Origin of the sequence: Paraburkholderia sp. GV068, assembly GCF_003058125.1 — a bacterium.
Classification (GTDB): Bacteria; Pseudomonadota; Gammaproteobacteria; order Burkholderiales; family Burkholderiaceae; genus Paraburkholderia; species Paraburkholderia graminis.
Genome location: NZ_QBUB01000011.1, coordinates 57,672 through 263,715 on the forward strand (window position 1 = coordinate 57,672; position 206,044 = coordinate 263,715).

Sequence of the window (206,044 nt, forward strand, 5' to 3'; positions counted from 1 at the left end):
CGTATGGCTCGCGTCGTCGCATGCGCTCGTCACCCGCATACTCGACGACGCGCGTTTTTCGGCGCGGCCGCCGCCTGGCACCGAGCCGCTCGACGATCCGCTCGGCTATGCCAGCATGGTCGTGTTTCAAACGGGCGAAGCGCACGAACGGCTGCGGCGCTTTCTCGGGCCGCTGTTTTCACGCAAGGCGCTGCTGTCGCTGCAAGCGTTTATCGACGATGAAGTCGCGCGCCTCGTCGATCAATGCGAGCACTTGCCGCGTTTCGATCTGGTCGCGAATATCGCAAGCGTGTTGCCGGTGCGCACGATCTGCCGTCTGCTCGGGTTTCCCGATGCGCATGGCGCGAGTTATCTGGAGGCGTCGGCGGGCGCGTGGCAACTGATCAGCGGCGCGCCGATGTCCGCCGCGGAACACGCGCTCGCGGCCATGCACACCGAAGCCTTCCTCGCGCAAGTCGAATCGTTCATGCGCGCGATCGACCCTCACGCCGCGTCCGATCATGCGGCCTCGCGCTTCCTGCGGCTCGAACAGGAAGGCGGCATCGGCCGGCGCGAAATGCTTGTCAATATCCTGTTTCTGTTTATCGCGGGATACGGCACGACGCTGCTGTCCATCGGCAATAGCGTCGCCGCGCTGCTGCGCGAGCCGCGCGCGTGGCAGGCGCTGAAGGACGACGTTTCGCTGGTGCCGCAAGCCGTGCGCGAACTGTATCGCTACGATCCCGCGGTGCAGTCCGTGTTTCGCTATGCATGGGACGATGTGGAGATCGACGGCTGCCGGATTCGTCGCGGCGAACGCGTGATGCCGCTCATCGGCAGCGCGAACCGCGACCCGGCGGTGTTCGCCGCGCCCGATGAGATTCGCTTCGAACGCGAGGCCGGACGTTCGCTGACGTTCGGCGCGGGCCCGCATAGCTGCATGGGACTGGCGCTCGCGCGGATGCAACTGGAGTCGCTATTGCGCGCGTTGACTCGGCGCATGCCGGACTTGCGGCTCTCGCCTGGTCAGCAGGCGCGGCAGCAGCACGGTTCGTTTCATGGTTATGACCGGTTGATGGTCGAGCGTTAGGCTGGTCGCGATTGAACGCGGTACGCGTGAGGCTCGCGCATCTTGCATCGCATATCGGGTTGTCACTCGGACAGGAACTTCACGTCGCCCCGGTTGCCCGTATAGGTGTCGTACGACACCACCTGCGGGCCGCTGCCGCCTTGCGTATTATTCGAACCGATCAACGTGATGCGGCCGTTGTCGTTGCTCGCGACGATCTCGACGTGCTCATCGTCGCCGACGATGCAGATATCGCCCGGCTTCGCCTCGTTGCGGCTCACCGTGCGCCAGCCATCGCCCTTCAATTCGTTGTGAAGCGTCGACACGAGATTCGTGTGCTGCGACTCGGAAATCTTCCCCGACTTCACGAGACAGGCCGACGCGAAGTTCGCGCAGCACACGGTCGTGTCGACGCCCTTGTCCATCGGTACGCCCTGGTCCGCCATGATGCTGGCCGCCGACTTGTGCAACTGCGTCTGGGCGACGCCCGCCGCATTGCCCGAGCCGGCCGGCCGCACGTTGGCGTCGCCTCGCTCGACGGCGCCGTTCGCGTTGACCGCGCCCGTGCCGGATGAACTGCGATAGCTGGCTTGGGTGACGCCGCCGCTGCTCGTCGGGAGCGAAGGCATCGAGGGCATGGAAGGCATCGGCATGCCCGACGATTCCTGCGATGGACTCGTGATGCTCAACAGGAACTGCAGGAAGAGTTGTTCGAGCGCGTTGTCACCCATGCCGCCTGGCGAATTCCAGTTCGCGCCGGCGTTGCTGCCGACGTTTCCCCACGCGTTCGGTTGCGTCGTGATGGATCGCGTGAACAGCGACGAAGGATCGGCCGCGCCCGTATATCCGCCTGCCGGATAGGACAGCGTGGAAAATGCGCTATACGTCATGACGACTCCTTGTTAGCGAAGCGACGCGGTGGCCTGGCGCGCGTTGTTGCCGGGCACGCTTGAATGTAAACGCGGCGCGATGCAGTTGCCGCGTGCGGCGCGCAACGATGCGCAATAAAGCGAAGCGGACGATGAGGGGTTGCGGCGGGATGTGGGGTGGACGTTAGCGGTTGTCGCGGGTACTTGCACGGCGTTGCGGCATTCTCGCGGGAGCCGACATAGAAAGCGATTCTGCGCAAGTTCGTCGGCGGGTTGCGACGTGCAGCGGCGCGCACGCTTCGTCGTTGCGCGGCATCGCGGCGATCTCGCGCAGGTCGCCGCAAGAAGTCGATTCTGCGTAGATCGGTCCGGCGGTTTTGAGCGCGCAGCGGCGCACAAGCGCCGTCATTGCGCGGCACTCGCGGCGATCTCGCGCAAGTCGACACAAGAAGCCGCTTCTGCGCAAATCCGTCCGGCGCTTCGCAGCGTGCCGGCGCATCCGTCGCGCTTCATGTCTACTACCGCCATTGCGTTGCGTCGAGATCGCCGTGCCGAAACATTCTCTTTCCGCGCTCTGTCCCGTGGCCGCGTTGCATGCGCCTGCTGTCGCCGTCCGCGCGCTCGTCGCACTTGCGCTCGCGAGTCTACTCACCGCGTGTGCCGACCCGACGCCCGGTTCCATGCAACTGAAGATCGCCCAGCAGCAGAAGCTCGTCCCGCCTGCCAACGAAACCTTGCCGCTGTCGCTGCGAGCCGGATCGCAGGAGGTCCTTCAAGACGTGTTGAGCGCGGTCGGCGATGAAGTGTGGAGCTGCCGGCGAAGCGGCGGCGCGCTTCAGTGGACGTCGACAGGCACGGAAGCCACGCTCGTCGACCAGGCGCGCAAGAGCGTCGGCACGGTGATGCCCAACCGCATGTTCAGTGCGTACGACGGCAGCTACATGATCGGACGCCTCGCCGCCGACCAGACCGTCACGCCCGACGCGCTGCCGTGGCAACGCATGGACGCGCGCTTCAATGCCGGCGAGCGCACAGGCGAAGGCCGCTTTGCGAGGACGACGTCGGTGCAGCGCGTGCTGACCTCTGGCGGGCTTCCGCCGAATCCGGCTTGCGACCAGGAAGGCGTGTCGCTGTTCGTGCCGTATTCGGCGACGTATTTGTTCTATCGCGCGAGCGACCCCGCCGCAGTGGTGCCCGCGCCGGAGCCGCCGTTGAACGCGGCATCGGCTGCGCAGTAGCGTGGTCGGGTCTTGCGTCACGCACGAGGCGAAACACGACACATCAAATTCGCACGAAACGCGTGACGTATAGCGCCTAACGCGGAGCCCGCCTCACACGCGACGCCCGACGCCACACTCCCGCTTCTCGCGCGCCGCGCCGCTGCATGCTTCGGAGGACTCGATGAACTTCCGCTTTCCGCCACTGACCTCTCTTCTACCCAGCCGCGATAACGCCGCGACTTCATCACAGCAGCAACCGCAGCCACAAACACAACACCCCACCCCTGACACCCAAACCCCGCTCAGCGGCCTCGCCCGTCTGTCCGACCGCGTGCGCCACAACCCGGTCACGCGGATTTTCCGCGCGTCGAACACCACGGTCACCGTGCTCGAATCGACGCTGACCGCAGCCGGCAGCGTCGCCAACCCAGCCGCCGATACGCGCTTTCCCCGTCCGCCGCAACGCGCGCCGGCGCATGAACCGGCATCGCTCGACAGCGCCGCGATCGCGATCGGCGCACAGGGCGCGCAACTCGCGAACGCGTCGATCGGACGCACGGCCGCCTTCCTGGCCGACGACGCCACGCGCGGCGCGCTGCCCGTGCCGAAGTTCATGAGTCCGCGCGCGATCGGCCAGACGCTGCGCCGTCTGCGTAACCGCGAAGCCAACGCGGCCGCCCGCGAATGGGCGCAAACGCTCGACGATCACTTCATGCAGCCCGTGATCGCCGTGAACCGGCTCTTCCCGATTCCAGCCGATGCCACGCCGGAGGCGGCGGACGCGCGGCAGACCGCCATCAATAGCCTGCTCGACGGACTCACGCTGCGCAGGCCCCGGCCGGCGCGTGGCGATGCGTCGTTGCCGCCGGCCGTCGAACGCCTGCCGCAGGAGTGCGTGGTGCCGGTCGCGGAGGCGCTCGCCGAGGCGAGCGGCGGCGATCCCGCGCTGGCCGCGCGAATTCTCGAACGCTTGCAGCAGCCGCTAGACATCGCCAGTAATGCACCACCCGACGCACCCGACGATCTGGAACCCCGCACCTGGGGCTGCGCGCAAAACCTCGCGCAGGCGCGTTGCGCCGCACTCGAAGGTCTGCTGCGTTTGCAGTTCGGCGACAGCGCCCCGCATGCGGAGCGCGGCAACAGCGCGGCCGCGCGGCTCGTCGTCTATCTGCAGGCCGGTCACAAGCTGCGTTCGATGGATGCCGACCTCGGCGCGACGCCCACCGATCTCAACGACGACGCGACGTATCGCATGTTCATCGACGATCCGTATGGGCGGCACGCGATGCTCGCGCTCGATGCGGCGCGGCGTCTGCCGCCGGACGCCGTCGACGCCCACGACATCGGCGCATGCGACATCGAAGCGATCACGGCTTACCGTCTGTGGCAGATGGGCTTCGACGAAAGCGGCCCCGGCTCCGATCTGGAGCGCGCGTCACAGTTGCTGTTCGACGGCGGCACAACGTGGGTTGAGCGCGGCGCAGAGCGGCAGCAGCGCAAGGACGCGGCGCTCGGTTCTATCGACGGCGCACGGCCTGCCCAGCGCTTCGCACATGCGAAGGCGCGCGTGGGGCTTGCCGTGCACGACGTGCCGCGCGTGTTCGGCAGGAACCGCTCGCCGATCAGCGTCTCGAGTCTGCTCGGCGCCGACACGCCGTTCTTCGACACGACGCGCGGACGCTACGACACCGCGCTGATCGCCGCCCGCACCGCGCTGCTCGACTACAGCAACGAGCAGTTGCCACGCGCGGCCACGCCCGGCCGGATGCTCACGCACGCGCTGAACGCGGAGCGCCTGCGGGCATGGACCGATGCGCGCCCCGATGTGCCATCCGACGCGCGGCTTCGCGAGTTGCAAAAGCGCCGGCCCGAATCGTTCGAAATCGGCCGGCGCGACGCGCGGCGGATGTGGGACGCCGCGCGCGCACGCGTCGCCGCAATGCGTGGGCAAGGCGATCCGCGAGCGCAGCGCAGCGTCGAGCGCTGCTTGCGCATGTTCGACGATCGCGAGCGGCGCCGACGCTTCGTCGATGAAATGACGGACGGCGGCTTCACGCTTGCCACGCTCGAACGCTGGTTCAATGCAAGCGCGATGGCCGCCGACGACGCCCCGCTCGCCGGGCCCACGCAGCGCAATCTGCAGGCCGCGCACGATCTGCTGGACAACCCCGGCATTGCGCCGCTCGAACGGATCACGACGCGCAATCTGCGCGAACAGCATCTCGCGCTGATGGCGCAGAACGTGCCGGGCACGGGCTTCACATCGTATGACGGCAATGCACTCGGTCTCGACGCCAACGCGTGGGGCAACCTTCCCGCGAAGCTGCTGGTCTCCGCGGGACCGATTGTGACGGTACTCGGCGGGCGCGATTCGATGTATTCGATCGGCACCGCGTACGAAGGCGGCCAGATGATCTTCGGCAACCGCAGCCGCGTGAACGGCGCGCTGGGCGCGCAAGGTTTCGTCGGCGCGGCGCTCGATGTGGCCGGCGTCGCCGGCATGGCGGGCGGCTGGGCATCGTCGGGCGTGGGCGGCTCGCTTGCGTGGGAGCAGTCGGTCGTGCTGCGCGCGCGGCGGCTCGCGCCCACGCCCGCGACCGCCGCGCACGAGGCCGAGGTCTGGCACAAGGACAGCCGGCAGATGGTCAACGCGTACTGGGACGCAGCCGAACAGGCACAGACACCCGACGAGTTCATGCAGATTCTCGCCGCCGGTATCGCGGACAACGAACGTATTTCGCTGTCGTCGCAAAGCAATAACGCGACGTCGGTCACGGCGACGCCGCTGACCGTCGGCGGCGTCGCGCGTGCGAACGTGCCGGGCGCGAGTTCGCCGGATCGCGTCGGCGTTTATGCGGGCGTGAGCTCGGGCGTGACGCTCTATTCCGCCGCCGATCTGAAGGAGAGCGGCGCGCTTGCCAGCACGATCGGCGCGACGTCCGTGCAGGGCTCGCTGACAGCGAGCGCGGGCGCGCAGTTCGCGCCGCGTGCGATTGGGCTGGGCGACGACGGTTTGAGCACGGGCTTGGACTTAGGCGACGTGGGATCGGTCAGCCCTGCCCCGAAGACGCTGGCCGGCGCGGCCGTCGACGTCACGCCATTTGGGCGCTCGTCGTTCGTCTTCGCGATGCGCGATAACCGCGGCCTCGTCGCCGAATACACGATGCAGGACCGCATGTTCCGCAACGCCGACGACTGGGCCCGCTCGGTGCGCGCGAATCCGGCGTGGGTCCACGGCATCGGCGCGCAACGGCTGCAACAGGTGATCGAGCAGACGCAGTTGGAATCGTCCGGTGAGTTTTCGTTCGGCGAACGCTGGGTCATCAAGGATGAATGCGTACCGCGCCTGAACCAGTATCTGACGTTGTCGAATCAGTTGCGCTCGCGTCTGGAAGATGATGCGTCCACGCAAACGCTGAGCCGCGCGCAGCGTGCGCTGATCGAGGCGAAGCTGCGCACGCTCGAACGGAAAATGCAGAGCGCTTTCGAAGACCCGTCGGCGTGGCGGCCGCTCGGCTTGTTCGGTTTGTGTGAGGTCGCGCGAAGCAGCTCGCAGGGCTGGAAATATGGACTGCGGGCATCGCATGAGCAAAGCCGGATCGGTAAGAGCCTGACGTTCTGGACGCCGGTGTCGGAACCGGAGGGTGAATCGGCTGCGTTGGAAGTTGGTGGCGTGGTGCCGACGCTTGCAAGCACGGGCACAGGCACAGCGGTCGCTGACGCGCCAGGCGGCGCGATGTAACGACGGGCGGAGGCTTTGTCGATGGCTTTGGCTGCTGGCCGCAGCCCCCAACTACAACACCTCCCCCGCCGTCGATACGCCTTGCCGCGCTTCGTCCGCGATCAGCCGTTCCATGATGCGGCGCGCGTGCACCGCGCCCGCGTCGATCGGCAGCATCGCCGGGCGCAGCGACCAGAAATCGCGTTCGCCGATCATGCGTTGCTGCGCTTCGAGCATCGGAATGTCCTCATCGCGAAACGGCGCGAGCAGGCTTTGCGCCGTGCGGCTCACCAGCTCCGCGCCATGCTCGCCGATCGCGCGCGGCAAACCGAACGCGAAAAAATAATGCGAACTCGCGGCGGTTTCGGGGGTGAGCCAGTGCGCTGAAACCGCTTCGCGCGTCGTCTCCGGCAAGCCGCTTTCGCAAATGCGCACGACGATCGTGAGCAGCCCTGGCGGTATCCATTGCACGTCGAGTTCGCGGTCGGCGCGCTCGCCATAGAGCAGATTGAAACTCTGCGTGAGCATCGGCCGCAGATATTCGCCCTTCATCTCGCGACGCACCGACACCGTGTTGCCCGCGACCGTCGCACGTACCGCGCCGCTCGCCATCTGCTCGCTGCCGAGCGTTTCCGGATGCAGGTACTGAAAGTGGCTCAGGTCGAGCAGATTGTCCGCGCTCAACTGATAGTTCGCGTGCGTGTGCAGATAGCGCTCGCTCGTGAAGTTCTCTTGCGGATCGAGATAATCGAATGCGGGAAGCGGCGTATTAGATGCGCGTTGCGGATCGCCCGGCCAGAACCAGATCGCGCCGTATCGTTCGCGCACCGGATAGTGGCGCGCTTCGGCGCGTGCGGGCACGCGGCCATCGCCGTGCGGATTGAACACGCAGCGGCCTTCCGCGCCAAAACGCAGTCCGTGATACGGACATTCGAGCGCACCGTCGACCACGCGTCCGCGCGACAAAGGCGCGAAGCGATGCGGGCAGCGATCCGCGAGCGCAACCGCATGTCCGCCCGCGACGCGATACAGCACGACGGGCTCGTCGAGCAGCGTGCGCGCCAGCGGCGCATCCGCCGTGACCTCGCTGGACAGCGCGGCGACATACCAGGCGTTGAGCAGATACGGCACGGCGAGTCTCCAGTTGGATCGAGCCACGATTCACCTGCGGCGAGCCCATATTAGGCAATCCGTAATTAAACACGCTCAACAATTCTCATAGCGGTAAATAACGGCAGACGCGCAATTAAGCAGGCGCTCGTGCGGAAATAAATGCGTATTACGGATTGCAAGCGATGGACGCGCGTGTCGCTTGCCCCCAATACCGCAGCGGTTAAATATTGGCCGGCGTCTAAACCGCGCCCTAACCTTACACTAACATTACATCAATGTAAGGATCGCGCGTAAACGGCTGTCGCAAAAGCGATTTCCGCGCTTCGCACAGCTTCGCGTCTGTAAGGTTTAACGCGCCCTGCTCCGTCATTATTTTTTCGGCAAGCGGCAAAAAACGTCTATTGCGCCGAGTGAACTACGAGAAACAGGTAGTCGAAAAATGGCAATTTCGTGATCCGCTTTTCAATCAGGCGATTGAATCGCGGTGAGGAAACAAAACGTTACATCCTTGATGGACCGCTCCCTCTACTGTCGAGTCATTCGAATTGCGTAATCGGCCGAAACCGCAAACGCATCCGCCTACCCGTTCCACGAATGACGTTCGCCTTTCGCCCGTGAGTCTCGCGGGCGAGCGGTATCGCACGGAGGAAAAATGAAACTTGCAGTGATGACCAGAAGCGCAACACTGTTCGGGTTGATCTGCCGTTGTTTCGAAGCCGACGGCGCAGTCTGCCATCGGTTCGCCGATGACGTCGCCTTCGCGCGCGCAATCTATCGCGACGAATACAGCGCGATCCTGATCGACGCCGACACCGGTCTCAATCCGCTGCGCCCGGTGCTCGCGCGGCGCGCCTGCTATGCCGACCGCCGCGCGCCGCTGATCGTGATCGGCGCGGGCCACGACCGCGAAGCCATCGCGCGGCTGTTCGATGCGGGCGCGGACGACGTCGTGCTGTCGCCCGTCGATGCGCGCGAGGTGATGCTGCGTGTGCACCTCGCATTGTTGCGCGTGCAACTACAGAGCGCCGATTCGAGCGACACGCTGGAATGCGGCGCATACCGGCTCGATCGCCGCAACTGCACGGTTCACGTCGACGGCCACGCGGTGCGCCTCACGCCGCGCGAATTCGCGATTGCGTGGCTGCTGTTCTCGCGCCGCGGCGAATATGTGAGCCGCCGCCAGATCGCGGGCGCTGTATGGAGCCGCTCCGAGGACATCATTGGACGCACGCTCGAACAGCACATCTACAAGCTGCGCAAGAAGCTGGAACTGAACGGCCCGTGGGGCGTGCATCTGCGGACCTTGTATGCGCACGGCTACCGCATCGAGATGACTGATACGTCGGACGCGGCGCTTGAAGAGAGCGTTGAAAGCGCGGACAGCATGGATAGCGTGGATTGCGTGGATAGCCACGGCGTTGCATTGGAGACACTGCACGACGATGCCCGCACAGCCGCGGCCATGACCTGCCTCGCACCGATGCAGCCCGTCGCTGCGCCGGCCGCGCCGCCTCGCGCGGAAGTGCATCCCGCCGATAGCGCGGTGGCCCGCAATGCGCCCGCGTGGGGCGACTCGCAAGCAGCGTTCGCCGCGTCCGCGAGCAGCGCGCCGAAAGCGCCGTACGCGTTGCTGAGCGCAGCCGCCCTCGCCGCGCGCACGCGCGGCAACGGCTAAGCCCCAAGCGTCGCGCTCAAAACTCGATGATGCGCGGCGACAGCAGAAACAAGCGCTCCATGTGACTGCGCTGGTCGTCGCGATAACGGAACAGCCCGCCGATCAGCGGAATCTTCGAAAGACCCGGTACGCCGGTTTCGCCGTTCGTCGACGTATCAACGCGATAGCCGGCAATCAAAAGACTCTCGCCCTGCCCGACGAACGACTCCGTGTTGATCGTGCTGGTCGTAATCACAGGAATGTTGTCGACCTGCTGCGAGGTAATCGCGCCGTCCTCGATATGAACGTTCAGCTTGATGTCCGTCCTGCCGTTTTCTTCCACGACGAGCGGCAACACGCGCAGCGACACGCCGGTCGACACGCTATACAGATCCGCCGACGTGTAGCCCGACACGCGCACGAAGAAGCGCGTCTTCTGGTCCATCACGGCCTCGACGTTGTTGAGCGTCGCGACCTTCGGGCTCGCATCGATCTTCGCGAGATTGCTTTGCTGCAGCGCGTTCACGCGCGCGAGCAGATAGCGGCCCGCGTTGCCGAGCACCGCCGTGAGCGATCCGCCGAGCGGCGTCGTGTTGATGACGGTCGTGCCGTCCGACAGCGTCTGCGTGCCGAAGATCGGATCGATGTTGCCGTTGTAGCCGTTTTGCTGCGTCGTGCCGTTGCCGGTCTGAATGTCGATGTGACTGTTATGCGCGCGCCAGTCGACGCCGATCTGCTTGAGCGCGTTGTCGTCGATCTCGATGATATGCGCCTCGATTTCGATCAGACGCGGCCGCACGTCGAGCTTGTCGATCAGGCTTTGATACTGCGACAGGCGTTGTGGCACGTCCCGGATCAGCACCGAGTTCGTGCGCGGATCGGCTTCGATCACGGGCAGCGTCTGGCTGCCGCTCACCGACGTGTCGCCGCTGCCGCCGTCGCCGCTATCGGACGAACCCACCGACTGCATGCCAGGGCCACCGCCCGCGGCCATGCCGTTCAGCAATCCGCCGATGCCCGGCGCGACGCCGCCGTTCGCCGCAATGCCGGCAGGCAGCGGCGGATTCACGCCGCTTTCGTAGCCGCCGCCGTCGGTGCTGCCGGTCACGTCGCGCATCGGTTGCAGGCGGCGCATCGTCGGTTCGCGCGCCGCGCGATTGGCGGCCTGCTCGTAGCTGTCCGCGCCGTTGCGCCCGCGCTTGTCGCGCGGATGGTACATCGACGACAGCACGTTCGCGACGCCCGACACGGTCACCGTCTTGCCGTCGATCTCGACGTTGTGATCCGCGGCCCACGCATGATGCAACTGGAACACGCGAATCATCGAGCCCGAGCGCTGCGCCGCGTTGTCGTCGAGCCGGCGCGCGACTTCCGACACGAGTTGTACATACGCTTGCGGGCCGCTCACGAGCGCGGTGCTCTGGCTCTCGTCGTAAGTGATCGGAAAGCGCGAATTCTCGATGCGCAGTTGCGTGAGCGCCGCGCGCAAGTCGGCGGCGCTCGCATGATCGAGCTTGATGACCCGCCGCGTGACGGTGTTCACATCGCTGATCGACAGCACGCTGCCGTCGTAGAACCACACGAAGCCGAAGCTCGACGCGAGCGTGTCGAGAAAGCGCTGCGGCGGCATGTCGAAGCGGCCGCTCACGCTGCCGTGGACGTCGCCGGAAATGGTTGCGGGCACACCTTGTCCGGCGGTGAAATCGCGCAGCACGTCTTTCACGTCCTGCCCTTCGGCGCTGACGTGGACCACGGAACTGCGCCAGCGGATCGCGGCGGCTTCGGCGGGCGCCGCGAGCAAGGCGGGCAACGCGAAGACAAGAGACGCTGCCAGCCGGGCAGCAAGCATGAGCCGTTTGATGTTCATGGGTTCCACGATGTCCACGATGGTCGATGGGTTGGCCGTGCGTCATGCAACGTGCAACGTGAGCCGGCGATGCCCAATGTATCGAAGCGTGTGAAGCACATCCTCAACAAATCTGACGGTTCATGCGCATTTGAGGAGTGTTGAGAATTGGCGGCGCGGCGTGCGCGCTTATTTGCCCGCTCATTGCCCGCTTATTTGCGCAGCGGCCCCGCGATGGCGCGCAACTGTTCGCCGAGTCCCGAGAGCACGAGCTGATCGCGGACCTGGTCGACAAAAATCCCGACGAAGAGCGCAAGCATCATCACCGTGAGCGCGCCCTTCACCGGCTGACTGAGCGTCATCAGCTCGAGTTTTTGCGCCGACTTCGCCGCGAAGCCGAACGCGAAATCGACCAGCAGCAGCATCAGCATCATCGGCGCGGCGAGCTTGGCGGTGGTCTGCATCAGCGAGTCGGTTTGCTGCAGCACGAAGCTTTCGAGCACGTTCGCGGGCACCGGCGTCGCGGCGGTCAACGGCCACCAGTGATACGACTCGTACAGCGCGCCGAGCAGGAACGTCATGCCGCCGAAGGTCCAGAACGCGACGCTCGCCACTTGCGCGAGCAAGGTGCCCGTCGGCGTGGACTGCTCTTCGCGCAATGGATTGGTGATCTGCACATTGTTGTAGCCGGCCAGATCGTCGACGTAGATGCCCGCGCCTTCCGCGACCCAGAATACCGTCGATGCCGCAAAGCCCAGCAGCAGGCCAATGGCCGCCTCGCGCAAGCCGATCACGACAAGCGCCGTTCCGGTCAGCGACGTATAGAGCGAAACCGGCTGACCATACGCGATGAACGAGCTGAACAGCAGCACGACGCCATTGCGCACCACGCCTTGCAGGATGCCGTCCGCCGTCGGAGGGAACAGGTAGAGCATCACAAAGAGGCGCACCGAGCACACGCCGAGTACGGTCAGCGAGCGAATCAGTGTGGCGCCGAATTGCGGCAGTGTGGTGATGGTGTCGTACATTATGGATGGCTAATCAAATTTGGAACCGTGTGGTTTGCTCATTGCTCGGCGTTTTCAAACGGCCGTGCCGTGGATACCGGTCGGCGGACGCAAACGCGCTAGCGCGGTTTCCTCCGCTTCGTCGTCCTCGGCGTCGGTGGCTTGACGGTCCAGCTCGACATGCAAGTGCGCGATGCGCTCGCCGCACAGATCGATGCAGCTGCGATTCACCGCCAACGCGCGCGTAGCCGCGGCGAGTTCGTCGGCCTTGCCGCGCAACGTGGTGTCAATCGCTGCCAGTTCGCCTTCCATCTGCTGAACACGCACGGCGACGACATCGGCGTAGCGCATCGTCGCGTTGAGTTCGGCGAGACGAACGGCGCCACCGCCCGTCATCATCTGCGCGATGCGGGCGTGAAAGCCGCGCAATTGCTCGCGCGCGGCCTCCGTGCGCGCGAGTTGCGCGTCGCGTTGCGCGAGCGCTTCGGCATGCGCAGCGCGCGCGGCGATCAGGGCCACTTGCAGACGGCGCTCGAGCCGCTCGCGACGGCCTATCGTCAATTGAAGCGCGGCCACCCGCCGTCGTGTCGTCTCGGGACTGTGCGTCGTGCTCATCGTGTCAACCGTTCGCCAGTTGGAAAAGCCGCGCCTCGGTGTCCTGCGGCGCGGCCAGTTCATGCGTCGCCTGATTGAAGAACGCGCGGATCGCGTCGATCTTGCGAATCGCCTCGTCGGCAAGCGGATTGCCGCCCGGTTGATATTCGCCGATCTGCAGCAGCATCTCGACCTCGCGATGCTTCGCCAGCAACTCGCGCAGCCGGCCTGCCGCGCGCACATAGTCGGGCGTCATCACTTGCGGCATCACGCGCGACAGGCTCGCGAGCACGTCGATGGCCGGATACTGGTTTTTGGCGGCGATTTCGCGCGACAGGATCATGTGTCCGTCGACGATCCCGCGCACTTCCTCGGCAATCGGATCGTTGCCCGACTCGTCCTCGGCGAGCACCGTGTAGAGCGCCGTGATCGAGCCGTGCTCGCCCATGCCCGCGCGCTCGAGCAGGCGCGGCAACTCGGCGAAGATCGAGGGCGGAAAGCCGCGCCGCGCGGGCGGCTCGCCGGCGGCGAGGCCGATCTCGCGCTGCGCGCGGGCAAAGCGCGTCAGCGAATCCATCATCAGCAGCACGCGTTGGCCGCGGTCGCGAAAGTGCTCGGCAATCGCGGTCGCGACATAAGCCGCCTTCGCGCGCTCGATCGACGAACGGTCCGAGGTCGCGCACACGACGATGGAGCGCGCCATGCCCTCGGGTCCGAGAATCAGCTCGACGAACTCGCGCACTTCGCGGCCGCGCTCGCCGATCAGCGCGATCACGGTCACGTCGCATTGCGCGCCGCGCGCGAACATGCCGAGCAGCGTGCTCTTGCCAACGCCCGCCGGCGCGAAGATGCCCATGCGCTGACCTTCGGCGAGCGTCATCATGCCGTCGACGACGCGCACGCCCGTCGCAAGCGGCGTGTCGATCATGCGCCGGCTCATCGGCGAAGGCGGATTCGCGAAGACCGGGCGCTCTTCGATGGTATCGAGCGGCCCGAGTCCGTCGATCGGCTCGCCGAGGCTGTCGATCACGCGGCCCAGCAACGCGTCGCCGACCGGCACCGTCAGCGAACGGCCGAGCCCGACGACGCGCGTCGAGCGCGAGATATCGGCGAGCCGCGAGAACGGCGACAGCAATGCGACATCGCGCGTGAAGCCGATTACTTCGGCATGCTGAAGTAATTCGCCGTTCGCCGAGCGCAGCTCGCACAGTTCGCCGAGCGTCACGTCGAGTCCGGCCACCTTGACGAGCGTGCCGATGACTTCCAGCACCTTGCCGGTTCGCGCGATGCTCGCTGTCGACAGGATCTCGTGTTCGATCGCATCGGCGAGGCGCTCGGCATCGAAAAGCGCAAGCAATGCGTCGTCCGGGTCGTCGGCTTCGTGGATGGCGGGCGCATTGGCTGCGCGCGGCGGGGTCATCGCGAGCCCTCGTCGTGCCCGCCGTTCCAGTCACCGTCTGCATGGGCGAGTTCGGCGGCGGCGTGCTCGTGCTCGTGCTCGTGCTCGTGCGCATACGGCGCGAGCGATTCGGCGACCGCGCCGAGTTCGCTCGCGGACTGCTTGAGCGCCCGCGAGACGGCGAGCCGCATCGCGCGCATTTGCGTCGCGAGGCTCGCGTCGATCGCGCCGAAATCGGACTCGCACAGGCAACTGCCTGGCGCGAGCCGCTTGTCGGCGACCACGGATAGCGGAAACGGCCTGCCGAGATCGCGCCAGCGCGCGGACAGCCGTTCGAACGCGACGCAGGCCTTGTCGTAGTCGACGGGGCTCACGGCGACGCGCAGCCACGTCGCGCCTTCGACGATGCGGTCGACTGCCGACAGCGCCCGCTCGAACAGTTGATCGGCCTGCTGGACCTGCACGATCTGCTCGACGGCCACGGTCACGATGCTCGCGATCCGCTCGCGCATTTTCAGTTGCGCGCGGCGTTGGCCGGCGCCTGCATCCGCGAGGCGCTCGACCCAGTCCGCGAGCGCGCGCTGTTCGCCGTCGCGGTAACCGCGGGTGGCGGCGTGCTCGTACTCGTCGCGCGCGGCCGCGAGAATCGTTTGGGCTTCGGCGTGCGCGGCGGCGACGATCGCCGCGGCTTCGTCGCGTGCGGCGGCGAGGGTTGCTTCGCGGTCGGCGGCGAGTTGCGCGTACGCGGCGTCGATTTCGATCAGCGCGCCGAACGCGGCGCGCGGCACCACGTCCGCATGCGCGCCGACATGGCCACGGCCGTGTGCGTCGCCGTCGATGCTGACCGCGGCCGGCAGTAGACGGTCCGATCTCAGCCAAATAGCCATGCCCACTCCGGAAGCAGTTCGGGAAGTTGCGCGAACAGGAGCGCGGTGCCGCCTGTGTCGAGTTCGCGCGCGGTCGCGGCGGGCCACGGCGCGGGTAAGTCGCGGGGCAAGGCGAGGCGTAGGAGCGGACAGGGGCATGGCCACGCGAACAGCGCCGCCTCCTGCGCATCGCTGGCGGACAGCGCCACGTCACGTGCGATCAGCGCATAGCCTTCGTACGCCAGCCTTTCCGCGTCGAGTTCTTCGAGCGAAGGCAGATGTCCACGCGTGACGAGGCGCGCTACATCCGGCACATTAGCCGACGCGCCGCCAGCGCCGCCGCCATGCCTCGGCGCAGCACCCAACCGTTCGAGCGGCACGCCGATCCATTCCGCGAGGCGGCGGCGGCTCGGCTTGTCGATCAACCTGCGCACCTCCGCCCGACGCAACAGCAGCGCGCGCATGCGCAGCACGCGCAACGCGTCGTCGACGGGCAACGCATCGAGCACGAGCGGACTGGGCGCGCGCAAGCTGTCGAAGTCCGGCAGCGGCACGCCGGCCGCACGCAACAGCGCCCGCGAACAGGCGGCAACGGCACCGGTGTCTGTGTTCGCCAGCGCGTCGCGCAGTGCGTCGAATGAGGCGGATACCGTGGCCGGCGACGCATCGAGCGCGGGCGCCCACCATGACGGATGCGCCCAGCGCGCGGCGTCATTTGCATTGCGCTGCCACGCGGCGAGCGCTGCAGCGGCGCGCGAAAATGGGAACGCTGCGGGGGATGGCGCGGAGCGTGCTGCTAAAAACGCGGTGGATGCGGGCGTCGAAAGCGCAGAGGAAGAACTCGCTGATCCCGTCCCCGCCAACCCAACCGAAGAACCCGCCGATGCCTGAGCCGAAAGCGCAGGCGAAGACCCCGCCGCCTCCGACGCGGCTAACCCACCCGAAGACACCGCCGCCATCATCACGCCGCAGAAGAAGGTTTCGCACGCCGCCATTTGCCGACGAGCGCGCTGATTCGCGCATAAACACGCGGATATAGCGGACCCGCCGCGCCCTTCGCCGGCATCCCGCGCCGCAACCACAGAAAGAGACTCGCGGCGCCGACGAGAAACACCAGCGCCGCACCGATCAGCGTCGGCAGCGGCGAGACTTGCGCGGGCGCGGGCTTCGGCAGATCGATGGGATCGGCGGCCACGGCCGTCACGCTCACCGCGTCGTAAGTCAGACCTTCGACGCTATGCATCACCAGCGTCTTGATCTGCGGCACGAGTGCGTTCGCGTCGGAATCGGGCCGGTACTTGATGAACACTGACGCCGACGACGGCTTCATCTGCTGCGCAAGCGGATCGTTGTTCGGCAGCACGATCTGCACGCGCGCGACGATCACGCCGTCGATCTTCGAAAGCGTCGCCGACAATTCCTGCGACAAGCCGTAGATAAAGCGCACGCGTTCCTCGGTCGGCGTCGACACGAGGCCGTCCTTCTTGAAGAGGCTGCCGAGATCGTCGTAACGGCTATGCGGCAGGCCGCGCTCGCGCAGCACCTGCATTGCGTGGACCAGTTGCTTGTCGTCGACTTCGAGCGTCCAGGTCTTGCCATTGTCGATGGTGCTCTTGGACGCATCGACGCCCTGCTCCAGCAGCGCCACGACCATCTCGTTCGCATCCTGTTCGGTCAGATTGCGATACAACTCCTTCTGGCAACCCGCGAGCAGCATACAGCCGGCAAGCGCAAGCCCGAGCGCGGCCGCGCGCATCGCGCGGACCGGGTTGTGTCTTACTTGCGTGGCGTCTCGCATCGTCTGCAACATGGGCTATTGATTCTTCATCAGCGTTTCAACCGACGACTTCGACGAGTTGACCACGCCCATCTTGGCCTCCATGTCGAGTTGCGTGCTGGCGAGTTCGAGCGTCGCTTTCATCGCGGCTGCGGTCATCTCCTGGACCGACATGCTGTTCGCCTGGCTCGACAACGCGACGACGTCGTTCACCGACTTCTGGATCTCCGCGTCCTGCGACGCCGCCATCTTCGCGATCACATTGGTGCTCATGTCGTCGCCGTGATTGGGCGGCGCCATGCGCGGGTTCTGCATCAGCGATTTGAAGCGGTCGCCGGCTTGTTGCAGCGATGCGTCGCCACCGGCCGCGTGCGATGCCGGCGCTGCCGCTTGCAACGCGGCCGCGATCTGCTGGTTCGTCACAGGAAGTGTCATGCTCAGCCTCGTGCCGTTGAATGTTTCGGATGACGTAGCATCATGCCGACCGCCGCGAACAGATAATCAGATGCGCAAATAGCCTTGCTGCGCGATCGCCTCGTTATGCGCGGCAGTGGGCGGCGGCGGGCTCATGGCGGGCGGCTCTTGCGGCAGGTCGTCGTTGAGCGCGGTGATCGACAGCGGCACTTCGAAGGTGCCGCCGTTGCGATAGACGCGAATCGCCTCGCGCAGATCGTCGCGAGCTTCGAGCGCGCGCACGAGCTGGCGCGTGTCGCGGTCCGGGTTCTGCGCGAGCGCGGCGCTCGCCCATTGACGCCAGCCGGCATCGCCCTTCACGGACAGGCAGAACGCGAGCAACGCCTTCGCATACGAGAAATGCGGCGCGCCTTCGATCACGCGCGAGAACACGCGAATCGCATCGTCCCAATGGCCGCGCTGCATGTAGAGCACGGCTTCCATCGTGTCGAGCTCGGCCATTCGCGGGCGCAACAGACGCAGCGCGTCGAGCGTCAATTCGATGTCGTACGGATCGGCTTCGAGCGTCGGAAAATTGTTGAGCAGCGCGCAGGACAGCGTGTCGATCAGACCGCCCACAATGGCCTGACTGCAGTTGAGGTAATCCGGCGTGGCGGTACTCATGGCGAGAACTCCTGCTGATGGACTTGTCGACGAAGCGCTGCCGCGCAAGGCCGAGTCAGCATCGGCATGCGGCGCGCAGCGATGCACCAGGATACCGCTGCGCTTTGCGCCGCAAATGCGCGATACGAAGCGAGCGTGATCCACGCGAAGTGGGCGAGCGGCGTGCCGTGTCATGCAGCGCCGCGAGCCCGAACTGCGTCGCTTCGTTTGCCGGACGCGGGCTTCGCATCCGCAGCGCCGCGTGGCGAGCGGCCCGCTACCGTCGGGCTACCAGGGCAAGGAGCCTCGTGACCGCATATCAAACACAGCGGCATACACGACGGCATACAGCGGCACCCAGCGCATGCGATGACCCGAGCGGAATGTCATGAGCGAAGAAAAAACCGAGCAGCCTACCGACAAACGCCTGCGCGACACACGCAAGGACGGCGAGACGTCGAAGAGCGCCGACCTGGTCGACGCCGCGACGATGGCCGCCGTCGTCGGCGTACTCGCGTTCGCGGCGGCGAGCTTCGGCGGGGCGCTGCGTTCGATCGTGACGACCGCGCTCGAGTTCGCGTCGGGCAACCACGATCAGCCGCTCATGTACGGCAAGCTGTTCGACCTCGGTAAACAGGCGCTAATCGTGATCGTGCCGTGCGTGGGCGCCGCGGCGCTCGCGGCAGTGGCCGCGCTGATGCCGCAAGTGGGCTTTCAGATCGCGACCAAACCAGTCGTGCCCGATCTGAAGCACGTGAGCCCCGTCGACGGCGTGAAGCGGATTTTTTCGTGGCGCACGGTGATCGACCTCGTGAAGATGATCGTCAAGGCCGCGATTATCGGCGTGGTGATGTGGTTCACGATCAAATGGATTTTGCCGTTGATCGTCGGTTCGCTGTATCAGCCGCTGCCGGAATTGTCGAAGCTCTTCTGGTCGCTGCTGATCAAGCTCTTCGCCGTCGCGGTGGCCGTGTTCATCGTGATCGGCGTGATCGACGTCAAGCTGCAACGCGTGCTGTTTCTGCGCAAGCTGAAGATGTCGAAGGACGAAGTCAAACGCGAACGCAAACAGATGGACGGCGACCCGAAAATCAAGGCGGAACGCAAGAAGCTCGCGCGCGAATTCGCGACGTCGGCAGCGCCCGCGCAGCGCGTCGGCTTCGCGAATGCGCTGATTGTGAACCCGACGCACTATGCGGTCGCGATCCGCTATGCGCCGGCCGAGCATCCGTTGCCGCTCGTGATCGCGCGCGGCATGGACGAAAGCGCGGCGCAGTTGCGGCGCTTCGCGCGCGACGCGAATGTGCCGATCATCGGCAACCCGCCGGTCGCGCGCGCGCTCTACAGGGTCGGCATCGACGAGCCGATTCCCGAAGAGCTGTTCGAGACCGTCGCCGCGATTCTCCGCTGGGTCGACGCGATCGGCGCGCGGCAAATCGAGAGCCCGCACGGCGGGCGCAGCCACGACAACCACGACAGCCACGACAACCTCAAGAGCCGCGATGTTCAAGACACTTAAGCTACCCGCCGTCGGTGAGATCGGCATCGCGTTGCTGGTGGTCGCGATCATCTCGCTGATGATCCTGCCGCTGCCGCCGTTTCTGATCGACATCCTGCTCGCGATCAACATCACGATCAGCGTGACCTTGCTGATGGTGACCATGTATGTGCCCAACGTGGTGTCGCTTTCGGTGTTTCCGTCGCTGCTGCTTTTCACGACGCTGTACCGGCTTTCGCTGAACATTGCGTCGACCAAGTCGATTCTGCTGCACGCGGACGCGGGCAACATCATCGAAAGTTTCGGCGAACTCGTGGTGGGCGGCAACCTTGTGGTCGGCATGGTCGTCTTCGTGATCATCACGACCGTGCAGTTCATCGTGATCGCGAAAGGCTCCGAACGCGTGGCCGAAGTCGGCGCGCGCTTCACGCTCGACGCGTTGCCCGGCAAACAGATGAGCATCGACGCCGATCTGCGCGCGAACCTTCTCACGCCCGAAGAGGCGCGCCGCAAGCGCGCGACGCTGGCCGTCGAAAGCCAGTTGCACGGCGGCATGGACGGCGCGATGAAGTTCGTCAAGGGCGATGCGGTGGCCGGGCTCATCATCACGCTCATCAACATCATTGCGGGGATCGCGGTGGGCGTCGCGTATCACGAGATGACGGCGGGCGAAGCGGCGAACCGCTTTTCGATTCTGTCGGTCGGCGACGCGATGGTCTCGCAGATTCCGTCGCTGCTGCTTTCGGTGGCCGCGGGCGTCATGATCACACGTGTCTCCGACGAACGCGACGCGCGGCCTCTGTCGCTCGGCGACGAGATCGGCCGGCAGTTGTCGGCAAGCGCCCGCGCGCTCTACTTCGCGAGCCTGCTGCTGCTCGGCTTTGCCGCCGTGCCCGGCTTTCCGACATCGCTGTTCCTGCTGCTCGCGGCGATCCTCGCGTTCTGCGGCTATCGGCTCGGCAAGCGCAAGCCCGCCGCGACCACGCATGCGGGCGAGGCCGTCAACGCGATGCAGCGCGCCGGCTCCAAAGCCGAGACGCCCGCGATTCTCACGCGTGCGCCGCAGTTCACCTGCCCGCTCGGCGTGCGCATCTCGCCCGACCTCGTCGCGCGCCTGTCGACGGCCGCGCTCGACCGCTCGTTCGAAACCGAACGCGCACGTCTGCAGGAGTATCTCGGCTTGCCGTTTCCCGGCATCACGATGTGGACCAGCGACGAGTTGCCCGCGTCGAGCTGCGAACTGCTGATGCACGACGTGCCGTATTGCGCGATCGAATTGCCGCCCGGCAAGGTGATGCTGCCGGACCCGAGGCTCACGGGCACACGCGAACCAATTTCCGCCGACGCGGAAGCACTCGCCGCTCGTAGTGAAAAACGCCGCGGACTCGACGGCGGGCCTGGGCCCACGTGGTGGATCGACGAAAAGAGCCTGCCGCCGAAGCAACCGGCGTGGCGCGCCGAACAGGTGATCGCGCATGCATCGGTCGCGATGCTGCGCAAACATGCGTCGCTCTTTCTCGGCATTCAGGAAGTGCAATGGATACTCGATCAGCAGAACGCCGAGTATCCGGGACTCGTCGCCGAAGTGCAGAAAGTGCTGCCGCCGCAGCGTATCGCCGATGTACTTCGCCGGCTGCTGGAAGAGCAGATTCCGATCCGCAACGTGCGCAATATTCTGGAGAGCCTCGTCGTGTGGGGCGCAAAAGAAAAGGACATGCTGATGCTCACCGAATACGTGCGCGGCGACCTCGCGCGCTTTCTCGCGCATCGCGCGGCGGGCGCGGGACGGCAATTGCCCGCGGTACTGTTCGATCTGCCGGTCGAGCAGCATATCCGCCAGGCGATCAAGCAGACGCCGACGGGCAACTTCCTCGCTCTGCCGCCCGATGAAGTCGGTTTTCTGATCGACCGCATTCAATCGTTTGTAGGCGATACGCCGCGTGACGGCGTCGCACTCGTCACGTCGATGGATATACGCCGCTACGTGCGCCGCATGATCGAGGCGCGGCTCGGCTGGCTCGCGGTGTATTCGTATCAGGAACTCGGCGAGCATGTCGAACTGCAGCCGCTCGGCCGCGTGACGATCTAGCCGCGCCGATCGCCTTCACGTTCACGCTCATGACGATCATCGAACCGCGGCCGTTGCGCATCATTCCGTCCGACGCCGATTCGCGTCCCGCCGCCGACGCCGCACGCGCGCGGCGTTTCGATTACGCGGCGCTGGTGCGTCGCACGCGCTCGCAACGCACCCCGGCTTCATTCGACGAAGCCGCAGGCGCGTCGCAAGCCGAGTGCGAGTGCGCAGCAAACGGCGCGGCAGAAGACGACGCGCACGCGAACCGCTTCGGCGACGATCACGCCCGCGATTCAAGCGCCGAAACAGAAGCCGAGACCGAAGCCCATGCCGCCGATGAAAGCGCGCATGCATCGGAACGCGCTATCGCCGCGCACGAAGCGTTGCTACAGCGCTTGCCGCCAGCGACGATGCCCGCCGTCGACGCCCTCTTTCGCACGCAAGGCCATTTCCTCGAACTGGCGCGCTCGCTCGCGCGAGAGGTCGCGGCCTTCTGCGCGGACCCGGCCATCGGCGACGCGGGCAACTGGGAAGTGCGCATTCCGCTCGACGAGCGCATTCTGCCGGACACGACGCTCTATCTGTCTCTTTCGCGTTTCTGGTTGTCGCTTCGGTTCGACACGCGGGGCATCGAAACGCGGCAGTTACTCTTCGACCACAGTGCGATGCTCGAACGCGAGCTCGCTTCGCTGCTGAACGCGTGGGGCACGCCGCGCGACATCGAACTGACGGTGTGGTGAGCGCGCCGCCCGTCGTTTATCCTGGCCGACGCTGGCCGCATTCCTGAACCGACGCCGCATGGGTTATTCGATCGCCGAAATGCCAGGGGTGGACGCTGCCGCGGAACGTGCGGCGGCGAGGGTTCCCCAAACGGCGGCCATCGCAAGACTGCCGCTTCGCGCCGTGCCGCCGCTTGCCGCGCGCGTCGCGCGGCTCGTCTGCGATGCCGGCACTGCGCAATGGCTCGCGCGCGATGCCGCTATCGTCGATTGGCAAGCGACGCTCGAACCCGCTGCCGGGCGCAGTCACGCGCCCCTCGAACAGCCCGGCGTGCTCGATCTCGCGCATGCGGCCGGCGCGGTTCGCGTGCTGTTCGATCTCGCCGCGTATCCTGCCCTCGACATCGCCGCGCTGCCCGACGGCACGCTCTCTCGCGCGCCGGTGCCCGGCGATACGGCTCGCGCGTTGCGCATCGCCGTCGCCGGTGTGCTGCTCGAACCGCTGCTGAAGCGGCTCGCTGCGCTCGGCCTCGGCGATATGCATGTCACGCAGCTAGCGCGCGGCACGCCGCCTGAAACTTCTGCACACGATTGCACAACATTCGACGCGACCTTCTCGCTCGACGGCACACGGCATCGCGCGCGCGTGCTGCTTGCTGCGTCCGTGGTGGACGCGCTCGAAGCATTGCACGCCACCCGCAAAGTCCACCTTACCGCCGACACCTTCCGCACGCACGCTCCATCGCAGACACAAAACAGCGCGCCGTTCGACGGCTATAAAGTGCCCGGACGCCTGATACTCGGCTCACGCCGTCTGCCCGTCGACACGTTGCGCGCGCTCGAAGCCGGCGATGTGCTGCTGCGTTCGCTGCCGGGCAATCTGCGCGCGCTGCTGCCGGCCAGCGGCGTAGAACGCATCGAAGAAACCTGCGCCGCTCACGCAGCCGACGCCCACGCCGCGACTCACGCCACGACCCACGCCACCCCGCTCGCCGAGCCCGCGACGGCGATGGCGACCGCCACCGTGGCCTGGGGCTCGCCCGGCCTGATGCGCGTTCACGCGCAAGTCAACATTGAAGGCCGCAGGCTTTCACTCACGAAGGAGCCCATCATGACCGATGAGCTGGACCCCGTTCGCCCGGACGATTTGCTCGCACCGGATCAACATTCGAATCCGATCGACATCGGCGAACTCGATCTGCCCGTCCAGTTCGAAGTCGACACCGTCGCGCTGCCGCTCTCGCAACTGTATGCGCTGCGCCCCGGCTATGTGCTCGAACTGCCGACGCCCGTTGCCGACGCGCAGCTCAAGCTGGTCACGCATGGCCAGACCATCGGCTATGGCGAGCTCGTGACCGTGGGCGATCATCTGGGCATCCGCATTTTGCGCATGGCGCACGGCGATGGTCCAGTTCAGTGACATCACCGGACTGCTGATCGTCATCGTCGCGATCAGCCTCGTCCCTTTCGTCGCGATGGTCGTCACCTCTTACGCGAAGATCGTGGTGGTGCTCGGCCTGTTGCGCAATGCGCTCGGCGTGCAGCAGGTGCCGCCCAACATGGTGCTCAACGGCGTGGCGATTCTCGTGTCGCTGTACGTGATGGCGCCGGTCGGCATGCAGGCGATGCAATCGATGCAGGGCCAAACGATCGCCGGCCAGCCCACTCAGGCGCTGATCCAGGTCTTCAGCGCCGCGCGTGAACCGTTCCGCACGTTCTTGCAGAAGCACACGAACGAGCGCGAAAAGCGCTTCTTCATCCGCTCGGCGAATGTCGTGTGGCCGAAAGACGCCGCGTCGAGCCTGCATGAAAACGACCTCATCGTACTCGCGCCCGCCTTCACGCTGACCGAACTCACCGACGCGTTCAAGATCGGCTTTCTGCTCTACATCGCGTTTATCGTCATCGATCTGATCATCGCCAATGTGCTGCTCGCGATGGGCTTGAATCAGGTCACGCCGACCAACGTCGCGATTCCGTTCAAGCTGCTTCTGTTCGTCGTGATGGACGGCTGGTCGACGCTGATTCACGGCCTTGTGATGACGTATCGTTAGCACGCAAAGACCGGGAACCTCGACTCATGGACATCGACACGCTCGTTCGCTTCACCACTCAGGGCATGCTGCTCTGCATGTATATCTCGCTGCCTATCGTGATCGTCGCCGCGCTGGTGGGACTCGGCGTGTCGTTCCTGCAGGCGATCACGTCGATGCAGGATCAGACGCTTTCGCACGGCGTGAAGCTGATTGCGGTGACGGTCGCGATCGTGATCGCCGCGCCGTTTTCGGCGGCGGCGCTGCTGCACTTCGCGAACGAGATCATGCATACGGCGGTGCCGCAATGACGCGCGTCGGCACACCGTTCAACGCGGCGTCGCTGACGGCACACGCGGATGCGGCTCGCGAACGCTCGCAGCAAACAACGGTCGCGCGCTTCGCGGTGTTGTATCGCGGCACGATTACGTTCAGCTATGCGCGCACGCAGCAAGCGGCGATGCGCGGTTCGCAGCTCGCGCGCAAGCTCGCGGCGCTCAACGCGCGCAGGCGCAATGCCGCGCGTCGCACGGGCATGCGACGGCCCATCGTCGTGACGGGTAACGATGCGAGCGAGCATGCGCCGGATGCCGCCGACTCAGGTCGTATAACGCGCGACGGCGGCGGTGGCCGCGGCAACGGCGGGCAATCGCATGACGGCCGCGACGGCGCTGACGGCGAGAATCGCGAGAATGGCGCGCCGCGCACGCAGGTTCGCATGCGCAGCAGCGGCCAGGCGGCGATCGCGGCACCTGAGCGCGGGCCGTTGCAGAAGTTCGTCGAGGTGCAAGCGGGTCGCGCCGATCTTTCAGAGACGCTGCCGCGCCTCTGGTGCGACGCGCTGCTCGCATCGCGCGATGAAGCCGCCGCGCGTCCGCAGGCATCGCTCGATGCGCTGCTGCATGAGCGCTTCATCGATCTGCTTCGCGTGCAGTTGCAAACCGGTGCGCCCGGCGACGCGGACATGGGCGCATGGCGGCAGCGGCTGATCGACGCGTCGGCATCGCGAGGCGCTGGTTCAGATCGCGCGGGCGCAGGCGCAGGAGGCGAAGCATCGGCGGAACAAATCGGCCGCACAGGACGGCTTAATCTGCTGTTGCCGCTGTTGCTGCTTATGTACGGCAAGCCGTCGACACCGCCAATGCGCGAGCGCGCATTGAACGTGCGCATCGTGCAGCGCGGCGCGGCGCTTGCGGCCGCCGCGCGCCGTTAGTGCCGTTAGTGCCGCTAATGCCGCTAATGCCGCTAATGCCGCTAATGCCTCGCATTCTCCCGCCCTCGCGCGCAGTTTCGCTTTCCATGTATCCGCTTCGCATTGTGTGCTGGAACGTCATCGGCGGCGGCTAGAGTGAGTGTCGAAGGCGTGCCGCTGCGCGCCGCATCATCCTTGAACGGGCTTTCCATGACGAAGCTGCTGCGTATCCTGACTGGCGTGCATGCCGGCGCGGAATTGCGTCTCGGCACCGGCGCTCATCGGATCGGCGCGGATGACGACGCCGACATCCGCATCTCCGACTGGCATGGCGACGATGTGCTGCTCATCGTCGATGCGAGCGGCGTGGTGAGCGCGCGTCGGATGATGGCGGTCATGGCGGGAGATTCCGCGGCTCAAAGCGATGAGTCAAACAGTAACAACAACGAAAGCAACGACGGCACTCAGGGAGTCCTCCCCACATCGCAAGACGAAGACGAGCCGGGCACCGTCATCCTGCTCGAGTTCGTGCCGATGCAGTTCGGCGATACCGTCGTGTGCATCGGCTCGGACGACGCGGCCTGGCCGAGCGATCTCGACCTGCTGTCCACGCTGCTCGTCAAGCCGGACGAAACCCGGCGCGCGGCGGAGCGCTCGCGCCGCCGCAGAATGACGGGCATCGTCTCGGCGTGCGCGATGCTCGGCGCGGTGCTCGTGATCGGCTCGGTGATGCTGACGACGGCGGTCAGCCGTGCCGCATTGCCGCGCGACGCGGGCGACCTCGCGCAGCGCGTGAATCTCGAACTCGCCGCCGCGCACATGAAGGAACTGCACGCGCAAGTGCGAGGCGCGACGGTGATGGTGAGCGGCATGGTCGCGACGCCCGACGAAGACACGCAAGTGCGCAAGATGCTGATGCGGATCTCGCCGAACGGCATCGTGAGGCACTACGACATCGCGCAGAACGACGTGCGCAACATCGCCGATTCGCTCGCGATGCAGGGACTCAAAGTCGTCTACACAGGACGCGGAAACTTCGAGATCAGCGGCAAGGCGGCCAATCCGCGCGACGTCGAATCGGCCGTCGCGCGCATGCGCCACGATCTGAGCGACAACGTCAAGGACGTGCGTGTGCGCGTCGCGCAAGCGGACGATGCGTTGCCGTCGGCGCCTTCGTTCTCTTTCCTGATGTCCTCCGACGATGTGCGCTACGGCCAGACACCCGACGGCGTCAAACACATTTATACGTTGCCGGAAGAGCCGGCTTCGTCGGCGGCCGCTGCGGGAAATGACGCAGGAAATGATGCGAGCTATGCGCAGAAGAATGCGAGTAGCGACGAAACATCCGCCAACAACGGTCCCGCGATAATCGCGAGCGGCGCTGCACGCGGCGTGATGCAGCCCGTCGAGGATATTCCCGCGACGCCGCCCTCGCCCGCCCCGCGCGCGGCGAACAAGACCGCGGCAAACAAAACCGCTTATCTGCCGCTACCGAAGTGAGGTTCCCATGACGCAAACATCGAACATCTACGCGCCGCTCGAAGCGTGCGCCGCCGACTTCAACGATCTGCAGAAGACGCTCGCCGATCCGGCCGGCGGACCGCGTCTTGCCGCAATACGCGAGGCGCTCGAGGCGACCGCGAAAAACGTCGGCGAGGCGCACGGCGCAACCGAACTCGACCGCAACGATCTCGCGAAGCTCTATCGCGGTCTGCTCGCCGCGAGCCGCATCGTCGGGCAGCTTGCGGATAAACGCGGCGCAACCTGAGCGCCGCGCACGAGGCTCGCCCCTGTGCGGCGGCTGTGGTTGCCTGCCGCACAGGGCAGCATTTCTTCTTAACTTGAGCACGAGGAGGTCTTATGTCTATCGGTCCGGCAATGGGTGCGATCACCGGCATGGCCGCGCAAGGCAGCACCGCTGCTATCGGCGCGGCGCAGGCCACGCTGCAGATGTCGCTGGCGGGCGCGGTTGCCAACACCATGAAAACCGCGGGTCAGACGATCCAGGGCGGCACCGGGCATTAAGCGCCAGGCGCACCGCAAACCGCGCTGCGGAATGCGGTGCAAGCTTGTCGCCAGTTTGCCGGCCGGCGCGCGGTTCGCCGCGTGCCGGCTCTTTGCGTCATCGGCGGGATTTTATTGAGTTGCGCGGGCCTTTGATTTGGACACCAACGATAGTTCGGAGCGCTACGCATCATTGGTGCGCGATCTGTGCGCGACGGTCGGCCTCGCGGATGCCGAGCATGTGTTGCGCACGCGCTCGATCGAGGTGGAAGGCTTCGACGTGCGGCTCGAACACTTCGAAAACGATCTCGACGCGCTCTACGCCAATTTTCATTACGGCACGGTGACGGCCGGCCGTACGCTGGTCGTGTTCCGGCTGATGCTGGAAGCGAACCTGCTCATCTACGCGCAAGACCAGGCGCAACTCGGGCTCGATACGGATACAGGCGGCATCGTGCTCGTGCTTCGCGTGCCGATGACTTACGACGTCGACGGCGCCGCGCTCGCCGATCTGCTCGCGCACTACGCCGAGCATGGCCGCTATTGGCGCAAGAACATCATCGAATCGACGGATGAGATGTTCGAAGGGATCGTGGCGGGGGAATTTACGTGGCTGCGTGCTTGAAACGACGCGAGTTGCTGCGCGACGGTGTCGAACCTGTTCCTGTGACGCAGCCGCCAACTTGATGACGCACACGCAAGCGAAGACGCGACCGCGTACAGCGGCCGGTCAAGCGCTGCATGACAGCCGGCTCACGTCGCGCCGTGAATCACCTCGCCGACACGCTTCGTGAATTCAACGAGCAACGCGATGTTGGCGAACATGTCCCTCGCGGCGGCCGCGTCGAATGCGGCTTGCCCGATAGGAGGCGCGTCGGAGAATCGCGTTTGCACGGGCCGAACCGGCAGCGTGCGCGTCCACGACGACTGGCTATCGTCGCCGACGCGTGCCGCGCCTGGCGCGATCACCACGACACTTGGTCTGCGCAGCACCGGCAGATTGTCGCCGCCCTTGCGCGACAGGCTGAACTTGACCGGGCCTTGCGGCGGCGATGCGATGTCGCGCAGTTGCGCCAGTTCGCCTGCGAGCTTGACACTCGTCGGCACGAGCGCCGCGCGCCCGGCGGCTTTCTCTGACGACGCTTGATGACCTGCACCTTCTATGCCGCCGACGCTCGCCGCCGGCAATGCGGCAATGGCTTTGCTGCTCACGTTGGACTCTCCCAGGTTCGGCGCGGCAAACCGGCATGTGCCGCCATGACGGCACCTTAGCGTTGGCTCGCACGCGACGTATCGGGCCGCGCGAAATGCCGGCAGGCGATGCGAACGCGTGGGCCTTCCCCTTCGCATTTGCGCCTCCGCCTTCGCGGCATCCGCGATGTGTCATGCATCTCTTCATCGACAATGGGATCAAACGCCGCGCCTGGAGATCTCCGATGTCGCCATCGCCATTCCGCTTTCCCGCGCTGATCGAATCCGCCGACCTGCTGATGCGGCCGCCCGAGCCGCGCGATGCCGAAGCGCTTTTCGAAGCAATGCTCGGCGATGCCGCGACGACGCGCGACCTCAGTTTCAAGCGTCACACGCAACTCGACGAGACACTCGCATTCATCGACGATTCCGTGCAAGGCTGGCGCGACGGCACACTGATCCGCTGGGTTCTCGAAGACCGCGCGAGCGGCCGGCTCACCGGCATGATCGAATTGCGGCCGCATCCGCCGCGCGTCGAAGTCGGCGTGATGATCAGCCGGCGCGGCGGTGCGCGTCGCCGGCGCGCGGGCCTGCATGCGCTGCGCAAGTTGCTCGCATGGATGCTCGCGCAGCCGCCGATTCTGCGCATTTACGCGTATTGCGCCGTGGATGGCGACGCGCACAGCAGCATGGAGAAGCTCGGCTTCACGCTCGAAGCGAAGCTGACGAATTACGAGTGCCGGCCCAATCGCGGTCTACTGGCCGGCGACAGTTATCTGTATGCGATGACGCGTCCGCTGCAAGCGCCCGACGATACGCCTGCGACACGCTGGCTCAATGAATACGCGGCGCTGGACGCACATCTCGACGCGGGCGACGTCCACGATGCAGCGAACCCGCACGCGGCTGCGGAAGAATCGCACATCGTCGCTTCGTAATTCGATGCCGCGCTTCGCATCGCGCGGCGCGGCAGCAACCGGCTGTCACATTGGGAGGACATAGTGCAACGCGGTCTCCTTCTGCCGCGTCGACATGTTCCGCTATCGCCCGCTCGATGTTTCGTCCGCTGACAGCCTGATCGAAAACGCGCCTGCCGCGGCGCAAGCGGAGGTCGCGGCGGCGCTCCCGCCGACGCCGACGCGGCGGCGCATGCCTGAGTGGTTGCGCGGGGCGCTTGCGCGGCCCGCGCGGGTCGTCGGCGCGCGCCGCGTCGAATTGAGCACCGCGCTGTTTCAGCACAGCACGCAGGGCAGCGCATCGGGGCCCGAGGATCACGCGCCTGGGGAGCGCCGCTTTCCGCCGATCACCACGGCGAGACATGCGCGGCGCGGGACCGATCCGTTGGCGGATATGGGACTGCTGGCCGCGGGTGCTGGTGGTGCTTTGGGTACGCGCGAGGGTGGCGCCGTCGCGCATGACATAGATGAAGCGGATCAGGCAGCGACGTCATCGCGGCAGATTCCGCTCGATGTCATCACGACGCGCGCCGGGCTCGTTGGGTATGTGCAGCGGCTATTTAACGACGGCTTCGAGCAGCCAGTCGATGCAGCGACCCTTGCTGATCGTTTGCATCGACTTTGCTCGGCTGAGGAGCGGGTCGGTGCTGCCTCGCTCTCCGCTTACGGGACGGCCAATGAAACCGTCAGCGGTATCGCAAACCACACCGCCAATGCGACCACCAGCGAGACCGCCAACGACATTGCGAACCGCGCCGCTAACAACACCAACAACAACAACGAAATCGCCAACGAAATCGCCAACGAGCTTGCGAACGACATCGCGAACAATACCGCCGACCACGCCACCGATCTCAACGACATGCAAGCGGCGCTGCGGGGCGCACTGTTAGCCGACGCGCTCGCCCAAGCGGGCGCGGCCGATTGCCGATCCGCGCATCTGATGATCGAGCGCATCGGCATGCTCGACTTCGCGGCACCGCATCTGCGGCGTTCGGCGAGCGACGCCGAGCGCGACGCATGGCGCGCGGCGCACGTGCTCGCGCGCTCCAGCGAGGGCCGCGCGATACTCACCGCGCTGCGCAGCGCGACGCTCAATCCCTACGACGACGACCTCCATTGCTTCGGCGTCGAAGCGTTGTTGACGAGCGCTAATGCACTCAAGCCGATCCACGCAGACGATTCGACCGCAACCGACGATCCCGCGCCCGGCGCACTCGCGGCCCGCATAAGCACGATCGGCGAAAATCCGCGAGCCGCGGCTGCGCCCACAACGAATAGTGCTGGCGCCACGACGCTGGCCGCACGCGCATTCGATGCCGCATCGACCCTGCTGACCCACGGGCGCGACGCATTGACCGCCGATCAGCGAGGCGCGCTGTTCGCGTGGCGTCAGTCGTTCCGTGACGACGCGCGCCACAGCGAGTTGTCGCAAACGAAGCAGCGCCTCGCGCGCTTCACAGAAAACACGATTCCGCGCGTCGGCGAAAAACGTTGGAAGACGTTGCTGCCGCGCATGTTCCGCGGTCGGCACGGTTCACCACTTTCCGCGCTGCGTCTCGGCACTCAGGGCGTGCCGCGCCAAACCATCGCCGCCGAAGAGGCGAAGGTCCGCAAGCACTTGCAGGCGGCGCTGCCGCAGTTGCTAGAAAGCCCGGCGATGGATCCGCGAGCGGCGCTCGCTCATGCACGGCCCGAGGCGTCGCTCGCGGAACTCGCGGCGCTAAGCGTCTGGCTGGAGCGCGGCGGCTTTCCGCCCGGCCGTCTCGATGACGACACGCTGCGCGCGATCGCGCAGCGCGCTCACGCGATGTGCGAGGAAGCGACGCAGCCGGTGCAGGCTGGCGCGAATTCATCCACATCGGCTTCAGCAGCCCACGCCCCGGTGCCGCGCCGCCTCCGCGCCAGCCTCCGCCGAACCACCGCCACCTGGCTCACAATGCCGCCGCAGCAGTTCGCGAAAACGCGGCCGTTCCGCTTGATCGCGAAGCGCCCGTTCACCGTTGAACGCCTTGCGGTGTGGGGCAAGGTGGCGGGCCTGCCCGACGACGCGCCGTTCTGGCACACCGTGAACGAGTTGCGCGCGGCCACGCAGCTTGCGCCGGACATGCGCGCCGCGAACAATGTCGACGATGTGCGCGAGACGCTGGTCGACGTGGCCGCGAATCTGCAATCCGGGCAGCGTCTGCGCCTCACCGACGGCGGGCGGCAAGGCATCAGCACGCGCGGCCTGAACATCACCGTGGAAACCGTTCTGCGCGGACACGGCATGCCGATTTCGCCGCGCCTCGATCTGCGCGCGTCGCGCACCCGCGAGGCGGTGATCGACATCAGCCGCTCGACGCATGGCGCGGCGCTCTTCATCGGCACAGCGAAGTCGAGCATGCGGCACGTCGGCGCGGGGCTGCTGGTCGGCTATGACGTGAGCACCGCGTTGACGGCGCTGCGCGCGGGACTCGTCGCGAACGCCACGCTGCATGCGCGCGAACTCAGCGAGCCGCGCGGCGTGACGCTGCGCGTCGCGCGGCGGTTGCTGCCCGACGGCAGCGGCTACGACGACGCGTCGCTGCGCGCGAAGCTGGCCGGCATCGTCGAGCATCTGTTCGACGAATCGGCCAGCGCGCACGACGACGGGCCCGAAGGCGTCTGGAACCGCCTCGCGTCGCGCTACTGGGACGACGCGGACGTGTCCACCAGTTGGACCGATGCTCACACGCTCAACCGCCGGCGCGGCGTCACGCTCGACGCGAACGCGACGGCCAGGGTCGCGAGCTTCGGCCGCGACACCGTCGTCGATCCGGGAAGCGGCGAACGCACGCGTCCGTTGTCGGTGCGAACCGGGCCGTCGGCGGGCGGCGGCTGGCAGCGCTCGCGTCAGAGCGCGGAAGTGGTCGAGCGCAGCGGCCGCGTGCAGGTCGAAGAGCATCGTGTCGGCATCGGCAGCCATTGGCAGTTGCGTGGCGGCATCGCGCCGGGCTTTTCTCATCCGCTCGATGGCGAGGGCCGGCACACGGTGGGCCTCTTTTCTATCGACGCGCCCGCCGCGACGATGACCCTGCGCGAGCGCAACCGTTCCGCGAAGCTGCTGCTCGTGCGCGAGGATGGCCGGCTCAATCATCGCGGCTCGATTCTCGACATCGAGTATCTGGACGCGCGGACCTACACGCGCGCCGTCGATGACGCGCGCGGCGAGCTCGTCGCGCTCTTTGCCGCCGAGGCTCTCGCGCGCCGCGAGCGCAACGAGGCGCTCGGCAAGAGGGGGCATGCGAGTCATGTGCGTTACGAACCTTCGCCGGACGCGCAGGCGGCGGAGCGCATCGACGAGCATCTGGCGAGCGTGCGCAAGAACCAGCGGCCGAATTTGACATATGTGCAGCGCTATCGATTGCGGCGGCAGGCCGCATTGCGGCTCGACGCGAATCACGCGGCGCTCGCGCAGGCGGGCGGCGACGCTCGGCTTCAGACGCGCATCGCCGCGGCTAACGCGACGATCCTGGACGACCCCGCTTCGTGGATGGCCATCGAGCTGAAAGTGAAGGAGCGCAATGCGAGCGCGCGCAGCTTCGGCCCCAACGCCGTGCTGCAACTGACGACAAGGACCGGCGCTGTGGGCGATCGGGAGATTGTGACGGAGGGTGTGCCGTTTGAGGTGCTGGAGGCGTTGGATCGGCGAGGGTGAGCGAGAGCACGGTGGTGAAGGTGCTGCAAGCGTTGATCGCTGAGTGCGGTCGCGGGCGCGACGTTCCAGACCTTGCAAGCGTGGGATTGATGAGTTCGCCGAGGACGCGACGTCCAGGACGCTGACCGCGTTGGATCGCTGAGCGCGATCCCGCTTCGCGTGTGCGATGGAGGGTTCGCATCGGCGGATATAAGTCCTTCGCAGGAAGACGACAATCCGCTGATTGAGCCGTTCCGCGGCACAGGAGGAATCATGTCGACTCCCGTTGGCGGCAACCCGCCATTCTCCGATCCGCGCATCGGCAACGGTCAGTATGGTCCGCAAGGGCCTGACGATGCACATTCGCCAGCAGGTCCGCACGCGCCAGGCGGCGCTCGGGCCCGGCCGGGCTCGAACTCGCCTATCGATGGTCTTCCGCACGCGGCAAGCGGTACGTCCGGGGACGGTGCGCGAAGGGTGCAATGGGGCGCGAGCGGGGGTGGTGGTGCTGCAAGCGTCAGTGGTGCCGGTGTTGGTAACGCCGGCGCCGCTGGCCCCTCTCCCGGCGCTTTCGGCGGGCCGAGTTCCGCCGCTGCCGGGCAGCCTCACCCTCCGTATCCGCCGCATCCACCGCACCCGCCGCACGCCCCGAATTACCAGCCGCCCGCGCAAGGTCTTACCCAGCCGTGGCAAGGCAGGTCCAGCATGAAGGGTTGGGCCGTGGTCGCGGGGCTGATGACGATACCCTCGGTGCTGTCGCTCGGAATGATGGGCGGCGGCATGTCGTTCGGCGCGATGAGCGCGCTGTTCGGACTGAGTTCGATCGCGGAGATGGGCGTGCTCGGCATGCTGCTGTTCCGCGGTAGCAGCGGCGCGGGACAATTCGGCGCGCGTTGGCGTCAATATGGGCAGCAGTCGGCGCCGTACGCGCAACCCTGGCAAGGAGGGCCGCAGGCGCCGTATTCAGGCGCGCCTGGTCAGCCGCCGTTTTCGCCACCGCCTTATGCGCGGCCGACGGGTTGGGGGACCTATGAGGCAGCGTACGGCTGGCCTTCGTCGGGTGCGCAGCCTTATTCATCGCAACCGATGAACCCCGCGCCGCAGTTTGGATGGGGGCAGCCGCCTCCTGGACATGCGCAGGGCTATCCGCCTGCGTCAGCGCAACCGCAAAGCTATCCGCCCACGGCGGCACAACCGCAAGGCTATGCACCCGCGTCGGCACAACCGCAAGGCTATCCACCCGCGCCCACCCAACCGCCGCCGAGCACTGGCTGGGCGCAGCAGCCGCATGGACATGGCGCCCCGCCACCTATGCGCCTGCCGTACCGGCCTCGGCCTGCGTTGCCGCCCGGTCCGAACGCAGGTGGAGATGACGTTACTGGTTGAGCGTTCTGGCCGCTAGGCAAGCGGGTGCCTGGCGACTCCCAAAGCGGGAGCGGCATCGAAATCGGCTTACGCATTGGCACTGTGGTCGGCTTGAGCATTCGCAGCGGCTTCAGCTTCTGCACTCATGCTTGCTTCTGCATCGGCATTCACATTGGCTCGGGCAGCGGCTTCAGCTTCCACTCCGGTATCGGCGTCCGGTTTCGGTTCGGCTTCGGCTTCGGCACCCGCTTAGCTTCCGGCTTCACTTCGCATCGCATCGGCATCGCCCCACTCCGCCCCCCCACTTCGCATCCCCACTTCCCCCTTCGCGCCTGCAAGCCATCTGCATGGACCGATTTCTACGCTCGATCAGGTCACCTCCGACCGGACGAAGCCATGTCGCTTGCCCCCAGCGTGCAGCAGTTCCTCGCGCGTCGCACGAGCGCCGGCGCGCAGACTCTCGACGCCCTCGAGCTGCGCACCGCGCGGCAGCGCTTCGATTACTACACGCCGCTCGGCGACGTGCCGCCGCGCGCGCTCGCGGCCGTCGAAGACCTGACGATCGAAACGCGCGACCACGCCCGGCTGGACGCGCGCGTCTACTATCCGGCGCCGCCGTGCTGGGCCGATCCGCAGCCCGCCTTGCTGTTCTTTCATTCGGGCGGCTATGTCGTCGGCAGCGTCGCGACCGCCGACGCGCTATGCCGCGCGCTCGCCGACGAAGCCGGCTGCGCGGTCGTCTCGGTCGGCTATCGGCTGGCGCCGGAATACCGCTTCCCGCATGCCGTCGACGATGCATTCGACGCCCTCCGCTGGCTGCATGCGAACGCGGCGTCGCTGGCCATCGACGGCACGCGGCTCGCCGTCGGCGGCGAAAGCTCCGGGGCCACGCTCGCGACCGTCTGCGCGGTCGGCGCGCGCGACAGCGGCATCCGTCTCGCGCTGCAACTGCTGGTTTATCCGGCGCTGTCGGCGGGAATGGAAACCGAAGCGCATCGTCAATTTGGCGACGGCTATTTTCTGTCGCTCGACATCATCCGCTGGATCCAGCGGCATTACCTCGCCACTGCGGATGACCGCCGCGACTGGCGCTTCGCGCCGCTCGACGGCGAGCGCGACGCCCCGCGCGACTGGAGCGGACTCGCGCCCGCATGGATCGTCTCGGCGGAATACGACCCGCTGCGCGATGAACACGCGCGCTACGTCGACAAACTGAAGCGCCACGGCAATGAAGCGAGCGTCGTCTATTACCCGGGCATGATCCACGGCTTTTTCTCGATGGGCGGCATGATTCCGGAGGCGTCGCTCGCGCATCGCGACGCGGCCCGCATGCTGCGCTCAGCGTTGGGCATCCCGTGAATCGGACACGCGCTCGATTCCCGCGCCACTATCTCGCCGCTCGGGCAGCACGTTCCAGCCACGCAGGATCGCCGCGATCTGCCGCGCGTAGCGGTCGCGCAATGCCGGCGTCGCCGAATGGTACGCGCCCACCGCCGCCCACGTATTGCCGTACCTGACGATCTGCCGCCGCAATTGCCACGCGGCGATGTAGATGTTCTTGCACGGCGTCATCAGTTCGTCGCGCGTGATGCCGTAGCGCGACAGCGTGCGCAAATGAATCGAGTTGATCTGCATGACGCCGTAATCGGTCGAGCCGTTCGCGTTCGCATGCGTCGCGCCAGGCTGGTTGCGCGACTCCTGCCACGCGATCGCGCGCAGAATCAGCGGATTGACATGCTGATAGGCGGCGGCATCGTCGAAACAGTTGGCCTGCGCGGGCGTTGCGGCGCTCGCCGCGCAGGCAATCGCGAGGCCGACGGCACACGCATGCACGCGCGATGCAGCATGCGCGCGCAGGGCTCGCGCATCGACGCGACGAGTCGGGCAGAAGGCGGAAAGCACTGACGTCACGATTAAAACGCGTCTGGTGAACCGGGGCTCTCATCATGCCCGGAGCACCGTGCGCCGCGTTCCGTTCGCGCGAACCCGCGCGCGGCGATGCGAAGCGCGCCGTCGCGTCTATTCCATTTGCGCTGATTTGCTTACGGCGAAAGATCGGTTCGTCAGGCTCGCGCCCGCGGGTACGATGGATCGGCCCATGCATCCCTAACTTTTTCGCCTGCCATGTCCACGACAACAAATCGAAACCACCGCCGCTCGTTCATCAAACTCTCCGTGGGCGCCGCCGCGGCAGCCGCATCGGTCGCCGTCTCGACACTGGTGTCGCCGCTCGCGTTTGCGCAGGCGCCGTCGCAAGCCGCGCCGCGCTCGCTGCGGATCGGCAATCAGAAGGGCTACCTCAATCTGCTCAAAGGCCGCGGCACGCTCGAAAAGCGGCTTGCGCCGCTGAATGTATCTGTGAGCTGGACGGAGTTTGCCGCTGGCCCCGTGCAACTCGAGGCGCTGAACGTCGGCTCGATTGATTTCGGCGATGTCGGCGAAGCGCCGCCCATCTTCGCGCAGGCCGCCGGCGCGCCGCTCGCCTATGTCGCGGCGACGGTGCCGCGGCCGCAATCCGAAGCCGTGCTGGTGCCGCCGGGCTCGTCGATCCGCTCGGTGGCGGATCTCAAGGGCAAGAAGATCGCGCTCAACCGGGGCAGCAACGTCCACTACTTTCTCGTCAAGCTGCTGCGTCAGCATGGCCTGCAATACTCCGACGTGAACGTGGCTTACCTCGCGCCCGCCGATGCGCGCGCCGCGTTCGAACGCGCCTCCATCGACGCATGGGTGATCTGGGACCCGTTCTTCGCCGCCGCGCAAAAGACGCTCGGCGCGCGCGTGGTGGCGGATGCGAGCGGCGTCGTCGGCAATCGCGGCTACTACTTCTCGTCGCAGAGCTATGTGGCGAAAAATCCCGACGTGATCCGGATCGTGATCGAGGAAATCGAGAAGGTCGACCAATGGGGCAGCCGCAACAAGGACCAGTTGTCGAGCGAACTGGCGCAGCTTTGGGGCTTGCCGAAACCGGTCGTGGATGCCGCCGTGGCGCGTCAGCAGTTCGGCACCGAGCGCATCACGCGCGCGATTCTCGGCGAACAGCAGCAGATCGCGGACGCGTTCCTCGACCTCGGCCTGATTCCGAAACACGTCGACGTGCTGAGGGCCGGACCGCCGAATCTGGCCTGAGCAGGAGCTTGCAGACACTGCGGCCAGCGCTTAAAAGCCGTGTCCCGGGATAGCTTCCTGTAAAGCCCGGCACAACTCCGGGTTGCTCTCGCGGCCGCGGTGGACTAAATCTAAAGCCGGGGCGCGCTCGGTGGATTCAGCGCGCACAGCGCAAGGCGGCGGTCCCACGTCGCGCCACGCCCCGAGCCAGACAGAGGAGATACCGTCATGGGCATGCGCCCCGATCCCACGTTCCACGCCTCGCCGCGTCTCGCGATGGATGCGCCCGCGGAAGAATACGCGTACACGCTGCTGCTCAGCCCCGATTTCTCGCAGCCGGACGCACTCGCGGTCATCGACGTGAAGCCCGGCTCGCCGACTTATAGCCAGGTGGTTCACACGGTGCCTGTGCCGAACAAGGGCGACGAATTCCATCATTTCGGCTGGAACGCGTGTTCGTCGGCGCTCTCGCCGCTCACCGGCCACGCGTTTCTCGAACGGCGCTATCTGATCATTCCGGGCATGCGCTCGTCGCGCATTTACATCGTCGATACGAAGCCGCATCCGACCGAGGCGAAGATTCACAAGATCATCGAGCCCGAGGAAATCTTCCGCAAGACCGGCTATTCGCGTCCGCACACGGTTCATTGCGGACCCGAAGGCATTTACGTGAGCACGCTCGGCGGCGCAGGGCCGGACGGCACCGACGGCCCTCCCGGCATCTTCATCATGGACTGCGAAACGTTCGAGGTGCTCGGCCGCTGGGAAATCGACCGTGGTCCGCAGCAAAAGCACTACGACTTCTGGTGGAATCTGCCGCGCGACTACATGGTGTCGAGCGAATGGGCGTTGCCGCCGCAGTTCGAAAACGGCATCGTGCCTGAGGACCTGCTCGCGAACAAATACGGCCACGCCGTGCACTTCTGGGACCTTCGCGCGCGGCGCAATGTGCAGACGATAGATCTCGGCGCGAATCACCAGATGGCGCTCGAAGTGCGGCCCGCGCACGACCCGAGCCGCGAATACGGCTTTATCGGCGTGGTGGTCGACACGACCAATCTCGAAGGCTCGATCTGGACCTGGTGGCGCGAAGGCGGACAGTTTCACATCGAGAAGACGGCGACCATTCCACCGGAGCCCGCCGACCCGGCATCGCTGCCGCCGCTGCTGCAAGGATTCGGCGCCGTGCCGCCGCTCGTCACGGACATCGATCTTTCCATCGACGATAAATTTCTTTACGTCGCCTGCTGGGGCACCGGCGAAATGCGCCAATACGACGTGACCGAGCCGCGCAAGCCGAAGCTCGCCGGCTCTGTGCATCTTGGCGGCATCGTGCGGCGCACGCCGCATCCGAACGGCGAGGCGTTCACGGGCGGCCCGCAGATGGTCGAGATCAGCCGGGACGGCAAGCGCGTCTACTGGACCAACTCGCTTTACTCGACGTGGGATAACCAGTTCTATCCGAACGGCGTGCCCGCCGCGCAGGTGATGGCGCATGCGGACCCGGCGGGCGGCCTCGCGCTCGCGGACGATTTCTGGGTCAGGTTCCCCGACGGCTACCGCGCGCATCAGATCCGTCTGGAAGGCGGCGACTGCTCGACGGATTCGTTCTGCTATCCGTCGGTGGGCGTTTGAGCGCAGGCTGGTCGCACGCGGGCCTGTGGCTCGCGGTCGTCGCAAGCGGTTGTTATCACGGCGCAAATCCGGCGATGGGATGGCCGCTCGCCGTATCGAGCGCATTGATGCAACGGAAAGCGTGCGCGCTTGTTAGCGCGCTGCTGTGGCTCGCGACCGGCCATGTGCTGGCGATCTTCCTGATGGTGATGCCGTTCGCGATGCTCGGCGCGCTGCTCGCGTGGCAGCGCGAAATCCAGGCGGGCGCGAGCGCGCTCGTGATCGGCTTCGGCGTCTTCCTGTTGCTGTGGCGGCGTCATCCGCGAGTGCTCGCGCGCATTGCGCCGTCGCGGCTCGCGCTGTGGTCGTTCGCAATCGCGCTCGCGCACGGCGCGGGACTGATGCTCGTGCCGATCTACCTGGGCCTGTGCAGCGCGAACGATCTCGACCGCGCGCACGAAGCCGCGCAGACGCTGATGCAGTCGCGGCTCGGCATGGCGCTCGTCGTGTCCGGCGTGCATGCTGCGGCGATGGTGCTCACGGGCGGCGCGATCGCGTGGCTCGTCTACCGTTATCTCGGGCTCAGGTTCGTGTCGCGAAGCTGGTTCAATCTCGACGCAATTTGGGCGTTCAGTTTTATTCTCGTCGGCACGCTTGCGCTCATGCTGAATGCGCGCGATTTTGCGTGGTCGTGAATGGATGGACCGCGCGCCGAAACGCGCGGCGCGGTCCATTCACGTTATCGCGCTACTACGCTGCTGCGAGCGCCGCATCACGACCGCAGGGACGCAGCGACGCATCATGGACGCAGCACAGCCGCCCTATTCCACGTTCGAAGCCTCCCGAACCACAGACGACACACTGTCGAAAGAGCGATCACCCATTCGTTTGAGCACGGCCAGAACTTCGCCGTCCGCGCCATTGCGCTGCGCAAGCTCGACCAGCTTGTCGCGGGTGGTCGGAAACTCCGCCCCTTCGAGCGCGCGTTCGATTTCCTCCATGCGCGGTTCGTCGGGATGGCGGTGGTTCTGCGAGCGAGCGGGATGCTGAGCCATATTCATCTCCTTGCCGGTGGAAAAGCCTGGTCTCAACGGTTTCGCATAATGTGTGCCGCGCGCTTATTTGCCCGCCGCGCCCTGGGTTCTGAAACGCCACTCGGTGACTCCGTGGAACGTCTCGCCGGGCCGCAGCACCGTCGACGGAAACGCCGGCTGGTTCGGCGAATCCGGAAAATGCTCGGCCTCGAGCGCGAACGCGTCGCCCTGCCGGTAGGTCTTGCCCGACGTGCCGACCACGCTGCCGTTCAGGCCGTTGGCGGTGTAGAACTGCAAGCCGGGCTGCGTCGTATAAAGCTCGAGCACGCGGCCGCTTGCCGGATCGGCGGCGCGCGCCGCAAAGCGCGGGAGCGCGTTTTCGCCGGACTTGTCCGCCGCGTTGCTTTCCTGCCGCGCCGCGTCAAGCACCCAGTTCTGATCGAAGCCGTGCGCGTAGACCAGTTGCCTGAACGACGAACGCAGCCGCTCGCCGATCCCGGTCGGCTTGCGCAAGTCCATCGGCGTGCCGGCCACGGTCGCGAGTTCGCCGGTCGGGATCGACGTCGAATCGGTCGGCGTGTAGCGCGACGCCGCGATCTGGATCGTCTGCCGCTCGATGCTGCCGCTGCCCTCGCCCGCCAGATTGAAATACGAGTGATTGGTGAGATTGACGACGGTCGGCTTGTCGGTGCTCGCGCGATAGTCGATGCGGAACACGTCGTCGTCCGTCAGCGTGTAGGTGACCCGCGTGGTGAGCGTGCCCGGAAACCCATTCTCGCCGTCGGGGCTCACGTAGCTCAGTTCGGCACTCGCGCCGTGCGGCGATTCGACCGGCTTCACGGTCCATATCTTCGCATCGAAACTCGACGGACCGCCGTGCAGCGTGTTCGGCGGATCGTTGACGGGCAGCGTCCACGTCTGGCCGTCGAGGGTAAAGCGTCCGTTCGCGATGCGGTTCGCATAGCGGCCGATCAGCGCGCCGAAATGGATGTTGCCGTTGAACTTCTCATAGTCGGCAAGACTCGCGAAGCCGAGCACGATGTTCGCCATGCGGCCATGACGGTCAGGCGTGCGAAGCTCGCTGATCACGCCGCCATAGCTCAGAAAGCTCACCGTCAAGCCGTGCGCGTTCGTGAGCGTGTAACGCGTGACGGGATGACCATCGGCGGTGACGCCATACGGCGCCTGCGTCAGCGAGCCCGCCACCGACACGCATGGCAGCGACGCGCACGACAGCGCCACGAGCGTCGCACCGACAAGTCTCGCCGTGCCCGCTTGCACGCGATTTTTCGCGCTGCGGGGCGCGCCTTCGCCGGATCGCGCGACGACATACGGTGCCTGCCAATTCATGCACGACTCCTGGAAGCAAATAGGCAGCGCCTTGCAAAGCGCATGCCTCGCGCGTGCGCCAGGCCTCTCGCGGGGCTTTAAACGGTCGCAGCATTATGTCTGCCAAATTTTCAACGGACGTAGAGCAAATACACGCCGCCCGCCGCTTGCAATAGCGGCGAGCGCTGTCACACGCGGTCGAATGCACCCGGCTGACATGCCGTGGAATGCGACTTGCATGCCGGTTGCCACTGACCGTCGCACGAACCCGCTGCCCGAACCTGTAACACGAACCCATTGCACAAACCCGCAGCACACAAACCCGCCGCACGCGCCGCCATGAGTGAACCCAACCCGATGCAATCCGAACTGCTCGACCCGCCGTCGCGCGATACCGCCGACGCGCCGCCCGCCGTCCCGAACGGCGCGGTGATGGACACCGGCTCCACCTGCGAATGGATTCTCCAGGCGCACCGCGCAAGCGTGCTGATCGACGCGGCTTCGTACTACGCGGTCCTGCGCAAGGTGATTCCGCGCGCGCGTCATTCGGTGTTCATCCTCGGCTGGGATATCGACAGCCGCATCGAGCTGGTTCCCGGCGGCGTCGACGACGGCTTTCCGCCGAAACTTTCCGAGTTCCTATGCGCGGTGCTCGACGCGAATCCGCAGTTGCGCATCTATCTGCTCGGCTGGGATTTCGCGATGCTGTATGCGTTCGAGCGCGAATGGCTGCCCTCGTACAAACCGGCGTGGCATGCGCACCGCCGCTTGTGGTTCCGGCTCGACGGCCGGCATCCGCTCGGTGCATCGCATCACCAGAAAATCGTCGTGATCGACGACAGCCTCGCGTTCACCGGCGGCATCGACCTCACCGGCTCGCGCTGGGATACGCCCGAGCATCGGCCCGACGATCCGCTGCGCAAGAATCTCGGCAAGACGAGCTACGAGCCGATGCACGACGCGCAACTGATGTTCGACGGCCCCGCGGCCGCCGCCATCGCGCATCTGGCCCGCGAGCGCTGGCGCCGCTCGCGCCGCAGCGGCAAGGCCGGCCGGCCGTTCAACGGCAAGTCGCCGCCGCGCACGGATTTGTGGCCGTCCGACATCGAGCCGGATTTCGCCGACGTCGATCTGGGCATCTCGCTCACGGAGCCGGCCTACGACGGCCGGCCCGCGATCCAGCAGGTGAAGGCGCTGCATCTGGCCGCCGTGGCCGCCGCGCGCCGCAACATCTATATCGAGAACCAGTACTTCACGGCGAATTCGGTCGGCTCGGCGCTGCAAAAGCGTATCGCGGAACCGGACGGCCCCGATCTCGCCGTCGTGTGTCCGTACCGGCAGAGCGGCTGGCTTCAGGAAGCGACGATGGGCGTGCTGCGCGCCCGTCTGCACAAGCTGCTGAAAACGGCGGACAGCAACGGCCGCTATGCGATGTACGCGCCCGCCGTCGATGCGCCGAACGGCCGCTTCATCAACGTGCACAGCAAGATCATGATCGTCGACGAGCGGCTGCTCGTGATCGGCAGCGCGAACCTCAACAATCGTTCGATGGTGCTCGACTCCGAGTGCTGCATCGTGATCGACGCCCGCGACAATCCCGAGCGGCAAGCGGCGATCGCGCGGATTCGCAACCGCCTGCTCGCCGAACATCTCGATTCGAGCGAAGCCGACGTGGACGAGGCGCTCGCGCGGCATGGCCGGCTCAACGCGGCGATCGCGAGCATCAAGAGCAACAGCGATTCGGTGCGCACGCTCGAACCGTTGACGCCGGAAGTGCCGCCCGAACTGCGCGACATCGCGGATGGCGTTCACGTGCTCGACCCCGAAGCGCCGATCGCCGCCAATGAACTGCTCGCGCAGTTCCTGCCGGAGCCGACACATCGTCCGGTGATTGCGAAGTTGCTGGTGCTCGGCGCGCTGGCGCTCGGCGTCGTCGCGCTCACTGTCGTCTGGCGCTTCACGCCGTTCGGTCACGAACTCAGCTTCGCGAAGCTCACCTCGGAGACGCAACGGCTCGCGGCCACGCACTTCGGCCCGATTGCGGTGGTGGCGATGTACGTGGTGGCCGCGCTGCTTTCGGTGCCGGTGACGTTGCTGATCGCCGTGACGGGCCTCGTGTTCGGCGCGATAGCGGGCGCCGCCTATGCGCTCACGGGGACGCTGATCGCCGCGGCGGCGGGCTGGGCGGTGGGCGCCTGGCTCGGCCGCGACGCCGTGCGCGAACTGGCCGGCGCGCGCCTGAATCAGCTCAGCGAACGCTTGCGCAGCAAGGGACTCGTCGCGGTGATCCTGTTGCGGCTCGTGCCGGTCGCGCCGTTTTCGATCGTCAATCTCGCGGCGGGCGCATCGCATATCCGCTTCTGGGATTTCATGGCGGGCACCGCGATCGGCATGGCGCCGGGCGTCTTGCTGGCGACGTCGTTTGCTCGCCAACTCGTCACGGCGGTCAGGCATCCGACGCCGCTTTCGTTGCTGCTGGTGGCCGCGATCGGCGTGGCGCTGGTGTCCATGTCGCTCGTCTTGCGGCGCATGCTGATGAGGCGGCAATGAGTGGCCGCGCCAACGAAACCGTGACCCTCGAAGAAGCGCAGCCCGTGCCGCGCGTGCGTACAGCGTCTGCTCATACACGCGACGCGGGGGAGCCGCTGCGCATCGTCACATACAACATTCACGGCGCGGTGGGCACGGACGGCAAACGCTCGGCGGCGCGCATCGCCGAAGTGATCGCGGCCTTGAACGCCGACGTGGTCGCGTTGCAGGAAGTGCCGCTCGGCGGCGCGGCGAGCATCGACGTGCTGCGCGAATTGCAGGACCTGACCGGCATGCACGCGGTGCCCGGCCCGACGCTCGACGGACCCGACCGGCGCTTCGGCAACGCGGTGCTGACCAATCTGCCGGTGCTCGCGGTGCGCACGCTGGACCTGTCGTTCGGCAGCCGCGAAGCGCGCGGCGCGCTCGATGTCGACATCGACACCGGTAATGGCTTGATGCGGATCGTCGCGACGCATCTCGGCCTGTCGGCGCGCGAACGACGTGCCCAGGTGCGGCTGTTGCTCGAAGCGTTCGATACGCCCGATCTTCCCGTGATCCTGCTCGGCGATCTGAACGAATGGTTCGTGTGGGGATGGCCGCTGCGGGCGCTGCTCACGCGCTTTGGCCGGGTCGCCGCGCCGCGCACGTTTCCGTCGCGCTTTCCGGCGTTTGCGCTCGACCGCGTGTGGGTGCATCCGGCCGCGCGTCTCGTCGATATCGAGGTGGATAGAAGCAGGCCGGCGCGTATTGCGTCGGATCATCTGCCGCTGGTCGCGCGGGTGTTGCGCTGAATTGAATGCTTGTGGCGAACGGCGGGTTGTTGTCGTTGTTGCGAGGGCTTGATGGAACGGCGCGTGCTGCGTTTGCCGTAGACATTGCGATTGGTGTCGTTCGCTATGGACTGGCACCGCCCTCAGCTTGCAATCTCAGCCAGGAGATCCCTCATGACCGAGCAGCCCGACCGTTCTTCCACTTCGCGTTCTTCCAGTCCGAACAACGAGCCTGTCGCGCCGCCCTCGCCGTCCACGCCTTCACGCGAGGGCATGTCTGGGCCGGGGCCGGCTCAGCCGCAGCCGATTCCGTCGCCCGCGCCCGGCACGCCGCGCACGCCGGGCGGCAATCAGCTCGACGCCATCGACGAAGCCGACGCCGACAAGGTCGTGCCGAAGGACCCCAAAGAGACGCAACTGCGCGACACGATCTCGCCGCCGGGCGCGGGCAGCCATAGCGTCGACGACGACGGCTCGCCGCCCAAGCCGTTATAAGTCGGCGCGAGCGGCGCGGTCAGTCCGTCAGTCGATCAAGCCTCGATCTTCGACATGACCGCCGTTGCCGGATCGTAGCGATAGCCCTTCTGCTCAAGACGTTCGGCGAGCGTCGCGCTGATGAATTTCTGCTGCGCGTCGCGTGAAATCAGATCGTGGTCCGGCTTCAGCCGCTCGAGTTCCGATGACAACCTGCGCAAGAGCGCGACTTCGGCGGCGCTGCGGGCGTCGAGGAACGTCACTTTCTGATTGGTCGCGCTCAGGCGCTGCTTGAGTTCCTTGGCATGCGCGATCCACTGCTCGGCGAGCGTGCGCAGTTCGGCGTAGGCCTTTTCGTGAGCCTTCGCCTGACTCGTCATCTGACGGCGCAGCGACGCGATCTCGTCGGCCATTACGGCTTCTTTCGACTCATCGTCGGCGGACAGTCCTTCCGGCGACGTGCCCTGCTGCTGCGCGTGCGCCGTTTCGAGTTCGGCAAGCTGACGCTCCAGTTCCGCGACGCGCTGTTCGGCCGCCTGCGCGCGGCTCGTTGCCGCCGACGCATCCTGGGCGAGCCGGGTCGTTTCAGCCGTCGCCGCCGCGTTGGCCTCGCTCATCGCCGCAAGCTGATCGCGCGCGGCGGCGAGTTCGTGCTGCACGCGCTCGACCTCGGCGCGCTGAGCCGCGGCTTCGTCGCCGTGAGCCGCGTGCGCGTCGCGCTCTGCCGCGAGTTCGGCGCGCGCCTGGTCAAGCTCGGTCTGCAGCGCGGCGAGTTGCGCGAGGCTTTCGCTGGCTTGCAACGCGGCGTCCTGTGCACGCGATGACGCCGCGTTCGATTCGTCCGCCCATCGTTGGACTTCTCTCGCGTGGGCCTCGCCGGCTTCGCCCAACGCGGCCGCTTTCTCGTGCGCGGCGTCGCGCTCGGCGATCAGCCGCGCGATTTCTTCGTCCCTGGCGACGGTCGCGGCGTTCAACGCTTCGCGTGCGCCGCGCTCTTCGGTCAGCGACGTTTCAGCGGCTTCGAGGCGGGCTTGCATAGCCGACGCGTGTTGCTCGGCTTCGGCAAGGCGAGCTTCCGCCGTCGATGCGCGTTCCTCGGCGTGAGCCACGCGGCCTTCGGCGTCTCGTACGCGCTCGTCGGTCTCGGTCGCGCGAGCTTCGGCGGCCGATGCGCGTTCTTCGGTTTGCGCGACGCGAGCTTCAGCAGTGGATGCGCGCTCGTCAGCTTCGGCGATCCGCGCTTCAGCGGCCAACGCCCGCTCCTCGGTTTGCGTGACGCGCGCTTCTGCGGCGAATGCGCGCTCGTCAGCCTCCGCGATCCGCGCTTCAGCGGCCAACGCCCGCTCTTCCGTTTGCACGACGCGCGCTTCGGCCGCCGATGCCCGCTCGTCAGCCTCCGCAATACGCGCCTCCGCAGCCAACGCCCGCTCCTCCGCCTCCCCGACACGCGCCTCGCTGGCGGCCTCGCGTTCCTCCGTCTGCGCAACGCGCGCCTCCGCCGCCGCGGCGCGGTCCTCGAGTTCAGCGACGCGATCCTCCGCGGTCTTTGCACGGTCCCGCAGCGCCGACAGTTCGGTCGCGAGGCGATTCACGGCCTCTTCGGAAATGCTCAGCGCGTTCGTGAGCGTCGCGACGCGTTCGCGCGCGAGTTCGGCCTCGGCGAGCGTGTTCTGATACTCGGCGAGCGCCTCGTCACGCTCGGCGGCGAGCGCCTCCGCGTGGCCGCCCGCCAGCGCGAGCCGCTGATTGACGACCCGCTCGGCTTCCTCGCGCGCGCTCGCCCACAGATTGCCGGCGGCGCTCAGCATGGTTTGCGCGACGTCGTCCGGCAAGCCGGTCATGACCGACGCCGGCGCCTCCGCCGACGCAGGCTGGCGCGCTTGCCGCCAACGCTCGACGGCCGCCGACACGGCGACGATCGAACCGCAGCGCAGTTCGCCCCAGATTGCCAGCGCGGACACCTTCTTGCCTTCGCCGGCCATGCGGTCCGCGATTTGAGCCACCCGTTCGTCGGTGACGATGTCTGTTTCCATGGACATGAACGCCTCGAAAATCAAAGTAAGCAGGCGGGGATGGAGCGTTCCGCGCCGTCGTGAGTGGCAGGTATTTTACCGGGCAATGCGGCAATGCCGCGAGGCCGCGGCGGCCTGATCCGCGCGCGCGCCGCGGCTCGAACAGGCCGCATCGTCACTTGCCGCTATACACCACCTTCCAGACCACGTTGCCGACATCGTCGGCGACATACAACGCGCCGGCCTTATCGACGGCGACGCCGACGGGCCGCCCGAGCGCGTGGCCATCGGCGCTGAGAAAGCCGCTCAGGAAAGTCTCCGGCATGCCCGCCGGCCGCCCGTGCTCGAACGGCACGAAAACGACCTTGTAGCCGCTGTATTCCTTGCGATTCCACGAGCCGTGCTGGCCGACGAAAGCGCCGCCCCAGTAATGCTGCGGAAAGCTCCTGCCGGTATAGAACGCAAGTCCGAGCGATGCCGTGTGATTGCCGAGCGCATAGTCCGGCGTGAGCGCGCTCGCCACCTTGTCGGGCCGCTGCTCCTTCACGCGCGTATCGACGTGCTGGCCGTAATAGCTGTAGGGGAAGCCGTAAAAGCCGCCGTCCTTCACCGCGGTCATGTAGTCGGGCACGAGGTTATCGCCCAATTCGTCGCGTTCGTTGACGGCGGCCCACAACGCGCCGCTCTCCGGCTGCCAGTCCATCCCGTTCGGATTGCGCAGCCCCGCTGCGAACACGCGGGAGCGCCCCGTCGCGGGCGTGAATTCGAGGATCATCGCGTGCCCCTCTTCGGCCTCGATGCCGTTTTCCCCGACGTTGCTGTTCGAGCCGACCGTCACATAGAGACGCTGCCCGTCGCGGCTCGCCACCACATTCTTGGTCCAGTGATGATTGATCGGCCCGGCCGGCAGATCGGCCACCTTCTCGCCGGGTGTTGTGATCTGCGTATCGCCCGCGCGATACGGAAAGCGCAGCAGCGCGTCGGTGTCCGCGACATACAGCGAGTCGCCGACGAGCGCCATGCCGAACGGCGAATGAAGCCCCGAGATCAGCACGCTGCGGCTTTGCGCGGTGCCGCCCTGGCCGCGCAGCAGCACGATCCGGTCGGGACTCGGCACGCCCGCGCCCGCGCGCTTCATCACGAACTTCATTACCTGCTTGCGAACCCAGCCGACAATGCCGCCGTGCTCGTCGTGCTGCGCGGGCGCATTGCTCTCGGCGACCAGCAGATCGCCGTCAGGCAGCGGATACACCCAGCGCGGATGCTCGAGCCCGCTCGCGAAGGCCGTCACCGTGAAGCCCGGCGGCGCGATGGGGATGCTCTGGCTCGAGCGCGTTTGCACGGGCGCGATGTTGATGGTCGGCAGCAGCGAGGTTTGCGGCGACGGCAGTTCGGGACGCGGTCCCAAACCCGTGTCGCCGATGTCCTCCGTCGTCGACGCGCAGGCGGCCAGACTCAGCGCGAGCATCGCGGCGACTGCGCCGAGGCGCGCTTCGGCCCATCGCGTGTGAAGCTTGTTCATTACATTCGCCTCGCAGGTTGCGGATTTTATGCGCGTGCCTAGACCTCGCCGCGCCGTAGCAGATAATCGAGCCCGCCGACCCGAAACCATCGATAGCCATACGGCTCGAGCACGACCGCATGACGGCCGTCGTCCTTCTCCTCGCTGTGATCGTCCGAGAGCAGGTTGATGAGCCGGTTCTGTTCCGGCTCCTTGCAGCCCGAGCGGAATTTCACCGTGCATGCCTGCGCGCCGAAGTTATGCAGGCATATCACCGAGTTGTTGCGCCAGTCGTAGCGAAGCGCGAGCACATCGTTGCGCGAGGTGCGCAGCACGGCGAAGTCGCCCCAACTGATTTCCGGCACTTCGCGGCGCATGCGGATCATGCGTTCCATCCAGTTCAGCAGCGAATTCGGATCGCGCCGCTGCGTCGCGACATTGATGCGCTCGAACCCGTAAGCGCCGCCCGTGATCACGCGGCACGGCGGCTTCGGGTGCTTGGTGAAGCCGCCTTCCGGTTCCGTCGACCATTGCATCGGCGTGCGCGCGCATTCGCGCTCGGGCAGGCGCAGGTCGTCGCCCATGCCGATTTCATCGCCGTAACGGAACACCGGCGTGCCGGGTAACGTCAGCATCAGACTGTAGGCGAGTTCGAGCCGGCGCCGGTCGCCCGCGAGCATCGGCGCAAGCCGGCGGCGAATGCCGCGCTCATAGAGCTGCATGTCGGGCTCGGGCGCGAACGCGGCAAACACGGCGTCGCGCTGCTCGGGCGTGAGGCGGCCAAGATCGAGCTCGTCGTGATTGCGCAGAAACACGCCCCATTGCGCGGTCGACGGACGCGGCCGCGTGGCCGTCAGCGCTTTTTTCAGCGGCGCGGTATCGCCGGTTGCCAGCGTGTAGAACGTGTGCTGATTGAGCTGGAAATTGAACATCATCTGCAGACGCTCGCCCTGATCGCCGAAATATTCGAGGTCGGTATTGGGCAGCACGTTGGCCTCGGCGAGAATGATCGCGTCGCCCTGACGCCATTGCAGGAACTCGCGAAACGCGCGCAGCATGTCGTATTGCTCGACGGGCTTCTTGACCTTCGGGCCTTTCGTCGCGATCACGAAAGGCACCGCGTCCATGCGAAAGCCCGACACGCCGAGCTGGATCCAGAAGCCCATGATCTTCAGCAATTCCGCGCGCACGTACGGGTTCGCCGTGTTGAGGTCCGGCTGAAAGTCGTAGAAGCGATGGAAATACCAGCGCTTCGCCTGCTTGTCGAACGACCATGTGGACTTCTGCACGCCGGGAAATACCACGCCGTCTTTGGCGTTCGGCGGCTGCCTGTCGGACCAGACATACCAGTCGCGATACTGCGACTCAGGATCGCTGCGTGCTTCCCTGAACCACGGGTGCTGATCGGACGTGTGATTAATGACCAGGTCGATCATCACGCGCAAGCCGCGCTCGCGGCACGCATGCGTGAACTCGGAGAAGTCGCCGAGCGTGCCGTATTTCGGATCGACGTTGTAGTAGTCGCAGATGTCGTAGCCGTTATCGCGCCCCGGCGAAGGCTGGAAAGGCATCAGCCACACCGTCGTCACGCCGAGCCCCTGCAGGTAGTCGAGGCGGCGCAGAAGGCCCTTGAAGTCGCCGACACCGTCGCCGTTCGCGTCCATGAACGTGCCTACCGAGAGGCAATACACAATCGCGTTCTTGTACCAAAGGTCATTGAGCATGCAACCTGCGCCTTGCGCCATAACAATCGATCGTTGAGAGGACTTGCAATGTCGGAACTGGCATGGTGGCAACGCGGCGTGATCTATCAGATCTATCCGCGCTCGTTTCAGGACAGCAACGGCGACGGCATCGGCGATCTCGCGGGCATGAGCTCGCGTCTGCCGTATCTCGCCGAACTGGGCGTCGATGCAGTGTGGGTGTCTCCGATCTACCCATCGCCCATGGCCGACTTCGGTTACGACGTCGCGGACTACTGCAACATCGACCCGATGTTCGGCACTCTGGCCGACTTCAAGCAATTCGCGGACCGCGCCCACGGACTCGGCATGAAGGTGCTGCTCGACTTCGTGCCGAATCATTCGTCGGACCGGCATCCGTGGTTCGAGGAAAGCCGCTCGTCGCGCGACAATCCGAAGCGCGACTGGTATCTGTGGCGCGATCCGGCGCCCGGCGGCGGGCCGCCTAACAACTGGCAGAGCCGCATGGGCGGGTCCGCGTGGGAATGGGACGAGCGTACCGGCCAGTACTACTATCACGCGTTCCTGCGCGAACAGCCGGATCTGAACTGGCGCAACCCGCAGGTGCGCCGCGCGATGGACGACGTGCTGCGGTTCTGGCTGGATCACGGCGTCGACGGCTTTCGTGTCGACGTGCTGTGGCTTCTCATCAAGGACGCGCAGTTCCGCGACAATCCGCCGAACCCCGCCTATGAGCCGGGTCAGCCCGACCATCACCGGCAATTGCACACGTACACCGAAGACCAGCCCGAAGTGCACGACATCGTGCGCTCGATGCGCGCCACGCTCGCCGAATACGGCCAGCGTGTGCTGATCGGCGAGATCTATTTGCCGGTTCCGCAACTCATCCGCTATTACGGCGCGAACGGCGACGGCGCGGACATGCCGTTCAATTTCCAGTTGCTCAACGCAACATGGCATGCCGGCGAAATCGCACGCATGATCCGCGATTACGACACCGCGCTGCCCGAACACGCATGGCCGAACTGGGTGCTCGGCAATCACGACAATCCGCGCGTCGCTTCGCGCGTGGGCCTCGCGCAGGCACGCGTGGCCGCGGTGCTGCTGCTGACGCTGCGCGGCACGCCGACGCTGTATTACGGCGATGAAATCGGTATGACGGATGGCGTGATTCCGCCGGATCAGGTGCAAGACCCCGCTGAAATCCGCCAGCCTGGCATCGGCCAGGGACGCGATCCCGAGCGCACGCCGATGCAATGGGACACGTCGCTGCCGAACGCCGGTTTTACAACCGGCAGGTCATGGTTACCGGTCGCGAGCGAGACGAGCGTGCATATCCAGAACGGCGATCCGTCGAGCATGTTGTCGCTTTATCGCCGGCTGCTTAAATTGCGGCGCAACAATGCGGCGCTCGTGCAAGGCGCGATTGAACACGTCGCGGCTTATGGCGATGTGCTGACATACGAGCGGCATCACCGCGGCCAGCGTTTGTTCATTGCGCTGAACATGGGTGCAGCGGATGCCGAAGTCGAATCGCGTGAGGGCGTGGTGCTGCTCTCCACATTTGCGGGCCGCGACGGCCAGCCGCTCCGGCAAGGCGCGAATCGTCTTGCTGCGGGCGAGGCGCTGATTGCGTCGGTGTAATAGTTATTCTGCGCTTGCGGCCAGCGCTTCTTCGGGACTCTTCGGCAGCACCACTCTGAAGGTCGAGCCGTGCCCAACTTCGGAGCGCACCTCGATGCGCCCGCCCTGCTTCCTGACGATGCCATACGAAATCGACAAGCCGAGCCCCGTGCCTGTGCCGACCGGTTTGGTTGTAAAAAACGGATCGAAGATGCGGTCGCGATGTTCCGGCTTGATGCCCTGTCCGCTGTCTTCCACTTCGATCCATACGCTCGTTTCGTCGTGACCTGTGCGCACGACGATGTGCCCATGCCCTTCGATGGATTGCGCCGCGTTCATCAGCAGATTCATGAATACCTGGTTGAGTTGCGACGGAATGCATTCGAGCTCGGGAATCGCGCCGAACTCGCGCTTTAACTCAGCCTTGTACTTCAGCTCATTCCAGACGATGTTGATCGTCGTGTCGAGATTGCTCTCGAGATTGGCCCACTGCTTCTCGGCCTTGTCGACATGCGAAAAGTCCTTCAAGCCCTGCACGATGCGCTTGACTCGCTGCAAGCCTTCCACGGATTCGGAGAGCAGCGTCGGAATATCGCTGCGCAGATAGTCGATGTCGATCTCGCGCTTCAGTTCGATGAGCGCGGCCCGCGACTCCGCAATCAGCTCGGCCTCGCTGCGCTCATAAGCGGCGAGCGCGGTCAACAAGTCCGCCATATAGCGTTGCAGCGTGCCGAGGTTGGCATTCACAAAGCCAACCGGATTGTTGATCTCATGCGCAACGCCCGCGGCAAGCTGACCAATCGACGCGAGCTTTTCCGACTGCAACAACTGGCTATGCGCTTGCGCAAGCTCGTTGATGAGCGCTTCCTGACGCGCCTTTTCTTCACGCAGCGCGGCGTACGCATGCGCAAGCTGGCGCCGGTCGTCCTGGAACTGTTCGACCGCGCGCGCCATTTCGCCGATTTCGTCGCGGCCCTTCACCATGCGCGAGACGTGCTGCTCATCGGCAGGGTCGCCGCTGCGCAGATTGCTGCTGACCACTTCGAGCCGCGCGAGCACATGCTTGCCGAGAAACGCATGCGCGACGAGCCACGCAAACAGCAGGCTCACGGCAACGAGGCCGGTAATCCAGCGCTCGTGTCGCGCGGACGTTGCCGCGAGCCGCTGCACGGCCTGCTGAAACTCCTGCGTGCATCGGTCGGATTGAAGCTGCGCCGAGGCGACCATTGCGCTCGCTTGCTGACGCAGGCCGTCGCTGAATCGATCGCGCGAGGCGAGGGTTTGCGAATCGGCTCGCGCAGCCGTGCTGTTTTGATCCGCCATGTTAGGTGCATGCGCAATCGCCGCGCTCAACTCGCTCTCGCGCAACTGCGCGACGATGTTCACCGTGTTGCGAAACAACTGGCTCGCCTGATGAAGGTCGAGCACGCTGACGTCGTCGTCATTGGCGGCGGCGAGCCGGTCCGACAGGCGGTCGAATAGTTGCAGTTGCCTGATGATGTCCGCGTAGCTCGCACGCATTGCATCGAGCGAACCGGTGCTCGCGAGCCGCGCCGATTCGCGCTCGATCAGCAACGTGTGCTGCACCAGCGTGTCGGCGGCCTGCATGCGCGTGAGTTCGCCGGTGGCGAGCAGGCGCGTCTCGTTGGTCGCCACGCGCAGCGTGTAGACGGCGGTCAGGCCGCTCGTCGCGATCAGCAGCGTGAGCACGACCGTCGCCAGCGTGAACTGCCGGCGCAATGAGCGCGGCAACAGCTTCAGGCGTCTCGCCGCTAGTCGCATGAACTGCGCTCCGGGTGCGTTGTTTTGTTCATCGGCGCGTTCATCGCCTTTATCGCTTCCAGATGCCGCGATACAGGTTGCGATAGCCGTTGCCAGGATCGAACTGCCCTTGCAATCCGCCATCGAACGCGATGTTTGCGGCCGTCACCAGATGCACCGGCGACACATAACCTGTGACCGGCTGATGCGCGAGCAGCCGATTCAATTCGTCGACGAGTTGCCAGCCTTGAAAGTTGAGCGGCTCCGCGACCGTGCCGGTCTGGAACGTGCCGGCCTGAATGCGCAGGAAAGCGGCCGCGCTGCCGTCGCCCGCGGACAGCATGCTCAGGCCGCGGCCCATGTTGCCCGCGCGCGTGAGCGCGGGCGCCGCGTAGTCGAAGTAGATGTCGTTGATCGACAGCGCGTAGTTCCAGCTCTTGCCGTATTGCGCGAGCAGTTCGTCGGTGACCGCGGGCATCTGCTCGGCGCTTTTTGAAATCGCCACGTCGCGCACGGCAAGCAGCCGGCAATCGCGGCATGCACGAATCACGTCGAGCATGGCATCCGTCTTGGCTCTTGCGATCTGGAAATTGCCGTCGGTAAACACCACGACGCCCGCGCGCGCGCCTGACTGAATCACCGCGGCCATCGCCGTGAGGCGCGCGACGTCGAGCGGATTGGTCGACACGTTCATCGCGACCGGACTGTTCGTCATTGCGCCTGCAATTGGCCCGACATGCCAGCCGACGAGCGGAATGCGGCGCGCCGCGAACGGCTGTAAGTCCTGCTTCATCTCGCCCGCGTCGACGCCGACGAGGATCGCGCCGTCCGGCTGCAATGCGAGCGCCGCGGCAACGGCCTTGCTGCGGCCTTCAGCGGTTCCGTGCGCATCGTAGACACGCGTATTCCAACCGATCGCGTTGGCGGCTTCCTTGATGCCTTTCGCGACGCCCAGCACGCCGCCGTTACGCAGATCCTCGCTGATGATCGCGATGCTCGCGCCCGCCACCGCCGACGGCCCGGACTTCGGGCCGCTCCAATGCGACGCCGGTTCGCTCGCGCTATCCACGGCGCGCTGCATCGCGGCGAGGTCGAGCGCGGTGTCGGCTGTCGCGCGATGAGCGGGCTGCGGCGCGCTCTGTCCGCATACGGGACGCATGCACAGGCCGCAGAGCACGAGCAACGCGGCCGTGAGCCCAAGGCGTGAACGCATGAATTCTCCCGATATGCCGAACGATGCGTCATCGCCGCGCGCTCTCCCCAATGCGGAGCGTGCGAGGCGAGACATTCCTCTTGCTCGTGTTAACGGCGGATTCGCGGCCTGCTTGATACGCCATGCATTACGGGAAACCCTTGCATTGCGGTTGGTGTTGCCGTTGCGCTTTTGCGCCACGTGGCATGCGCTTTGGCCCAGGGTAAATACCGCTCCGCGCCCGCCCCTTACTTTCCGTTAATTCATTCATGGCGGCGAAGAGAGCGCCGCATGCTTTGTCTTTTCACGGGCCATTTCTTCGGTGAAAACCAGTCTGTCGGAAGCTATTGTCGAGCGCGTGAACTGCGGCGTCTTCACCGTCGATCGCGAGTTACGTATCCTGACGTGGAATCGCTTCATGCAATCGCATAGCGGGCGTTCGGCCGAATCGGTAGTCGGCCAGAATCTGCTCGACGTGTTTCCCGAACTGCCGCGGCAATGGCTGAGCAGAAAGATCGAAGGCGTGTTCGTGCTGGGCACGCCGGCTTATTCGTCGTGGGAACATCGGCCGTATCTGTTTCGCTTCGAGCATTCGCGTCCGATCACGGGCACGATCGACGCGATGCGCCAGAACTGCAACTTCATTCCGATCGAGAACAGCCGCGGCGAAGTGGTCGCGGTCGGCGTCGCGATCGTCGATACGACCGACGTGTGCATTGCGTACGGCGAGCTTCAGGATCGCGAGAAGGCGGTCACGAACGCGCTGGCCGAGCTGACCGTGCGCAACCAGCAGCTTACTTCGCTCAACGATGCGCTCGCCCATGCGCATCAGCAATTGCTGCAATCGGAGAAGCTGGCCGCGATCGGCCAACTCGCGGCGGGCGTCGCGCATGAGATCAACAATCCGGTCGGCTTCGTGCTGTCGAACCTGAACACACTCGACGGCTACGTGAAGACGCTGATCCGTTATGCAGCCGACGTTCAACGCATGGTGAGCGAAGCCGCGCCCGCACTGAAGCATGACATCGAGGCGCTCGCGGAACAGGCGGACCTCGACTATCTGCTCGGCGACGCACCGACGCTCGTGCACGAATCGAAGGAAGGACTCGCGCGCGTGCGCACCATTGTGGTCGATCTGCGCGACTTCTCGCGTGTGGACAGCACGCAGGTATGGGAACTCGCGGACATTCATCGCTGCATCGAGTCGACGCTGAACATCGTCCATAACGAAGTGAAGTACTGCGCGCATCTCGTGCGCGAATATGCGGAGATTCCATTCGTGCGCTGCATTCCGTCGCAGATCAGCCAGGTCGTGCTCAACCTGGTCGTGAACGCGGCGCAGGCTTACGGCGGCAATCACGAGCAGCACGGCGCGCCGCGCGGCACCATCACCGTGCGCACCGGCATGGATGCGGCCGACCCGTCGCGCGTGTGGTTCGAAGTCGCCGACATGGGCTGCGGCATCCCGCCTGAACTGTTGAAGCGCATTTTCGATCCGTTCTTTACGACGAAACCCGTGGGCCAGGGGACCGGCCTCGGTTTGTCGGTGACCTATGGAATCGTCAACGCGCATCGCGGCACGATCTCCGTGGCGAGCACCATCGGCGAAGGCACCACCTTCCGCGTCACGCTGCCCGTCGACGGAGCGCAGCCTGAAGACAGCAACACCGAAGCGCTCGCGCAAAGCGGTTCGCTCGATGCAATCGCGTTGCCGGCGCAGTCGCCGGCAGCCACATGAGGTAGACCTATGCCATTGCCTGTACTCGTTGTCGACGATTCGACACTCGCCCGCAAACTATTGATCCGCTCGCTGCCCGAGGAGTGGGACATCGAGATCACCCAGGCGTCGGACGGCGCGGCCGCGCTCGAGCTGTATCGCGCCGGCAAGGGCGCCGTGATGTTTCTCGATCTGACGATGCCCGTCATGAACGGCTTTCAGGTGCTCGAAGCGATCCAACACGAGGGCCTCGATACGTTTGTGATCGTCGTGTCGGCGGACGTGCAGTGCGGCGCCGTCGAGCGCGCGAAGTCGCTCGGCGCGATCGGCTTCATTTCCAAGCCGGTATCGCCCGAAGCGATCCGGCCGATTCTCGCGGAGTACGGTCTCCATGAATGAACAGTTTCTGAACGAAGACCAGCGCGACGCGTTGCAGGAGATCTGCAACGTCGGCATGGGCAAGGCCGCCGCCGCACTGGCCAAACTGCTGGGCGCTTTCGTCACGCTGTCGGTGCCGAATATCCGCGTCGTCGGCGTCGAGCAATTGCGCGTCGCGCTCGGCGCACAGGACGACAGCGAATTGCGGCCGGTGCGCCAGGCGTTTCAATCCGACATATCCGGCGAGGCGATCGTGCTGGTCGGCAAGGACGGCCAGCGCGAACTGCAACAACTGATGGGTCATGACGTCGGCGAGCCCGACACCGAAGTCGAAGTGTTGTGCGACATCACGAACCTGCTGGTCGGCGCCTGCGTGCAAAGCGTGTTCGAGCAGTTGGGGCGGCACATCTGCTTCTCGCAGCCGACGCTGTTGCCTTGTGCGACGAAGACGCAGGACGGACTGCTGCCCGGCGGACGCTGGGACGTCGCGCTGCTGCTCGAGATTCACTTCACGCTCGAGCAAGGCGGCTTCGGCGCGCGCATGGTGCTGTTGCTGCCCGATGCGGCGATCCGCGGAATGAAGGAAGCGCTCGACCACTTTCTGGAAGCGCTGTAATGCGGGCCGATGCAAAGCGCGCTGTAAAACGCGCTGTTATTTGCGCTAACCACGAGGTTAATCATGGCTGAGCTTCAGGCAACCGGCAATTCCATCGAGCCCGCTCGCGATGAACCGGCGCAGCAAACACCGCTCGCTTCTTTCGATGCCGTTGCGGATGCAGCGCCCGCGACAGTCCCCACGCTGCTGCTCGTCGACGATGAGCCCGGCGTGATCTCGTCGCTCAAACGCCTGCTGCGCCCGCTGAAGTACGAGGTGCTGAGCGCGAACAGCGGCGCGGAAGCGCTCACGCTGCTCGAATCGGCGCGCGTCGACGTGATCATTTCCGACATGCGCATGCCGAACATGGACGGCGCGGAGTTTCTGTCGCGCTCGCGCAGCATGGCGCCCGACGCGATCCGCATTCTGCTCACCGGCTATTCCGAAGTCGATGCGGTCGTGCGCGCGGTCAACGAAGGCCACGTCTATCACTATCTGCACAAGCCGTGGGACGACCAGGATCTGCTGCTCACGATCCAGCGCGCGCTCGAACAGCTCGCGCTGCAACGCAAGACCGAACGGCTCGCCGCGCTGTTGCAGGAACAGAACGAGAAGCTCTCGTCGTTCAACATGGAACTCGAGCGCGAGGTCGATGCACGCACCGAGGAAATACGTCAGACCGTGATGTTTCTCGAAGGCGCGCAACAAGACCTCAAAAGCAACTTCCTGACGATGGTGAAGGTCTGCGCGAACATGGTCGAAATGCGCTGCGGGTTGCCCGGCCATTCGGCGCGAATCGGCGAGACGGCAAGACAGCTCGGCGCCGCGCTCGGCCTGAGCGACTACGCGTGCAACGAATTGCTGATGGCGGGCTTGCTGCATGGCATCGGCAAACTGTTTCTGCCCGATGCGCTGCTGAAGACGCCTATCGCGAAGCTGCAGCCGCAGGAAGCGAAGCTCTATCAGCTTCATCCGTTGCATGGGCAGATGGCGCTCACGCCGGTCTCGCAACTAAGCGGCGTGCAGGCGATGATTCGCCATCAGTATGAACGTTACGACGGACGCGGCACGCCGGATGGCCTGCTCGGCGGCCTGATTCCGCTCGGCGCTCGCGTGCTTGCGCTGGCGCGCGATGCGGAAGATTTGCGCATCGGCGTGATTGCACCGCAAAAGATGAACGACGCGCAGATCATCTCGACCGTGCGCGCGCAAAGCGGCATTCGTTACGATCCGGCGATTGCGGAGAAGTACATCGAGTTGCTGATGAAGCACGCGGAATTGACGCCGGAAGGCGTGCCCGACCGCGTCGACGCATCGCATCTGAAAGAAGGCATGAAACTCGCCGACGATCTGCGCACGTCGCGCGGCACGCTGCTGATGACCAAAGGCAAGGTGCTGTCCGCCGAGCAGGTCACTCAGATTCGCCGCTATGAAATCCACGAGGGCGAGCCGTTCGTGATTCTGGTCGAACGGGCGGCGGAGGTGCGGAAGGCGGAAGTGGCTTGAGCGGGCCGGATGAGGTCACGTCAGCTCATTCGTTGCTGTTGCTGTTGCCATTGCCGTTGCCCCGGCACAGCGCGGCGGCCGCGAAACCTGCTGCGAGCGCCGCATACACGTAGAACATCGAGCGCTTCGTCAGATGCGCTTCGAAGCCGGGCGTGAGACGGCGCGGCACCATGTGATAGTCGACGGTATAAGCGACGGCCGCCGTGGTCACCGCACTCGCCGCGATGTCCGCGACACCGGCGCGGCGTTTTACATGGCACTGCCAGCGGTCCAGTAATCCTTCGAACAGCACGCCCCAAAAAATCGCCGACGCCTGATGGATCGCGAGACCCGTCAGCGTGAAGCGCGCGCTCGGACCCGTTTCGCTGAACGCGCGGCGCGGCCACAAGCAATGCGTGACGGCGTTGAGCGGCGCGTACGGCGTGCTGCCGTCGGCGCGCGCTCGCGCGGCGGCGGCGACGGCTGCGGCGCTGCCCGCTGCGGTGCCGGACACCGTCGCGCGGCACACGAGATTGGCGAGACGGTTCATCAGTTGCCTCCCGATCCGTGCGCTGAATCTTCGAGACCGTGACCGGCCTTGCTTCGCTCGACCAGATAGCAGCCGCGTTCGACGCCATCGCGTAACGCCTCCGCATGCGTCGTCCATTCGGGTGTGACCGGTTCGACGTCGGGCAGCGCGAACGGCTTGCCGTCCACGGACGCGTCGATCCGCGCGACCCACGCGCCCCGATCGTTCTGCTTCGCACTGACGACGATATCCACGCCGCGATGCGTCACGCGCATCGTGCCGTCGCTTTGCGTCTCGAGGTCCGTGCTGCGGAAATCCGTGCCTGCCATGCGTGCCTCCAATGCATCGTCCGATACGCGGATGGAGCAACGTGCGTGCCCTGCGATGGCACAACCCTTGCTGCGCCCCAAGGTCAGAGACAGACGTCAGACATTTGGGCATCGACGTGAAAAGCACATCAGGCGAGATTCACATCGGCATTTCAGGCTGGCGCTACAAAGGGTGGCGCGGGACGTTCTATCCGAAAGGCCTGAAGCAGGACAGCGAGTTGCAGTACGCATCGGGCCTCATGCAGACGATCGAAATCAACGGCACGCACTACAGCCTGCAATCGCTCGACAGTTGGCTGCACTGGTACGCCGAAACGCCGCCCGGTTTTGTTTTCAGCGTGAAAGGCGCGCGCTATCTGACGCACCTTCTGCGCTTTCGCGACGAGACGGCCACCGTCGCGTGCGCGAATTTTTTTGCGCAGGGACTGCTCGCGCTGAAGGACAAGCTCGGGCCGATACTGTGGCAATTTCCACCGTCGTTGCGTTTCGATCCCGAGCACATGGAGCGCTTCCTGAGCCTGCTGCCGCGCGATACCGAAGCGGCGCTCGCGCTCGCGCAACAGCACGATCAGCGCGTGAAGACGCCGTATGTCGAGATCGACCGCAAACGCAAATTGCGTCACGCGATTGAAGTGCGTCATGACAGTTTCGTGGACCCCGCGTTCGTGAAGCTGCTGCGTCGTCACAAGGTCGCGCTCGTCGTGTCGGATTCGACTGAAGCATGGCCGCAGTTCGAGGATCTCAGCGCGGGCTTCGTCTACATCCGTCTGCACGGCACCGAGACCAAGTATTCGGGAGAGTACTCCGATGCGGCGCTCGAACGATGGGCGCGCAGAATCGAATCGTGGAGCCAGGGTTCGCAGCCCGCCGACGCGCGTCTCGCCGCGCCGGCCCTGCAGCCGCCTCGCGCGCAAACGCGCGACGTGTACTGCTATTTCGACAACGACGCCAAAACCAACGCGCCGTTCGATGCCCAACGATTGATGGAGCGCCTCGGGCTGCACGCGCAGCAAGCGGCGGCGTGAGAGCACGCCACGCCCGCTTCTATTTGCGCCGCTGCGCGAGTTTCTTCGCGTCCTGCAGCGCGGCGACGATCGCCGCATACGCGCGATGACGTGTCTCGGGATCGGGCGCACGCAAGGCGAACGAAGGATGATACGTCGCGACCACGAGCCGGTCGCCGTGTTCGATGACCTTGCCGATTGAATCCTGCAAGCGCGACTTCGGATCTTCGAGCACGGCCTTCAGCGCGGTCGCGCCCAAGGCGACGATCACGTGAGCGCCGACGCTCTCGAGTTCCTGATCGAGCCAGTAGCGGCACGCGTCCACCTCGCGTTGCCCCGGCGTCTTATGCATGCGGCGCTTGCCGCGCGGCGTCCATTTGAAATGCTTGACCGCGTTGGTCACATAGACTTCCTTGCGACCGACGCCGGCTTCGACAAGCGCGTCGTCGAGCAACGCGCCGGCTGGGCCGACAAACGGCAAGCCTTGCAGATCTTCCTTGTCGCCCGGCTGCTCGCCGACCATCATGATCGGCGCACGGCGTGGACCGGCGCCCGGCACGCCTTGGGTCGCGTTGGCCCAGAGCGGACAGCGGCGGCAATCGTCGAGTGTCGCGGGATGCTGGTCGGGATCGACCTCGGGCGCGGCGGGCTCTTCGCCTTCCGTGGATGATGGGCGCTTGGGTGTGCGCTTCGGTGTGCGCTTCGTGGTAACCATAGTTCGTCGCGTTGCGCTGCTCGCTTCGCGTTTTTGCATGGGCGGATATGCACGCGAAGCAAGCAAGCCGCGTTCCGACGATTGGCCACGCACTGCATCATGAAGCCAGGCGCGCAATGTGCTTGGGAATAAGCCTGCCGATGGCCCTTGCGTTAGCGGCATCATAGGCAACCATCGGAGCGCACGGTAAATTTTTCACGGCAGGCAACCGGCGCCATGAGCCGACAACAGAAGGAGAAAAACGATGACCCTGCTTATCTACCTGGTCGGATGGATCATTTTCATCGGCGGCGTCGCGTGGGGATTGATGGCGCTGCACGTCGCGCAGCACATCATCGCGATCGTGGCCGTGATTCTGTTCGGCATCGCGGTCATCACCGGCGCGACGAGAGCGCGCAATCGGGATCGGTCGTAGCGTAATGTTCGCCCGCGCGCGCGGGCGAACCGCCGTGTGTTGGGCGCTTCAGAAAAATGCCGGCGAAATCCGCTCGCCAGCCTATCCGTTCAATTGTCGCCGGCGTTATCTTCGAGCAACGGAAAACTAAGGTCGAGGGTAATCAGGTAGCGCTCCTCGTTTGGTCGGTCGTCCGTCCGGAAGCATCGGATATTGAGGGAAACCTGATACTTGTTGTCGGCCTGCCATCGTGTCGTTGGCGCGTTGCACGCCCGAATTGCATCGCGCGCCGTCTGCGTGTCTTCGATCGGGCGATTCGTCGACGAGTGAAACGGTTTCCATCCCCCTCGCCTGAACTGGTTCTGTAAGTCCGTGAGGATAGCCATCGATTCGTCAAGCGGTAGTGTTTCGACTTGCGGCGAAAGACTCACTGACCATACATTGCCATGTTTGTCATACCCCACGTTAAGGAATTTCGCCGGGGGCGTCGTAAAGCCAAATCGCGAGTCTGCAAACCTGAACTTTGCAGGACGGAGCACGTAGCCTCCCCAAGCTGCATTTGGCTGGACAGGCGGAAGCGTGGACCGCGATTGCGTGCGGACCTGTTCGTAAGGTTGGCCAAGCGTAAGAACGACTTCATCAACCGGCCGTGCCATTGCGAGCAATCCCCATACGGCAACGCAGCCCGCCACGATGCAAGCGAGATAGCCGGACCACCTGATTTTTCGACTCAGCATGCTTACCTTGGATGCGCAATGAGAAAAAGTGAGCTCTCAACGTCGTATTTCTGAAGTGGATCACGTAGTAGCTGGTCGAAACGCTCGGCTGCACGCAGGACAAACGCCATGCGTTGCGCGCCGTCCGCCAGATTTGCAAGCGGTTCCTTGCTGAAACGTTCGTTTCTGGCGTTGGCCCCCGTCACCGTACATTCGTTCGCGAAGGCAAGCTGTATTTCCCGCGCCGATCCGGTCGGGATATGCAGCGCCCACGCGAATTGATTGGCGCGCATCAGCAGCGCGAATGCCGGATCGTTGTACATGGCCGGTTGCAGGATATTGAGTTGTTCGTGTTGCGCAAGCTGTTCAACGGCGGTCGAAATATCGCCGCTATCAATCGCGGAAAAGGCGCGCAAAACTTCTGGTTTGGTTTCGGCGAAAAGGACACGATCCGCGATCGGCCACACGACCGCCCCGCGTAATGCCTGTCGCTCTTGCAGGCATCTTTTGAACCGCTGTAGCCCAAACTTCTTGTAGAACATGTGCAGCGGCCACACGTCGAGGAACAGCGACGTATTGCCCTTTGCCAGCATCTGATAGACCTTGCCAGCGCCTTCTGCGGTCGCAGCGCCCGCAGCGGACTGTGCCCCGTAGCCCATCATCCATGCAGCAGGGCCAACACTCGTTACCTTGCGCAAATTGGCAGCACTGCCCGAAGCCGATTTGACGATCATGTCGGCCGCGTTCAGTAGCCCGCAGCCTACCTGCTTCGATGCGAAGGCCGCGAGTCCCGCCCACTGAAAGCGATGATCGTCCAGCCACAATTGCGCATAGGCCGCGTTGATGCGCCGGTTGCGCGCAATCGGATCGTCAACGGCTACGATGGCCTCGGCCTGCTTCTGATAGAACCGCCAGCAGTCGATGCAGTCGTGCCAGTTGTCTTCGGCCCGTTTGCTTCTTCAGCTTCTTCCTCTTTCCAGTTCGGGTAACAAACCGGACACCTTGGGTTGTCGCACTTCTGCATGAAATCTGCTCGTTGTTATTGGACCAGTACCGTTCCTGGTCCGGCGTAAACCTAGCAGATCGCGCAACATCCATGTTTTTGGGATATTCGCCGCGTTTTCGGGCAAAAGCGATGCATGCACAAAATCCATTCCTCTCTCCCTGCTAAGAATCGGCGAAATCCTTCGTTGCTCCGCGCGCGCCGTATGTCTTACCGTTGCCGGATTGCGCATTGCGCGTCCCATACGGAGAACCCATGTCCGCGCCCTCTTCACACGACAACCCGCCGCATGCGGCCGACCTTGCCGATGCCGCGCAGCTTTTCGACGACAACGCGCTGACGCGCCGCTTCGCGCCCGTGTTCGCGCGCATCGCAGAAGGCGCGGTGCATCGCGAACGGCATCGCGAGCTTGCCTACGAACCCGTCGAATGGTTGCGCGAAGCCGGCTATACGAAGCTGCGCGTACCGACGCAATACGGCGGCGAAGGGGTGTCGCTGAGCGAGTTCCTTGGCCTCGTCACGCGCCTCGGCGAAGCGGATTCGAACCTGCCGCAAATCCTGCGCGTGCATGGCGGCTTTATCGAATCACTGCTGGAATATGGCGACGACGCGTTGCGCGACCGCTGGCTCACACGCGTCGCGCAAGGGCAGATCATCGGCGGCGCCGTGGCCGAACGCACCGCCGTCACCAACAACAGCCTGCGTCTCACGCAGACCGACGGCGCGTGGCATCTCGACGGAGAGAAGTACTACACCACCGGCACGCTCTACGCGGACTGGGTCGACGTCACCGCGCACGACGGCGAAAGCGACCTGCGCGTGCTCGTCAAAACCGACACGCCGGGTCTCGAACGTATCGACGATTGGGACGGTTTCGGCCAGCGCCTGACGGGCAGCGGCACCACGCGCTTTAACCATGTGCCCATCTCGCGCGAGAACGTGTACCGGCGCTATGACGCGTCGGCGCCGCGCCGCAACAGCGTACTCACGTCGTACTATCAGGCGCTGCACATCGCGAATCTCGCAGGCATTAGCCGTGCCGCGCTACGCGACGCCGTCGCCTTCGCGCAGGCAAAGACGCGAACCTTCGGAATCCCAGGCGAATCGAGTCCGCGCGACAATCCGCTCGTGCAACGCGTCGTGGGCCGGCTCGCGAGCCTCGCCTATTCGACGCAAAGCATCAGTGCATCGCTCGCAAGGGCCATCGACGAAGTACTGATCGCACGGCACGAAGGCCGCACGACCGAAGAGACCTATTTCCGGCTCGACATCCAGACCTTCCAGGCGCAGCAGATCGCCATCGAGCAAACGTTGCAGGCCGCGACGCTGCTGTTCGAAGTGGGCGGCGCATCGGCGACGAGCGAAACGCGGCGCTTCGACCGCTACTGGCGCAATGCGCGCGTGCTCGCGTCGCACAATCCGGCGATCATCCGCGAGGCCGCCATCGGCGACTTCTATCTGAATGGCAGGCCGCACAACGAGCGCTTCGGCATAGCGCGGCCGGCCGCGCAGGCGGCGTGACACGCGCGGCTCCAGGCCGCGCCTTCATGTGGCACAGTAACGTCATCGGTGCACGCGCGCGGAGCGCGGCACGCCACTGCCCTGACGAGCCCCATGAAGAATCTGCCTGCCTACGAGCCGCCGGTCGACGAACAGCAGCTTCTGCTGAAATGGATCCGACGCGCGCGCGAATCCCAGATGAGTCACTACGACATGGCCGATCTGCTGTCCGCGCGCGACCGGCAGATGGGCTGGCTCGTCACTGTGCTGGCCGCGTTCGTGGGCACGGCCGTGTTTGCCTCGCTGAATTCGAGCGCCGTTTCGTTCGAGGTCAGGATGCTGGTCGGGCTCGTGAGCGTGGTTGCCGCGGTGTCGGCGGCGCTGCAAACGTATCTGCGGTATGCGGAGCGCGCCGAAAAACATCGCGCGGCGGGCGCGCGTTATGGCGCGGTGCGGCGGCGTCTCGAATCGGTTTTCGCGGGCGACCCCGACGCGCGCGACGGCCACTATCTGACCGCTATTCGCGACGAGCTCGACCGGCTCGCACAAGACTCGCCGAATGTGCCGCCGCGCAATTTCTATCGCACGCAGCGTGCGTTATCCACCGATCCGCGCCGCGGCACCGACACCTGAGCGTCAAAGCTCACGCATCGAGATCGTTCGCGTCGATGCCCAGCTCGGCGGCCATGCGCCGCACCACCACCTGCAGCCGGCTGACTTCGTCGGCGAGTCTTTTTTGCTCGGCTTTCAGCGCCTCGAACGCGGAGAGCGGCACGCTTTCGTCCGCGCTGCCGCCCGGCTGCGCGAACTCGCTCAGGTTCACTTCGCCGCACAGCAAATGCATCCAGCGATGTTCGCGCTCGCCTGGCGTGCGAGGCAGTCTGACGACACGCGGCGGATCGTTCGCGGCGAGTTCGTCGAGAAACGCTTCGACCGACGAAATATCGGCGAATCCATGAAAGCGCGCGCTGTTCAAACGCAATTCCGCGGCCGTCTGCGGGCCGCGCAGCAGCAACGTGGTCAGCAACGCAGCCGATTGACTAGGCAATCCAAGCACGCGATTCATGTTGTGCTCGAAGCGCGGCACGCGGCTGCTGCTGCCTTCCATGACGAGGCTGAGCCGCTTGAGGCCGTCGAGCGCGGTCAGCACTTCGGCTTCGGTCGCGTTCATCACCGGCGAGCGGCCGGTCTTCTGGTTGCAGCCCAACGTCAGTGCGTTGAGCGAAAGCGGATAACTATCGGGCACCGTGTGCTGTTTTTCGACGAGCACGCCAAGCACGCGCCCCTCGAGCAGCGTCAACGCGCGGATCGAAGGACGGGAGGGAACATCGGGAGTCGAATTCATGTGGTGTAGCGGCATGGCTGCCGTGGTGATCGGTGAAACGCCTTGCCGCGCTCAGCGAGGCGGCACTTTTCTGGTTGTGGGCACTATGATAAACGGCCTGGGCGCCGGCGGTGCATCTATCTCGCCGCAGCGGGTCGTATCGCGCGCCGCTGGGCATGTCGCCTGCCTGGCTTTCTGCTTTTTCACATGGAGTATTCGATGCCTATGCGTTTGCAGCCGGTCCTGCGCGTGAGCGCCGTGTCGCTCGCAGTGGGAGCATCACCCACGCAACAACGCACGGCAATGCCTCGCAATCTGTTTCTCCTCTTCCGTATGAACCGCCCTCACCTTGCCCGACGCATCGCCCTCCCGAAGGCCAAGAAACCCCAGTCCCTCGCAGATGCGCTTGCGAATCTCCGCGCTATGCTCGCCAATGCCGCCGGTGAACACCAATAGGTCGATGCCGCCCAGCAAGGCCGCATATCCGCCGATGGTCTTGCGCACCGCCGTGGCGAACGCGTCGAGCGCGAGGGACGCATTCGCGTCGCCCGCCGCCGCGCGTTGTTCGAGCGCCTGCATGTCGCTCTCGCCATCGGCGTAACCGGCGAGGCCGCTGTGCCGGTTCAGCAGCGTTTCGAGCGCGTCCGCGTCGAGCTTTTCCACACGCATCAGATACAGCAACACGCCCGGATCGAGATCGCCGCAGCGCGTGCCCATCGGCACGCCGCCGGTTGGCGTCATGCCCATCGACGTATCGATCGATTTCCCGTCGCGCAACGCGCATACGCTCGAACCGTTGCCGAGATGAGCGAACACCGCGCGCGGCGGAAGCGCCGCGCCCAGTTGCGCGACGAGCGATTCGTACGAAAGCCCGTGAAATCCATAGCGAATCACGCCGGCATCCGCATAACGGCGCGGCAACGCGAGCCGCGCCGCGCGCGGCGGCAGCGTCGCATGAAACGCGGTGTCGAAGCAGGCAAAGTGCCCGGCGTTGCCGAAGATGGTCTGCGCCTCGTCGATCAACGCAAGCGCCGGCGGAATATGCAGCGGCGCAAAATGCACGGCATCCTGCAAACGGCGGCGCACCTCGGGCGTGAGCCGCTGATGCGTGCGCAGATGCGGCCCGCCATGCACCACGCGATGCCCGACCGCCGTTGGCTGCGCATAGTGCTGAGCGGCAAGCACAGCCGAGAGCTTTTGCAACGCATCGGTCTGCGATTCCAGCACATGCTGCTCGTGCACCAGCACGCGTGCGTCCGGCGCAGCAATGCGCAGGCTGCCGTCGCCGCGGCCGATGCCTTGCGCGCTGCCTTCGAGCAGCAGCGATTCGTCGTCGCCCGAATGCGCGAACAGCCCGAACTTCAGTGACGACGATCCGCTGTTCAGCACGAGAATGGTCGGCGGCGAAGCGCCGTGCTGCGTGTTCATGACGCGCCTCCCTCAGTCTTTCCACGTCCAGTTGCGGATTTCTTCCTTGTCGATGCCCTCGGCATGCGCATAGGCGAGATGCTCGATGATCTGCCCGCGCAGCCATTCCTTCGCGTGATCGCCGACGCCGCGCAGCTTCGGCACGCGATCGATCACGTCGATGGCGAGCGAAAACCGGTCCACCTGATTGATGATCGCGAGTTCGAGCGGCGTGTTGATGTTGCCCTTCTCGTGATAACCGTGCACGTGCAGGTTGTCGTGATTCGTGCGGTTATACGTCAGCTTGTGAACCAGCGACGCATACGAATGGAAGTTGAAAATCACCGGCTTGCTCGTCGTAAACAGCGAATCGAAATCGCGGCTCGACAGGCCGTGTGGATGCGCATGCTCGGGCATCAGCCGGAACAGATCGACGACGTTGACGAAGCGGATTTTCAGATCAGCGAAACGCTCTTTCAGAAGCTGCACGGCGGCGAGCGCCTCCATTGTCGCGATGTCGCCCGCGCACGCGATCACCACGTCCGGCTCGGCGCCCTGGTCGGTCGACGCCCAATCCCAGATGCCGATGCCCTTCGTGCAATGCGTGACGGCCGCATCCATGTCGAGATACTCCAGATGCGGCTGCTTGTCCGACACGATCACGTTCACGTAATCGCGCGAACGCAGGCAGTGATCTGCCACGCTCAACAGACAGTTTGCGTCGGGCGGCAGATAAATACGCACTACGTCCGGGCTTTTATTCGTCACGACGTCCAGAAAACCGGGGTCCTGATGCGTGAAGCCGTTGTGATCCTGACGCCATACAAGCGACGTGATGAGCAGGTTGATCGACGGCACTGGCTGGCGCCAGCCGAGTTCGCGCTTGGCTTTTTCGAGCCACTTTGCGTGCTGGTTGAACATCGAATCGATCACATGCACGAACGCTTCATACGTCGCGAAGAGACCATGCCGGCCCGTCAGCACATAACCTTCGAACCAGCCTTCGAGCGTGTGTTCGCTCAGCATTTCCATCACGCGGCCATCCGCCGATAGCGCGCCGCCGTCCGCGTCGTTCGGCTGCGAGTCGGCGAGCCAGGTCTTGTCCGATGCTTCATAGATGGCCGTGAGCTTGTTGCTCGCTGTCTCGTCGGGGCCGAACACGCGGAAGTTGGTCATGTTCCTGCGCATCACGTCGCGCAAAAATTTGCCGAGCGTCTGTGTGGGCGACGAGTACGCGGATGCGGGCTTTTTCACTTCGACCGCGTAGTCGCGAAACGCGGGCATGTCGAGCATCTTGCACAGCACGCCGCCGTTCGCATGCGGATTCGCGCTGATGCGGCGCGTGCCCTTCGGCGCGAGTTCGCGCAATTCCTCGACGAGCCGCCCGCTTTCGTCGAACAGCGACTCGGGCTCGTAACTGCGCAGCCAGCCTTCGAGCAGTTTCAGGCTCTTGCTGTTGGTCGCCGGATCGGCAATGGGCACCTGGTGCGAGCGCCACGAACCTTCCACCTTGTGACCGTCCACTTCTTTCGGACCGGTCCAGCCTTTCGGCGAACGCAGCACGATCATGGGCCAGCGCGGACGCGTCGTGTCGTTGCTGGCGCGCGCATGTTGCTGGATCGCCCTGATTTCGCCGATGCATTGTTCGAGCGTCGCGGCCATCTGCTGATGCATGACGTTTGGATCGTCACCTTCGACGAAATACGGCTTGTGGCCGTAACCGGTCAGCAACGCTTCGAGTTCTTCGCGCGGAATGCGTGCGAGCAGCGTCGGATTCGCGATCTTGTAGCCGTTCAGATGCAGCACCGGCAGCACCGCGCCGTCGCGCACCGGGTTCAAAAACTTGTTCGAATGCCATGACGTGGCGAGCGGCCCGGTCTCCGCTTCGCCGTCGCCGATCATCACCGCGACGATCAGGTCGGGGTTGTCGAACGCCGCGCCATAGCCATGCGACAGGCTGTAGCCGAGTTCGCCGCCTTCGTGAATGGAGCCCGGCGTTTCCGGCGTGCAGTGCGAGCCGATGCCGCCGGGAAACGAAAACTGGCGGAAAAAGCGCCGCAGGCCGGCTTCGTCTTCGCTGCGGTCCGGATAGATTTCCGAGTAATGTCCCTCGAGATAACAGTTCGCGAGCGTCGCGGGTGCGCCGTGCCCTGGACCGGAAATGTAGATCATGTTCAGGTCGAGCTTGTTGATGAGCCGGTTCAGATGCACGAGCAGGAAGCTCTGTCCAGGGTCCGAGCCCCAATGTCCCAACAGACGATTCTTGATGTGCTCCGGCTTCAGCGGTTCGCGCAGCAGCGGGTTGTCGCGCAGATAGATCATGCCGGCGGACAGGTAATTGCATGCGCGCCAGTAGCGGTCCATCTTGCGCAGCGTGTCGGGGTCGAGAGTTTGCGGCGGGGCAGGACGGGAGATTGCTTCAGCCATGACGTCACTCCTCGTAAGAACTGTCAGGCGGGTTAGCGGACGTTGCGAAGTGTTTTGCCGATGCGTGTCATGCGCGTGACATGACGGGGGTGAGGCGTGTTGCGAAGCGCGGTCGTCTGCGGTGTGACCGTATGCGCGCATCATGGTTCGGGAATGCGGACAAATGCTTGCGCGTGGTCAAGCGTCACCATCACCGCACGCCGCACGCCCCGCTGCAAGTCCTGCGCCACCCACGCTGCACGCATCCACCGAAACGCTTAAGCTGCGCGAAGCGACTGCGCATATCGTCGCGCACCCGTATTACTCGCTCTTAACCATACACATTCATCATGCCGACTTCCAACCGTATGAAAGCGCCGCTCGTTCTTCTTCTCACGCTCGTGGTGCTGTGCGCGGGCCTGGCTGTCCTCGTCGGCATATTCGGGCTGCTCGTGAAGCTGTTCGGCCACGCGTGATGGGACGTGCCGCTGCGCGCGTCGACGGCACAAACTGTGTATGCTGCCGGTGTTCATGCGCCGAGCGGCGCAGCGTTCCTGCAAGGAGATTTCATTGACCAATCCGGCCGACTCTTCCCCGCCTTCCGGGCAGCCCATCGACCCGCAAGTGCTCGAACTCGCGCGACAGGTGTTCGATCTTGCGCGCCAGGGCGATGCCGCGATGCTCGCCGCCGTGATCGAAAAAGGCGTGCCGCCCAATCTGCGCAACGACAACGGCGACAGTCTGCTGATGCTCGCGAGCTATCACGGACATGTCGACGCGGTGCGCACGCTGCTCGAACGCGGCGCCGATCCCGACTTGCGCAACAATAACGGCCAGACGCCTATCGCGGGCGCGGCTTTCAAGGGTTTCGACGCCGTGGTCGAAACCTTGCTCGCGCATGGCGCCGATGTCGAAGGTGCATCGCCCGACGGACGCACCGCGCTGATGGTCGCCGCCATGTTCAACCGCACCACGATCATGGATCTGCTGATCGCGCACGGCGCGAATCGCGATGCGCGCGACGCGGCAGGCACAAGCGCACAGGATGCGGCAGGCAGAATGGGCGCCGCCGACGCGCAGGAAAAACTGCGCAGCGTCTAGGGCTTTTCCGCCAGCAGCGCTTTCACGTCAAACTGCGCGAGGTCGCCGATCCGCTCGATCGTGACGTCCGCGGGCGGATTGCCGAGTATCTCCTTCGGGTCCAAAGCGTAGTGACCCTGGCGCGGAAATACCGTGGTGAGCCGCCCGCCCCAGGCATTCTTCATCGCGGTGAGAATGCGCAGCTTGTCGTCGACCATCACGTAGTGGCGCGCGGGGTAGCATTCCATCACCTGATCGAGCATCAGCTCCTTGTGGATGTAGATCAGCACGCGGCCTTCGACTTCGTCCCATAGGCCCGAACGCGCGACCTTGCGCGGCTGGAACACCACGTCCCCGTCCGACAGAATCACCGTGGGCCCGTACTCGCCGACGTGGCGCAACGCGTCGAGCGCGCCCGGATAGAGCCGGTTCGCAAACGGATAATCGATCAGAAACGACGACATCAGCAACAGCCGCGTGTCCCGCGGATGCTCCGTGCGATATCGCTGCAACGCGCCCAGGTAGTCGGCATAGCCGAGCTCGCCGCGCAATTGCTCGAAAATTTCCCAATAGCGCGTGCTGTTGTCGGTGCCGAACTCACGCATCATGTGGCTGCGCAAGTCGGAGAGCACATGGTCGTTGTCGAGCAGCGTGTTGTCGCAATCGAAGAGGAAAACGACGTCGTGCGGTGCAGTGCGGGTGGCGGGTGCGGCTGGCATGTGCGGCTCCGTGGATTCGGCTGTGCTTGTGCTCTGTGCTTGTGCTGCTTGGGCTGCTCGGGCTATTAGCGGACGATCAACCCTGCGAACTTGCGGGCGGCGCAGCCGGCTTTTCTGCATGGCCGCCGAAGTCATGACGCATCGCCGACAACACGCGGTTCGCGAAGTCCGCTTCGCCGCGCGAACTGAAGCGCGCGAACAGCGCCGCGCTCAGCACGGGCGCGGGCACGCCTTCGTCGATGGCCGCCGACATCGTCCAGCGTCCTTCGCCCGAATCGGATACGCGGCCCGCGTACTGTTGCAGATCGGCATCGCCCGCGAGCGTGCCCGCGATGAGGTCGAGCAGCCACGAGCCGATCACGCTGCCGCGCCGCCACACTTCGGCGATATCGGCCAGATTGAAATCGTATTGATACAACTGCGGACGACGCAGCGGCGACGTCTCGGCGTCCGCCTCGCGCGCGTGCTTGCCGGCATCCGCGTGACGCAGAATGTTGAGGCCCTCGGCATACGCGGCCATCAAACCGTATTCGATGCCGTTGTGGACCATCTTCACGAAATGCCCCGCGCCGAGCGGACCGCAATGCAGAAAGCCCTGCTCCGCCGTGCTGTTGCCCGGATTGCGTCCTGACGTCGCGGGCGCGGCGGCGGCGCCTGGCGCGAGCGTCGAAAAGATCGGCTCAAGCCGTTCGACCACCTGCGCTTCGCCGCCGATCATCAGGCAATAACCGCGCTCGCGGCCCGCGACGCCGCCGCTCGTACCGACGTCGACGTAATGCAGTTTGCGTGCGGCGAGGTCGGCGCCGCGGCGAATGTCGTCGTGATAGTACGAGTTGCCGCCGTCGATCACGATGTCGCCCGGCCCGAGCAACGGCACGAGTTTTTCGAGCGTGCCGTCGACCACCGCGGCGGGCACCATCAGCCACACGGCGCGCGGCTTGTCGAGCCTGGCGACGAGGTCTTCGAGCGACGACGCGCCCGTCACGCCCTCCTGCGCGAGCCGCTCGACAGCCGCAGGCTGTACGTCGTAGACGACGCATTGCTGCGCGCCCTTCGTCAGGCGCCGCACCATGTCCGCGCCCATGCGTCCCAATCCAATCATGCCTAGCTGCATTTTCTCCGCTCCCGAAAGTGCCTTGTGATGCTGCCTGGTTTCAGTCAGATGGTCATGCTGCGTTTGTTGCGTCGGCCGCGTCCGGCAGCATGCGTGACGACAACGATACGCCTCCTTGCGGAAGTTGTGCGCGGCGTAAGGTCCCTGTCATTCAGCGCGTGGCAAACCGGCCCGCCGCATATGAAACGTGTGCCGTGCCCGCTAAAGCTCGCGGCCGCCGCGCAGCGCACGCCTCGATTGAAGCTTCGCGTATTGCGTGCGGGCGAAACGCCGCACGCCTCGCCACATCAGCGGATAACGATAGCCCGGCACGGCAAACAGCACGAGCGCGCACAGCGCGAGCAAGCCGCAGAAGAGGAACGTGCCGCGATAGCTGAACGCCTGCACCAGCAGGCCGGACAACACGCCGGAAAGAATCGAGCCGACCCGCGCTGCGTTGAAGAAGAGCGCGGTGGCGCGGCCTGGCGCATCGGGCATCAGGTCCTGCACGTAGGTCATGCCGAGGCATGAAGTCACGGCAACGACGAACGCGTTGAGAATCTGCATCGGAATCAGCACATGCACGTTTCCGGCGAGCGACATCGCGACGAAATAGGCCGCGTGAACCGCCGCGCAGGCGGCAAGCCAGTTCGGCTTGTGCAGGCTCGAAGACTTCGCGCCGAGCGCGAGCATCATCGGAATCTCGGTCAATGCGCCGAGGCCGAGCATCACCGATACGTCCAGATGCGTGCCGTTCAGGCCATGCACGATGTAAAGCGGCAACACGATCATCGTGGCGTTGGCCGCGAGCCCGAGCAAGGTCAGCGCGGCGACCGCACGGCCAATGTCGTTCGCCGATGCGACGCCGGGCAGGTCCTCGTGCGCGTCGGCGCCAGGTTCCCTGAGCGGCGGCACGGTAATCGACGACGACGGCTCCGATGCGGTGTCTTCTACCGTATGGTCGCCGAGATGCCCTTGCGGCTCGCGCATGCGCCACACGATGGCCGCGCACGCCGCAAAGCTCGCCGCGGCGAATAGAAAGAGTCCGGTGAAACTCGTCGCCGCGAGCACCAGCGCGCCCACCGACGGCCCGAACACCCACGCCGCCGAGAGAATCGTGCGCAGCGTCGCGCTGGCAAACGCGCGTTCGGACGCGTCGGGCACGGGCAGCGCCGCGCGGCTGAACGAGAACACCATCGAAATAGCCGAGCCGCCGACGCCGATAAACACAATGCCGACGACGAGCAGCAGCCTGTAATCGCGCACCACGCATAACGACAGATAGCCGAGCGCGGCCAGCACGAGCGCGACGAGCAGTAACGGCCGATGCCGTCCGCTTGCATCGCTCCAGCGGCCGGCGAAGGTGCTCGCGAGCACGCCGCTTGCCGCGATCAGCGTCATGAAGACGCCGAGCCGGAACGGCGTCATGCCCGCGCGCTCGACGCCGAACAGCGACAGATACGGCGCGGTGAACGACATGGCCACACCGAGCATCAGCGTGGCGGCGGCAAGCGGCTTGAAGCCGGGAATGTGCAGCAGACCAAAAAAACGTGAGTTTTTCGACACGGGCGGCTGTGAGTTCAGGAGAAGCGAGCCTGCGAGGCGCGGCGCGCACGGCAGGCTTCGTGGCGGGAATGAACGGGGCATTATCGACCGCTCGCGCGGGCGCGTAAAGGTGGGGAGGCGTGTCCCAAATCTCACTCCCGACCGCATTGGCGCGCAGACTTACAGCACCGCATACCCCCGTTTCTCCAACACCCGTCGATGCCAGTCATTGCCATACTTACCGCAGGCGATGCCAAACAGGATCGACAGGAGCAAGGTCACTATGTCGCCCCGGTCTAACCACAAGCTCGGTAAGTACAGTGCCAGCTCCACAGCCACCATTGCAAAGGCCGCAAACCACATGCGCCTCGACAGAGCCCAGATCGGGCCCAGCAAGAATGCGCCCCAACTGAAACCAGTGGGGACGCCAATGGTGTCGTCCGTGCCGGGGCGCCCCAGATAAATCCTGTCCGCCATTTTTTCTTCCTCAAATCCGCCGGCAGATTGCCGATGATGTGCGGCATTGTTTAACAGCCGCGCGTGACGAACTTGTACGTTTGTGTCAAATCCCCGTTCCGCCAGTCTGAACCCCGAACCAATAGCTGATACTCTTATCCAAGCAAAATGCGGCGCGTGCCGACTGCGGCGATTTCCGTAGCGACCAGCACAACGGCCACAGGATCGCCGCGCGCCGCGGCAACCCCACACCGCACAACCCGATCCACAGCGGAGCATGCATGGCAATACGGACGCCCTATTCCACCAAAGCCCCGTCGCGAGCCGAAGTCGACGCCCTGCCCGGCGCCACCGTCATCGAGTTCGGCACGGACTGGTGCGGCTACTGCCAGGGCGCGCAGCCTTCGATTGAAAAAGCCTTCGAAGCGCATGCCGGCGTCAGGCATCTGAAGATCGAGGACGGCCCCGGCCGGCCGCTAGGCCGCTCGTTCAAGGTCAAGCTGTGGCCCACGCTGATCTTCATGCGCGACGGCGCGGAAGTGGCGCGCGTCGTGCGCCCCACCAGCGTCGAGCAGATCACAGACGCGTTCGCGTCGCTATAAACCGTAGACGAGCGCTTCCATCATGAAGCAGGTCATCCACCATCTAAGCGTCAAGGCGCGCACTCGCGGACTTGTCGAATTCACCGACGAAGCGCGCCGCTTCGTCGCGGCGCAGCACATCGACACGGGACTGCTGACGCTCTTTTGCCGTCATACGTCGGCATCGCTGCTGATTCAGGAAAACGCGGACCCGTCGGTGCAGCGCGATCTGGAGCGCTACTTCGCGAACCTCGCGCCCGAAGACGAGCAACGCTACGAGCACGACGCCGAAGGTCCGGACGACATGCCCGCGCATCTGCGCACCGCGTTGACGCAAGTGCAATTGAGCGTGCCCGTCGAACATGGACAGATGGTGCTCGGCACATGGCAGGGGCTCTATCTGTTCGAGCATCGGCGTCATGCGCAGCATCGCGACATCGTGTTGCATCTGATCGGCGAATAAGTCATAACCCGGGCGCAGCCGCACGCGCCGCGACGGCAGGTTTTCTTCCGCAACCCGAACAAAGGGAGCACATCTCATGGATACCCGCAGCGAACTGCAAGCCACCGTCGACGCCATGGTTCAGCCCGGCAAGGGTCTGCTCGCCGCCGACGAAAGCGGTCCCACCATCGCGAAACGCTTCAAGACGATCGGCATCGACTCCACCGAGGAAAACCGCCGCGCGTATCGCAACCTGCTGCTCACCACGCCCGGTCTCGGCGAATTCGTGAGCGGCGTCATTCTGTATCAGGAAACGCTCGGTCAAAAGGCCGACGACGGCACGCCGTTTCCACAACTCGCCGCCCGAAACGGCATCGTGCCGGGCATCAAGGTCGATCTCGGCAAGATTGCGCTCGCCCATGCTCCAGGCGATGAAATCACCGAAGGCCTCGACGGCCTCGCACGCCGCTTCGTCGATTACAAGCAACAAGGCGCGCGCTTCGCGAAGTGGCGCGCGGTCTACAACATCACGGCCAATCTGCCGAGCCGTCTCGCGATCGAAGCCAATGCGGATTCGCTCGCGCGCTATGCGGCGATCTCGCAGGAAGCGGGCATCGTGCCGATCGTCGAACCCGAAGTGCTGATGGACGGCGATCACAGCATCGAGCGCAGCGCCGAAGTCACCGAAGCGGTGCTGCACGAGGTGTTTGATGCGCTGCGTCGGCATCGCGTGGTGCTCGAACATATTCTGCTGAAGCCGAGCATGGTGCTCGCCGGTTCGGAGAACGCGCGGCAATCGTCCACTGCGGACATCGCCGCTTATACGGTGCGGATTCTGAAACGCACGGTGCCTTCGGCCGTGCCCGGCATCGTGTTTCTGTCCGGCGGACAATCGCCCGAGGAAGCCACCGCCAATCTCGACGCAATGAATCGCCTCGGGCCGTTGCCGTGGAATCTGAGCTTCTCGTATGGACGCGCGCTGCAGGAACCGCCATTGCAGGCATGGAAAGGCGCGGCGGGCAACGTCGAGGAAGCGCAGCAGGCGTTGCTCAAACGCGCGCGTTTGAACAGCGCCGCGGCGCTCGGGAAATACGACGCAGCGCAAGAGAAAAGCTAGGCTGCGTTAGCCAGAACAAACGCGAAAGTAAAAACAACAGCGCGGTGTAAATGAGTGACGCGCACACGGGCGCGTCACTCGCGAAACTTAGGGAAGCGTGCGTGAACTCTACGCACACGACGCACGCATTACTTACCCTTCGTGTCGCTGCTCGCGTTCGCGCCCGGCATATTTGTGGTGTCGGTCGCGGGCTTGGTCGTCTTCGACGAATGCTTCTTCGTCTTCGAATGCGACATCGTGCCCGATCCCGTGTCGCCGCCTTCGCGCGTCGACGTATTCGCGCCGGCGCTCGTGCTCGGGTCGTTGCCGGCCGGGCCCGCGCCGCCACCTCCGCCGGCGCCGCCACCACCCGCACCGCCTGTGCCTTGCGCCATGGCCAGCGACGACGCTGCGAGCAGCGTGGAAACGAGCAATGCCTTCTTGATCTTCATAACTGTTCTCCTGTCGGGATGAATGCGGAATAGAAGCGGATTGCGCAAGCGGACGCGCCGCCTGCGCATGCCTCGTCAGGAGTTCAGCAAGGGGTGTGCCGCACAAACGGCGTGGCTTACGATTCGCAAGCGACGAGCGCGTGCAGTTCCTCGATATCGAATGGCTTCGCGAGAATGGCCACGCCGATGCGGCGCGCGCGTTCGAGCTCGTCGGCATAGCCCGTCATCAACGCGATTTTCTGCGAAGGCCAGGTGCTGCGCACTCTTTCCGCGAGGTCGATGCCGTTCAGCTTGCCCGGCATCTGAATGTCCGACAGCACGAGTTCGAAACGCTCGCCGCCGTTGAGCACGTCGAACGCCTGGTCGGCGGTCGGTTCGTGCCGCACTTCGCAGCCGAACGTCTCGAGCACCGCTGCGACGCCCGCGGCGACATCCTCGTTGTCTTCCACCAGCAGCACCATGCCGGCATGCCGCAGCGCGGGCTGTTCGACCACGGTCTGACTCGCCGCGTGCGTCGCGCGGCGCTCGCGATAGCGCGGTAGATAAAGCCGCACCGTTGTGCCGCTGCCAGGCACGCTGTCGATCTTCGCGGTGCCGCCCGCTTGTTCGCACATCGACAGCACCTGCGCGAGACCGAGGCCCGCGCCCGAGCCGCTCAGCTTGGTCGTGAAAAGCGGCTCGAAGGCGCGCCGCGCGACCGATTCGGGCATGCCCTCGCCGTCGTCCGAACAGGCGATCAGCACATACTCGCCGTCGGGCAGCAAGGTATCGCTGCCGACCAGCCGGTTGTTCTGGCAACGAATCACGAAGCGTCCGCCGCGCGGCATGGCATCGCGCGCATTGACCGCGAGGTTCATGATCGCGAGTTCCAGGTCGGTCGGATCGGCGAGCACGGGCCACACATCGTCGACGATGCTGAGCGCCAGTTCGATCTTGTCGCCGAGCGCCGCTTCGATGAGCGGCGCCGCGCCCGGCATCCATTTCCTGAGGTCGATCGGCTCCTGCTTGAGCGGCTGCTTCTTCGCGACACTCAAAAGCCGGCGTGTCAGCGATTCAGCCGTTGCGGTCGCACGCTGCACGGCGGTCATCTCCTTCTCAAGGTTGTTGTAGCGCTTTAGCCGCGCCAGTTCGATATTGGCGGACACGACCATCAACAGATTGTTGAAGTCGTGCGCCACGTTGGCAACCAGATTGCCGAGCGCGCCCATGCGCTGCAATTGCCGGCTCGATGCTTCCGCCGACAGCCGCATCGCGACCTCGCCCTGCCAGCGTTCCCATGCGACGCGCTCGCCGTCGAGCTGACGCAGCGAGTACAGCACCAGCATCCAGATCGCGATGCACGGCACCGCGGTCAGCGCAGCGATCACGATGAAGTGCCGGCGCCATGCATCGACGATCGAGCCCGTTGCATAAGCGCTCGACACGTAGAGCGGATAATCGCCGACGCGCCGAAACGCAACGAGCCGCTCCACGCCATCGACGGGCGATTTGACGCGCACATGGCCCGACAACTGTTTGTCGCGCAAGGCCGCGCCAAACGCGTTCGCCGCGGGCGGCTGCACGCCGCCTGGCCACGGCGGATAGCGCACCAGCAGACTGCCGTCCTGCCGATACAGCGAGAGCGCAAGCGACGGATCGCCGTTCGTCAACTCGCGATAAAAGCGCGAGAAGTACTCGCTGCGCAATGCAACCGAGACGACGCCGAGAAATTTGCTGTCCGCCCCGATACGCCCGATCGATGTGTTGAACACGTTCGTCTGCGACAGCGTGCCGAGCATCGGCAGCGAGAAGTACGGATGCGGGCGCATCGCGCGCGCGGCGATAAAGTCTTCGCGCTGACTGACAGACACGGTTGGCGCCGGATAAGCACGGGTCGACACGAGCAGATCGCCGTTCGCGCCGATCAGATAGATGGACGCCACTTGCGGGAAGTCTCCGCCGATCTCGCGCAACTGCCGGTTCAATTCCGCCTCGCGCGCGCGAATCTGCGCGTCGTCTTCGGTGCCGATCAACTCGACGATGCGCGACGCCATCTGCTGATTGAGGTCGAGCACCTTGACCGCCTGTTCTTCGGCGACGCGCACGAGCCGGTCGATCACATCGTTTGAATCGGCGATACGGCGCTGGTAATCGAAGTAGCCATAACCGGCGAGGCAGGCAAGCGGGAACAGAATGGAAACGGCAAGAACAATAAGGAGCATTCGCCGCGTCGCCGCAAAGTTGCGCGACGGCATCGGAAAATCAACTGCGACTCGCTCCGCACGCTGCACGGCCCACGCTCCATCAAAGGTCATACAAGTTAGGCAATCGGACGCACGTATCGTGCCGCGGCGTTCGTGCGCTAATTCCTTAGTGAGGAATCTACCCCACTTTCGGCCATGTACATAGCGACGCGCGAAGAAACGCGAACGTTTCTGCTTAACTGATTTATTCGGGCGCGTTGGGCACATGAATTGCTGCTCACGCAACGAGTTTCGCATTCTCCCGAGTCGCCGAATCGCTGCGGCATCCTGCCGCGCCGAATCCTGCTGATTACGTTCACGGAAACCAGCATGCCCACCACCGCCCGACACGTTGCCCAGCTTTCGCAACTGCGCGAAGACCGGGGCCAACGCGTTGTCGTGGACGGCGAAAAGATCATGCTGATCCGCGACGGCGACGTGGTGCGCGCGTATTCCGCCGACTGTCCGCACGCAGGCGGACCGCTCGAAGAAGGCGCGCTATGCCGCGGCAGGATCATTTGTCCGTGGCACAAAGGCACTTTCGATGCAGCCACCGGCAAGGTGCTGGAGCCGCCGCCGCTGGTGCCGCTCGAACGTTATGCGGTGATCGTCGACGGCGACGACGTCATGGTCACGCCCGACAAGCTGCCGGACGAAACCGAACCCGCCGCGACGCAAGAGCCGCACTTCGCGGTGATCGGCGCGGGCGCGGCCGGCGCGGCCGCCTGCGCGGCGCTGCGCGAATATGGCTTTACGGGGCGCCTCACGCTGATCGGCGATGAACCGCACGCGCCCTACGACCGCACATCGCTTAGCAAGTTTGTCCCGTCCGCCGAAATGCCTCCCGCCGACGTGCCGCCGCTGCTCGCGCCCGACTGGTACGAGCAGCACCGCGTCGAGCGCATCGTCGCGAAGGTCGCGCGGCTCGACGTGCGCAATCGCACGATTCATCTGGAAAGCGGCGGCGAACTGACGTACGACACGGCCTTGCTCGCCAGCGGCAGCACGCCGAAAGTGCCGCGAATTCCGGGCTGCGAACTCGGCGGCGTGTATGTGCTGCGTCATCTCGACGACGCCACCGCGATTGTCGAAGCGCTCGGCGACGCGGATGCCGGCGGCCCCTCGGAAAACGCCGGCTCCGTGCAAGTCGCCATTCTCGGCAGCAGTTTCATCGGGCTCGAAACCGCAGCCGCGCTGCGCAAACGCGGCGTGCAGGTCACGGTTATTTCGCCGGATAAGGTGCCCTTTGCGAAGCAGTTCGGCGAGCGCATCGGTGCCATGTTTCGCGAGTTGCATGAACGCAATGGCGTCAAGTTTCATCTGCAAGCGAGGGTTGCTTCGCTCGAAGGCGAAGAAGGCAATGTGCATGAAGTGATGCTCGAAAGCGGCGAACATATTCCGGCCGACCTCGTGCTGTTGGGCACCGGCGTTACGCCTGCGACCGGCTTTATCGACGGCTTGCCGTTGCAGAAAGATGGCGGCGTGATCGTGAACGCGGGCATGCAGGCCGCGCCGGGTCTCTACGCCGCAGGCGACATCGCCGTGTTTCCGCTGCGCGAAAACGAAGAGCCGTTGCGGATAGAACATTGGCGCGTCGCGCAGCAACATGCGCGCATCGCGGCTCAAAACATGTGCGGAGCGCGCAACCGTTACAGCGGCGTGCCGTTTTTCTGGACCTATCACTTCGGCAAGAACTTCGAATACCTCGGCCATGCAAGCGAGTGGGACGAGCTTGTCGTCGACGGCGAGCTGGATCGTCAGGATTTTGCCGCGCTTTATGTGAAGGACGACAACGTGGCCGCCGTGCTTGCCTGCGAACGCGACACGCAGACCGCGCATCTGATCGACGCGATGCGCCGCGGCCCGCTCACATGCGCGCAGGCATTGCGGATTGTCGGGCGCGACTCGTGCGACAGAAGCTGAACCAAAGTGAAAAACAGGCTGCTTCGAATCGAAGCGTACCGGCTTATCGTTCAACTCTACATGCTCATGTAAAAAGCACCGCACGTGGGCCGCGCGAACCGCGTGTCTTTTTTGCGCACACCATTCGTTAGCTAAAGGAGAAGCGCCATGCCAGAACCCAAGGAACAACATCCGAACGCCAACAAGACGGAGAAGCAGATCGACAAGGAAGTTGAAGACACGTTTCCGGCGAGCGATCCGCCTTCTACCGGCGGCACCACCAAAATCGTGACCGACGACGAAGATTCTTCGTCCGACGACGGGGAAGCTACCGGCAAATAAATAGCATCGGCTTGCGATGCACGACTAAAAACGCAACGCCCGGACGCGCAAGCGCCGGGCGTTTTTTACATGCGCGGGTTGCACCCGTTGTTATCCGTTAGCCACCGCTAGCGATTCATCGCGCGTCGCGCTGCCACACAAATGGCAAGCGGCCAGCATCTCCTGCAACGAAGTCACGTAGCATTCGGCGCCCATCGCGTTTTGCAGATCGACGCTCCACTTCTGCAGATCTTCGGGCGTCCATAGTCCGACGATGATCGACACGTTCGGCAAGCGCGCGCGAATGCGCCGGACCATGTAGCGCAAATGCGAGGGAATGCCGTCTATCTGAAGATAGAGAAGGCACACGATACCGACATCGTCGGCGTCCATCCGGTCGATCGACGCACGCGATGCCGCCTCATGCGGCAATGCGCGCGCCGTGAAGCCGTGCTTGCCGAGCAACTGCAGCATGATCGTCGTCGCAAGCGGATCGAGCGGGCCGCGCCCGGGAATGCACAAGACGCGTTGATTCGCGGCGCGCGGCATTGTGTGCGCCTGCGGCAGTTCGGGCGCACGCTGCAAGGTTTGCTCGCGCGCATCTTCTTCCGCGCTGTCGGCGGCGCTTTCGCGTGCTTCGTCGGCCGCGCCGCGTGCCTGGTTCGCGAACAGCATATGCGTTGCCGTCGAAGCAGGCGGCCCTTCACGCGACGGCGCGACCGGTCCGATCTCAGCACTTGCGTTTTCTGCTGCGTGCTGCGGCGGCTCGTCGGCATAACTGTCGAGGCCATCGACCAGATCGTTCGTGGTCGACTCGATGCGCGCAAGCTGCACCGCTGTGACGCTGCCGCGCACGACATCGTTCGCGGCCAGTTGCAAACCCTTGATCGCCACCTCGTCGTAGTAAGCCGATAACGAACGCTCGCGCAGTAGCGCTTCGGCTTGCGCAATCGCTTCGTCGGGATCGCCCGCAAGTGCGCGCTGATAAAAATTTTCGACCGGCGTGAGCGCGGGCTGATCGCCGAGCATCACGTCGAGAAATTCCAGGCGCCGGATATGGCGGCCGAGCACGAGCAGGCAAAGCGTCAACGGCGTCGACAGGATCAGGCCAATGGGCCCCCAGATCCAGCTCCAGAAGATCGCCGCGACGACCACCGAGAACGGCGAGAGCCCCGTGCTGCGTCCGTACAGCAACGGCTCGACTACCTGGCCCACCAGCAGTTCGACCGTCACGAAGAGCGCAATCGACCAGATCGCCATGTCCCAACCCGGACTCACCGCGGCGGCGAGCGCAGTGGCCAGCCCGCCGGCGATCCAGATGCCGACATACGGCACGAGCCGCAGCAAGGCCGCGAGGATGCCCCACAGAATCGGACTCGGCACGCCGATGAAAAAAAGCCCCGCGCCAATCGCAACGCCGAGGGCCGCATTCAATCCGAGCTGCGAAACGAAGTAGCGGCTCAAGCGCCGCGCGGCTTCGTCCATCACCATCGTCGTGCGGTGCAGATCGCGCGAACCGAACAGACGAATCGCGCGGTCGCGCAAGTCGTCGCGTTGCAGCAGGATCACCACCATCACGACGAATACGATGAACGCCGTCTCCAGCGGACTAATGGCCGGCGACAACACGCGGCGCGCGACTTCGAGCGGCGTCGGCACCGGCTCGCGCACTTCGACGGGCACGGCGGCAGGCGCGCGGCCATCGGAAGAAGACGCATCGTGGCGCGGCTCCGGTTGCGGCGGCTCGACGGTCGCGCGTTGCAACGCCTGGCCCGCGGCTTTCGCAAAACGGTCGAGCTTGCCCACCGTCAGCGTGTGCGCCGCTTCCATCTTGCGCTCGATCGTCGCCTGATAACGCGGCATGCCCGCGGCGAGGTCGCTCAACTGCATCGTGATGACCGCGCCCAGCACAGCGATCACCGAGATCGACATCACGACGGCCGCAAACACCGACGCAACGTGGCCGAGCTTCAGTCGGCCCAACCATTTGACGAGCGGCGCGACGAGAAAGCTCAGCAGAATCGCGAGCGTCATCGGAATCAGGACGGCGCGCGCGAAGTACAGGCACGCGACGAAACCGGCGCCGACCGCGAGTGCGATCAGCGCATCGAGACCGAACGCGGCAGGCGGCGCGTCGATGCGCGTGGGCGTCCCGCCGCGCGACGGTTCCGGAATGTCCTTCATTGCGCTACGTGCTTCTTGTTGCTTGTGATCGTGGTTGTGATTGTGGCGCTCCCTGTCATCACGCTATTTTTTCGGCTCTTCTGCAATCGGCCCGCTTTCCACTGGCGGCGCTTCCTTCTCGATCTCGCTGCGGGCCTGTTCCCAGTACTCGTCGGGCGTGCCCTTCGGCTCCGGCGCATGCTCCCACAGGTAGTACGCGCGCGTGCGGATCTGGTCCTCCTGGGGGGTCTGCTCCTGTTCCATATGAGTCCCCTACGGTTTAGGTCTCGCGGATGCCGGCATGGCGAAGCCGCGCGCATCGTCGTGACGAATGCGCGTGGCCATCCACGCAGAGCAAGTGCTATTCCCGCTCAGCTAGCGGGCGGCGTTTCGCTTTCATCCGAGGTGAGTTGCTGTTCGAGTCTGTCGAACACGCGTTGCGTCGCGCGGCTCGGCGCTTCGAGTGCGAACAGCAGCAGCGAACGCGCGGTGACCTGATACTCGTCGCCGGCGCTGAACTGCGGCAAGTCCGGGCGCACCGGCATGTTGGTATCGAGCAGGCAGGTCCAGCGCTCGCCCTCGGGCACGTCGGGCAATTTAAAATTGACGACGTCATGGTGTGCATTGAGCACCAGCAGCAACGTCGCATCGGACGCGGGACGGCGAATGCCGCTCGCCTGCGCGCGGCCGTCGATCACGAGACCGAAGCAGCGCATCAGCGGATCGGCCCATTGCTCGGCGGTGAGATCGGTGCCGTCCGGCGCGAGCCAGCGCGCATCGGTCACGTCGAGCGCCTCGTTGTATTCGCCCGTCAGAAAGCGGCTGCGGCGCAGCACCGGCAAGCGGTGGCGAAGCGTCGTCAGGTTTCTGACGAACTCGGTGAGCGCGCGGCCGTCGTCGTCGATACCTTCCCAGTCGACCCAACTGATTTCGTTGTCCTGGCAATACGCGTTGTTGTTGCCCTTCTGCGTGCGGCCGAACTCGTCGCCCGCGAGAATCATCGGCGTGCCTTGCGAGAGCAGCAGCGTGGCAAGCAGATTGCGCTTCTGACGCTCGCGTTGCTGGCGAATCTCGGGGTCGTCGGTCGGACCTTCGACGCCCATATTCCACGACTTGTTATCCGAGTGGCCGTCCTTGTTGTCCTCGCCGTTCGCCTCGTTATGCTTGTCGTTGTACGAGACAAGATCGTTCAGCGTGAAGCCGTCGTGCGCGGCGATGAAGTTCACGCTCGCCCACGGACGCCGCCCACGATGATTGAACTTGTCGCCCGATCCGGTGAGACGTGTCGCGAGATCGGCGACCATGCCCTCGTCGCCCTTCCAGTACGCGCGCACGGTATCGCGAAAGCGGTCGTTCCATTCGGCCCAGCCCGGCGGAAAGCCGCCGACCTGATAGCCGCCGGGGCCGCAATCCCACGGCTCCGCAATGAGCCGCACGCTCGAGAGCACCGGGTCTTGCCGGCAACTGTCGAGAAAGCCGCCGCCTTCGTCGAAGCCGTGCGGCTCGCGACCGAGAATCGTCGCGAGGTCGAAACGAAAACCGTCGACCTTCATCTCCGTCACCCAGTAGCGCAGGCTGTCGGTCACCATCTGCAGCACGCGCGGATGCGAGAGATTGAGCGTATTGCCCGTGCCCGTATCGTTGATGTAATAGCGCGGCTCATCGGGCATCAGCCGATAGTACGACGCGTTGTCGATGCCCTTGAACGAGAGCGTCGGCCCGCGTTCGTTGCCTTCGGCGGTGTGGTTGTACACCACGTCGAGAATCACTTCGAGATTCGCGTTGTGAAACGCGTCCACCATGCCCTTGAACTCGCTGACGGACTCGTTGTTCGACGCGAAGAAACGCGGGTCGGCCGCGAAAAAGCCGATGGTGTTATAGCCCCAGTAGTTCGTGAGGCCCTTGTCGAGCAGATAGCTGTCGTTGACGAAGGTCTGGATCGGCATCAGTTCGACCGAGGTCACGCCGAGGCTCCTGATGTAGTCGATCACCGCCTTCTGCCCGAGTCCGGCGAAGGTGCCGCGCAGATTCTCCGGCACTTGCGGATGACGCTTCGTGAAGCCGCGCACATGCGTTTCATAGAAGATCACGCGGTCCCACGGCAACGGATTGCGTTCGGGGTGAATCCACGAAAAGTTCGCGTCGACGACCTTGCATTTCGGCACGAACGGCGCGCTGTCGCGCTCGTCGAACGACAGGTCCGCGTCTTCCGAATCGAGCGTGTAGCCGAAAATTTCCGGCGCCCATTTCAGTTCGCCGATATGCGCCTTCGCGTAAGGGTCGAGCAGCAGTTTGTTCGGATTGAAGCGATGACCCTTCTCCGGCTCATACGGACCATGCACGCGATAGCCGTACACAGCGCCCGGTTTCAGGTTCGGCACGAACACATGCCAGACCTCGTCGGTATATTCCGGCAATTCGATGCGCTCGATTTCATGCTGACCGGTTTCATCGAACAGACACAGTTCGACTTTCGTTGCGTGCGCCGAGAACAGCGCGAAGTTCACGCCGTTTCCGTTCCATGTCGCACCAAGCGGGAAAGGCGTGCCTTCCGCGATACGCGTCGAGTAATTGGCCGGGGATGACATAGGTTTTCCTGTGAGAAGCATGGGCGCGCACGCGCCTTTTTAGTGTAGGCGATACGGATAAGAGGCTCGCTCCTGTAGCAATCCGCGGGCCTGGACGTCGCGCGCCACAGGGCGACGCGGCATGCAATTTGCGATAACGCGTTTGAAAGCCGACTCGGCTCGACGCGCCGCGACCGGCGCGAGACATAACAAGGAGAAACCATCATGCGAAGCATGCAACCCAAGGCGCTGCTCGCGGCAGCGCTGCTCGTCAGCACGCTCGTGCCGCTAACGCCTTTTTCGCTCTACGGCAACGCGCATGCGCAAGGCGCGCCCCAAGCCATTACCGAAAAGCGCACGGACGTCGTGCAACTCGCGAGCGGCTATCGCGCGTCGAAGCTGACCGGCGCGGACGTGTTCAACAAGAACAAGGACACCATCGGCACAGTCGACGATCTGATCGTCTCGCCAGGCGGCGACCGCAGCACTTACGCGATTCTGTCCGTCGGAGGATTCCTCGGCATCGGCAAGCATCTCGTGGCCGTTCCGTTCAACGATCTGCAGATTACCAACCGTCGTGTCGTTTTGCCGGAGGCGACCAAAAAGTCGCTGGAGGCATTGCCGGAATTCAAGTACGCGGATTGACGCTGCATTTCGCGCGCCGCGAAGTGGCGAGAGCGCAGCGCGGCCAATGCACCGCGGCACGGCGCTACGCTCCTCGCCCTAGCGAACTCACGCGAACAGTTTATCCAGCGTAATCGGCAAGTCGCGCACGCGCTTGCCCGTTGCATGCCAGATCGCGTTGCTCACCGCGGCCGCCACGCCGACCACGCCGATTTCACCCACGCCCTTCACGCCGAGCGGATTCACGATCGTGTCGTGCTCCTCGACAAAGAGCACCTCGATGTCGTGAATATCCGCGTTGACCGGCACGTGATACTCGGCAAGGTTATGGTTCATCTGACGGCCTATGTCATGATCGAACTGCCCTTCTTCATGCAGCGCCATGCTGATGCCCCACACCACGCCGCCCGCCACCTGGCTTGCCGCGGTCTTCGGATTGACGATGTGCCCCGCCGCGACCGCGCTCACCACGCGCGTTACGCGCACGGTGCCCAGCGCTTCGTCCACGCGCGCTTCGACGAAGATCGCCGAATGCGTGCCCATCGAATACGCCTGCTGCTTTTCGTGCGGCTTCACGGTGGCCTGTTCTTCGAGCTTGTCGAGCCCGGCGCGCTCGAGCAACGCGTCGATGTCGATCGCGTCGGCCGTGCCGTGACCGCACACGAGGCGCTTGCCCATGCGCCGTATGTCGTCGCGATCAATGCTTGCGAAGCGCCCGCCGCCATATTGCCGCGCCAGTTCGACGAGGCGATTGCGCAGCCGCTTGCACGCGGCATCGACCGCACTGCCTACCGACGATACCGTCCACGATCCGCCTTCTATCGGCGCCTTCGGCAGGCGCGTATCGCCGAGTTCGAACACCACGTCCTGCAGCGGCACGCCGAGTGCATCCGCTGCGATCTGCGTCATCGCGGTGTAGGTGCCGGTGCCGATGTCGGCGGTTGAACTGGAGACGGTCACGCGTCCATCGCGAGTGAGCACGGCGCGCGCCGACGCTTCGTTTTGCATCGCGTCCCACGCGCCGGTCGCCATGCCCCAGCCGATCAGTTCGGTGCCCTCGCGCCGCGCGCGTGGCGCGAGCGGCCGCTTGTCCCAGCCGAAACGCGCCGCGCCTTCGCGATAGCAGTCGCGCAGCGCCTTGCTCGAGAACGGCAGGTTCTTGTTCGCATCGCGTTCGGCGTAGTTGATGAGGCGCAGTTGCAGCGGGTCCATCCGCAATGCTTCCGCGAGTTCGTCCATCGCGACTTCGAGCGGGAAAAGACCTTGCGCCGCGCCCGGCGCGCGCATGTCGGCGGGCGTCGGCACATCGAGCCGCGCAACCTTGTAGCCAAGCGTCACGTTCTCGCATCGATAAAGCTGGCCGGCCCAGTTCACCACGACGTCGCAGTAATCCTCGTACTGCGAGGTCTCGGATACCGCCTCGTGAATCACCGCCTGCAAGCGGCCATCGGCAGAGGCGCCGAGCGCCACGCGCTGAATGGATTGCGGCCGATGCGCGAACGTGAACATCTGCTGGCGCGTCAGCGTCACACGCACCGGCCGCTTCAATTCGAGCGCGGCCATGACCGCAAGCGCAAGGTGATACTGCGGCCTCAAACCCGAGCCGAATGCACCGCCGACGAACGGCGAGACGACCTGCAACTCATCATCTTTCAAACCGAATACGGCCGTCAGATACGACTTCGTATTGACGACGCCCTGGGTCTTTTCATACACGGTCAAGTGCCCATGCTCGTCGGGCACCACCGTGCAACCATGCATTTCCATCGGATTGTGATATTCCGCGGGCGTGCTGTAGAACGCATCGACGCGCGCTGCGGCGTTCGCCAACGCGGCGTCGGCGTCGCCTCGCGGCGGAGGCGGCGGATCGAAGCCGCCCTTCTCCGTGGACGGCGGCTCGGCGCTCATCAGCACTTCGCCCATCTCCGTTCGATGCGGCGCCGATTCATAACGCACGTCGACGAGCGAGGCCGCATGACGCGCGAGTTCGAGCGACTCAGCGAGCACCAGCGCGACAGGCTGGCCGCTGTACCACACGCGGTCGTCCCACAGCGGCCGGAGCGGGCTGCCGCCGGGCGCGACCATGTCCTTGTACGGCTTGTCCTCGCGCGGCAACTCCGGGCGATTCTGCCAGGTCAGCACATGCAGCACGCCAGGCAACGCGAGTGCCGCCGATGCGTCGATCGACACGATGGTTCCCGCCGCGATCGTGCTCGATACGACGAAGCCATACGTCAGTCCGTTCGCGCTGAAGTCCGCCGCATACTGCGCGGCGCCGGTCACTTTCAGCCTGCCGTCGACGCGGTTGTGCGGCACACCGCTCGCGCGCAACGCGGGCAAAGTCTCAATGCGGTTCATCGCGCGTGCTCCTCCAGTGAACGTTGCGCCGCCATCGCGAAGGCACGCTCGATGGCGCGCGCCGTCAATTCGATCTTGAACGCGTTGCCGCGGCGGCCGCGCGCATCGCGCAGGATGTCGGTCGCGAAGTTGCGCACGGTATCGGCATTCAGCGGCTTGCCGCGCAGCGATGCTTCGGCCTCCGTATTACGCCACGGTTTGTGTGCAACGCCGCCGAGCGCGCAATGCGCATTGACGATGATGTCGCCGTCCAGCTCGAGCCCGAGCGCAACGGAGACCAGCGCGAACGCATACGAAGCCCTGTCACGCACTTTCACGTAAGCGTGATGTTCCGCGAAGCCCTGCTTCGGCAACTCGACGGCGGTGATCAGCTCGTCGTCGCGCATATTCGTGTCGATGTGCGGCGTGTCGCCAGGCAAGCGGTGGAAGTCCGCGAACGGCAGCACGCGCGAACCGTCCGGCCCCGACAGATGAACCGTTGCATCGAGCGCGGACAATGCGACGCACATGTCCGACGGATGCACGGCGATGCAATGCTCGCTTGCGCCAAGAATCGCATGCATGCGATTCACGCCTTCCATTGCGGGACAGCCGGTGCCGGGCTCGCGTTTGTTGCAGCGCGTGCCCGCGTCGTAGAAATAGAGGCAGCGCGTGCGTTGCAGCAGGTTGCCGCCGACGCTCGCCACATTGCGAATCTGCGGCGACGCGCCCGCGAGAATCGCCTTCGAGAGCAACGGGTAGCGCGCGCTTATCGTCGCGTCGTAGGCGGCCGCGCTGTTGGTCACGAGCGCGCCGATCTTGAGTCCGCCCGCGGCGGTCGGCTCGATTTGCCGAAGCGGCAAACGGTTGATGTCGATCACGAGCTGCGGATGCGCGACGTTCTCGCGCCACAGGTCCACGAGATTCGTGCCGCCCGCGATAAACGCAGCCGCCCGGTTCGCGCGATGCTGGTCGATGGCTTGCGGCACTTCGCTCGCGCGTGTGTACGAGAAGCGGTTCATGGCCGCGCTCCCGCGTCGCCGACTTCGGCTGCTTCCGCCGCTTCCGCCGGTTCGGACACATCGAGAATCGCGGCGACGATGTTGTTGTACGCGCCGCAGCGGCACAGGTTGCCGCTCATCAGTTCGCGTACCTCATCGGCGGTTTTCGCGTGGCCTTCCTCGAGCATCGCGACGGCGGAGCAGATTTGCCCCGGCGTGCAGTAGCCGCACTGAAACGCATCGTGATCGATGAAAGCCTGTTGAAGGGGATGCAATTGTTCGCCGTTCGCGAGTCCTTCGATCGTGGTGATCGAAGCGCCGTCGTAGATAACCGCGAGCGCAAGGCACGTGTTGATGCGCTGCCCGTTCACAATCGCGGTGCACGCGCCGCATTGCCCGTGGTCGCAGCCCTTCTTGGTGCCGGTCAAATGGCAATGCTCGCGCAGCAGATCGAGCAGCGACGTCCAGGCTTCGACGCCGAATGCATGCTGTTTGCCGTTGATGTCGAAGCTCACCGGCACGCGCTCGACGTCGCTCGGCGCGACATCCAGCGGCGTATCCGCAGTGGGTGTATTCATGGGGAGGTTCTCCTGACGAGGGTGACGCACAGCGAGCGCTAGGAAGAACTAGTGGTGCGCGCAAACGCCGTGCCCGGCAGGAAGGCGCGTGTCGAAATATCGGGGACGTTCTCGCGCGAACCGCTGTCTGCACTAGCGCACAAACTGCGGTTCGCTTGCGTCGAGATTCAATCAATATGCCTAAATAATCGGCGAGCCGCCCGTGACTGCAATCGTTGCGCCCGAAATGTAGCTCGCTTCGTCGGAGGCCAGCATTACGTAAGCGGGCGCGAGTTCGGCGGGTTGGCCTGGCCGCTTCATCGGCACTTGCTGGCCGAATTTTTCGACCTTCTCAGGCGGCATCGTCGATGGAATCAGCGGCGTCCAGATCGGCCCCGGCGCGACGCAATTCACGCGAATGCCCTTCTCCGCGAGCAGTTGCGCGAGCCCGCCGGTGAAGTTCTGAATCGCGCCCTTGGTCGTCGCATACGCAAGCAGGCCGGGGTTCGGATGGTCCGCGTTGATCGAGGTCGTGTTCACAATCGCGCCGCCCGGCTTCATATGCTTGACCGCGGCGCGCGAGATCCTGAACATCGCGCCGATGTTGGTATCGAAGGTCTTGTCCCACTCGTCGTCGGTGATCGCGTCGAGCGACGGGTACGTCATTTGGTACGCGGCGTTGTTCACGAGCACGTCGAGCCGGCCGAATGCCTGCACGGCCTTGTCGACGATCGCATTGCAATGCGCGCGATCGGTGATGTCGCCCGGCACCAGCACCGCCTTGCGGCCCGCTTCTTCGACCCAGCGCGCGGTTTCGCGCGCGTCGTCGTCTTCGTTCAGATACGCGATCAGCACGTCCGCGCCTTCGCGCGCGAACGCAATGGCGACCGCGCGGCCAATGCCGCTGTCGCCGCCCGTGATGATCGCCGCCTTGCCGGCGAGGCGGCCCGAGCCCTTATACGATTTTTCGCCGTGATCCGGTTGCGGGTGCATCGGCGCGGTGCGGCCCGGCGTTTGATCCTGCTGCTGTCCGTCGAACGGTGGCGTAGGACGTTCCTTGTCGCTCATACGATCCTCCAGAGTGCTGATGAACATGTGCGGCGTGCGAGACGCACGGCGTTGCAACAAGGTCAGCAACCGGCGGGCCTGCATACATGCGGTTTGTTACGCGCATGCGTGCGGCGGCAGAAGATGTTGGGAAAAGATGAGGACAACGCGTGGATGAAGTGTGGCGCTCGCGCCGCGATCTGCGCAAATAGAGGGAATCGGCAAGCATATGCAGCGAAACGGCAATCGCAGTTTTTTCAAAGGCCGCGCAGGCTTTACGGCGGCCCCGCCGCATGCAGCGCAGCAGCCGATTCGAGCACGCGCAAGAGCCGTTCCGGCGTCAACGGTTTCGCGCAATGCGCGTCGAAACCCACCGCGCGCGCGCGGGCGCGGTCGTCGCGCGAGGCGAACGCGGTGCACGCAACAAGCAGCATATGCGCCGTCGATGGATGCGCCCGCAAGCGCCGCGCAAGTTCCAGGCCGTCGATTCCCGGCATCTTGATGTCGAGCACGACGGCGAACGGTTGCCACTCCGACGCCATATCGCATACCGCGTGCGGGTCGTCCAGCGCGCGGCATTCGAATCCGTCCGCGTTCAGCAGCATCTGCAGCGCATCGGCTGCTTCACGATAGTCGTCCACCACCAGCACGCGACGGTGCGACGCCATCGCATACTGGATCGGCCGCCATACGACCACGTCTTCGCTGTCGTCGAATCGGTTATCGAGCGTCACCTTCTTCTCCTTGATCGTCGCGTGCGCCGCTATGCGGCACCCGGCGCACGGCCGCAAGATTCGCTCCCGCGCCGCGTTGTTGTTGCTTACATGGTGTGGCTTAGATGCTTGGTGAATGACTGCGGCGCTTATGCGGCCCGATCGTCGATGAAACCCTTGAGCATCGCGAGCGTATCGGCGTCGTCGATATGCTTGTCCGTGCGCCAGCGCAGCATGCGCGGGAAGCGCACCGCCACGCCGGATTTATGACGCGTACTCGCCTGTATGCCTTCAAAGCCGATTTCGAATACGAGTGTCGGCGTCACGCTGCGCACCGGTCCGAACTTCTCGATCGTAGTCTTGCGCACGATTGCGTCAACCTGGCGCATTTCCTCATCGGTAAGACCCGAATACGCCTTGGCGAACGGCACGAGCGTGCGCACGCCATTGGCTTCGTCCCACACTGCGAACGTGAAGTCGGTGTACAGGCTCGCGCGTCGACCGTGTCCGCGCTGCGCGTAAACCAGTACGGCGTCCACCGCATACGGATCGATCTTCCATTTCCACCACGTACCCGAAGCCTTCGTGCGGCCGACGCCATACAGCGACTCGCGCTCCTTGAGCATGAAGCCTTCGACGCCGCGCGCGCGGCTTTCTTCACGCAGTGCAGCCAACGTCTGCCAATCCGCGGCCGATACGAGCGGCGATACGCGCAGCAAATCGCGCGCAAGCGTGGTGTCGAGCGATGCCGCCAGCGCGTCGAGACGCGCACGCCGTTCGACGAGCGGCGTCATGCGCAAATCCTTGCCGTCCGCTTCGAGCAGATCGTAAGCGAGCAATGCAGCGGGCGAATCGGCGAGAATTTTTTTCGTCAGCGTCTTGCGCGCGATGCGCGGTTGCAAACGCGCGAACGGCAATGGCGCGATAGCGCCCGGCTCCCACGCAAGAATCTCGCCGTCTATCACGAAGCCGTCGGGCAAGGCCTCGCCCAACGCGGTGACTTCGGGAAAGCGATCGGTGATCAGGTCCTCGCCGCGCGACCACAACCACACGCGTCCCGCACGCTTGACGAGTTGCGCGCGTATGCCGTCCCACTTCCATTCGATCAGCCAGTGCGACGGATCGCCGAGCGTCTCGGGATCGGCCTGCAACGGATGCGCGAGAAAGAACGGATACGGCAGGCCGAGATCGCTGTCGTGCCGCTCTGTTGGATGCTGCGCATCGTCGCCGGCAAGTTCTGATGCCTCGGGCGCGATCAGCCGCAGATAGCGCGCGGCGTCCGGCTTCTGCCGCGAATCGGTCCATCCGACCATGCGTTGCGCGATCCGCTTATGGTCGACACCGGCCACTTCCGCGAGCGCTCGCACGACGAGTTGCCGCGCGACCCCGACACGAAAGCCGCCGCCGATCAGCTTCGTGAGTAAGAAGCGGCCGCTCCAGTCGAGTTCGTCCCAATAGCTGAAAAGACGCGTGCGCAATTCGTCCGGCGGAAGACCGCGCAAGATCAGCACGCGCTGCTCGATCCATTGTGTGAGGCCGAGTTCGGAGCTGCGTTGCGCGGGCGGCAGGATATGCGCGATGGTCTCCGCCAGATCGCCCACTGCGTGATACGACTCTTCGAAAAGCCATGCGGGCAAGCCGACGCGTTCGCGCGCGAACTCGGTCAGCAGGCGCGTGGGCACCGATTGCCGCGGCTTGCCGCCCGCCAGAAAATACGATGCCCACGCGGCGTCTTCGGGCTCGGCCACGGAGAAATAACTCGTGAGCGCTTCGAGCTTGTCATGCGTGGAAGTGGTCGCGTCGAGCGCGGTGTAGAGAGCGGCGAAGCGCTTCATGAACGGCTCGCGGTATCGTTGTCGTCGAATGCGGGCGCGCGGGCTTCGTCGCCCGGTGCATGTGTCACCGCGTCTTGCGTGACGGTTTCGACGCTGCCCAACGCATCGGCTTCGACCGTGTCGTCGCCGTATTGCGTCGCGAAGGCTCCCGCTTCGAGCCCTTGCTCGCGCAGCCAGCGCACCATCGGTTCAACCGATCCATGCGTGACGATGACGCGCTGTGCGCCGCTCGCGTGAATCGCCGTTTGCAGCGCGGGCCAATCCGCATGATCGGAGAGCACGAAGCCGCGGTCGACGCCGCGCCTGCGGCGCGCGCCGCGCAGGCGCATCCAGCCCGACGCGAAAGCGTCGCTATAGTCGCCGAAGCGTTTGAGCCACGCGCTGCCTTGCGCCGACGGCGGCGCGACGATCAGCGCCTGTTTGAACGTGGCCTTCTCTTTCGGCGGAATTTCGCTGACGAGCCGTACCGGCGGCAAGCGCACGCCGGCCTCGCGATACGCGCGGTTGAGCGGCTCGACCGCGCCATGACAGAAGATCGGCCCGATGCCCGCGTCGACGCTCGCCAGCACGCGCTGCGCCTTGCCGAACGAATAGCAGAACAACACGGACGCGCGCCCCTGGGCCGCGTTGTGACGCCACCATGAATCGATTCCGTCGAACACGGTTTGCGGCGTGTCCCATCGGTAGATCGGCAGACCGAAGGTGGATTCGGTGATGAATGTATCGCAACGCACGGGCTCGAATGCATCGCAGGTCGGGTCGGGGTCCAGCTTGTAGTCGCCCGATGCGACCCACACGCGGCCACCGTATTCGATGCGCAATTGCGCGGAACCGAGCACATGTCCCGCCGGATGCAGCGAGACAGTGACGCCGTTGATGTCGAGCCGCTCGCCATACGCGAGCGTTTGCAGCGAGATGTCGGGCAGACGCGAGAGCATCACGTTCGCGCCCGCACGCGATGCGAGATAGTGCCGATGCCCGAAGCGCGCATGATCCGAGTGCGCATGCGTGATCACGGCGCGCTCGACGGGCTGCCACGGATCGATATAAAAATCGCCCGGCGGACAATACAAACCCTCGGGCCGTGCGATGACGAGGTCCCCGGGGCCGGCATTGTCCGCTGCGATATTCGAGGTGGGTTCGGATGCCATGTCGCCCGTATCAAGCAAAGGTTATTCCCGGGTGGACTGTCATAAGCATGGCGGCTTTCTTGCTTATGTTTGCGATCAGGCGTGTCGGAATGCGCCGCTCATCGGCGGCACGAAACGCGCTTGTTGCGAGGACCCATGCACTTCATCATCGATCGACGCACGCTGTACGTCGCGAAACATCCGGGCCGGTTTACGCTCGACGCGCTCAAAGCATTTCGCGCGAACCAGGGACTGCTGCTCGCCGGCGCGGTCGCGTATTACGCGCTGCTTTCCATCGTGCCGCTGATGATACTCATCGTCATCGCACTGTCGCGCATCGTGCCGCAACACGTTTTGTTGTCCGCGCTGGGGCATCTTCTGCAGTGGCTCGTGCCCGGCCAGTCGAAGGCGCTCGTGCATGAACTCGCCAATTTCCTCGCTCATCGCGCGGTGGTCGGCTGGGTGCTGTTCGTCACGATGCTGTTCTTCAGTTCGCTTGCGTTCACCGTGCTCGAGAATGCGATGTCGCTTATCTTCGTGCATCGCGTGGTCATACGGCGGCGACATTTTTTGCTCTCGGCGCTGCTGCCGTATTGCTACATCCTGTTCCTCGGCGTCGGCGCGCTGATCGTCACCGTTGTGTCGAGTGGACTCGAAGCGGTCGGCGCCGCCGGCATCGATCTGTTCGGCACCTATGTTTCGCTGCAAGGTGCGTCGCGCGTGCTGCTGTATCTGCTGGGTCTCGCCGGTGAGATTTTTGTGCTGACGTCGATTTATATGGTGATGCCGGTAGGACGGCCGTCGCTGAAACACGCGCTGTTCGGCGGTATTGTCGCGGCCGTGTTGTGGGAGATCACGCGGCATGTGCTGGTGTGGTACTTCGCGACGCTTTCGCAAGTCAGCGTGGTGTACGGCTCGCTCACGATGGCGATCGTGATTCTGTTCAGCCTCGAATGGCTCGCGACGCTGCTGCTGTTCGGTGCACAGGTGATCGCGCAATACGAGCGCTTCGGCCTCGAGCCGCAAGACGCGCCGAAGCAGCCGATTAAAACCGGCTGAGTGTGTTCCTGATGCACGGCGCGGCGCAGCGCGACCAAAACGCTGCGGTAACATTACGCGCATTCGCCGCATCCATTCCGGCACGCTTACGGGATTCGATCATGAGCGCCGTTCAGCGCCACAAGATAAACCCCTGTCGATCCAGCAGCGCACCCTATGCTCGATGAAGCGCTGATCGAAAACAGTCTCGCCGCGCGCGGCATCGTTGCCGATGCGAGGCAACGCGAGGCCATGGCGGCGCTCGCCGAATTACTCCGCCCGGCTGCGCGCGATTTTCACTCACGATACCAGGGCGTGTATTGCCACGGACTGCCTGGACGCGGCAAAAGCCTCGTGGTCGATACCGTGTTCGAACTCGCGGATTGCCGCAAGCGGCGTCTGCATTTTCACGAGTTTCTGCGCGAGATGAACCGGCGCCTCGTGAACGAACCGCGTGGCGACGACCGGCTCGGCTCCGTGTCGAAGCAATGGCTTGATGGCATCGAGCTGTTGTGCTTCGACGAATTCCATGTGCACGACATTGCCGACGCGTTTCTAATGGGCCGCTTTCTCGACACGGCCATCGCGCTCGGCACGCGCATCATGCTGACGTCGAACTACGCGCCGGAGCATCTATTGTCCGACCCGGAGTTTCACGAGCGTTTCTTGCCGACCATCGGGCAGATCAGGCAGCACTTTCGCGTGATTCATTTCGACGGCGCGCGCGATTATCGTTTCGGCGGTCAGGCGCATCCGTCGCCGCGTTTCTTTTCTCCGCTCGATGCCGCGACCGGCGACGCGCTGCGCGATGTTTTTCTGCGCTACGAAAGCAGCGGCGCACTCGACGCGACGAAGCTCAGCGCAGCAGGCCGCCCGCTGATTGCGCGGGCGGTCGGCGCGGCTCTTCTATGGGCCGACTTCGAAGCGCTTTGCGTGGCGAGCCGTTCACATCTCGACTACCTCGATCTCGCCGAGCGCTGGCGTGGGCTCATCGTCGACAACGTGCGTACCGAATGGCTCACGAAAGCGCATACGCTGCAGCGGCTCGTATGGCTCGTCGACATTCTTTACGACCGCAAGCGCGCGCTGTTCATTGCATCGGATCAACCGATTCATGCCGCGTTGGGCGGCCTCGAAGGCGCGCATGATCTGTCGAGAACGCTGAGCCGGCTCGCGGAAATGCAATCGCGCGGCTATCGGAATGCGCTCGACGATGCGATGGACCGGCCAGCGCAAACAGCGGACGAACGCTGAGCCAGCACGCTTAAAAACCCGCATACGATCGATACGGGAATGCACCGTGCTACCGCCGTTGAAGTTTCATTCTTCAGCGGATAAACACTCCGAGATGATCAAAGCCGTTTCGGTAACAGCCGCACTGTGCGCGGCGTGCCTTTCTTCCGCCTGCGTGCATATTGGCCCCGCGCGCCTGAAGGCCGATCAGGTCGACTATGCCCGCGCACTCGGCGATGCAAAAAAGCGCGAGATTCTCGCGGCCGTGGTCGGCTTGCGCTATGGCGACGCGCCCGCGTTTCTCACGGTCAGCAGCATCATCGCGGCCTATACGTTCGATGCCGGCGGCGGCGCGACCGCAAACGTGGGCTCGGGCAGTCAGACGAACTATGCGCTTGCCACCGGCAGCGTGTCGTACTCGAATCACCCTACTTTCACGTTCACACCGACCACCGGCGAAGCCTTCGCCTCCGCTTATATCCGGCCGCTCGCGCCGGCGCTCGTGCTGCCGCTCGCCGAAGGCGGCGTTCCGATCGATCTGCTGTTGCGCATTACCGCACAATCGGTGGGCGGCTTGCAGAACGGTAACGCGCTCGGCGGTGAAAACAGCGCCGGCGCGCCGGGCTTTTTCGAATTGCTGCGCGCGTTGCGGCGTCTGCAACTCGCGGGCGAGTTGAATGTGGAATCGCGCAACACGGGCGACAAGAACGAGCCGATGCGCGTCTTTCTCGTGATGGGCGCAACCACCAGCGGCGACTCGCCGCAAATCACCGCCGACGTCGCGCGTGTGCGCAAGCTGCTGCATCTTTCGTCGAATACGCGCAGCTACGAAATCGTTTACGGACCGTCGTCGGCATGGCGGAAGGCCGACAAGATTCCGATGGTGACACGTTCGGTGCTCGGCATCCTGACCGATCTCGGCGCGCAGGCACAGGTGCCCGCCGAGCGCATCAGCGACGGTTCGACGAAGCCGACCGTGGGTCTGATCGGCGGCGAGACGAGGCCGACCATCGTCATTCATTCGGGCAAGACCGCGCCCGAGAATGCCTACGTGATGATCCCGTATGGCGCGTCGTCGTATTGGGTGGACCGCAACGACTTCGACTCGAAATACGCGTTCACGGTCGTGCAGAATCTGATGGCGCTCGCCGAAGCCGATACCAGCAGCAAGGCGCCCGTCGTAACGATTCCTGCGAATTGAGTTGACGATAAAAAAACCGGCGGTTTTTACGCCGCCGGCTTGTACTAGCGCATTGCCTGCGCGTTCATCACTCCTGGCTGCGCTTGCTCTGCACTCTTTCAATCTGCTGCTTCGCCGCTTCATAAACATGCTCGGGCGTGAAGCCGAACTTCTTCTTCAGATCCGCAAGCGGCGCAGAAGCGCCGAACGTGTGCATCACGACTTGCGCGCCAAGCCTGCCGACGTAGCGGTCCCAACCGAGCGTCGCGGCCTGCTCGACTGCGACTCGCGCGTCGATGTCCGGCGGCAAGACCTCATCCTGATACGCCTCGTCCTGCCGCTCGAACAGATCCCATGAAGGCATCGACACCACGCGCGCCGCAATGCCCTCGGCCTTCAGCTTCTCGTAGGCGTCGACGCAGAGCGAAAGCTCGCTGCCGGTGGCCATCAGAATGACTTGCGGCTTCTGTCCGTCGGGTGCATCGGCGAGCACATAGGCGCCCTTCTTCACGCCCTCGGCGGATGCATAGCGGCTGCGGTCCAAAGTAGGCAGCGCTTGCCGCGATACGACGATGCACGCCGGACGGCGCTTTTGCGTCAGCGCGACGCGCCATGCTTCGGCCACTTCGTTTGCATCGCCCGGACGCAGCACGGTCAGGCCGGGCACGCCACGCAGCGAGGCGAGTTGCTCGATCGGCTGATGCGTCGGGCCATCTTCGCCGACGCCGATCGAATCGTGCGTGAAGACATAAATCGCCTCGACTTCCATGATCGCCGACAGGCGAATCGGCGGCTTCATGTAGTCGCTGAAAATCAGGAACGTCGAGCCGAACGGCCGCAGGTTCGACAACGCCAGACCGTTGACCACCGCGCCCATCCCATGTTCGCGAATGCCGAAATGCAGATTGCGGCCGCCGTAGTTGTCATGCTCGAAACTGCCCGCGCCCTCGAATTTCAGATTCGTTTTCGTGGATGGCGCGAGGTCGGCCGCGCCGCCGATCATCCACGGCACGCGCGCGGCAATCGCATTCAGCACCTTGCCCGACGATTCGCGCGTGGCTATGCCTTTCGGGTCCGCGTCGAAGGTCGGAATGTCGTTGTCCCAACCCACTGGCAATTCATGCGCTTCGATCAACGCGAATTCGCGCGAGAGTTCGGGATACTGCTTGCTGTAGGCATCGTATTTCGCCTGCCATTCTTCGCGCGCCGCCTTGCCGCGCGCGCCGATGCCTGCGGCGAAACGCTCGTGAACGCCGTCGGGCACATAGAAGAATTTGTCTTCGGGCCAGCCGTAAAACTTCTTGGTGAGCGCGACTTCCTGCACGCCGAGCGCCTCGCCGTGCGCGGACGCGGTGTCCTGCTTGTTCGGTGCGCCCCAGCCGATGATGCTATTGACCACGATCAGCGTCGGCCTGTCGGTAATACTTTTTGCTTCGACGAACGCGGCTTCGAGCGCGGCGGCGTCGTTCGCATCGTTCACATGCAGCGTGTGCCAGTTATAGCCGCGAAAACGGCTCTCCACGTCGTCGCTGTACGCGAGATCGGTGTGCCCTTCGATCGTCACGCGATTGCTGTCGTAGATCCAGATCAGGTTCGAGAGCTTCAGGTGGCCGGCGAGCGACGCCGCTTCGTGCGAGATGCCTTCCATCATGTCGCCGTCGCCGCACAGCGCGTAGACGCGGTAATCGAAGAGCGGCGCGTCGGGCTTGTTGAAGCGGTTCTCGTACCAGCGCGCGGCCATCGCCATGCCGACGCTGTTGCCGAGACCCTGGCCGAGCGGACCTGTGGTGGTCTCGACGCCCGTCGTCATCCGATACTCGGGGTGGCCCGGCGTCTTGCTGTCGATCTGACGAAAACGTTCGATGTCCTCGAGCGACACCGCGGGACCGCCGGTCGGCTTGCCTTCTTCGTCGACGGCCTTCACGTTCGCGAGATGCAGCAGCGAATACAGCAGCATCGACGCATGCCCGACCGACAGCACGAAGCGGTCGCGGTTCGGCCACAGCGGCTCGTCCGGGTCGTAGCGCAAATGGTTCTGCCACAGATGATAGGCAACCGGCGCGAGCGCCATCGGCGTGCCTGGATGGCCGGAATTGGCTTTCTGCACAGCGTCCATCGACAGCGTGCGGATCGTGTTGATGCACAGCTGATCGAGGGCGGGATCGTTTTGCATGGGACACTCCTTGTTCGGCCGTTGGGAGATTGCCCGCGCGCGCTGCCGCGACGTCGCAGGGGAGCGGTGTTCACACGCAACGCATGAACATCGCCCAGGCGTTGACGATGATGCGCCGATGCGCGCAAATGTGCACGCGGCGTGACATCGCGGGGCGTTTACGGGGAGCTTGCACACGCGCTTGCGGATTCGGACATCAGCCGCACTTCGCGCACCGTGGACACCGAGTGCACTCAACGCACTAGCGGCATTCAGCCGCGCCAAGCCAGTGCTCGCAAAGCGGGCCGTGCTTGCCGTCGACGGGGTCCATCGGCGGAAACGGCAAGGCGTGCATGGCCGCGAGTTCCTGCGGCGTGAGCGCGTCGCGGCGAATGTCCCACTGCTGGCCCGCCGGATAGCCGGCCACGACACGAAAGTGTCCCTCGAACGATTGCAGGCAATGGCCAGTGCCGGCGGGCAGCAGCAAGACGTCGCCGGCAGAAATGCTCACCACTTTCCCGCCCGGTCCGCCGACGATCACTTCGGCCGAACCCTCGCTGACGCCGAGCACTTCGTGCGCGGTCGAGTGGAAATGATGGTAGTCGAAGATGCCGTCGCGCCACTGCGGCGGCCACTGGTTGCGCCCGAACAGCACTTCGAAGGCGGCGGCAAGATCGCCGATGGCCGGATCGACCGCTTGCCGGTAAATCACGACCGGCAGCTTGCGGTTATTCGGCACCCAGTCGTGCGGTTCGAGCATGAAGGCTTCGTACTCGGTTTGCGCGGCATCGAACGCGTGTATCGAGTCTTGGTGCGAACCTTCGGGCGAGTTTATGTGCGAACTTTCGTGCGGGTTTCGGTCCATACATGGCTCCTATGCGTAGCGTGGCCGGTCCGGCAATCGCATGCCGGACACGGACGATCTTGCACTGCCGCATAAAGCGCGCCCGCTCGCGCGGCGCGTTCAACCGCCGCCGATGCCTTGCAGCACTTTCCCCGTGCCGCCGCACACCGTGCATTGCTTTCCTTCCACTTTGCCGGTGCCGTGACACGCGCGGCAGATGTCTTCGCCGACGCCGGGCGCGTCGGGGGGCGCTTCATCGCTGGGATTGAGGGGTTCGTTGTCCTGTTGCATGTGTCTCTCCGTTCGGTTTGACGCGATCAGTTCTTGTGCGACGCGCGCCCGCCGCCGCCCGCGGGCTCGCCGTGCGAGCCGGTGCCGAGCGGCACCTCGGCGGTTTGCTCAGGGTGCTCGTTCGAGCGCGGCGGATTCGTTTGCCGATCGACGCCCGTCTGCACAACCGGCTCGATGCCGAGCGGACTCGGCTCGACGTATTGCGCGCCGCTCGGCTTGTTGCGCTCTCTGACTTCCGGCGCGAGGTCGGCAGTGGCGGAATCGTCGCGGCGTGCGTCGAGTTGCGGGTCACGTTGTGAATCGGCTTGCGGATCGCGTTGCGGATCAGGTTGCGTGTCTTGCTGCGTGTTGGGCTGCATGGCGCTCTCCATTTTTATCGGCTACTCCGCTATGTCAGCAACATACGGACCCCATCACGCGAAGCCCGCGTTCTCTCGACACACCGCACGCATGCGCGCGCGGGTTGGGCACGGCCATTGCATCGAAGAGGCTGAAGCTTCGGATTCATCTTTGTAAAAAGGAGCGCCTCATGACAGTCACCACCATTCGCGTGTCCGATACGGAAGTGCAGGTCGAGCGAACGCTTTACACGTTCTCGCAAAAGAGCGACGCCGATGCGTTCGCGCAATGCGTAATAAACGATTCCATCGACGTGTGTTATCGCAGCCATCCGCCGCTGTCGGCGCGTCCCGTGGTCCCGGACGAACATCCGGACGATCCGAATCGCGGCAGCACGATCTCGCCTTCGTTAGGCGGAATGCCTTGACCAGTGCGAGCGCGCTGTCGTCACTTTTCCGGCGAGGCCCGGTCGGCAGCGACGATCTGCTTGCCGTACTCGATTGCGGCGCGGCGCGCCTGGTCCGCCGTCTCGTAGGGCCCGATCTCGGGAGCGCCGTCGAACGGAAAAAGAATCCTCCTGTCCGCTTTGCGGACAACCTTCAGTCCACCTACGTAACGGCCGTCGCCTGTTCCGTGATAGCTGGCGAAAATCTCGAACTCGCCGTCGGCGACGTCGGCCTTGTGTCGCGCCATGTGTATTTCCTTGTCCCTGTACCCGCTGCTCGGGGAGCAGCCCACGCTGTGCCGCGTCATGCTCCGCGCATGCCGCGTGACGGAACGGAGCAACGTCCGTTCCACGCGCGAAAGCCGCTACGCAAAAGGCGATGGAGGAATCAGAGAGGCATGCGCATTGCGCGCAAAACACGAACGATGACGGAGGTCACGATGATCCTGAGGGACACGCACGACGCAGCGAGTTTTGTCATGCACACGCCGACGCCGCCCGAGATAGACCCGGAAGCGCCGCCGCCGCCGAACATCGATCCCGATCCGCCGCCCGCGCCGGACGACGATCCAGGCGGCCCGCCGCCGGGCGCACCCGAAGGCGATCCGCCCGCGGCGCCACCGCCGCTGCATGCGCGGCGGCCTCGCGTGCGGCGGGCTTGAATTCGCTTCGCGGTTCGTGTGTTTTGTGTATTTCGCGTGGACGCGCGGACGCACAGCGCAACGTAAAAGCGGCGCGCTAAAAATAGCGCGCCGCTAACCCACATAGCAAATCAGAACTGATGCAGCATGCCGACGTAAGCGCCGGTCTGCGATTCGCCGACGAGCGGGTTCGTGTTGTTCGCCGCATCGCGCGGCGAAGCCTGCAGCGAAAAGTTCGAGTTGCCGCTGTTGCGCACATAGCCCACGGTGCCGTAGACGAACGTGCGCTTCGACAGGTTATAGGTGGTGCCGAGCACGTACATCATCGCGTGGCCGGACGGATCGTGCGCGGCATCTCCGGTGCCGTCGCCGACCTTCACGTAGTAGCCGCCCGCGGTCACCGCCCAGCGCGGCTGGAAGTTGTAGGTCGCGCCGAGCCAGTAATGGTCGGCGGTGTCGGCCACGCCTGCGGGCGAATCGGGCGCCGAGTAATGCGTATAGGCGCCCTGAATCTTCACCGCGTCGAAATGCACGTTCGCGCCGACAAAGTACTCGCGCGAACTCTGGAAGATATTCGAGAACCGGCCATTGCTGTCGCGCAGTTCGTCGTAGATGCCGCGTACGTCGAAGAGCTGCGAATGATAGGTCAGCATGATGCCGTCCGAGCGGCCGAACTCGCCGCTCGCGCCGCTGTTGAAAGCGCCCGGCTGATTGCCGAATGCGTACTGCGCCTGCACGTCGAAGCCCCAGAAGTTCGGGCTGTGATATTCGACGTTATTGCTGGTTTGCTGCCAGTTGCGTCCGCGCACGAGCGACGCCGACGAAAACGCCTGCTGCACGAAGGGATCGAATTCCCACACGCCGTCGCTGTCGATGAAAAGATTGCGGCCCGCTTGCAGCGTGCCCCACGTCTGGCTGCTCAGGCCCGCGAATGCGCGCCGCGACCACAGGCGTCCGCCGCTCGTGGTGCCGTCCATCACCTGCAGACCGGTCTCGAGATTGAAGATCGCCTTGAGTCCGCCGCCCAGTTCCTCGCTGCCCTTCAGGCCGAGCATGCTGGTGCCCCAGTCGCCGCCTTCGCCGCGCCAACGGCTCGAATTTCCGCCCGCGCCGTTGTCGATGTGATTCATGTATTCGATGCCCGCGTCGAGACGGCCATATAGCGTGACGCTCGTTTGACCATATGCAAGCGGGCTTGCGACCGCGAGTGCGGCCACCAGTTTTGTGTGTAATCTCATTGTCTCGCCGTGAGTTTTTATGATGCTTCTTGTGATGCTGTACTGGGCAACGCGGGGGCAAAGCAGAGGCAAAACCAGGATTAAAACGAAGACACAATTGCCGCCGAACTATAGGCGATGCAGCGCCCGTTCACTATCCGTTTTTCGCAATAGATTTTTGCGGCGCGCTCAATGGAGGGCGGCTTATTTGCTCACCGCCGGCTGCATCGTCGCAATGGGAATGAGGAATTCGGAGAAGCCGGTCAGCATGATCTGCACGCCGATGCACAACAGCAGGAACGACGACACGCGCATCGCCACCTTCGTGCCTTCCGTGCCGAGATACCTGGCGAAGACGTCGGAGCGGCTATAGACCACGTAGACGGTAAGCGCGACCGCGAGCGAGATCACCACCGAGGCGATACCCGACAGCACGAATTCCGAGAGCTTATGCGTGCGGTTCGCGGTGAGCGCAATGGCCGTGGCAATCGAGCCTGGCCCGGTTGTGAGCGGGATGGTCAGCGGGAAGAAGGCGCGCGCCTTCGCGTTCTCGGCGTCGACGCGCTTCACGCCCGGCTGTTCGGCGGGCTGGGTGTCGGGCGCATTGAGCATTTGCCAGCCGCCCACCGCGACGGCCAGCCCGCCGCCGATGCGCAGCGCCTCCATCGAAATGCCGAAGAAATGCAGAATCGGCGTACCGATGAAAAACGCCACCAGCAGCACGCACACCACATTGATCGCGATCTTTCTGGCGAGCACCCTGCGCTCTTCGGTCGTCAGCGAAGCGGTCCGGTCCAGAAAGACAAAGGCGACGCCGATCGGGTTGATGATGCTGATGAGCCCCGTGAAGCCAAACAGAATGTCCGAGATCAGGCTTTCGATCATATGCGATCCGTGTTGTGCGGCGGCCCGGCATGGCGGCTGCTCAGCCGGAATCATATCGCGGCGCGATATAAGTTCGCGGAAAATGCGCGGACGCGCGGCATGCCGATGCGGCCTTTGCTCAGGAGCCTGGCGCATTGCAACGCAACAAGCCGATCCGCCGAGCGTGAATCGATGCGCGCGCAACTTTCAGACAGCCTACATTTATTTTGAACTGCTTTACGCGACCAAAGCATCCGGCATACAGTCGCCAGCGAAGCCGCAGTTTCAACGAGATCTACTCACCGTTCGAGGAGTTGCCCCATGTTGCTTCGTGTACTCGCCGCGCTGCCGTTCATCGGCATTCTGCTCGGTGTTCCGTTTGTGAACCGCGTCGAGCCGCTGCTGCTCGGCATGCCGTTCGTGCTGGGATGGATCGTCGCGTGGGTGGTGCTGAGTTCGATCATCATGGCGATCATCTACCGCCTCGATCCGTCGAACCGGCAGATCGCGGCGGACAGCGAGGAGGTCCGCCCATGAGCGCACTCGTCATCATTGCAGCGATTACGCTGTTTGCGCTGTTTCTGGGCGTGCGCGCCAGGCATGGCCACGACATGAGCCTCGAGCAGTGGACCGTGGGCGGCCGCAGCTTCGGCACCGCCTTCGTGTTCCTGCTGATGGCCGGCGAGATCTATACGACGTTCACGTTTCTCGGCGGCAGCGGTTTTGCATACGGCAAGGGCGCGCCTGTCTACTACATTCTGGCGTACGGCACGCTCGCCTACATTCTTTCGTACTGGATGCTGCCGCCCATCTGGCGTTATGCGAAACAGCAGCGCCTCGTTTCGCAGCCGCATTTCTTCACGCGCAAATACGAGAGCCCCGCGCTCGGCACGCTCGTCGCGCTGGTCGGGGTGGCCGCGCTGATCCCCTACCTGGTGCTGCAACTGAAGGGTTTGGGCATCATCGTCGCGACCGCTTCGTATGGCGCGATTTCGTCGACGGCGGCGATCTGGATCGGCGCGGCCGTGGTCACCGTGTATGTGATCGTCTCGGGCGTGCGCGGCTCCGCGTGGAATTCGGTCGTGAAAGATCTGCTGATTCTCGCCATCGTGCTGTTCCTCGGCATTTATCTGCCGCTGCACTACTACGGCGGCCTCGGCGAGATGTTCCATGCCATCGACACCGCCCGCCCCGGCTTCCTGACCTTCCCGGCGAAGGGCTCGAGCGTGACCTGGTTCCAGTCGACCGTGCTGCTCACGGCGCTCGGCTTTTTCATGTGGCCGCACACGTTCGGCTCGATCTTCACCGCGAAAGACGAGCGCATTTTTCGCCGCAACGCGATGGTGCTGCCGCTGTATCAACTGATTCTGCTGTTCGTGTTCTTCGTGGGCTTCGCGGCGACGCTCAAGGTGCCGGGGCTGAAAGGCGGCGATATCGACCTGTCGCTGTTCCGTCTTTCGTTGCAGACCTTCGACCCGTGGTTCGTCGGCGTGATCGGCGCGGCCGGCATTCTGACCGCGCTGGTGCCGGGCTCGATGATTCTCACGTCGGCGTCCACGCTGCTTGCCAACGACGTCTATCGCGGCATGGTGAACCGCAATGCGTCCGACGCTACGGTCGCCAACCTCGCGCGCGTGCTGGTGCCGGTCGTCGCGCTGGTCGCGGTCGCCTTCACGCTGCATGGCGGCGAGACCATCGTGGCCTTGCTGCTGATGGGCTACAGTTTCGTCACGCAACTCTTTCCTGCGGTGATCTGCAGTCTCTTTCCGCGCAACCGGGCGACCAAGCAAGGCGCGTTCTGCGGCATTCTCGCGGGCGTGGCCGTGGTCGCGATCACCACGACGATGCACCTGACCATCGGGCAATTAATGCCTTTCCTGCCCGACGCGATGAAAGACGTGAACATCGGTTTCGTCGCGCTGGCGGTCAACGTGATCGTCTTCGTCATCGTGAGTGCGATGACGCAAAGCGGACGCGTCGAGCACACGCACGCATCGGCGCATTGATACGGACGGCGCACGCCGCCTGCGAAAGCCGTCGCCTCGCGCGACGGCTTTTTTTATTGCGCTCGACGAACGGACGTCAAAAGTACACGCGCGTGAAAAATCGGCGGGAGCGCGACCGCCCTAACCGCTGAAACATTCGCATCGACGCTGCCCGCGAAGAACGACGTACTGGGCACAGCGTTTGCTGTTTTACGGCCCTGTGTTTCCGCCGCACTGCACAAGTGCATATCGCGTCCTCTGGGGGCCACCTTGCCGCTTAACGTTCTACTTGTCGCTTCCGAAGCCGTGCCTCTGGCCAAATCCGGCGGACTCGGCGACATGGTCAGCGCCTATGCCGCCGCGTTGCGCGACGCGGGCGTCGACGTCTCTATCCTGATGCCCGCCTATCCGTCCGCGCTGGAACGCGCTGTCGACATCGCCCCAGTTGCGCGCATGACCGGCCTGCCCGGCGGCGACGCGCGCCTGCTGCGCGGGCGCATGCCCGACACGGGCGTGACGGTGCTGCTGCTGCAAATGGACCATCTGTTTGCACGCGAAGGCTTGTACCGCGATCCGCAAGGACGCGACTACCTCGACAACCTCACGCGCTTTGCGTCGCTCGCCGCCGCGGCGACGCGCGTGGCGCGCGGCGTTCGCAATCTGAGGCGCCCCGACATCGTGCACGCGCACGATTGGCATGCAGGTCTCACGCCGCTTTATATGCGCCTCGCGGGCGTGGCCGCGAAAAGCGTGTTCACGATTCACAACCTCGCATTCCAGGGCAACCATCCGCTCGCAATGGGCGGCTGGATCGGCGTGCCGCCCGAGTTACTCGTGCCCGCGTTGAGCGACGAGCGCAGCATCGAGTTTTACGGATCGCTCAGCATGATGAAGGCCGGCATCGTACACGCGGATCGCGTCACGACCGTGAGCCGGCGCTATGCGCGCGAAATCCTCACGCCCTGCTTCGGTCACGGAATGGAAGGTGTGTTGCAGGCGCAGGCGGCGAAGCTCAGCGGCATCGTCAATGGCATCGACATGTCGGTGTGGAATCCCGCTCGCGACGAGTACATTGCCCGCTCCTATTCGGTCGACGACACCGCCGGCAAGCAGGCGTGCAAGCGCGAACTGCAACAGGCATTCGGTTTGACGCGCGAGCCGTTTGCGCCGCTTGTGGCGATCGGCAGCCGTCTCACGGAACAGAAACTCGCCGATGTAGCGATTCGCGCGCTGCCCATGTTGCTCGAGCAGCATCCGCGTTTGCAGTTTGCGATCCTCGGCCAGGGCGAGCGCGCTTTCGAACACGCGATGCAGGAACTGGCCGCAGCGTGGCCGGGCCGCGTGGGCGTGCAGATCGATTACGACGAGCGGCGCGCGCATATGCTGCACGCGGGCGCGGACATGCTGCTGCACGGCAGCCGCTTCGAGCCTTGCGGACTCACGCAGCTCTATGCAATGCGTTACGGCACGATTCCGGTGGCCTCGCGCGTGGGCGGCCTCGCGGATACGATCGTCGATTACGCGCCGCACGAAGCGCGCGACGAAGATTGCGCGACCGGCTTTCTATTCGACGGCCAGCATCCGCACGACATCGTGCATGCGGTAGGCCGCGCGCTTGCCGCATTCGCGCAGCCGTCGTCGTGGCATGCGTTGCAGCGCAACGCGATGAGCCGCGACTCGAGCTGGGAAGTGTCGACGTCGAACTATCTCGCGTTGTATGCGGATCTCGTCGATGCACGTCCCGCAGTACACGACACGCGCGTTCGCAAGACGCCGGGCCGCGCGAGAACGGCGAACGCTGCCGGCGCGCGGCAGGTTCGCCGCGGCCGCGATGAAGCGTTCAATGCGGGCGTCGAGGAGATGGTGAGAAGCGCGTGATGTAAGGCACAGCGGTGAAGCGCAGCGTTGCCTCACTGCTCACGGCCGCGTGATGCGAACGCGTAACCGTCCTTGCCGCTGCGCTTGACCTGGTACATGGCTTCGTCGGCGGCAACCACGAGGCGGCGATAGTCGTCGACGAGATCGGGATAACTCGCGATGCCGATGCTCGCGCGAACCATGCCCATGCCCATCTGTTCGTCGGTGCGAACCACGCAGCCGATCAGCCGCTGCGCGATGTGGCGCAGCTCGTCCTGCTCGGAGAATTCGCGCACCAGCACCGCGAATTCATCGCCGCCGATGCGCGCGACGACATCGTCCTTGCGCACCGATTCGCGAAAGCGCTTGGAGACCTCGATGAGAAACTCGTCGCCGACGCGATGACCCAGCGAATCGTTGACCTTCTTGAAGCCGTCGAGATCCATATACAGCACGGCGATCTTGCGCAGCCTCGCGCCGGTCGACACCTGAGTGGCGGCCTGCTCCAACGCGGCAACCAGCTTGCGCCGGTTCGCGAGGCCCGTCATCGGGTCGTGCAGCGCCGCGTGTTCGAACTCGTGCGACTGCCCGGCCAACAGACGATTGCGCTTCGCATACATGCCGAGCGCCGTCAGCAGCATGCAGAAAAGCAGCGCCGCGACGGCGAGCAACATACGCGCGACGAGCGTGATCCGCTTGCGCATGTCGGCGCTTTCGGCATCGCGTCGCGCGTGCCAATACGACGACGCGTCGTGGAGCAACGTGTCCATCTGCGCGAGCGTGGTATCCGGCAACAGCACCGATGAAGGAATGCGCGGCGAGCCCGCCGGACTCGCATTCACCAGCGCGGCAAGCGACGCGAGGCGCCGCGTCAGTTCGGCGCGCGCGTCGCGATAACCCGCGGCCGCGGACTCATGCGCGCCGGGCACCTCGTCCCACACGCCGACGCGCGCGCGCGCCGTCTCGGCCCGCTCGACCGCTTCGAGCACGAGACTCGCGTATTCCTGTTTGACGTGATCGGAGAACACGGTCCTGATCTGCATGGCCAGATACAGCAGGCCGACCAGCAGGCACAGCAGCGACGCCACGGCGACGGTGGCGGGACCGAGCGTGAGCCGCCAGCCGTTGGCACGCGGCAGGCCCGGGCGCGACCCGAACAGCGGCTCAGGGATGGGAGTAGAGGTCTTGCTGGCTTCCGCTGCCATGTTGTCGATAGCTTATGCGTCGAAAGAACGAACCCATCTTGGTGAAGAGATTGCCTTTGCGCCGCGCGCCGTTTGCCGACGCGCGCCGTTCCTGCGGTGCGTATTTCGCTTCGCGCGCGGGACGGCTCGAGGCAAGCTCCGGCGCGGGCGCTTCGGCCGGGCCCGCGGTGGCTTGCATCGCGGGACGCGCAGCGCCTCGCGCAGCCGCCAACGTCGAGGGCAAATCGGCGCCGTCGTCCGCGAGCACCTCTTCGACCTCGTCTTGCTGCGGACGTATGATCTGGCCGGCCCACGTCGACGGCTTGCGATTGTCATCGGCAGTGGATGCGGACGCTTGCGCCGGCATTGCCGGCAAGTCGAGCAGTGCGATGGAGTCGGCGGGCGTGTTGGGTGCAACGGCGGGTGCAGTGACAGATGCGGTGACAGATGCAGTGGCGGGCGCAGAGCCGGGACTTCGCGCTGGTGCGCCGATCGCGGACGTCACGAACGGCGTGGTCGCGACCGATGCTGCCGAGGGCGTGGTCGTCGCTGATCGCGTGTCCGGCGCGCTGCCGTTCACCTCCGACGATTTCGCCAGCACCGTTGCCGCGTTGCCAGGCGCCGGCATGCGCAACGCCTGGCGCGCGCGGGCGATGGCCTCCGCATAAGTCTGCTGATCGCTATTGAACCAGACGCTATAAGCGACCGTGCCGACGACGCCGAACGCCAGCGCGCTCGCTGCCGCCACGCACAGCGCAAGACGTCCGAAGCGGGGGGCCGTGCCCGTCACGTCCGCGGCGTCGCTCTCGCGCGCTGCATCGTCGTAGTCTCCGCGAACAGGAGGCAAGTCAGGATCGTTGTACATCGTAGTACGCTCCGCAATTCTTCCGTCTGACGCTCCATCAGGCCTGGATCACACAATTCGCACGGTCGATGCAAACGCTGCTGGAAGAATGTAACTCTCTCGTCCGATAGCGACAACACGACGGGCTCTGCTTCGAACGTCTGTTCGGCAGATCGCATTCGAGCCTGGAAAAGCAGGTAAAACGTTCAACACCGCATGCATATGCGACACACTTTAGTGCCTCGATCGGGGCAAGTCCCGCTGCGAAAGCCCGCCGCGCATGGCGATGAAACCAGCGGCGGACGCGGGGGCTCCCTTCCATGCAAAAATCGGGCCGGTCATGGCCGATTTCGACGAACGCCGCGCGGACAGACTTCAACCCTTCGCGCCACGACGCGCACGGAAATGGTTGCGCCCTCCACCAAATCGAGAAATTTTCTCGCGACGTCGTGCGTGAGCGCAAGCGGGAGATGCTGGCTGCGATGATGCAACGTCAATGCGACGTCGTTTTTGCGCCTCTCGTCTGGCGCGGCCAAACGATGGCGCGTTTCGACGAGGTTTCGGCACAAAAGCGCTATGGCGAAAACGGCACGCCTCGCGGTTCATCGACACGAGTTCCCAGTTACTGAACGGTGATCGTCTCCTTCATGTTCGGATGAATGCCGCAAAACACGTTGTAGACGCCAGGCTTGTCGAAGCGAAACTGATACGTGTCGTTCTGATCGAGCGCGGCCGAGCGGAAGATGCCCGCGTCGTTGACGACCGTGTGCGGCTCGCCGTCGAGATTCTTCCAGGTGACGGTGGACCCGGCTTTGACGGTGAGCGCCATCGGCGAAAACATGAAGTCTTTGATGACGATCTGGTTGGGCGTTTCCGCCCAGGCCGACAGTGCGCCGGCGCCCGCGATGACCGCGGCGAACGTGACAGATGCTGCGCCGGCAGCAAGCCGAAACCATCCGCGGCGAATGAAATTGTTCTGCATGACTGATCTCCAGGAAGCGGACTTTGGCGCTACGAGACGAGCGTCGCGTCGGCGAGCGTCGCGCTGAGCGGATGACGCGCGATGGTGACGCTCGTCACGCCGAGCATCCTCGGCAACTGGTCGTCGGCGACCTTCATCGGGCCGGGACCCGAGCCCTGGCCCGCAGCCGGCTGCGGATATGCCGTGGAGCGCGCGGTATGGAACGTGACGTTGCCCTCCACCTTCGACACGATCTGGTGGATATGTCCGTTCAATACGGTCACCGAGCCGAAGCGTTTCAGATAGCTCAGCGCCTCGCCCGCGTCGCCGGTGCCCCAGCCCCACGGCTCGTAAATCGTCCACATCGGCATGTGCGCGAACACCACGATCGGCGTGCTGGACGAGCGCGCCTTCAGGTCGTTTTCGAGCCACTTCAATTGTTCGTCGCCGAAACTGCCCAAGCCGTTCGGCTTGAAGTGCATCACATTGACGAGACCCACGAAGTGCACGCCTTGATGGTCGAAACTGTAGTAACCCTTGTTATTCGACGCCTTGCCGAAGCGCTGGAAGTACTCGGCTCCGGGCCCGTCGGTGACGTCGTGCTCGCCGGGCACGGTATGCAGTTCGGTGACGGGCAGTCCCGACAGCAACTGCGCGGCGAGATCGAATTCGGACGCTTTCGAAAGATGCGTGATGTCGCCGGTATGAATGGCGAGCGCCGGTTTAACGGGCATCGCGTTAACGAACTCGATGGTCTGCTTCAGCGTGCCCGCCACATCGGGGTTGGCTTCCTTGTTAAAGCCGATATGCGTATCGCTGATCTGAAGAAAGAGCGGCACGCCGCTCGCCGCTGCCGGTTTGCCGTCGGCGGCGAGTGCGAGTTGAACCGGCGTCAGCACGCCGCCGGCAAGCACGAACAGCGTGCCCGCGCCGCCGAACGCGAGACATTTCAGCGCGCCGCGGCGCGATGGATCGAAGGGATGGGACGACATGTTGGCCTCACGATGACGGGCCACCGACAGAGCGCCGGCTTATCCAGCGTTCTTCGGGCCCGGTTCGTCAGGCATGACTGCGGCCGCACGGAATTTATTCCCGGCGGCCGCGAATCTTCAACATTGTCTGCAGAATTGCAGCGCTACCGTGCAGTGGCCGGCATCGCGCGAACGACGCCGGCCATGCTGCGGATCGGCTTACTCGCCTTGAGCCTTCTGGCGCAGCTTGCCCTGATAACGGATCGTCGGACGCAGCGATTGCGTGGTCGGCGCCGGTGCCTTCAGCAACTGACGGGCAACCATCGCGTTCGACGAACTGAGCGAGCCGATGCTCGATTCACGCGACGGGTCCGCGAGACCATGCGCGACGAGCAGCTTGGCTTCGAGTTGCAGGCTCGTCAGCAGCACCGGGTCCTTCAGCGCGCTGCTTTGTGCGAGCAACTGGCTCCACGCGTTGTTGCTGTAGTTCGTCACGTAGTAGTCCAGGCCGCTCGGATCGGCCAGCACCGCGGAACAGCCGTTCAGCCGCAACTGCGTTTGCAGGTCCTTCATCGCGACCGTCTTGCGCGAGGCGAGTCCGTCGCCATAAGCAAGCGTCAACGGAATCGTCCACTGCGTGCCGGGATACTGGTTCTGATTCGGGAACGGCGACTGTTTCAACGTGACGATGGTCTGGTTCGTCGTCAGATCGCACTGCGTGTCGAGCGAGATCAGCGGTACGCCGGTTTGCCGCACGAAGCTGTCGCCGATCGCGACCATCGGTTCGCCGCTCGCCTTCGCGAGTTCGTCCCACAGCCGTTTCGGCGTCACGTTGCCGAGCGAATAGTCCGCGAGATACTGCTGCAGACCCTTGCGCATCGTTTCCTCGCCGAGATAGTTCTCGATCGTCTTCAGAACATGGCCGCCCTTGTCGTACGTGAAGGCGCTTGCGCTCAGCACGAAGTCGTTGGACGCCCAGCCGTTGAAGTTCGGCTGCACGGGGAACGATGTCGACTTGAGATCGGCGTTGATGACCGCGTACTTGTTCTTCACGTCGTCGACCCAGCTAAAGCGGTCGGGGAAGAAACGGACCTTGGTCTTGTTCTCGAAGAACGTCGCGAACGATTCGTTGAGCCACACGTCGTCCCACCAGTCGAGCGTAACGAGATCGCCGAACCACTGATGCGCCGCTTCGTGCGTGAGCACCGTCACGCCGTAATCGGACATGGTGGTGCCAGGCGCGGGCAGGATGTCGTCGGCGAATTCCAGAATCGCGCCCCAGTTCTCCATGCCGCCGAAGTTCAGGTCCTTCTGCTCCTTGAACGCGTCGTTCGCGGCGACCGTGTCGAACTTCGTGAGCGGCAACGGGATGCCCGTGTAGCGATAGTAGTAATCGAGCGCCTGCTTGGTCTGCTGCATCGCGGGCTTGGCCCAGTCACGCATGCCGGGCGGCGTGAAGATGCGCAGATGCAAGCCCTTGCCGTCCGGCAGCGGACTCGTGAAATCGTCTTCGAGAATATCGAACTGACCGCCGCCGAAGAACAGCAGATACGACGGCATCGGCGGCGTCTTTTCGAACGACACCAGCTTGTAGCCGCTATCCACGTTCACCGCGGGCTTCTCGGCTGCGTTCGACACGACGTTCCAGTTCTGCGGCACTTCGGCGCTCACCTCGTAGGTCGGCCGGAATGCCGGCTCGTCCCAGCCAGGGAACCATTGCCGCGCGAGATTCGACTCGCCTTGCGTGAGAATCGCGCCGCTCGTGGTGCCGTCGGTCGACTTCAGATCGACGCGGAACACGCCCTCGGCCGCCGAGCAGCCGGGATAGTGGTCGTCGCCGCAACTGCCGCCCGTTTTCGCCACCGGGTCGTCATAGCTCTTGAAGTTGATGATGCCGCTCCACTCCATGTGCAGCGAGTAGTTGCCCGCGGCGATCTGGCCGCTGACGGGCCGCAGCTGATAAAAATCGCCGTCGTCCTGCGGCGTGGCGATCAACGCGATGTTGCCCGGTTGAAGCGTGATCGTGCCGTTGGTGAACTTGACGCGATGCCCCGCAATCGTGATCGCGTTGACCGGCTTGAGCACCTTGATCTGCACGTCGGCGCGACCGTCGAACGAGGAAAGCGCCGGGTTCGGCCTGAACCACAGCTTGTAGTTGATCGGCGTGACCGTGTTCGGCAATTCCACCGGCTGCACGGTCTTGTCGATCGATGTATTCGCCAGCACGGCGCTCGCCGGCGGCACTAGCGGAACGTCGGATGCGGCCGTTGGAGCTTGCGCGGATTTGCCCGTCAACGAAGCCGAGCCGTCGCCTCCTCCGCAGCCGGCCATTACCATTATTCCGGCTAACGCCAGGCACTGCACCTGTAATCGGAAATTAATACGCATTTTTAATCCTCGACTGACAATATCGGTATAAAGAAAGTGCGTTGAGTCACTTCAGCCGTGTTTCTTTTTTCAGCGAAAAAGGTCTCCCGCACTAGCACCGAATTGCTAGCGAGAATATATGGACGTGTTATGTCCTCAGCACTAATGGCTGATTTTTAAAGCGGAAACTCGTTTATTACAAAACTTTCAGAAAGACGATTAAAGCCGCCCTTGCGGATCGACGGGTCAAGCGCAGCCCGCCTGCTCTTCCGGGTGCAATGCAATAAAACAGGATCAGTATTGACGACAGTGCGTAGCCTAGTTTGGCAAACGTTACCGTGTCAACTTCCTTTCACAATCTTTCTTCGATTGGCGCGCGCCGTATGCAAAGCGAATGCCTTAAGTAATCGGCCTGAGTTAATACTCTAAATAGCGGGATTTTCGCGCGGGACTACGGAAAATTTTTTATTTTCCGGGTGCGGGATGTGATAAGCGGAGATGAGCCAGCCGATTGGAAAACCGGTGGCGCATTTGTACTAGCTATTGAGTCCAGCGGGCGGGTTCGGTGGAGAGCCGAGCCGCGCGCGATCGTCATAGGTCATGGCGACGATCGCGCGGCCCATGCGTTTGCTCAGGCTGCCGCCGCCTCGGTCTGCCGCGAAGGAAACGGATTGCGCCACGCTTCCAGTTCGTTCAGCCGATCATGCCAGCGCACGACACTCGGAAACTCGCCGAGCGGCATCGCGGCGCGCGACGCATACGGCAACGTGACGGCGACCGAGAAGTCGGCAATGCTCATCGCGTCGCCGAGCAGCCACTTCCGGTTCTCGAGATGCCGGTCCAACACCGCTGCGTGCTTGCGAAACCAGCCTTGCGCTTCGGCGACCTTCGCGCTGTCGGGTCCGCCGAGTCCAATAGCGGGCTTAATCAGGTGCTCGAAGTAAAGCGTTCCGCCGTGGCGATAAAAATGCTGGCTATTCCAGCTCAGCCAGCGCAGCACGTCTGTCTGCTGCTCGGCGTTCTGCGGCCACAACGGCGATTGCGCACGTTGCGCGAGATGGCAAATGATCGCGTCGGCTTCCCAGATGCTTCGCTCTCCGTCGACGAGGCACGGCACTTTGCCGTTCGGATTAATCGCCAGATAAGCGGGCGCAACGTGCTCGCCTTTGCCGAGGTCAACGAAAACATATTCGATTGGCAACCCTAAATAACGCGCAACTGCGCAAGCCTTGCGAGGGGCCAGCGTTTCTGAATAATAAAGCTGCATGTGACGTCTCCGTGTGAGTTCACTCCATTCGATGTTGCCTCTTCAAGCGCTTTAAATTCCCGTGCCGCCGAGTTCCGCGATCAATGCATCGAGCTTCTCGAACGCGCCTTTCCAGCCTGCATCGTGACCATCGCGCGCGGCTTCGTCGAAGAACTGCGAGTGCGTGAAATTCATTTCCGTGCCTTCGTCGACGGGACGAAACGTGATCGTCACGAGCGAGCGGCGCTCGGGCAGCGTCACCCACTGCCACGTGAACACGAGCTTGCGGTTGGCCTCGACTTCCTGATATTCGCCGCGGCAATCATGCGTTTCGCCGTCGAGCGTCTGGAACACCACGCGAAAACGGCCGCCCACGCGCGGATCGGCTTCGGCGCTCAGCACCGGCCCGGCGTCGGGGCCCCACCAGCGCGCCATCAACTCCGGTCTCGTCCACGCGGCATAGACTTTCTGCGGCGGCGCCTTCAGGCGCCGCACGATCGTCAGGCTCGGCTTCTGCATATTCACTCCTCTCCTTCGACAAAATCGGCGAGCCGGTCGAGGCTCGCGGACCAAAAGCGCTCATAGCGTTTGAGCCACGCCATCGCCTCTTCCATTGGGCCGGCCACCAGGTCAACCGACACGGTCCGCCCATGCTTGGCGCGCGTGATGAGCCCGGCGTCGCTCAGCACGTCGAGATGCTTCATGACGGCGGGCAGCTTGAGCGGCAATGGGCGTGCGATTTCCGTGACGGACAGGCCCGGCTCCCGCTCGAGGCGGGCGAGGATGGCCCGCCGCGTGGGGTCCACCAGCGCGGAAAACGTACGATCGAGTTGACTGACAGGAGACTTCACCATGTGGTGAACTATAGAGACTCGGCGCGCGGTGTCAAGGTGTTCTATGTCTACTTTTTCTCGGAGCTTGAGACCGGGGAATTGGCGCGGCGCTGAGCAACGTATCCAACCTCGCCTGCGCCGCGAACCGCGATCAGCTCGTCAGCGCGTTGCGCTTGCTGGCGGGCACGCTGAAAGATCGTCCGCGCGCGCTGTTCGGCACGATTTGACGCGCTACGTGCGTAGCGGTCTGAAGAAGCTGCGGATCTCGGCGGCCAGCAGGTCGGGCTTCTCCATCGCGGCGAAATGGCCGCCGCCCGGCATGTCCGCCCACTGCGCGACGTTGAAGGTTCGTTCGAGCCAACTGCGCGGCGGATGGCTGATCTCTTTCGGAAAGCGCGCAAAGCCGACGGGCGGCACGACACGCTGGCCTTCGGCAAAACGCATCGGTTGAAGGCGGTTCTCCCAATACATCTGTATGGCCGGCCCGATGCATTGCGTGTACCAGTAAAGCGAAATGTTGGTCAGCAACTCGTCCTTCGAAAACACGCGCTCGACGTCGCCTTCGCAATCGCTCCACGCGCGAAATTTTTCGGCGATCCAGGCGGCGAGTCCAACCGGCGAATCGTTCAGCGAGGCGGCGAGCGTCAGCGGCTTCGTCGCGTGCATGTGGGCATAGCCGCCTTCGAGTGCGGCCCAGTCGTTTTTCTCGCGCAAAAAGCGCTCTTCTTCCGAGGTCAACGGTCGTTGCGCCGCGCCGATTGCCGGCTCGTAGGAACTCGGCAGGAAGTTCAAATGAACGCCGTCGACAGCCTGCGGATGCCGCGCCGCCAGCGCAAGCGATACGCCCGCGCCAAGGTCGCCGCCTTGCGCGCCGAAGCGCCGATAACCGAGGCCGCTCATCAGCGACACCCAAAGATTCGCGACCTGAAACGCCGACGTGCCGGGTTGCGCGGGCGCCGGCGAAAACGCGAAGCCAGGCAGCGAAGGCACGACCACATCGAACGAATCCGCGGGATCTCCGCCGAACGCCGCGGGATCGCAGAGCCGTTCGAGCAGCGCCTCGAACTCGACAAACGAACCGGGCCAACCATGCGTGACGACGAGCGGATAAGGCGCGTGACCCACGCCGCGCCGATGAATGAAATGCACGCGCTGTCCCTGCACATCGGCGATGAATTGCGGCTGCCGGTTCAGGCGCTGCTCGGCGGCGCGCCAGTCGAACCGGTTCGCCCAATAGTCGACGAACTCGCGCAGCCATGCAGGATCGATACCCTGCTGCCACGCGGGCGACGGCGTCGCGGGCGCCCAGCGCGTTGCACGGATACGTCGGTGAAGATCGTCGATGTCGGCATCACGCACGGCGATATGAAACGGTTCGATTTGCATGGGCGTCATCCAGGTTGAAGTAGCCGATAGCGCACTGCCGAGCAGCGAGACTCGCGGCAATGCGCTCGCGCGAACCACGAAATTATCGGCATGGTACACAATGGCCGCATTTCCGTTTTGTGCGCTGGAGATCGACATGCTGGGAGCGCTCGCCGCCCTGCTTCTATTTCAATGCCTTGGAGAAGGCGTGTCTTACGTATTCCACTTGCCGGTGCCCGGCCCGGTGATCGGCATGCTGTTGCTGTTCGGCTTCATCATGATGCGCCCGCAAACGGCGGACGCAATCGAGCCGACCGCGCTCGAATTGCTGCGGCATCTGTCGCTGCTGTTCGTGCCTGCAGGCGTCGGCATCATGGTGTCGGCAAGCCGCATTCGCGGCGATGCCGTTGCGGTGATCGTCTCGATTGCCGTCAGCACGACGCTGGCGATTGCAGCGGCCGCGCTCGTCACCCGCGCGTTGATGCGCCGGCAGCAGCGCCGGCAACCACACGATCGCGCCGATACGGAGGCCGCACAATGACCGCGTTACCCAAGCTCGGCGCGATCTGGGTCTATCTTGCGGCAAGCCCGCTGCTCGGCCTCACCATCACGTTGATCGCGTATCTGATCGCGCAGACGTTGTATGCGAAGGCGCGTTTCAATCCGCTCGCCAATCCGGTGTTGATCGCGGTGGCGCTGCTGGTCGCGGTGCTCGAAATCACGGGCACGCCGTACGCGACGTATTTCGAGGGCGCGCAGTTCGTGCACTTCCTGCTCGGTCCCGCGACGGTCGCGCTCGCGTTGCCGCTCTATCGTCAGTGGCCGAAGCTGCGGCGCTATGCGTTGCCGCTGTTAGGCGGGCTCGTCGCCGGCTCGTTGACCGCGATCGTGTCGGCGATCGGCGTGGCCGCGCTGTTCGGCGCATCGCATCAAACGCTCGCGTCGCTCGCACCCAAATCCGCGACGACGCCGATCGCGATGGCCGTCGCGTCCGAAATCGGCGGGATTCCGTCGCTGACCGCAGTGCTCGTTATATCGACGGGCGTCTTCGGAGCGGTCTTCGCGCGGGCCATCCTCAACGCGCTGAAGATCGCAGAACCCGAAGTGCGCGGTTTCGCACTCGGCATTGCGTCGCATGGCATCGGCACGGCGCGCGCCTTCCAGGTCAGCGAGCAGATGGGCGCGTTTGCAGGGCTCGGCATGGGGCTTAACGGCGTGTTCACCGCGTTCGTGGTTCCTGTGCTGATGCCGGTTGTTGCACGCTGGTTGGGTGCGTGAGCGAAGGTTTCTTTCATGCTTCAGAAACAGATTAGCCCGTGAATCAAGGGATAATCTGAAACACGCCGGCGCGCTTAGCTCCGCATCGCGGACAGTAACGGCGTCGATTTAAGCATTAACTAATTCGCGATCCGAACTAATCAGAGTGCGCGGCCAGCAAGCGCTCGCGACACCTCATCAGAACGCTGTGCACCCATTCGTCCCGCATAGTTTGAAGCGCCGTCTGTTTTATGCCATGCTAGCCACGCCCCAAAAGAATCATCACGGCTAGTCATCAAAAGAGAGGGCGTGAGAGGCGACCAATCCTGTTGTCCATTCCTCAGGAGGAGACATGATTGTGTCATCGCAAGCGCGCAGCATTCGCTGTGCCGGACGCGCGCCCGGCGTCGCCGGTTTCCCCGCTTTTTTATCGCAGCCTTCCCTTCCCGCCGCGCGGTTCAAGTACCTGCATCGCGCGGCCGCCGTGTCGAGCTTCGCTTTACTAATCGGACTGTCGTCCGTCTGTCACGCCGACACGCAGGTCGGCGGCACGTTGCCGCCCGCGCCGGACATACTCTATGGCGACCTGTTCGTGGCCGTGCAAACGGCGCAGATCTATCCGGACCAGAAGACCTTCGTCGATGCAACGCCGAATGCGGATCCCGCCGCAATCGTGCAGCTTTATCACCAGCAGAGGAGCAAGCCCGGCTTCTCGCTCGCGAACTTCGTGAATCAGTACTTCACGCCGCCGAGCGAGCCGGTCATCACGCCGCCCGCGAATCAGACGCTGCGTGAGCACATCAACTGGCTGTGGCCCGCGCTCACACGCACGACCATGAGCGCGCCGCCGAACAGCTCACTGATTCCCTTGCCGAAGCCGTACGTGGTGCCCGGCGGACGCTTTCGCGAAGGCTACTACTGGGACACCTACTTCACGATGCTGGGCCTTCAGGAAGCGGGCCGCGAAGATCTCGTCGACAACATGCTCGACAACTTCGCGTACATGATCGACACGTTCGGCCATATTCCTAACGGCAATCGCACGTACTACCTCGACCGCTCGCAGCCACCCTTCTTCTCGCATATGGTCGAACTCGCGGCCAAGGTGGAAGGACGCGGCGTCTATCAGAAGTACCTGCCGGCGCTGCGCAAGGAATACGGCTACTGGATGCAGGGCGAAAGCTCGACGCCGGCCGGATCGGCGACGCGCAACGTGGTCGTGATGCCCGATCGCACGGTGCTGAACCGCTACTGGGACGAGCTCGACACGCCTCGCGACGAGTCTTATCTTGAGGACATTCAGACCGCGCAAAAGGCACCCGGGCGCAATCCGAACGACGTCTACCGCGAACTGCGCGCCACCGCCGAAAGCGGCTGGGATTTCAGCTCCCGCTGGTTCGGCGACAACATGACGCTCGCGACGGTGCGCACCACGTCGATCATCCCCGTCGATCTGAACAGCCTGATGTTCCACCTGGAAATCACCATCGCGAAGGGCTGCGGCGAGACGCGCGATTTCCGCTGTGTCGGCGAATTCGCGGGACGCGCGGCGAAGCGCGCGCTCGGCATCAATCGCTACTTGTGGAACGCGAACGGCTACTACGGCGACTATGACTGGCAACTCGCCAAACCGCGCGACAACAAAACCGCGGCGATGGTGTTCCCGCTGTTCGTCGGCGCCGCGTGGCCGGATCGCGCGAAAAAGACCGCGCAGCAGGTGCAATCGACGTTGTTGCAGCCAGGCGGCCTCGTCACCACGACCTACAACACCACGCAGCAGTGGGATGCGCCGAACGGCTGGGCGCCGTTGCACTGGGTCGCGATCCAGGGCTTGAAGCGCTATGGCCAGGACGCGCTCGCGCAGCAGATCGGCACGCGCTTTCTCGCCGACGTGAAAGGCGTCTATGCGTCGGACAAGAAGCTCGTCGAGAAATACGTAGTGGAAGGCGCGGGCACTGGCGGTGGCGGCGGAGGCGAATATCCGCTTCAGGACGGCTTTGGCTGGACGAACGGCGTGACGCTGAAACTGCTGGACCTGTATAGCCCCGGCGAGTGAGTTCGCCGCAGCGCGAGGAGACCAGAGGCTGGCGGCAGACTCCCGGGACGTAGAAACACTGTATAAAAACACAGTATAATGACACGCATGAACCCGTCATTTCCTGGCCGGGGCCTGCGCGCCCGGCGTTGAATCATGGTGTCCCAGCAAGGCCTGTTTGCCCCCGAGCCCGTTACCCTGTTTAGCGACAACGAAGGCGGAATGCGTTATCTGCCCGACCTGGTCCCGCTTGCGCTCGCGCAGCAGTGGTTCGGCGAGGCGCTGAAGAACATCGGCTGGAGCAGCCATCAGCGGATGATGTACGAGCGCGAGGTGGCCGTGCCTCGGCTGATCGCCACGTTCCTGCGCGAATCGGCGGACTTGCCGGCGCCGCTTGGCGAGGCGTTCGAAGCCGTGCGCTCGCTCGTCGGCGCGCCGTTTAACCGCGTGGGTCTGAACCTGTATCGCGACGAACACGACAGCGTCGCGCCGCACAGCGACAAGACGGCGAACCTGGTGCGCGGCGAGCCGATCGCGATCGTATCGCTCGGCGCTGCCCGTCGCATGACGATCCGCCCGAAGAAAGGCCCCGGCCGCGCGGTGCACGTCGACCTCGAGCCGGGTAGCTGTCTGGTGATGAGCTACGCGTCGCAGTTCACGCACGACCACGGCATTCCAAAGCTCGGCGAGCGCGTCGGGCCGCGTATCAGCCTGGCATTTCGCTGCTACAACGGGCCACGGGAGTAGGCACGCCTGCGCGCGCGCAAGCCCCCGCCCGCATCCCCCGCCCAATCACACGGCAAAAACGTCCGGATTTTCGAGCAAGGGCACAAACTTACCGCTGCGGCCATCGAGTGCAAGCATCACGCCGCTTTCAATCTGGAAGAGCCAGCCATGCAGTTGCAGCGTCTTGTTCGCGAGCCCGACCGCGACCGACGGATGCGTGCGGATATTAGCCAGTTGGGCCACCACGTTGTCCTTGACCAGCGCGTCGAGACGTTCCGCCGCCGACTCATAGGTGCGCGACGCATTGATCGCCTTCGCGGCATCGGCGTGACGCAGCCAGCCCGCCACCGCCGGCAGATGTTCGAGGTTCGTGTTGCTCGAGATCGCCGTCATCGCGCCGCAATTCGAGTGGCCGCATATCACGATGTCGCGCACGCCGAGCACCGCCACGGCATATTCGACGGTCGCCGACACACCGCCCGGCTCCGGACCATACGACGGCACGATATTGCCCGCGTTGCGAATCACGAACAGCGCGCCGGGTTCCGACTGCGTCAGCAGTTCGGGCACCACGCGGCTGTCCGAGCACGTCACGAACAGCGCGCTCGGGCTTTGCGCGGCGGACAGGCGCTTGAACAAAGCGCTTTGCTGCGGAAACACGTCGCGTTGAAAGCGGATCAAGCCCTCGATGATTTCCTGCAAGATGTTCTCTCCGATAGTCGAAGGTTCGAAGTTGCGCGGCGCGCATCGCATGGCCGCTACGGATTCGCGCGACTATACCGCGTTGCCGCGTTGCCGCGTTGCCACGCGATGGGCACGCGCCGCCGAGCCCGCCGCGCAACGCGCCGCGCCAGTGCGACTCGGGCGTCTCCTTGCCGCGTCGTCGCGCCGTCAAAGCCGGTGCATTGCCGGCCCCGCTACGACGACCTCACGGCCCCGTCTTGTCGAAATCGCGCGTTTCGAGTTCCACCGATTGCCCGCCGTTTTTTTCGAGCACCCGCTTGGTGGCGTTTTCGATCTGCGCGCGGTTCGCCTCGAACGTGCCCACGAGATCGTGCGCCGACGGCCCGCCGTTGCCGAAATGGTCGTTGAGCGCGTCGAGCGATACGCTGCACCAGACGTCCTTTCCGTCGACATTGGCTTCGAAGGCGACGCGCGCAGCCGCCACCACTTCACGGCGTCCGGTGAATTCGATCCTCATAATGATCCTCCATGTGTCGAAAGAATTGCGGGAGTCGCAAGCGTTGTGCCATGACGGCACGCAGCGCTTCACTGCAGCACTACGCTGCGAAGATTCCCTGCAAGGTGCATACTCGCTTTCGGCCGCTCGAACGGCCACGCCGACGTCATAGCGCCGACCGTGCATCATGCATCAGCCAGGCACCGCCTGGCAGACGCACCCACTATTCTGATACCAACTTCGCCCCATGTCCCGCCATCCGCAATCGTCGCGTCCTTTGGTCATTGCCGCCGTCATGGCTTCGATGGCGATGGTCGCCATCGAAGCCACCATCGTATCCACCGCCATGCCGCAGATCGTCGCACAACTCGGCGATCTGCATCTGTATAGCTGGGTCTTCTCGTCGTTCCTGCTCGCTCAAACGGCGATGACCGTGGTGTTCGGCAAGCTGGCCGATCTCTACGGCCGCAAGCCGATCATGCTGGCGGGCATCGCGATCTTTCTGATCGGCTCCGTGCTCGCGGGCTTCGCGTGGTCGATGCCGGCCATGATCGCATTCCGGCTGATTCAGGGCGTCGGCGCGGGCGCGATCCAGCCGGTCACGCTGACCATCGTCGCGGACCTGTATCCGGCGCGCGAACGCGGCAAGGTGCAAGGTTATCTCGCGAGCGTGTGGGCGATTTCGGCAGTCGTCGGGCCGATGGTCGGCGGCTTCATCATCCACAACATGTCGTGGGCGTGGATCTTCTGGATGAACGTGCCGATCGGCCTCGCCTCGGCTGCGGGCTTCATCGCGTTCCTGCGCGAGGGTGAGCGGCACGCGCGCCCTTCCATCGACTTCGCGGGCGCAGCGCTCTTCATGGCCGCCATCGCCGCGTTGATGACGGCGCTCACCTACGCGGGCGACGACGACCTCGCGCATGCGTCGATGGCCGGCGCGGCGTTCGTCGTGTGCCTGCTGCTGTTCGTCGCGCAAGAGCGCCGCGCCAGGGAGCCGATGATCTCGTTCGCGCTGTGGAGCCGCCGCCCGATTGCCGCGTGCAACGGCGCGACCTTGCTCTCCGGCATGATCCTGATGGGCTCGACCACGTTCCTGCCGATGTACGTGCAAGGCGTGCTGAACCGCTCGCCCGTGATCGCCGGCCTTGCACTGACGATGATGATGGTCGGCTGGCCCGTCGGCGCCACGCTCGCCGCCAAGGTGTTTCACCGCATCGGCCTGCGGCGCATGCTGATCGCCGGCAGTGCGTTCATTCCGGTCGGCGCGGTGCTGCTGCTGTTTCTCGCGCCGGGCGGCTCGCCGCTCGTCGCCGCGTTCGGCTCGCTCATCATGGGGTTCGGCATGGGCACGTCGAGCGTCAGTTGCCTCATCCTGATCCAGGAAATCGTCAAGATGGAGGAGCGCGGCAGCGCCACGGCGTCGAACCTCTTCTCGCGTAATCTCGGCAGCACGCTCGGCGCGACGCTGTTCGGCGCGGTGCTCAACTTCGGACTGAGTCATTCGGGAGGCAGCGCCGCCGTCAGGTCCGATCAACTGAAAAGCCTGCTGCAAAATCAGGCGGCGAATTTCGGCGGCGGCGACGCGATCCGCATGGTGCTGCATCAATCGCTGCACCTCACGTTCATGTCGATCTTCGCGATTGCGATTTTTGTGGTCGTGCTGCTGACGCTGGTGCCGGCGATCCACATCGGCGCCGAGAAAAAGATGCCGCTGGAGGCGCTGGCGCCGCTGGAAGATTGAGGCTTTGCGATGCGAGCTGCGCGACGGCAAGCCAACGCCGCCGCTTCGCGCCGCCCATGCGCAACGCGTCAGCCCTTCGCGTACAGCGTCGAGTCGGCAAACCCTTCCGCCGCCAGCACGTCGCCGACCAGAATCAACGCGGTGCGCTCGATCTGCGTCGACTGCACCTTGCCGAGAATATCGTCGAGCGTGCCGGTGATCTTTTCTTCGTCCGGCCAGCTCGCGCGATAGATCACCGCGATCGGACACGCGCCGCCGTAATGCGGCCGCAATTCGTCGACGATACGCGCAAGGTACCGCACGCCCAGGTGAATCGCCATCGTCGCACGATGCCGCGCGAGATCGGCAAGTTGCTCGCCTTCGGGCATCGCGGTTTTCGTCGCGTAGCGCGTGAGAATGAGCGTCTGCGAAACGCCGGGCAACGTCAGCTCGCAACCGAGCGCGGCCGCGCTGGCAGCGGTCGCCGTCACGCCCGGCACGATCTCGTAGGGAATCGCGAGTTCGCGCAGTCTGCGAATCTGTTCGCCGATCGCGCCATACAACGACGGATCGCCCGAATGCACGCGCGCCACGTCCTGGCCTTTATCGTGTGCGCGTTTCAGCAAGGCCACGATCTGATCGAGATCGAGCTCGGCGGTGTTGACGACCTCGACCGCCGAATGTCCTTCCAGCACCGCAGCCGGCACCAGCGAACCCGCATACAGAATCACCGGACAACGACGCACGAGGCGCTGCCCTTTCACCGTGATTAGTTCGGGGTCCCCAGGACCCGCGCCGATAAAAAACACAGTCATTCAAAGCTCCATGATTGATGCAGACCATTCAGTGCGACCGAGGCAGCGCTTCGAGCAAACTGGCTGCGCTGTCAAACTCGCGATCCACCGCAGGCAATGACGGCCGGCGCAGCATCACGACCGGCAAGCGGCGCTCGCGTGCGACTTCGAGCTTCGCTTCGGTCGCGCTGCCGCCGCTATTCTTGCTGACGAGCACGTCGAAGCGTTGCAGCGCGAACAGCGCGCGTTCGCCTTCCAGTGTGAACGGTCCGCGCGCCGCGAGTATGCGAGCGCGTGCGGTATCGGCGTGCGAGTCCAGACAGCGCACGAACCAGAACTGATGCGCGGGAATCTCGTCAAGATGCGCGAGCGGTTCGCGTCCAAGCGTGAAGAGCGGCCGCGCGAATGGCGCCAGCGCCGCCGTGAGTTCGTCCCAGTCATCGACCATGCGCCAGTCGTCGCCGGCTTGCGGCTCCCATGCGGGCCGGCGCAGCGCCCAGCACGGCACGCGCGCGGACCTGGCCGCCTGCGCCGCGTTCGCGCTAATTTGCGCCGCGTACGGATGCGTCGCGTCGATCACGAGGCCGATCGCTTCCTGTTCGATATAGCGCTGCATCCCTTCACTGCCGCCGAAGCCGCCCACGCGCACTGCGCAGCACAGATCGTCGGGCACCTTGCCGAGTCCGGCGAGACTGTAGACGTCGTGCGCAGCAAGCTGCCGCGCGATGCGCAACGCGTCGCCCGTGCCGCCGAGCAGAAGAACCCGCGTCATCGCGCCGCTCCGATCAGATTGCCCTGGCGGTCGATCGCGAATGTCTCGACGCTCACCTGCGGCGGCACGATCTCGCGCGCCACGCGAAGCGCATGTTCACAGACGATGTCGGCGAGCGGCACCTGTTGCGCATGCGCGAGCGCGACGGCCTGCTGACTCGTGTTGGCCGCGCGAATCGCGGCCTGCAACGCGTCGTCGGCGCCGTGTTCGGCGGCCCATGCGGCGAGCCGTTCGAGGTCGATGCTCGAGTTGCGGCTATGCAGATCGAGGTGGCCCGCCGCGAGCTTGCTCAGCTTGCCGAAGCCGCCGCAAATGCTCAGGCGCTCGACCGGCGCGCGCTTCATATGCTTGAGCACCGCGCCGACGAAATCGCCCATTTCGATCAACGCGATGTCGGGCAGGCCGTAATGCGCGCGCATCGCGTCTTCGCTGGCGTTGCCGGTGCAGGCGGCGACATGCGTATAGCCGTTCGCGCGCGCGACGTCGATGCCTTGATGAATCGACGCGATATACGCCGAGCACGAGAACGGGCGCACGATGCCGGTCGTGCCCAGAATCGACAGGCCCCCGAGAATGCCGAGCCGCGGGTTCATCGTCTTGAGCGCGAGCGCTTCGCCGCCCTCGACGCCGATCGTCACTTCGAAGCCGCCGCGATAGCCGTGCTCGGCGGCGAGTTCGGCGAGGTGCGCGGTCATCATCTGACGCGGCACGGGGTTGATCGCCGGCTCGCCGACCGCGAGCGTCAGTCCGGCGCGGGTGACGGTGCCCACGCCCGGTCCGGCGCGAAACACCACGCCCGCTTCCGCGACGAGGCGCACGCGCGCGAACACCACGGCGCCGTGCGTGACGTCGGGATCGTCGCCGGCGTCCTTGATCGTGCCGGCCTCGGCGCCGTCGTCGGTCAGGCGGCAGAACACGAGCGGCATCGGCACATGCTGGCCCTTCGGCAACACGATTTCGGCGATGTCGCTGACCACGCCCGCGAGCAGCAGACGCGCCGCCGCCAGCGACGTCGCGGTGGCGCAACTGCCGGTCGTGTAGCCACTGCGCAGCGGCGCGGGTTGTTCGGGGGTTTCGTCGCGCATCGCGGTCAGGCGGAGCGTTCGGGCTGTGGGCGGCTTGCAGCGCGCTCGGCGCTTGAAGACTTCACCACATCGAGCAAGGTGATCGGCAACGCCTGCCGCCACGTATCGAATCCGCCGAGCGGTTGCGCATCGGCAAGCGCGATGCGCGTCAGCGTGCCGCCATGCTGTTCGCGCCATGCGGCAAGCGCCGCCTCGCCTTGCAACGTCACCGCGTTGGCGACCAGCCGGCCGCCGTCGCGCAGACTCGCCCAGCACGCGTCGAGTACACCCGGCACCGTCACGCCGCCGCCGATGAACACCGCATCCGGCGTCGGCAGCCCGTTGAGTGCTTCAGGCGCGCGGCCCGCGACGAGTTGCAGCCCCGGCACGCCCAACGCATCGCGATTGTGTTCGATAAAGCGCTGCCGCTCCGCGTGCGCTTCAATGGCAATCGCGCGGCAAGCCGGATGCGCGCGCATCCATTCGATGGCGATCGAGCCGCTGCCCGCGCCCACGTCCCACAGCAATTCGCCGGGCGTCGGCGCGAGGCGCGCGAGCGTGATCGCGCGCACATCGCGTTTGGTCAACTGGCCGTCGTGGCGGAATGCGTCGTCGGGCAAGCCGCAAGTGAGCGGCAGACGCGGCGCGCCATCCGTCGCGCGGCATTCGAGCGCGATCAGGTTCAGCGCGGCAACGTCGCGCGCGGACCACTGATCCGCGCGGCCGTCGATGCGCCGCTCCGCGTCGCCGCCGAGATGTTCGAGCACGGTCATGCGCGTCGCGCCGAAGCCGCGCGCGTTCAGCAGCGCGGCGAGCGCCGCAGGCGTGCCGCCGTCCGCGCTCAGCACGAACACGCGCGCGCCGTCATGCAGATGGGCGTTCAGCATCGGCAGCGGCCGGCCGACCAGCGACACGACGGCCGCATCCTGCAACGGCCAGCCAAGCCGCGCGGCGGCCAGCGACAACGACGAAGGTGCGGGCAGCACGCGCAACTCGTCGGCGGGCAACTGCCTGGCCAGCGTCGCGCCGACGCCGAACAGCATCGGATCGCCGCTCGCCAGCACGCAGACGGAGCGGCCGCGCTCGGCGAGCAACGGCGCGAGATCGAACGGACGCGGCCACGCGGCGCGGCGCGCGGCGAGCCGCGCCGGCAGCATCGACAGATGACGCTCGCCGCCGTAAATCGCCGACGCCTCCAGCAACGCACGCCGCGCGGGCCGTCCCAAACCGGCGAAGCCGTCGTCGCCGATGCCCACTACCGTCAGCCACGCCGGCATGCATCCTTCCTCATGATGTCTCTCAAAACAATGCGCTGCGCCACGCCGGTCAAAGCGTCCAGCCTCGTTGTGCTATCCGAAAAAAGGCATAATACAGCCGCCGGTGCCCTTCGGGGCCTAAGAGGGAACACAGCGGGGAAACCATCGCCGCTGCGGCTGCCCCCGCAACTGTATGCAGCGAGTCCGCCTGCGCTAAGCGCCACTGGTTCGACCGGGAAGGCCGCGGCGGACGACGACCTGCGAGCCAGGAGACCTGCCGGCGAGACTGTTCGTGCCAGCCAACATCGGGCGGGGTGTACCGATGCCGCAGCCAAGCCGCTTTATCGCTTGCTCGGGCCGTCGCGCGACGCTAACCGCGGTGTCCGTCTTGAATCGAGCTTCTCCCTCCGCCACTGTATTGCCTGACGCGGCTTTCGCGCTGCGGCCCTCGGCGTGTCCGGGGCTCGCGCGGATCGTCGCCGCGCGCGACGGCGGCATCTGCCGGATCAAGCTGCCGGGCGGCGAACTGAGCGCGGCTCAGGCGCACGCAATCGCGGATGCGAGCACGCGGCACGCGGCGGGCGTGATCGAGTTGACGAACCGCGCGAATCTGCAACTGCGCGGCGTTCGTGGCGGCGAGGAAGCGGCGTTGATTGCGGCGCTGGTCGATGCGGGGCTTGGGCCTTTGGCGGAGGCTCGTGCTGATGCTCGCGCCGAGGCCGATGCGAACTCTTCCGCCGCCCTCACCGCTTCAGCCGCCGACGACATCCGCAACGTGATGATCAGCCCTGCCGCAGGGCGCGACCCCTCCGCGCTCTTCGACACGAGGCCGCTTTGCGCGACGCTGCTCGCGCTGTTGCAAAGCGACGCGCGTTTCGCGGCGCTGTCGCCGAAATTCGCACTGCTCGTCGACGGCGGCGAGCGTCTTGCGCGGCTCGATCATCCGCATGACGTGTGGCTCGCGGCATCGCAGGGTGGTTCCGGCGAGATCCGCTTCGTGTTCGGCCTCGCCGGTTGTCCACCGGTTGCTGCGACGAATTCGGCGACGATTGATGCAGGCGCACTCGCCGCCGTGCTGCCGTCGCAAGTTCCGGCGCTGGTGCGGGCGCTGCTGCATACGTTTCTCGATCTCGCCGCCGACTCCGACACGACCCGCATGCGTCACCTGCTCGCCGAACATTCCGCCGACGCAATCCTGCGACACGCGCAAACCTACGTCGATTTCCCGTTGACGCGCGACGCAGCGCTCGCCGAGTGGCAACGCAGCACGCCCGCCGATGCCACGCTGCGCGTCGGCGCTCACGCGCAGCGTATCGCGGGAACGTGGTACGTCGGCGGTCAACCGCTGCTCGGCCGCATCGACGCAACCGCGCTGCATGGCCTCGCTTCGCTGGCGCGGCAACACGCGAACGGCACGCTGCGCATCACGCCGTGGCAAAGCGTTCTGCTGCCCGACATCGCCACACATGCCGTGCCCGCCGTGCTTGCCGCGCTAAAAACGCTGGGCTTTGCATGCGATCGCAACGACCCCGCTTCACGCCTCATCGCGTGCGCCGGTTCCACCGGCTGCGCAAAAAGTCTCGCGGATACCAAAGCCGACGCGCTCGCACTCGCCGCGCGCCTGCCCGCCGGCGTCGACGTGCACCTGAGCGGCTGCCCGCGCTCCTGCGCCGCCGCGCATTGTGCGCCGTTCACGCTGCTTGCCGCGGCGCCCGGCCTCTACGATGTTTACCGGCGCGACGCACAGCCGGGTTTCGGCGAATGCGTCGCGCGCCGACTGACGATCGCACAAGCCGCCGACACCCTCGCGCAACTCGCCCAAGCCGAACAGACGCACGCCCAGGACGCACGACCAGAATGCCCGACTCAAATGAGTGATACCGATGCTTGATTACATTCGCGACGGTCAGGAGATCTATCGCCAATCCTTCGCGACGATCCGCGCCGAAGCCGATCTGTCGCGCATCCCCGCCGACCTCGAAAAGCTCGCGGTGCGCGTGATCCACGCGTGCGGGATGGTCGACGTGATCGGCGATCTCGCGTTCTCCCCGAATGCCGGCACGGAGGGGCGTCTCGCGCTCGCGCAAGGCGCGCCGATTCTCTGCGACGCCGGCATGGTCGCGCAAGGCATCACGCGCGCGCGCCTGCCCGCGAACAACGACGTGATCTGCACGCTCACGCACGAAGCGGTGCCGGACCTCGCGCGCGAACTCGGCAACACGCGCTCGGCCGCCGCGCTCGAATTGTGGCGTCCGCGTCTTGCGGGCAGCGTCGTCGTGATCGGCAATGCGCCGACCGCGCTGTTTCATCTGCTCGACATGCTCGATGCCGGCGCGCCGAAACCCGCGCTGATTCTCGGCTTTCCGGTCGGCTTCGTCGGCGCGGCCGAATCGAAAGCCATGCTCGCGGGCGACAGCCGCGGCGTGCCGTATGTCGTCGTGCATGGCCGCCGCGGCGGCAGCGCGATGGCCGCCGCCGCGGTCAACGCGCTGGCGACGGAGGTCGAATGACCGCCGCGCCGCAACGTGCAGGGCGTCTCTTCGGACTCGGCGTGGGTCCGGGCGATCCCGAACTCATCACGCTCAAAGCACTGCGTCTCCTGAAGGCCGCGCCGGTGGTCGCGTACTTCGTCGCGAAGGGCAAGAAGGGCAACGCGTTCAGCATCATCAAGGCGCATTTGCACGACGCGCAGCAGCATCTGCCGCTCGTCTATCCGGTGACAACGGAGGCGCTCGAGCCGCCGCTTTCGTACGAAGCGATCATCGCGGACTTCTACGACACGGCCGCGCAGATCGTCGGCGGACATCTGGACGCGGGGCGCGACGTCGCCGTGATCTGCGAAGGCGATCCGTTCTTCTACGGCTCGTATATGTATCTGCACGACCGGCTCGCCGCGCGCTACGAGAGCGAGGTCGTGCCGGGCGTGTGCTCGATGCTCGGCGGCGCGGCCGTGCTCGGCGCGCCGCTCGTCTATCGCAACCAGAGCCTGTCGGTGCTGTCGGGCGTGCTGCCCGAAGACGAACTGCGCCGCCGTCTCGCCGATGCCGACGCCGCCGTCGTGATGAAACTCGGCCGCAACTTCGACAAGGTGCGGCGCGTGCTCGGCGATCTCGGCCTCGCGCATCGCGCGCTGTACGTCGAGCGCGCGACGATGGGCAATCAGCGCATCGTGCCGCTCGCCGAAGTCGATCCGATGGCGTCGCCGTATTTCTCGCTGCTCGTCGTGCCGGGGGAAAAATGGCAAGGATGATGCCGCCCGCCATCGTGATTCTGGGCGTGGGCGCGTTGGACACGGCGCGGCGCATTCAGGCGCTCACGGCCGGTTCGCAGGTGCATGCGCTGCAAGGACGCGTGCAAGCCGACGTCGCTTATAGCGAACTCGGCGCGCATCTGCGCGAGCTGTACGCGAGCGGCACGCCGATCATCGCGTTGTGCGCGGCCGGCATCGTGATTCGCTGCGTCGCGCCGCTCTTGTCGAACAAGGGCGCGGAGCCGCCGGTGCTGGCCGTCGCCGAAGACGGCAGCGCGGTCGTGCCGCTGCTCGGCGGCCTTGCCGGCGTCAACGTGATGGCGCGCGACATCGCGGCCGCGCTCGGTGTGTCGCCCGCCATCACGACGAGCGGAGAACTGAGGTTCGGCACCTGCGTGCTGAATCCGCCCGAAGGCTACGCGCTCGCCGATATAGGCCAAGGCAAGCGCTTCGTGTCGGATCTGCTGGCGGGCGAAAGCACGCGCGTCGAAGGCGACGCGCCGTGGCTCGACGACGCGCAACTGCCGCGTTCCGCATCCGCGCGGCTCGCGATTCGCGTGACGCCGCACGCGTGGAATGGGCGCGAGGATGAGCTTGTGATTCATCCACGCAGCGTGGTTGCGGCGGTGGCGTTGGGAGAAGCGTCGGAGATTGTCGCTCGCGTGCGCGCTTCACTTGAGGCGCACGGGCTTGCTCCGCTTTCGCTCGCGGCGTTGGTGGCGTCGTCGGAAGATATGGCGCACGCGGCGTTGGCCGAAGCCGCCGCAAGCCTGAACGTGCCGCTGCGTTTTGTCGAACCTCGTTCCGCAGACGACCGCTCATCGGCGAGCGTGCTGCACACGCTCTTAAACGCCGCATTGCGCATCCCTTACGAAACGCTCAACGACGACCACGCCCAAGGCGTCGCACTCGCCCTATCGCCGTTGGCGATCGATCCCCGCACGATAGGCCGCGCGCGCGGCCGCCTCACGGTGATCGGCCTTGGCCCCGGCAGCGCCGATCTCATGGTGCCCGCCGCGCGCAACGCGCTCGACGAAGCCACCGACATCCTCGGCTACGAGACCTACGTGAAAATGGCCGGCCCGCTGCGCGCCGATCAGCGTGTGCACGCGACCGACAACCGCGAGGAAATGCAGCGCGCGCGCCATGCATTCGAACTCGCGAGCGAGGGACGCTCGGTGGTGATGGTGTCGTCCGGCGACCCCGGCGTGTTCGCGATGGCCGCGGCCGTGCTCGAAGCGCTCGACGCGTCGGACAACAACGCGTGGGCCGCCGTCGAACTCAGCATCGTGCCGGGCGTATCGGCCGCGCTCGCCACCGCCGCGCAAGCGGGTGCGCCGCTCGGCCACGACTTCTGCATGCTGTCGCTGTCGGACAATCTGAAGCCGTGGAGCATCATCGAAAAACGCTTGCGGCATGCAGCGCAAGCGGACCTCGTGATGGCGTTCTACAACCCGATTTCGCGCGCCCGTCCGTGGCAACTCGACAAGGCGCTCGACATCGTGCGTGAATACCGCGCGGCCGATACGCCGGTCGTGCTCGGACGCGACATCGGCAGACCGGGCGGCACGCTGCGCACGGTCACGCTAGCCGAACTGCATTCCGCCGATGTCGACATGCGCACGATGGTGATCGTCGGCTCGTCAACGACGCGCCGCTTTAGCAAAGGCGCGCAATGGGTCTATACGCCGCGCTGGTATCAATGAGCGCGGCCTGTAGAGTAGAAAGAGCAAAGGTCACGCCGCCGCCTTGATATCGTCGATGGCCCGCTGCCTCACGCCCAGGTCGTCCCACAACTCGGGGTGACAGGTGAACACGAGTATCTGATGCCGCGACGCCGCGTCGATCAACGCCCGCTTGATCGCGTCGCGGCGAGCGGCGTCGGTATGCACGGCGGCATCGTCGAGCATGAGCAGCGTCGGCCGGCCCGACGCCTTCAATAGATCCGCGTACGCGAGCCGCGTGAGAATGCCGAGCTGTTCGCGCGTGCCGAAGCTCAACGCGTCGAGCGTATCGGCGCGGCCGTAGCGGTCGAGCGTCGCGGGACTCAGGTCGTCGCCGAGCGCAATCGTCGATTGCGGGAAAATCCGCTTCAGATAATGGCCGAGGCGCTCGGTCAACGGCGCGCGCAGTTGCGCGACCGCCGCATCGCGTTCGGCGACGAGCACTTCATCGAGCAGACTCAACGCACCGGCGCGCAAGCTCAATTCGTCCTTGCGGCGCGTGGCCTGCTCGATCTTTGCCTCGAGCGCGGCGAGCCGCTCGCCGAGTCCCGATGCACCGACGGTCTCCAACTGGCTGCGCAGATGCGCAATGCGCACCTGCCGCTCATGCTGCTCCTGACGCGCGAGCTGCGCAGACGCGCGATAACGCTGCGCCTCGGCGGCGGGATCGTCCAGACGCGCGGCCTCGAGTTCGCGCTCGCGTCCTTCGCGCTGCTTCGTCAGCGCCTCGACCTGCACGCGCTGTTCGACAATCTTCGCCTGCCATTGCGCGCGGTTGCTGCAAAACGCCGCGTCGCTCAACTGCGCTTCCTTGCGCTGCAATTGAAGCGCGAGCGATTCGGCCGTGGCAATGCCGGTCGAACGCTTTTCCGCGGCATCGTTCAACAGCTTGCGGGCGCTTTCCAACGCGGCGCGCGCAAGGTCGGCGTTGCGCCGCGCTTCGTCGAGCGGCAACGCCGACGAGACATCGGGCAAGCCCGCGAGCCGTTCGTTCGCGGCCTGCAAGCGCGCACTCGCCGAAGCCGACGCCGCGCGCAACGCGTCGATGCCGTGCGGCGCATGCGCGTCGAGCACCTTCGCGTGACTCGTCTGCTGCGCGACGAGCGCCTTCCACTGCTCATGCCTCTGTTCGGCTTGCGCGAGCGACGCCACGCCGAGCGCCTGCAACGACTGCGCATGCTGCGCTTCGAGCGCCGCGAGTTCGGACAGTCGCGCGGGCAAATCGGAGACGCCGGGAATCACGCGCAGTTCGCCGAGTTCGCCGAGACCAATGCGCTTTTCTTCTTCGAGACGCAGCACGCCCTCGCCGCCGATCCGCGCATCGCCGACCGTAATCGATCCGTTCAACCGGTATTCGATACGCGTCATCGCCGCTTCGGTGCGCGCGCGCAGCACGGTCAACGACGCATCGAGCGAAGCCAGGCGCTTCAGTTTCGTCTCGTCGATTTCGAGCGCGGCCGCGGCGCGTGTCGCTTCGACAAGCGCTTCGTGCGCTTCGCTCGCCGCGCCGATCGCCGCTTCGAGCCGTTCGAGTTCGGCGCGATAAAGACCGATCTGGCTGCGCAAATCCGCGGCGCTCACCGCTGCGTTGGCCAGTTCGAGCGCGCGGTTGGCATCGGCCGAGGCTTGCTCCAGTTGTACGACGCGGCTCGACGCCTGCCCATGTTCGGTCTCGACGGCGGACACATTGGCGCGCGCCGCGTCGAGTTGCTGACGATCGCGCGCGACGGCCGTCTCCAGTTCCACCGCGGCCTGTTCCTGCTGCAGCGACAGCGCGAGTTGCGCCTCGCCGACCTTCAGCGCCTGCACGAGATCCTGCACGCCGCGCTCGAGTTGCACGGCGGCATCGGCGCGCTGTTGCGCGAGCAGCGCCTTCTGCTCGTGAAGCTCCCAGGGCCGCTTGCGTTCCGCGTCGTCGAATGCTTCCTGCTGCGCGGCGAGACGCGCGATGTTTTCGTCGAACTGCTCGCGCTGCCGGACAAGATCGTCGCGTTCGGCGCTCAATGTGCTCAGCGCCGCTTCGGCTTCCGCGAGCGGACCGGTGGACTTCTGCGTGCGCGCGGTCAGCAGTTGCCGAAGCTCGCGCTGCACGACGGCGATCAACGCGTCCTCTCCCGCCGATTCGCGGCTGCCCGACAATTGCGACAACGCATCGCGCAGATACTGCGCCGCGTGTCCCGTCGAATCGCGCATTTCCTGCGTGCCGCCCTGCTGCACCCACAGCAAGCCGGGCACGCCCGCGTTCTCGGCCTTCAGCGGACCGCGCGCGGCGCGCGAAAAGCCGAGCAAGGCCGCGAGCTTGTCTTCCGCTTCGTCCTCGCCGTACACGCTTTGGCCGATCTTCAGTTCGCAGCGCTGACGCGTGACGAACTGCTTCGACAGGCGGCATGCAACGCCGTCCAGATCGAAGCTCACTTCGACGGAAGGCTGCCCGCTCGCCTTGCCCCACGGCAACAGATCCTTCAGGTGCGAAGCCTTGTAACGTTCGAGGAACACCGCGCGCACGGCCTCGGCAATCGTGCTCTTACCCGCTTCGTTCGGTCCCACAAAAAGATTGAGTCCGGGCTGAAGGTCGTCGATAAAAAGCCGTCCGGTGAACTGCTTGAATTCCTGTATCGCGATGCTTTGTAGCTTCATGCGGACCTCGCCTCACGCGGCAGTTCACGTTGAAAACGCGCCAGCAGCAATAACGCCTCGGCCGCGCGCCGGACCTGTTGCGGATCGGATTGCGGGTCTTCCTGCAGGCCGCGCAGACGCGCGACCACTTTCGCCAGATAACCGCTCTGCGCGCCGAGTTCGGCGAGATCTTCGGTGGTGGGCAGCACTTGCAACGCGCTCATGTCGACGCGCAATGCGCGCACGCGCGCGCGGGTTTCCTCGACGGCGACGTGGAGCGCTTCTGCATCGGCGAGCGCGGCCGTGCCGCTCACCGTGACGCGCAGCACGTCGCTGCCGCTCAGCGTGGCGAGGCGCGCCTTCAATGCGTCGACGTCGGTCGGCACGGAGATCGTTTCATCCCACCGATGCCACTGATACTGACCGACCCGCACGGCCTCCACCACGGCTCGCGCGCCCGGCTCGCTCAAGCTCACATCGAGCACGAAGCCCGGATCGTTCGCGCGAAAACGGTCCTGCTCGTGCGTGCCCGCGTACCACGTGCGATCGTCGACGCGAAGGTGGCCATGCCAGTCGCCGAGCGCCAGATAGTCGAGGCGCGCGCTCGCGGCGCGCGTCGGCGAAATGGGATTGGACGAGTCGATGCCTTCCTGCAGGATGCCGCTCACGCTGCCGTGCGCGAGGCCGACGCGGTGATAACCCGGCGGCGTTTCGGCGCTATCGAAGAAGCCGGTGGTGTCGTCGTAAGTTATGCGTTGGGTGAGCGGCGCGCACAGGAGCGCGCAGCGGCATGCGTCGAGCAACACGACGCCAGGCTCGAGCACGATGCGCACGTTCGGCGGCACGCAGTTCAGGCGCTGCGCGCGCGTCCATACACTTTCGACGAGCGCCGCGTCGTGATTGCCTGGCAGCATGATCCACGGACCGGCGAACGCCTGCAGCGCGGCGAACAGACGCCGGATCACCGTGTCGGACACGGTTTGCAGATCGAATACGTCGCCGGCCACGAGCACGGCATCGACCTTGCGCGCGGTGGCTTCGTCCGCGATGCGGCGCACCGTGTCGAAGCGCGCCTGCGCGAGATGCGCGGCCTCGTCCGGCTCGAACTGGCCGAACTGCGTGCCGATCTGCCAGTCCGCGGTGTGCAGAAACCTGATCACTGTGCCTCCATTTGCATTCGATTGCGTTGCCGCATGGCGCGCGCGATTCGACTCGGCGCATCGCCGCGGCGGTTCAACCGTGCATGTTACCGCGCCGACGCGTCGAAAGAGCCGTATGTGCTTCCCATATCGCTTGGGCTTCGTCACCTCACATCGCCTCGCATGGCCCCGCCCCGCCCCTCACGGCGCTAAACTCGCGTTTCCAGACCCGGGCTCTCTCGCCGATGAACAAAGCACTCGAACTGAAGAAAGCCAAACGCACGCCGTTGCTGCTGCTCGCGGCCGCGGCCTGCGTCTTCGTCGCGACCGCGTTGATGCCGCGCGGCTTGTGGATCGACGGTATCAAGGCGGTGGCCGAGGCCGCGATGGTCGGCGCACTCGCGGACTGGTTCGCGGTCGCCGCGCTGTTCCGGCGCGTGCCGATTCCGCTCGTGTCGGCGCATACGGCGATCATTCCGCGCAACAAGCACAAGATCGCCGACAACCTCGCCGTCTTCGTGCAGGACAAATTTCTCGACGTGCCGTCGCTCGTCGGTCTGATCAGGAAGCACGACCCGGCGCAGAGCATCGCGCGCTGGCTCGCCGAGCCCGCCAACAGCGCGCGCCTCGGCGATTACGTGGTGAAGCTGACGAGCGGCATGCTCGATCTCACCGACGACGTGCGCATCCAGGTCTTCATCAAGGACGCGCTGCGCGACGTGCTCGCGAAGGTCGACCTCTCGCAGTCGATGGGCTCGATTCTCGATACGCTCACGAAGGACGGCCGTCACCAGGAACTGCTCGACGCCGGCATCGAACAGGTCGTCGCGCTGCTGCGCGAACCGCAGGCGCGCGAGTTTATCGCGGAACGTATCGTCGATTGGGTGAAGAGCGAATATCCGAAGATGGAGAAGATCCTGCCGTCTGCATGGCTCGGCGAAAAAGGCGCCGAGGCGCTGGCCAACGCGGTGAACCGCATGCTCGAACAGATCAGCGAGAACCCGACGCACGAACTGCGGCAGAAGTTCGACGGCGCCGCGCACAAGCTGATCGTCAAGCTCAAGAGCGACCCCGCGTTCCTGCAAAAAGGCGAGGAACTGAAGCGCTATCTCGTGGAAGGCGAAGCGCTCGCTTCGTATGTGAAGGACATGTGGGGCGAATTGCGCGCGTGGCTCAAGCGCGATCTGCATAGCAGCGACTCGGCGCTGCATGCGCGAGTCGTCGCGTCCGGTCAATGGGTGGGCCGCGAACTCGCGAACGATCCGGCGTTGCGCCAGTCGCTGAACGATCACCTCGAAGAAGCCGCGCGCGCGATGGCGCCCGAGTTCGCGCGATTCCTCACACGGCATATCAGCGATACCGTGAAAAACTGGAACGCGCCGGAGATGTCGCGGCAAATCGAGTTGAACATCGGCCGGGATCTGCAATACATCCGCATCAACGGAACGGTGGTCGGCGGCTTTATCGGTTTGCTGCTTTATGTGAGCACGCAACTGTTCGGCTTGCTGCGCGTGCACATCGGCTGAGCGCGCGATATAGCGTCGCGCGACGCAAAGCGCCTACAATCCGGGCATAAGGTTTGCTCTCCCGCATGGGCCGCACACGGCCTATGCCGCCGCCGCGTCCATCGCGCCGGACCAGAAGCGACCGCGCCACACAATCGGACAGTGTGCTCATGAAAATATCGTTGCCGCCGCCTGGGCGGCCCAATCGCGTTTATCCGCCTGGCGCACCAGGCCTGCACGGCCTTGCCTCGGTGATCACGGGCGTCGTGGTGGTGTGCGCGCTTTACTTCGGCCGCGCGGTGCTGATCCCGATCACGCTCTCCGTGCTGCTCAGCTTTCTGCTCGCGCCGCTCGTGCAGATGCTGCGGCGTTTGCGCATGGGACAGTTGCCGTCCATCTTCATTGCGGTGCTGTTCGCGCTCGCCGCGCTGCTCGCTATCGGCGCGCTGATCGGCGCGCAGCTCGTGCAATTGGCCGGCGACTTGCCGCAGTATCAGGTGGCGATCGAGCAGAAGATCGAAACCGTGCAGGAGAAAACGATCGGCCGCGCCGATTCGCTGATGAGCCGCGCCGCGGCCACGCTGCAACGCGTCGCGCCCTCGAAGCCGCCGCCGCCGCGTCCCACCGGCCGCGCGGCGCGCAATGCGCCCGCGGTGCCTACACCGGTCGAAGTACACGAGCCGTCGCCTACGCCGATGCAGCTCGCGCAGCGCGCGTTGTCGCCGGCCATCGCGCCAATCGAAACGACCTTCATCGTGCTGGTGGTGACGATTTTTATTCTGCTGCAACGCGAGGATTTGCGTGACCGTTTGATCAGTCTGTTCGGCTCGCGCGACCTGCATCGCACGACGACCGCGATCAACGACGCCGCCGTGCGCCTGAGCCGCTACTTCGTCGCGCAACTCGGCGTGAACCTGAGCGCGGGCGGCGTGATTGCAATCGGTCTCGCGATTATCGGCGTGCCGGGCGCGCTGCTATTCGGCGTGATCGCGGCGCTGCTGCGCTTCGTGCCGTATATCGGCATCTGGATCGCGGCGATTCTCGCGGTGTTTCTCGCCGCCGCGATTCAGCCGCAATGGACGATGGCGGTGTACACGCTGATACTGTTCATCGTCGTGGATGTGGTCGCCGGGCAGATCGCGGAGCCGCTGCTGTATGGGCACCGTTCGGGGCTCTCGCCGCTCGCGGTCGTGGTCGCGGCGATTTTCTGGAGCTGGCTATGGGGGCCGATCGGCCTCGTGCTGTCCACGCCGCTCACGCTGTGCGTGGTCACGCTCGGGCGTTACGCCGACCGTCTGAACTTTCTCACGGTGCTGCTCGGCGATCAGCCGGCGCTCACGCCCGCGCAGAACTTCTATCAGCGGCTGCTCGCCGACGATCCGCACGAGGCGATCGTGCAGGCGGAGCGTCTGTTGCGCGAAATGTCGCTGATCGACTACTACGACAAGGTCGCGCTCGAAGGGCTCAAGCTCGCGCGCAACGACGCGATGCGCGGCGTGTTGATGCCCGACCAGTTGGCGAGCGTCAACGAAGCGCTGGTGGACATCGTGGAAAACCTCGAGATCGCGGACGGCTTGCCGGACCGCCTCGCGCGTCCCGAGCCGGGCGACGCGGCCGCGCTGCACGCGGCGTCATCGGCGGATCTGTCGGAGCGGCACGAGCAGACCCGCGAGCATTCGTCCGAACATCACGACGACGAAAAGACCGCCGTGCTATGCGTGCCGGGACGCGGCGCGTTCGACGAGGTCACGACCGCCATCGCCGTGCAACTGCTCGGGCGCGTCGGCTTCGCGCCGATCATGGCGACGCACTCGGGCTATCGCAGCGCGCGCGCCGACGAACCGAGCTATAAAAATGCGCCGATCATCTGCATCGTCACGCTCGACGCGCCCGATTCGCCGCCGTATCTGCGCAACATGCTGCGGCGCACGCGCGAATGGCGGCCGCGCGCGACGCTCGTGGTCGGCGTGGGCGGCAGCGCGGAAAACGGGCACGACATCGGCATGGGCTCGACTGCCGCGGCGCACTCGGCGCCCACCTTCCGCGCGATGATCGAAGAATGCCAGGTCGCCGCGTGGGCGTTGCAGGCGGGCCGGCATTCGCATGTCGCCGGTGGGGCGGATTGATCGTGGTCGATCCAACCCCCGCATAAAAGCACCCCGCGCCTGTACCCAAAATGAGGACAGGCGCGCACAAGCTCTCCTTCATACTTCGCTCATCGCTTTTCATTTCGCGCCGCTTCTAAAAGAACCGAACACGGGCGGCGGCCGCGAATGCAGCGAACATCGAGGAGACCCGCATGAGCCGCAGCTTCAAACCCTATCCATTTTCGCCGCGCCGTTACGGGGGCGCCGTGCCTCCACTCGTCGACGGACGCGATCCCGTGCGACGGTCCGTTGCGATTGTCGGCGGCGGGCCGGTCGGCATGACGCTCGCGCTGGCGCTCGCCCGCCAGGGCGTGCGCTCCGTTCTGATCGAAGCCGACGACAGCGTATGCACCGGCAGCCGCGCCATTTGCATCTCGCGGCGCAGCCTCGAAATACTCAAGCGCCTGGGCGCCGTTGAAGGCTTCTTGCAAAAAGGTCTGCCGTGGACGGGCGGCCGCAGCTTCTATCGCGATGCCGAGGTGTTCCGCTTTTCGATGCATCAGGACGACGAGCAATCGCTGCCGCCGATGATCAACATCGCGCAGTATCAGATCGAACAGTTCCTGCTCGACGAACTGAAGCGGCACGCGGACCTGATCGAGATTCGCTGGCAAACGCGTGTGACCGCAATCGGGCAACGCGCTGCGTCGGACGCCTCGCGCGGCGCCACGCTCGATCTGCAGACCGGCGACACGGCGTGGCAAATGGAAGCCGACTGGGTCGTCGCGTGCGATGGCGGACGCAGCACGATACGCGAGGCGCTCGGACTCAAACTGACCGGCACGACGTACGAAGGCCGCTACGTGATCGTCGATATCGAACTGCACAGCGATCGCGCGACCGAGCGGCTCGCCTATTTCGATCCGCCGTCCAATCCCGGCTCGACCGTTCTCGTGCACAAGCAGCCGGACAACGTGTGGCGCATCGACTACCAGCTACGCGACGACGAAGACCCGCAGGCCGCCGTCGAACCCGGCAACGTGATGCCGCGCGTGCAAAGCGTGCTGGACGCGATGGGCGAAACAGGCGAATGGTCGCCGATCTGGATCACCGTCTATAAGGCCAACGCGCTGACGCTCGAACGTTATCGCCACGGCTCGGTGCTGTTCGCGGGCGACGCGGCGCATCTGGTGCCGATCTTCGGCGTGCGCGGCGCGAACTCGGGTATCGACGACGCCGACAATCTCGGCTGGAAACTCGGCTGCGTGGTGAACGGCATCGCGTCGCCCGACCTGCTCGACAGCTATAGCGACGAGCGCGTGTTCGCCGCGCGCGAAAATTTAAGCTACGGCATGAAGAGCACCGAATTCATGGCGCCGCCGACCTTCGCGTTCGAGCTGATGAGAAGCGCCGTGTTGGGCCTCGCCGAACGTCATGCCGCCGTGCGTCCGCTGATCAATCCGCGGCAGACGCATCCGATTGCTTATGTGCAATCGCCGCTCAATCGCGCGGCGGCTGAAGCAACGGAGAACCCGTTCACCAATGGCGCGGCGCCAGGCAGTGTGCTGCCGGAGTGCCGCCTCAAGTCCATTCGCGATGGCAAGCTGCTCGACATGCACCTCACCGATCTGCTTGCGCCCTGCTTCACCGCGCTGCGCTTTTCCGCCGATGCATCGCAAGAGAGCGCGTGGCGGGACATGCAAGAGGACCTGGCGAGCCGCGCGATTCCGTTCAACGTAATCACCGTGGTTCATGCAAGCGACGAGGCCAACGCTAACGGCATAACCGCAATCGATCACACCGGCCGTCTGCATCAAATGCTCGATGCGGCAAAGGGCACCGTCTACCTGATCCGCCCCGACGGCCATGTGCTCGCGCGCTGGCGCGAAGGCAGCGCGGCCACCACGCAGCGCGCGCTGATGGCCGCACTGAACATCGAAAACAAGGAGAGCCAGTCATGACCGATAGCGATCTCGACCGCGTCTATACGGCGCTTTGTCATACGCTCACCGCCGAAGGCGAAGCCGATGCTCCGCTGTATCTCGCTCGCCTTGCGCTGCTGTGCATCACCGGACTCGACGACGCGCAACGGGCTTTGTCCTTGATCGAAGCGGCGCGTTTGCCAAGGTCAGAAGCCGTCACGGCGACGGCTGTTTAGTTGGAATAGCCCTATAAAACAGGCATAAAAAAAGCCGCCGCGAGAAAAACACGCGGCGGCTTTCTGCTTCAACGTGGCACTGCGCTGCGTTCAATACAGACCCAGCGTGCTGGCATGCAAGCGCGCGAGACCGAGCAGCGCATCCGTATAAGGCGTCTTCACGCCGGTCAATTGCCCGAGTTCGCGGACCGCGCTCACGAGTGCGTCCAGTTCGACCGCCTTGCGCGCCTGCACGTCTTGCAGCATCGACGTTTTCATCGCGCCGAGTTTCAGCGTGACCGCGTGCCGGTCCTCGGGCGCCTGATCGATCGGGATGCCGAAACGCGCGCCGATTTCCTTCGCCTCGAGCATGATGCTCGTGACGAAGTTGCGCGCCAGTTCATCGCCGAGAATGCGGTCGGTGGTGGCGCCCGTGATCGCGCTGATCGGGTTCATCGTCATGTTGCCCCACAGCTTGTACCAGACGTCGCGCTGAATCTGCTCCGACACCGACGCATTGAAACCCGCCGCGGCCAGCGTCTCGGCGAGTGCCTTCACGCGTTCGCTCGGACGCCCGAGAGCCTCGCCGATAATCAGCCCATTGCCTTGATGATGCCGGATCACGCCCGGCGCCTCGACGAGGCAACTCGCGTGCACCACGCAGCCCACTGTTTGCGCGCTTGGAATCGCGGCGGCGATTGCGCCGTCGGGATCGATTGACTTGAGCCGCTTGCCCACGAAGTCGCCATGCAGACCGTCGCAGAACCACCACGGCACACCGTTCATTGCGGTCAGCACGACGGTTTGCGCGCCGAGCAGCGGCGCGATGTGCGCGGCCACCGAGGCCATTGCCGGCCCTTTGACCGCGACCACGACGAGATCCTGTACGCCGAGCGCGACAGGATCTTCCGCGGCTTGCACGTTGACTGTTTGCGTGCTGCCGCCTTCGATCATCCGCAAGCCCTGCTCGCGCAACGCGGCCCGCGTCGCGCCACGCGCCACCACGCCGACCTCGTGACCCGCCTGCGCGAGCTTCACGCCGATCCATCCGCCGATGGCGCCCGCGCCGTAAATCGCTACTTTCATCGCTTCATTCCTTGTAACTCGCATCGATGCGCTCGACGCGCCGCACGAGCGCATCGAACACGTCCTGTCCCGCGCCGTGACGGGGATCGAATTGCAACGCGTCGCGCGAGCAGCGCATCGCGACGTCTTCGGGAACCGGCCGCGCCTTGCCCATCGAAAACGTCGCCATCTGAATCTCGCAGGCGCGGTTGAGCGTCCATAGAACCGCGAAAGTTTGCGGCAACGTGCGGCCCCATGCAAGCAACCCGTGATTGCGCAGAATCACAGCCTGCCTGTCGCCGATATGTTCGACGAGCCGCGGCCCTTCCTCCGCATGCACGGTGATGCCCTCGAAGTCGTGATACGCGATGCGCTCGTGCAATTGCGCGGTGTAGAAGTTGGTCTGCTGCAAACCGTCTTCGAGACACGCGACGGCGACGCCCGCCGTGGTATGCGTGTGCATCACGCAATGCGCGCCGGGCACGCCTTCGTGAATCGCCGCATGCACGACGAAACCAGCGGGATTCACCGGATAACGCGAGCCGTCGAGCACGCGCCCTTGCGCGTCGATCTTCACCAGGTTGCTCGCCGTGACTTCGCTGTAGTGCAAGCCGAACGGATTGATGAGGAACTGGCGCTCGCCGCCGCTCACGCTTTCCGGCACACGCAACGTGATGTGGTTGTAGATCATCTCGGTCCAGCCGAGCATGTCGAAGATGCGGTAGCACGCGGCCAGTTCAACGCGTGCCTGCCATTCGTCCGCATGCATGCCGGCTTTTTGCGGCGCGCTTGCCGGTGGCATATCAAGTGTCGTCATCGACGTCTCCAGGGTTATCTGTTGGCTGTGCGCGTTGCGTGCTCGTTCGCGTTGGCTGCGCTGCCGCGGTCGCTATGCGCCCGCGACCACCGCGGCAATCGACGACGCCACGTACTCCGCGTTGCGCGCATTCAAACCCGCCACGCACATGCGGCCCGAGCGCAGCACATACACCGCGTGTTCGCTGCGCAGGCGCTCGACCTGGCGCTCGCTCAGGCCCGTATAGGTAAACATGCCGCGCTGCGCGACGTAACGCGCGCGCATCACTTCATCGACACGGCCGGCGAGTCCCGCGTGAATCGTGCCGCGCATCGCGAGAATGCGCTCGCGCATGGTGGCGAGTTCCGCTTCCCACGAAGCGCGCAACGACGCATCGGACAGTACGTTCGCGACGAGACGCGCGCCATGCGTCGGCGGATTGCTGTAGTTCGCGCGCACCGTGGACATCAACTGGCCGAGCACGCGGCCCGCTTCATCGGCGCTCTTGCAGACCACGCTCAATGCGCCGCAACGCTCGCCGTACAGCGAGAAATTCTTCGAAAACGAATTGGCTGCGATCAGCGGTATGTCGGCTTCCGCGAGCATACGCACGCAAGCGGCGTCTTCTTCGAGGCCCGCGCCGAAGCCCTGATAAGCCATATCGACGAACGCAATCAGCTTGCGACGCTGCAATACCGGCACGAGCTCAGCCCATTGCTCGTTGCTCAGATCGACGCCCGTCGGATTGTGGCAGCACGCATGCAGCAGCACGATGCTGCGCTCGGGCAATTGGCCGATCGTCTCGATCATATCGGCGAAACGCAGGCCGCCTGTCGCTTCGTCGTAATACGGATAGGTGTTGACGGTTTGGCCCGCGCCCTCGAACACGACGCGATGATTTTCCCAACTCGGGTCGCTGATCCAGATTTGTGAAGCGGGAAAATAGCGCCGCAGGAAATCGGCGCCGACCTTCAGCGCGCCGGAGCCGCCAATGGTTTGCAGTGTCGCGATGCGGCCCGCCGCGCGCGCTTCGCTGCTCGCGCCGAAAACCAGCGTCTGCGCGGCTTCCCGGTAGAGCGGCAAGCCTGCCATCGGCAGATAGGAACGCGGGCCGATTGCGTCGAGCAACGCGGTTTCGGCGCGGCGCACGGCATCCATGACGGGCAGCTTGCCGGCGTCGTCGAAATAAATGCCGATGCTCAGATTGACTTTGTTCGGGCGCGGATCGAGCTGGAAATCTTCGTTCAGGCTGAGAATCGGGTCGCCGGGATAGGCGGGAATATGGTCGAACATGGCATTTCCTTGAAGGGAGCCTGGCGTGGCGCACGCATACGTCCACAGAGGCGAGGCGGAAAGTCTAAGCGCCTTTGTGTGCTTCCGTCGATTGGGACAAGTGTCGATGAACGCGCGGCAATCTACAATCAACCGATTTTGCACGATTCGTAAGTTTTTCTTTAGAATCGCAGCATGGCACTTACTCGCGTCACCATCCGTCAATACGAGGCGTTTCTCGCCATTGTCGATCTTCACAGCATCGGCGCGGCGGCCGAACGGCTGGGGCTGACTTCGTCCGCGGTGAGCCAATTGCTCGCGGAACTCGAAGCGGAACTCGGCTTTCGTCTTTTCGACAGGACCACGCGGCGCGTGAATCTCTCGAGCGCGGGTCAGGATTTCCTCGCATCGGCGGAATCGGTGCTGCGCCACGTGCGCGCCGCCGCCCAATCCGCCGACGATATTCGCAACCGCGCGGCCGGCATCGTGCGGATCGGCGCGCCGCTCGTGCTGGCGTCCACCGCGTTGCCCGCGGCGATTGCCGATTACGCGCGCGACAAACCGAAGGTCGTCGTGCGCATTTGCGATACCGTGGTGGAGCAACTGGTCGAGCGCGTGGAAAGCGCGGACGTCGATCTGGCAATCGGGCCGGACAGGCCAAGCGGTGCGCGTGTGCGCCGGGACGCGGCGTTCGCAAGTCCGTGGGTGATGTGGTGCTCGCCGTCGCATCCGCTCTCCGCGCGCAGACGTGTGCAATGGCAGCAGTTGCGCGACGTCCCTATCGTCGCGACCGGCCGCGATCACGAACGGGCGGTCGACCAGATGCTCGCCGATCTCCCCGTCGAGGCGCGCATCGTTCCCGCGGACGTGGTGGACAACGTGACCACCGCTTTCGGTATCGCATCGCGCGGCCTCGCGGTGACGCTCGCGCCGGCTTACGTGGCGCCGCTCGCACGCACCTTCGGTCTGGTGATGAAGCGGATTGTCGAACCGGAGACGATCCGCGAGGTCTGTTTGTACCGCTCGACCGAACGCGCGTTGTCGCCGCCCGCAGCGGGCTTCGCGGATTTTTTGCTGCCGTGGCTCAAGCGCTGGGATCGTGAGACGCAGGCGGATACGCGGGTGAAGCGCGGGTGAAACGCGGTTGGGGCGTGGTTGAAGCGTGGTTCAAGCGGGAAATCAGCCGCGCTGCGGCGTCACGCATAGCGCAAACAGTTGCCGCTGCCCCGAAATGCCGAGCCGCGCGTAAGCGCGCTTCTGATAGGTGACGACGCTCGCGGGCTTCACGCCCATTCGTTCCGCGATCTCAACGGCGCTTGCGCCTTCGAGCGTGCCGCGCAGCACGTCGAGTTCGCGCGGGGTGAGCGCCGGGCAGATTCGTCTGACGCGTGCGAGCATGGTTGCCGCCGGACTCTCTTCATGCTGCGTATGCAGCGCGTAATGCGTTTTTGCCGCCTGCGCGAAGAGCTGCGCGAGGCTTTCGACCCGCTGCAACTCGCTCGTCTCGAAGACGCCGTAAGCGCGATCGCGATACAGGTTGATCGACAGCCACACGCTTTCCATCGGTTGCACGAGCAACGACAGGCGATCCGACACATTGGGCTGCGCGTAACACGCCGCACGATACGCTTCGTTCCCGATCTCGTCGCTTTGCTGCTGATGCAAGACGAGCGCGTCGCGGGAGTGCGGGTTATCGACAATCGCGCGGTTGCCGTCGAGTGCATAAAAATGCGCGGCATAGCGATTCGCGACGTCGCGGAGAAAACGCCCGCCGCGATGGTCGGCGGCGGAAATGGTGCGCGGCCGTGCGTCGAATTCATACGCGAATACGGTGCACTGCGAAACCGGCATCATGTCGCCGACCGTTCTCAGCATGCTGGCGGCGAGCGCGTCGGCGTCGCCGTGCGAAATCGACATGACCAGATCGGCCGCGCGCGCGGTGCTGATCTGTTCGTTTCGGTGAGGCGGGGAAATGCGCCAGGAACGCATGATGGCTTCGGGCTCGCGCGGCATGGATGGGGTGCGTCAAGCGTAGCACAGCGCGTCGCGGCGTGCGTCGGCAGCGGTGTTCATAGCGCATGCCGTCGCGGCAAAAGCACTGCGCGGTTCGTCGCGCGCAGTTCGTCGCGCGCAGTTCGTCCCGATCACCTCCCCGAAAACGACCCGCGTTGCAGCGTGACCATTCGCGGCAACTCGATCGTGAACACCGTGCCGCCGCTTTCGTCCGATTTCACGTCGACCGTACCGCCGTGCATCCGCGCGATTTCATGGACGATATGCAAGCCGAGACCCAGTCCCTCGCGCGAACGCGAGCCGTTGTTGTTGGGCCCGAACGCCTTGAAGAGATGCGGAAAAACCTCGGGTGGAATCACGCCGCGATTCGCCACTTTCAGACGCACGAAATCCGCCGCTTCGCCGTCCACCTCCACGTTCACGTCGCCTGCCGCGCCGTGGTGCAGCGCATTGCTGACGAGATTGGACACCGCCTGCCACACGAGATCCGTATCCCACGCGCCCGCCGTATTGCCGCGGCTCGTGAACAGGATGCGCTTGCCGTTCTCGCGCGAAGCGAATTCGTCGATCACCGACCGGCATAGCGTTGCCAGTTCGATCGAACGAGGCTGCAACGGCAGACGTCCGCCTTGCAGACGCGCGAGGTTGAGCAACTGATCGACCATCCGCGCCATGCGCAGCGAACTGTTTTTAACGCGCGCCGCGACCGTTGCGGATTGCTGATCGGCTGCGGTTCGCATCAGATATTCCGCCGATGCAAGCACTGCCCCAAGCGGCGTGCGCAGATCGTGACTGAGCACCGCCATCAGCATCTCGTTGGCTTCGAGCATCTGACGCGTGGTGACGAGCTGCGCGGCAAGCTGGCGCTTTTGCTGCTCGAGCTGAACGAATACATCCACCTTCGATTGCAGAATGCGCGGATCGAACGGCTTGTAGAGAAAGTCCACAGCGCCCGCTTCGTAGCCGCGAAACGTGCGCGACGCATCCTGCGCGGTGGCCGTCAGGAAGATGATCGGCACATGCGATGTTCGCGGACTGCCGCGCATCAGCGCCGCCAGTTCGAAGCCGTTCATGCCGGGCATGTTGACGTCGAGAATCGCGAGCGCCACCTCGTGCTTGAGCAGCAGATCGAGCGCGGCCGTGCCCGAGTCGGCCACCAGCACGGCCACATCGGGACGCGTCAGCAACGCCTTGAGCGCGGTGATGTTATGGGCGATGTCGTCGACGATAAGAATATTGACGGGTGAGTTCGACATGGCATCGGGTCAGAGAGAGGCCGGCCATGCTGCGAGCCGCCGGGCCATGGTTTCGGGAGAATAGATGTAGTCGGCCGCGCCGCGTTCAATCGCGGTGCGCGGCATCTCGGACGACATGGCGGTGGCCGGGTCCTGCACCCACGCGACGCCGCCCAACGCACGCACGCGCTGCAAGCCATTCACGCCGTCGTCGTTCGCACCGGAGAGCAGCAGCGCCAGCAAATGCTCGCGATACACGTCGGCCGCGGACTCGAACAGCACGTCGATGGAAGGCCGCGAGAAACGCACGGCCGCATCGGTTGAAAGCGCAACGGTCCGGTCCACTTCGACCAGCATGTGATAGCCGGGCGGCGCGACATGCACGCGGCCCGGCATGATCTGCTCGCCCGCGTCCGGTTCGATCACGGGCAACCCGCAACGGTGCGCCAACGCATGCACGAGATAGCTCGGCGGGTCGGGCGGCAGATGCATGACGATCATCACAGCGGGTGCAAAGCTCGCCGGCAGCGCGGCGAGCAGCAAGTTGATGACCTCCATGCCGCCAGCCGAACCGCCGATCACGACGAGTTCGCACGCGCGCGCATCTTGTGCGTCACGCGCTGCGTCGACGTCAGGTTGAGTGATTGAGCGCGGCATCACGTTGGTCTCAGCGCTTCTGGTAAATACGCTCGCCTGGACGGAATTCGTCGAAGGCTTCGTAATGACGGGAAAACCGCAACGTCTCCTTGCTGCCGAGGCCGAGAAAACCGCGCCGTACCAGCGCGTTTTCGAATAGCCCCAACGCGCGGTCCTGCAAGCCGCGATCGAAATAGATCAGCACGTTTCGGCACGAGACGAGGTGTGCTTCGAGAAAGACTTCGTCGGTGGACAGACTGTGGTCGGCGAACACCACGCGGCCTTTGAGCGAGCCGGCGAAACGCGCGCCGCTATACGCCGCGTGGTAGTAGTCCGACAGCGAGCGCGTGCCGCCCGCCGCGAGATAGTTCTGCGTGAAGCCTTGAATGCGGTCCAGCGCGTAAATGCCGGCTTCGGCGCGCGCGAGCGCGTCGGGATTGATGTCGGTCGCGTAGAACAGCGTGCGTTCGGTCAAGCCCTCTTCGTCGAAGAGAATCTTCAGCGACCATAACTCTTCGCCCGTGCTGCAGCCGGCGACCCATACCTTGATCGACGGATACGTGCGAAGACGCGGCAACACATGTTCACGCAGCGCGAGAAAATAGGCAGGATCGCGAAACATATCGCTGACCTGCACGGTGAGATACTGGAACAGCCGCGAAAACTGCTCACTGTCGCGCATGATGCGGTCCTGCAATTGCGACAGCGTGCCGAGCCCGAACTCATCGAGTGCCTGCGACAGGCGGCGGCGCAGCGACGACATCGCGTAGTGGCGAAAATCGTGCTGGTACTTCAGGTAAATAGCCTCCAGCAGCAATTTCAACTCGATGTCGAAATCGCTCATGCGTTGCCGTGCGTCGAATTCTGGCTGGCTCATTCGTTCTTTCCGTGTCGCTATGCTGATCCGTTTGCGGCTAGCGCTGGCGCAGCCACACGCGGCACAGCGCGACGAGCTTGTCCACGTCGATCGGCTTGGACACGTAGTCGTCCGCGCCGGCTTCGAGGCAACGCAGACGATCGTTCGCCATGGCCTTCGCCGTCAGCGCAATGATCGGCAGATGCGCGAAACGCGGATTGCGCCGTATCTCGCCCATCGCGGTCAAGCCGTCCATCTCGGGCATCATGATGTCCATCAGGATCAGGTCTGCTTCAGGGCCGTTTTCCAACGCTTCGAGTGCTTCGCGGCCATTGCGCGCGATTTGCAGCTTCGCGCCGAGCGGCTCGATCACATGCGAAAGCGCAAAGATATTCCGCACGTCGTCTTCGGCAAGCAGGATCGTGCGCCCTTCGAATGCATTGTCGCGCTGCCGCACCGTGCGCAGCATGCGCTGCTGCTCGGGCGCAAGCGACGACTCCACGCTGTGCAGGAACAGCGTGACTTCGTCGAGCAGGCGCTCGGGCGACTTCGCACCCTTGATGATGATGGATTTCGAGTAGCGGCGCAGACGGTGCTCTTCTTCGTCCGACAGCATGCGCCCCGTGTAGACGATCACCGGCAGCGCGGCATGTTCGGCGTTTGCCGCGAGGCGTTCCAGCAAATCGTAGCCGGTGCCGTCCGGCAGCGCGAGGTCGGTCACCACGCAGTCGAACGACGACTTCTCGAGATACTGCAGCGCCTCGGACAACGTTGCAGCGGCAACGATCTCGGTGTTCTCGCTTTGCAGCAGCGCGCGGATGCTTTCGCGCATCGGCGCATCGTCTTCGATCACCAGTACGCGTTTCAGTTGCTGCTGCAAGCGTGCTTCGAGGCGGCGAATCGCGGCTTCCATCGTCGAGCGCGCGGTCGGCTTGAGCGTATAGCCGATTGCGCCGAGATGCAGCGCCTTGTCCGCGTGGTCGGTCGCGGACACGATATGAATCGGAATATGGCGCGTCAGCGGATCGTTCTTCAGCCATTCGAGCACGGTCAGTCCCGAACGGTCCGGCAAGCCCACGTCGAGCAGCACCGCGGCGGGGCGCATGTCGCGCACGAGCGCGAGGCCGCTTGCCGCGTTGCTCGCATGCACGAAGTCGAAGTCGAGTTCGTGCACGAGATCGCGCAGGATTTCAGCAAACGCGAGATCGTCTTCGATCGCGACGATCAGACGGCCCGTGCGCGTGCGGTTGTCGCGGTCGTCGGCGATGGAAGCGATGGACGCCACGCCGCCTTCTGGTGCGCTGACGTGCGCGGCGCTGGCGCCTGCACCATTGGCCCCATTCGCAGACATTGCCGGCATCAATCCGTTAGCGGGCGAGATCACCGCGGGCGCTGCGTCGCTCCACGCTGCACGCGCGAGCAGCGCGTCTTGCGCGTTGCCGTTCGTGGTGGGCACACTCGCGAGCGTTGGCACCGACGAGTCCGCGAGCGCGCTCTCGTTGCCCGCAGTGAGCGCCGCGCGGCCATCGAGCGGCAGCCACAACGTGAACACGCTGCCCTTGCCCACTTCGCTTGCAACGGTGATGCGGCCGCCCAGCAAGCGCGCGAATTCACGCGAAATAGACAGGCCGAGGCCGCTGCCGCCGTACTGGCGACTCGTCGATCCATCGGCCTGCTGGAACGCTTCGAAAATCATCTCGAGCTTGTCGGCGGGAATGCCGATGCCGGAATCGCGCACGTCGATACGCAGCATGTCGTCGTCCGCCGGCGCGACCGACAGCGCGACCTCGCCATGCGCCGTGAACTTGACCGCATTCGACAGCAGATTGCGCAGGATCTGCGTGACACGCTGGCCGTCGCTGACCATCGTATCCGGCACGCCCGGCAAGCGGTCGAATACGAGACTCAGGTGCTTCGCGCCCGCCAATGGCTTGAAGAGTTCTTCGAGCGATTGCAGCGTTGCGTCTATGGAAACCGTCTCCAGTTCGACGTTCACCTGTCCGGCCTCCACTTTCGAAAGATCGAGGATGTCGTTGATCAACACCAGCAAGTCGCTATTCGATGCGTGGATCGTTTCCGCGTAACGCACCTGCTCTTCGGTCAGATTACCGGTGCGGTTCTGTTGCAGCAGCTTGGCAAGAATCAGCGAACTGTTTAGCGGCGTGCGCAGTTCATGCGACATGTTCGCGAGGAACTCGGACTTGTAGCGGCTCGACTGTTCGAGACGCTCCGCGTTTGCCGCAAGATCGTCCTGTGCGCGTAGCAGGTCCGCTTTCTGCCGCTCGAGCCGGTTCGCGTATTCCTCGAGTTGCACGTTGGTCTGTTCGAGTTCCGCTTGTTGCGCTTCGAGACGCGTTTGCGATTCGAGCAGCGCGCGGCCGCGCTCTTCAAGGCCTTCATTCGATACGCGCAGTTCTTCCTGCTGAACCTGCAACTCTTCGTTCAACTGTTGCGTTTCGATTAGCGCATCCTGCAAGCGCTCGCGATAAAGCGCGGCCTCGATGAAGTCGCCCATGCTGTTGCTGACGACTTCGATAAACTCCTGGTCACGCGGCGCGAGTGGCCGAATAAAGCCCAATTCGACCACGCCGTTGACCTCGCCCTCGCTCGCAACCGGCGCGATGATGAGATTCTTCGGCGCGCTTTTTCCGGTTCCCGAGACGACCTGTATGTAGTTCTCGGGCACCTCATGCAACACGACGATGCGACGCGAGAGCGCTGCCTCGCCGATCAGCGTGTCGGCTTCGCCCAGGTCGCGCGCGCTCGCCTGCTCGCTTTCGCGGCTAAAGCCGTAAGTTGCGATGCGGCGCAGCGTGCCTTGCCGCTTGTCGCGCACGTAGAGCGCGCCGACCGCCGCATCCAGGTATTGCGCGAGGCAATCGAGCATCGCGCGGCCGACGAGTTGCGGCGTGGCCTGGCCCACTACTCGCTCGGCAAGCAGGCGCTGCCCCGAGCGCAACCACACCTGTTTTTCCAGTACTTCCGTCTGCTCCTCCTGCTGGCGCAAAGCCTTGTCGTAGATGCCGGCGAGGTTCAGCAGTTCACGGCGGCCCAGCCACGCAAGCAGACCGTTCACGCCGATGCTGAAGAGCAGGAAGACGCTCACCAGTATTCCAGTGACGCGCCGCGACGCTTCGCTGCGCTCCTGGCGCAGGCGCAATTCGACGGCGAGAAAGTCGTCGAACTCTTTACGTATCTCGTCGAATTCCATCTTGCCGCGGCCGCTCGCCACAATGCTCGCGACGTCGCGCATTCTGCGCCGTGCATCGATCATGTCTTCGGCCACGCGGTTCCAGCGCTCCTGAATCGCGGCGACCTGTTTGAGCTTTTCGACTTGCGGCGGGTTGTCGGCGACGAGTGCCTGCAATTCGTCCATTTGCGCCTTGAACTGCGGTCCGCCGTTTTCGTATTGCGCGAGAAAATGCTCGTCGCCGGTGATGAGAAAACCGCGCATCGACGATTCGCGGTCTACTGCGAGACGCAGCATCTGGTTCGCCTTGCCAATCACGCGCTCCGAATGCTCGGCCAGACTCGTGGTGGAAACAAGGTACGCAATGAGCCCGACGAACACGGCTATCGTGATCAGTCCGACTAGCAAGGGCAACGCGATGTTGCGGCGAATGATGCCGCGAAAGTAGTGTTCGTCGACAGCCTGGGATGCGGTCATTTTTTCTATATTCGGCAAGGCGGATCATTGCGATCCGGAATATTTTTCAGGGCTCCGGCGAGATTCATGCGTGGCTATGCAAACGCTTAATCATACAGGACGGGTCTCGTTTTTTGCGTGCGTGAGCGCGCTCTGACTTACTTCGTGAAGACCGCAAGAAGCACGCAACTTTGCTGGACCGGCCGCGGTCAATGATGCGAACAATGCCCGCTTATTCATTCATGCGTTCCTTCTCCTGGCTCAGCCGATGACCGATAAAGCCTTCGCTTCCAACCGCCTTCGTTTGCGCAGCGCGCTCGTTGCGGCGTTCGTGCTGCATGCGTCTTTCGCGACTGCTGCTTTTGCTGCTTCTACTGCCGACGTTGCCCACACGGCGAACGGCATCACGCGCGTCGCGCTGCACGTCGAGCCGCCGTCGCAGGCATCGCCGGTTGTGCCCGTCCCGCCTTCCGGGCAATATCCCGAGCTTTATCGCGACGTCCAGCTCGCTCACCTCTTTCCGGACAGCAAGACGTTCGCCGATATGGTGCCGCTCGCGCCCCCAGAGCAGATCGCCGCCGACTACGCGAGCACGCGGCAGCAGCCCGGCTTCAATCTCGGCGACTTCGTGAAGCGCAATTTCACGCTGCCTGCAAGAGCATCGAAAAGCTACGTGTCCAATCCGAACGAGGACGTGGTGAGCCACATCGATACGCTCTGGCCGGTATTACGCCGCGAGCCGGACTCGACTGCAAGCCGCTGGTCGTCGCTGCTGCCGCTGCCCGATGCGTACATCGTGCCGGGCGACCGCTTCGACGAAATCTATTACTGGGACTCGTACTTCATCATGCTCGGTCTTGAGGCAAGCGGCCGGCATGCGTGGGTCGTCGACGAACTGAAAAATTTCGCAACCCTGATCAATCGATACGGCCATATTCCAAACGGCAACCGCACTTACTATCTGAGCCGCTCGCAACCGCCTTTCTTCGCGCAGATGGTGCGGCTCGTGGCCGAGAAGGACGGCGACGCTGTCTACGCCCAATACCTGCCCGAGCTGCAACGCGAATACGCCTACTGGATGAACGGCAGCGAGGGCCTCGCCGCCGGCCATGCGAACCGCCATGTCGTGCGCCTCGCGGACGGCACGCTGCTCAACCGTTACTGGGACGAGCGCGCAGCGCCACGCGACGAGTCGTATCGCGAAGACGTCGCCACGTCGCAGCAAACGCCGCAACGCAACGCGGAGGACCTGTGGCGCAATCTGCGCGCGGGCGGCGAAACGGGCTGGGACTTCAGCTCGCGCTGGTTCGCCGACGGCAAGACGCTCGCTACCGTCGATGTCACTTCGCTTGTGCCCGTCGATCTGAACTGCCTGCTGGTCGATCTCGAACGCGCGCTTGCGAAGGCGTACCGGATGCGCGGCGACGTCACGCATGCGGAGAACATGGCGCAGCGCGCCGCGAGCCGCGCCGACACCATTCGACGCGTGCTGTGGGACCCGCAATTGCAGGCGTTCGGCGACTACGACTTCGTGCATCGCACGCTCACGCACAGGCTGACCGCGGCCACGGTGTATCCGCTTTATGCGGGCGTCGCGAGCCGGCAGCAGGCGAAGGCCGTCGCAGCGACCGTGCAGCGCCAGTTGCTGCGCCCCGGCGGCCTCGCTACTACACTGGTCGCGAGCGGTCAGCAATGGGATGCGCCAAACGGCTGGGCGCCTCTGCAATATCTCGCGGTGATCGGCCTGCGCCGTTACAGCGAACCCGCGCTCGCGCAAACCGTCGCGACGCGCTGGATCAAGACCAACGTCTCTTACTTTCAGCACACTGGAAAACTCGTCGAAAAATACGATGTGGAAGCGGCCTCGCCCGGCGTGTCCGCGGGTGGCGGCGAATATCCGTTGCAGGATGGATTCGGCTGGACCAACGGCGTATTGCGCGCGTTGCTCGCGCTCTATCCGCAGGCGGTCGGCAGTTCGCGTCCGAGCGATATTGCAGCCGGTCCCGCAGGCGTATCGGAAGCGGCGGCATCCGCCGCTGCAGCGTCGAAAAACACGCATCGGCTGCAAGCGGCGCCGCACGTGAATCCGTAACCGCGCTGGTTGCGTAACCGGTCCGGTTACGCTTCCTGTCGCTTGCACGTTTGTGCGTCACTCAAAACCGGTAGTTGATCGATATGTCCGCAACGCCATTGCCCTTGCGATGCGTGACCGGACTATTCCCCGCACTGCCGACGAGTTGCTGGAACGCGCCGTCGGCGGTAGCGAACCAGTGCTTGTCGAACAGCCACACAGCGCTGATACCGAAGCCCACCGACTTGAAGCCCGCACTCGCGTGATACTGCCGAAACTGCGAATGCGCCGCCTGTTGCTGATTCACGCCGAACCAGCTATTCATATAAGTCGAGTCCGCGAGCGTGACGTTCGGGCCGGCGAACCAGAAGAATTTCTTCGTGCTGCCGGGCATCGGCATATATGCGCCGAGATCGCCGATCCATCCATTCGATCCGCCGAAATAGCGGCGCACGTCCGCGCGCAAGACCAGCGGAAAGTCTTTGGATATGACGTATTCGCCGGACAGCTTGAGCCCCGGCGCGGCATTGATATTGCCCAGACCGTTCAGTTCCTGCGGATCGTCGTGTGCGCGGCGGCCCAGGTCGTAGACCGCTGCGAGGCTCGCGCGCCAGTTCGGGCCTTGCGCGAAGTTGACCCCGAAACCTTCGCCGCTCGATAAGAAGAACAGGTCTTTATAGCGCACGTCGATGCTCGGGCCGGCCATCAGGTGATAGCGGTCCGAGCCTTCGTAGCGCGGCTGAAACGACGCTGCAGCGCCAACGCGCAATTGCCAGTCGGGGATCGTCGGCTGCCACATCTTTTGCAGCGGAATGCCCACCGAGTACTGCCATTCGCCCAATGGCGAAGGCGTTTGCGCGAACGCCGTCCCCGGAAGAGCAGCAACGCCGCCGATGGCGACGGCTACCCAGCAAATTGCCGCGATGCCTGTTTGTTTATTGCGGACCTCGTTGATCCGCTTTCTACGGCTGTTCAACACCAATGCCTCCAATCTCGCGTATCGCGAAGAGGGTTACGTTTGCTCGCTCCAAGCCCAGCGCGTCGGGCGATGAACTCGGGCGACCGCCGCGTTGCTACTCGCGAACATGTAAGTTTTTCAGCAACAGGATGCGTTGCACGGCAAAACCGGTTACTGCGCCAGGTCCGTCTACCGCAATGCACAAGGCTTACTGCTGCGGTATTCGTCGGAACAGACAGAGCGAAAGTTTTGCCGACGGACCTGCTAGTGCAAGATGCGGGCCTACGACGTGGAGGCGCGCCTCCAGCCGCCTCTCTTCACCGCGAGAGAAGCCAATAAAAAAGCGCTGCACGGGCAGCGCTTTTTTCTAAAGCCGATTCAAGGCTCGTTAGGCCCATGACCGGACGACGCCGCGCGCCTCATTGCGCAGCCTGAACAAGCACGGGTTTGTCACTGTACAGATTGGGGAAAAGACGCTTCAAACTGGCGACCTTCGGCAAATCGTAAAGCGCAATGTACCCCGAGTTCGGATGTTGCGTCAGGTAGTTCTGGTGATAGAACTCGGCTGGATAAAAGCCCTTGAACGGTTCCACCTTTGTCACGATGGGTGCCGTGAATGTGTGCGCTTTCTCGAGTTGCGCGATATAGCTCTGCGCGACTCGCCGCTGCGTATCGTTCAATGGGAACACCGCCGACCGGTATTGCGTGCCGCTGTCCGGGCCCTGGCGATTCAATTGCGTCGGGTCGTGAATCACCGAGAAGTACACCTGCAATAACTGGCCGTAGGTGACTTGCGCGGGATCGAACGCGACTTGCACCGATTCAGCGTGGCCGGTCGCGCCGCCGCTCACCGTTTCGTAATGCGCCGTGTCGCGCTGGCCGCCCGAATAGCCGGACACCGCCTGCTTCACGCCGTGCACATGCTGGAATACGCCCTGCACACCCCAGAAGCAGCCGCCCGCGAAGACGGCGGTTTCTTCATGCGCCGACGCGGCGGAGACGGGCTCGTCAAGCGCAGGCGGCGCGATCGGCACCGCGTTTTCCGACGAAAGCGCCATGCGTTGCGCGAGCAACAACGCGAGCGCGCCGAAGCCGATGCCAACGGAAATTCTTGCCACGCGCGAGCGGGAGCGCTTGGTGTCGATACGTTTGTCGATGTTCATGATGTCTGTCCTGTCTGTCCTCATTGCACCTGCATAACGGCGATACCTTTCGGTTCACGCGCGGTTCACGCGGCCCGGCGCGTTTCGCGTGGCTCGAATGGCCCCGAGTATTAGTCGCGCGAGCGCCGCATTAATGACAACCTCCAATAGCATGCGCGTGTTTTTCGCTTCACGCCGGCGAACGCGAACCGTTACAGACGACGTCAAAGCGGAAAACGGGTGGTCGACAGAATCTCCTTGAGCACCATGAACGAGCGGATCTGCCGCACGCCGGGCAAATAGAGCAACTGCTCGGCATGCAGGCGATTGAAGCTGTCGCTGTCGCGCGTGCGGATGGTCATGAAGTAATCGAATTCGCCGGTCACGACATGGCACTCCATGCAGCCCGGCACTTTCTGCGCGGCCTTCTCGAAGTTGGCAAACGATTCGGGCGTGGAGCGATCGAGCACCACGCCGATGATCACGAGCATGCCCGCGCCCGCGGACTTCGGGTCGATCAACGCGACCACGCCGCGAATCAGGCCAGATTCCTTTAGACGTTCGACGCGCCGCAAGCAGGCCGGCGCGCTCAGCTTTACTTTTGCCGCCAGCGCGACGTTCGAGATGGACGCATCCGTTTGCAACTGGCGCAAGATCGCCCGGTCGATGCGGTCAAGCGATTGCAGCGAGTCGCCGGCGGCGGGCGCGGCTGAAGCAGCGCGAACTTTCGTTTTGTTCATTGGCTTTACGGCGAAATAAAATTAAACGGAAGCGGCATCGTCGGTCCCAAAGTTACGCCTGACGCATTTTCTTCGCAAGCTCATTTCCCGGCATTTTTCCTACCATGTGCTGAACGCGGCAACCGCTTGCCCGCGCCGGACCCATCGATCACGGAGATGCCATGAACCTGCAACGCTTCCCCCGCTACCCGCTCACTTTCGGGCCGACGCCCATCCAGCCGCTCAAGCGCCTGAGCGATCATCTGGGCGGCAAAGTGCATCTCTATGCGAAGCGCGAGGACTGCAACAGCGGCTTTGCGTTTGGCGGCAACAAGACGCGCAAGCTCGAGTACCTGATTCCCGAGGCGCTTGCGCAAGGCTGCGACACGCTCGTGTCGATCGGCGGCATTCAGTCGAATCAGACACGCCAGGTCGCCGCGGTTGCCGCGCATCTCGGCATGAAGTGCGTGCTGGTGCAAGAGAACTGGGTCAACTATTCGGATGCGGTGTACGACCGTGTCGGCAATATCCAGATGTCGCGCATACTCGGCGCCGACGTGCGTCTCGTGCCCGACGGCTTCGACATAGGCTTTCGCAAAAGCTGGGAAGATGCGCTCGAAAGCGTGCGCGCCGCCGGTGGCAAGCCGTATGCGATTCCGGCCGGCTGCTCGGACCATCCGCTCGGCGGTCTCGGCTTTGTCGGGTTCGCGGAAGAAGTTCGTGAGCAGGAAGCGGAGCTTGGTTTTCGGTTCGACTATATCGTCGTTTGTTCGGTGACGGGCAGCACGCAGGCCGGCATGGTGGTGGGCTTCGCCGCCGACGGCCGCGCCGAGCGCGTCATCGGCATCGACGCATCGGCCAAGCCCACGCAGACGCGCGAGCAGATCACGAGAATCGCTCGTCAAACAGCGGAGAAAGTGGGCCTCGCGCGTGACATCACCGCTCAGGACGTGGTGCTCGACGAGCGCTTCGGCGGCCCGGAATACGGCTTGCCGAACGCCGGCACGCTGGAGGCAATCCGTTTGTGCGCGCGCCTCGAAGGTGTGCTGACCGATCCTGTGTATGAGGGCAAGTCGATGCACGGCATGATCGACATGGTGCGCAACGGCGAGTTTCCGGAAGGCTCGCGCGTGCTGTATGCGCACCTTGGCGGCGTGCCCGCGTTGAATGGCTACAGCTTTATTTTCCGCGACGGCTGAGTGACGCCTGAGTGTCGATTGAATATTGAGTAATGCCGCGCCTGGCGTTCACGCCGTCAGGCGCTTCTTCAAATGCTTGCGCAGAAAGTCGACGAAAGCGCGAATCGTCAACGAACTCTGCCGATGTTGCGGATAGACCGCATACACGCCCGTCGGGCTCGGCAGAAATTCGTCGAGCACGGTGACGAGCTCACCGCTTCGCAATGCGTCGGCGACGATGAAATCAGGAAGCCGAACTATTCCGAGGCCGGCCACGGCCGCATCGCGAATCAGATCGCCGTTGTTCGCGCGCAGCGGCCCCTGCACTTCGAAGCTTTTCAACGCGCCATCCAGGGCGAACTCCCACGCCACGACACCGCCGTGCCCGTATAGCAGGCATGAATGGCGCGCGAGGTCGGCGGGCGCGGCCGGTGTCCCGCGACGGCGCAGATAGCGCGGACTGCAACACGCGACGAGATTCACATCGAATAATTTCTGCGCAATCAGCGTCGAGTCCGGCAACACGCCGATCCGCACCGCCATGTCGAAGCCCTCGCCGACCACATCGACGGTACGGTCGCTCAACTCCATATCGAAACGCACGTCGCGATGCTCGCGCAGAAAGTCGGCGACGAGCGGCGACAAATGCATCATGCCGAACGACATCGGCGCACTCACCCGCAGCAGGCCGCGCGGCCCCGCGCGCCGCAGCGACATGGCCTGCTCGGCGTCCTCGACCTCGCCGAGAATGCGTTTGGCCCGCTCATAAAATTCCTGGCCCAACTCGGTGACAGCCAGTTTGCGCGTGTTGCGCACGAGCAGCGGCACGCCGAGCGCTTCTTCGAGCGCCATTACGCGGCGGCTGACAAACTGCTTCGACAGCGACAGGCGTTTCGCAGCGGCGGTGAAGTTATGCGCGTCGACAGTCGCGACGAAAATCCGCATGTCATCCAGTTGCATGGCTATTGTCCACTAGAACGAGACGGTGTTTCCGATTAACGGCCGATTATAGCCTCAAGAGTTGACCTACACTCCTGTTCATGGATCGCGGACAACACATCAGTCCCGATCGCCCGCAACGAAAGTTGCATGGACGACGATCACGACGCCAAAGCGTCGGCTCACAGGAGAAAGAGATGCTTGAAATCAGACATGCCAATCAACGCGGCCGCGCGGAGCACGGCTGGCTCAGTTCGCGTCACACCTTTTCGTTCGCGCACTATCACGATCCGAAGCAAAACGGCTTCTCCGACCTGCTCGTGATCAACGACGACCGCGTCGCGCCGGCCCAGGGTTTCGGCAAGCACCCGCATCGCGATATGGAGATTTTCTCGTACGTGCTCGAAGGCGCGCTCGAACATAAGGACACGATGGGCACCGGTTCGGTGATCGTGCCCGGCGACATCCAGTTGATGAGCGCGGGAACCGGCGTGGCGCACAGCGAATACAACCATTCGAAGACGGACCCGGTGCACTTCCTGCAAATCTGGATCGCACCGGCGCAAAAGGGCACCGCGCCGCGCTATCAGCAACAGCATTTCAGCGAGGACGACAAGCGCGGCGTGCTGCGCCTCGTTATGTCACCGGACGGTGCGGACGGTTCGCTGGTGTTGCAACAGGACGCTCGCGTGTATGCCGGCCTGTTCAACGGCGACGAAACGGCGCGGCTCGAACTCGCGAGCAACCGCTACGCCTATGTGCACGTCGCGCGCGGCAGCGTGACGGTGAACGGCGTGGAACTCGGCGAAGGCGACGGCGTGCGCGTGCGCGGCGAGGAAGCGCTGAGCTTCACGCAAGGCCGCGACGCCGAAGTGCTGGTGTTCGATCTGCGCGACATCGAGACGTCGGCGTTGTGGGCCTAAGCGGTCTGACGCGCGATACTCGCTTGCGTCGCTGAGAGCCGCCCGGTTTGCGCCGGGCGGCTTTTTTGCGCCTGTTTTCCCGCGTGTTTTTACGTGTTCAGCGCAGATGCAATAAAAACGGCGGCCCGCGGGCCGCCGTCATTCACTACTTGCTTGCCAGGCGCGATTATCAAACCGTCGCTTCGGCTTCCACCTCGCTAACCGCTTCCGTTTCCTCGCTGTTGCGGATCAGATGATCGAACGCGCTGAGCGATGCCTTCGCGCCCTCACCGACCGCAATCACGATCTGCTTGAACGGCACCGTGGTCACGTCGCCGGCTGCGAACACGCCCGGCACCGACGTCGCGCCGCGTGCATCGACGACGATCTCGCCGTGCTTCGACAACTCGACCGTGCCCTTCAGCCATTCGGTGTTCGGCACGAGACCGATCTGCACGAACACGCCTTCCAGCTCAACCTTCTTCACTTCGCCCGAACGCAGATCCTTGTAGACGAGACCATTGACCTTCTTGCCGTCGCCGGTGATTTCCGTGGTCTGCGCCTGGGTGACGATGGTCACGTTGGCGAGGCTGCGCAGCTTGCGTTGCAGCACTTCATCGGCACGCAAGGTTGCACCGAATTCGAACAGCGTCACTTCGCGCACGATGCCCGCGAGGTCGATGGCCGCTTCCACGCCCGAGTTGCCGCCGCCGATCACCGCGACACGCTTGCCCTTGAAGAGCGGGCCATCGCAGTGCGGGCAGTACGCGACGCCGTGATTGCGGTACTCGCGCTCGCCCGGCACGTTGATTTCGCGCCAGCGCGCGCCCGTCGCGAGAATGATCGTTCTGGCCTTCAGCACCGCGCCATTCGCGAGACGCACTTCGTTGATGCGGCCGGGAATCAGCGCGTCGGCGCGCTGCACGTCCATGATGTCGACTTCATACGTCTTGACGTGCTGCTCGAGCGCGGTGGCGAACTTCGGTCCTTCGGTCTCGGTGACGGACACGAAGTTTTCGATCGCGAGCGTATCGAGCACCTGGCCGCCGAAGCGTTCCGCGACGACGCCCGTCGCGATGCCCTTGCGCGCCGAATAGATCGCCGCAGCCGCGCCAGCCGGCCCGCCGCCGACGATCAGCGTGTCGAACACCGGCTTGTTTTCCAGTGCCTTCGCGGCACGCGCGCCGGCATTCGTGTCGAGCTTCGCGAGGATTTCCTTCACGCCGCTGCGGCCCTGGCCGAACACTTCGCCATTCAGGAACATGGTCGGCACAGCCATGATCTGGCGTGCTTCGACTTCGTTCTGGAACAGCGCGCCGTCGATCGCCACGTGGCGAATGCGCGGGTTGATCAACGCCATCACGTTCAGCGCCTGCACGACTTCCGGGCAGTTCTGGCATGACAGCGAGAAATACGTTTCGAATTGATAGTCGCCGTCGAGACTGCGGATCTGTTCGATCACCGCGTCGTCGAGCTTGACCGGATGGCCGCCGACCTGCAGCAACGCAAGCACGAGCGACGTGAATTCATGCCCCATCGGAATGCCCGCGAAACGGATGCCGATGTCCTTGCCCGGCTCGCCGATCGAGAACGACGGCTTGCGTTCGCTGTCGCCGCGGCGTTCGATGACGGTAACGCGTTCCGACAACGTCGCGATATCGTTCAGCAATGCCAGCAGCTCTTGCGATTTCGCGCTGTCGTCGAGCGACGCGACGATCTCGATAGGGTTACTAACCTTTTCGAGGTACGTTTTCAACTGAGTCTTGAGATTGGCATCAAGCATGGCTATTCGATTCCGTGACGGTGGGTGTTGGATTCCCGGCGCCGCACGCATTCGTGTAAAACGCGTGCGGCCCGGGGACGCGCGAACCGCTGCATGAAGCGATTCGCACGGTGATGCGCCGCGTGGGCGCGACTGCCTGAAGCTTTGAGGCTATGCGCAGCTTTGGAAGCTGCGAGACCTTAGATCTTGCCGATCAGGTCGAGCGACGGCGTGAGCGTTTCTGCGCCCGGCGTCCACTTGGCGGGGCAGACTTCACCCGGATGCGCCGCGATGTATTGCGCAGCCTGCACCTTGCGCAGCAGTTCGCCTGCGTCACGGCCGATGCCGTTGTCGTGCACTTCGCACAGCTTGATCTCGCCTTCCGGGTTGATCACGAAGGTGCCGCGCAGAGCCAGACCTTCTTCTTCGATCAGCACGTCGAAGTTGCGCGAAATTGCCAGGGTCGGGTCGGCGATCATCGGGTACTTGATCTTCTGGATCGTGTCCGACGTGTCGTGCCAGGCCTTGTGCGTGAAGTGCGTATCGGTCGACACGCTGTAGATTTCAACGCCGAGCTTCTGGAAATCGGCGTAGCGATCGGCCAGGTCACCCAGTTCGGTCGGGCAAACAAACGTGAAGTCGGCCGGATAGAAAACGAAAACCGACCACTTGCCCTTCAGGCTTTCTTCAGTGACGGTCACGAATTCGCCGTTGTGATAAGCCTGTGCCTTGAACGGTTTGACTTGACTATTGATGATCGGCATTTGCTGAGTCCTCTTTCTGAGTGGTTGGAAAGTGGAGTCAGTATGTCAGACCACGCTTAATAGGTAAAGTGGATTGTTTTAATTCTTCCGATAGATTGATTCTATCTACTCCGGGGCTTCGGGCTATCATGCGTCGTCGGCTTTGAGCAGCCGCCAGAGTGTGGTGCGGCCTATGCCCAAGGCCCGGCTTGCCGCCGCGCGATTGCCGCCGCACTGCTCGAGCGCCTTCGCGACGTCGTCGCGGGTCGGGGTGATCCGGGGCGCCGCTGGAGCGCTGGCGGCGTCGGCGGCGTGCGCGTTGGGAGCAATACGAAGCGCATCTTTGCCGTTTTCGCGCTGCATCCGGTCGAATTCCGGGAAAAGCGCCAGCAGATCGGGGCCGATGTCACGGTCGAGATCGCCGGCCGCGTCGCCGAGATAAATGGCCGCGCGCGTCAACAGATTTTCCAGTTCGCGCACATTGCCCGGCCACGCGTAGCGCTCGAACAGCGGCGCCAGAAACTGCAGCACCCGCCCGATCGACGCCTCCGACAACCCATATTGGCGCGCCCCGCGGCTTAACAAGTGCCGGGCGAGCGGAACGACATCGGCGCGCCGCTCGCGCAGCGGCGGCAATTCTATCTGAAGCAGATTCAGACGAAAATACAGGTCCGCGCGAAACGCGCCCCGCTCGACGAGCGCATGCAGATCGCGATGCGTGGCGGCGATCACCCGCACGTCGATGGGCGTCGCGCGGCCCGAGCCGAGCTTCATCACCTCGCGTTCCTGCAGCACGCGCAGCAGCCGGCTTTGCAGCGCGGCGGGCATCTCGCCGATTTCGTCGAGGAAAATGGTCCCCGTGTGGGCGATCTCGAACAGCCCCGGCTTGCCGCCGCGCCGCGCGCCGGTGAACGCCCCCTCCTCGTGGCCGAACAGTTCGCTTTCGATCAAGCCTTCCGGCAGCGCCGCGCAATTGAACGCGACGAACGGATTGCCGCGCCGCCGGCTCGCGTTGTGGATGCCCTGCGCGACCAGCTCCTTGCCGGTGCCGCTCTCGCCGGTCAGCAGGACGGTCGCGTCGTGCGCCGCGCCTGCGCGCGCGAGCCGCCGCACGCGTTCGAGCGCCGCGGATTCGCCGACCAGATCGTCCAGCCGATGCCGCGCGACCAGATGCTTCGGCCGCTGGCTCGTGCGCAGCGACCGGTCGATCCGCTGCGCGACGAGCGCGTCCTGCACCGTGACCACGGAGCCGGAACGCGCGCCCTGCTCGAGAATCGGGACGCAATTGACGATCAGCGAACGTTCGCCGATCTGCTCGATGCGCTCGTCGGCGGCGTCGCCGCGTTCCGCTGCTTCGCGCAGCCAGGGGCCGAGCGTGCGGGCGAGTTCGGCGGGCACATCGCGGCCGTGGTTGTTAGCGCGGTGGCGGTCGCCGGTCAGGCCGAGCAGATCGAGCATCGCGGGATTGACGGCCTCAAGCTGGCCGGCGTCGTCGAAAGCGGCCACGCCGTCGCGCAGATGCGCGACGATCGTGTTCAGGCGCACGCGTTTCGATTCCTTCTGCCGGCTCACGCGCGCGAGCTCGACCGAACGCTCGAAGGCTTCCTCGACCGCGCCGAGCGAGTACAGGAACACGCTGTCCAGACCCGCCTGCTGCGCCAGATCGCAAGCCATGCCGGGACCGATGATGACGCGGCAGCCCTCGGCGGCCAGATCGTTGACGGCGGTCCGCACCTCATCGACCGAACGGTAGGCGCGCTGCGTCAGACGAACGTTCAGCCAGCCGCCGAGATCGGCGAGTTCGTGCGAGATGGTTTCGTGCAGCACAAGGCCGATCGGCGCGCCCGGCCGCGCGGCGGTGGCGCGGGTGATCGCGCTCAGCACGTCGAAGCCGTTGACCTTGACCATGACCACCGGCACGCTGAGGTGCTCGCGCAGATAGGCGCCGTTCGAGCCGGCGGCGAGCACGACATCGACGGAACCGGCATCGACGTGCGCCTGGAGCGCTGTGACCGCGGCGCCATAGCCTTCGCGGATCGAGAAAAATCGGGCGCGGCCGGCGTAGCGCGGCGCGATAGTCTCGCAAAGCGACTGCAGGCGGCTAATACTGACGAGGGCGATGCCGGGCCGGCCCGGGTCGGCGTTGACGAAAGTCGGCGTGAACGTGGACAACGGGATGCTCCGATTGCTGCGGCCAAAAGGCGGGATTATGAGCGTTCCGCGAAACGTTTCATGAAACGCCCAGCCATTTTGCCATGAAACGCTGCGTGAGCTGGTCTCACGTGCAAGCGCTTGATTCTGCGTGGAAAACCTGTGGCCCGCCGTCAATGGCATGCATCCTGCATTTCCCGAGTCACCTCAACACACTTCAGACCTTTCCGGAGACACCTCTCATGACCACTTCCGCCACGCGCCGCGCCGCCTTCCGCGCCAAGGTCAACCAACGCCAAGGCCTGCTCGTGCCCGGCGCCTTCAATGCGATGAGCGCCCGCGTGATCGAGGACGCCGGCTTCGAGGCCATCTACATCACCGGCGCGGGCGTCACCAACATGTCGCTCGGCCTGCCCGATCTCGGCTTTATCGGACTCGCCGAAGTCGCCGAGCACACGGCGCGGATTCGCGACGCCGTCGCGCTGCCGCTGATCGTCGACGCGGACACCGGCTTCGGCAACGCGCTGAACGTGCGCCAGACCGTGCGCGTGCTCGAGCGCAGCGGCGCCGACGTGATCCAGTTCGAAGACCAGATCATGCCGAAGAAATGCGGGCACTTTGCGGGCAAGGAAGTGATCGGCGCGAGCGAAATGGCCGGCAAGATCCGCGCGGCCGTCGATGCCCGCGAGGACGGCAATCTGCAGATCATGGCGCGCACCGACGCGGCGGCCGTCCACGGTATCGAGGATGCGATCGAGCGCGGTCATCGCTTCATCGAGGCGGGCGCGGACATTCTCTTCATCGAGGCGACCGAATCGCTCGCGGACATCGAGCGGCTGCCGTCGCTGTTCGACGCGCCGCAGTTGATCAACATCGTGATCGGCGGCAAGACGCCGGTGCAGTCGCGCGAGGCGCTCGGCAAGCTCGGCTACGGCATCGTGCTGTACGCGAACGCGGCGCTGCAAGGCGCGGTGCTCGGCATGCAGCGCGCGCTCGGCAGCCTGCAAACGAATGGCCGCCTCGACGAGGACGCGACGCTGGTCGCGCCGTTCAGCGAGCGCCAGCGTCTCGTGAACAAGCCGTTGTATGACCGGCTGGATCGGGAGTATGCCGCGAAGGATTGAGCGGAGCGCGTCGAAACGTATTCACGTAGCGTGGAGGGCGGCACGCGGGCTGCTGGGTGCTCGCATGCTCGGCGTTCGGCGCTCCCCTCGCGCGCCATCGCCGCAAGCATGCGCATCGTGCTGATGCGCCAGGCTCGATTGCGCTACGATTCAGGGCCGGCGTGCAAAGCCGCGCGAAGCGACGTCAGCGGGACCGGCGAAATCGCGCCCGCCCTGCTGCACAACCGCCAGCCGAGCAACCCGAGGCGGCCGCCGCGAGTCCGCCTCGCACCGGACGGAGCAAACGCGCGCAAACGCCCGCAAAACACGTATTCGCCAGCGAAAGGTAGTCAGAAAAATGAAGCCCATCACATCGCGCATAGCGTCCCCGGCGCCCCCCATTCGCCGCACGCCTGACGAAGCATCCATGCCCACGCTGCCCGGAGCCTTCCAATGAGCGCAGCGAGCGCGCCGCACAAGCACGTCGGCTGGCTGCCGTACATCGTCGCAGCCACGTTTTTCATGGAGTACCTCGACACCACGGTCATCGCGACCGCGTTGCCGCAGATGGCGCACTCGTTCGGCGTCGGCCCTAACAGCGTCAGCCTCGGCATGACGGCCTACATGCTGGCGCTCGCCATCTTCATTCCGGCGAGCGGCTGGATTGCCGACCGCTGCGGCTCGCGCACCGTGTTCTTCAGCGCGATCGGCGTGTTCACCGTGGCCTCGGTGCTGTGCGGACTGTCGCAGAACGTCGCCGAATTCACCGCCGCGCGTCTGCTGCAAGGCATCGGCGGCGCGATGATGGTGCCGGTCGGCCGGCTCATCGTGGTTCGCAGCACCGAAAAAAGCCGCATGATGCAGGCCATTTCGACGATCACCTGGCCCGCTATCGCCGCGCCGGTCGTCGGTCCGCCGATAGGCGGTTTCATCACGACCTACGCGTCGTGGCGCTGGATTTTCCTGCTCAACGTACCGTTCGGTCTCGCGGCGATGGCCGTCGCGCTCGCGATGGTGCCGAACCTGCGCGGCAGCGAACGCAAACCACTCGACCTGGTCGGCCTGCTGCTGAGCGGCACCGCGCTCACGGCAATCCTGTACGGCGCGGAACTGGCGAGCCAGCCGGCCGAGAACCCGTGGATTGCCGGGGCGATCATCGTCGCCGGTTTGCTGGTCGGCGTCGTCGCGTTCCAGCATGCGAAGCGACATCCGCATCCGCTGATCGACGTGTCCACGCTGAAGATCCCGACCTTTTCCGTGACCGTCGTGACGGGCTCCTTCACGCGCATCGGCATTGGCGCCGTGCCTTATCTGATGCCGCTGCTGTTCCAGGTCGGCTTCGGCTTGTCGGCGTTCAAGTCGGGCCTGCTGCTGCTTGCGAGCGCGCTCGGCAATCTCGGCATGAAGGCGTTGACCACGCGCATTCTGCAGCGCTTCGGCTTTCGCATGGTGTCGATCGTCGACGTAACGGTGGCCGGCATCTTCATCATCGCGTGCGGATTGCTGACGCCCGAGGTGCCGCTCGCGCTCGTGCTGATCGTGGTGTTCGTGTATGGCGTCGCGCGCTCGATGCAGTTTTCGACGCTCGCAACGCTCGCCTACGCCGACGTCGCGCAGCCGCAAATGAGCGCGGCCAGCACGCTGTGGAGCGCGGCGGCGCAAATGACGATCGGGCTCGGCATCGCATTCGGCGCAGTGTCGCTGCGCGCAGCCGCGTTTTTCAATGGCGAGACCACGGGCCATGAGACCGCAGGCCTCGTCTTCACGCTCGACGATTTCCGCCTCGCGTTTCTACTCGCCGGCGTGTTGACGTTGCTGTCCGTGATCGGCTACATGGGTCTTGCGCGCGATGCCGGCCAGAGCATCGGCGGCGGTTCGCGTGGAACGGGAGATCCCGCGAAGGGCTGATAAATTTCTGGAGCGTTCAGGAGACTACATGAGCACCGTCACCGATCTGCGAATTTCAAGCGACAAGAACGAACTCGACGTCGAGATGATCTACGCGTTTCTGTCGCAGGAAACGCCGTGGGCGAAGGGCATGCCGCGCGACACGCTCGAACGCGCGATTGCAGGGTCGCTGTGTTTCGGCGGATATCTCGGCGACGATTCTGGCGACTCTCCGAGCAGTAAACAGGTGGCGTTCGCGCGCGTCGTCACGGATCACGCGACTTTTGCGTACCTGTGCGACGTTTTTGTGCTGCCGGAGTATCGCGGCAAAGGTTATGCGCATGCGTTGCTCACGCAACTGTTCGCGAGCGAGTCGTTGCAGGGCCTGCGAAGAATCATGCTCGCGACGACGGACGCGCATCACGTGTATCGGCCCCATGGGTTCAGCGCTTTGTCGAACCCCGAGCTTTTCATGGAAGTGCATAACCCGGACGTTTACCGCAGTGCCTGATCAAGCGAAGGCAACGTGCCTCGGTAACTCCCGAATCAATCACACATACGCCCGTTCGCGCATCCACTTCGTCATGATCCACTTGTCGCCGGCACGCACCGGCGCGCCGCCGTGCAAGGTCAGCGGATCGAGTTGACGTTGGCCGTTCATATAACGGAAATACACTGCACCGCCCTGCTTCGCGGCCACCGACAAACCCGCTTCCGGAAAGATCGTTTCGCCGCCGTCCGGCACATCGTTCAGATAGATGACGAGCGTGGCCACGCGTTGTCCGCCGCGTGCCGTATGCACGGTGCTGCCAGGCTGATCGGGCGGGAAATAGTCGAAATGCGGCCGGTATTCGCCGGTTGGGCCATAGTGGAGAATCTGCAAGCCCTCGCCGTTTTCGACCGGCCAGTTCATCAGGCTCGCGATGCGCTGATCGAGCCGCTCGATGAACGCGTCTTCCCCGCGCTGATACCAGATGCCCTCGCTGGTGCGGTTGCGGATCACGTCTTCCTGGCCGGTCGCCGGATCGACGATGGTCGAGCGTTTCAGCCGATGCCGCGAACGCTCGATCACTTCATTGCATTCTTCCGGCGACAGCACGTTCGCGAACACGATCACCTGCGGACGCTCGCAGCGCATCAACACCTGCACGTCGCGGTCGAACGCGCGGATTGTGTTGCCGCGCGCGACAGGCCCGTCGTCGTACGCATAGGGCGTACGCTGCCCGCCCGGCGCACTCGGCGCCGTTTGCGGCAGCGCGGCTTCAATCCCGCCCGCCGCTACCGGCGACGCCGCTGAACCCGACGCGGCCACGCCGAACGCGTCGAACGCGCCACGCACGGCTTGTGCGGCTGCGTCGGCGGCAAAACCCGTCTGGACCATCGCGTCGATCATCGAATCGATCGTGCAGCCGCGCGCTGCATTCGTGCGCAGCCATTCCTGCCACGCGGCATCCACTACCGGCATACGCGCCTCCGCTGTTGGATAGAACAAGAATAATGCATCGGCGGAAGCCGGCGGTCAGGCGCCATGATCCTGGCGCCGGTAAATCGCGAGCCCTTTTCTCGCTCGCGCGCGGATCGAGCGATGCACGAGCGGCGACCATCCGAGCAGCGCGCCGCGCGCGCCCAACGCCTGGCGCATCCACGCCCACAAGTCGAAACTGTCGCGATGCTCGACGATGAGTCCATCGCGAAACGCAAAGCGCGCTTCGACATGATTCACCACCGGACGCCCCGTCTGACTGAAGACATAGCCCGCGGTCCAATGCGCGCGGCCGCTATGTTCATCGGCTTCGATACTATCGAACGTCAGCGAAAAATCCTGCGCGCGCGTGACCAGCATGCGCCACATGTCGCGCACTTCGTCGCCGCGCAATTCGCCGAACGCCGGGTCGCTGAAGACGACGTCATCGGCATAGCAGGCAATCATGGTGGCGGCGTCGCGCCGCTGGAACGCCGTATAGAAGCGCTCGATCAGTTCGGTGTTGGGATGGCTCATTTGTTGTGTACTTGAGTTGCCGGATTAAAAGCCCGCATTGCAGCCGATATGGAAGCCGGTTTGATTGTGCGCGATGCAACCGGCAATCGAACCGCACGCGCCGCACACGATCAGCCGAACTTCGCGGGATTGTATCGAATGATCGCGCCCGCGCTCGCATCCGCGATGCGCTAGCCTTCGTGCGCGTGAGCGCGAGCCCGGATTTCGGACAACGATACGTCGACGAGCAGTTTGCCCGAATCGAACACCGTTTCCATCGCATCGTCCCAATCGGAGCCATCGGCGCGCGCGTCCCGATCCGGCGCGAGCGGCAGCGTCGCCGTGCGGTACTCGCCCGTTCGACGATTGACGAGCAGCGTGAGCCGTCCTTTCATCGAGCGTTTGGTGCTGTCCGTCACCGGGTCTTTCGATACGTCATGCCATGTATCGCCGAGGCGGATCGCCGAGCATTTCATCGCGAAGCGCTGCGTGTCGCGGTTGATCTGCTGCAACAGCGCGCCGCCCATGCCGAACACGATGTTGTCGGCCGCGAAACCCGCGCGGTCCATCGCCGCGAGTATGGCCTCGAGCGAGTCGGGATTCACGCCGTCGCCCTGAATCACGCGCACGTTGTTGAGCACGCGCCGGCCTTTGCTGTTCAGCACCGATCCAAACGACGCCTCGAGCGCGCGCAGCGTTTGCAACACGATGCTGCGCGGATCGCCGGAATCGGGGCGGATCACGAGCGTGGCGCCTGAGTCGAGCACCGCCTGCTTCAGCTCCGTGCCCCACACCTTCAGCGCAGCGAACAGATCGTAAGAGTCCGACACCACGGAAACGATTGCGCCCGGCCTCGCGAACTTCGCGATCATGTTGCGATACGCGTCGGTCTCGCGCTCGCGGCCCCACGCGGTGATTGTGCTGTGCTCGGCGGCCGGCACCGAAAACGCGGCCATGCTCTCGTTGTAGTAATGATTGGCGGCCACCACGCCGAGCACGGTATCCGAACCCATGAAGCTGACCAGATGCGCCGCGCCGCCAATCGCCGCCGATTCCGCGCTCGACACGCCGCGCGCGCCGAAGTCATGCAGCTTGGACGGCAGTTGCGTGACATCGTCGCTGGTCTTCAGCAGATACTCGCGAATCGTCTTGCGCAGATGCCAGCTTTGCGTCGCGACCGTGACCGGATACCACACGCGCAACAACATGGTTTCTATATACGACGCGAGCCAGAACACCTCGGGGTCGTCGCATTCGACGGTGACGAGCACGTTATGCGTGGGCACCACCGACCCTTCGGGCACCGCGCGAATGCGCACCGGCAGATAACCGTGATGACGTTCGACGATATGACGCCAGCCCGCTTCGTTGAACGGCTCGCCATGTGCGCTGAAAAACGCCTTGGCCTCGTCGATCATGGGTGCGGTAATGGGACTGCACAGATACTGCTTGATGAGCATCTGCAAGCCAAAGAAGAGCGTGCGGTCGTAGCGCCCGCCGCGCGATTCGATGTATGAAAACATCGCCGACGCTTCCGGCGGGTACTGGAGATAGTGCGACGCCTTGTATGAATCCGTGTTGAGGATCGGATTCGAGAAGATCGCGGAAGCGCCGCTAGGACCGCTGAATTCGTTCATCGTGGATGACGCCGCATTCGGCTCGCTGACGGTAGCTGGCTTTACATGATGCCACGGGCACGATGCGCGCGCGGGCTTCGGCTTCAGCTTCCGCGTTCATGCAACTTGCCCGTGCCGCCCGCTGTTGCGCAACGGTGTTCAGTCCAGATCGTCGTATTCGCGCCGGCGGATGTCCGCATCGCGGTCTGCGTTGCGCTCCTGCGAAACGGGCAATTCATAGGCATCGCGCAGTGCGGGGCGTTGAATCTCGGCCTGCTCGCGGCGCTTGATTGCGTCGGCGATCACGAGCGTCAGCAGATCGACCGGCGGCGCGGCGAACAACGCGCGCTGCATGCCGGCGCATGCCCGGTAACGAAGACGGACAACGCTGCCCGCAAATTGAGCAACTGAAGGAGTAACAGAGCAAGTACCCGGCGTGGCCGGCTGATCGTGGCGCGGCGCGCGGGCCGGCCCGGAAACAGGTGCTTTCATGACATCCCCCGTGAGAATGACACATTGAAATGCGCTGACGGCCGCGTTGCAGCCTTCCAGGTCCGCCGTGCCCACGCGAAAGCGCGAACACGGCGCCCGGTCCACCTCGCTATGTGCCTCTCTTATGGAGGCTGTGGCCTTCTCCCCGTTTCGTCGCGCCGGTTGGTCCAGACCGTACGCTGCCCCTTCCCTGTTATGCACGTCGGTCGCGCAAACGTTGCCGCGCGACGACCTGTCGTTATAGGCCCAACACTTGCACCTTCACAGACGAAAAAAACCGGCGAGGTCAGAGCGTTGCGTCGTCGGGTGACGAACGACCGCTTCGCATCGGTCGTTCGCCCCGTGTTGTTTGACGTCCGTCTGTCAGTGGCCCCGCCGCAGCCTCGTAGACGCAATGGCATTCCCCGGCCACGTCCACGAAGTCGTTTATTGCGCCGGTCGTTACCTCTACTGACCGGCACAACAGATTCGCTGCGATTCCCTTAATGCAATGGCTATGCCATGTGCGCCCAGGTGCCGTCGCGCGGAGCGTCGCCGACGATGCAACGCTACCGTCCGCCCGATCGCCCAACTGAAAAACCGCCGGTGATTCGTATTCGAGACGCGTCTGGGCGTTCACGCGGTCTGCAAGATGCGCATCTAACGCATCGAATACACGCTTCCGATAAGCGCCATTCGCTGCCACGCCCGCGCGGCTTCGCGGTTTGTGTGCGAGCCCGGTCATTAATGCCGACGCCGAAACACATAAAAGCGACACGAAAATGGCCGAAAAGGCTTATGCGATTTTTGTTGCATGCATGAAACATCGCAAATGGATGTATGCCGACGCGTAAAGCGCATTCGTTCACGCGCTGTGTACTCCAGCGCGCATAACACGCCTTGACGTATCGCCGTCCGAACAGTATCGGATTAGCCGCGCGGCGCCTTGCAAAATCAGGCGACTGCCGAATAAGCGCACGTCAAATCGGGAAACTTTCTCGATACTGATTTGTTTGTATAGCATTCCAAAGCGCTTTCGCTTATGTTTGAGTCATGCGCCAGTCAGAGCGCCATAAAAAAAACGAACGAGTTAAGAAACGGTATAAGTGATTCGGGGATGAACTACTCCGGCGGTTGCCACGAGGCACCTTCCGTCGCCTGCCGCGATAATGCGGCGCCTCGCGGCTTGCGCCGCGCCCTGCTCGCTCCGCCGCAAACGTTGACTGTAGGCCGCCACACCGGTCTTCAATATCTCGCACAGCAGTCTTTCGAGCAGTAGGAATCGGGGGTAATGGAAATGACTTTCGCATCTGCGGACACCGGACGCACCGTTCTTTATGTGTCGAGCTCGCCCGATCAGAAACTCGCCGACTTCCTCGCCGCATCGGGCTGGCATGCCGTGCACGCGAAAAACGCGGCGGGCGCGGAACGCATGATCGAGCGCGACAACGTCAAGGTTGGTCTGGTCGAACTGCCGGAAGACTGCACGACGCAGCAGTTGTCCGCGCTCGCTGCGTGCATGCGCCGCCCCGAAACCAACTGGGTCGCGCAGATCGCGCCGGGCCAGGCGGATAACGAACTGGTCAGCCGCTTTATCCTCGATTACTGCTTCGACTTCGTTACGCGGCCGTGGCTCAACGAGCGTCTCGTGTTCGCGCTCGGCCACGCGCATGGGCTGTCGTCGCTGAGGCATGGACATGTAGCGCCGGAACCGTCGCTCGGGCGGCATGGCATGGTCGGTCAATGCGAGGCGATGCAGCAGTTGTACCGGCGCATCGACAAATGCGGCGCGACCGAGGCGCCGGTGTTCATCGCCGGCGAATCGGGCACGGGCAAGGAGCTGACCGCGCTCGCAATTCACGAGCGCTCGCCGCGCACCGGCCGGCAGTTCGTCGCGATCAATTGCGCGGCGATTCCGCCGAGCCTGTTGCAGGCGGAACTGTTCGGTCACGAACGCGGCGCGTTCACCGGCGCGCTTCAGCGCAAGATCGGGCGGATCGAGAGCGCGCATGAAGGCACGCTCTTTCTGGATGAAATCGGCGACATGCCGCACGAATGCCAGGCGGTGCTGCTGCGCTTTCTGCAAGAAGGCACGATCGAGCGGCTCGGCGGCAACGGCCCGATTCACGTCGACGTCCGCGTTATTTCGGCGACGCACGTCGATCTCGACAAGGCAGTCGAAGACGGCCGCTTCCGCGCCGACCTGTATCACCGGCTATGCGTGCTGCGCCTCGTCGAGCCGCCGTTGCGCGAACGCGGCGGCGACATCAAGCTGCTCGCGAACTATGCGCTCAGCATGTACAAGCAGGACGGCGCGCGCAAACTGCGCGGGCTGTCGAGCGACGCGATCGTCGCGATGTCTAACTATGCATGGCCCGGCAACGTGCGCGAGCTGATCAACTGCGTGCGGCGCGCCGTTGTGATGAGCGAGGGCCGTTTCATCACCGCGAACGACCTCGGCTTGCCGGCCACGGACAACGGGCCCGCTGTCACGCTCGCGGAAATTCGCAGCAAGGCCGAGAAAGACGCGATCGAACATGCGTTGCAGCGGCACGGCTATAAGTTGTCGGAGGCGGCGGTCGAACTGGGCATCTCGCGCGCCACGCTGTACCGGCTGATGCACGCGGACCGGCTGCATCCGGAGCCTTCGGGCGGCAACGGATCGAACGGCGGCGCGGATGCGGATGGGGACAGCGAGGCTGAGCGGCGCGGGCATGGATTGGTGTCGGCGGCTTCGGTTTAGGTTTAGGTGGTTGTCGGTGTAGAGGGCGGGCGGGCAGTTTAGGGTTGGTGGTCCGCCCTTGGCGCGGGTTGTTTTGCGGTTGCGGCGCTGGGTGTAAGGCTTCGGGTGTCGAGCCTGGTTGTGCCTAGCGTTGTTCTTGGCGTTGTTCTTGGCGTTGTTCTTGGCGTTGTGCCTGCCGTTGTTGCGTGCCGTTGTGCCAGCCGTTGTTGCCTCGCGTTGCTGCCTCGGCGTTGCTGCCTCGGCGTTGCTGCCTCGGCGTTGCTGCCTCGGCGTTGCTGCCTCGGCGTTGCTGCCTCGCGTTGCTGCCTCGGCGTTGTTCTTGGCGTTGCTGCCTCGCGTTGCTGTCTTAGCGTTGTCCTTGGCGTTATATCGCCTACTATCCGTTCACGGTATCTCGCCCCGTTGGCCGCTGAGCCACACGCAACGGAGTCCTTCCCTCTCCTTGCGCGTCCCTCCAAAACCCACGGGCAAGCAACTTGCTACCGCATGTTGCCGGCGCGTCGCCGACGCGCGCGTCTTCGCGAGCCGGGACGCCGCGTCGCATTCCATAACGACGCAGCGGCCGCCGCCTCAGGAACTTGCGCGGCGAAACTCGTGTCGGTCAAGACCGGGGCCCAGGCCCAAAACAGCCAGACCGGCCGATGCGTCCTGCCGCCGTCCGCATTCCGCAGCCCGTCCCATACCTTATGCGCAAATTTCTACACGCCTGCTTCGTCGTTCTGCTCATTCTCGGCGCCCCGCCCGCTTTCGCCGCGGTGACGCCGGCCACTCCCGCCGCGGAGGCTTCCGGCACCGCCGTCACGCTGACGCCCGACCAGGCGCGCCAGGCGCTCTCGGTTCTCAACGACCCCAGGCGCCGCGCGCAGGTCGCCGATACCTTGCAGGCCATCGCCGCGGCCGGCGCGCTGAGTGCGCCGGCATCGGCACCGACGGCCGCCTCCGCGCCCGCTGCCGCGAGCGGCGCAGCGTCGCTCGTGCCCGCCGCGTTCAAATCGAACGGACTGGCCTCGCAGCTCGCCCGTCAGGGCGCGCATTGGGCGGTCCATCTCGGCGGATCGCTGCGCAACTCGGTGACGGCGCTGCTCGACGTCGCCTCGGTGCGCGCGTGGTGGAACTGGCAATCGACCAGTCCGCAAGCGCGCTCGATCCTCGCGCACGTCGCCTGGTCGCTGCTGGCCGCGTTGTTGCCGGCGCTGGTGCTCGAATGGCTCGCGCGGCGTGTGCTGCGCCGCGCGTATCGCACGCTGGCCGCGCGCCACGAGCATGGCGATCCCGCCGACGCGCCGCGCACCGACTTGCCCGTCGACGTCGAACCGCAGCCTGCCGACGCCGCGCATGCCGCGCCGCCGTTGCCCGCACCGCCGGTCGCCGAGGCGCAGGCCGAAGCACGGGCCCAAGCGGAATCGAAAGCCGAATCCACAACAACAGCCCGCGCACAAGCCGCCGCAGCGGCCAGTGCTGCAACGACGCCCGCAACGGGCCAACCTTCCGCGACGCCAACACTCACACCAACGCCCACGCCGTCCACCGCCAGCGGCAAAGCGGCCGAAGCCAAAGGCAAGCAAAACGCCACGCATCACTGGACGCTCCTGCAACGCCTGCCCCGCGCGCTGCTGATCACAGTGCTGCGCCTGCTGCCGCTAGCGGTGTTCGTGGGCGCGGCGAGCGCCCTCATGTCGATCTTCACCGACGACGGCACGCCGCCAGACCGCGCGCTCGATTCGCTCGTCGACATTTATGTGCTGTGCCGCCTGATCGTGATCGTGAGCGGCTTCTTCCTGCAGCCGGCCGCGCCGCGTCTGCGCCTGTTGCGCATGAGCGATGCGTGGGCCGTGTTCGTGCATCGCTGGGTGATCCGCATTGTCAGCGTGGTCGGCGTCGGCTCGGCGATTGCGGAAATCGGGCAATCGCTCGGCCTGAACGAAGCCGCGCATCTCGCGTTGATGAAGGTCGTCGCGCTCGCCGGCCACGTGATGCTCTCGATCCTGATCCTGCAATGCGCGAAGCCGGTCGGCGAACTGATCCGGCAGCGCGCCGCTTCGCGGCCATCGCTCGAAATGTTCGGCAATGCGCTCGCCGATGCATGGGCGTGGCTCTCGGTGTTCGTCGTGATGGCGCTGTGGTTCGTCTGGGCGCTCGACGTGCGCAACGGCTATCACGCGCTGCTGCACCTCGGCGGCGCGTCGCTCGCGGTGCTGGTGGGCGCGCGCGTGCTCGCCATCGTGATCTTCGGCGCACTGGCGCGGCTCTTCAACGGACGCGAAGACGCGGACCGCTCGCTCGTGAACCGGCATGCGTACCGCTACTATCCGCTCGCGCGACGCGTGGTGGCGTGGATCATCGGCATCGTGACCGCGCTTGCGTTGCTCGCGGTATGGGGCGTCGATGTCGGCGAACTGTTCCGCGACGGCAGCGTCGGCCACCGGCTCGCGTCGGCCATCGTCACGATCGGCGTGGCGGCCGTGATCGCGCTGCTCGTGTGGGAAAGCGTGAACGTATCGGTCGAACGGCGGCTCGATCGCTGGACCACGACCGGCGACCTCGTGCGCGCCGCGCGCCTGCGCACGCTGCTGCCGATGCTGCGCACCGGCCTCTTCTGCGTGATCGCTCTCGTCGTCGTGCTGACCGGACTGAGCCAGCTCGGCGTGAACATCGGGCCGCTTCTTGCGGGCGCGAGCATCTTCGGCGTGGCGCTCGGCTTCGGCTCGCAAAAACTCGTGCAGGACTTCATCACAGGCATTTTTCTGTTGATGGAAAACGCGATGCAGGTCGGCGACTGGGTCACGCTCGCGGGCGTGTCCGGCACCGTCGAATATCTGTCGATCCGCACGGTGCGCCTGCGCGGCAGCGACGGTTCTCTATATACCGTGCCGTTCAGTTCGGTATCGACGGTCAACAACACCAATCGCGGCATCGGCAATGCGGCTGTCCGCGTCAACATCGTATTCGGCCAGGACGTGGATCTCGCGATCGACACGCTCAAGGAAATCGGCGCCGGCCTGCGCGAGGAGGAGAAGTTCAAGGACGGCATTCTGTCCGACTTCAGCTTCTGGGGCGTCGACGCGGTGGACGGCTCGGCCGTCACACTGGCCGGCCAGATGCAATGCCGCGACTCGGCTCGCTGGGGCGTGCAGCGCGAATTCAACCGGCGCATTCTCGACCGCTTCCGCGAACGCGGCATCGAGATCGCCAATCCGCAGCGCAACCTGCTGACGTGGGACCCGGAGAGCGTCGCGCCGCGCGTCGAAGCGGGCGAGCCGCCGAAGCAGGAACCGCAGCAGGAACCTTCGACGCATGCTTCCGGCGATGGTGCTTCGTCCGATGGCGCATCAAAGGGCGACGCGCCCGTCGAAGACCAGATCCCCGTCGACTCGAAGCCCGCGGGCGGACCGGGCACGTCCGCGAATCCGGGACCGACCTCGCCGCACGAGTGACGTACTGACTGACAGGGCGCCGGGCGCGCGCTATCTATTGAACCTGCCACCAGCGAGGCAACAGGCGGCGCACTTCGGGCCGCCTGTACCGGTCGTCGATCAGATGCACGACGCCCTCGTCGTGCTCCGTGCGAATTACGCGCCCCGCCGCCTGCACCACCTTCTGCAAACCGGGGTACAGGTACATGTATTCGTAGCCGCTGCCGAAGCGCGCCTCCATCGTGCGGCGCATCTGTTCGTTCACTTCGTTCATTTGCGGCAAGCCGAGCGTCGCGATGAATGCGCCGATCAACTGCTGTCCGACCAGATCAACGCCCTCGGAAAACGCACCGCCCAGCACCGCGAAGCCGACGCCCTGGTCGGTGCCGCGAAAGCGCGCGAGAAATGCGTCGCGGGCGGCTTCGTCCATGCCCGGCTCCTGCGCCCAGACAGGCACGTCAGGATTGCGTTCGCGCATCAGCGCGACGACGCGTTTCAAATACTCGAAACTACTCAGGAACCCCAGGTAATTGCCGGGCTGCGCCGTGTACTGCCTCGCAATCAACTCGACGATAGGTTCCAGCGAACGGTCGCGATCGCGCCAGCGCGTCGACACGTTGCCCGCAACCCGCACTTGCAATTGCTCCGCGCGAAACGGCCCTTCGACGTCGAGCCATGACGTGTCCTCGGCAAGCCCCAACGTATCGCGGTAAAAATGATGCGGGCTGAGCGTGCCGGAGAACATGACCGTGGTGCGCGCGGCGGCGTAGCGCGGCGCGAGAAACGGCGCGGGAATCACATTGCGCACGCACAGCACGCAACTGGTTTTATCGCGCGGCGCGTGGCGGTCTGTCGTCAGCGTGATGTCGAAAATCGAATGCTCGCCGAACTGCTCGGCGAGCGCGACGAAATGCATCGCGTCGAAGAAGAAACGCAGCGACGTTTGATCGATGGAAAGCGGTGCTTCGGCAAGCTGATCCGTCACCGCGCCGATCAGATTCTGCGCGGCCGATAACAGCTTGCCCGGTACGTCGGCGTAGACCTCGTATGAAGCGGTCTGCGCGCGCTTGAGCGCATTCCATTCGCGTTGCAAGCGTTCGAGCGGCTTGCGCAACGTGGGCGGCGCCGTGTTGCGCGCAAGCCGCAACGCCGCCTGATCCAACGACGCCGTGTACATGCGGCGCGCGCGATCGAGCAGATTGTGCGCCTCGTCGACGAGCACGCCGACGCGCCACTGGTTGATCTGCGTGAGCGCGTAAAGCATCGCGCTGCTGTCGTAGTAATAGTTGTAGTCGCCGACTACGACGTCGGCCCAGCGCGCGAGTTCCTGCGCGAGGTAGTACGGACAGACGTCATGTGCGAGCGCCGCTGCGCGCACCGCGGCGCGATCGAGACTCGGCCCGGCAAGCGCCGCGCTGCGCGCCGCGTCGAGCCGGTCATAAAAGCCGCGCGCGAGCGGACACGACTCGCCGTTGCACGCCTTGTCCGGATGCTCGCAGGCTTTGTCGCGCGCGACGAGTTCAAGCGTTCGCAGCGGCAACGGCGCAGCGCTCTGGCGCAGCGTTTCGATTGCATCGAGCGCGAGCGCACGGCCCGGCGTCTTCGCGGTCAGAAAGAACACGCGATCGATCTGCTCCGCCGCGCAGGCCTTCAGCAACGGAAAGATCGTAGCGAGCGTCTTGCCGATGCCCGTCGGCGCCTGTGCCATCAGCGGCTTGCCGCCGCGCGCCGCACGATAGACGGACACCGCCAGTTCGCGCTGGCCGCTGCGAAACTGCGCGTGCGGAAACTGCAATGCGCCGAGCGCGGCATTGCGTGCCGCACGATGCGCTTCCTCCTGCACGGCCCAGTCGAGAAAGCGCTCGCATTGTTCGACGAAAAAAACCTCGAGCTCGCGCGCCGTATGCGTTTGCGTCAGCAACGTTTCCTTCTGACTGCCGACGTCGAAATAAACCAGCGCGACGGTCAATTGGCCAAGTCCGCGCGCGCGGCACAGCATATGTCCGTACACCAGCGCCTGCGCCCAATGCAGAGTGCGGTGATTCGCGGGCATGCGTTCGAGATCGCCGCGATGCGTCTTGATCTCTTCGAGACGATTGGCCGCCGGATCGTAGCCGTCGGCGCGGCCTCGCACGGTCAGATTGCGATGCGTGGCGATCAGCGTCATTTCGCTTTCGTAGCCGCTCGCGCGACGCCCCGCGACGGTCACGTGCCCCGCCATGCCTTCGAGCGAAGTCGGCGCGGGCGTGAACCGCAGATCGAGGTCGCCGCGTCTTGCGGTGAACTCGCACATCGCTCGCACGGCGACGATGTAGCTCATGCCGTGCGCTCCGCTGTGAATGTGGCGGGCGTGGCATTGCACTCGGCTTCGTCCGCCCAACGCACGTCGAGCACCCGCACCGGCATGCCGTGCTGTACACAATACGCGAGCCAGCGGATCTGGTTGTCCTGCAAGCGGTCGCCGGGTCCCTTCACTTCGATCAACTCGTAACGGCGCTCGGCGGGCCAGAAGCGGATCAGGTCGGGCAACCCCGAGCGATTGCCGCGCACGTCGCGCAGCAGACGTTCGAACCACAACTTCAGATGCGCGGCGGGCAGACAGTCGAGCGCAGTCGTCACGAGTTCGGGCGTGAGCAATCCCCAGAACACGAACGGCGATTGCACGCCGTCCTTCTCATGCAGATGCCGCAGAATCGTCTGGCGATACGCGCCGTTATCGAGTTGAGCCAGGCACGCGGCGAACTGCACGGCACGGCGCGCATGAAAATCCGGCGCGTGAAGATCGGCGGGACCGCGTTGAAACGGATGGAAAAACGCACCGGGCAACGCGGCGAATACTGGCTCCCAGCAGAGCAGGCCGAATAGCGAATTGATCAGCGCATTCTCGACGTAATGCACCGGCGCGGCGTCGCAAGTCAGATGATCGCGCACGACGTATTCGACGGCCTGCGGCGCTTGCGGCCTCGGCAACGTCAACGTGCTGCGCTCGGCCGCGCGCGCCGCCTGCACGCGAACCGCCGGCTCGCCGAGCTTGCGCTGCAAACGCGGCAACATGCGTGCGATACGTTGCGCCTCTTCCTCGCTTTCCGGCGATGCCGCGGCCTGCGACGCGAGCGCGAGCGCCGCATCGAAACGTTCGCCGCGCTCGAGCACACGCATGCGCCGATGACGCGCGCCAGGCCACGCGCAACTCTCGTACACGGCGAGCGCCGATGGCCACATCTGCCGCCGTTCGCAATACTGGCCGATGCGAAACAGCAGCTTCGCGCGGCGCGTTTCGAGCCACGAGTTAGACGTTTCGACTGCACGAACGCGCGCGACAAGGGCGTTGATCGCGTCACTTGTCGCTTCCGAATTAATCAGCGATCCGAACGATTCTATCGATTCAAGCTCATCGCGACATGCCTGTAACGCGAGATACACGTCGACGTCCGCGCGCTGCTGAAATGCACGCGACGCCGGCCCGAACGCGACTTTCTCATACTGGAACACGCCAAGATCGGCGAGCACGAACTCGGACCAGTCCTGCTGCAGATTGCCGAAGAACATCAGCCGAAAACGCTCGCAGAGCGGCGCAATGTCGACACGAAACACGCAATCGCTCGAATGCGCATGCCATGCGGACAACGGACGCGCGGCGCCGCCGCCATTCTCACGCTCATCTTCTTCCGCATAGAACGGACGCAATGCGTCCAGCAACTCGGGCTTGCGCAGGCTGCGCGCGCCGGGAATCATGGCGAGCGCGTCCGCGAAAATATTCAGCAATTCGGCGCGCGTGGTGAGTGCAAAGAGATCGTCGAGCGTTAGATGCGGCGCCGCGTCCAGCCAGCCGAGCGCAGTAACAGGCGCGGCGGCGCGTAACGGGCAGCCGATTTCGTCGTAAGCCAGGCGGCTCGCGCGAAACAGCGTGCCCTTGCGCATCAGCATGCGGACCAGCAATGCGCGCGACGCTTGCGGCAATGACGCAAACGCGCCGAGAAAAGCGCGCTCGCCTGCATCGAGCAGATCGTCGTAACGTTGCGCGAGCCATGCAAGCGCACGCTCGAAGTTCAGCAGATAGTAAGGAGCGCCGGCGAGGGAATCCGGCGGAGCATCGGTTGCCACGGAGTTTGCAGGACCTGTACGTTTATACAGTGATGATAGCAAACTCCACTGCCGCTACGGCTTTGCCGCGAGCCACACCACCGTCAGCGAACGCACGCCCTGCGCGCCGCGAATCAGCACGCCTTCAATGTCCGCGGTCGCGGACGGCCCCGTGACAAGCGCGGCATAACGCGCATCGCGGAAGTCGTCGCGCCGATACACGTCCTGCAAACCGTCCACCAGTTGCGCCGGATCGAGCAGCACCACGAGATGCTGCACGATGTAACCCAACGCGTTGACCACGTACTCGCGTTCGCTGAACCACACCGAGCCCGTCTCCGCGACGCCGAAACGCGCGCGCACCACGCCGACGTCGATGTCCTGCAGCGATGCCGGTTCGGTGTCGGCGGTCAGCATGCGCGTGCCGGGCACTTCGGCTGTAGCCGATGTGATCGACACCGCCGCGCCGAACCGCTCGCGGATCAACGCGGCGACATCGGACGCGGCTTGCGCTTGCACGCATGTGCCGCCCATCATTTGCAATGCAGCCGCGAAGCGCTCGCGCAGATCGCCGCCCATCGCGGGAAAGAGCGGCACATCGGGACGCGGACGCGCGGCCGGTTGCGCCTGCCGCACCTTCGCGAGAAAAGCCTCACGCGTTGCCATCGTCACCTCCGCGGTTTTTCTTGTACCAGGCGTGGAAGGTCTGCTTCGGCGCCTCGGGCAACTCGCGTTGCCTGCCCCAGATATTCAGCGGGTTATACAGCACGAAATTCGGCAGCCGCCGCAATGCGCCGCTCATCGACGCGACGGTCGCGCGATACAAGGTCGGACTCGCCAGCAGGCGCCCCGCCATCTTCAACACTTCCTGCTTCACGAACGGCACTTCATGACGCTCGGCGATTACCGTGCGCCATTTGTAGATCTGCTCGTGAATATTGATCTTCACCGGACATACGTTCGTGCAACTGCCGTTGAGCGTCGACGCAAACGGCAACGCGCTATAGCGCTTCAGATCGAAGGTCGGGTTGATGATCGCGCCGATCGGCCCGGAGTAAGTGCCGCCATACGACAGCCCGCCGCTGCGCCGGTAGACCGGGCACGTATTCATGCACGCGCCGCAGCGGATGCATTTGAGCGAGTACCAGAAGTCCTCCATCGCGAGCCGCTCCGAGCGGCCATGATCGACGAGGATGTAATGCATCTCCGTGCCCGGACGCGGCGCGCGGAAATGCGACGTGTATTGCGTGATCGGCGAACCCAGCGCGCTGCGCGACAGCATGCGGATAAACACGCCGAGATCCGCGACCTTGGGAATCAGCTTCTCGATACCGATCGACGCGATATGCAACGGCGGCACATTCGCCGAAAGATCCGCGTTGCCTTCGTTCGTGCACACCACGACCGTGCCCGTCTCCGCGACGGCGAAATTGCAGCCTGTCATGCCGGCCGTTTTTTCGCGCACGAAATAAGGCCGCGTATTCATGCGCTGGCTTTCGGCGAGATAGTGGATATCGCTATTGTTTGGGTCGGTGCCGATGGTTCGGCCGAACAGTTGCGCGACGTCGGCGCGCAACTTGTGGACCGCGGGCACGACCATATGGCTCGGGTCCTGATGGTCGAGTTGCTGGATGCGCTCGCCGAGATCGGTTTCCATCACCGTAATGCCGCGCGGTTCGAGATACTCGCGCATCTTGCATTCGTCGGTGAGCATCGACTTGCTTTTGACCAGCGTGGTCATGCCGCGCGCGGACATGATCTGATAGACGAGCGCGTTGTGCTCTTCCGCCGTGGACGCCCAATGCACGACGACCCCGTTCGCCTCCGCTGCCGCGGCAAACTGTTCGAGGTACTCGGACAAATTCGACAGCGTATGTTCCTTGATGCCCGAGGCGAGTTCGCGCAGCGTCTCCCATTCGGCAATGCCGTGCGCCTGCGCGTCGCGCTTCTCACGCAAATCCCACAGACGCTTGTCGTGAAACGCAACGTGTTCAGTCTTCCTGATGAACTCGCCGGCCGCCTTCGCGTGGTCGATGCGGCTCATGCGCGTGCCCCGTTCAGCACCTGAGCGATGTGGATGAAGCGCGCGTCGGCTTTCATGCGTTCGGCGCAGCCTTGCTGATGCATCAGACACGACATGTCGCCCGATACGATGTATTGCGCGCCTGCGTTCAGATGATCGCGCACCTTGTCCTGCCCCATGCGCACGGAGACGGGCTCTTCCGTGACAGAGAAAGTGCCGCCAAAACCGCAGCATTCATCCGGTCTGGACGGCTTGACGAACTCGATGCCCTTCACGCCTTCGAGCAACGTGCGTGGTTTCGAAAACGGCTGCCCCGCGACTTCCGACACCGACGCCTCCTTAAGATGCCGCAACGCGCTGCAACTGTTATGCAAGCCGACGCGATACGGAAACTCAGCCCACGGAAATTCGCGCGCGCCGACCACGTCATGCAGAAACTCGACGAGTTCATAAGCACCTGCGCGCACGTTTCTGACTTCATCCGTCTGCTCGATCGCGGTCAGATGCTCGCGCACGTGATGGATACAGCTCGCCGAAGGTCCGACGATGTAGTCATAGCCCGCGAAGTTGCGCGCAAACACGCGCTCGGCGCCGGCCGCGTCCGCGTGCGCGCCGCTATTGGCCATCGGCTGGCCGCAACAGGTTTGCTCCTGCGGATAGTCGACCTCGATGCCGAAGCGCTCCAGCAATTCGAGTGTGGCGATGCCGACCTCGGGGTAAAACGCGTCGATAAAGCACGGAATAAAGAGGGCGACTTTCATGAGTTCATTGGACGGAACGCGGCACGAGACACCGCCGGCGGTCATGTTGGCAAGGTTGGTCAGCTTGGTCTGACCAAAAATATAAGGAAGTCCCCCGTTCGTGTCAATCGGAAGATCGCGACGGGCGCTGAGCGACAGGCGCCCGCGACCGCCCATAAACGTCTACAGCTTCGCCGCGTCTTCCTGATAAATCTCGCGCACGAAGGCGAGATGCCGCTCCGCGGCCTTGCGCGCTTTTTGCGCGTCACGCGCCATGACCGCGTCGTAGATGGCCTGATGCTGGCTCATCAACTGCTTTTCCATCGCCTCGTCGTAATCGATCAGCCGATGGTACTGGCGCATGCCTTCGCGAATCAGCGTATGGATGCCGTGCATCACATGCGCAAGCGCGATGTTGTGCGTGGAGTCGGCAATCGCGAGGTGAAACGCGGCGTCCAGTTCCGCGAGATTGTCACGATCCTGCGATCGCGACGCCGCCTTCAACGCTTCAAACGCGGCCCTGATCTTGCGAAGATCGGCGGCTGTCGCGCGCTCGGCGGCATACACCGTCGAAATGGATTCGAGCCCCTGGCGCAATTCGAGAATATCGGCACTGGTACGCGGATTCTGCAAAAGCAGTTCGGCGAGCGGCCCCGAAATGAGCGGCGCGGTGAGCTCCACCACCGTAAAACCGCCGCGCCCCGACGTGGCGATATAACCGTCCGACTCGAGCCGGATCAGCGCCTCACGCAGCGAGGGCCGCGACACCGCCAGTTGCGTGGCGAGATCGCGTTCCGCCGGCAAGCGGTCGCCCGGCATCAGCACGCCGTCCGAGATCAATTGCTTGATCTGATCGGCGACCACGTCGGAAAGCCGCTTGCGCGTGAAGGACTGAATCGGGCGAAAGTGCATAGGCGGCGGCTCATAAAGCCGAATGGTTCAAGGTTCGTTGGCGAGCCCAAGACACGTGCGGGCGCTTGCAGGCATTCGCGGAATCGCGAATGAATTATACCGTCGCCACAAACGCCGCAATCCGCTTGCATGCCTCGGCAAGACGCGCTTCATCCACCACGAAGCCCAGGCGCACGAAGCCGTTAGCGGTCTCGCCGAACGCGCTTGCATCAAGCACCGACACGCCTTGCGCGCGAAACAGCCGCCACGTGAAATCCATCGTATCGAGACCTGTGCCGCTGACGTCGACCATCATGAACATGCCGGCTTCGGGAAGCAGGCAGCGCAAGCGCGGAATGCGGCTCAAGTGCTCGAACACGACGTCGCGGCGGCGCCGGTAAATCTCGCGCATTTCATCGACGATTCGCGCCTTCTCTTGCAGCGCCGTCAGCGCGGCCTGCTGGATGAAACCCGGCAAGCCGTACAGCATCGCGAGCGCGAGCCGCCCCATGTGTTCGATCAACTGCGTCGGGCCGATTGCCCAACCGACACGCCAGCCGGCCATCGCATGCGATTTCGACAGACTGCCTAGCGTCACCGTGCGCTCCGCCATGCCGGGCAGCGACATGATGCTTACATGTTCGCGCTCGAACGTGAGGTCGGCATAGACTTCGTCGGACAGCACCCACAGATCGTGCTCGCAGGCGACGCGCGCAATCCGCTCGAGATCCGCGCGCGGCATGACGACGCCCGTCGGATTGCAGGGCGTCGCGAAGAAGATCGCCTTGGTGCGCGAGGTGACCGCTCTTTCGAGCGCGTCGCAATCGAGGTGGAACGCACGCGCGGGGTCCACCGGCACCGGCACGAGCGTCGCGCCCGCCGCACGCACGCAGGCTTCGTACGTGAGGTACATCGGCTCTGGAACGATGACTTCGTCGCCTGCTTCGAGCAGACACAGCGACGTGGCGAACACGCCGTTTTGCGCGCCCGCTGTGAGGATCACGTTGGCCGGCGCGACGGCGACGCCGCTCATGCGCGAGTGTTCGCTGGCAATCGCCGCACGCAACGGATCGCGGCCGGAGACCGCGCTGTAGTGCGTATCGCCGCCGCGCAACGCGTCGATGGCGCGCTCGACGATCGGCGCGGGCGTCGCGAAGTCGGGGTCTCCGACGCTGAGCACGATCACGTCCTCGCCCTTCGCGGCCGCCTGCTGCGCGACCCGATGAATTTCCCACGCCGACGTGCGCCTGCCTTGCAGACCTTCTACCCGACTCGAATACTTCATCGCGCTCACCCGTTTCCGATTTGACCCGCCAATGTAATGGGGCGTGCGCGAAACGTCCAGATACGAAAAAGCGCCACGCGGGCGGACAGTCTCGCGTGGCGCTTCAGTTTCGATCGAATCACCGCATGCAACAAACGTCGAGCCGACTCAATTCGCGACTCAAACTCGCGGCTCAAACCTGGCGGCGCAACTCCGCCGGCGGCACTTTCATCAGATGCCGATACTTCGCGACGGTGCGGCGCGCAACGAGCACGCCCTGATCGGCGAGCATCTTCGCAAGCGTCACATCGGACAGCGGATCGCGCGTGTTTTCCGCGGCGATCATCTCCTTGAGCAGCGCGCGCACCGCGGCCGCGGAACAGGTGCCGCCGCTTTCCGTGCCGAGTTCACGCGGGAAGAAATGCTTGAATTCGAAAATGCCGCGGGGCGTGGCCATATATTTGTTGCCGGTCGCGCGCGAGATGGTCGATTCGTGAAGACCGAGTTCGTCGGCGACATCGCGCAGCACCATCGGCTTCAGCGCGATTTCGCCGTACTGGAAGAACGCCTTCTGATGCGCGACGATGCATTCGGCCACGCGTTGAATCGTATCGAAGCGTTGTTGCGCATTCCTGATCAACCAGCGGGCTTCCTGAAGCTGCTGCGCGAGCGGCGAACGGCTCGCGCCCGCGGACTGCGCGAACAGCTCGGCATACATGCGGTGAATCCGCGCGCGCGGCTGCACCGCGGGGTTGATCGTCACGACCCACTTGTTGCGCACCTGACGCACGATCACATCGGGCACGACGTAGTTGTCCTCGGTGCGGCCATAGCAGTTGCCCGGCTTCGGGTCGAGCTTGCGCACGAGCGCGCAGGCCACGCGTAGTTCTTCTGCGCTGCAGCCAATCTGCTTCTGCAATTCGGCCTGCTCGCGACGCGCAAGCCGTTCGAGATGATGCTCGACGATCTGCCGCGCCACGTCGCGCCCCGGCGTCTCCGCGGGCAACGCGTTGACCTGCAGCAGCAGGCATTCCGACAGCGAACGTGCGCCGAGACCCGGACGGTCGAGCGATTGCACGAGGCGCAGCGCCACCAGCAATTCTTCTTCGGTCAACTCGGGCTCGAGATCGACGCTGTCCGCGAGATCCGCGAGGTCCTGGCGTAGATAACCGTCGTCGTCGAGCGCCTCGATGATGAAGCGCGCCACGGCGCGATCGCGGTCGTCCAGCCGGTAAAGACGCAGCGCGTCATGCAACTGCTCGCGCAAGGTCGGCTGCGAGCGCGCCCATTCGGCGGGATCGCTGCCGTCGGAATCGCCGTTCTGGCGTGCCGAACTGCGGCTGCTGTAGTCGCCCGAGAAGTCTCCCGGCATGTCGTCCGGGCCGCCGCTGTCGAGCGTCTCGCTCGTCACCGCTTCGGCGGGCAACGCGTCGGGCTCGGCGGCCGCGACCGCATCGGTGGCGGGCAGCGCGCCGGCTTCGTCGGGGGTCGGCGTTGCGAGCGCGACGTCTTCCGTTTCCGACGAATCGTATTCGAGGAAGGGGTTCGTATCGAGCGCGGTTCGCAACTCCTGCTGGAACTCCAGAGACGATAGCTGCAACAGACGCACGGACTGCTGCAAGCGCGGCGTGAGTGCAAGAGACTGCCTTGTGCGAAGTTCAATTGAAGGCATCGTGTTGAGGTCCCATGAATAGCTGAAGTAAAGAGCAACCTGAACAGAGCAACTGCCGTACCAGCTTTTGCAACACGCTGTTTTTTCTAGCCTTTGCTTTTTCGGGCTTGCGAATTGCGGCCCCGCGCGGCGCCTTTTTTACAAGCGAGGCGGCAAATTCCGGGTTCACTTCTTATCTTTTGCTCCGCCCTTTCGTGGCGTGCTGAGCGCTTATTCATCAGCGGAAAAGCGCCGCTGCAATCGGGGCTCGACCGGCTTTGCACTGCGCGGACTGATCCGCGGGCACAGACTTTGCGACCCGGCTCTATGTGGACGGACGTGTGTCCTCGCATCCGGCGCTAATCGTTTAACGACTGAGGCGCAACGACTGCGAAGACCCGGCCGGTGTCGATAACGGGCCCTGACGGAACCGTAGCGGCAACGATCCCACGCGAGTCATCGGCGGCGCAGGCCGCGATCGACCGCAGGCAACAAGACCGCCATTTCATCAACACCCGAAGGAGGAACCATGAAGACCATCCATCTGTTGAAGACCGCAGGCAGCATCGCGTGTGTCGCATTCGCACTGAACGCTACCGCGCAAACCAGCGCCTCGGCGCCGCCCGCATCGTCGGAAAGCATTGGTCAGCATATCGACGACGGCACGATCACCACCAAGGTCAAGGCAGAACTGCTGGGCGCGAAGAACGTGAAGTCCACGCATATCCATGTGAAGACGCGCAAGGGCGTCGTGTGGCTCACGGGCACCGTGCCTTCCGCCGACGATAAACTCGCCGCCCAGGACGTCGTGGAAGGCGTGAAGGGTGTGACGAGCGTCAAGAACCGCCTGAAAATCGCAGCCGAGTAAATGCGGTTGCAGGGAGCCCGGCGCGTTTCATGAATTCCGCGCCGGGCAAAGAGAAAGCCGTCCGCATGCGGACGGCTTTTTTGCGTGAACGCGAGGCTTAGCCGTTAGCTCTTCGCCGCATACTGATCGCGCAGATCACGCACGCGGTCGTGGTTCTGCAGCACGCCCTGATATTGACGCTCAACGATCGCGCGCACATCCGCGGGCAATTCTTTTTCGAGCGCGTCGTGATAGCTCTTCTTCGCGACGTCCTCGCCCTTCTCGACCTCGACGAGTATCTGATGATCGCTGCGGTCCGTCACCGCCGACTTCATGTCGACCCAACCGCGATGCAGCGCGCCGCTCACGCTGCCGCCCGTTTCCGGCTTGCCGCCCAAACGCTGAACCACATCCTGCAGTTCGCGTGCGCCGCGGGCGCAGTCTTCGGCACGCGTGAGGAAGAGCGTCTTCAACTGCGTGTCGCGCGCATCTTCGGCTGCCTTGCGAAAGCCCTTTTCTCCATCCTTCGATGTTTCGACGAGATCGTTCAGCACGGAAACAACGTTCGTAGCCATTCAATACCTCCAAGGGGTTTCGTTAATCGCGGAATCCGTCGCGAGGGTTAGCGCGTGTGTTGCCATGCGCGTGCCCCTGCTTTGTCGTGAGTTGCTCATGAACTGCTCATGAATGCATACGCGACGGAGTTCACTCAACTACTCGCACGGCGCGTGCCTGGCGTGTCGAACGACGCATGCACAGCAAGCTGTTGGGATTGGCATGTGCGTTGCTCCCTTCATCTCGCCCGCGCGATGTCATGCAGTGCACAAGAGTTGAAAAGAATCGCGGGCAGCAACGACAGGGAGAGCAACATCATGAAGATCAGCAGCGCAGAGCTTCTGGCCACCGTCGCGATCGTCACGTCGGCGGGCGTGTTTCAGATTCGTCAGCATATGGAGCCGCCTACAGGCGTTACGGCAAGCACGCCCGAAAGCGTACGAACGGCGCCTTCGTCGTGCGGCACGTCGCGCAACGGCATCATTCCGGCTTCATGCGAGCCGGCGCGCGAGCAACCGCCGGCGGAGCATGCGCTGCCTTTGCCGCAGCGCGGCGCCGCACGCGTCTGGGTATAAACCGCAAGGGTCCAAGGCAAGCTGTACGCGTGTTCCGCGGTTTGCGGTCCGCAAAAGAAAAGGCCCGACATTAAGTTGTCGGGCCTACTCGCTGTTACACAGCGCTCGTACGAGCGTCCATCAAGCGCGCTTCTCGCTGTACTCATTGAGCGGCACCGGCTGCTTCAACGGATCGAAGTCGGCCCAGCGCCCCTGCTGCCAACGGCCCGTTGCACGCTCGATCGACACACCGCCCGCTTCACGCAGCACGCGCGCCGCCTCGAGCTGATTGTCGGGCGATACGTGCACGGCGACGAGCACGCCCGAATCGCGCGCCTCCTGGTGAAACACCGCACCGTTTCCTGCGTCGCCGTCCTTGCGTGTGCGCCACATCGCGCCGGCAAGCGAGCCGATATAGGCGCCGACGCCCGCCGCGATCACAGAGACAAGCAGCGGCGCCGAGAACGCCGCAAAGATGCCGACGCCGATGATCGCGCCCGCCACCGCGCCGACCGTCACGCCAAGACCGGCGCCCTTCGGCGCGCCTTTCGCACCGGCGTCGGTATGCACGTCGCCGCCGATCGGAAAACGCGCATGCTGACCGCGCGGATTGACGAAGAAAAGCGTGACGTCTTCTTCGACGAAGCCTGCATTGAAGAGTTTTTGCGCCGCTTCCTCAGCGGCGGGAAAAGTCGTAAAGCGTGCTGCGACGATGAGTGACATAAGGCCTCCTTGCATCGTGATGCGTTTTTACAGACGACGCTCGCGAACCGCGGTGCGCCTTGTGGCGAGGAGTTGACGAAGACCGGCGGCGAGCAGCGGAGCAGCGGCGCGATGGACTCAGGCAGCGTTGCCGCGATCGGGTTCCATGCCTTCCACCCGGAACAGTCCGCTATGCAAGATTACGCCTTCGCCGTTGTTCTGGTCGAGCGCTTCGGCGCATACCGAACGGATCCGGTTGCGGCCCTTGTCGAAGGCCTCCATCAAGGCGCTTTCGAGCGGCGACGGCGCGCCGAAGTGATCCTCGAGCGCCTCGACGGTAATCGCGCAGACAACCGGTTCGCCGTCCACGCGCGCCATGAAGCGAACCGTCAGGTTCGCGCCGTCGAAGGTCGGCTTGTCGTCGGGGAAAGTGATCTGCATAAGGGAGTCCTCATAGGCAGGCCGCGGCAGGATAGCGTTCATGATGAAGAACCCTTCATGGTGCCGGCGAGCTGCTTCGCCATCTCGAGATGATGCTTGATGACGGGCAGCGCGCGCGCCGCCGCAGCCTTCAGTTGCGAGTCGGTGCCGCTCTGGCTTTGCTGCTGGAACAGATCGACCGCTCGCTGATGCGCCTCGACCCCGACCTGCTCGACGTACGCTTCATCGAACTGCTGGCCCTTGAGCGTTTGCAGTTTGCCGACGAGTGCCGAATCGGCCGCACCCGCCGCCGGCAGCCGCTTCTTCGCGGCGAGCGCGGCCATGCTTTGCGAGAGCTTTGTATGATCGGTGATCATCTGCTGCGCGAACTTCTTCACACGCGGATCACGCGAATTCTTCAACGCGATCTTGCTCGCGGCGATTTCGGTGGCGTCGGATTGCGAAGCGTCCTGGATGAACTGCTGATCCGCGGGCGAGAGCTGCGTGCCGCCCGCGGGCGCATCGCTTGCAGGGGCGTCGCTTGCCTGCGCGTGGACCGCGCCGGCCGACGCCACGCCAAGACCGAGCGCGACAGTCATCACTTGTAGGGAATACCGTAGTTTCATGCTTTTTCTCCCTTGCTTACGGAGTCACCGGCGCTGCTCGCTCGCCGCATGCGCGAATCGCGTTGCACCGCTCATGCCGCCTTGCGTTTCGACAGTTGCCCGATCAGCGCCTTGTTGAATGCGGGAATGTCATCGGGCTTGCGGCTCGAAATCAGGTTGTTGTCTTCCACCACTTCCTGATCGACCCATGTGCCGCCCGCGTTGCGAATGTCGTCCTGCAGACTCGGCCAACTCGTCACCGTTCGACCCTTGATGATTCCCGCCGATACGGGCAGCCACGTGCCGTGGCAAATCACCGCGATCGGCTTCTTCGCGCTGTCGGCGGCTTTGACGAAGGCCTGCGCCTGCGGCAGCAGACGAATCGCATCGCCGTTCACCACGCCGCCTGGCAACACGACTGCGTCGTAGTCGTCGGCGGTGGCTTTGTCGAACGTCGAATCGACGTCGACCGTGTCGCCTTTATCGACGTGCTTGAAGCCCTGGATCTTGCCCGGCTTCTGTGAAATCACATGCACGGTCGCGCCCGCTTCGGCAAGCGCGCGTTTCGGCTCGACCAGTTCCGCCTGTTCGAAACCGTCCACTGCGAGTACCGCTATCTTCAGACCGTCGAGGCTGTTAGCCATTGCGTTTTCTCCTTCAATTCCAGTGCGGGGCTGCGCGCGTTCGACGCGGCCGCCTCCGTGATTCGCTACTCATTGACTATGCGGCAGCAAGGCATGTGCCTGCCGCCCGCGCCTGCCCGTCGATCTGGCTGCGCCGCCCGCTGGGCCGGCGTTGCGGCGCGTTGGGTGTGAACCGGACAGGTCGATTAAAGACCGGTGGGGTCCTCGTCGAGACCGTCGTCGCCGTCATCGGCTGCCGATGGCCGCACGATGTGATCGGGCTCGATGTCGCGATCGGGATCGAGCGTCGAATCGCCGTCGGCTGCGGCGCGCTCGCCCGTGCCGGCGCGATCGGTGTCGCTGGCGAGTTCGGCTTCCCCGGTTTCGAGCGCGTGATTGTCCAGTTCAGTTTCGACGTCGAACTCGTGACGCTTCTCGCCGGCGACATCGCTGCCGCTATCGGACGAATCGCTCGGTCCCAACGTGCCCGTCGTGCCGGAGGTCTGCTTCACCACCTGTTGCGGCTCTTCATCGGGATTCAGCGTGCTGCTCATGGCGCTCTCCTTTTCGGTTGGCTTTGCGTTTGCGTTGCGCTTGCGCTTGCGTTGATACGTATGACGTTGTTCGCAAGGACCGTTCCGCCCGCACACTCGCAGCGTATGCGCCAGGCACCGGCCTTGCTCCGGGCCATCACTGGCGCAACGCGCTTCACGCTTGAAAGTTCTACCTGCGAAGATGGCTATGACGAACAGCACAACTCAAAACGGTCATGCATCGACCGACGACAGCGCGAAGCAGGCCGCGCCCGCCGCGATGCCGCCTGGTTTGCGCCACGCCGACGACAGCAAGCCTGGCTACACACGCAAGCGCGAGAAAGAAGGCTTCGCGTATTTCGACGTCGAAGGAAAACGCATTGAGGACGAAGCGGAAATCCAGCGCATCAACTCGCTTGCGATTCCGCCCGCCTATGAGGACGTATGGATTTGCCCCGATCCGCGCGGCCACATTCAGGCGACCGGACGCGACGTGCGCGGCCGCAAGCAATACCGTTATCACCCGCGTTGGCGCGAAACGCGCGACGCGGACAAGTACGAACGCATGGCGGAATTCGGCCGCGCGTTGCCAAGGATTCGCGCCCGCGTCGCGCGCGATCTCGAACTGCCGGGCATGCCTGCCGACAAGGTGTTCGCGGCCGTCGTGCGGCTGCTCGATACGACGCTTGTGCGCGTCGGCAGCGTCGAATATGCGCGCGAAAACCAGTCATACGGTTTGACGACGCTGCGCAAGAAACATGTGAAGGTCGAAGCGGGACAGTTGCGTTTCAGGTTTCGCGGCAAGAGCGGCATCGAGCACGACGTCACGGTCGACGACCCACGCGTGAAGCGCATCGTGCGGCGCTGTGCGGAACTGCCGGGGCACGACCTGTTCCAGTATCTCGACGACGACGGCACGCGCCGCACCGTCGGCTCCGCCGACATCAACGACTATCTGCGCCGTGCAAGCGGCGCCGACTTCACCGCGAAAGACTATCGGACGTGGGCCGGCAGCGTGTATGCGCTCGCAACGCTGCGGCGGCTCGTGTGCGAGAGCGCCACGGAAGCGCGGCGCCATATCGTCGCGACCGTGAAGGAAGTCGCGGGCCTGCTGCGCAATACGCCCGCTGTCTGCCGGCGCTGCTATATCCATCCGGCCGTCATCAGCGCATTCGAAGCCGACGAATTGCAGACCTTGCCGCCGGGCCAGTCGAGGCGCGGTCTGAAAGTGGATGAAGTGGCGTTTGCCGCGTTGCTCGCACATGCGGAAAAACGCGCGGCGAAACTCGCGCGTCAGGCGGGCGCGAAGGGCCGCAAGCTGCGCGAAGCACAAGCCGCCGACAGCATCAACGGCTCGATTTCGACGCTGCTTCAGAAGTCGCGTGTGATTCGCAAGGAAGCGAACAAGGCAGCAGCGAAAGCCGGCGCAAATACCGGCCGGGCTGCCCGCGCTAAGGTCAACGAGGAAGTCACGGGAAAGGCCAGCCGGAAAGCCGGCGCGCGAAGCGCCCGGCGAGCTGCGGGGGAGCGCGTCGGCTCGCCGCAGTCCGCGGACAAACCCGCAGCGAGTTGAATCGGCTCACTTCGGATCAGCGCTGCGCTGCATGATTGCACCGCGTACACCGCGCAATTAGTTCGGGCAACGAATCACATTTTCTCCTCGAACGCGGCCATCACGAGCCACACGTCGCGCTCGCCGTCGCGGATTTCCGCGGCCAACGCATAAGGATCGCGCGGATCGCAAATCTGCGCGAGCGCTTCATGCGCGATCTCGCCGTTGGGGAACACGCGCTCCGTCAAGGGCCGGACTTCCTGCTTGCCTTCGAACATGCGCTGATCCCTGCGATACACGAGCGTCTGCGATTTCCAGTCGCGAAAGCATTCGAGTACATGCGCGAAATCGCCGCCGCAGATGTTGGACTGATAGTGAATTCGGTTGTTCATGATGAGGTCTCCCACAGATGCGTGGATTCATGATGCTCACCATGAATCGAGCAATCGACATGCCGAGCGCGTTCTTTACAACGCGTTCGAAAGCACGGCAGCGGCGCAGGAATTTCAATGGGGTGCGCATCATTTACGCGGACCGCGCGAGCGCGTGGCAAACGCTTGGCGAAAGCGGACGAGGAACGCGCGTTGCTGCACTCGTCATCACCCCCAAACCTGCGAAGGAGACAGATCATGGTCATGCAAAGTCAGACGCAAGGCACGCAAGGCGCACGCATCGTCGGTAAAGGCAGCGCGACGGCGGAAGGCCCGGGCCCGGACGTAATGGCGGCAGACACACTCGACGACAACAGAGTGCTCAGCAGCGACGGCGAGGACATCGGCAAGATCAAGGACATCATGCTCGACGTGCGCTCAGGGCGTATCGCGTATGCAGTGCTTTCGAGCGGCGGCTTCCTCGGCATCGGCGACAAGCTGCTCGCCATTCCGTGGCACGCGCTCACGCTCGACACCGAGCAGAAATGCTTCGTGCTGAACATGCCGGCGGAGCGCGTGAAAAACGCGCCGGGATTCGACAAGGACCATTGGCCGTCGATGGCGGACGCGACATGGGCCACGTCCGTGCACCAGTACTACGGCAGCGAGCCGTACTGGAGCCGCGACCGTTTCGATATGCGCGATGACGCCGGCGTCGGCGATATTCCGGCAGGCTCGTCGGACGCGCCGGAAGCCGGTGGCGTGAAGCTGTAATCGGCGAGGCACGCGAAACCGCGCGGTTCGCTGCGCGGTTTATAGACTACGCGCCGGCATGCCGCCGTTGCGGCGGCCGGCGCTTTTAATTTCGAACGAGAGAACGGCGTCGCGAATAGCGCATCACGAATCGCGCATCACGCATGCAAAGCGAGTACGACCCGCAAACAGCACCAGACATCTGGCAAAGGAGGCGGCTCCGATGGCCACCAGCAAGACCACACGCAAGACGAAGCGCCCGAAGGCGCGAAGCCGGTCCGGACGTCCGCCGCGGCAACGTCACGCGCAGGCTCATGCGGCGCAGCACAAGAAGGCGTCGCGCGCGAACGGCGGCAAGAGCCCGCACAAGTGGTCGCATCACGTGATGGAAACGAGCGACGCGATGGACCTCCAGCGGGACATCTTCAAGAACGGCAACGCGGAGGAAATCGCGCAGTCGCTCAAACAGTCGTCGACGAAAAGCCGCCGCCGCAAAGGCACACCGTTTCAATCGGCGATGTCGATGCTCAACTTCTACATCAACCGCGCGGGCCGAAACCTGCCAAAAACTCGCCGCGCAACGCTGGAGCAAGCCAAGCGCAAGTTGCGCGAAGCGTTTGGACGCGCGCCCTGAAGCCGCTTTCGTCCGCATCCATTCGCCTTTCACCGCATTCATGCGCGCTCTGACGCATCACATGCGCTCCCATGCCCTCATGTGCGCGTGACGCATCAAGGCTTGCGCCCTTCCACCCCGGCCGGCACGCGCCGTTTGCATGCCGGCCTTGACTGGATGCTCATGCACGAAACTTTGTGGTTTCTCATCGTCGGCTCCGTGCTCGTTTTCATGGGCGTGGCCGCGACGACGCTGCGCCGCCTGCCCGTCAGCGCGGCGATGGTGTATGTCGCGATCGGCTACGCGCTCGGGCCGCCGGGCGTCGGACTGCTGCATCTCGACATGGCCGCCGACGCGCACTTGCTGCGCATGCTCACCGAAGTCGCGCTGCTGGTGTCGCTCTTCGCGATCGGATTGCGCCTGCGCGTCGGCGTGCTCGACAAACTGTGGATGGTGCCGCTGCGTCTCGGCTTTCTTGCGATGCTCGCGACCGTGCCGCTGCTCGCCCTCTTCTGCGCGTACGTGCTTCATCTCGGCTGGGGGCCCGCGATTCTGCTGGCCGCGATTCTCGCGCCGACGGACCCGGTGCTTGCCCACGACGTTCAGGTGCATGACCCCGGCGATCACGATCTGTTGCGCTTCGCGCTCTCCGGCGAAGGCGGTCTGAACGACGGCATTGCGTTGCCTTTCGCGATGATCGGCCTCGCGTTTTGCGCGATGCACGGCGCGGGCGCGGGCGACGTGCTCAACCTTAAACTCGCCGCGTCCGCCGTGTGGGGCGTGCTCGGCGCCATCGCGATCGGCGCGCTGCTCGGCTGGGTGACGACGCATGCGGTCGCCTGGCTGCGCACGCGCTTTGCGCATGCGCTCGGCCTCGAAGGTTTCTTCGCGCTCGGGTTGATCGGCCTGTCGTTCGGCGCGGCGCAGCTCGCGCACACCTACGGTTTTCTCGCGGTGTTCGCGGCGGGCGTGTCGATGCGCCGCGTCGAATATCGCGCGAGCGGCGGCACGTCGCCGCGCGAAACGATCGGCACCGTCGATTCCGCCGACGTCGAAGCGACCGCGTCCGATCCCGACAAGGCGCACGCGTTCATGACCGAGTCGGTGCTCGGCTTCACGATCGAACTGGAACGTATCGCCGAAGTGATCATCATGGCGATGGTCGGCAACGTGCTCGCCACGCTCGCCGCGCCGCTCTTCACGTGGCAGGCGCTCGCGCTCGTCATTGCGCTCTTCATGTTCGTGCGGCCGGCGTCGGTCGCGTTGTCGTTGATCGGCTCGGCCGCTTCGCCGACGCAGCGCCGCCTGATGAGCTGGTTCGGGATTCGCGGCGTGGGCTCGTTCTACTACCTCGCGTATTCGCTCGAACACGGGCCAGCCGCCGACATCAAGCCGCTCGTGCCGCTCGCGCTCGCGGTGGTGACTGCGTCGGTGGTGATTCACGGCGTGTCGGCGACGCCGCTGATGAACCGCTACCGCCGGCTGCGTCGTAGCGAAAGCTAGAATACGGGCGGCCTTTCGCCGCACGCGTACCTTTCGTTTTCACCAGCCTTTGCTACCTCGCCCGCCGATGACTCCTTCCGATCACCCAGCACGAACGAAACGCGCAAGCGCCGGCGAGTCGCTGTTCGCCTTCCTCAAATCGCTGCCGTTCGGCGAGCGGCTCGTCGAAGGCAGTTTGATGGCATTGCAGGCGGTGACGGGCGCGAGCCTCGCGTTCGGCATCGGCCAGGCGCTCCACACCGAGCAGGCGTTCTGGGCCGCGATCACCGCCATTGCCGTGAGCCAGCACAGCTATATCGACACGCGCAAGCTGTCGCGCGATCAGTTCATCGGCGCGATGGTCGGCGGGCTGTGCGGGCTCGCGGGCGCGACGCTCGGCGACGGCTATTTCGCGGCCTACGCGGCGACGGTGGCGGCGGCCATCGTGATCTGCTGGATCGTCAACGTGGGCAGCGCGGCGCGGCTCGGCGGCATCACCGCGACCATCATGCTGCTGGTGCCTGGCATCGGCCCCGCGTGGGACAGGGCGATCCTGCGCCTCGGCGAAGTGACGCTGGGCACCGTGTGCGCGTTGCTGGTCGCATGGTTGATGTCGGTTGTCGAAAAACGCGTGTTCGGCGCGGGCGACGATGGGCGCTGAGGGCCAGGGTTCGCCGTTCGGGCCAGGCAGTTGCAGCCGGCGCGTTGTCGTGCGGTGGACGTCGGTAGCGGCGCGGCGTCACGTCGACGTTCTGCTGAAACGCCTTGCCAAGCGCCGCTTGCGATTGATAGCGCATCGTTTCGCCGATTTTCGCGGCGCTGCGCTGCGGTCCGGCGCTGCGGATCGCAGGCGATCGTCGATCGTCATACGGATCCGCATGAGGAAAGCCGTGCAACGGATCGCGCAGCGCGTTCAGCAGCAAGGCCGACGAACCCGGCGTATCAACCAAGCGGCCGCACTTTACGCAAAGCGTCACACCAGACGGCGCGCCTCCTCTAGCTGCTTGCGGCGCGCCTCGCCCTGGCGCGCGAGCATCCAGCCCGGATACTCGGCGGGCAGCGCGCTCACCTGATCGAGCTTCGCCAGGTCGTCAGCGGTGAGCGCGACGCCGGTGGCCGCGATGTTGTCGTCGAGTTGCTCGACTTTCTTCGCGCCGACGATCACCGACGTCACCACCCGCTGATGCAGCAGCCACGCCAGCGCGATCTGCGCGACCGACACGCGCTTAGCTTCGGCGATCTCGCGCATCGCGTCGATACAGCCGTACGCGCGTTCGCGATCGACCGGCGGGAAGTCGAACGTGGTGCGCCGGCTGCCCGCTTCGCCCTGCTGCTCGCGGCCGTATTTGCCGCTCAGCAGCCCGCCCGCGAGCGGACTCCATACCATCAGTCCGAGGCCTTCGCTTTGCAGCATCGGCACCAGTTCGCGCTCGAGGTCGCGGCCCGCGACGGTGTAATAAGCCTGAAGGGTTTCGAAGCGCGCGAGCCCCAGACGCTCGGCGATGCCAAGCGCCTTCACGATCTGCCAGGCCGCCCAGTTCGACACGCCGACATAGCGCACGTGGCCGTGCTGCACGAGCGTATCGAGCGCGCGCACGGTTTCCTCGATCGGCGTGGCCGGATCGAAACCGTGAATCTGATACAGATCGACGTGATCGAGTTGCAGGCGCTTCAAACTGGCCTTCACTCCGTCGATGATGTGATACCGAGACGCGCCCCGCGCATTCGGAAACTCTCCGGTCGGGCCGAACACCTTGGTGGCCACCACGACCTTGTCGCGCGGCACCTTGAGATTTTTCAGCGCCTGGCCTGTGATCTGCTCGGACAGGCCTTCGGCATAGACGTCGGCGGTGTCGATGAAATTGATGCCCGCGTCGAGCGCCCGGCCGACCAGCCGCTCGGCGTCCGCCTGCTGCAGATCGCCGATCTGCTTCCACATGCCTTCGCCGCCGCCGAAGGTCATCGTGCCGAGACACAGTTCTGAAACGAAGACGCCGGTACGGCCAAGCTGGTTGTATCGCATTGTCGGAACTCCGTTGTGGATGAGTGGACAGGTTAGCTGTAAAGGGTACTGCAATTGGGTGAGGTCGGTTGGGTGGCGGGCATGAGTGGGAAGCAGGATGAGACGCGGGTGAGGGTAAGACGGAACCCGCCTGGAAAAATGACCACGACAATCCTCGCCAATCCGCAAGCCCGACATTTGTGCGACTCTCTGCGCTTTTCCATGTCGTTTCTGTTCGGCGATCAAACACGCCGCCACCTTCCCTTGCTATGCGCATGGCGGCGCGCGCCACGCCCTCGACTGATCCCCCCTGCATGACCGCAGAAATGTGCGTCGCGAATAGTTTGCCGTGCACTTCTGTCAAGATTTGTTGCTCCCCGCCTATCCCGAATTAAATTCGTTGACCTTATTGAACTTAAATGGTCAGTTAACGGGTTTGGCAGCTGAACGCTGCGTCGCTGGTCTTTTCAG

General features: G+C 64.5%; 183 protein-coding genes, 1 pseudogene and 1 riboswitch (1 of these 185 running past the window's edge). Of the genes and pseudogenes, 80 read left to right on the forward strand and 104 right to left on the reverse strand.

The genetic code is table 11. The annotated features are described in order from the left end of the window. Positions 1–1,069: the 3' portion of a cytochrome P450 gene (locus C8K18_RS21735; RefSeq protein WP_107709904.1), read on the forward strand. Its footprint begins 131 nt before the window's first position; the window shows 1,069 of its 1,200 coding nt (coding positions 132–1,200); its start codon lies beyond the left edge, outside the window; its stop codon occupies positions 1,067–1,069. A gap of 62 nt (positions 1,070–1,131) precedes the next feature. Here the strand turns inward: C8K18_RS21735 and C8K18_RS21740 are convergent, their stop codons facing one another. Beyond that, the gene (locus tag C8K18_RS21740) at positions 1,132–1,938 is read right to left on the reverse strand and encodes a hypothetical protein (RefSeq protein ID WP_107709744.1); all 807 of its coding nucleotides are present in this window, start codon (positions 1,936–1,938) and stop codon (positions 1,132–1,134) included. 527 nt (positions 1,939–2,465) lie between these two features. On the opposite strand from C8K18_RS21740, the gene C8K18_RS21750 reads away from it, so the two are divergent. Continuing rightward, entirely contained in the window at positions 2,466–3,155 is a 690-nt protein-coding gene (locus tag C8K18_RS21750) for a DUF3455 domain-containing protein (protein WP_006047133.1), read from the forward strand. A 163-nt stretch (positions 3,156–3,318) separates the two neighbouring features. Continuing rightward, positions 3,319–6,879, forward strand: coding sequence for a hypothetical protein (locus C8K18_RS21755; protein WP_258196175.1), 3,561 nt, complete (start codon positions 3,319–3,321; stop codon positions 6,877–6,879). Positions 6,880–6,930: 51 nt separating this feature from the next. On the opposite strand, the gene C8K18_RS21760 is transcribed toward C8K18_RS21755, so the two are convergent. After that, entirely contained in the window at positions 6,931–8,016 is a 1,086-nt protein-coding gene (locus C8K18_RS21760; protein ID WP_258196176.1) for an aromatic ring-hydroxylating dioxygenase subunit alpha, read from the reverse strand. 607 nt (positions 8,017–8,623) lie between these two features. Between C8K18_RS21760 and C8K18_RS21765 the strand changes: the two genes are divergently transcribed. Further along, positions 8,624–9,646 (forward strand): response regulator transcription factor, encoded by a 1,023-nt coding sequence (locus C8K18_RS21765; RefSeq protein ID WP_107709749.1) that lies wholly within the window; start codon positions 8,624–8,626, stop codon positions 9,644–9,646. Positions 9,647–9,662: 16 nt separating this feature from the next. Here the strand turns inward: C8K18_RS21765 and sctC are convergent, their stop codons facing one another. The 9 genes from sctC to C8K18_RS21810 form a co-directional block, all read right to left on the reverse strand. Next, positions 9,663–11,492: a type III secretion system outer membrane ring subunit SctC gene (gene sctC / locus C8K18_RS21770; protein ID WP_107709750.1), complete on the reverse strand. Its 1,830-nt coding sequence runs from the start codon at positions 11,490–11,492 to the stop codon at positions 9,663–9,665. A 191-nt stretch (positions 11,493–11,683) separates the two neighbouring features. Continuing rightward, positions 11,684–12,499 carry a type III secretion system export apparatus subunit SctT gene (sctT, locus tag C8K18_RS21775; protein WP_053860679.1) on the reverse strand — a complete coding sequence of 272 codons (816 nt, stop codon included), beginning with the start codon at positions 12,497–12,499 and terminating at the stop codon, positions 11,684–11,686. Positions 12,500–12,553: 54 nt separating this feature from the next. Beyond that, entirely contained in the window at positions 12,554–13,093 is a 540-nt protein-coding gene (locus C8K18_RS21780; protein WP_107709752.1) for a type III secretion protein, read from the reverse strand. A 4-nt stretch (positions 13,094–13,097) separates the two neighbouring features. After that, on the reverse strand, positions 13,098–14,492 hold the full coding sequence (gene sctN / locus C8K18_RS21785) for a type III secretion system ATPase SctN (protein ID WP_258196177.1): 1,395 nt from the start codon (positions 14,490–14,492) through the stop codon (positions 13,098–13,100). Beyond that, complete coding sequence (sctL, locus tag C8K18_RS21790; RefSeq protein ID WP_107709754.1) at positions 14,489–15,358, reverse strand: type III secretion system stator protein SctL; 870 nt, start codon at positions 15,356–15,358, stop codon at positions 14,489–14,491. Before sctL ends, sctN begins: the two co-directional genes overlap by 4 nt. Then, positions 15,343–16,332, reverse strand: coding sequence for a type III secretion protein HrpB4 (locus tag C8K18_RS21795; protein WP_258196178.1), 990 nt, complete (start codon positions 16,330–16,332; stop codon positions 15,343–15,345). Before C8K18_RS21795 ends, sctL begins: the two co-directional genes overlap by 16 nt. Further along, positions 16,299–17,147 (reverse strand): type III secretion system inner membrane ring lipoprotein SctJ, encoded by an 849-nt coding sequence (sctJ, locus tag C8K18_RS21800; protein ID WP_107709756.1) that lies wholly within the window; start codon positions 17,145–17,147, stop codon positions 16,299–16,301. Before sctJ ends, C8K18_RS21795 begins: the two co-directional genes overlap by 34 nt. Positions 17,148–17,150: 3 nt before the next feature. Continuing rightward, on the reverse strand, positions 17,151–17,549 hold the full coding sequence (locus C8K18_RS21805) for a type III secretion protein HrpB2 (protein WP_107709758.1): 399 nt from the start codon (positions 17,547–17,549) through the stop codon (positions 17,151–17,153). A gap of 66 nt (positions 17,550–17,615) precedes the next feature. Then, positions 17,616–18,191 carry an HrpB1 family type III secretion system apparatus protein gene (locus tag C8K18_RS21810; protein ID WP_006047121.1) on the reverse strand — a complete coding sequence of 192 codons (576 nt, stop codon included), beginning with the start codon at positions 18,189–18,191 and terminating at the stop codon, positions 17,616–17,618. A 367-nt stretch (positions 18,192–18,558) separates the two neighbouring features. On the opposite strand from C8K18_RS21810, the gene sctU reads away from it, so the two are divergent. The 11 genes from sctU (at position 18,559) to C8K18_RS21860 (ending at position 28,315) form a co-directional block, all read left to right on the forward strand. Then, on the forward strand, positions 18,559–19,689 hold the full coding sequence (gene sctU / locus C8K18_RS21815) for a type III secretion system export apparatus subunit SctU (RefSeq protein WP_107709760.1): 1,131 nt from the start codon (positions 18,559–18,561) through the stop codon (positions 19,687–19,689). Beyond that, positions 19,673–21,757, forward strand: coding sequence for a type III secretion system export apparatus subunit SctV (sctV, locus tag C8K18_RS21820; RefSeq protein WP_053860685.1), 2,085 nt, complete (start codon positions 19,673–19,675; stop codon positions 21,755–21,757). The genes sctU and sctV overlap by 17 nt, the downstream gene beginning before the upstream one ends. Before the next feature lie 29 nt (positions 21,758–21,786). Continuing rightward, the gene (sctP, locus tag C8K18_RS21825) at positions 21,787–22,482 is read left to right on the forward strand and encodes a type III secretion system protein SctP (RefSeq protein ID WP_107709762.1); all 696 of its coding nucleotides are present in this window, start codon (positions 21,787–21,789) and stop codon (positions 22,480–22,482) included. Between the two features lie 58 nt (positions 22,483–22,540). Next, the gene (sctQ, locus tag C8K18_RS21830) at positions 22,541–23,881 is read left to right on the forward strand and encodes a type III secretion system cytoplasmic ring protein SctQ (RefSeq protein WP_107709764.1); all 1,341 of its coding nucleotides are present in this window, start codon (positions 22,541–22,543) and stop codon (positions 23,879–23,881) included. Beyond that, positions 23,865–24,515: a type III secretion system export apparatus subunit SctR gene (sctR, locus tag C8K18_RS21835; RefSeq protein ID WP_053860688.1), complete on the forward strand. Its 651-nt coding sequence runs from the start codon at positions 23,865–23,867 to the stop codon at positions 24,513–24,515. Before sctQ ends, sctR begins: the two co-directional genes overlap by 17 nt. Positions 24,516–24,541: 26 nt before the next feature. Further along, on the forward strand, positions 24,542–24,805 hold the full coding sequence (sctS, locus tag C8K18_RS21840) for a type III secretion system export apparatus subunit SctS (RefSeq protein ID WP_006047114.1): 264 nt from the start codon (positions 24,542–24,544) through the stop codon (positions 24,803–24,805). After that, on the forward strand, positions 24,802–25,707 hold the full coding sequence (locus C8K18_RS21845) for a hypothetical protein (protein WP_107709766.1): 906 nt from the start codon (positions 24,802–24,804) through the stop codon (positions 25,705–25,707). Before sctS ends, C8K18_RS21845 begins: the two co-directional genes overlap by 4 nt. Positions 25,708–25,896: 189 nt before the next feature. Beyond that, the gene (locus C8K18_RS21850; RefSeq protein ID WP_107709911.1) at positions 25,897–27,186 is read left to right on the forward strand and encodes a secretion protein; all 1,290 of its coding nucleotides are present in this window, start codon (positions 25,897–25,899) and stop codon (positions 27,184–27,186) included. 7 nt (positions 27,187–27,193) lie between these two features. Beyond that, a complete protein-coding gene (locus C8K18_RS21855) occupies positions 27,194–27,454 on the forward strand; it encodes a hypothetical protein (RefSeq protein WP_006047111.1) in 261 nt (86 codons plus the stop codon). 92 nt (positions 27,455–27,546) lie between these two features. Next, the gene (locus tag C8K18_RS33360; RefSeq protein ID WP_006047110.1) at positions 27,547–27,711 is read left to right on the forward strand and encodes a hypothetical protein; all 165 of its coding nucleotides are present in this window, start codon (positions 27,547–27,549) and stop codon (positions 27,709–27,711) included. Between the two features lie 136 nt (positions 27,712–27,847). Further along, a complete protein-coding gene (locus C8K18_RS21860; RefSeq protein ID WP_029970641.1) occupies positions 27,848–28,315 on the forward strand; it encodes a CesT family type III secretion system chaperone in 468 nt (155 codons plus the stop codon). Between the two features lie 128 nt (positions 28,316–28,443). On the opposite strand, the gene C8K18_RS21865 is transcribed toward C8K18_RS21860, so the two are convergent. Then, on the reverse strand, positions 28,444–28,902 hold the full coding sequence (locus C8K18_RS21865) for a hypothetical protein (protein WP_244231076.1): 459 nt from the start codon (positions 28,900–28,902) through the stop codon (positions 28,444–28,446). A 224-nt stretch (positions 28,903–29,126) separates the two neighbouring features. On the opposite strand from C8K18_RS21865, the gene C8K18_RS21870 reads away from it, so the two are divergent. The 4 genes from C8K18_RS21870 (at position 29,127) to C8K18_RS21885 (ending at position 36,219) form a co-directional block, all read left to right on the forward strand. Next, positions 29,127–29,819, forward strand: coding sequence for a GNAT family N-acetyltransferase (locus C8K18_RS21870; protein WP_107709770.1), 693 nt, complete (start codon positions 29,127–29,129; stop codon positions 29,817–29,819). Positions 29,820–29,913: 94 nt separating this feature from the next. Then, on the forward strand, positions 29,914–33,516 hold the full coding sequence (locus tag C8K18_RS21875) for an autotransporter (protein WP_107709772.1): 3,603 nt from the start codon (positions 29,914–29,916) through the stop codon (positions 33,514–33,516). 684 nt (positions 33,517–34,200) lie between these two features. Continuing rightward, positions 34,201–34,881, forward strand: coding sequence for a hypothetical protein (locus C8K18_RS33765; protein WP_258196179.1), 681 nt, complete (start codon positions 34,201–34,203; stop codon positions 34,879–34,881). Positions 34,882–35,256: 375 nt separating this feature from the next. Beyond that, positions 35,257–36,219: an alpha/beta hydrolase gene (locus tag C8K18_RS21885; protein WP_044020114.1), complete on the forward strand. Its 963-nt coding sequence runs from the start codon at positions 35,257–35,259 to the stop codon at positions 36,217–36,219. Here the strand turns inward: C8K18_RS21885 and C8K18_RS21890 are convergent. Beyond that, positions 36,199–36,693, reverse strand: a complete 495-nt coding sequence (locus C8K18_RS21890; RefSeq protein ID WP_006047103.1) for a lytic transglycosylase domain-containing protein — start codon at positions 36,691–36,693, stop codon at positions 36,199–36,201. The genes C8K18_RS21885 and C8K18_RS21890 overlap by 21 nt on opposite strands. Positions 36,694–36,984: 291 nt before the next feature. Between C8K18_RS21890 and C8K18_RS21895 the strand changes: the two genes are divergently transcribed. The 3 genes from C8K18_RS21895 to C8K18_RS21905 all read left to right on the forward strand — a co-directional run bounded on the left by C8K18_RS21895 (position 36,985) and on the right by C8K18_RS21905 (position 40,274). After that, positions 36,985–37,986, forward strand: a complete 1,002-nt coding sequence (locus C8K18_RS21895; RefSeq protein WP_006047102.1) for a sulfonate ABC transporter substrate-binding protein — start codon at positions 36,985–36,987, stop codon at positions 37,984–37,986. A 207-nt stretch (positions 37,987–38,193) separates the two neighbouring features. After that, on the forward strand, positions 38,194–39,600 hold the full coding sequence (locus tag C8K18_RS21900; RefSeq protein WP_006047101.1) for a selenium-binding protein SBP56-related protein: 1,407 nt from the start codon (positions 38,194–38,196) through the stop codon (positions 39,598–39,600). After that, positions 39,597–40,274 (forward strand): hypothetical protein, encoded by a 678-nt coding sequence (locus tag C8K18_RS21905; protein ID WP_006047100.1) that lies wholly within the window; start codon positions 39,597–39,599, stop codon positions 40,272–40,274. Before C8K18_RS21900 ends, C8K18_RS21905 begins: the two co-directional genes overlap by 4 nt. Positions 40,275–40,400: 126 nt before the next feature. On the opposite strand, the gene C8K18_RS21910 is transcribed toward C8K18_RS21905, so the two are convergent. Further along, positions 40,401–40,634 (reverse strand): DUF2795 domain-containing protein, encoded by a 234-nt coding sequence (locus tag C8K18_RS21910; protein ID WP_006047099.1) that lies wholly within the window; start codon positions 40,632–40,634, stop codon positions 40,401–40,403. 63 nt (positions 40,635–40,697) lie between these two features. Beyond that, positions 40,698–41,963: an aldose epimerase family protein gene (locus tag C8K18_RS21915; protein WP_107709776.1), complete on the reverse strand. Its 1,266-nt coding sequence runs from the start codon at positions 41,961–41,963 to the stop codon at positions 40,698–40,700. Positions 41,964–42,281: 318 nt separating this feature from the next. Between C8K18_RS21915 and C8K18_RS21920 the strand changes: the two genes are divergently transcribed. The 3 genes from C8K18_RS21920 (at position 42,282) to C8K18_RS21930 (ending at position 45,739) form a co-directional block, all read left to right on the forward strand. Further along, complete coding sequence (locus C8K18_RS21920; protein ID WP_107709778.1) at positions 42,282–44,492, forward strand: VTT domain-containing protein; 2,211 nt, start codon at positions 42,282–42,284, stop codon at positions 44,490–44,492. Beyond that, complete coding sequence (locus tag C8K18_RS21925; RefSeq protein WP_006047096.1) at positions 44,489–45,265, forward strand: endonuclease/exonuclease/phosphatase family protein; 777 nt, start codon at positions 44,489–44,491, stop codon at positions 45,263–45,265. The genes C8K18_RS21920 and C8K18_RS21925 overlap by 4 nt, the downstream gene beginning before the upstream one ends. 153 nt (positions 45,266–45,418) lie before the next feature. Then, positions 45,419–45,739, forward strand: coding sequence for a hypothetical protein (locus C8K18_RS21930; protein WP_006047095.1), 321 nt, complete (start codon positions 45,419–45,421; stop codon positions 45,737–45,739). Between the two features lie 35 nt (positions 45,740–45,774). Here C8K18_RS21930 and C8K18_RS21935 read toward each other — a convergent pair whose 3' ends face one another. The 3 genes from C8K18_RS21935 to C8K18_RS21945 all read right to left on the reverse strand — a co-directional run bounded on the left by C8K18_RS21935 (position 45,775) and on the right by C8K18_RS21945 (position 50,955). Next, on the reverse strand, positions 45,775–47,757 hold the full coding sequence (locus tag C8K18_RS21935) for a DNA-binding protein (protein WP_006047094.1): 1,983 nt from the start codon (positions 47,755–47,757) through the stop codon (positions 45,775–45,777). 148 nt (positions 47,758–47,905) lie between these two features. Next, a complete protein-coding gene (locus C8K18_RS21940; protein ID WP_006047093.1) occupies positions 47,906–49,252 on the reverse strand; it encodes a sorbosone dehydrogenase family protein in 1,347 nt (448 codons plus the stop codon). Between the two features lie 38 nt (positions 49,253–49,290). Next, the gene (locus C8K18_RS21945; protein ID WP_029970625.1) at positions 49,291–50,955 is read right to left on the reverse strand and encodes an alpha-amylase family protein; all 1,665 of its coding nucleotides are present in this window, start codon (positions 50,953–50,955) and stop codon (positions 49,291–49,293) included. A gap of 48 nt (positions 50,956–51,003) precedes the next feature. On the opposite strand from C8K18_RS21945, the gene C8K18_RS21950 reads away from it, so the two are divergent. Beyond that, a complete protein-coding gene (locus C8K18_RS21950) occupies positions 51,004–52,578 on the forward strand; it encodes an alpha-amylase family glycosyl hydrolase (RefSeq protein ID WP_006047091.1) in 1,575 nt (524 codons plus the stop codon). Between the two features lie 3 nt (positions 52,579–52,581). Here the strand turns inward: C8K18_RS21950 and C8K18_RS21955 are convergent, their stop codons facing one another. Beyond that, a complete protein-coding gene (locus C8K18_RS21955) occupies positions 52,582–54,339 on the reverse strand; it encodes an ATP-binding protein (protein ID WP_006047090.1) in 1,758 nt (585 codons plus the stop codon). 49 nt (positions 54,340–54,388) lie between these two features. Next, positions 54,389–55,531: a substrate-binding domain-containing protein gene (locus C8K18_RS21960; protein ID WP_006047089.1), complete on the reverse strand. Its 1,143-nt coding sequence runs from the start codon at positions 55,529–55,531 to the stop codon at positions 54,389–54,391. 301 nt (positions 55,532–55,832) lie between these two features. On the opposite strand from C8K18_RS21960, the gene C8K18_RS21965 reads away from it, so the two are divergent. The 4 genes from C8K18_RS21965 (at position 55,833) to C8K18_RS21980 (ending at position 59,706) form a co-directional block, all read left to right on the forward strand. Beyond that, positions 55,833–57,248, forward strand: a complete 1,416-nt coding sequence (locus tag C8K18_RS21965; protein ID WP_006047088.1) for an ATP-binding protein — start codon at positions 55,833–55,835, stop codon at positions 57,246–57,248. Between the two features lie 9 nt (positions 57,249–57,257). Further along, the gene (locus C8K18_RS21970; RefSeq protein ID WP_006047087.1) at positions 57,258–57,626 is read left to right on the forward strand and encodes a response regulator; all 369 of its coding nucleotides are present in this window, start codon (positions 57,258–57,260) and stop codon (positions 57,624–57,626) included. After that, positions 57,619–58,221 carry a chemotaxis protein CheC gene (locus C8K18_RS21975; protein WP_006047086.1) on the forward strand — a complete coding sequence of 201 codons (603 nt, stop codon included), beginning with the start codon at positions 57,619–57,621 and terminating at the stop codon, positions 58,219–58,221. Before C8K18_RS21970 ends, C8K18_RS21975 begins: the two co-directional genes overlap by 8 nt. A gap of 63 nt (positions 58,222–58,284) precedes the next feature. After that, entirely contained in the window at positions 58,285–59,706 is a 1,422-nt protein-coding gene (locus tag C8K18_RS21980; RefSeq protein WP_107709780.1) for an HD domain-containing phosphohydrolase, read from the forward strand. Between the two features lie 25 nt (positions 59,707–59,731). On the opposite strand, the gene C8K18_RS21985 is transcribed toward C8K18_RS21980, so the two are convergent. Beyond that, complete coding sequence (locus C8K18_RS21985; protein ID WP_107709782.1) at positions 59,732–60,235, reverse strand: hypothetical protein; 504 nt, start codon at positions 60,233–60,235, stop codon at positions 59,732–59,734. Then, on the reverse strand, positions 60,235–60,543 hold the full coding sequence (locus tag C8K18_RS21990) for a DUF6566 family protein (protein ID WP_107709784.1): 309 nt from the start codon (positions 60,541–60,543) through the stop codon (positions 60,235–60,237). Before C8K18_RS21990 ends, C8K18_RS21985 begins: the two co-directional genes overlap by 1 nt. Before the next feature lie 116 nt (positions 60,544–60,659). Here C8K18_RS21990 and C8K18_RS21995 point away from each other — a divergent pair, with 116 nt between their 5' ends. Further along, a complete protein-coding gene (locus C8K18_RS21995; protein WP_044020189.1) occupies positions 60,660–61,568 on the forward strand; it encodes a DUF72 domain-containing protein in 909 nt (302 codons plus the stop codon). Positions 61,569–61,587: 19 nt separating this feature from the next. On the opposite strand, the gene C8K18_RS22000 is transcribed toward C8K18_RS21995, so the two are convergent. After that, positions 61,588–62,262 carry a UdgX family uracil-DNA binding protein gene (locus C8K18_RS22000; protein ID WP_107709786.1) on the reverse strand — a complete coding sequence of 225 codons (675 nt, stop codon included), beginning with the start codon at positions 62,260–62,262 and terminating at the stop codon, positions 61,588–61,590. Between the two features lie 244 nt (positions 62,263–62,506). Between C8K18_RS22000 and C8K18_RS33365 the strand changes: the two genes are divergently transcribed. Next, positions 62,507–62,677: a hypothetical protein gene (locus C8K18_RS33365; protein ID WP_165919844.1), complete on the forward strand. Its 171-nt coding sequence runs from the start codon at positions 62,507–62,509 to the stop codon at positions 62,675–62,677. Positions 62,678–62,766: 89 nt separating this feature from the next. Here the strand turns inward: C8K18_RS33365 and C8K18_RS33770 are convergent, their stop codons facing one another. Both C8K18_RS33770 and C8K18_RS22010 read right to left on the reverse strand, forming a co-directional pair. Continuing rightward, a complete protein-coding gene (locus tag C8K18_RS33770; RefSeq protein ID WP_258196181.1) occupies positions 62,767–63,042 on the reverse strand; it encodes a hypothetical protein in 276 nt (91 codons plus the stop codon). Between the two features lie 353 nt (positions 63,043–63,395). Beyond that, positions 63,396–64,396: pseudogene (locus tag C8K18_RS22010) on the reverse strand (DUF2515 family protein). A 234-nt stretch (positions 64,397–64,630) separates the two neighbouring features. Between C8K18_RS22010 and C8K18_RS22015 the strand changes: the two are divergent. Beyond that, complete coding sequence (locus C8K18_RS22015) at positions 64,631–65,896, forward strand: acyl-CoA dehydrogenase family protein (RefSeq protein ID WP_107709790.1); 1,266 nt, start codon at positions 64,631–64,633, stop codon at positions 65,894–65,896. 93 nt (positions 65,897–65,989) lie between these two features. Beyond that, positions 65,990–66,508, forward strand: coding sequence for an SLATT domain-containing protein (locus tag C8K18_RS22020; protein ID WP_006047078.1), 519 nt, complete (start codon positions 65,990–65,992; stop codon positions 66,506–66,508). A 10-nt stretch (positions 66,509–66,518) separates the two neighbouring features. Here the strand turns inward: C8K18_RS22020 and C8K18_RS22025 are convergent, their stop codons facing one another. The 3 genes from C8K18_RS22025 to C8K18_RS22035 form a co-directional block, all read right to left on the reverse strand. After that, a complete protein-coding gene (locus C8K18_RS22025; RefSeq protein ID WP_006047077.1) occupies positions 66,519–67,220 on the reverse strand; it encodes a YceH family protein in 702 nt (233 codons plus the stop codon). Between the two features lie 258 nt (positions 67,221–67,478). After that, positions 67,479–68,627 carry an acetate/propionate family kinase gene (locus C8K18_RS22030; protein WP_006047076.1) on the reverse strand — a complete coding sequence of 383 codons (1,149 nt, stop codon included), beginning with the start codon at positions 68,625–68,627 and terminating at the stop codon, positions 67,479–67,481. A 12-nt stretch (positions 68,628–68,639) separates the two neighbouring features. Next, positions 68,640–71,033 (reverse strand): phosphoketolase, encoded by a 2,394-nt coding sequence (locus C8K18_RS22035; protein WP_006047075.1) that lies wholly within the window; start codon positions 71,031–71,033, stop codon positions 68,640–68,642. Positions 71,034–71,362: 329 nt separating this feature from the next. Here C8K18_RS22035 and C8K18_RS33780 point away from each other — a divergent pair, with 329 nt between their 5' ends. Next, positions 71,363–71,488 carry a hypothetical protein gene (locus C8K18_RS33780; protein ID WP_258196184.1) on the forward strand — a complete coding sequence of 42 codons (126 nt, stop codon included), beginning with the start codon at positions 71,363–71,365 and terminating at the stop codon, positions 71,486–71,488. A gap of 94 nt (positions 71,489–71,582) precedes the next feature. Continuing rightward, positions 71,583–72,113: an ankyrin repeat domain-containing protein gene (locus tag C8K18_RS22040; RefSeq protein ID WP_006047073.1), complete on the forward strand. Its 531-nt coding sequence runs from the start codon at positions 71,583–71,585 to the stop codon at positions 72,111–72,113. Here the strand turns inward: C8K18_RS22040 and C8K18_RS22045 are convergent. The 4 genes from C8K18_RS22045 to C8K18_RS22060 all read right to left on the reverse strand — a co-directional run bounded on the left by C8K18_RS22045 (position 72,110) and on the right by C8K18_RS22060 (position 75,926). Then, positions 72,110–72,811, reverse strand: a complete 702-nt coding sequence (locus C8K18_RS22045) for an HAD family hydrolase (protein ID WP_044020110.1) — start codon at positions 72,809–72,811, stop codon at positions 72,110–72,112. The two genes, C8K18_RS22040 and C8K18_RS22045, sit on opposite strands and share 4 nt — an antisense overlap. A gap of 76 nt (positions 72,812–72,887) precedes the next feature. Beyond that, the gene (gene gnd, locus C8K18_RS22050) at positions 72,888–73,925 is read right to left on the reverse strand and encodes a phosphogluconate dehydrogenase (NAD(+)-dependent, decarboxylating) (protein WP_107709791.1); all 1,038 of its coding nucleotides are present in this window, start codon (positions 73,923–73,925) and stop codon (positions 72,888–72,890) included. A 201-nt stretch (positions 73,926–74,126) separates the two neighbouring features. Then, positions 74,127–75,470: a sugar efflux transporter gene (locus tag C8K18_RS22055; protein ID WP_044020108.1), complete on the reverse strand. Its 1,344-nt coding sequence runs from the start codon at positions 75,468–75,470 to the stop codon at positions 74,127–74,129. Positions 75,471–75,629: 159 nt separating this feature from the next. Next, positions 75,630–75,926, reverse strand: coding sequence for a DUF2628 domain-containing protein (locus C8K18_RS22060; RefSeq protein WP_107709793.1), 297 nt, complete (start codon positions 75,924–75,926; stop codon positions 75,630–75,632). Positions 75,927–76,186: 260 nt separating this feature from the next. On the opposite strand from C8K18_RS22060, the gene C8K18_RS22065 reads away from it, so the two are divergent. The 3 genes from C8K18_RS22065 (at position 76,187) to C8K18_RS22075 (ending at position 78,045) form a co-directional block, all read left to right on the forward strand. Continuing rightward, on the forward strand, positions 76,187–76,507 hold the full coding sequence (locus C8K18_RS22065; protein WP_006047069.1) for a thioredoxin family protein: 321 nt from the start codon (positions 76,187–76,189) through the stop codon (positions 76,505–76,507). A gap of 22 nt (positions 76,508–76,529) precedes the next feature. Beyond that, positions 76,530–76,949 (forward strand): secondary thiamine-phosphate synthase enzyme YjbQ, encoded by a 420-nt coding sequence (locus C8K18_RS22070; protein WP_053859124.1) that lies wholly within the window; start codon positions 76,530–76,532, stop codon positions 76,947–76,949. Positions 76,950–77,025: 76 nt separating this feature from the next. Beyond that, positions 77,026–78,045, forward strand: coding sequence for a class I fructose-bisphosphate aldolase (locus C8K18_RS22075; RefSeq protein ID WP_053859125.1), 1,020 nt, complete (start codon positions 77,026–77,028; stop codon positions 78,043–78,045). A 128-nt stretch (positions 78,046–78,173) separates the two neighbouring features. On the opposite strand, the gene C8K18_RS22080 is transcribed toward C8K18_RS22075, so the two are convergent. Together C8K18_RS22080 and C8K18_RS22085 are read right to left on the reverse strand one after the other, a co-directional pair. After that, the gene (locus C8K18_RS22080; RefSeq protein ID WP_006047066.1) at positions 78,174–78,476 is read right to left on the reverse strand and encodes a hypothetical protein; all 303 of its coding nucleotides are present in this window, start codon (positions 78,474–78,476) and stop codon (positions 78,174–78,176) included. A gap of 116 nt (positions 78,477–78,592) precedes the next feature. Continuing rightward, the gene (locus C8K18_RS22085) at positions 78,593–80,746 is read right to left on the reverse strand and encodes a hybrid sensor histidine kinase/response regulator (RefSeq protein ID WP_029970598.1); all 2,154 of its coding nucleotides are present in this window, start codon (positions 80,744–80,746) and stop codon (positions 78,593–78,595) included. A gap of 282 nt (positions 80,747–81,028) precedes the next feature. Here C8K18_RS22085 and C8K18_RS22090 point away from each other — a divergent pair, with 282 nt between their 5' ends. Continuing rightward, complete coding sequence (locus C8K18_RS22090; RefSeq protein WP_107709915.1) at positions 81,029–82,621, forward strand: FAD-dependent oxidoreductase; 1,593 nt, start codon at positions 81,029–81,031, stop codon at positions 82,619–82,621. 147 nt (positions 82,622–82,768) lie between these two features. Next, on the forward strand, positions 82,769–82,942 hold the full coding sequence (locus C8K18_RS33370) for a hypothetical protein (RefSeq protein ID WP_165919845.1): 174 nt from the start codon (positions 82,769–82,771) through the stop codon (positions 82,940–82,942). 90 nt (positions 82,943–83,032) lie between these two features. Here the strand turns inward: C8K18_RS33370 and C8K18_RS22095 are convergent, their stop codons facing one another. From C8K18_RS22095 to glgX, 3 genes are all read right to left on the reverse strand, one after another. After that, complete coding sequence (locus C8K18_RS22095; protein WP_107709795.1) at positions 83,033–85,105, reverse strand: AI-2E family transporter; 2,073 nt, start codon at positions 85,103–85,105, stop codon at positions 83,033–83,035. Between the two features lie 63 nt (positions 85,106–85,168). Beyond that, on the reverse strand, positions 85,169–85,348 hold the full coding sequence (locus tag C8K18_RS22100; RefSeq protein WP_107709797.1) for a DUF2934 domain-containing protein: 180 nt from the start codon (positions 85,346–85,348) through the stop codon (positions 85,169–85,171). A 107-nt stretch (positions 85,349–85,455) separates the two neighbouring features. Beyond that, complete coding sequence (gene glgX / locus C8K18_RS22105) at positions 85,456–87,672, reverse strand: glycogen debranching protein GlgX (RefSeq protein ID WP_107709799.1); 2,217 nt, start codon at positions 87,670–87,672, stop codon at positions 85,456–85,458. Between the two features lie 204 nt (positions 87,673–87,876). Here glgX and C8K18_RS22110 point away from each other — a divergent pair, with 204 nt between their 5' ends. Beyond that, a complete protein-coding gene (locus tag C8K18_RS22110) occupies positions 87,877–88,296 on the forward strand; it encodes a PRC-barrel domain-containing protein (RefSeq protein WP_006047059.1) in 420 nt (139 codons plus the stop codon). An 87-nt stretch (positions 88,297–88,383) separates the two neighbouring features. Here the strand turns inward: C8K18_RS22110 and C8K18_RS22115 are convergent, their stop codons facing one another. The 7 genes from C8K18_RS22115 to C8K18_RS22145 all read right to left on the reverse strand — a co-directional run bounded on the left by C8K18_RS22115 (position 88,384) and on the right by C8K18_RS22145 (position 96,916). Further along, complete coding sequence (locus C8K18_RS22115; protein ID WP_107709801.1) at positions 88,384–90,633, reverse strand: xanthine dehydrogenase family protein molybdopterin-binding subunit; 2,250 nt, start codon at positions 90,631–90,633, stop codon at positions 88,384–88,386. Further along, a complete protein-coding gene (locus tag C8K18_RS22120; RefSeq protein ID WP_107709803.1) occupies positions 90,630–91,634 on the reverse strand; it encodes a xanthine dehydrogenase family protein subunit M in 1,005 nt (334 codons plus the stop codon). The genes C8K18_RS22115 and C8K18_RS22120 overlap by 4 nt, the downstream gene beginning before the upstream one ends. After that, positions 91,631–92,191: a (2Fe-2S)-binding protein gene (locus C8K18_RS22125; protein WP_107709805.1), complete on the reverse strand. Its 561-nt coding sequence runs from the start codon at positions 92,189–92,191 to the stop codon at positions 91,631–91,633. Before C8K18_RS22125 ends, C8K18_RS22120 begins: the two co-directional genes overlap by 4 nt. Before the next feature lie 180 nt (positions 92,192–92,371). Next, positions 92,372–93,238: an SDR family oxidoreductase gene (locus C8K18_RS22130; protein ID WP_107709807.1), complete on the reverse strand. Its 867-nt coding sequence runs from the start codon at positions 93,236–93,238 to the stop codon at positions 92,372–92,374. Positions 93,239–93,492: 254 nt separating this feature from the next. Next, the gene (locus tag C8K18_RS22135) at positions 93,493–93,951 is read right to left on the reverse strand and encodes a response regulator (protein WP_006047054.1); all 459 of its coding nucleotides are present in this window, start codon (positions 93,949–93,951) and stop codon (positions 93,493–93,495) included. A gap of 128 nt (positions 93,952–94,079) precedes the next feature. Further along, a complete protein-coding gene (locus tag C8K18_RS22140) occupies positions 94,080–95,765 on the reverse strand; it encodes an ATP-dependent DNA ligase (RefSeq protein ID WP_107709809.1) in 1,686 nt (561 codons plus the stop codon). After that, complete coding sequence (locus tag C8K18_RS22145) at positions 95,762–96,916, reverse strand: ligase-associated DNA damage response exonuclease (protein ID WP_107709811.1); 1,155 nt, start codon at positions 96,914–96,916, stop codon at positions 95,762–95,764. The genes C8K18_RS22140 and C8K18_RS22145 overlap by 4 nt, the downstream gene beginning before the upstream one ends. Positions 96,917–97,051: 135 nt before the next feature. Here C8K18_RS22145 and C8K18_RS22150 point away from each other — a divergent pair, with 135 nt between their 5' ends. The 3 genes from C8K18_RS22150 (at position 97,052) to C8K18_RS22160 (ending at position 100,367) form a co-directional block, all read left to right on the forward strand. Next, complete coding sequence (locus tag C8K18_RS22150) at positions 97,052–97,954, forward strand: YihY/virulence factor BrkB family protein (protein WP_006047051.1); 903 nt, start codon at positions 97,052–97,054, stop codon at positions 97,952–97,954. Between the two features lie 156 nt (positions 97,955–98,110). After that, positions 98,111–99,187, forward strand: coding sequence for a cell division protein ZapE (gene zapE / locus C8K18_RS22155; protein WP_006047050.1), 1,077 nt, complete (start codon positions 98,111–98,113; stop codon positions 99,185–99,187). 94 nt (positions 99,188–99,281) lie between these two features. Further along, complete coding sequence (locus C8K18_RS22160) at positions 99,282–100,367, forward strand: hypothetical protein (RefSeq protein ID WP_107709813.1); 1,086 nt, start codon at positions 99,282–99,284, stop codon at positions 100,365–100,367. Between the two features lie 67 nt (positions 100,368–100,434). On the opposite strand, the gene tkt is transcribed toward C8K18_RS22160, so the two are convergent. The 4 genes from tkt to C8K18_RS22175 form a co-directional block, all read right to left on the reverse strand. Next, a complete protein-coding gene (gene tkt, locus C8K18_RS22165; protein WP_107709815.1) occupies positions 100,435–102,519 on the reverse strand; it encodes a transketolase in 2,085 nt (694 codons plus the stop codon). A gap of 241 nt (positions 102,520–102,760) precedes the next feature. Next, entirely contained in the window at positions 102,761–103,363 is a 603-nt protein-coding gene (locus tag C8K18_RS22170) for a cupin domain-containing protein (RefSeq protein ID WP_244231074.1), read from the reverse strand. A 99-nt stretch (positions 103,364–103,462) separates the two neighbouring features. Beyond that, entirely contained in the window at positions 103,463–103,633 is a 171-nt protein-coding gene (locus C8K18_RS33375) for a hypothetical protein (RefSeq protein ID WP_165919846.1), read from the reverse strand. Positions 103,634–103,659: 26 nt separating this feature from the next. Continuing rightward, positions 103,660–103,992, reverse strand: a complete 333-nt coding sequence (locus C8K18_RS22175; protein ID WP_107709817.1) for a hypothetical protein — start codon at positions 103,990–103,992, stop codon at positions 103,660–103,662. 170 nt (positions 103,993–104,162) lie between these two features. On the opposite strand from C8K18_RS22175, the gene C8K18_RS22180 reads away from it, so the two are divergent. Further along, on the forward strand, positions 104,163–104,399 hold the full coding sequence (locus tag C8K18_RS22180; protein WP_006047044.1) for a hypothetical protein: 237 nt from the start codon (positions 104,163–104,165) through the stop codon (positions 104,397–104,399). 20 nt (positions 104,400–104,419) lie between these two features. On the opposite strand, the gene C8K18_RS22185 is transcribed toward C8K18_RS22180, so the two are convergent. Continuing rightward, entirely contained in the window at positions 104,420–104,665 is a 246-nt protein-coding gene (locus C8K18_RS22185) for a DUF6723 family protein (RefSeq protein ID WP_006047043.1), read from the reverse strand. A 192-nt stretch (positions 104,666–104,857) separates the two neighbouring features. On the opposite strand from C8K18_RS22185, the gene C8K18_RS22190 reads away from it, so the two are divergent. Continuing rightward, on the forward strand, positions 104,858–105,079 hold the full coding sequence (locus tag C8K18_RS22190; protein WP_107709919.1) for a hypothetical protein: 222 nt from the start codon (positions 104,858–104,860) through the stop codon (positions 105,077–105,079). Positions 105,080–105,189: 110 nt separating this feature from the next. On the opposite strand, the gene C8K18_RS22195 is transcribed toward C8K18_RS22190, so the two are convergent. Next, positions 105,190–106,296, reverse strand: coding sequence for a porin (locus tag C8K18_RS22195; protein WP_006047041.1), 1,107 nt, complete (start codon positions 106,294–106,296; stop codon positions 105,190–105,192). A gap of 183 nt (positions 106,297–106,479) precedes the next feature. Then, on the reverse strand, positions 106,480–107,160 hold the full coding sequence (locus C8K18_RS22200) for a MarC family protein (RefSeq protein ID WP_006047039.1): 681 nt from the start codon (positions 107,158–107,160) through the stop codon (positions 106,480–106,482). Positions 107,161–107,460: 300 nt separating this feature from the next. On the opposite strand from C8K18_RS22200, the gene C8K18_RS22205 reads away from it, so the two are divergent. The 3 genes from C8K18_RS22205 to glgA all read left to right on the forward strand — a co-directional run bounded on the left by C8K18_RS22205 (position 107,461) and on the right by glgA (position 111,002). Next, the gene (locus C8K18_RS22205) at positions 107,461–107,676 is read left to right on the forward strand and encodes a DUF3311 domain-containing protein (protein WP_006047038.1); all 216 of its coding nucleotides are present in this window, start codon (positions 107,461–107,463) and stop codon (positions 107,674–107,676) included. Next, complete coding sequence (locus C8K18_RS22210) at positions 107,673–109,145, forward strand: sodium:solute symporter (protein ID WP_006047037.1); 1,473 nt, start codon at positions 107,673–107,675, stop codon at positions 109,143–109,145. Before C8K18_RS22205 ends, C8K18_RS22210 begins: the two co-directional genes overlap by 4 nt. Before the next feature lie 249 nt (positions 109,146–109,394). Further along, a complete protein-coding gene (gene glgA / locus C8K18_RS22215) occupies positions 109,395–111,002 on the forward strand; it encodes a glycogen synthase GlgA (RefSeq protein WP_044020104.1) in 1,608 nt (535 codons plus the stop codon). A 32-nt stretch (positions 111,003–111,034) separates the two neighbouring features. On the opposite strand, the gene C8K18_RS22220 is transcribed toward glgA, so the two are convergent. Beyond that, positions 111,035–112,186 (reverse strand): GGDEF domain-containing protein, encoded by a 1,152-nt coding sequence (locus tag C8K18_RS22220; protein WP_006047035.1) that lies wholly within the window; start codon positions 112,184–112,186, stop codon positions 111,035–111,037. After that, positions 112,146–113,030, reverse strand: a complete 885-nt coding sequence (locus tag C8K18_RS22225) for a hypothetical protein (protein ID WP_107709819.1) — start codon at positions 113,028–113,030, stop codon at positions 112,146–112,148. Before C8K18_RS22225 ends, C8K18_RS22220 begins: the two co-directional genes overlap by 41 nt. Positions 113,031–113,329: 299 nt before the next feature. On the opposite strand from C8K18_RS22225, the gene C8K18_RS22230 reads away from it, so the two are divergent. Then, positions 113,330–113,638, forward strand: a complete 309-nt coding sequence (locus tag C8K18_RS22230; RefSeq protein WP_107709820.1) for a hypothetical protein — start codon at positions 113,330–113,332, stop codon at positions 113,636–113,638. On the opposite strand, the gene C8K18_RS22235 is transcribed toward C8K18_RS22230, so the two are convergent. From C8K18_RS22235 to C8K18_RS22265, 7 genes are all read right to left on the reverse strand, one after another. After that, positions 113,632–113,991: a cupredoxin family copper-binding protein gene (locus C8K18_RS22235; protein ID WP_107709822.1), complete on the reverse strand. Its 360-nt coding sequence runs from the start codon at positions 113,989–113,991 to the stop codon at positions 113,632–113,634. The two genes, C8K18_RS22230 and C8K18_RS22235, sit on opposite strands and share 7 nt — an antisense overlap. A 29-nt stretch (positions 113,992–114,020) precedes the next feature. After that, entirely contained in the window at positions 114,021–114,962 is a 942-nt protein-coding gene (locus C8K18_RS22240; protein ID WP_107709823.1) for a metallophosphoesterase, read from the reverse strand. A 198-nt stretch (positions 114,963–115,160) separates the two neighbouring features. After that, positions 115,161–117,329 carry a M1 family metallopeptidase gene (locus tag C8K18_RS22245; RefSeq protein WP_029970572.1) on the reverse strand — a complete coding sequence of 723 codons (2,169 nt, stop codon included), beginning with the start codon at positions 117,327–117,329 and terminating at the stop codon, positions 115,161–115,163. Positions 117,330–117,939: 610 nt separating this feature from the next. Continuing rightward, the gene (locus C8K18_RS22250) at positions 117,940–118,575 is read right to left on the reverse strand and encodes a glutathione S-transferase family protein (protein WP_107709825.1); all 636 of its coding nucleotides are present in this window, start codon (positions 118,573–118,575) and stop codon (positions 117,940–117,942) included. A 51-nt stretch (positions 118,576–118,626) separates the two neighbouring features. Continuing rightward, the gene (locus tag C8K18_RS22255; protein WP_107709827.1) at positions 118,627–119,073 is read right to left on the reverse strand and encodes an SRPBCC domain-containing protein; all 447 of its coding nucleotides are present in this window, start codon (positions 119,071–119,073) and stop codon (positions 118,627–118,629) included. Positions 119,074–119,075: 2 nt separating this feature from the next. Then, positions 119,076–119,408, reverse strand: coding sequence for a helix-turn-helix transcriptional regulator (locus C8K18_RS22260; protein ID WP_107709829.1), 333 nt, complete (start codon positions 119,406–119,408; stop codon positions 119,076–119,078). Between the two features lie 210 nt (positions 119,409–119,618). Next, complete coding sequence (locus C8K18_RS22265; protein WP_107709831.1) at positions 119,619–120,773, reverse strand: epoxide hydrolase family protein; 1,155 nt, start codon at positions 120,771–120,773, stop codon at positions 119,619–119,621. 136 nt (positions 120,774–120,909) lie between these two features. Here C8K18_RS22265 and C8K18_RS22270 point away from each other — a divergent pair, with 136 nt between their 5' ends. From C8K18_RS22270 to C8K18_RS22285, 4 genes are all read left to right on the forward strand, one after another. Then, positions 120,910–121,293 (forward strand): CidA/LrgA family protein, encoded by a 384-nt coding sequence (locus C8K18_RS22270; protein WP_006047025.1) that lies wholly within the window; start codon positions 120,910–120,912, stop codon positions 121,291–121,293. Next, the gene (locus C8K18_RS22275; RefSeq protein ID WP_006047024.1) at positions 121,290–122,030 is read left to right on the forward strand and encodes an LrgB family protein; all 741 of its coding nucleotides are present in this window, start codon (positions 121,290–121,292) and stop codon (positions 122,028–122,030) included. The genes C8K18_RS22270 and C8K18_RS22275 overlap by 4 nt, the downstream gene beginning before the upstream one ends. Before the next feature lie 331 nt (positions 122,031–122,361). Then, positions 122,362–124,065, forward strand: coding sequence for an alpha,alpha-trehalase TreA (treA, locus tag C8K18_RS22280; RefSeq protein ID WP_107709833.1), 1,704 nt, complete (start codon positions 122,362–122,364; stop codon positions 124,063–124,065). A 135-nt stretch (positions 124,066–124,200) separates the two neighbouring features. After that, positions 124,201–124,791 carry an alpha-ketoglutarate-dependent dioxygenase AlkB gene (locus C8K18_RS22285; RefSeq protein WP_006047022.1) on the forward strand — a complete coding sequence of 197 codons (591 nt, stop codon included), beginning with the start codon at positions 124,201–124,203 and terminating at the stop codon, positions 124,789–124,791. A gap of 45 nt (positions 124,792–124,836) precedes the next feature. Here the strand turns inward: C8K18_RS22285 and C8K18_RS22290 are convergent, their stop codons facing one another. Together C8K18_RS22290 and C8K18_RS22295 are read right to left on the reverse strand one after the other, a co-directional pair. After that, positions 124,837–125,472, reverse strand: coding sequence for a carbonic anhydrase (locus tag C8K18_RS22290; protein ID WP_006047021.1), 636 nt, complete (start codon positions 125,470–125,472; stop codon positions 124,837–124,839). 226 nt (positions 125,473–125,698) lie between these two features. Next, on the reverse strand, positions 125,699–125,971 hold the full coding sequence (locus C8K18_RS22295; protein ID WP_006047020.1) for a DUF1488 domain-containing protein: 273 nt from the start codon (positions 125,969–125,971) through the stop codon (positions 125,699–125,701). 226 nt (positions 125,972–126,197) lie between these two features. On the opposite strand from C8K18_RS22295, the gene C8K18_RS22300 reads away from it, so the two are divergent. After that, complete coding sequence (locus C8K18_RS22300; RefSeq protein WP_053859149.1) at positions 126,198–127,691, forward strand: MDR family MFS transporter; 1,494 nt, start codon at positions 126,198–126,200, stop codon at positions 127,689–127,691. 68 nt (positions 127,692–127,759) lie between these two features. Here the strand turns inward: C8K18_RS22300 and cobM are convergent, their stop codons facing one another. The 4 genes from cobM to cbiE are packed head-to-tail and all read right to left on the reverse strand — an operon-like array spanning position 127,760 to position 131,577. Beyond that, positions 127,760–128,485 (reverse strand): precorrin-4 C(11)-methyltransferase, encoded by a 726-nt coding sequence (gene cobM / locus C8K18_RS22305; protein WP_107709835.1) that lies wholly within the window; start codon positions 128,483–128,485, stop codon positions 127,760–127,762. 28 nt (positions 128,486–128,513) lie between these two features. Further along, positions 128,514–129,236 (reverse strand): cobalt-precorrin-6A reductase, encoded by a 723-nt coding sequence (locus C8K18_RS22310; RefSeq protein WP_107709837.1) that lies wholly within the window; start codon positions 129,234–129,236, stop codon positions 128,514–128,516. Then, entirely contained in the window at positions 129,233–130,321 is a 1,089-nt protein-coding gene (locus C8K18_RS22315) for a cobalt-precorrin-5B (C(1))-methyltransferase (protein WP_107709839.1), read from the reverse strand. Before C8K18_RS22315 ends, C8K18_RS22310 begins: the two co-directional genes overlap by 4 nt. 5 nt (positions 130,322–130,326) lie before the next feature. Next, the gene (cbiE, locus tag C8K18_RS22320) at positions 130,327–131,577 is read right to left on the reverse strand and encodes a precorrin-6y C5,15-methyltransferase (decarboxylating) subunit CbiE (RefSeq protein ID WP_107709841.1); all 1,251 of its coding nucleotides are present in this window, start codon (positions 131,575–131,577) and stop codon (positions 130,327–130,329) included. An 84-nt stretch (positions 131,578–131,661) separates the two neighbouring features. Continuing rightward, positions 131,662–131,853: riboswitch (cobalamin riboswitch) on the forward strand. 82 nt (positions 131,854–131,935) lie between these two features. On the opposite strand from cbiE, the gene cobG reads away from it, so the two are divergent. The 4 genes from cobG to cobJ are packed head-to-tail and all read left to right on the forward strand — an operon-like array spanning position 131,936 to position 136,512. Next, entirely contained in the window at positions 131,936–133,447 is a 1,512-nt protein-coding gene (gene cobG, locus C8K18_RS22325; protein ID WP_181324939.1) for a precorrin-3B synthase, read from the forward strand. Further along, on the forward strand, positions 133,440–134,066 hold the full coding sequence (locus C8K18_RS22330; protein WP_006047013.1) for a precorrin-8X methylmutase: 627 nt from the start codon (positions 133,440–133,442) through the stop codon (positions 134,064–134,066). The genes cobG and C8K18_RS22330 overlap by 8 nt, the downstream gene beginning before the upstream one ends. After that, complete coding sequence (locus C8K18_RS22335) at positions 134,063–134,806, forward strand: precorrin-2 C(20)-methyltransferase (protein ID WP_107709845.1); 744 nt, start codon at positions 134,063–134,065, stop codon at positions 134,804–134,806. Before C8K18_RS22330 ends, C8K18_RS22335 begins: the two co-directional genes overlap by 4 nt. Then, a complete protein-coding gene (cobJ, locus tag C8K18_RS22340; protein WP_107709848.1) occupies positions 134,803–136,512 on the forward strand; it encodes a precorrin-3B C(17)-methyltransferase in 1,710 nt (569 codons plus the stop codon). Before C8K18_RS22335 ends, cobJ begins: the two co-directional genes overlap by 4 nt. A gap of 30 nt (positions 136,513–136,542) precedes the next feature. Here the strand turns inward: cobJ and C8K18_RS22345 are convergent, their stop codons facing one another. Together C8K18_RS22345 and C8K18_RS22350 are read right to left on the reverse strand one after the other, a co-directional pair. Then, positions 136,543–139,167, reverse strand: coding sequence for an AAA family ATPase (locus C8K18_RS22345; RefSeq protein ID WP_107709850.1), 2,625 nt, complete (start codon positions 139,165–139,167; stop codon positions 136,543–136,545). After that, complete coding sequence (locus C8K18_RS22350) at positions 139,164–140,306, reverse strand: DNA repair exonuclease (protein ID WP_107709852.1); 1,143 nt, start codon at positions 140,304–140,306, stop codon at positions 139,164–139,166. Before C8K18_RS22350 ends, C8K18_RS22345 begins: the two co-directional genes overlap by 4 nt. 224 nt (positions 140,307–140,530) lie before the next feature. On the opposite strand from C8K18_RS22350, the gene C8K18_RS22355 reads away from it, so the two are divergent. From C8K18_RS22355 to C8K18_RS22370, 4 genes are all read left to right on the forward strand, one after another. Beyond that, on the forward strand, positions 140,531–141,811 hold the full coding sequence (locus C8K18_RS22355) for a DUF445 domain-containing protein (RefSeq protein ID WP_029970553.1): 1,281 nt from the start codon (positions 140,531–140,533) through the stop codon (positions 141,809–141,811). A 149-nt stretch (positions 141,812–141,960) separates the two neighbouring features. Next, positions 141,961–143,916 (forward strand): AI-2E family transporter, encoded by a 1,956-nt coding sequence (locus C8K18_RS22360; RefSeq protein WP_006047007.1) that lies wholly within the window; start codon positions 141,961–141,963, stop codon positions 143,914–143,916. Between the two features lie 173 nt (positions 143,917–144,089). Beyond that, positions 144,090–145,838 carry an FAD-dependent oxidoreductase gene (locus tag C8K18_RS22365; RefSeq protein WP_107709854.1) on the forward strand — a complete coding sequence of 583 codons (1,749 nt, stop codon included), beginning with the start codon at positions 144,090–144,092 and terminating at the stop codon, positions 145,836–145,838. Next, positions 145,835–146,035, forward strand: a complete 201-nt coding sequence (locus C8K18_RS22370; protein ID WP_006047004.1) for a hypothetical protein — start codon at positions 145,835–145,837, stop codon at positions 146,033–146,035. Before C8K18_RS22365 ends, C8K18_RS22370 begins: the two co-directional genes overlap by 4 nt. A gap of 90 nt (positions 146,036–146,125) precedes the next feature. On the opposite strand, the gene C8K18_RS22375 is transcribed toward C8K18_RS22370, so the two are convergent. The 3 genes from C8K18_RS22375 to C8K18_RS22385 form a co-directional block, all read right to left on the reverse strand. Continuing rightward, complete coding sequence (locus tag C8K18_RS22375; protein ID WP_107709856.1) at positions 146,126–147,100, reverse strand: 2-dehydropantoate 2-reductase; 975 nt, start codon at positions 147,098–147,100, stop codon at positions 146,126–146,128. Positions 147,101–147,104: 4 nt separating this feature from the next. Continuing rightward, complete coding sequence (locus C8K18_RS22380; RefSeq protein ID WP_107709858.1) at positions 147,105–147,896, reverse strand: class II aldolase/adducin family protein; 792 nt, start codon at positions 147,894–147,896, stop codon at positions 147,105–147,107. 72 nt (positions 147,897–147,968) lie between these two features. Further along, on the reverse strand, positions 147,969–149,168 hold the full coding sequence (locus C8K18_RS22385; protein WP_107709861.1) for an amino acid aminotransferase: 1,200 nt from the start codon (positions 149,166–149,168) through the stop codon (positions 147,969–147,971). Between the two features lie 174 nt (positions 149,169–149,342). Between C8K18_RS22385 and C8K18_RS22390 the strand changes: the two genes are divergently transcribed. After that, positions 149,343–150,284 (forward strand): LysR family transcriptional regulator, encoded by a 942-nt coding sequence (locus tag C8K18_RS22390; protein WP_029970546.1) that lies wholly within the window; start codon positions 149,343–149,345, stop codon positions 150,282–150,284. A gap of 42 nt (positions 150,285–150,326) precedes the next feature. Here C8K18_RS22390 and C8K18_RS22395 read toward each other — a convergent pair whose 3' ends face one another. The 5 genes from C8K18_RS22395 to C8K18_RS22415 all read right to left on the reverse strand — a co-directional run bounded on the left by C8K18_RS22395 (position 150,327) and on the right by C8K18_RS22415 (position 157,554). Next, positions 150,327–151,136 (reverse strand): LuxR C-terminal-related transcriptional regulator, encoded by an 810-nt coding sequence (locus C8K18_RS22395; protein ID WP_044020182.1) that lies wholly within the window; start codon positions 151,134–151,136, stop codon positions 150,327–150,329. 155 nt (positions 151,137–151,291) lie between these two features. Continuing rightward, positions 151,292–152,416, reverse strand: coding sequence for a hybrid sensor histidine kinase/response regulator (locus tag C8K18_RS22400; protein WP_006046997.1), 1,125 nt, complete (start codon positions 152,414–152,416; stop codon positions 151,292–151,294). A 9-nt stretch (positions 152,417–152,425) separates the two neighbouring features. Further along, a complete protein-coding gene (locus tag C8K18_RS22405) occupies positions 152,426–153,052 on the reverse strand; it encodes a chemotaxis protein CheB (RefSeq protein WP_006046996.1) in 627 nt (208 codons plus the stop codon). Positions 153,053–153,062: 10 nt separating this feature from the next. Then, positions 153,063–153,908, reverse strand: coding sequence for a protein-glutamate O-methyltransferase CheR (locus C8K18_RS22410; RefSeq protein ID WP_006046995.1), 846 nt, complete (start codon positions 153,906–153,908; stop codon positions 153,063–153,065). Positions 153,909–153,945: 37 nt separating this feature from the next. Further along, positions 153,946–157,554 carry a response regulator gene (locus tag C8K18_RS22415; protein ID WP_006046994.1) on the reverse strand — a complete coding sequence of 1,203 codons (3,609 nt, stop codon included), beginning with the start codon at positions 157,552–157,554 and terminating at the stop codon, positions 153,946–153,948. A gap of 247 nt (positions 157,555–157,801) precedes the next feature. Here C8K18_RS22415 and treF point away from each other — a divergent pair, with 247 nt between their 5' ends. Beyond that, positions 157,802–159,625, forward strand: coding sequence for an alpha,alpha-trehalase TreF (gene treF / locus C8K18_RS22420; protein WP_107709863.1), 1,824 nt, complete (start codon positions 157,802–157,804; stop codon positions 159,623–159,625). Positions 159,626–159,686: 61 nt separating this feature from the next. Here treF and C8K18_RS22425 read toward each other — a convergent pair whose 3' ends face one another. From C8K18_RS22425 to C8K18_RS22435, 3 genes are all read right to left on the reverse strand, one after another. Then, positions 159,687–160,583, reverse strand: coding sequence for a MipA/OmpV family protein (locus tag C8K18_RS22425; RefSeq protein WP_107709864.1), 897 nt, complete (start codon positions 160,581–160,583; stop codon positions 159,687–159,689). A gap of 398 nt (positions 160,584–160,981) precedes the next feature. After that, positions 160,982–161,725, reverse strand: a complete 744-nt coding sequence (gene msrA, locus C8K18_RS22430) for a peptide-methionine (S)-S-oxide reductase MsrA (protein WP_107709866.1) — start codon at positions 161,723–161,725, stop codon at positions 160,982–160,984. A 203-nt stretch (positions 161,726–161,928) separates the two neighbouring features. Next, a complete protein-coding gene (locus C8K18_RS22435) occupies positions 161,929–162,444 on the reverse strand; it encodes an Lrp/AsnC family transcriptional regulator (protein WP_029970535.1) in 516 nt (171 codons plus the stop codon). A 161-nt stretch (positions 162,445–162,605) separates the two neighbouring features. On the opposite strand from C8K18_RS22435, the gene C8K18_RS22440 reads away from it, so the two are divergent. Next, positions 162,606–163,622, forward strand: coding sequence for a 1-aminocyclopropane-1-carboxylate deaminase (locus C8K18_RS22440; RefSeq protein WP_107709868.1), 1,017 nt, complete (start codon positions 162,606–162,608; stop codon positions 163,620–163,622). A gap of 48 nt (positions 163,623–163,670) precedes the next feature. On the opposite strand, the gene C8K18_RS22445 is transcribed toward C8K18_RS22440, so the two are convergent. Continuing rightward, positions 163,671–164,561, reverse strand: coding sequence for a LysR family transcriptional regulator (locus C8K18_RS22445; RefSeq protein WP_107709869.1), 891 nt, complete (start codon positions 164,559–164,561; stop codon positions 163,671–163,673). 176 nt (positions 164,562–164,737) lie between these two features. On the opposite strand from C8K18_RS22445, the gene C8K18_RS22450 reads away from it, so the two are divergent. Continuing rightward, positions 164,738–165,463: a pirin family protein gene (locus tag C8K18_RS22450; RefSeq protein ID WP_029970532.1), complete on the forward strand. Its 726-nt coding sequence runs from the start codon at positions 164,738–164,740 to the stop codon at positions 165,461–165,463. A 169-nt stretch (positions 165,464–165,632) separates the two neighbouring features. On the opposite strand, the gene ahpF is transcribed toward C8K18_RS22450, so the two are convergent. The 3 genes from ahpF to prpR form a co-directional block, all read right to left on the reverse strand. Beyond that, on the reverse strand, positions 165,633–167,225 hold the full coding sequence (ahpF, locus tag C8K18_RS22455) for an alkyl hydroperoxide reductase subunit F (protein WP_107709871.1): 1,593 nt from the start codon (positions 167,223–167,225) through the stop codon (positions 165,633–165,635). 179 nt (positions 167,226–167,404) lie between these two features. Next, entirely contained in the window at positions 167,405–167,968 is a 564-nt protein-coding gene (gene ahpC, locus C8K18_RS22460) for an alkyl hydroperoxide reductase subunit C (RefSeq protein ID WP_006046984.1), read from the reverse strand. A gap of 126 nt (positions 167,969–168,094) precedes the next feature. Beyond that, positions 168,095–170,119, reverse strand: coding sequence for a propionate catabolism operon regulatory protein PrpR (gene prpR / locus C8K18_RS22465; RefSeq protein ID WP_107709921.1), 2,025 nt, complete (start codon positions 170,117–170,119; stop codon positions 168,095–168,097). A 221-nt stretch (positions 170,120–170,340) separates the two neighbouring features. On the opposite strand from prpR, the gene C8K18_RS22470 reads away from it, so the two are divergent. From C8K18_RS22470 to C8K18_RS22480, 3 genes are all read left to right on the forward strand, one after another. Further along, entirely contained in the window at positions 170,341–171,222 is an 882-nt protein-coding gene (locus tag C8K18_RS22470) for an oxaloacetate decarboxylase (protein ID WP_107709873.1), read from the forward strand. Between the two features lie 432 nt (positions 171,223–171,654). Next, complete coding sequence (locus C8K18_RS22475) at positions 171,655–173,109, forward strand: MFS transporter (RefSeq protein ID WP_107709875.1); 1,455 nt, start codon at positions 171,655–171,657, stop codon at positions 173,107–173,109. 28 nt (positions 173,110–173,137) lie between these two features. Continuing rightward, positions 173,138–173,599 (forward strand): GNAT family N-acetyltransferase, encoded by a 462-nt coding sequence (locus C8K18_RS22480; protein ID WP_107709878.1) that lies wholly within the window; start codon positions 173,138–173,140, stop codon positions 173,597–173,599. A gap of 39 nt (positions 173,600–173,638) precedes the next feature. Here the strand turns inward: C8K18_RS22480 and C8K18_RS22485 are convergent, their stop codons facing one another. The 4 genes from C8K18_RS22485 to C8K18_RS34075 form a co-directional block, all read right to left on the reverse strand. After that, complete coding sequence (locus C8K18_RS22485) at positions 173,639–174,553, reverse strand: 2OG-Fe(II) oxygenase (protein WP_107709880.1); 915 nt, start codon at positions 174,551–174,553, stop codon at positions 173,639–173,641. A 54-nt stretch (positions 174,554–174,607) separates the two neighbouring features. After that, entirely contained in the window at positions 174,608–175,087 is a 480-nt protein-coding gene (locus C8K18_RS22490) for a nuclear transport factor 2 family protein (RefSeq protein ID WP_006046978.1), read from the reverse strand. A 170-nt stretch (positions 175,088–175,257) separates the two neighbouring features. Then, positions 175,258–176,703, reverse strand: a complete 1,446-nt coding sequence (locus C8K18_RS22495; RefSeq protein ID WP_107709882.1) for a nicotinate phosphoribosyltransferase — start codon at positions 176,701–176,703, stop codon at positions 175,258–175,260. 138 nt (positions 176,704–176,841) lie between these two features. Further along, positions 176,842–177,036, reverse strand: coding sequence for a hypothetical protein (locus C8K18_RS34075; protein ID WP_006046976.1), 195 nt, complete (start codon positions 177,034–177,036; stop codon positions 176,842–176,844). Between the two features lie 1,408 nt (positions 177,037–178,444). Here C8K18_RS34075 and C8K18_RS22505 point away from each other — a divergent pair. Both C8K18_RS22505 and C8K18_RS22510 read left to right on the forward strand, forming a co-directional pair. After that, a complete protein-coding gene (locus tag C8K18_RS22505) occupies positions 178,445–179,896 on the forward strand; it encodes a sigma-54 dependent transcriptional regulator (protein WP_006046975.1) in 1,452 nt (483 codons plus the stop codon). A gap of 686 nt (positions 179,897–180,582) precedes the next feature. Beyond that, a complete protein-coding gene (locus tag C8K18_RS22510; RefSeq protein ID WP_107709884.1) occupies positions 180,583–183,330 on the forward strand; it encodes a mechanosensitive ion channel family protein in 2,748 nt (915 codons plus the stop codon). Positions 183,331–183,364: 34 nt separating this feature from the next. Here the strand turns inward: C8K18_RS22510 and C8K18_RS22515 are convergent, their stop codons facing one another. The 9 genes from C8K18_RS22515 to C8K18_RS33380 form a co-directional block, all read right to left on the reverse strand. Continuing rightward, positions 183,365–185,629 (reverse strand): ATP-dependent DNA helicase, encoded by a 2,265-nt coding sequence (locus tag C8K18_RS22515; protein WP_107709886.1) that lies wholly within the window; start codon positions 185,627–185,629, stop codon positions 183,365–183,367. Next, on the reverse strand, positions 185,626–187,413 hold the full coding sequence (locus tag C8K18_RS22520) for a VRR-NUC domain-containing protein (protein ID WP_107709887.1): 1,788 nt from the start codon (positions 187,411–187,413) through the stop codon (positions 185,626–185,628). Before C8K18_RS22520 ends, C8K18_RS22515 begins: the two co-directional genes overlap by 4 nt. 54 nt (positions 187,414–187,467) lie before the next feature. Beyond that, positions 187,468–188,058 (reverse strand): LUD domain-containing protein, encoded by a 591-nt coding sequence (locus C8K18_RS22525; RefSeq protein ID WP_107709889.1) that lies wholly within the window; start codon positions 188,056–188,058, stop codon positions 187,468–187,470. Beyond that, on the reverse strand, positions 188,045–189,436 hold the full coding sequence (locus C8K18_RS22530; protein ID WP_107709891.1) for a lactate utilization protein B: 1,392 nt from the start codon (positions 189,434–189,436) through the stop codon (positions 188,045–188,047). Before C8K18_RS22530 ends, C8K18_RS22525 begins: the two co-directional genes overlap by 14 nt. Beyond that, positions 189,433–190,176: a (Fe-S)-binding protein gene (locus C8K18_RS22535; protein ID WP_029970513.1), complete on the reverse strand. Its 744-nt coding sequence runs from the start codon at positions 190,174–190,176 to the stop codon at positions 189,433–189,435. The genes C8K18_RS22530 and C8K18_RS22535 overlap by 4 nt, the downstream gene beginning before the upstream one ends. A 162-nt stretch (positions 190,177–190,338) precedes the next feature. Next, positions 190,339–191,067 carry a FadR/GntR family transcriptional regulator gene (locus C8K18_RS22540; protein ID WP_006046968.1) on the reverse strand — a complete coding sequence of 243 codons (729 nt, stop codon included), beginning with the start codon at positions 191,065–191,067 and terminating at the stop codon, positions 190,339–190,341. Positions 191,068–191,161: 94 nt separating this feature from the next. After that, positions 191,162–192,331, reverse strand: a complete 1,170-nt coding sequence (locus tag C8K18_RS22545) for a pyridoxal phosphate-dependent aminotransferase (RefSeq protein ID WP_029970511.1) — start codon at positions 192,329–192,331, stop codon at positions 191,162–191,164. A gap of 172 nt (positions 192,332–192,503) precedes the next feature. Beyond that, on the reverse strand, positions 192,504–193,982 hold the full coding sequence (locus C8K18_RS22550; protein ID WP_006046966.1) for an RNA polymerase factor sigma-54: 1,479 nt from the start codon (positions 193,980–193,982) through the stop codon (positions 192,504–192,506). Further along, positions 193,969–194,151 carry a hypothetical protein gene (locus C8K18_RS33380; RefSeq protein ID WP_132384603.1) on the reverse strand — a complete coding sequence of 61 codons (183 nt, stop codon included), beginning with the start codon at positions 194,149–194,151 and terminating at the stop codon, positions 193,969–193,971. The genes C8K18_RS22550 and C8K18_RS33380 overlap by 14 nt, the downstream gene beginning before the upstream one ends. Positions 194,152–194,490: 339 nt before the next feature. Between C8K18_RS33380 and C8K18_RS22555 the strand changes: the two genes are divergently transcribed. Next, positions 194,491–194,829: a BON domain-containing protein gene (locus C8K18_RS22555; RefSeq protein ID WP_006046965.1), complete on the forward strand. Its 339-nt coding sequence runs from the start codon at positions 194,491–194,493 to the stop codon at positions 194,827–194,829. A gap of 104 nt (positions 194,830–194,933) precedes the next feature. Here C8K18_RS22555 and C8K18_RS22560 read toward each other — a convergent pair whose 3' ends face one another. Beyond that, the gene (locus C8K18_RS22560; protein WP_006046964.1) at positions 194,934–195,383 is read right to left on the reverse strand and encodes a PA2169 family four-helix-bundle protein; all 450 of its coding nucleotides are present in this window, start codon (positions 195,381–195,383) and stop codon (positions 194,934–194,936) included. A 297-nt stretch (positions 195,384–195,680) separates the two neighbouring features. Here C8K18_RS22560 and C8K18_RS22565 point away from each other — a divergent pair, with 297 nt between their 5' ends. Then, positions 195,681–195,938, forward strand: a complete 258-nt coding sequence (locus tag C8K18_RS22565; protein WP_006046963.1) for a hypothetical protein — start codon at positions 195,681–195,683, stop codon at positions 195,936–195,938. 120 nt (positions 195,939–196,058) lie between these two features. On the opposite strand, the gene C8K18_RS22570 is transcribed toward C8K18_RS22565, so the two are convergent. The 5 genes from C8K18_RS22570 to C8K18_RS22590 all read right to left on the reverse strand — a co-directional run bounded on the left by C8K18_RS22570 (position 196,059) and on the right by C8K18_RS22590 (position 198,821). Continuing rightward, positions 196,059–196,640: a hypothetical protein gene (locus C8K18_RS22570; RefSeq protein WP_006046960.1), complete on the reverse strand. Its 582-nt coding sequence runs from the start codon at positions 196,638–196,640 to the stop codon at positions 196,059–196,061. Positions 196,641–196,757: 117 nt separating this feature from the next. Further along, on the reverse strand, positions 196,758–197,102 hold the full coding sequence (locus C8K18_RS22575) for a DUF1488 domain-containing protein (protein WP_053859182.1): 345 nt from the start codon (positions 197,100–197,102) through the stop codon (positions 196,758–196,760). Next, positions 197,099–197,665, reverse strand: coding sequence for a DUF4142 domain-containing protein (locus tag C8K18_RS22580; protein ID WP_006046958.1), 567 nt, complete (start codon positions 197,663–197,665; stop codon positions 197,099–197,101). Before C8K18_RS22580 ends, C8K18_RS22575 begins: the two co-directional genes overlap by 4 nt. Before the next feature lie 71 nt (positions 197,666–197,736). After that, entirely contained in the window at positions 197,737–198,288 is a 552-nt protein-coding gene (locus C8K18_RS22585; RefSeq protein WP_029965665.1) for a type 1 glutamine amidotransferase domain-containing protein, read from the reverse strand. 185 nt (positions 198,289–198,473) lie between these two features. After that, positions 198,474–198,821: a hypothetical protein gene (locus C8K18_RS22590; protein WP_006046956.1), complete on the reverse strand. Its 348-nt coding sequence runs from the start codon at positions 198,819–198,821 to the stop codon at positions 198,474–198,476. Positions 198,822–199,002: 181 nt separating this feature from the next. Here C8K18_RS22590 and C8K18_RS22595 point away from each other — a divergent pair, with 181 nt between their 5' ends. After that, complete coding sequence (locus C8K18_RS22595) at positions 199,003–200,373, forward strand: DNA topoisomerase IB (protein WP_107709894.1); 1,371 nt, start codon at positions 199,003–199,005, stop codon at positions 200,371–200,373. 74 nt (positions 200,374–200,447) lie between these two features. Here C8K18_RS22595 and C8K18_RS22600 read toward each other — a convergent pair whose 3' ends face one another. Then, the gene (locus C8K18_RS22600; RefSeq protein ID WP_006046954.1) at positions 200,448–200,744 is read right to left on the reverse strand and encodes a hypothetical protein; all 297 of its coding nucleotides are present in this window, start codon (positions 200,742–200,744) and stop codon (positions 200,448–200,450) included. Positions 200,745–200,981: 237 nt separating this feature from the next. On the opposite strand from C8K18_RS22600, the gene C8K18_RS22605 reads away from it, so the two are divergent. From C8K18_RS22605 to C8K18_RS22620, 4 genes are all read left to right on the forward strand, one after another. Continuing rightward, positions 200,982–201,497, forward strand: coding sequence for a PRC-barrel domain-containing protein (locus C8K18_RS22605; RefSeq protein WP_006046953.1), 516 nt, complete (start codon positions 200,982–200,984; stop codon positions 201,495–201,497). 202 nt (positions 201,498–201,699) lie between these two features. Then, on the forward strand, positions 201,700–202,110 hold the full coding sequence (locus tag C8K18_RS22610; RefSeq protein ID WP_107709896.1) for a DUF3175 domain-containing protein: 411 nt from the start codon (positions 201,700–201,702) through the stop codon (positions 202,108–202,110). Between the two features lie 162 nt (positions 202,111–202,272). Continuing rightward, a complete protein-coding gene (locus C8K18_RS22615) occupies positions 202,273–203,592 on the forward strand; it encodes a sodium:proton antiporter (RefSeq protein ID WP_107709923.1) in 1,320 nt (439 codons plus the stop codon). Positions 203,593–203,659: 67 nt separating this feature from the next. Next, positions 203,660–204,232, forward strand: coding sequence for an aromatic acid exporter family protein (locus C8K18_RS22620; RefSeq protein WP_006046949.1), 573 nt, complete (start codon positions 203,660–203,662; stop codon positions 204,230–204,232). 312 nt (positions 204,233–204,544) lie between these two features. On the opposite strand, the gene C8K18_RS22630 is transcribed toward C8K18_RS22620, so the two are convergent. After that, entirely contained in the window at positions 204,545–205,594 is a 1,050-nt protein-coding gene (locus C8K18_RS22630; protein WP_006046948.1) for an aldo/keto reductase, read from the reverse strand. Positions 205,595–206,044 lie beyond the last annotated feature (450 nt).

What these genes read in the sequence shown, in the direction of transcription:
- treA (WP_107709833.1), top strand. Translation starts at nt 122,362, where the DNA reads ATGATTGTGTCATCGCAAGCGCGCAGCATTCGCTGTGCCGGACGCGCG.
- C8K18_RS22560 (WP_006046964.1), bottom strand. Translation starts at nt 195,383, where the DNA reads ATGGCTACGAACGTTGTTTCCGTGCTGAACGATCTCGTCGAAACATCG.
- C8K18_RS22470 (WP_107709873.1), top strand. Translation starts at nt 170,341, where the DNA reads ATGACCACTTCCGCCACGCGCCGCGCCGCCTTCCGCGCCAAGGTCAAC.
- C8K18_RS21990 (WP_107709784.1), bottom strand. Translation starts at nt 60,543, where the DNA reads ATGGCAGGCACGGATTTCCGCAGCACGGACCTCGAGACGCAAAGCGAC.
- C8K18_RS22045 (WP_044020110.1), bottom strand. Translation starts at nt 72,811, where the DNA reads ATGCCAGCCGCACCCGCCACCCGCACTGCACCGCACGACGTCGTTTTC.
- C8K18_RS22095 (WP_107709795.1), bottom strand. Translation starts at nt 85,105, where the DNA reads ATGAAGGACATTCCGGAACCGTCGCGCGGCGGGACGCCCACGCGCATC.
- C8K18_RS22545 (WP_029970511.1), bottom strand. Translation starts at nt 192,331, where the DNA reads ATGAAGTATTCGAGTCGGGTAGAAGGTCTGCAAGGCAGGCGCACGTCG.
- C8K18_RS22275 (WP_006047024.1), top strand. Translation starts at nt 121,290, where the DNA reads ATGACCGCGTTACCCAAGCTCGGCGCGATCTGGGTCTATCTTGCGGCA.
- C8K18_RS22525 (WP_107709889.1), bottom strand. Translation starts at nt 188,058, where the DNA reads ATGGCAACGCGTGAGGCTTTTCTCGCGAAGGTGCGGCAGGCGCAACCG.
- C8K18_RS22150 (WP_006047051.1), top strand. Translation starts at nt 97,052, where the DNA reads ATGCACTTCATCATCGATCGACGCACGCTGTACGTCGCGAAACATCCG.
- C8K18_RS21975 (WP_006047086.1), top strand. Translation starts at nt 57,619, where the DNA reads ATGAATGAACAGTTTCTGAACGAAGACCAGCGCGACGCGTTGCAGGAG.
- C8K18_RS22225 (WP_107709819.1), bottom strand. Translation starts at nt 113,030, where the DNA reads ATGTACAACGATCCTGACTTGCCTCCTGTTCGCGGAGACTACGACGAT.
- C8K18_RS22115 (WP_107709801.1), bottom strand. Translation starts at nt 90,633, where the DNA reads ATGAACCGCATTGAGACTTTGCCCGCGTTGCGCGCGAGCGGTGTGCCG.
- C8K18_RS22310 (WP_107709837.1), bottom strand. Translation starts at nt 129,236, where the DNA reads ATGACGCGGGTTCTTCTGCTCGGCGGCACGGGCGACGCGTTGCGCATC.
- ahpC (WP_006046984.1), bottom strand. Translation starts at nt 167,968, where the DNA reads ATGCCGATCATCAATAGTCAAGTCAAACCGTTCAAGGCACAGGCTTAT.
- sctT (WP_053860679.1), bottom strand. Translation starts at nt 12,499, where the DNA reads ATGTACGACACCATCACCACACTGCCGCAATTCGGCGCCACACTGATT.
- C8K18_RS22375 (WP_107709856.1), bottom strand. Translation starts at nt 147,100, where the DNA reads ATGAAAGTAGCGATTTACGGCGCGGGCGCCATCGGCGGATGGATCGGC.
- C8K18_RS22250 (WP_107709825.1), bottom strand. Translation starts at nt 118,575, where the DNA reads ATGCAGCTTTATTATTCAGAAACGCTGGCCCCTCGCAAGGCTTGCGCA.
- C8K18_RS22065 (WP_006047069.1), top strand. Translation starts at nt 76,187, where the DNA reads ATGGCAATACGGACGCCCTATTCCACCAAAGCCCCGTCGCGAGCCGAA.
- sctS (WP_006047114.1), top strand. Translation starts at nt 24,542, where the DNA reads ATGGACATCGACACGCTCGTTCGCTTCACCACTCAGGGCATGCTGCTC.
- C8K18_RS33365 (WP_165919844.1), top strand. Translation starts at nt 62,507, where the DNA reads ATGACCCTGCTTATCTACCTGGTCGGATGGATCATTTTCATCGGCGGC.
- C8K18_RS22595 (WP_107709894.1), top strand. Translation starts at nt 199,003, where the DNA reads ATGGCTATGACGAACAGCACAACTCAAAACGGTCATGCATCGACCGAC.
- C8K18_RS22300 (WP_053859149.1), top strand. Translation starts at nt 126,198, where the DNA reads ATGTCCCGCCATCCGCAATCGTCGCGTCCTTTGGTCATTGCCGCCGTC.
- C8K18_RS22125 (WP_107709805.1), bottom strand. Translation starts at nt 92,191, where the DNA reads ATGAATACACCCACTGCGGATACGCCGCTGGATGTCGCGCCGAGCGAC.
- C8K18_RS22260 (WP_107709829.1), bottom strand. Translation starts at nt 119,408, where the DNA reads ATGGTGAAGTCTCCTGTCAGTCAACTCGATCGTACGTTTTCCGCGCTG.
- C8K18_RS22480 (WP_107709878.1), top strand. Translation starts at nt 173,138, where the DNA reads ATGAGCACCGTCACCGATCTGCGAATTTCAAGCGACAAGAACGAACTC.
- tkt (WP_107709815.1), bottom strand. Translation starts at nt 102,519, where the DNA reads ATGCAAAACGATCCCGCCCTCGATCAGCTGTGCATCAACACGATCCGC.
- C8K18_RS33780 (WP_258196184.1), top strand. Translation starts at nt 71,363, where the DNA reads ATGCCGACTTCCAACCGTATGAAAGCGCCGCTCGTTCTTCTTCTCACG.
- C8K18_RS22355 (WP_029970553.1), top strand. Translation starts at nt 140,531, where the DNA reads ATGAACAAAGCACTCGAACTGAAGAAAGCCAAACGCACGCCGTTGCTG.
- C8K18_RS22335 (WP_107709845.1), top strand. Translation starts at nt 134,063, where the DNA reads ATGACCGCCGCGCCGCAACGTGCAGGGCGTCTCTTCGGACTCGGCGTG.
- C8K18_RS21755 (WP_258196175.1), top strand. Translation starts at nt 3,319, where the DNA reads ATGAACTTCCGCTTTCCGCCACTGACCTCTCTTCTACCCAGCCGCGAT.
- C8K18_RS21795 (WP_258196178.1), bottom strand. Translation starts at nt 16,332, where the DNA reads ATGGCGGCGTGCGAAACCTTCTTCTGCGGCGTGATGATGGCGGCGGTG.
- C8K18_RS22415 (WP_006046994.1), bottom strand. Translation starts at nt 157,554, where the DNA reads ATGACCGCATCCCAGGCTGTCGACGAACACTACTTTCGCGGCATCATT.
- C8K18_RS33765 (WP_258196179.1), top strand. Translation starts at nt 34,201, where the DNA reads ATGAAGGGTTGGGCCGTGGTCGCGGGGCTGATGACGATACCCTCGGTG.
- C8K18_RS22630 (WP_006046948.1), bottom strand. Translation starts at nt 205,594, where the DNA reads ATGCGATACAACCAGCTTGGCCGTACCGGCGTCTTCGTTTCAGAACTG.
- C8K18_RS21875 (WP_107709772.1), top strand. Translation starts at nt 29,914, where the DNA reads ATGTTCCGCTATCGCCCGCTCGATGTTTCGTCCGCTGACAGCCTGATC.
- C8K18_RS33770 (WP_258196181.1), bottom strand. Translation starts at nt 63,042, where the DNA reads ATGGCTATCCTCACGGACTTACAGAACCAGTTCAGGCGAGGGGGATGG.
- C8K18_RS21955 (WP_006047090.1), bottom strand. Translation starts at nt 54,339, where the DNA reads ATGCGACTAGCGGCGAGACGCCTGAAGCTGTTGCCGCGCTCATTGCGC.
- C8K18_RS22100 (WP_107709797.1), bottom strand. Translation starts at nt 85,348, where the DNA reads ATGGAACAGGAGCAGACCCCCCAGGAGGACCAGATCCGCACGCGCGCG.
- C8K18_RS22240 (WP_107709823.1), bottom strand. Translation starts at nt 114,962, where the DNA reads ATGTCGTCCCATCCCTTCGATCCATCGCGCCGCGGCGCGCTGAAATGT.
- C8K18_RS21915 (WP_107709776.1), bottom strand. Translation starts at nt 41,963, where the DNA reads ATGAATTGGCAGGCACCGTATGTCGTCGCGCGATCCGGCGAAGGCGCG.
- C8K18_RS22090 (WP_107709915.1), top strand. Translation starts at nt 81,029, where the DNA reads ATGCCCACCACCGCCCGACACGTTGCCCAGCTTTCGCAACTGCGCGAA.
- C8K18_RS22130 (WP_107709807.1), bottom strand. Translation starts at nt 93,238, where the DNA reads ATGAGCGACAAGGAACGTCCTACGCCACCGTTCGACGGACAGCAGCAG.
- C8K18_RS22070 (WP_053859124.1), top strand. Translation starts at nt 76,530, where the DNA reads ATGAAGCAGGTCATCCACCATCTAAGCGTCAAGGCGCGCACTCGCGGA.
- C8K18_RS22060 (WP_107709793.1), bottom strand. Translation starts at nt 75,926, where the DNA reads ATGGCGGACAGGATTTATCTGGGGCGCCCCGGCACGGACGACACCATT.
- sctR (WP_053860688.1), top strand. Translation starts at nt 23,865, where the DNA reads ATGGTCCAGTTCAGTGACATCACCGGACTGCTGATCGTCATCGTCGCG.
- C8K18_RS21925 (WP_006047096.1), top strand. Translation starts at nt 44,489, where the DNA reads ATGAGTGGCCGCGCCAACGAAACCGTGACCCTCGAAGAAGCGCAGCCC.
- C8K18_RS21845 (WP_107709766.1), top strand. Translation starts at nt 24,802, where the DNA reads ATGACGCGCGTCGGCACACCGTTCAACGCGGCGTCGCTGACGGCACAC.
- sctN (WP_258196177.1), bottom strand. Translation starts at nt 14,492, where the DNA reads ATGACCCCGCCGCGCGCAGCCAATGCGCCCGCCATCCACGAAGCCGAC.
- C8K18_RS22020 (WP_006047078.1), top strand. Translation starts at nt 65,990, where the DNA reads ATGAAGAATCTGCCTGCCTACGAGCCGCCGGTCGACGAACAGCAGCTT.
- C8K18_RS21885 (WP_044020114.1), top strand. Translation starts at nt 35,257, where the DNA reads ATGTCGCTTGCCCCCAGCGTGCAGCAGTTCCTCGCGCGTCGCACGAGC.
- C8K18_RS21935 (WP_006047094.1), bottom strand. Translation starts at nt 47,757, where the DNA reads ATGTCCATGGAAACAGACATCGTCACCGACGAACGGGTGGCTCAAATC.
- C8K18_RS22075 (WP_053859125.1), top strand. Translation starts at nt 77,026, where the DNA reads ATGGATACCCGCAGCGAACTGCAAGCCACCGTCGACGCCATGGTTCAG.
- C8K18_RS33375 (WP_165919846.1), bottom strand. Translation starts at nt 103,633, where the DNA reads ATGCAACAGGACAACGAACCCCTCAATCCCAGCGATGAAGCGCCCCCC.
- C8K18_RS22615 (WP_107709923.1), top strand. Translation starts at nt 202,273, where the DNA reads ATGCACGAAACTTTGTGGTTTCTCATCGTCGGCTCCGTGCTCGTTTTC.
- C8K18_RS22600 (WP_006046954.1), bottom strand. Translation starts at nt 200,744, where the DNA reads ATGAACAACCGAATTCACTATCAGTCCAACATCTGCGGCGGCGATTTC.
- C8K18_RS22285 (WP_006047022.1), top strand. Translation starts at nt 124,201, where the DNA reads ATGGTGTCCCAGCAAGGCCTGTTTGCCCCCGAGCCCGTTACCCTGTTT.
- C8K18_RS21970 (WP_006047087.1), top strand. Translation starts at nt 57,258, where the DNA reads ATGCCATTGCCTGTACTCGTTGTCGACGATTCGACACTCGCCCGCAAA.
- C8K18_RS22570 (WP_006046960.1), bottom strand. Translation starts at nt 196,640, where the DNA reads ATGTCACTCATCGTCGCAGCACGCTTTACGACTTTTCCCGCCGCTGAG.
- C8K18_RS33360 (WP_006047110.1), top strand. Translation starts at nt 27,547, where the DNA reads ATGTCTATCGGTCCGGCAATGGGTGCGATCACCGGCATGGCCGCGCAA.
- C8K18_RS21910 (WP_006047099.1), bottom strand. Translation starts at nt 40,634, where the DNA reads ATGGCTCAGCATCCCGCTCGCTCGCAGAACCACCGCCATCCCGACGAA.
- C8K18_RS22370 (WP_006047004.1), top strand. Translation starts at nt 145,835, where the DNA reads ATGACCGATAGCGATCTCGACCGCGTCTATACGGCGCTTTGTCATACG.
- C8K18_RS22160 (WP_107709813.1), top strand. Translation starts at nt 99,282, where the DNA reads ATGATCAAAGCCGTTTCGGTAACAGCCGCACTGTGCGCGGCGTGCCTT.
- C8K18_RS22220 (WP_006047035.1), bottom strand. Translation starts at nt 112,186, where the DNA reads ATGGCAGCGGAAGCCAGCAAGACCTCTACTCCCATCCCTGAGCCGCTG.
- C8K18_RS21985 (WP_107709782.1), bottom strand. Translation starts at nt 60,235, where the DNA reads ATGAACCGTCTCGCCAATCTCGTGTGCCGCGCGACGGTGTCCGGCACC.
- C8K18_RS22610 (WP_107709896.1), top strand. Translation starts at nt 201,700, where the DNA reads ATGGCCACCAGCAAGACCACACGCAAGACGAAGCGCCCGAAGGCGCGA.
- glgX (WP_107709799.1), bottom strand. Translation starts at nt 87,672, where the DNA reads ATGTCATCCCCGGCCAATTACTCGACGCGTATCGCGGAAGGCACGCCT.
- C8K18_RS22395 (WP_044020182.1), bottom strand. Translation starts at nt 151,136, where the DNA reads ATGCGTTCCTGGCGCATTTCCCCGCCTCACCGAAACGAACAGATCAGC.
- C8K18_RS21855 (WP_006047111.1), top strand. Translation starts at nt 27,194, where the DNA reads ATGACGCAAACATCGAACATCTACGCGCCGCTCGAAGCGTGCGCCGCC.
- C8K18_RS22405 (WP_006046996.1), bottom strand. Translation starts at nt 153,052, where the DNA reads ATGCCGCGCTCAATCACTCAACCTGACGTCGACGCAGCGCGTGACGCA.
- C8K18_RS22445 (WP_107709869.1), bottom strand. Translation starts at nt 164,561, where the DNA reads ATGCAACTGGATGACATGCGGATTTTCGTCGCGACTGTCGACGCGCAT.
- C8K18_RS21960 (WP_006047089.1), bottom strand. Translation starts at nt 55,531, where the DNA reads ATGCGTTCACGCCTTGGGCTCACGGCCGCGTTGCTCGTGCTCTGCGGC.
- C8K18_RS21895 (WP_006047102.1), top strand. Translation starts at nt 36,985, where the DNA reads ATGTCCACGACAACAAATCGAAACCACCGCCGCTCGTTCATCAAACTC.
- C8K18_RS22330 (WP_006047013.1), top strand. Translation starts at nt 133,440, where the DNA reads ATGCTTGATTACATTCGCGACGGTCAGGAGATCTATCGCCAATCCTTC.
- C8K18_RS22175 (WP_107709817.1), bottom strand. Translation starts at nt 103,992, where the DNA reads ATGCAGCCCAACACGCAGCAAGACACGCAACCTGATCCGCAACGCGAT.
- C8K18_RS22265 (WP_107709831.1), bottom strand. Translation starts at nt 120,773, where the DNA reads ATGCAAATCGAACCGTTTCATATCGCCGTGCGTGATGCCGACATCGAC.
- sctQ (WP_107709764.1), top strand. Translation starts at nt 22,541, where the DNA reads ATGGGTTATTCGATCGCCGAAATGCCAGGGGTGGACGCTGCCGCGGAA.
- C8K18_RS22440 (WP_107709868.1), top strand. Translation starts at nt 162,606, where the DNA reads ATGAACCTGCAACGCTTCCCCCGCTACCCGCTCACTTTCGGGCCGACG.
- sctU (WP_107709760.1), top strand. Translation starts at nt 18,559, where the DNA reads ATGAGCGAAGAAAAAACCGAGCAGCCTACCGACAAACGCCTGCGCGAC.
- C8K18_RS21740 (WP_107709744.1), bottom strand. Translation starts at nt 1,938, where the DNA reads ATGACGTATAGCGCATTTTCCACGCTGTCCTATCCGGCAGGCGGATAT.
- C8K18_RS22145 (WP_107709811.1), bottom strand. Translation starts at nt 96,916, where the DNA reads ATGGCATCCGAACCCACCTCGAATATCGCAGCGGACAATGCCGGCCCC.
- sctL (WP_107709754.1), bottom strand. Translation starts at nt 15,358, where the DNA reads ATGGCTATTTGGCTGAGATCGGACCGTCTACTGCCGGCCGCGGTCAGC.
- C8K18_RS21930 (WP_006047095.1), top strand. Translation starts at nt 45,419, where the DNA reads ATGACCGAGCAGCCCGACCGTTCTTCCACTTCGCGTTCTTCCAGTCCG.
- C8K18_RS21870 (WP_107709770.1), top strand. Translation starts at nt 29,127, where the DNA reads ATGTCGCCATCGCCATTCCGCTTTCCCGCGCTGATCGAATCCGCCGAC.
- cobM (WP_107709835.1), bottom strand. Translation starts at nt 128,485, where the DNA reads ATGACTGTGTTTTTTATCGGCGCGGGTCCTGGGGACCCCGAACTAATC.
- C8K18_RS22585 (WP_029965665.1), bottom strand. Translation starts at nt 198,288, where the DNA reads ATGGCTAACAGCCTCGACGGTCTGAAGATAGCGGTACTCGCAGTGGAC.
- sctJ (WP_107709756.1), bottom strand. Translation starts at nt 17,147, where the DNA reads ATGTTGCAGACGATGCGAGACGCCACGCAAGTAAGACACAACCCGGTC.
- zapE (WP_006047050.1), top strand. Translation starts at nt 98,111, where the DNA reads ATGCTCGATGAAGCGCTGATCGAAAACAGTCTCGCCGCGCGCGGCATC.
- C8K18_RS21850 (WP_107709911.1), top strand. Translation starts at nt 25,897, where the DNA reads ATGACGAAGCTGCTGCGTATCCTGACTGGCGTGCATGCCGGCGCGGAA.
- C8K18_RS22110 (WP_006047059.1), top strand. Translation starts at nt 87,877, where the DNA reads ATGCGAAGCATGCAACCCAAGGCGCTGCTCGCGGCAGCGCTGCTCGTC.
- C8K18_RS22450 (WP_029970532.1), top strand. Translation starts at nt 164,738, where the DNA reads ATGCTTGAAATCAGACATGCCAATCAACGCGGCCGCGCGGAGCACGGC.
- C8K18_RS22185 (WP_006047043.1), bottom strand. Translation starts at nt 104,665, where the DNA reads ATGGCGCGACACAAGGCCGACGTCGCCGACGGCGAGTTCGAGATTTTC.
- C8K18_RS22485 (WP_107709880.1), bottom strand. Translation starts at nt 174,553, where the DNA reads ATGCCGGTAGTGGATGCCGCGTGGCAGGAATGGCTGCGCACGAATGCA.
- C8K18_RS33370 (WP_165919845.1), top strand. Translation starts at nt 82,769, where the DNA reads ATGCCAGAACCCAAGGAACAACATCCGAACGCCAACAAGACGGAGAAG.
- C8K18_RS21780 (WP_107709752.1), bottom strand. Translation starts at nt 13,093, where the DNA reads ATGAGCACGACGCACAGTCCCGAGACGACACGACGGCGGGTGGCCGCG.
- C8K18_RS22030 (WP_006047076.1), bottom strand. Translation starts at nt 68,627, where the DNA reads ATGAACACGCAGCACGGCGCTTCGCCGCCGACCATTCTCGTGCTGAAC.
- C8K18_RS34075 (WP_006046976.1), bottom strand. Translation starts at nt 177,036, where the DNA reads ATGCAGCGCGCGTTGTTCGCCGCGCCGCCGGTCGATCTGCTGACGCTC.
- C8K18_RS22170 (WP_244231074.1), bottom strand. Translation starts at nt 103,363, where the DNA reads ATGGACCGAAACCCGCACGAAAGTTCGCACATAAACTCGCCCGAAGGT.
- C8K18_RS22565 (WP_006046963.1), top strand. Translation starts at nt 195,681, where the DNA reads ATGAAGATCAGCAGCGCAGAGCTTCTGGCCACCGTCGCGATCGTCACG.
- sctP (WP_107709762.1), top strand. Translation starts at nt 21,787, where the DNA reads ATGACGATCATCGAACCGCGGCCGTTGCGCATCATTCCGTCCGACGCC.
- ahpF (WP_107709871.1), bottom strand. Translation starts at nt 167,225, where the DNA reads ATGCTTGATGCCAATCTCAAGACTCAGTTGAAAACGTACCTCGAAAAG.
- C8K18_RS22245 (WP_029970572.1), bottom strand. Translation starts at nt 117,329, where the DNA reads ATGCGTATTAATTTCCGATTACAGGTGCAGTGCCTGGCGTTAGCCGGA.
- C8K18_RS22035 (WP_006047075.1), bottom strand. Translation starts at nt 71,033, where the DNA reads ATGGCTGAAGCAATCTCCCGTCCTGCCCCGCCGCAAACTCTCGACCCC.
- C8K18_RS22390 (WP_029970546.1), top strand. Translation starts at nt 149,343, where the DNA reads ATGGCACTTACTCGCGTCACCATCCGTCAATACGAGGCGTTTCTCGCC.
- C8K18_RS22385 (WP_107709861.1), bottom strand. Translation starts at nt 149,168, where the DNA reads ATGTTCGACCATATTCCCGCCTATCCCGGCGACCCGATTCTCAGCCTG.
- C8K18_RS22315 (WP_107709839.1), bottom strand. Translation starts at nt 130,321, where the DNA reads ATGCGCGACGAAACCCCCGAACAACCCGCGCCGCTGCGCAGTGGCTAC.
- C8K18_RS22255 (WP_107709827.1), bottom strand. Translation starts at nt 119,073, where the DNA reads ATGCAGAAGCCGAGCCTGACGATCGTGCGGCGCCTGAAGGCGCCGCCG.
- C8K18_RS21945 (WP_029970625.1), bottom strand. Translation starts at nt 50,955, where the DNA reads ATGCTCAATGACCTTTGGTACAAGAACGCGATTGTGTATTGCCTCTCG.
- C8K18_RS22490 (WP_006046978.1), bottom strand. Translation starts at nt 175,087, where the DNA reads ATGAGCCATCCCAACACCGAACTGATCGAGCGCTTCTATACGGCGTTC.
- C8K18_RS22590 (WP_006046956.1), bottom strand. Translation starts at nt 198,821, where the DNA reads ATGAGCAGCACGCTGAATCCCGATGAAGAGCCGCAACAGGTGGTGAAG.
- C8K18_RS22080 (WP_006047066.1), bottom strand. Translation starts at nt 78,476, where the DNA reads ATGAAGATCAAGAAGGCATTGCTCGTTTCCACGCTGCTCGCAGCGTCG.
- C8K18_RS22495 (WP_107709882.1), bottom strand. Translation starts at nt 176,703, where the DNA reads ATGAACGAATTCAGCGGTCCTAGCGGCGCTTCCGCGATCTTCTCGAAT.
- C8K18_RS22380 (WP_107709858.1), bottom strand. Translation starts at nt 147,896, where the DNA reads ATGACGACACTTGATATGCCACCGGCAAGCGCGCCGCAAAAAGCCGGC.
- C8K18_RS21920 (WP_107709778.1), top strand. Translation starts at nt 42,282, where the DNA reads ATGAGTGAACCCAACCCGATGCAATCCGAACTGCTCGACCCGCCGTCG.
- C8K18_RS22365 (WP_107709854.1), top strand. Translation starts at nt 144,090, where the DNA reads ATGAGCCGCAGCTTCAAACCCTATCCATTTTCGCCGCGCCGTTACGGG.
- C8K18_RS22535 (WP_029970513.1), bottom strand. Translation starts at nt 190,176, where the DNA reads ATGAAAGTCGCCCTCTTTATTCCGTGCTTTATCGACGCGTTTTACCCC.
- C8K18_RS22210 (WP_006047037.1), top strand. Translation starts at nt 107,673, where the DNA reads ATGAGCGCACTCGTCATCATTGCAGCGATTACGCTGTTTGCGCTGTTT.
- C8K18_RS22475 (WP_107709875.1), top strand. Translation starts at nt 171,655, where the DNA reads ATGAGCGCAGCGAGCGCGCCGCACAAGCACGTCGGCTGGCTGCCGTAC.
- C8K18_RS22140 (WP_107709809.1), bottom strand. Translation starts at nt 95,765, where the DNA reads ATGAAGCGCTTCGCCGCTCTCTACACCGCGCTCGACGCGACCACTTCC.
- C8K18_RS22510 (WP_107709884.1), top strand. Translation starts at nt 180,583, where the DNA reads ATGCGCAAATTTCTACACGCCTGCTTCGTCGTTCTGCTCATTCTCGGC.
- C8K18_RS21940 (WP_006047093.1), bottom strand. Translation starts at nt 49,252, where the DNA reads ATGAACAAGCTTCACACGCGATGGGCCGAAGCGCGCCTCGGCGCAGTC.
- C8K18_RS22400 (WP_006046997.1), bottom strand. Translation starts at nt 152,416, where the DNA reads ATGTCGAACTCACCCGTCAATATTCTTATCGTCGACGACATCGCCCAT.
- C8K18_RS22180 (WP_006047044.1), top strand. Translation starts at nt 104,163, where the DNA reads ATGACAGTCACCACCATTCGCGTGTCCGATACGGAAGTGCAGGTCGAG.
- C8K18_RS22015 (WP_107709790.1), top strand. Translation starts at nt 64,631, where the DNA reads ATGTCCGCGCCCTCTTCACACGACAACCCGCCGCATGCGGCCGACCTT.
- C8K18_RS22410 (WP_006046995.1), bottom strand. Translation starts at nt 153,908, where the DNA reads ATGAGCCAGCCAGAATTCGACGCACGGCAACGCATGAGCGATTTCGAC.
- C8K18_RS22540 (WP_006046968.1), bottom strand. Translation starts at nt 191,067, where the DNA reads ATGCACTTTCGCCCGATTCAGTCCTTCACGCGCAAGCGGCTTTCCGAC.
- C8K18_RS22555 (WP_006046965.1), top strand. Translation starts at nt 194,491, where the DNA reads ATGAAGACCATCCATCTGTTGAAGACCGCAGGCAGCATCGCGTGTGTC.
- C8K18_RS22505 (WP_006046975.1), top strand. Translation starts at nt 178,445, where the DNA reads ATGGAAATGACTTTCGCATCTGCGGACACCGGACGCACCGTTCTTTAT.
- C8K18_RS22195 (WP_006047041.1), bottom strand. Translation starts at nt 106,296, where the DNA reads ATGAGATTACACACAAAACTGGTGGCCGCACTCGCGGTCGCAAGCCCG.
- C8K18_RS22620 (WP_006046949.1), top strand. Translation starts at nt 203,660, where the DNA reads ATGACTCCTTCCGATCACCCAGCACGAACGAAACGCGCAAGCGCCGGC.
- C8K18_RS22235 (WP_107709822.1), bottom strand. Translation starts at nt 113,991, where the DNA reads ATGCAGAACAATTTCATTCGCCGCGGATGGTTTCGGCTTGCTGCCGGC.
- C8K18_RS22205 (WP_006047038.1), top strand. Translation starts at nt 107,461, where the DNA reads ATGTTGCTTCGTGTACTCGCCGCGCTGCCGTTCATCGGCATTCTGCTC.
- C8K18_RS22230 (WP_107709820.1), top strand. Translation starts at nt 113,330, where the DNA reads ATGCAAAAATCGGGCCGGTCATGGCCGATTTCGACGAACGCCGCGCGG.
- cbiE (WP_107709841.1), bottom strand. Translation starts at nt 131,577, where the DNA reads ATGCCGGCGTGGCTGACGGTAGTGGGCATCGGCGACGACGGCTTCGCC.
- gnd (WP_107709791.1), bottom strand. Translation starts at nt 73,925, where the DNA reads ATGCAGCTAGGCATGATTGGATTGGGACGCATGGGCGCGGACATGGTG.
- C8K18_RS21950 (WP_006047091.1), top strand. Translation starts at nt 51,004, where the DNA reads ATGTCGGAACTGGCATGGTGGCAACGCGGCGTGATCTATCAGATCTAT.
- C8K18_RS22190 (WP_107709919.1), top strand. Translation starts at nt 104,858, where the DNA reads ATGATCCTGAGGGACACGCACGACGCAGCGAGTTTTGTCATGCACACG.
- C8K18_RS22575 (WP_053859182.1), bottom strand. Translation starts at nt 197,102, where the DNA reads ATGAACGCTATCCTGCCGCGGCCTGCCTATGAGGACTCCCTTATGCAG.
- C8K18_RS22345 (WP_107709850.1), bottom strand. Translation starts at nt 139,167, where the DNA reads ATGAAGCTACAAAGCATCGCGATACAGGAATTCAAGCAGTTCACCGGA.
- msrA (WP_107709866.1), bottom strand. Translation starts at nt 161,725, where the DNA reads ATGAACATCGACAAACGTATCGACACCAAGCGCTCCCGCTCGCGCGTG.
- treF (WP_107709863.1), top strand. Translation starts at nt 157,802, where the DNA reads ATGACCGATAAAGCCTTCGCTTCCAACCGCCTTCGTTTGCGCAGCGCG.
- C8K18_RS21810 (WP_006047121.1), bottom strand. Translation starts at nt 18,191, where the DNA reads ATGAGTACCGCCACGCCGGATTACCTCAACTGCAGTCAGGCCATTGTG.
- C8K18_RS22200 (WP_006047039.1), bottom strand. Translation starts at nt 107,160, where the DNA reads ATGATCGAAAGCCTGATCTCGGACATTCTGTTTGGCTTCACGGGGCTC.
- C8K18_RS22605 (WP_006046953.1), top strand. Translation starts at nt 200,982, where the DNA reads ATGGTCATGCAAAGTCAGACGCAAGGCACGCAAGGCGCACGCATCGTC.
- sctC (WP_107709750.1), bottom strand. Translation starts at nt 11,492, where the DNA reads ATGAACATCAAACGGCTCATGCTTGCTGCCCGGCTGGCAGCGTCTCTT.
- C8K18_RS22435 (WP_029970535.1), bottom strand. Translation starts at nt 162,444, where the DNA reads ATGAACAAAACGAAAGTTCGCGCTGCTTCAGCCGCGCCCGCCGCCGGC.
- C8K18_RS21805 (WP_107709758.1), bottom strand. Translation starts at nt 17,549, where the DNA reads ATGACACTTCCTGTGACGAACCAGCAGATCGCGGCCGCGTTGCAAGCG.
- C8K18_RS22025 (WP_006047077.1), bottom strand. Translation starts at nt 67,220, where the DNA reads ATGAATTCGACTCCCGATGTTCCCTCCCGTCCTTCGATCCGCGCGTTG.
- C8K18_RS22000 (WP_107709786.1), bottom strand. Translation starts at nt 62,262, where the DNA reads ATGGTTACCACGAAGCGCACACCGAAGCGCACACCCAAGCGCCCATCA.
- C8K18_RS21980 (WP_107709780.1), top strand. Translation starts at nt 58,285, where the DNA reads ATGGCTGAGCTTCAGGCAACCGGCAATTCCATCGAGCCCGCTCGCGAT.
- C8K18_RS22580 (WP_006046958.1), bottom strand. Translation starts at nt 197,665, where the DNA reads ATGAAACTACGGTATTCCCTACAAGTGATGACTGTCGCGCTCGGTCTT.
- C8K18_RS22295 (WP_006047020.1), bottom strand. Translation starts at nt 125,971, where the DNA reads ATGAGGATCGAATTCACCGGACGCCGTGAAGTGGTGGCGGCTGCGCGC.
- C8K18_RS22530 (WP_107709891.1), bottom strand. Translation starts at nt 189,436, where the DNA reads ATGAGCCGCATCGACCACGCGAAGGCGGCCGGCGAGTTCATCAGGAAG.
- C8K18_RS21765 (WP_107709749.1), top strand. Translation starts at nt 8,624, where the DNA reads ATGAAACTTGCAGTGATGACCAGAAGCGCAACACTGTTCGGGTTGATC.
- cobJ (WP_107709848.1), top strand. Translation starts at nt 134,803, where the DNA reads ATGATGCCGCCCGCCATCGTGATTCTGGGCGTGGGCGCGTTGGACACG.
- C8K18_RS22120 (WP_107709803.1), bottom strand. Translation starts at nt 91,634, where the DNA reads ATGAACCGCTTCTCGTACACACGCGCGAGCGAAGTGCCGCAAGCCATC.
- C8K18_RS22270 (WP_006047025.1), top strand. Translation starts at nt 120,910, where the DNA reads ATGCTGGGAGCGCTCGCCGCCCTGCTTCTATTTCAATGCCTTGGAGAA.
- C8K18_RS22360 (WP_006047007.1), top strand. Translation starts at nt 141,961, where the DNA reads ATGAAAATATCGTTGCCGCCGCCTGGGCGGCCCAATCGCGTTTATCCG.
- sctV (WP_053860685.1), top strand. Translation starts at nt 19,673, where the DNA reads ATGTTCAAGACACTTAAGCTACCCGCCGTCGGTGAGATCGGCATCGCG.
- C8K18_RS22550 (WP_006046966.1), bottom strand. Translation starts at nt 193,982, where the DNA reads ATGCCTTCAATTGAACTTCGCACAAGGCAGTCTCTTGCACTCACGCCG.
- C8K18_RS22515 (WP_107709886.1), bottom strand. Translation starts at nt 185,629, where the DNA reads ATGAGCTACATCGTCGCCGTGCGAGCGATGTGCGAGTTCACCGCAAGA.
- C8K18_RS21900 (WP_006047101.1), top strand. Translation starts at nt 38,194, where the DNA reads ATGGGCATGCGCCCCGATCCCACGTTCCACGCCTCGCCGCGTCTCGCG.